The following is a 230,686-nucleotide window of genomic DNA, read 5'->3' as shown; positions in this document are numbered from 1 at the left end:
GCCTCGTTATTTACAAGGTCACCCGTGAACACGATGATGTCTGCCCGTTGGGCGTTGACGAGATCGACTGCTTCTCGCAACGCCTCCCGGTTATCGTGCCAGCTTCCGGTGTGTATATCCGAAACCTGTGCCACCCGGTAGCCGTCGAAAGCTGCGGGGAGATCGGGAGACGTGAAAACGATCTGTTTTACCTCGAATTGTTTCCGTCCCCAAAATGTGCCGTACAAAATGACCAACATCGTGGCGGCTCCCGCGACAACACCTAACCACGCGAAGGGATGGGACTGTAATTTCAGCGTGTATCTTGTCGGCAGGTCGAGTAGCGAACAAATGGAAAAAATCACCTTGGACAGCACGATGGCAAGGTACGTGATCGTGAAAATCCCGATAAAAGATTGTCCGCCGTGTCCGCCTCGTGAAAACAGTAATATCCATAGAAGACCAAGCATCAAGATAACCGACGGCACGAACCACAGCAATCGGGTACGTCGGTTGGCGATATGCCGTTTGATATATAGCTTGTAAATATAGATGTCCGGAATAACGAGTAAGAATATAAAATAGATGGCTAATTTTTCGATCATAGTTCACGAGTATATTTTTTGAAACTCAAAGTTATAATTTCTTTTTTGTTTGATGCGTTATTGATGAAAATATATACCTTTGTCGTGTTAAGTCACGTAATACGGGTGATAGGAGTAATGGTTACATCTGAAAATCAAAAGCGATTTGAAACGATATATCTTGAATATTTTCAAGCTATACGGGATTTTTGTAGCTCCTATCTAAAGGATGAGGAGTTGGCACGGGATGTAGCCCAAGATTCGTTTTTCTCGCTTTGGAATCATTTTAATCCGGTTTTCTCGGAGAAGGAGATCCTTTCTTTTTTGTACACGTCGGCACGGAATAAATGTTTGGATCATTTGCGATTGCAAAAAGTGATCGAGAGTAAGTTTCAGGAATTGAAGGACGAGGTTTACGGTGAGGAGTTTTTTCTGGACGAGGTGACGCGTAATGAAACTTACCGGATCGTGCGCGGGGCCGTGAATAAGTTGCCCGAACGTTCCCGGCAGATTGCCACACTCACGTTGCAGGGGTATTCACTGCAAGAGATTGCCGACGAGTTAAGTGTTTCGATCAACACGGTAAAGACTTTGAAAAAAAATGCTTACGAGAAGTTGAGAGAAATGATTAGTAACCAGTATATTGTATCCGTGCTGTTGAAAATATTCATCTAAATTATATTTTCCATTCACCCGTTTTTTCGACTTCTTCGTATGATGTGTATTAAAACAAGTGCGATGAAGCGTGAAATAGAAAAACGAATAGATTTGGCGAGGCAATTCGCGAAGCGTCTGGCGGAGGAGAAGGTGAGCCGGGAAGAGGGGGAGGTTCGTGCCCCGGGGAAGGAATTGCCTTTACAGGAACTTTATGATGATATAGAGGTAAATCTTCCCCGTGTGTGTTGGGAGCCGACGGGGCAAGAGGAATGGGAGGTTTTCCGGAAGAGGTATTTGTCCAAGGGACGGGGACGTCGCCTCGTGTTGAGGTATTCGGCAGTTGCAGTTTGCGTGGTGGCGGCATTGACGGTGGCGTTGTGGTTGTATTTCCCGACTCAGAAGCAAGTAAAACCTTTGATGATTGTGCCCGTGGCGAGTAATTTACCGACGATTTCCGTGAGTGACAAAGAGTATGTTTTGGATTCCGCGGGGATCGATTGTTTGCAACGTCAAAACGAGGTAGCCGTGAAACAGAAAGGGAAGGAGTTAACTTACGCAACGGATACGGGTGCCGTGGAGGAACCCGTGTGGCACACGATACGGGTGCCGCGGCAAGCGGAATTCTCGTTGGTGCTCGGCGACGGTAGCCACGTGCGGATGAACACGAATACCGTTCTTCGTTATCGGGTGCCTTTTACCGGAACGACCCGGGAAGTGTGGATAGAGGGGGAGGCGTATTTCGAGGTTGTCCCGGACAATACAAGACCTTTTGTCGTTCATTTTGCGGATAATAGCGTTACAGTATTGGGAACGCAATTCAATATTTCCTGTTACAATGAACAACCGAGTCGTACGACGTTGGTCAGCGGTTCCGTGTGTTTGAGTGATTCACGGGATTCGGTGGTGTTGCTCCCGGGGCAGGAGGGGGTGATTGCCACGGGTGATAAAGGTATCCGCGTGCAGGAGGCGGATGTGGATGTCAATACGGCATGGTTGAACGACCGGTTTTATTTCAAGGAGCGTTCGTTATTCGAGATCATGAGGGCTTTGAGTGATTGGTATGACGTGACAGTTCGTTTTAACGACCGGGATCTCGGGAGTATGCTTTTTTCCGTGGAAACGAAACGTTACGAGGATATCGACAGCGTGCTGGAGATTCTAGAAAACACGAAAAAGATTTGTTTTGTTAAAAAAGATGACGTGATCGAAGTAAGACGTAATGAATAGAAAAGCGGGAAGTTCTCGCGAAACTTCCCGTTCTCTATATTCTCGCAGAGCGAGAACTAGTTGTTATTTTAAAATTCAATTCAAAATTATGAAAAAAAACGGTTACACCTGCAAGAAAGGAGTAATAAAATTCCCTCTTGCATTTGTTCACAGGTTTTTGTACCTGTTATTAGGTTTTGTTTTCTTGTCGAGTGTCCCGGGGAACGCACAGGCACAGGAGAAACGATTTGATTTGAAGATGCAGAACGTGTCTTTGGATCGGGTAATTGAAAAGTTGAGGGAGGTAAGTAACCAGACTTTCGCTTACCAGCTTGACGATGTTAAGGCTTATACCAAGATTAGCTTTGACGTGAAACAAAAAACGGTGGGGGAGATTCTTGACGAGTGTTTAAAGAAAACGGATTTGACTTGGAAACAGGTGGATGAAACCATTATTATTTACAAGCGTCCCATGACGAAGGAGGTGAAAGCGACGGTGCTCAAGGGTGAAGTGCAGGACATAAACAAAGCACCGATACCGGGTGCTACCGTAAAGTTAGTGGGGACAACAGTGGGTGTTGCCACAGACAGCGAGGGTAAGTACACGATTTCGTTGCCGGTAGAGAAGGGGACTCTGGAGTTTTCTTGTATCGGTTACAAGACGAAACAGGTGGCTTTCTCGGGGGCGAAGGATATGTTGCGCGTGAGTTTGGAAGAGGACGTGGCGGCGCTGGATGAGGTGGTCGTGACTGGGTATCAGGTGATCAAGGAGAAATCTTCTACCGGTTCTATCAGTAAGGTGAACATGGACGACTTAATATTGGATGGTACACGAACCTTAGAGGCGGCGTTACAGGGTAAGGTTCCGGGGATGATGGTGATCAACCGTAGCGGATTGACGGGTACTCGCCAGAAAATACGTGTACGGGGAACCTCTACGTTGTTGGGTAATGCCGAGCCGGTATGGGTAGTGGATGGTATTATACAGAACGATCCGCTTCCGTTTAACACGAATGAATTTAATAACTTGGACCCGAGTAATACGGATATGATCAACGATTTCGTGGGGGGTGCTATTTCTTGGTTGAACCCGAAGGATATCGAGTCAATCACGGTATTGAAAGATGCTGTTGCCACGGCTATTTACGGTACAAAAGCGGCTAACGGGGTGATCGTGATCACGACGAAGAAAGGAAAAGTGGGTCGTATGTCTATCAGCTATTCCGGTGGTATGTCGTATTCTCCGCGGATGAATTACAATAAGATGGAGTTGATGAACTCGCAACAACGTGTGGATGTTTCCCGTGAGGCTTACGAAACGAATATTCCCCTGTCCGGAAACCAGAATATCGGTTACACGGCTTTGGCGAAAGCGTATCGGAACCGGGAGATTTCTTTGGAAGAATTTACCGCTCAAGCAAAACAGTTGGAAAAGAATAACACGGATTGGTTCAAGGTATTCTTCAGAAACGCGATCAGCCACAATCACACGGTGAGTATTTCCGGCGGTACGGAGCAAGCCACTTATCACGCTTCTTTCGGAGTGAGTGACAATAACAACACGGCGAAGGGGAACGGTCAAACCCAGTACACGGGTAACGTGAGTATCTCTGCCCGTCTATGGGAGAAGATTTCGTTGTCGACCTCACTCGCCGGTAGTGTATCGGAAACGCAAGGTTTCGTGGGTGATGATCCTTTCACTTACGCATCGAAGACAAGTAGGGCTATTCCGCATAAAGATGCTGATGGAGAGTTGTCTTTCTACGAACACAAGGATAACGGCTTCTTGTTTAATATGGAGAATGAGTTGAAACATAGTGGAAACGAAAATACGTTGGCTTCTTTGAATGCGAGTTTGAGTTTACGTTGGCAAATCTTGGAATCATTGTCTTATTCGATGTCGGGATCGTATAGTAATTCCCGCATGAATGGGGAAACTTGGCGTACGGAGCAGACGAATTATATTGCCAATATACGAAAATATAATTTTGAAGAATTTGCTAAAGGAGATGAAAAGTATGATGTGTCAGTGCTTCCGCACGGGGGTGAATTGACCCAATCCATGAGCGGATCGACCGGGTGGAGTTGGCGTAACCAACTGGATTTCGTGAAAGTGTTTAGTGAGAAACATTCTATTACGGCAGCTCTTGGGTACGAGTTAATGAGTTCTCGGAGCAAGGGTTCTTCTGAAACCACTTACGGGTATATGCCGGACAGGGGTAAGGTGATCGTAAACATTCCTCCTTTTCACTCGGGAACAACAAATATTAGTGATTTATTCCGTACGGTTCCTAAGATTACAGATACGAAATCGAATACCATGTCGTATTACGTGACCTTGGGATATATGTTCGACGATCGTTTCGCCTTTAATGTGAGCGCCCGCGGGGATGCTTCCAATCGGTTCGGTCAGGACAAGAGTGCCCGTTTCCAACCCGTGTGGGCATTGGGTTTCCGTTGGAACATGGAGATGGAACCTTGGATGCAGAACCAGAATGTCGTACGCGGTATGAACTTCCGTTTCTCTTACGGGTATCAGGGTAACGTGGTGGATAACGTGAGTCCTTTCCTGATCGCGACGATTGGTATGGATCCCAGAAGTTATGATTATACGTTGACCGTTAAGGATCTGCCCGCTCCGAAATTGAAATGGGAGAAGGTGCAGAATATAAACTATGGTATTAGTGGTAGTTTGTTTGATAATAAGATTTCGTTCTCTTTCGACGGGTATTACAAGAAAACGACTGATATGGTGATTGCTTTGGAAGTGCCATACGAGAATGGGGTACCCAGCCGTCCTATCAACGGTGGAAAGATGACAAATTCCGGTTGGGATGCCAGTTTCGGGTTTAGTCCGGTGAAAGGGAAAGATTTCATCGTTTCTTTGGGCTTCAATATGGGGAAAGTGTACAACAAACTGGAATCGGAAGTGGAACCTCGCCATAATTGGCAGGAAGCCGCTAGCGGTAATTTGAGTAAAAAAGGATACGCGGTGTCTAGTTTCTGGGCGTTACGTTTTGCCGGATTAAATCCCGAACACGGTGGACCGATGTTTGATTTGAGTGGCTCGGAATTGGAAGAAGCAACGACAGATGCCACCGTGTACATGGATTATGCCGGAAAGATGGAGCCGGACTTTAACTGTGGGGTATCCTTTTCTATTCGCTATAAAACCTTCTCGTTGTCGAGTGGTTTGTACTTGAGCGTGGGTAACCAGACGTTCTTGGCTCCGATGGGCAATATGACACAAAGTATCCCGAGCGAGTATGAAAATATGTCAACTGAATGGGTGAAACGTTGGAGAAAACCGGGAGACGAAAAAATTACTAATGTTCCTTCGTTGCCAAATATGATCACGAGTGCAAGATTGGTGAAGGTAGTGAATGAAAATTATAACCCGTATGATTTGTATGCTTATTCATCGGTACGCGTGGTGGATGCTTGGTATTTGCGTTGCGGTAGTATATCGCTCTCTTATTCCGTGCCGGAAAGATTGTTGCCGGGTACGTTGCAAGGCATAGGATTCTCGTTCTCGTTAGGAAATCCGTTCCAAATCAGAAGTAAGGATTTCAAGGGACGCGACCCGGAGGTGGCTTTGGGCGGACAACCATTGCAGAGAACCATGTCGTTAGGTGTTAGTGTAAGTTTTTAAATCATAAAGAAATACGAATATGAAATCAAGGTTGTTTTTACTATTTCTGGCACTTTGCTTTATTCAATGTGGTGACTTTTTGGAAGAGCAAAGTCAGAGTGAAGTTCGCCCTTCAACGGTGTCGGATATGGAAAAAATCTTGGAGTCGGGAGCTTATCCGACACAAGCTGCGGGTCGATTGTTTAATCGCGAAACAGAGATATTCACGGATAATGTACAGAGTACGATTGTAGATGTGGGGCTTGTGACTCGCAAAGAAAGTGAATCGTGGCGATTCAGATGGGATGAAGCTATGTTCCATGAAGATGGCGGGGGAGCGGACATCACTTTTTGGTCTACTCCTTACGAACGGATTAAAGGATGTAATATCGTGTTGGAATACACGGACGAAATGGATGGGAGTGACGTGAAAAAGGCACATATTAAAGGTGAGGCTTACGTTTTGCGGGGCTTGTATTACTATATGCTGGTGAATTTTTTCGGAGCCCCTTACAATGGCGGAGATCCGACAACGAATCTCGGTGTTCCTTTGAAATTGGTTACTGGCGTTACGGACGAAAAATTCAAGCGTAATACCGTGGCAGAATGTTACGATCAGATACTGAAAGATATATTGTTGGGAACCCAATTGATGAAAGAGAACCATGAAAGACAATCGAATGATATATTGCGTTTACGGTATCCGACAGGGTATGCTTTGTTATCTCGAGTTTATCTTCACATGAATGATTGGGATAAGGTAATCAGCTATGCCGATTCCGTGTTAGATATTCAACCGCAATTGTTGGACTTGAAATCTGCTTACAATGCTTCTGGATCTGGCGTGTATCATGGAAACACGAGAACCGAGATATTGTGGGCAATGGCGGAAACGGATGGTACTACAAAAGATAGAGATGTGATAGCTCCTTTTATCCCTTCTTCGGATTTGCTTGATCTTTACTTGTTATATGATGTTGATGGAACTACAGACGGACGTATGGATGACAGGGGTATCGGTTGGTTTAAATGGAGTTCTTGGGACAATCCCCGGGTATATCGATGCGTATTGAAAGGCTATGCCGCTCAATATTGGATTAATGCAGGGATCCGTACGGCAGAGGTGTATTTGAACCGTGCAGAGGCTTATATTCGTAAATACATGAAGTCCGGTAACGAGGCAGAGGCTCGCTTGGCTTTGGAAGACTTGAATGAATTGCGCCGGCATCGTTTAAGCGCCGAGTACGTGGATGTGGCCATGGATAAATTCGCTAATGCAGAAGAATTGTTGGAATTCTGTTTGCGGGAAAGACGTCGGGAGTTATGTTATGAAGGCAATCACCGTTGGTTCGATTTGCGTCGCTTGGGAATGCCGGAGTTGACTCATGTTTTCTTGGATAACGATAACGGGTACGAAACGACCTATACCTTACGGAAAAATGACGGACGGTATGTATTGCCCATCCCGGGAGAAGTGTTGTTGCGAAACCCGAACTTGGCGAATGGTGTTGATAATAGTACTCATAACGAATAATTGTTTTACTATGAAATTCAGATATTTATTATTTATCGTTTTTTGCGCCGTGATATGGACCGGGTGCTATAACGAAAAAGATATCGTACCCACGGAGGGGAGCGAGATGATGTATTCCTTGCCTCAAGGCAATCACGAGTATGACAAGGATATTGTCGCATGGTTTGATAAATACGGTTTTTACACGGTTTATGATTTTAAGATAGGTGATTTGTACTGGGCAAATACCGCATGGGAAGAACAAGTAGAACCGAATTTGGGTGGATATTTGTCGGCAAAGCAAGCGGATCCGGAGCACGTGGGACCAGTATTGGAGATGTTTCAGGAACTTTTCTTGGATTATTACTCGGAGGATATGCTAAAGGAAAACATGCCTTTGAAGGTGTTCCTGTGTTCTGAATTGTGGAAGGGAAGTTGGAAAATGAATTATCTTACGGGAAAGATGGAACGTGGGGATTCCGTGGAGTTGATGGCATACAAGGGGTATGATTATATCGCATTGAATGGGGCGAGAGAAGATTTTGAAATTACGGAAAGCGTGAAATCAGACTTTTTAAGAGAGGTTAATAAGGTCTTTATTAACATCTTGACAACGAAAGGACTTTTCTCTATTCCGGAAGAATTTTTGCAGGTTTCCGATTATAAGGTGCCTAACCCTACAGCATGGCCGGGAAGTCCTACTGCTATTCCCGGACCGTCGAACAGTGTTTTCGCCCTCGGGTACCTGAATGTACAAACGGTAAAAAGCAGCTTCGTGCTAACGGAGATGCAGGAAAAAGATTTCGCTTTTTACATGGACTTAGTGATGTCGTATTCCATGGCGGAGTTGGAGTCGGAAACTGCAAATTGGAGTATGTATGACAATCAATCGTATATGGACTATACCGGAATATTGTATCCTCAACGCGGATATGATAAAGTGCGGCAGAAGTACGAGATATTGGTTGATTATATCGAGAGTTTCGGGTTGAGTTTAGATCGTATCCGTTTCCCCGAACGTTTTGCGACCGGGGAGGGAGAATAAAAACATCGATGTTAGTTTAGTTTTTTAGTGATCATTTATATGTGATGCATCGCTCGTTTTTTACGGGACGGGCGATGCTTTTAGGGTGTATTGTATGTAAAAATATAACAGTGTTATGGAAGAGATTATCGTAAGAGTAGAACATTTGTCACATCGGTATAGCATCCAGTGGGCTGTGAGAGATGTAAGTTTTGAAATTCCCAAGCACGGGATTTACGGGTTGCTGGGTGCGAACGGGGCGGGGAAATCGACCGTGATGAATATCATGTGCGGGGTGTTGAAACAGACCGAGGGGGAGGTGATTATCGCGGGAGTGAACACGAAACGGGATACGATTGCCGCCAAGCGGCATATCGGTTTTTTGCCGCAGAAACCTCCTTTGTATCATGATTTAACGGTAGAGGAGTATTTGACACATGCGGCAGATTTGCGCTGGGTGGCACCCCGTGAGATGAAGAAGGCGGTGGAAGAGGCGATGGAACGTTGTGCTATCACTCATTTTCGTAGACGGTTGTTAAAGAATTTATCCGGGGGGTACCAGCAGCGAGTGGGTATCGCGCAGGCTATCGTGCATAAACCGGATTTAGTGGTGTTTGACGAGCCGACCAACGGTTTGGACCCGAACCAGATCGTGGAAATTCGTCATTTAATCAAGAGTATTGCAGAAGAACGCACGGTGATTCTCTCCACGCATATATTGCCGGAAGTGCAGGCTACCTGCGACCATATCCTGATGATGGATCACGGGAAGATGGTTTTTTCCGGAACCGTGGACGAGTTTGACAATTACATCGTGCCGAACACGATATATGTTCACTTTGCCAACGCACCCTCGGTCGAGGTGTTGGGACAAGTGGAAGGTGTGACTGGGGTAGAGGACCTGGGCGGACAGCAATTCCGCATGCGCTTTACTGATGCGCAGGAGGTAACCGAACGCCTCGTGGACCAAAGCACCGAACATCATTGGCGAATGCAGGAGATTCGGCAGGAGAAGAATTCGTTAGACACGATATTCGCCAAGTTGACAGAGAAGGGAAAGGGAAATTAATTGCTAAACGTTAAAGAGATTTATTATGAGAGCCATATATAAAATAGCGAAGACGGAATTGCAGATGCTTTTTTATTCGCCTATCGCTTGGTTGTTGCTACTGTGTTTTGTTTTTCAGACCGTGTTCTTTTACACGGGTATGCTTGAAGGCTTCGTGCTTGACGTGGAGAATAGCGGAACGACTTATTGGTGTTCCAAACGTCTGTTTATCATGGGATATGGTGCCGGATCGGGGTTATGGCCGAGCGTGGTGAATATCTTGTACCTGTATATCCCGTTGTTGACGATGGGGGTGATCAGTAAAGAGTTGAGTAGCGGTTCTATTAAATTGTTGTATTCTTCACCGATCAGTAATACCCATATCGTGTTAGGAAAATTCTTGGCGATGGTGGTGTACGCGTTATTGTTGACGTTGATCTTGTTCGTGTATGTCGTATTTGCTTGGTGCACGATTGATAATTTCGAGTGGGCATGGGTGTTGACCGGATTGTTGGGGATATTCCTGTTGGCCTGCACGTACATGGCGGTGGGTATTTTCGTTTCCAGTTTGACTTCCTATCAGGTGATTTCGGCCGTGGGTACGTTTATCGTGTTGATGTTGTTGGGTATGGTGAGCGGCTGGGGGCAGCAATACGACTTCGTGCGGGAAATTACCTATTGGTTGGGAATGAACGGACGTGTATCTACTTTTATTCAAGGTATGTTATGTAGCGAGGATTTGATCTATTTCCCGACAGTGATAGTGTTGTTCCTGATGTTGACGATTATCCGTTTGCATGCTATCCGCCAGAAGCAGAAATTTACGATCACGCTTTATAAAAATCTTGTGGTGATCGCTTTGGTTTGCTTGGTGGCATTCGTTTCTTCCCGCCCGGCATTGTTGGCTTACGCGGATACGACTTCCACGAAGAGTAATACGTTGACTCCTGTGGCTCAAGAGATCGTGGGGAAATTGGAGGGAGGATTGACAATCACTTCTTACGTGAACGTGCTTGACCAGAGATACGGCAGTTACGCTTATCCCCATTTCATCATGTATAACCGGGAGGCTTCGCGGCAATTCACGCGTTTTAAACCGGAAACGAAGTTGAAAGTGGTGTATTATTACGCCGACCCGAACGAGGGTATGCCGGGACGTCCTTCTGCTTGGCAGCAAGCCCGCCAATTGTGCGAGGTGTACGAGATCGACAGTATGATGTTATTGTCAAAAAATGAGGTGGACAATATGGCGGATTTGGCATCGCAGGGATACCGGTTCGTGCGCGAAGCTGTTCGGGAAAACGGGCAGAGAGAGTGGTTATACGATTTTACCGGTCGGGGATTATTGGATGAAGGTTCAACATCCGTGGCATTGAAGCGTATGGTGATGGAGGTGCCCAAGATCGGGTTCGTGACCGGACACCGGGAGAGAAGTATGTACGGGGACGTCCCGTATAACATGGGGTATTTGCTGACAAATAAATGGCATTCCACGGCTATGGTTAATCAAGGATTCGATCTGGAAGAGGTGACGTTGGATAAGGATATCGCGAAAGACGTTGATTTGTTGTGGATTGCGGATATGCGTACCGAATTGACTCCGGAGGAGGAATCCGTGTTGGAGAGATATATTGCACGGGGTGGAAACATGATATTCATGGGAGAACCCAGCCACCGGGAGGCTCAAAATAAGGTCTTGGGCAAGTTCTTCGGGTTGGAGTTGACTCCTTTGGTCGTGGGACCGGACGTGCGGTTCAAGGGTACGTTGCCTACTGCTAACCTTTTGGCGGTAGTGCCGACTCGAGCAGGGAAAGAGTTACTGCCTCAGTTGAAAACGACTTACCGCATCGTGCATGAGAATTGCGCGGGGATAGAGCAAGTGGAAGAGAAGGGATTCAAGGTGGAGGCCTTCTTGGAAACGGATACAATCGCTCCGGTGTGGACGGAGTTGGAAACCACGGATTTCGTGGATGATACCGTGAAATTTAACCCGGCGGCAGGAGAAATCTCCAAGGTGTTCACTACCGCGGCTGGGTTGACCCGTCAAGTGGGGGATAAGGAACAGCGTATCTTGGTGACGGGTGACGCCGATTGTTTGTCAAACAACGAGTTCGTGATCACCCGGGGAGTTTCGGCTGCCAATGGAAATCTGCTGGCAGGAACTGCTCTCTGGATGACATACGGGGAATTACCCTTGGATATGCGGCGTCCGGACACGAAGGATTCTTCTGTATCGATCTCCATGGCTTGGTACAGGGTATTCAAAGCGGCGTTTAAATTCGGGTTACCGATCTTATTGTTGGGATGCGGGGTGTTCATCTGGTTCCGACGGAGAGGAAGATAAGCGAGTGTGAAAATTTTGGTATGATAAAAAAGAAATAAAAGATATTTATGGAAGAAGCTATCGTAAAAGTGGAACATTTGTCACATCGTTACAGTGTGCAATGGGCTGTCAAGGATATTAGTTTCGAGATCCCGAAGAAAGGTATTTACGGTTTGTTAGGCTCTAACGGGGCGGGGAAATCGACCGTGATGAACATTATATGCGGGGTGTTGAAACAAACGGAAGGGAATGTTTTTATTCACGGTGCGGATACGCGTTTGGATCCCTTGGAGGCGAAGAAACATATCGGATTCTTGCCCCAGCAGGCTCCGTTGTACACGGATATGACGGTGGAGGAGTATCTGACACATTCGGCTTATTTGCGCCGGATGCCGGATGCCGAGATCAAAGCGGCCGTGGAGGAGACGATGGAGCGTTGCTCTATCATGCACTTCCGTAGTCGGTTGATCAAGAATCTTTCCGGGGGATACCAGCAACGGGTGGGGATTGCACAGGCTATCGTGCATAAACCCGCCTTGGTGGTGTTCGACGAACCGACGAACGGGTTGGATCCGACACAGATCTTGGATATCCGCCGCCTAATACAAGATATTGCGAAAGAGCGGACAGTGATCCTTTCCACGCATATTTTGAGGGAAGTGCACGCTATATGCGACTACCTGTTGATGATCGAACAAGGAAAGTTGGTGTTCTCCGGGACGGTAGACCAGTTTGATAATTATATCGTGCCGAGTACTATTTTCTTGCAATTGGCGGATGCCCCGGCTCCCGAGGTGTTGATGCAAGTGGAGGGGGTGACCGGTGTAGAGGAGTTAGGTGGACAACGTTTCCGTATCTCGTTCGAGGATGCGGAAGGTGTACTGGAACGCTTGGTCGAGGCAAGTTCCCGCAATCGCTGGCGGTTGGTGGAGATCCGACCGGAGAAAAGCTCGCTGGACGATATTTTCGCGGCGTTGTCGAAACAAGCGCACTGATGTATAATTTAAGGTATGTGACTATAAAAAATTGAGATTATGAAATTGATATATAGAATAGCGAAGGCAGAGTTGCGGATGCTTTTTTGTTCGCCGGTAGCATGGTTTCTGTTGGTGATATTTACTTTGCAGACGGCCTTGTTCTTCACGGGGAGATACGAGTGGTTCATGAAAGGGAATGAATACGGGAGCGGGAGAACGATGATGACTTCCATGTCTTTGTTCGCGAACGGGATTTGGGGGATCGTGCAGAATTACTTGTATTATTATATCCCGCTGTTGACGATGGGGTTGATTAGTAGGGAGTTGAGTAGCGGGTCTATTAAATTGTTGTATTCGTCACCGGTTCGTAATTCACAGATTATCTTGGGTAAATTTCTGTCGATGGTGATTTACGCCGCCCTCATGTGCGGAATATTGTTGCTTTACGTGATTTATGCCGCTTTCACGGTGGAGAACTTTGAATTACCTGTGGTGTTGGTCGGTCTGTTGGGATTGTTCCTGTTGACTTGCACGTACGTGGCAGTGGGTATTTTCGTGTCCAGTTTGACTTCTTACCAGTTCGTGGCTGCAATCGGAACGTTTATCATTCTGATGTTGTTGAGCATGGTCGGGGGCTGGTGGCAGGAGTACGACATCATTCGTGACGTGACTTACTGGTTGAGTATTAATGGTCGGGCTTCCACGTTCGTGATGGGTATGCTTTGCTCGGAGGACGTGTTGTATTTCCCGATCGTGACGGCTTTGTTCTTGTTCCTGACGGTGATTCGCTTGAACGCAGTGCGCCAGAAAGTACGTTGGCAGGTTTCTTTCGGTAGATATGTAGCTGTTGTATTGATTGCCTGTACGTTAGGGTATTTCTCTTCCCGTCCGAAATTGATGGGGTATTACGATGCTTCTTCCACGAAATGGAACACGTTGACGCCGCATAGCCAAGAAATCGTGTCGAAGTTAGATGGTGGTTTGACGATCACGGCTTACGTGAATATCTTGGGACCGAATTACCAGATGTTTGCTTTCCCCAAGTTTATTCAACAGAATCGGGAGCATTTTAAATTGTACGAGCGGTTTAAACCCGAAATGAAATTGAAAGTGGTGTATTATTACGATACGATCACCCCGGCTGACGGGATATACGGGGAAACTTTTGCGCAAAGATTGGGAAGTAAGAATCAAACTGTGCGTCAGGCGGCTAAGAAAATGTGCGAATTGTTCCAGTTGGATAGCGTTCACCGGGTATTGAGTCCCGAGAAAGTGCGGGAGTTGACGAATTTGGAAGGGGAGAAAACGTTTGCTTGGGAGTTGGTGCGTGAAAGCGGTGAAAGAGCTTGGTTGCGCACGTATGACGACCCGATGAATCCATTTCCGACTGAGGCGGAAATATCTGCCGCCATGAAGCGGATGACGCTGGAAGTGCCGAAGATCGGTTTCGTGGAAGGATACGGCATGCGCTCTATCCATGATACGAAGACTCGCGGTTATTACTTCTTCGCTTACAAGAAAGATTTCCGTCAGGCGTTGGTAAACCAAGGATTTGAAACTGTGGAGATCAATTTGGAAAAGGGAATACCGGCGGATGTGAATATCTTGACTATAGCCGATATGCGTGAACCTTTCACTGAGAATGAAGAACAGGTTTTGGCAGATTATATAGCCCGGGGAGGCAATCTGTATGTTTTGGGAGAACCGAGAAGACGAGAAGTGATGAACCCGTTGTTGAACAAGTATTTCGGGGTGGAATTGTTAGAAGGTACGCTGGTGCAATATCGTTTGGATTGGTTGCAACCGGATATACTGAACGCATTGATTACTCCTGCCGCCCGCGAGTTGAGTTACTATTTCGGGTTGGCTTACGGGGTGATGTTGCCAACGGCAGCAGGGTTGGAGAAAGTGGCTGACCGGGGTTTCAAGGTGACTCCCGTGCTGGTGAGCGATACGTTGAATATTCAGAGGAAAGAGAATCGTTCATACGCCGTGTGGAACGAAATGGAGTCTTTGGATTACGTGGAGGAACCCTTGACGATCAATCCGGCAAAAGGCGAGGTGGCCAAGGATTACTGTGCGGGTATGGCATTAACCCGTATGGTGAACGGTAAAGAACAGCGTATCATGATTTTAGGGGATGCCGATTGTATCTCTAACGGGGAGATCACGGAAGGTCGTTCTCAAACCAACTTCATCATGGACTTGGGTACTTTCCACTGGTTGAGTAATAACGAATTGCCCGTGGACGTGAGAAGACCGAGTACGACGGATAACCGGGTAGACATCGGAAGATACGGGTTCTACGTGATGAACTGGGGATTCAAATGGATTATCCCGTTGTTGCTTGCCGGTGCCGGAATCGTGTTGTGGATTAGAAGGAGATCCAAGTAATTAAGTGATTTATGATTTACGATTTATGATTTCGGAAGGCCGGATGATTGAATCGTAAATCTAAAATCTAAAATCATAAATTGAATCATGAGTTTCAAAATAGATAAGCAAACATTGACGGATTTGGCTATATTCGGCACGGGTAAGAACCAGTCTGTTTATGAGATTTTCAACCGGACTCACTCTCGCGGGGGTGCCCGGTTGCTGGAAGAGATGTTCCAGTATCCTCTTTCTGAAATTGATGCCATTGAAAGCCGGAGTAAGGCTATCGCCTATTACATGGATAGCCGGATGTCCTTTCCTTTTCGGGGGGCAATATTTGATGCGATTGAATTTTACCTGAATAACACGGACAGCAGGACTCAGTTGATGGCACAGGACAATACCTTGGGACGGAAGGTAAAAAACATCATGGGTTCCGACACGGATTATACATGGATACACAATGGAATCATGGGATGTCTGGAAATGTTGAATACCTTGAATGACTTTCTGGATTCCGGGGGTGAAGCGAGTGACCAGAATGTCAAGAAAGCCAATGACGAACTGAAAACATTGCTCGCCAATGAGAAATGGAATTGGTATCGGCAGGAGAAAGGGAAGAAGAAAGTAAATTACGAGCAAGCGGTAAAATACGATAAGGTGTTCCGGTTTGAAGAGCGGAGTAAATTATTCAAGATGATGTACAATATATACTTGATGGACGTGTATATTACCGTGGGTGAAGTTGCCAGAGAACGGAATTTCGTGTTTGCCAAAGCTTTGCCGGCGGGGGAAAACGTGTTGAAGATGAAAGGCGTTTTTCACCCGTTCCTGAAGAAACCCGTGGGGAACACCATTAACGTGGACAAGAACAGCAATGTCATATTTCTCACGGGAGCGAATATGGCGGGTAAATCAACATTCATGAAGTCTTTCACGATAGCCTTGTTTCTGGCTCACGCGGGATTTCCCGTGCCGGCAGAGGAGATGGTGTTTTCCGTGCGTAACGGGATGTTCACGACCATTAACTTGCCGGACAACCTGAGCATGGGGTACAGTCATTTTTATGCCGAGGTGTTGCGTGTCAAGAAAGTGGCACAGCACTTGTGCCAGACGGAAAATCTGGTCGTCGTGTTTGACGAACTTTTCCGGGGCACGAACGTGAAAGATGCTTATGATGCCACGTTGGTGGTGACGGAAGCGTTTGCCGGGATACCGGATTGTTTGTTCATGATTTCGACTCATATCATTGAAGTGGGGCAGGTTTTAAAGGAGCGTTGTAAAAACATCCGTTTCGTTTACTTGCCGACGGTGATGGAAGGAAGTGTGCCGAGATACACGTATCAATTGACAGAGGGAATCACGAATGATCGTCACGGGATGATCATTATCAACAACGAGAAGATAATAGAAATAATAAACGGGGAAGGGGGCACGTTATGAGTTTCGAGACAGACAAGCAGACATTGGAGGATTTGAATATCTTGGGGCGGTACAAGAATAATTCGGTTTACAGTATTTTTTGTAATACGGTAACACGCGGGGGTGAACGCCTGCTGGAAAGGATGTTTCTCAATCCTTTGACGGATGCCGCGGAGATTAACCGACGAACCCAAATCTTCCGGTATTTCAAAGAGCATGATATTGCTTTTCCCGGCGAAACGAGAGAGTGTGATATCGTGGAGCAATATTTGTCGGGCGCCAGCGGTAAACATTGGGTATTTAATCTGGCGGTTCTATTAAGGGCGAAAACGCTGGAATTAATAGGAAATGATACCGTTATAAATCAGTGGCATGAACAAGTGATAACCACGTTGTTTTTCTTGCAAAAAGCCCAGGGGTATTTAGACGAGATTGTCAAGACAATCACGGGAAACCCGTTGGAAGAGAGAATCAAGTGGGGACATTCCCTGTTGCGGGACAAGGCGCTTGCCCGTGTGTTGGGTTTTCGGGGAGAAAAGCTAAGTTTGAGCGAGATGTTTAAGTTTGACAAGATATTGCGTTGTGATTTAAACAAGAAACTCGTTGATTTCGTGAAATTATTTTATGAAATAGACTTGAATACCGTGGTAGGGCGGGTTGCCCGGGAGCGGGAATTTTGTTTTCCGGTGGCTTATGCGGATAGTGAGGTTTCCATGGGGATACGGGGTTTGTTTCATCCCGCTCTTCCGGGTGCGGTGTCTAACGATCTGGAAATCACGAAAAATAGGAATATCTTTTTCCTGACGGGAGCGAACATGGCAGGTAAATCCACGTTGATGAAATCTTTCGGCATAGCTGTTTACATGGCACACATGGGATTCCCCGTGGCGGCGAAAAGTATGGAGTTCACGGTACAGGACGGGATATATACTTCAATCAACGTGCCGGACAACATTAACTTGGGATACAGCCATTTTTACGCCGAGGTTTTACGGGTGAAAAAAGTGGCCGTGGAAGTGAGTTTGTCAAAACGATTGGTCGTGATCTTTGACGAGTTATTCAAGGGTACGAACGTGAAAGACGCTTTCGACGCCACGCTGGCAGTGACACGGACTTTGGCAAATCGTCGGGCTTGTTCTTTCATGATCTCCACGCATATCATTGAGGTTGGTCAAGAATTAGGGAAGACGTGTGATAACGTGACTTTCGCATATCTCCCGACCGTGATGAAAGACAAGGTGCCGACTTACACGTACAAACTGGAAAGTGGAATCACGAGTGACAAGCACGGGATGATTATTATTAATAACGAACGAATCGTGGAAATCATTCGCTCGAGAGTAAGATAAAACTTCAAGAATTTATTTATGAGAATGTTAGATGATGTTTATTCACGTTCGAGAAGCGTGAGAAGAGGATGCATTGTGTTTTTAGCGTGCACGTGTATCATTATTTCGAGTGTGCGTGACGGGTTGACACAACAAAAGCCTTGGTCTTTACGGGTATGTATCGAGCACGCCCGGGAGCATAACTTGCAGGTGGAATATGCCCGGGTATCATTGGAAAATACTTTGGTTGAATCTTCCCGGGCAAAAGCCCAGCAATTACCGTCACTTGATTTTTCTTCAACTCAAGGTTGGGGGCACCAGAAAAAGGCGGGTACAAACGGGACGTTGAAATCGTCAAGTGCCTACACGGGCAGTTACTCGCTCAGCGGGAACATGACTCTCTACCAAGGGGGGAAACTCTCCCGTTCCATCCGGCAGCAAGAGCTGTTGGAAAAAGCCGTGACACAAGATGTGCTTGTCGCCCAAAACGATATCGAGATATCGGTGACGAAGGCGTACCTGCAAATCCTGTACGCGAACGAGACTTTAAAAACGGACAGGCAGACGCTGGAAAGTTCCGGTGAGCAACTGGCACGGTCGAAAGCCTTGCTTGACGCGGGTTCTATCAGCGCGAGCGATTTCGCGCAAATGGAATCGCAGTACAGCAGTGACCAATACCGGGTAGTACAAGCCGAGAACGATCTGGCTTTTTCCAAGTTGCAATTAAAGCAACTTTTAGAACTGGAACCGGAAGAGGAATTTGACGTGGTGTTCCCGGAACTGGACGAGGAAAGCGTGCTTGTCTTGATTCCCGGTCTTCAGGATGTTTACCGGGAAGCCTTACGGCTGATGCCGGAGGTGAAAAGCAGCCAGTTGAACGTAGAGTCGGCAATCGTGGGTGAAAAGATAGCCCGGGGGGATTACTTGCCGAGTGTCTCGCTCTCGGCTTCCGTTTCCACCGGGTACGATTCCAAGGGTAGCGGTTCCTATTTCTCTCAAATAGACGATCGTTTGGTTGAGAACATCGGGATTAATATCAGTATCCCGATCACGAACCGGAAGAAAGCTCGTTTGAATGTTTCAAAAGCAAGACTTCAAACCGAACAGTCACGTTTAGACGAGCAGAATACCCGTAAAAATTTGTTGCAAACGGTGGAATCATTACATCAAGATGTTGTTGCCGCCCAAAGCCGGTACATGGCAGCCAACCAACGGGTAAAATCGGCTTACACGAGTTACCGGCAGGTACAGGAGGAATTTGATGCGGGGATGAAGAACCCGGTTGATTTGCTGGTGGAGAAGAACAATTACCTGTCCGCGTTGCAGGAACAGATACAAGCGAAATACCAAGCGGTTCTCGCTTTCAAGTTGTTGAATTTTTACAGGAATGAACCGATTGATATATAAAATAATTGAAAATGAAAAAGATAGTTATTATAATAGCGATTGTAGTGGGGAGTATTTTGTTGTTTTTCTCCTTTCGGCCGAGAGAGAAAGAAACGGTGAATTACGAGGTGTTCGAGGTTAAAAAAGGGGATATTCGTAATACTGTTACTGCCACCGGTACGATAGAGCCGATCACGCAGGTAGAAGTCGGGACACAGGTTTCCGGCACGATAGCCCGTATTCTAGTGGATTATAATTCAGAGGTGAAAAGGGGGCAGCTTATCGCTGAACTGGATAAAACCGTGCTGGAATCGGAGTACGAGTCACAGTTGGCAACCCATTATTCCAACCAGAACGAGTACGATTACCAGAAGAAAAATCACGAGCGTCTGGCGGGATTGCACGCCAAGAATCTGGTTAGCGATTCAGATTACGAAACTGCCGAATATCAATATGAAAAAGCTCGTCGAACTTTGGAGAAATCTCGTTCTGATTTATTGAAAGCGAAGACGAACCTGAATTATTGCATGATATACTCGCCGATAGACGGGGTGGTTATTTCCCGAGCGGTGGACGAGGGGCAGACGGTGGCGGCGATGTTCAACACGCCGAAGTTATTCGTGATAGCGAATGATTTGCGAAAGATGCAGGTTATTGCCGACGTTGACGAGGCTGATATCGGTCAGGTGAAAGAGGGGCAGAAAGTGATCTTCACCGTGGACGCCTTCCCGGACGAACATTTCGAGGGTTCCGTGACGCAGGTGCGTTTGGAACCGATCGTGATGTCGAACGTGGTTACTTACGAGGTGGTGATTGACGCACCGAATCCCGATTTGAAGTTGAAACCGGGTTTGACGGCGAGTATCACGGTGTTGACGCACGAGAAGACGAATGTTTTGATGATTCCCTTGCGTGCCCTGCGCTTCCAGCCCGAGAATGAAGACGGGGAACTCATTGCTCCCGAGAAAACAAAGGTGCAACCGGGGATGAAAGAAACGAAATCTGTTTGGGTACAGGCCGCCGAGGGATTGAAGAATAAAAACGTGCGTACCGGAATCTCTGACGGGATTTACACGGAAGTACTGGAAGGTGTTCAAGCCGGGGAAAAAGTAATTACGGGAGTACATTTACCCGCTAAAGCGACAGAATCCATAAAAACTAAACCAGGTGGAAATCCCTTGATGCCTAATATGACAGGGCAGCGTCCTCATTAAATTTATGCCAGAAGTAAAGAGATGAAAGATATAATCAGAATAGAGAATCTTTGCCGTGATTTCGTGGTAGGTTCGGAAACGGTACACGCTTTGCGGGGAGTTTCTTTTTCGATCCAACCGGGGGAGTTCGTGACCATCATGGGCACGAGCGGTTCGGGCAAATCCACGTTGTTGAATATGCTGGGTTGTCTGGATATTCCCACGTCGGGGGAGTATTACTTGGACGGGAAGCCCGTGCGGGAAATGGGGAAAAATGACAGGGCTTCTTACCGGAATCTGAAGATAGGTTTTATTTTCCAATCTTATAACCTGTTACCGAAAACTACGGCACTGGAAAACGTGGAGTTGCCCTTGTTATACAACCCGTCCGTTTCCAAACGGGTAAGAAAGGAAAAAGCGTTGGATGCCTTGAAAGCGGTAGGCCTGGAGAACCGGGTGAATCATCGTTCCAACCAGATGTCCGGGGGACAGCAACAGCGGGTGGCAATCGCTCGAGCTATGGTGAACGATCCCGTAATCTTGCTGGCGGACGAGGCGACGGGTAACCTAGATACTCGCACTTCTTACGAGATTTTGGCACTCTTCCAGCGGCTGCACGCCGAGGGGAGAACGATCATTTTCGTGACGCATAACCCGGAAATAGCGGAGTTCAGTAGTCGCAACATATTACTCCGTGACGGTCGGGTTGTCGAGGATAAGAAAAACTCCAGAATTGGTTCCGCCCGGCAAATGCTGGAGGCGTTACCTAAAGAAATTAATTAATTTACGATTTATGAATTACGATTTATGATTAATAAAAGCGTTAGTTAGGGAGGATGATAATCATAAATCTGAAATCATAAATCATAAATCTAAAATGAATAAATGAATTACGGTAATTTGATAGTAATAGCCCTTCGGGCTTTGAGTAATAATAAATTGCGAGGGTTCCTGACGATGTTGGGTATCATTATCGGTGTCAGTTCGGTGATCTCGATGCTTGCCATTGGCGAGGGTTCGAAGTACACGATAGAGAAACAGATCGAGGAACTTGGGGCTAACATGGTGGTGGTCAATCCCACGAATGCCATGGTCGGGGGAATCCGGCAGAACGGGGTACTTGTCCAGACCTTGAAGTTGGAGGATTATCAGGCCATCGTTTCGGAAGTCCCCTACATGGAGAGTTGTTCCCCTTACGTGTCGAAGTCGGGGCAAGCCATTTTCGGCCCGAATAATGCCCCGACCACGGTATACGGTATTAACGAGGACTACATGGACATCCGCCGCTTGACGGTCAACCGGGGGGAGATGTTCAGCGATCAGGACATGAAGAATGCCGCTAAAGTGTGTGTGGTGGGGCAGACAATCGTGGACAATCTTTTCAAGAACGGGGAAGACCCTCTCGGGCAGGTGATCCGTTTTGATAAAGTGCCTTTTCGTGTTGTTGGAGTTTTGGCTCCTAAAGGTTATAATTCCATGGGGCGGGATCAAGATGATATCATCTTGGCACCTTTCACGACAATACAGAAAAGATTGCTAGCCATCCCTTACATGCATGGCATTTACGTTTCGGTGATAGACGAGAAGTACACGGGCAAGATGATGCAGGAGATCACGGGAGTGTTGCGGCAGACACATCGTATTCCCGTGGGGCAGGAAGATGATTTCACCGTTCGTTCGTTGGAAGAGATGAGTAAAGTGTTGACGATGGCGACGAAGGTGTTGACGATACTCTTGGCTTGTATCGGTGGTATCTCTTTGCTTGTCGGTGGCATCGGAATCATGAACATCATGTACGTTTCCGTCACCGAGCGCACGAGGGAAATCGGTTTGCGTATGTCTATCGGTGCCAAGGGACGGCATATATTGTTCCAGTTCCTGATCGAGTCGATTATTATCAGCGTGTCTGGCGGGATTATCGGCGTGGGGTTAGGGATCGGGGTTTCTTTGGTTCTCAGTTCTTTGCTGGGATGGCCTGTATCCGTGTTACTGTACTCCGTGGTGATATCGTTTCTTGTCTGCACGTTCACGGGTGTTTTCTTCGGTTGGTATCCCGCCCGCAAGGCATCCCGGCTGAACCCGATAGACGCTATCCGTTACGAGTGATAAAAATGTGCGTGCTTTTCTATAAATCATCTTGAACAACAACACAAGATGGAAGGCTGTCCGGAAACGGGCAGCTTTTTTGAATTATAAGTCGGTACTTTTTTGTTTTTGAAGTGTTATAAAAAAGCAAGGCTCGTGAAAGAGACGCTTGATCAAAGTTATGAATTAAAATCGTATGTATGGAAAATCCAATTGTAAAAGTTGAACATTTGTATCATCGTTACACGACACAGTGGGCGATCGAGGACATCAGTTTCGAGATCGACGGCTCCGGTGTAGTGGGTTTGCTGGGCTCGAACGGGGCGGGGAAGTCGACAACGATGAATATTATTTGCGGTGTGTTGAAACAAACTCAAGGGAAGGTATTTATTAACGGGTTCGATACGTTGAAACACCCGGTGGCTGCCCGGAAATATATCGGTTTTTTACCACAAAAACCACCCCTCTATCCCGATTTGACGGTGGACGAGTATCTTCGTTTTTGCGCGGAGATTCACTGGATGGACAGGAAAAAGATCAAGACGGCTATCGGGGAAGCGGAGGAACGTTGCGGGATCACGCACATGAAAGACCGCTTGTTGCGTAATCTTTCGGGCGGTTACCAGCAACGCGTGGGTATCGCGCAGGCTATTCTGCACGATCCGAAGTTCGTGGTGCTGGACGAGCCCACGAACGGGTTGGACCCGAATCAGATACTGGAAGTGCGCCAGTTGATCCGGGATATTGCCGAGGAGCGTACCGTGATGCTCTCGACGCATATCTTGTCGGAGGTGCAGGCTACTTGTTCCACGATCAAGATGATTGAACACGGGCGGGTTGTTTTTTCCGGCAGCGTGGATGAATTTGATAGTTATATCGAGCCGAACACGCTTTACGCCACTTTCGATTTGCCCCCTTTGCCGGATGAATTGATGGCGATGCCCGGCATCAGACGGGCGGAAAGCGTGGGAAGTCATGGTGTCCGCCTGACGTATGACGGGGATCGGGATACGATAAAGCTGATTATCCGGGAGAGTGTGGCACGGGGATGGGAAATGACGGAAATTAAGGTCGAGAAAAGCTCGATGGAAGCCGTGTTCGCTAAATTGTCAGGGAAATAATTTAATATGGAGGAAAAATTATGAGAGCAATATACAGGATAGCCCGTTTGGAGTTGTCAAATCTTTTTTATTCGCCGGTAGCGTGGCTTTTACTCGTGCTTTTCGTGTTTATGACAGGTATGGGATTTGCCGATATGATGGAGATGCTGGCAAGGCGGCAAGAATTGGGAAGCAGGGGATTGTACGCGATATCCCGGGTGATATTTTATACCCCCATGGGGGGATTGTGGTCGAGAGTGAGTCAGTTCCTATATTTATTGATGCCTTTGTTGACGATGGGGTTGATTAGTCAGGAATTTAACAGGGGATCTATCAAGTTGCTTTTTTCAGCCCCGATCACGGGCAGGCATATCGTGCTTGGAAAATACTTGGGCATCATGCTGTACGGTTTGTTGATGATGGCATTCCTGTTGGTTTACGTGCTGATAGCCGGATGCCTCGTGGAGTCGTTCGATTGGTCGGCAGTGTTGGCGGGTTTGTTGGGATTGTATTTTTTGTTCGGGCTTTACGCGGCTATCGGGCTTTTCATGTCGACGTTGACTACTTACCCGATCGTGGCGGCAATAGGAATGTTTGCCTTGCTGACCTTGCTGAATCTGGTTTCCGGTATCTGGCAGGAATTTACCTTCGTGCGGGAAATCACGTATTGGTTGTCGCTTGGCGGTAGGGCGAGCACGTTTATCAAGGGATTGATTTGCAGTGAAGATATTTTGTATTTCGTGCTTATGAGCGTGATGTTCCTGTGTTTCGCGATATTGAAATTGCAGTTGCGGCGGGAGAGCTGTTCTTTTGCAGGGAAAGCCGCGCGTTATCTCGGGGTGTTTCTCGCGGCGGTTTTCTTGGGGTATCTGACTTCCCGTCCGACGATGAAGTGGTATCATGATTCGACACACACGAAGAGCAATACTTTAACACAAGCGAGTCAGGATATCGTGGCACAGTTGGACGGCGGATTGAAGATAACGACTTACGTGAATCTGTTCGGGAGCATTCACAGCATAACGACGAAAGGTATCAATAGTGATATAGCCCGTTACGAGCGGTATATCCGTTTCAAACCGGAAACCAAACTCGATTATGTCTTTTATTATTACACGGACACGACGACCGAGGCTTTTAAAAAGAGATACCCGGAAAAGACTTTGTACGGGGCGGCTAAGGATGCGGCTAAATTGCAGGGAACCCGGTTGGGAAAATATCTTTCCCCGGAGGAACTGGCTAGAGAAGAGGCGCTAAGAAATATAGATTTAAGTGACGAGGGGTATCGTTTCGTGGCTTTGATCGAACGGGATAACGGGCAAAAAACTTTTCTACGGGTATATGCCGACATGAATCGTCTTCCGGGTGAAACGGAGATTTCCGCGGCGTTGAAACGAATTGCGATGAAGTTGCCTCAAGTGGGTTTCTTGTCGGATCATGGCGCCCGTTCGATTGTCGGGGATAAGAATCGGGATTATTCTTATATGGTTGCCGAGAAAATGTACCGGAAGTCGTTACTGAATCAAGGGTTTGACGTGACTGACGTGAATTTGAAGCGTAACCCGGGGGTGTTGGATAGTTTGGACGTGCTTGTTGTGGCGGAACCTTTGGAACCTTTCACGAACGAAGAGTTGAAAACTTTGTATCGTTACGTGGAAAGCGGGAGGAATCTGGTGATCGCCGGAAAACCGAAGAGTTATTCCCATTTGACTCCTTTGATGGAGTATTTAGGATTGAGTTTCGAACCGGGTATTCTGGTGCAACAACAGATTGACGAATATCCCCCGCATTTGTTTCTTTGCCGGGCAACGGAGGAGGCTCAAGAGATATCCCGCCTGTGGAAGAGTCTGTACGTGAACACGAACATGGGACGCCGTCCCGCGTCTCTGGTGATGCCGGGAGCCTTGGCTATCGAGCAGAAAGCGGAGAAGGGTTTCCGTGTAATGCCTTTGTTTCAAGGGCGGGATTCTGCCGCTTGGAATGAATTGGAAACGATCGATTTCGTGAATGACACGGCACGCCTGAACCCGAAAGCGGGAGAGCGTGCCGGGGTGAAAACGACGATGGTCGGATTGGAACGGGAGCATGCCGGGAAACAACAACGGATTATCGTGCTCGGTGATGCCGATTGTTTCAGCATGGGCGAACTGTCCACAACCCGCCGGGGGATATCGTCGGCGAACGGGGACTTGATTATGTCGATGTTCGACTGGCTGTCTTACGAGGAATTACCGGTGGATACTACCCGTCCCGATCCTATTGATAATAAGCTGAACTTGGGTATGGATGCCGGGGGAACCTTGCAAATCGTGTTGAAGTGGGTATTGCCGGCATTGCTTCTTTTGCTGGGAATACTGGTGCTGATCCGAAGGAAGGGGAAATAAGATAAAGTTCATTAAACTATAAAGTCCGTAAAGTTTATAATATCGTGATAAACCTTACGGACTTTTTTGCTTTCTCGGGTGTTTTCGTGTCAAAGATTTTGGTGAAAGGGAAACTTTCTCTATTTTTGGAAAAATATTTATTCCAATAATGAGGTATGACGGGCGTGACATAGCAGAAGAGGATTGGGTTAAAGGATTGAAGGACAATTCAAGTGAGGTTTTCGAACAGGTATTTCGGGAGATGAGTCCCAAATTATACAGGTTCGCTTTAGCCTATACCATGAATGCAGATACGGCAGAAGATATCGTGCAGGATACTTTTATGCGCCTGTGGTCAATGGCTGCTTCTCTGCCGGATGAAACCAATATCAGCAGTTATCTTTATTCTTCCGTGAAAAATTCTTGTCTGAATTATTATAAACATCTCCAAGTGGAAGATTCTAACCGGACGAAACTGACGGAAGCATTGATATACGTCGGTACGCTGGAGTACGAGGATAATAGTGCTTTATTCGAGAAAGTTCAAGAGTGCCTGCAAAAATTACCCGACCAACAACAAAAAGTATTGGAACTAAAGATATTCCGGAACATGAGTTACAAAGAGATCGCTCGTGAACTTGATATCTCGGAAACATCCGTCCATACCCACGTGAAACGAGCTTACAAATTTATCCGGGAATCCTTGCCGTTACTCTATGCGTTTATGATCTTGAAGGGAACGATTTAATTTTAGATTTATGATTTTAGATTTATGATTGGGGACTGCGCGAGACGTGCGTCTATTCTGTGATTTAGCGATTCTTGATTTTTGTGATTTATATTTGCATACAGAAACTCCGCCGAAAAAATGTAATAAATTACAAAAACTCCGCCGAAAAAGTGTATATTTGCACGAAAACTCCGCCGAGTTTATGTATCAAGAAATGAAAGAGAGGGTTGTTATGAGAAGAAAAGCATTGGATTTCCTGCGGGAATGGAAACAAAAGGATTCAAGAAAACCGCTAATAATACGCGGGGCTCGTCAAGTTGGTAAAACTTGGTTAATGAAAGAATTTGCTCGTGTAGAGTATGAAAATTTTGCTTACATTAATTTTGAGAATGATCGACAGGCAAAAAATCTTTTTTTAGATGATTTTGAGATATCTCGTATTTTATTGGGAATTCAAATAACGACAGGTGTAAAGCCGGAACCGGGTAAAACATTAATTATTTTCGATGAGATACAAGAGGCAGAAAGAGCTATCACTTCTTTGAAGTATTTTTACGAGAATGCCCCGGAATATCATGTGGTGGCTGCCGGCTCTTTGCTGGGAATCGCGTTACATCAGAATACTTCTTTTCCGGTAGGTAAAGTGGAATTTGTCGATTTGTACCCGTTGAGCTTTATGGAGTTTTTGAGTGCCGCGGGAGAGGATGCTCTAGTCGATCTCCTGCACCAAAAACAATGGCAATTGATTACTGCTTATAAAACAAAATATATAGAATTACTAAAACAATATTACTACGTGGGAGGGATGCCGGAAGTGGTTGCGAGTTTTGTACGTCATACGGATTTGAAGGAAGTGCGGGAGTTACAACGACAAATTCTGGATGCGTATGAGCAGGACTTTTCGAAACATGCTCCAGTTGAAGTCGTTCCCCGGATTCGAATGGTATGGAATTCTATTCCGGCACAATTGTCAAAAGAAAATCGAAAGTTTGTTTATGGATTAATTCGGCAGGGGGCGAGGGCGAAGGAATTTGAATTGGCGATTACTTGGTTGATTGATTGCGGTTTGGTGCATAAAATAAATCGTGTCACTAAGGTCGCGCTGCCATTGAAAGCTTATGAAGATTTCTCCGCGTTCAAATTATTTGTTGTTGATGTCGGTTTACTTGGGGCAATGACCGCGTTGGATGCCAAAACTTTATTGGATGGACATACTGTTTTTGTAGAGTTCAAGGGTGCTTTGACAGAGCAATTTGTATTACAGCAACTATTGTCTGATCCGGATTTGTCTATTTATTATTGGTCTTCTGATAAATCAGATGGAGAAATAGATTTCTTGATTCAATATCAGCACCTCTTGATCCCGGTGGAAGTTAAGGCATCCGAGAATTTACAAGCAAAAAGCCTTCGTTTTTTTTCAAAAAAATATAAACCCGAATTAGCGGTTCGAACTTCAATGTCTGATTACCGGAAAGAAGAATGGTTAGTTAATTTGCCTCTATATGCGGTAAGTGAACTTGTCAAGATTGAATAGAAATATCTATATTTTTACCTTGAATTTGCTATTCATTGAAGATATATCTATACTAAATGATGCTCTGATAGTACCGGATTGCCTGAAGAACGATATACGGATACTTGTCACAGTTTAAAAAAATATATCTAATTAACTTGTTTGTTATCAATCGTGTAAAGTAATTTTCAATTTTCAACTTTCAATTTTCAATTATTTTTTGTCCCCCATTTTTCCCTAACGTTGTCTTAATAATAAAGACAATGAAAAATCATGGAAATAGATAAAATCAGACGGGTAGTTTCGGGTAAGGCTTCCGAGGAAGAGCGGGAAGACGTGAGAGTCTGGATGGAAGGAGCGGAGGAAAGGAAACGGTTTCTGAAGGATGCGGAAGAGTATTACAGGGGTGAGGTGTCAGGAATCGAGGAGGAATCCCGACGAGTTGAGCGAATGTGGCAGCGGATGGCGTTGCCCCGGAAGAAGCAACGGATGATTGCTTGGCGGCGGTGGGTTGCCGTTGCGGCGTGTGTGGCAAGCGTTGTAGGTGCGGTCTTGTGGATGGAAACCATAAAGGAAAAAGAAGCGGGAGAGAAAATATTGCCATTGGAAGTGGCACATTCCAAAGGTGTGAAATTGATTTTGCCGGATGGTAGTACTCACGAGATCACGGGAGAGAAAGCTTTGTCCATGAAGATTCCGGGATTCGAGGTGAATATGGAGAGTGCCACCGTTCAGGAAAAACGGGAGATTGATAACGAACAGGTTGCCCCTGTCGTGGAATATAGTGAGATCGTTGTACCTAGAGGGGCAGAATACTCGTTGATCCTTTCGGATGGAACAACTGTAATATTGAATTCAGAAACCCGTATGCGGTTTCCGAATACTTTCACGGGAACGGAACGAAAGATATTTTTAAGCGGAGAGGCTTATTTTGATGTTGTCCGGGATGAAAACCACCCTTTTCTTGTGGAATTTCAAGGCGGGAATATACGTGTGCTAGGGACTCAATTTAACGTGAAAGCGTATATGGGACAAAATACCTTTGCCACCTTGGTTTCCGGAAAAGTGGAGGTTTCATCAGGCCGAGATTCAGTCTTGTTGCAACCCGGAGAGTTGTGCGAAATTGCGACGGCGGATCGTTCGCTTTCGGTACGGGAGGCGGATCTGATGGCGGTATTGGCTTGGAAAAACGGGGAGTTTGTTTTCAAAAATGCTTTGCTGAACCAAGTTATGGACGAGTTGGCACGTTGGTATGATGCAGAGATCGTCTGTGAGTCTTCCGAGTTGCAAGGAATGAGATTTCATATTTATATGGATCGGACGAAAACTTTGGAAGAAGCACTGCAAGTAATTTCAAAAATGGGGGATATTACCTATGAGATAGCGGGAAAGAAAGTTATTATTAAAAAGCGGTAAAAAACGACGAGAGATGTTGGTCCATCTCTCGCGTACAAAGTCGCTGTATATTTCAACAGTCACATTAATTACACAAATCTATGAAAAAACAACAAAATATCAAGGAAGAAACTTGAAAAAGTTTCGAGGTGAAAATTTGAGAGGATTGCTACAATCTACTTTTACAAGTAAACAAGAGAACGGAATAAACGGCGAAAAGGCAAACGAGATGTTGGTCCATCTCCTTGACAATGTCGCTGTATATAAATGTCACATTAATAACAAAAACTTTATGAGAGAAACTCGACAACAACTTCTTAGAAATTTTCTCGGATTGAGAGAAAAATTGTCCAAGTGGAGCGTCTGTCTGTTGCTTTTGTGCTTCACGGGAAGTATAAATCTTCAAGCACAGACGGATAATGCGATTAAAGTGAATCTGGATGTCCAAAACACATCTTTGATTAAAATTATTGAAAATTTGCGGGTACAGACTCGTTACAATTTCTTGTTCAATTCAAGTGAATTGAGCGGCTATACCGGTATTACAGTAAAATTGCAATCTGTGACTTTGAAGCAAGCGCTTGATTCTTTGCTGATTGGGCGCAAGACCGGATTGATGTATTCGATAGAAGGGAAAACAGTCATTATTAAAAGAGCCGAGCAAGAAAAGGTAAAAGCCTGCCGAATTTCCGGAACTGTTTTGGATAAACAAAAGCAAACGATGCCGGGTGTGACGGTAAAAGTGGATGGAATGGCTTTGGGGACGGCGACGAATAACGAAGGAAAATTTACCCTTGAATTGCCCATGCAAAATGGTATTCTTGTATTCTCTTTCGTGGGATTCGAAACTAAAAAAGTGCCTTTTACAGCCGGGAAAGAATTGACCGTGACACTGGAAGAAGAAGTCTCCGATTTGGATGAGGTTACCGTGATCGCTTATGGAGAACGGAATAAGAGGGAATTGATTAGTTCTATTTCATCCGTGAAAGCGAAAGATCTGGAAGAGATTCCTTCTGCCAGTTTTGCGAATTTACTTCAAGGACACATGGCGGGAGTCGAAATTAATAATGTCGCGGGTTCTCCCGGTGGAGGCGGAACGAAAGTGAATATCCGCGGGTATAATTCTTTGTTGATAGATGGAGTTAATGACGGTTCTCCTCTGTATGTTATTGACGGTATTCCCATGCAGGCTTTTACCTCTCCCGTCACGGGTACTAACACGTTGGCCGAGTTGGATCCTTCGACGATTGAATCCGTGGAAGTATTGAAAGATGCTGCATCTGCAGCGATTTACGGTTCCCGGGCAAGTAATGGGGTGATTCTGATTACGACTAAAAAAGGAAAAACAGGTAAAGCCAAATTCTCGGCAAACGTATCCTATTCGAGTTCCATTCTACCCGAAACTCCGACTCAGATTAGCGGACACGGGGAAAGATTGTGGCATATATTAGTGGCAAGGAATGAGCGCATGGCTTATCAGGATGACAATGGTGCTTATATATTCCCGAATTCTTACGAAGACGTGTTCGAGAAAGAGTATGGTGCTTATGATTTCTTTTGGAATCGTGGTATTCCTATGAGAAATGGAGAAGTGTATCGTCAGTTGCAGGATAGTATAAACCCTTTTTATAATAATTCCACGAATTGGTGGAAATATTGTTTTCGAACCGGTAAAATATTGAATGCTAATATGCAGGCTTCCGGAGGCTCCGAGAATTTCAAGTACTTGGTCGGTTTGGGGTGGTATAACGAGAAAGGGATAATGTTGGGTAGTGATTTTAAGCGAGTGAATTTTATCAGTAACATGAATGCGAATTTGCGGAAGAATCTGACATTGGATTCCCGTGTATATATGGCATATACCGATAGAAGTAAAGGTGCCGGGTATACCGGTTTTGGGGGAGGAACCAAGATTGAAGCCTTGACCGTGGATCCCATGCAGAATTCTACTTTATTACCCGGTAAAGGAAGTAGTGTGGAAACAGAAACGCTGAAGAGGTTGAACGGCAGTGTGGAAAGCAATCTTTCATTTAATATTCGCGGAAGTGTGGCTTTAGCTTATGAAATCGTGAAAGGATTGAATCTGTCGGCAAACGTGGCAATGGATTTTACGCAGACACAAAAAAATGCTTTTGACCCCAGTTACTTGAGTTCTGATAATTTGAGTGTCTCAACAGGGCAAATCGAACAATATATGATGTTCCAGACAGAAGAGTTGTTAAATTATAAATTCGATTTGAAGAAAAATCATCATTTTGATTTGTTATTTGGATTCACTTATTCCCGGTGGGTGAAAAATGAATTTAGCGGTAGTGGAAAGGGAAGCCCGAGTAACGATATACATTACGTGCTGGACGGTTTTCTCACGATAGATGAATCAACCGGATACCCGATTGCTTTACAGGCATATCGGTCTGATTCGGAAAGAAAAATGCTTGTCAGCGGCTTCGGACGTATCGCGTACAATTACAAACAAAAGTATTTGACCGAATTTACACTTCGAAAAGACGGTTCTTCCGTGTTCGGGAAAGATGTTCGTTGGGCGACTTTTCCTTCCGTTGCCGTGGGATGGGCTTACTCGGAGGAAAATTTTCTGAAAGATATATGGTGGATGAGTTATGGAAAACTTCGGGCGTCTTGGGGACGGTCCGGTCAGCAGTTTGACGAGGCTTACCTTGCGTTAGGCACTTTACAAATAGGGGGAAGTTTCATGGGAAATGTTGGTGTTCGTCCGGAGACTCTTTCGAACACTAGATTGAGTTGGGAAGAGACGGATCAATATGATATCGGTTTGGATTTGGATATTTTTGATTATCGTCTGAAATTGAAGATGGATTATTACTACAAGTATACCAAATCTTTGTTGTATAACGTGAAACTTCCCGGTGATGTTTACCTCTTGGATCGTCAGTGGCAGAACGTGATGGAAGTTTCCAATGAAGGACTCGAATTGGAAGCGTTGATCGATATTCTTCGGAACTCGGCAGTGAAATGGAGAGCTAAATTTAATATTTCCCGTAATTGGAATCGTTTTGAGAAGTCGTACACGAACATGGATATGGATGGTTTTGTCATTGGAAGATCGATTTCAGGAATTTACGCTTATAAGGATGAAGGGTTTGTTCAAAATGAAAAAGACATTCCGGTTTATTCCGACCAGATAGGAAATAAGAATCCCTTATATTTTGGAAACCGATTTAATCCCATGCGTGTCGGGATGAGAAAATTGAAAGACATGGATATGAACGGATGCATTGACGGAGATGATATGTATTATGCCGGTTCGGCTTTACCTGTCGCTTATGGTGGTTTTGCCAACGAGATAAAGTGGAAAGGATTTGATTTGAACTTGCTGTTGACTTATTCGTTAGGGCGGAAAATGATAGATATGTACATGAAAACATCGTTGGCTTTTGATAAAAAATTCATGCCTATTCTTACTGACTATCGTGACAAAACTTTCTGGCAAAAACCGGGAGACGAGACCGATTACCCGGCATTGGAGGCATCGTCAAGCGAATACACGGGACAGTATGGCGGGTTGATTGATTCCCGTATCGAACGGGTGAATTATATGCGGGTGAAACAATTAACAATAGGGTATAATCTTCCTCAAAATATTGTAAGTAAAATTCACTTGGATGGTATCCGGGTATTCTTCACGGGTGAAAATCTGTTATTGTGGACAAATTACTCGGGATTGGATCCTGAAATTGTAAATCCGTCCACGGGAATAGATAATGGAGGTAACTACCCGTTAGCGAGAAAATTGACATTAGGTTTAACCGTAAAATTTTGATTATGAGAAAATATATTTACGTGGTATGTTGCTTTCTTTTGACGGCTTGTGACTCTTTGTTGGATGTGGTTCCAGAAAATGCTTCCACGATAGGCAATTATTTTAAAGATGAGAAAGAGCTGGAATCCGTTACGTCGGAGATGCATAGTATTATAAGATCCTATTTTTCGGAGGAAAATGCCCATGTATTCATGGGGGTGTTGGCAGACGAAACATGGTTTGATGAGGTCAGGAATTTGCAATCCTCGGCCTTAGACGAGGGTTCTATGTATGTAGATTGGAAAAATCATTATGATGCTATTTATTTGGCTAACCTTATTTTGGAAAATATCGGGAATATAAAGAATGTCGAGGAAGAGCGAGTGAATTTTCATGTCGGGCAGGCTTATTTCGCGAAAGGATTGCTGTATTTCGACTTGGCACGACGTTGGGGAAAAGCTATTATTACGAAGAATACATCAACCACTTCCGCTTACGCTACCAGTCCAACTCTGGAGGTCATTGACACGGCAATTGCGAATGCCCGGAAGGCATTTGATATTCTTCCTCTTTTCGAGGATATGAAGGACATTTCCGGGAATAAAAGTGTCGTGAAGCAATTCGGTTGTAAAGGTTCTGCCGCGGCATTGTTGGCTCACTTGTACGCATGGAAGGGGAGTGTGATCGATTTATACAAATTCGAGGGAGATTCTAAAAAATGTTATGAAGAGTCTGTAGATTGGGCTACAAAATTAATCACGAAAAAAGTCGGTCAATACGAGCTGGCGAAAACTCCAAGTGAGCTCTGTCAATACTTGTCTGACCCGAATGTTGTCAATCCGGAAAGTATATTCGAGTTGATGCTTGACCCGTATTCGTCTTCTTGGCCGACAAGTAAAGTCCTTTCTCGTTATTACGTGAATTGGCCGGTGAATAAATACGCTCAAGTCGGCGATTTTCCGTACGATTATAATATTAGTTTTTATTTATATAACGAGACCGTGAGGGGGCTGTACCTTAATAAAGATGAAAGAAGGAACGCTTTCTTTTATCATTTCGATGAAGCTTCACAATCGTCTTCGGAAGAATACACGGGATACGCCTATTTATATAAATATCGGAATGGTTTGTATATCAAAGAAAATAATTCTGCCGGAGAAACATTTGTTACGTTTAACGCGAATTATTGCTATTGGAGATTGGCGGATATCTATTTGTTGCGGGCTGAATGTTACGCGAAGTTAGGAGACAGCCGGGCAAAAGACGATTTGAATAAAATTAGGGAAAGGGCGAAAGCCGATGCCTATCCCGCTGCCGGGGATGGTGATTTGCAATATGCTATATTTAAGGAGAGAGAGAAAGAGTTGATAGCGGAAGGACATCGTTATTATGATGTGATTCGGAACGGATATTTCAAGACAGAATTGAGCCCGGCATTTTCCCGGTTATCTGATGATGATGTGCAGGACGGAGCTTTGTTTTTGCCGATCAGTTCAACGGCACAAACGATGAATGACTTGATTCGTCAGAATCGTTATTGGTCTAAATTTTTCTAACATGAATTTATAAAGAAATTAAAATATGAAATGTATTATATCAATTGTCGGTTTGTTTCTGTTGATTTCGTGCAACACGAAATACAATATGATAGAGACGGGCTTGGTCAACGGGAAGTTCGACGGAAATATGTACGAGTACCTGCAATCCAATCATTATGATTGGGATAGTACCCGCTTGATGGTCGAGAGAGCGAATCTGGTGGATTTGTTTGAAGGTAAAAGGGCAGGTTACGAGCAAATTACATTCTTTGGTCCGACAAACCACTCTATCCGTCGGTATATGTTGCAAAAAGGATATTCCAGTGTGGCGGAAATCGAGGTCGATACTTGTTACAAGATGATCATGGAATGTGTTGTCAAAGGGAAACATATGCGTGACGATATTCCTCTCGGTAAGGAAATTGCTCAAGAAAATACGGATGACTCCGGCGATAATTGGGATGACTCCGGTGACGATTGGGAATATCCTGACGGAGATATGGGTGATGGTGGTGACGAGAATACTGAAGATGAAAATCCGGATCAATATAAAGGTACCGGGGGAACTGTTTTCACTGGTGAAATGGGCAATCGTTTCTGGATTTATTCTTTTCAAGATTCTTACAACGAGGTTGCGGGAGTAGGTGCAATTGTACTATTTATTAAAGCTTTGGACAATAGAGGGAAACATATAGACATTGCGTCTACTAATATCGAGCCGACGAATGGTGTTGTCCATTCCTTGCATTATAATTTCACTTTGGGAGATTTTATTTTCACTCAGGAGGAAACAACTCCGGACGATTTTGAATAGTATTATTAACCAATTAAATATAAAAGATGAAATCGATATATAGTGTATTTTTTCTGGTATTTGCGTTATGGAGTTGTCATGACGTGAAGGTCGGGTATTTAAAAGCAGACAATGCGGAATATGATCCAACTTCAATTGTCGTGCGGAAGGAATTAGACCCGGAGGAAGATGAACTCCGGATAATGAACGATGCCAATTGGGTATCTCCTAAAATACAGGGAGTACTGGGGACGAATCCCTTGAATTATGAATTGGTGAACGTGACTGCAACCGAGGGAGGGGATGCGGAAGCATTCAAACAGGAAGTAGTTGTACGTGGAGGTGGTATCATGGAATTGCCTTTACACACGAAAGTCCCCAAGGGGCACTATCTGGTCAGTTTGCGGGTATACAACGAGGACTATTCTGCGGAATTGAAAAATGCATTTACTTTTATTGTTGAATGATAAAAAAGAAATAGAATGAAAAGAAGTATTTTAGTGATGATGGTTTGTCTGATTGCGGTATTTAACGTTGCAGGGCAGGGTATCAATTTTTTCAAGGGAAATTATCAAGAGGCGTTAGCGAAAGCAGCCGAGACGAATAAAATGGTTTTTATTGATTTTTATACCGAGTGGTGCGGTCCTTGTAAAATGATGGCGAAAGAGGTATTCACGGATAAAAGTGTGGGAGAATATTATAACGGTAAATTCATCGCTATCCAGTTGAATGCGGAAGATCCGGCAAACAAGGCGGTAGTGAAACAATTCAAAATCAGTGCTTATCCAACCTTGGCTTACGTCCGTTCCGATGGGAAAGTGGTTTTACAGAAAACGGGTTCCATGTCAATAGAGGAATTTTTGAAGCAAGGTAAGGTTGCGACGGGTGAAGAATTGGGTTTTGAGGATTTGTACGCCCAATACAAGCGTTCTAAAAACGATTTGGATGTTCTTCAGCAACTTTTGAAAGAGGCTCCTGCTTTCGTGTCAGCACAAGAAGGAATCGAGTCTGAAAAGTGGGTGAGCCGCGTCAATAAAATGTATAGCGAATACATAAAGCAGAAGATGGGGGCGGATTTAATCAATAAAACGGACTATAATATCATTCTCACGTATCACGATAACACGAAACAGGACGATCCTTTGATCGAGTTTATCAACGAGAATCTAGCGGCTTACCGTCAGGTGATGGGTGATGCCCCGGCGTATTTCATTATCGAGCATAACGATAACGTGATGAAAAATCTTGCCAAGGCAGGGAAGGAAGAGTATAAAAAGTATCTGGAACGTGTACGGGGTGATTTGAAAGCGGCATACGACGTGATAGCCAAAACCGACGTGTCACCTTACGAGAAATCCAAGAGTTATTATGATGGTATCTATACCTTGTATTATGAGAAAGACGTGAAAAAATACATGGAACAGATGAATGACTATTTTAAAATTTTGGGAGCAAATGCTACCGGGGAGGATTACGGTGGTGCCGCACAAAATATGTATGATGCCATGGGCAGTAAATTACCGAAAGAGGCGCATATGCAAGCCGTGGAATGGATGAAGCAGGCATTACAGGATAAAGACGTGGCTTCCATGGATAAAATAAATTATCTGGTAATGCTTGGTGATTCTTACAAGATGATGGCAGAGTACGGCAGCGCGAAAGAGTGCTATAATCAGGCTCTGTTGGCATCTTACCAGTTGGATATGCAAATGACACAACTCATGATTCAGAATGTTGTTAATCGTAAATTAGGTGAATTGGAATTATTACAAGAAGAATAAAATGAATATGAAATTTTTAATATTGATTGGAATCGTTTTTTCCGTTTTGACAGGATGCCAGACGGAGAATATCAATGTGCAGAAAGAGCAAGAAAACGATAACACGGAGATATGGGAAATACAAATATCAAAACCGGTATTTTCTTCGACAGATCCCCAAAAGTGTAAAGTTGTCAATGACCGGGTTGCCGCGTTGATTGATAGTTTGAAAAATGATTTTAAAGTTCAAGTAAAAGCGTATAATCAAGCGTTTGATACGATTCCTGATGCCGAACCTATGCGGCCTTTGGAAATGTTCGTGGAGGACAGTGTATTTATGGCGAACAGCAATTATATCAGCTTGCGTCTGAAAGTGTATATCTCTTTAGGTGGAGCGAACGGGGAAACGAAGTACTATGCTTTGAATTATGATTTGAAAAACGGTAAATTCTTATCTAAGGGGGATATACTGGATTTGAAACAAGCAAACGAGATCAACCGGGTATTAAAACAGGAATTTAAAAATCCGGATGAATGTTTTTCCGAACAGCCAACGGTAAACACTTGTTCAGCTCTAAATTTTACGGGTAAAAAACTGTGCTTCACTTACGGGAAATACGTGTTGGGAGCAGGTGCTTGTGGGGATGCTATAATTAATGTTGATTGTTCAAAATTGAATAATTGTCTATTGATAAAATAGTGTAGTGTGCTTCAAATACAAATTTCGGAAAACTAAAGTGTTGAGGCTTTTGTTCTGAAATTTTAATAGGCTGGAGGAGAATTTTTGTGGGAACGAAGATTAATTCCAGCCTATTTTTATGTGATGTATTGAACTGATAAAAATGGTGTGTTGGTAATTTACCGATGGAAAAAGAGAGATTTTTTTATTGTCCAAAATTGTATTGAATTGTCCATACTGTCCCTGCAAGGCAAGTCGTTGAAGCAATTGTATGATTGCATCAACAAAATCTGATAATATAAGGGGGGCGGAAAAGCCGAGTACGAGAAGGGGGTAAGATGTTCTCACGTTGTGCAGTCAAAGTTTAGTCGTTTCGAAACGGGGAAAGAATGACAGAACAACGGGGAAAGAACGAGAGAAGGGGCTGGTTAAGATTTTAACGTGAGAGATAATTGGCAGATTTTCAGAAGGAATCAGTAAAAGTTCTTTGACATGTTGGGACATGGAAAATATTGTAATATCTTTGTATGAACAACTTTAAAACGATTTTGAAGATGAAGTACCCGATAGGAATCCAGAGTTTTGACCAAATCATCGAGGACGGTTATGTTTACGTGGACAAGACCGCCTTGGTCTACTCGTTGGTGAAAGAAGGAAAAATCTATTTTTTGAGTCGTCCGCGTCGTTTCGGGAAGAGTCTTTTGGTGTCTACACTGAAGAATTATTTTTTGGGACGGAAGGAACTTTTCAAGGGGCTGGCGATTGACGAATTGGAGAAGGATTGGTTGGTGTATCCGGTGTTTCATATTGATTTTAACGGACGGAATTTTTTGAAAGGGGAAACGTTAGAGAACGTGCTCCAAGGATATGTATCCCGTTGGGAGGAAGAATTCGGTTTAGAAAATGGAGGTTTGGACGTGGGGGATCGTTTTATCCAATTGCTAGAGAAAGCACACGAGTGGACGGGGCATCGAGCCGTGGTGTTGATAGATGAATATGACAAGCCGATTCTTGACGTGTTGGATACAAATATAGAGGTGACCGTGGATGGCAACCGGATGCTGCTGGAGGAATGGAACCGTGGGGTACTGAAAGGTTTTTATTCTGTTTTCAAGGCAGCTGACGAGCATTTGCAATTTGTTTTCCTGACAGGAGTGACGAAATTCTCGCAGGTGAGCGTGTTCAGTGGTTTCAATCAACCGAAAGATATCAGTATGGATGGTCGGTACGAGGCTCTTTGCGGGATTACGCAAGATGAGTTGGATTATTATTTTGCATCACCCATGACGGAGATGGCAGAGGTTTATCATTATGATGCGGAAGGGATGAGGCAGTTGTTGAAACGTCAGTATGACGGTTATCATTTCGGTCCGCGGTTAGTGGATGTTTATAACCCGTTCAGTTTATTGAATGCTTTGGATGCAATGATGATTCAAGATTATTGGTTCCGGAGTGGTACCCCGTCTTATCTTATTCGTCTATTGAATCACACTAGAGAAAATCTGAATGAACTGACGGGGCGTTATTATGAAACTCCTGAATTTGTGGATTACAAGGCAGACGTTGAAAAACCTTTACCGATGATCTACCAGAGTGGTTACTTGACGATCAAAGGATACAATATGCGTCGTAACACGTTTTTGCTCGATTTCCCGAATAACGAGGTGAAAAACGGTTTCTTGACCATGGTGGCTTCAGATTACTTGAAGCCGCGAACAAGCATTAATAATTGGGTACAGGATACGGTGGATACCTTACAGGATGGTGACACGGAAAAATTCCGTCGCTTGTTGACCTCGTTTTTGAGTAGTATTCCTTACACGATGCGTCGTAAGGAAAACGAACGTGAGAAAGAGCGGTATTTTCATTACACGTTCTATTTGTTGATGCGTTTGGTTAGCGTTTACACGGTTTACACGGAGAAGCAGCAGAGCGAGGGACGAGTGGATTGTATCATCGAGACCGATCATTATATTTATATTTTCGAATTCAAGTTGGACGGTACGGCGGACGAGGCATTGCGCCAGATAGAGGAGAAGGGGTACGCATTGCCTTACTTGGAAGATGAGCGTCGGCTGTATCGTATCGGGGTTAGTTTCTCGTCGGAAACGGGAACAGTGTCGGATTGGAAGGTGGTCGAGTAATAGTTCGCGGAAAAAATTGTAATTCATTAGGAGGTGTGTTTTGCCACATCTCCTGATTTTTTTTGTCTTTTTTGGTGAGAGTCTGTTATTGTCACGAATTGTCCATGTTCACCCTGCAAGGCGGACGGGTGAAAGGGTTGTATGTTTGCATCATCAAAGTTTGACGATATGTCAGTAGATTTTGGAGTATAAATTTTTAAATGAAAAATTATGGCAGAAGTAAGTAGTTTATTTAAGATTCGGGGGAAAGTGGGGAACACCGTTTTCTGTACCATGAACGGAAAAACGTTCGCGAGGGCGTTGGCGGTGAATAGAAATGATCCCAATACGCCGAAACAGCAGGCGGTACGTTCGAGGTTCCGGGTGGCAGTGCGTTTTTACCAGAAATTGAAAGAAACTTCGTTGCGGGATGTGCTGGACGTATCGGCAAAAGGGACAAGGATGAATGGTTTTTCCTTGTTTATGAAGATGAATCTGGAAGCCTTTAAGGCGAACGGGAAAATCGGGGATTTTTCGTTACTGCAATTCTCGGTAGGGAAACGCCGGGGTGTGTACGAGTTGGAGGCGGAGGTGGACGCTGAAGACCGGGTGACATTGCGATGGGAGGCTGACACGTGGGACGGATTCGGGGATGCCGACGACGGGTTGACTGTCGTGTTGTTGTACGGGAATCGTTCTTTTTCCCCGGTAGTCGTGGAGGGAATCGGGGCCAAGCGTTTGGATGAAAAGGTGACATTCCCGTTGACGAGGAGAAAGGGAACCCGGGTGCATATTTATTGTTTCTTCGGGACTCCCGACAGGAAAGCGTTTTCTAATACACAATACCTGAAGATATGAGCAAGAAAAATGATTTATTGAAGTACTTGAATCTATTGTTTGAGGCAAAGGCGGAATTGACGGGCGATCCTGCAGCTCCGATTCGTTATAACGGTTATGAATGGGAAGGGGGGATGCGTTTGGAACTTTTGGATCTGGAATTGGCGGTTTGTCCGATGATGGCGGAGACTGCAGTCCGGGGACAGCGGAGTTTTATGATCTGGAAGATGTTGAGCGAACGGGTGTTGGAATTGGAAGAGGTGTTCTCACCCCGGAAAGACGGGACATTGCATCGCTACTTGAGGATTATGCGGGGAGATGAGTTGGTGCAGTTCAAACAGCTGGATGCCGATACACGGGAAATGATCAATCGTTTCGTGCTGGTGCAGAGAGAGTCGTACCTGCGTTATGCCCGATGTTTTTGTTCGGAACCAGCGGTGTTGCCTTCCGTGTTTACCTTGTCGTTAGACGATATGGAACTGGGGGAGTTGTTGGCTTGTTTCTATCGTTCGGGTATCGTGCGGTGTCTGACGGGGGATATGACGGAAAAGGAGTTTATTCGTTTTTTCTGTCGGGTATGGAATCTGCCTTTGAACCCGGATTATTACTCGTTGATCAGCAAGTCGCTGGCAAGGCCCCACCCGACGGCGTTGATCGAGCGATTGAGGACGTCGCTGGAAGATCATATTGAAAAATTGGATGCGAGGAGATGGTGATAATATTAATCTTTATTACAATGAACGATGGAAAAGAATGAAAAGTTACTGGTGACGGTAGTCGAGCTGCAAGAAGGTATTTCTCTGCGTTTGTGCATGATCGAGTCGAGGTTGCGGGAATTGAAACAATCTCCTTTCGAGCAGATGATGAGTGAGGAGGCTTTATGCAAAAAATTGGAGATTCACCGCCGCACTTTGGATCGGTACGCGGAGAAAGATAAGGTGCGGAAATGTCAGATTTGTGGGAGGAGGTATTATTACCCGTCGGATTTTATTAAAATTCAAGGCTGGAAATGAAGCCTGTAACCGGAATTGTCAGTGCGGTTGGCGAGTTGGTCGATCGCCTGACGCTCCCGGCGAGGGAGAAAAAGCAACTGGAAACGGATCTGTTGCGGGTGTTCATGGAGTGGGAACAACGGGTGATGGAAGCTCGGACTGCCGTGTTGGTGGAAGAAGCTCGTGGCAATTGGTTACAACGCTCGTGGCGACCGTTGGTAATGTTGATATTTGCCTTGATTGTTCTTGTCGGTACTTTCACGAGTCTGCCGATTCTCTCCGATACTTCCCGCTTCTGGGATTTACTGGAAATCGGAATAGGCGGATACGTGGTGGGAAGGAGCGGGGAGAAAATCATGCAGGCTTTCACGCGCAAGCGGCGCTAATTCAGTGATTTAATGATTGTCGATTAGGTTTTAAACTTTAAATTATTTAGTATGGCATTTTCAATTTTTAATTCTCCATTTTCAATTGTCAACCATCGTTTGATGGGTGACGGGGATGGGGTGGTGCATTTGGTGTGTTCGAAGAATACACGCCCGTTAAAGGAGCCGGATATGATCGTGTTGCATTATACCGCGGGTGTGAGTGGTGAATCTTCCGCGATTTATCTTACCCGGCCGGATGTGGCGGCTTCGGCACATCTGGTAATCGGGCGGGACGGGAAAGTTTTTCAACTTGTGCCGTTCAATATCGAGGCATGGCATGCCGGAAGAAGCTGGTACGCGGGACGTGCCGAATTGAATCATTATTCTATCGGGATCGAGTTGGATAATCTCGGGAAACTCCGGTAGAAAGGGAAAAAGTTTTTTGCCGAATGTGGTCGGGAGGTCCCGGTAGAAGAGGTGTACACGGCTGACAAGGGGGACGTGCCGACTTTTTGGCATCGCTACACGCGGGTACAGGTTCAGGTATTGGCACAAGTTTGCCGATTGCTTCAAAAACATTACCCGATCAAGAACGTGGTAGGCCACTCGGATATAACAACAAGAAAACAGAATCCGGGACCGGCGTTGGAAGAGGCGTTTAAAAATTTATGATTTATGATTTATGACTTTCGATTTTGATTGAGTGATTTCCGATTTATGATTTTGTAATTACGGAATCGTTTAATCGGCAATCACAGAATAAGTAAATTTTCAATTTTCAACTTTTAATTTTCAATTGTTTTATGGCAGAATTTAATTCTTATTTGTTAGGTAAAGCGAGAAAATCAGTAGGTAACATCACGTTGTGTTACACGAGAAGGAAAAATATCGCGAAAGCGAAAGTTTTTTCAAGGAAAGACAACCCGACACCGGAGATACTGGTACAGCGGGCGAAAATGAAAGCTGTGGTACAGTTATCCCGAAGTCTTCTGCCGATCATTCGGAAAGGCTTCGCGGGTGTGGGGAACGGGACCACGTCGAATGCTTTCGTGGCACGGAATATGAAAGCGGTAACCGTGGATGAGAAAAACGTGGGAACAATAGATTTCGATCTTTTGCAGGTTGCCGCGGGGATGCTTAATCCGCCAAAGGTGACCGTGAATTACGATGAGGAAAGTAAGAAGTTCCAGTTTGTGCAAGAGATGCAAGAGGAAGAGGATGGGTACGCGTTTGCCGGAGATCAAGTGTATGGCGTGTTGTACGAGACGGTACGAGAGCGGGCGAGATTAATAACGTTGAGAGTCCGCGGTGAAGGTGGTAGCACGAGTTACGCGCTACCGGATGAGTGGGATAACACTAAGGTTAAAGCGTATTGCTTCGCCACGCTGGATAATGGGAAGATGGCATCGGACAGCTTATTGATTTCTTGATTTGCCATTTTTGATTTTAGATTTCAGTCGCACGGGGCTTTGCGTCGGGGCGGCTGGCTTCTATTATTTTCAATTTTCAACTTTCAATCGTATGAATTATTTTATAATAGGAATGTTCTCGACATTGAGTTTTAATTCGGTGTTGTCGCAGATGGCAGATCATTTGTTTGCCGGAGTGATCAGTATTATCGGGGGAATCGTGAGTTCCGTGGTTGTGGCTTGGTTGAAACGACGATGGGGAAAGAGAATAGGAAGATTTGATTAACCTATTTACACATAGTGTAATAGGTGTGCTATATTGGCGAAGAATATAGTAGGGAGGTAACAGGTGGAATATTGAAGGTCGGAATTAAAGTATAAATTATTTTATTTTTATGTGGTTTTTAATAAAGAAATCTATACCTTTGCTTTGTCAATTCGAGAAATAATAAAGAAGTGTATAGCACAAATGAAGGAATAAGCCTCCGGAAGTGTGCATACACTTTTTTTGTTAAATCCGAGTTGACGTTCTATTTAATAACCGGAGGCTTTTTTGAAAACGTTTTTTTTTACAAGATAGTTACATGTAAATGTAATGTTTTTTGAATTCTAATTTGTCTAGGAGGGTGAAAGTACCGTGATGGGAAATCCCCTTTTTTTATTTTTTCTCGGGTTTAACTAAAATTTAAATCGATTGCATTTTGTAACCATACAGAATCGTTTTATATTTGTTATCGAAAATAGTGCGTGTTTTCAGACTATTTATTATTTACAAGATTAAAACTATTACACACATGAGAAAAACAGTATGGATTATTTTGAGTTGCTTTCTCACCTTGTTGTTTGTACCGAAAACTTACGGGCAGGCACAGGATAAGTTGTTGAGTTTACTCAAGGAAGAGTTGGCACAACAGATGAAGGAACTGAAAGGCGAAGAGTTTCCCCCGTATCACATGAATTACAGGGTTATTGATGTGACCACGTCCGTGGTATCCACTTCTTTCGGGGCGTTGATGAACAGTCAACAATATCGTTCCCGGACTTTAGTACCGCAAATTCGTTTGGGAGATGCAACATTAGATAATTTCAAGTTTGCCCAGATGGGGGCGCAACAGCCTTCGTCAGCCAGATTGCCTTTGGACGAGGATAATAATGAAGATGCCATTCGTCAAGCTATCTGGAACGAGACAAACAACCGTTACAAGTTTGCCGTGGATATGTACCAGAGAACCAAAGCGCAGACGACGGTGAACGTGGAGGAAGAGGATAAGGCTCCTTATTTCTCGGAAGTTCCGGTAGAAAAGTATTACGAGGCTCCGCTTCCGGTAGAAAAAACTAAAATTGATCTGGACGAGTGGGCGAAACGGTTGAAGGAAATTTCCGCCGTGTTCAAAAATCAACCCGGAATCATGCAAGGTGACGCTATGATGATTTATACCGTGGAAAGACGTTATTTCGTGAATAGCGAAGGTACGGAGGTTGTTCAGAATCTGCCGTATGCCCGGATTATGGTATTCGGGGAGACGAAGGCTGACGACGGAATGGAATTGCCGTTGAATCTTTCTTATTTTGCTTATGATCCGAAAGATCTGCCGTCAAACGACAAGATCATCGCCGACGCGAAAGAAATGGTAAAAACTCTTGAAGCATTGCGTGTCGCTCCGATGGTAGATCCCTACACCGGTCCGGCTTTGTTGTCCGGTCCTGCCAGCGGGGTATTCTTCCACGAGATATTCGGTCACCGTGTTGAAGGACAACGCATGAAGAGCGAGAGTGACGGACAGACGTTCAAAAAAATGGTTGGTGAGTACGTGTTGCCTGCTGATATGCACGTGTATGATGACCCGACAATCCGGGAATATGCCGGGGAGGATTTGAACGGTTTCTATAAATATGACGACCAAGGTGTGAAGGCTGAACGGGTAGACGTGGTTGTGAACGGCAAGTTGAACGAGTTCCTGATGACTCGCACCCCGATTGACGGGCATCCTCGCTCGAACGGGCACGCGCGGGCTATGGGGGGATTTGATCCGGTATCTCGCCAGTCTAATTTGGTGATTGAGACTTCTAACCCGAAAACTCCGGAAGAGTTGCGCCAATTGTTGATCGAGGAAGTGAAAAAACAAGGTAAAGAATACGGTTATTTCTTTAAAGAGGTAACGAGTGGATTCACGTTCACCGGAAAAGGGGGAACGAACTCCTTTAACGTTACCCCGTTGGAAGTGTACAAAGTGTTCGCGGACGGTCGTCCCGACCAATTGGTACGCGGCGTGGATCTGATCGGAACTCCCCTTTCCATGTTCTCGAATATTATTTACGCGGGAAATGACGCTCGTGTATTCACGGGTATGTGTGGTGCCGAGTCCGGTTCTATCCCTGTTACGGCAATTTCTCCGACTATTTTGGTAAACAAAGTAGAAACGCAACGGAAAGCCAAATCACAGGATATTTTACCGATTTTATCGGCTCCGGGATTGGAGAAAAAAGCTAAAAACTAAAAGAAATTTGACGTTTAGAATTTAGAGTTAAAAGGAGTGTTGGCATGAGCGGGGAAATCTAAAATCTAAAATCATTAAATCTAAAATTAATACGATGAAATATATATTATCACTATTATTGTTTTTCCTGCTGCTCGGTCCGGTTGTCGCACAAAGCGAGCAAGATCAGGTGATTTTTAAAGCCATGCAGGATGAGTTGCAGAGAAATAAGGAAAATTTGGCTTTGCCGGGAATGGATAAGCCGTTTTATTTGTCCTATTCTCTAGGAAGATATCGTCAATTCGAGGTATCGGGAGTGTTGGGGGCTATCACGAGTTCAATGGAATTACCTTGGATGGGTATCGGTTCTTCGCAATTGCTGTTGGGAAATTATGACAACACGAGTGATTCCCGTTACATCGGTCAATTCTTGAAAATAGGTATGCCTGCCGAGGCGGATTATGATATGATTCGTCAGAACTACTGGTTGGTGACGGATGCCGCTTATAAATGGGCATTACAGGAATCTGCGGCTAAAGAGGCTGCCTTGAAAGCTAACCCGCAAACACCGGAAGAGGCTGCTTTACCTGATTTGGTAAAGGCAGAGCCGATCACGAAAATAGTGGAGAGCAAGCCCTATGATATTAACATGAAAGAGTGGGAAAACGCGATTCGCGAACTTTCCGCAATCTTCAAGGGTTACAAGGATATTTACAATTCATCCGTGGGTATCAGCGGTCTGGATATGGAAGTGTACAAGCAAACCAGCGAAGGGGTAACCATGAAGCAACCGGTTTCTTACGTTAATTTCTATGCGCAGGGATTCGTGAACACGGCGGACGGCGTGAAAATCGGAGATGTCTATTCCGTGTTGGTGGCTCGTCCGCAGGATATGCCTTCACTGGAAGAGCTGAAGAAAAACGTAAAAGCTTTTGCCGAGAATCTGATTAAATTGAAAGATGCTCCCGAGGTGGAAGAGTTTTATTCCGGTCCGGTGCTTTTCGAGGATGGTGCCAGTTCAGCTATTTTCACGAACAACTTGTTGAATCAAGGCGGATTGTTCGCTTACCGGAAACCTGAAGGCGGTCGTGGAGGTGCAGCCAAGACTTTGGACGGACGTATCGGAAGAAAGATCATGGATAACCGTTTGACGGTAAAGAATTACAGCACGTTGGATAAATATAACGGGGTACCGTTATTGGGAGCTTACGAGATTGACGCGGAAGGTGTTGTTCCGGCAAAGGAGATGACGCTGGTGGATAAAGGTATTTTACGCCAGATGTTGAACGGGAGAGTACCTTCATTGAAGACTCCTCATTCCACGGGTAGTTCCAGATTCGTGATGACGGGACAGGACATTGTTTACGTGACGGCACCGGGAACAATTCATATCGAGGTGGATAAAGGTACGAAGCAGGATAAGATGAAAAAGGCCTTGATTAAGGCAGCCAAGGACGAGGGATTGGATTATGCCTATATCGTGCGTAGTATGGCAGGAACAGCTTCCCGGATTTACAAGGTAGACGTGAAAGACGGTAGCGAAACGCAGGTTCGTTTCGGTGATGTTTCCGCGATTAATCTGTCGAAAATCAAACGGGTATTGGATATTTCCAGCAAGGAAAATGTGTCCAATTATATTTTGAACCGTCAGGTGTTGTCTTCGTTGATTTACCCGGCTTCTATTTTGATTGAAGACGTGGAGATCAACAAGTCTGAACCGAAGAAAGAGAAAGAACCGGTATTGAAATTCCCGTTGCAGAGATAAATCGCCGGAGGCGAGTTACAGGTTGCAGGTTACATTCGCCTGCGGCGAGTTACAGGTTTATTTTACGAATGAACCGGATTCTGAAAGCTAAAAACTAGAAGTTATAATATACGTAACTTTTAGTTTTTAGCTTTTATCTTTTAGTTTTAAAAACTACCTTTGTGAAGGGATGGGTATGTAATTGGTATTAAAATGAGAAAGACATTTGACAATATTCGCCTGATAGCTCGTTACGAGCGGAGACTGATAGCACGCGGGAAGTTATTCTGGATTTTCATGATTTGTGTGTTAGTCGGTATTACCGGGTTTCAATGGTTATGGCAAGGAGGGGGAAGATGGGGAATTAGTTCTTGGGCGGAGGTCGCTTTGCCTTCCTATATTCCTTATTTGAACGCGTGGTTATATAGTCTGGTGCAGGGAATCATGGTCATCTTTGTCGGGGTGGATTTTGTCAGGAGGGATCGACGTTTGGAAACGAACGTGGTGTTTTTAAGCCGTCCCGTGACGAATACGATATACCAGACCGGAAAGGTGTTGGGGATACTGGAGGTGTGTTTGTTGATGAACGTGTTGACGATGGCGTGTGGGATGGGGGTACATTTGTTGTTTGGGGAGCCGGGGACTTTTCAGCCGGGAATTTATTTGATTTATATGGTCGTGTTGACGATTCCCTCGTTGATTTTCGTGTTGGGCTTGGGATTAATTATTGTCAATCAAATAAAGAATCATGCTTTGGCAATTCTTATTTTATTTGCTTTGTTGGGGGCGTTTTATTTCGGGACAGGGGAGATTTTATGGGGGGTGTTTGACCCGTGGGGACGGGCTTTGCCGCTTTTGTTCTCGGATGTGACGGGGTTGGCAAAACCGGCATGGACGGTATTGCAGAGAGGGATTTTCATGTTGTCCGGTATCGGGTTCATCCTGTTAGCCGTGGGAATGATGAAGCGATTGTCGGATCGGAGCAGGGTGATTCGAATCATTCGGGGAATCGGGATTGTTTTTATTCTGGCGGGAGTTTTTGACGGATTTTTGTATGTCGGGAAGTTTCAAGGGATAAATGCACGGAGAGAAATGTACCGGGGAGTATTTCAAAAGTACGCGGGAGTGGATAACGTGCACGTGAAAACTCATGATATCCGTTTCCGTCAAGCAGGGGAAAGGATGTACGTGACAAGTGAACTGGTGCTTGAGAACGAGCGCACGAACCGGTTGAAGAATCCGATACTATACCTGAATCCCGGTTTGCAGGTGACAAGTTTGAGGGATCGGGAGGGAAATACCCTACCTTTCACGCGTGAGGGGCAGGTCGTTATCGTGGATCGGGAATTGGATTCCGGGGAGGAACTGAATCTTCGCATGGAGTACGAAGGACTTATTGATGAAGCGGTCTGTTATCCCGATTTCACGGATAAAGAGTTCCATGATACGCATTTAGTCCTTTTTTCCCGACGTCCTCATCAATTTTTTCGTCACGGATGGTGTTATGCCCGCGTGGGTGATGATTATACATTTCTTGTGCCCGAGTGTTTATGGTATCCGGTGAGTGTGCCCACGGTAAATATATTATCTCCTTTGACTTGTCGATATGATTTTACCCGTTATACGTTGCATGTCGAGAACGTGGGAGAAAGAACGGCGATTTCTCAGGGAAATATGAATGTGAAAGAGAACGTGGTTAGTTTTGAAAACCGTAACCCTTTGCCCCGTTTAAGTTTGAGCTTGGGGCATTACGAGAAAAAGAGTATTGTTTTGGATTCTTTGGAAATGGAGATTTATCATTTTCCGGGGCATGATTTTTTTGAACGAGATTATACGGTGAGTGCAGATTCCGTGAAAATACTTTTGCAAGAACCTATAAGTCAGGTTTGGGAATACAAGGGAGGCGATTACCCGTACCGGCGTTTTGCCGTGGTGGAAATACCCGTGAATTTTATTCCCTATCAACGAAAAGGGAGCGTGGGAAGCGAGTTTATTCTGCCGGAGATGATATTTGTTCCGGAAAAAATGTATAGTGCTTATTATTTTCGTGTACAGTATTGGCCATGGGAAAATGATGAACGTACGCGTTTTGAATTGGAAAGTGACGCTTTACGGAATATTTTGGTTTTGAATCTTCAGGATGGGGCGTTCAATTGTGTTGCCATGTTTGAAGATTTCGGGGGAATCGTGGCATCGGACAAATACCCGGGCGTCGGGGGTATCATTAATCATTTGCTGGCGGCAGAGGAGATGTATCGCGGTCCGATGATTTATTTCTCGGAAGATATGGAGTATGAAGAAGTGGTGGATTATTGGGATGGCAAGTCGTTGCGGGAAGCTTTGGAGGATAAAGATATTAAATTGAATAACCTGCGTATATTGTTGGATAGAAAATATGCTCAGATTGAGAGTCATTTACGGGCTCTCGTGGGGAGGTCGGAATTGGTGGATTTCGCGAAAGATTTCAAGAAGCGACACGCTTTTGCCGGGATAGAGCTGGACGTGTTTGTACAGGCGTTCGAGGCTCGTTTTGGGATAGATGTCCGTGATATTCTGGATAAGTATTACGAGGGGAAAATGCTGCCTGTTTTTTATGTAAGGGATATGAAAGTGGAATTGTTCGAGGAAGAGAAATACGCGCAAAAGATAGCAAGTTGTAAAGTGTATAATCCTTCGCCGATGGATGGGACTGTCACTATTCTCGAGAGGGGGACTTCCGGAGAGGGAGGGAGTTCTTCCGGAAAACATAGTTTCCTTGTTCCGGCGCGCGGCTGTAAAGAGATACGAATTGTGCTCGGAAGTGACGATTATTTTTTCTTGGATATGAATCTTTGTCAGAATATTCCCGGGAATAAGCTTATGGAGTTTGGTGAAAACCGGTTGGAGAAAACAAAAAACGGGCGTACCGGTATTTGGGATACTGACAGTACCGTGTTTTTAAGGAAAGAATCGGGTTTGGTTGTCGATGACGATAACGTGATTATTCACGAGAAGAAGAAGAGGGAGAAGTTGGCAGCTTATTTCTCTGAAAAAACAGAGCATAAAAAGTATGAATATATCTATGATCACGAACGTTGGACTCGCGTGACCAGTTCCGAGTGTTATGGCGATATCGTGAAAAGTGCTTATTATAAAATAGCCGGAACGGGAAAATCGGAAGTGGAATGGAGAGTGAAAATTGATGCTCCCGGGGTGTACGATGTTTTGGTGTATGTGCCGAATATCCAAGTGACACCCGCTCGCGGTACGTTTATAAAGGGTGCCCGGCTTTTTTACCGGATCGGTTCCAACGAGGGAATGACAGACGTGGAAGTTATACTGGATAACGAGGACGCCGGATGGATCTCTTTGGGTAAATTTGATTTTAATGCAGGGGAATACAGTGTTTTGCTAAGTGACCGGGGAGGGGATTCGTTAAGTTGGGAGAAAACGGAAGACTACGGGTGGGAAGGGGATGCCGTGCAGCTTATATTCGCCGATGCAGTGCGATGGGTGCCCGTGAAAAGATGAGGTCAGAAATGAGGATGAGGGGTGAGCAGGAGAAGTAATGTCTCTTTTAATTCTCTGAAATTAATTGGTTTCATGATGTACGCGTTGCAACCGCATTGATAAGCGGCTTGTTTGTCGTCTTCGTATGCATCGGCACTGACGGCTATAATAGGAATATCCTGATCCGATTCGCGTATGGCGCGAGTTGCTTCCAGACCGTCCATTTCAGGCATTCGGATGTCCATGAGTATGGCATCGGGGTGTTCGTTTCGATACATTTGAACCACCTCTACACCATTTTTCGCGTGAATGATCCGGTACTGCTTTTTTAGTATCTCCTGCAAGAGAAAAAAGTTACTTTCATTATCTTCCGCGATAAGAATGACGGGGTGTTTCTCGATGTTCATAGGCAAATTTTTAAATGAACGTTTAATCATCTTAAAATTTTGCGTATCAAGGAAAAGACTGTTTTCGTACCTTGATGGTTGAGTATGAAAGAATTAAAAATACAACTATCCGGCCGAATTTTGGTGAAAAAAGAGTATATTTGCGCAATCAAAAAACGTTGGTTTATTGCGAGTGTCAACATGGTCGTTCTTCTTCCTTTTTGCTTTGCTTTCAAGTATGTTTCGATGAAATTTGTGTATTTTTGTTCCCGCAAAATAAGGGATTATGAAAGAGAAGGTAAACAAGACTAACGCGGCAAGGTTGTTGGATAAGGCAAAAATCGCCTACGAGTTGATTCCCTATGAGGTAGACGAGCATGATTTGGCCGCGACACACGTGGCGGCGCAATTGGAAGAGAATATCGAACAAGTGTTTAAAACCCTCGTGCTGCATGGTGATCGGAACGGTCACTTCGTTTGCGTGATTCCCGGAGATCATGAGGTCGATTTGAAGTTGGCGGCGAAAGCATCCGGGAATAAGAAGGCCGATTTGATCCCTATGAAAGAATTACTTCCCGTGACCGGATATATCCGGGGCGGTTGTTCTCCTATCGGGATGAAGAAAGCTTTTCCCACGTTTATTCACGATTCATGTCTGCAATTTGAATATATTTTCATCAGCGCCGGAGTGCGGGGTTTGCAAATTCGTTTAAAACCGGAAGATTTAATCGGGTATGTCAGGGCTACGGTTTGTCCGTTAATAGGATAAGATATGTAAATTTCACGAATAACGGGGACTGTGCCAACAGCCCCCGTCTGACTCGCGTATAGCGTTCTTTTGTTCAGCGGACGATTATCGTGCGCTATCTTTTTATTTGAATTTTATTCATCTTAGTTATGAAAAAGCAATACACATCACATGGAAAAGAACTACCTGCACGAGTTTCTAAACAAAGATAAAATAATTTTTGATATCTGTGTCTGTTTAGGGCATATTTTTTTATTTCAACGTTTATACTGTTTGGTCTGCTTTTTGCATTATTTGGGAAAAAAGTGTTGGATATGAGAAAATGGATTTTTTTATTTTGGATGGCTATGTTTATAGCCGGTTGTGATTTGATAGAGTATCATCCTTATGATGTCCGTTTATCGGGGAAATTGGATATTAACAAGAAGAATATCCCGTTGATCGAGGAAGCGTGTCGCGATAAGGATACGGTACGGTTTGTACTCATGGGAGATACTCAACGCTGGTATGACGAGACGGAGGCTTTCGTGAAACACATGAACAAAAGAGATGACGTGGATTTCGTGATTCACGGCGGGGATATCTCGGACTTCGGGTTGACAAAAGAATTCCTGTGGATACGGGATATCATGGGTAAGTTACGTGTACCTTACGTGGCTTTGCTCGGTAATCACGATATACTGGGGAACGGGATGGATGTGTTTGTTGACGTGTTCGGGGAAGAGAACTTTTCTTTTCGTGCGGGCGAAAATCTTTTTCTTTGCGTGAACACGAACGCGCTGGAGTTCGATTATTCTCATCCGGTGCCCGATTTTTCGTTTATCTATTCGGAATTGCAGGATACCGTCGGTATTTCCCGGACAATTCCGGTTATGCACGTGCCACCCGGGGATATCGAGTTTAATAATAACGTGGGGTTCGTATTTCACACGATGTTGAAAACATTTCCGGGTATGGAGTTTTGTATGCATGCCCATAGTCATCGTTTGCGCCACGAGGAGCATTTTGACGACGGGATTCCTTATATAGGTTGTAGTTGTATGAAAGATAAAAATTATCTGTTATTTACTTTAACACCGGAGGGGTACGAGTATGAAGTGGTCTATTATTAAAGCGGGAATTATGGCCGTGTTGCTTTCGTTTACCACGTGGGCGATGGGGGACGAGAAGGATGATCGGGAGGAAAGACGTGCAGAACGGCATAAAAGAAAACTGGAACGTTACCAAAATCAATGGAATAGTTTGATCCCGAAGTATCAAAACTTGCAATTTGCCGGCTCGATCGGGTTACTCTCGGCAGGTATGGGGTGGGACTACGGTCGGCAACGGCAATGGGAAACCGAGTTTATGTTTGGTTTTGTACCGGGGTTTTCATCTAATAAAACCAAGGTAACGCTCACGTTGAAACAAAATTATGTGCCTTGGGAAGTTTCTTTGGGGAAAAATTGGGTGCTGGAGCCGCTTGAAACGGGATTGTTTGTGAATACCGTGCTGGCAAGTGATTTCTGGGTGAAAGAACCGGAGAAGTACCCGAATAACTATTACAAATTTTCGACTCGTGTTCGTTTCCACGCTTTTCTGGGACAACGTATTGCGCTGAACATGAAAGAGAATTTCCCTTTCCGTCGAATCACGGTATATTACGAGTTGAGTACTTGTGACCTGTACTTGATCTCGAAGTTCACGAATCAATACGTGAAGATGGTCGATATTCTGAGCCTCTCATTCGGGTTGAAGTTTCATATTTTGTAAACGAGTAATAAACAGACATCCTGCTGGGGACTGACATTTAATTTACTATATTTGTACAACAAAATCAAGTTAAAACGGTTTTAGAAGATAAAGGTATATAATGAAAGAAAGTATATCATTGACGAATCAATATAATCGAGCGGCAGAAGTTATTAAAACGGCAATACTGCAAAGTCAATATCAGGCTGTACAAAAAGTGAATAGCGAGCAATTGGCTCTATACTTTGGAATTGGGCGTTATATCTCGACACATTCACGCGATAATTATTGGGGTACAAGTGCATTGACTTATATTAGCGAAAAACTTCGTCGTGATATGCCCGGATTGCGAGGATTCTCTGAAGCACACATGAAGAAGATGCGCATATTTTATGAAGAGTGGAATATGCTTGAAGATAAATCGTTCATTGCAATGAACGATTTACAACTGGTTAATGAAAGTCTTTCAACTGATGAAACGGATTCTATAGCAATTCGTTCCTTGCGAGAAACGAATTGTGAAGACTTTCCGTTAGAAGACTTTCTCCGAGTACCATTTACTCATCATTATACAATATTGTCAAAGGTCAAAGAACTCAAAGAACGATATTTCTATATTCATGAGTGTGCGATTTATCATTTATCTGTAGATGGTCTGAAAAAGGCTATTGGCAATGATGATTATCACCATCAATCGCGAATACCGAATAATTTTTTGCAAAAGTTGACATCATCGGAGTTGGCATTTCGAGCCATCAATGCTTTTAAGGATGAGTATATGCTTGATTTTATTAACGTGGAGGAATTGGGGACACGGGACATTGCAGATATTGATGAACGGGTGGTAGAGCAAAAGATTATCCATGATATTAAGAAATTCATCATGACTTTTGGACAAGATTTTGCTTTTGTCGGTAATCAGTATCATCTTGAGGTCTATGGTGAAGAATTTTTTCCGGATCTTATATTTTTCAATCGTGAACTAAATGCACTTGTTGTTGTCGAATTGAAAACAGGTAAATTCAAACCGACCTATTTGGGACAATTAAGTACATATCTCCGTATATTAGATGATAAAGTGCGAAAGCCACACGAAAATCCTTCTATTGGTATTGTTCTTTGTAAACATGCCAATAAAGAGTTTGTGGAATATGTTATTCAAGATTACGATAAACCCATGGGTGTAGCCACGTATAATACTTCTGCTGATATGCCTGAAAAATTGCGTAAGGCTTTGCCTGATATAGATGAGTTGAAGAAATTGCTTTGATGTTTTGTTTAATATTGATAATAGAGAAAACTGCTCTCAAACTTTTTCACCCGTGGCGTTGAAAGAGATTGGTGATTGGATTGAGAATTTAAAAATAAAGAAATGAAAAGATTACGCTATTCAATCATCTTCGTCCTTTTTCTCGGTTTGGCGGTCAACGTGTCTGCCCAGCGGAAGAAGGTGGGATTGGTGTTGAGTGGCGGGGGAGCGAAGGGTGTTGCACATATCGGGGTATTGCAAGTGTTGGAAAAGGTGGGCATACCCGTGGATGTGATAGTGGGAACGAGTATGGGGTCTATCGTGGGAGGGTTGTATGCCATCGGATACACGGCCGATCAATTGGATAGCCTTGTGCGGGCGCAGGATTGGATGTTCCTTTTAAGCGATAAGGTGAATCGTTACGATTTGTCGTTCAGCGAGAAAGAGTACGATGCGAAATACGTGTTGTCCTTCCCCTTCGAACGGGGAAGACGTCGTCCGGTAGGGTTTATCAGGGGACAAAACGTGTATAATCTTTTTACAGACCTGACTATCGGGCATCATGATTCGTTGGATTTTTTGAAATTGCCCATTCCCTTCGCTTGCGTGGCTGCTGACGTGCTGAATCGGCAGGAGGTCGTGATGACCGATGGAAATCTGGTGCGGGCGATGCGGGCAAGTATGGCTATCCCGGGAGCGTTTACGCCGGTAATGGCGGGTGATCAGGTACTGGTAGACGGGGGCGTGTTGAATAATTTCCCGACAGACGTGGCACGGGCCCTTGGGGCGGAAATCGTGATCGGCGTGGATGTACAAGCGGATTTGATGGCGGAGGATAAGCTGGAATCGGTTTCCGGGGTGATACCGCAGATTATCAATTTGCTTTGTATGAATAAACACGAGGAAAACGTGAAACTTGCCGACTTGGTTATCCGTCCGAACGTGAAAGGATATTCTGCCGCGAGTTTTAGTGCCCGCGCGATCGACTCTTTGTTGACAAGGGGTAAGGTGGCGGCATTGCAGGATTGGGGTGAAATCATGCGAGTGAAAGAATTGATAGGAGGGCAGAATGAAAAAGTAGCCGATCAACCAGCCGTGTACCTGCCGGAAGAGTTTGATATCCGGGATATACGCGTCGAGGGACTCACGACCAAGCAGGAAGGATGGGTACGCCGGAAAATGCGGTTGCGGGAGAATAGTGCGGTGACGCTTGCCGATATACACCGGGAGGTGGCGATGTTGTACGGGACAAAGGCTTTTTCTGCCGTGAGTTACCGTTTGTTAGGGAAACCACCTTACGATCTGGTGCTGGAATTACAGGCTCAACCCATGAGTGCCGTGAATGTCGGTTTCCGTTTCGACACGGAGGAGATGGCGGCAATTCTTTTGAACACGACCTTGAATTATAAGGCTTTGAGAGGTTCACAGGTAGCCTTGACGGGGCGATTGAGCCAGAATCCTTACGTGAAAATAGAATACTCGTTGGAAAATACTTTCTTGCGTCGGTTTAATCTGGCTTATATGTTCCGTTATAATGACGTGAATTATTATCACAAGGGGGAAAAGATGAATAATGTAACTTACCGTTATCATTTCGGGGAATTGGGGTTGTCCAGTCTTTATTTTCGCAATTTTAAGTTTCAGGTGGGCTTGCGTTACGAGTATTTCGATTATAATTCATTGCTTTTTGCCAACGAGGAAGAGATTATAGACGTTCGTCCGGAAGGTTTTTTCAGTTATTACGGGTTGGCTCAGTTAGATACTTACGACCGCCGTTTCTATCCGAATCGGGGGATCTCTTTTTTAGCTTCTTACTCGATTTATACCGATAATATGGGAACGTATGACGGGGGAGCTCCTTTTTCCGCACTATCCTTGAATTTTACCCCGGTGATTGCGGTTTCCGATCGTTTGAAAATGCTGCCCGCCGTCTATGGGCGTGTGTTGATCGGGAACAACCCGGCGTATTCATACTTGAATTGTATGGGGGGAACGGTTTTCGGGCGTTATGCCGCACAACAAATTCCTTTTCTCGGGATCAATCACGTGGGAGTTTTTGAAAATTCTTTACTTGTCGGGCGGTTGGAGTTGCGACAACGCGCGGGAAGAAAACACTATTTTTCTTTAGTCGGGAATTATGCCATGCAAGATGATAGTTTTTTTGATATCTTCGGGCGTAAAGGTATCTGGGGTGGAGGTGTCGGTTATTCCCGTGACTCTTACTTGGGGCCTATTGATTTGATGTTTAGTCTTTCGGATTGGAACAAGAAACTCGAATTTTATTTTAATCTGGGGTTCTATTTCTAAGTTTATCCGTCCGGTTTAGTTCTACCCGGAATCCACGGTAATCCTAGGGTTATACTACCTCTCCTCTGTTACAAATTCCTTTTACACTTCTTACACCGTCATTAGGCAGGGGTGAAATAAGTGTGATACAAGTGACTTGTAAGCAAGTTAAGGTAGTATAGCCCTAGGATTACCGTGGGTTTTCGGTAAATTGATATTGAACCGAAAGAGAGAAAAAAAGATGTTATACGTTGATTAGTAATTTGTTATTGTGTGTCAATAAACCATCGTTTAATGCGCTGCAAATATACACCATTTTTATTTTCCGCAAATATATCCAATGACATTTTTTTATTTCTCGTAATTAAGTGATTATGTTTTTGTGAATTTTGTTAGTGAGCAAATATTGTTAATGTCATTAAACGATGGTTTATTGATATGAATTATCGTTTATCGAAACAGCTTTCGTGCATCCATAATACATAGCACTGTTTAAGTGGGGCGCATGAAACACATGGCAATAAATCAGGACCGGTAATAGGGTTAGTGCGCGAAGCGCATCCAGTCGGCTGATAGAATAAAACAAGTACATGGCTGAGGAGAAGAAAATGCATTGGTATGTCGCTTACACGCGAGTGAACCAAGAATTCTTAATCAAGAAAAAGTTGGACGAATTGGGAATCGAGAATTTTCTCCCGCGCGAGGAGCAAGTTCGTGATACCCCGTTGGGTCGAAAAATGATTCAGGTACTTTTGATTCACGGGATGATTTTTATTCACGCGGATAAGACGACGAGTTTTTCTTTGATTAACGAGTATTCCCTGAATATCGTTTACTTGAAAGACGTGGAAGGTCGCCATTCCTTGATCGTTCCCGATAAGCAGATGGAAGATTTCATGTTCCTGCTAGATTTCTCGCCTGATGGTATCGAGGTGTTGAATAAAGATCTCAAGCGAGGTGATCAGGTTCGGGTTATCAAGGGGCCCTTGCAGGGACTGACGGGAGAACTGGTGCGTTTGCGGGGCCACAAGCGGGTAGTCATCCGCTTGGATGGTGTTGCATCGATCGCCACGTCTTATATCCCGGGCTCTTTCCTTGAAAAGATAGAGTGAATTAATTTATGAATTACGATTTGCGATTTATGATTGAAAGAGAGTCAACACGAGTGCTTGCAATCATGAACCCGAAATCGTGAATCAAGAAATAGAGATGGAAAAAGGTTTATTTCACGAGTTGTACAAGCAACTAGACAATTTTGATTTGCGTTCGTGTCCCCCCGCGTGTTTGTCGGGCTTATTACACGGTTACCTGACGATGTACTCGATGGTACGGGTGTACCCGTGGTTAGAATCTGATTTCGGAAGTTCCGGTGCTATCCACGAGCGGGCGAAATCAATTGTTCACCTGTACCCGAGTCAGTTGAACAAGGATATTCCCGTGGATACCCGTGCCGGTTACGCGGCGGACAAGATGGATGTCTACCAGTTGTACTCGGACTTGAATTACTTGAAAAACGGTTTGGACGCGGCGTATCGGATACTGTCGGCACGGGGGGACGGCAAACTCTCGTTGCCTTGTCGGACACCGAATATTTGCCGGATATTATGTGACTGTTACTATTTTGCCGGAGATGAGGCGTGTGGGGAACTTGCCGGTCGTTTGGTTACGGAGGCATTGGGATACATCCGTGGCGGAGATCGTGATGTGTTGTTGTCTTGGTGGGATGCTATTTGCTTGTATGGCGATGCAGTGGGAGCGATGATGTTGCCCAAGGAAGATTATAAACGGTTGGAGGAGGAACGGGCACGTCTACGGGTAAGTGTAGTGCGGGAGGAGAATGAAAAAATCGAGCGTTTGCGTCAGATGGGACAAGATGCTGATTTCAGTTTGGTGGCAGAAGTTTTTTATATTTTGGCGAAGCGGGTGTTTGACAAAATGGAATAGTTGTTGTGACTTTATGAAAGATAAAAAATCAAATTATTATTTGGCTTAGGCTTTATTTGATAAAAATAGAATTCCTGCGTAAACTCATAGCGGTTTGGTGAATACATTTGGGTGCTTATAGGTATTAATTATTTATGTTAGATATTTCCTCAAATAACAAACGTATAGCTAAAAATACGATATTGCTATATTTTCGTATGCTAGTTACAATGGCAGTAACATTATATACATCTCGAGAGGTATTAGCTGCGCTAGGTGTTGAGGATTATGGTATTTATAATGTAGTTGGAGGTGTCGTTGCATTATTTAGCTTTATAAATAGTGCAATGTCAACAAGCACTCAACGATTTCTTGTGTTTGAGTTGGGTAAGGGGGATTTTAGGCAACTTCAGAAAGTATTTAGTATAAGTGTTGTAATTCATATAATTATAGCAATTGTAATAGTTCTTCTTTCGGAGACTATTGGATTGTGGTTGCTGAATGAAAAGATGGTAATACCGGAATCGCGTGTGTTTGCCGCACATTGGGTGTATCATGTTTCCATTTTATCCATGGTTGTTGCTATAATTAGTGTTCCATATAATGCTGCTATAATTGCTCACGAAAAGATGTCTATATTTGCGTATATATCTGTAGTTGAGGTTTTCCTGAAATTGGTAATCGTGTATTTATTAAGAATAGGAAATGTAAATAAATTAGTTTTATACGCGATTTTACTTTTTGTGGTGCAAGTCGGAATTCGTATATTATATACATCATATTGTAATAAACATTTTTGTGAAACAAAGTTTAAATTTATTCTTGATAAGACACTCTTTAAAGAGATGTTTTCTTTTGCCGCTTGGAATTTATGGGGTAATTGTGCTTATATAGCATTTACACAAGGATTAAATATTTTGCTAAACGTGTTTTTCGGACCATCTGTAAATGCAGCAAGAGGTGTGGCTGTACAAGTACAGTCTGCAGTTACTCAATTCTCCTCAAACTTTCAGACAGCACTTAATCCGCAAATCACCAAGTCGTATGCAACAGAGGATTTAGATTATATGCATAGTTTAGTTTTCCGCAGTTCAAGATTTACTTTCTTCTTACTCTTAATGCTAACTTTACCTATAGCTTTAGAGACAGAAACGATATTGAGTATTTGGCTCGAAGAAGTTCCTCGGTATTCTGCAGTATTTTTGAAATTAATTTTATGTGTTACTATTATAGACTCAGTTGCAAATCCATTGATGGTTTCTGCTGCAGCTACAGGAAAAGTAAAAGTATATCAATCTGTCATAGGAGGAATTTTATTGATGATCCTTCCTGTTTCGTATGTTGTTTTAAAAATGGGAGGTAATCCAGCTTCAGTATTTGTTGTGCATCTTGTTATTTGTGCTATAGCATTCGTTGTACGTTTATTTATAATTAGACCATTAATAAAGATTTCTTTGCGAAAATATTTTAGCAATGTTATTTTGAAATGTGCAGTAGTATTTTTTTTAAGTTTCATTATTTCAGTATTGGTTAAGTTTTTTGTCCCATATAGCTCTATTTCCTTTGTGATTGTAGGTGTAATGAGTGTTTGTTGTGTTGTATGCTTTGCATATACTCTAGGACTAAATAAGTCTGAGCGCAATTTTATTAATGAAAAATTAGTTAGAGTGTTTTCCAGAAAAAATAATGATAAATATTCAGGATAAAAAAGATTGTTGTGGTTGTGGTGCTTGTGTTCAGCGTTGTCCTAAACGATGTATAACAATGCAAGAGGATAAGGAAGGTTTCCTCTATCCAGAGATAGATAGAACTTGTTGTATTGATTGCGGATTATGTGAAAAAGTATGTCCGGTTATAAATCAAGGAGGAAATCGAAGCCCGATAGAAGTTTATGCGTCTAAATGTCAAGTTGATGAGATTCGTATAAATAGTTCCTCCGGTGGTATTTTTTCTATGCTTGCGGAAAAAGTAATAGAAAATGGAGGCGTTGTTTTCGGAGCTCGTTTTAATGACAGGTGGGAAGTTGTTCATGACTATGCAGAAACTATTGAAGGCATTATACCCTTTAGAGGTAGTAAATATGTGCAAAGTGTAATCGGTGAAACGTATAAGCAAGCTGAAGTATTCTTGAAACAGGGGCGGTTTGTTTTGTTTAGTGGTACATCTTGCCAAATTTCTGGATTGCTACATTTTTTGCGAAAAGACTATAAGAATTTAATTACAGTAGATGTAATATGTCATGGAGTTCCGAGTCCTCTAGTGTGGTGTCAATATCTAAAAGAAATCGGTTTTATTGTTCAGGATAAGAAACCAGTTATATCGGGTATATCATTTAGAAATAAGCGGTTAGGTTGGAGGAAATTCGGATTTGAAATTCGTTATGACAAAGAAGAAGCCAATTTCTTTGAAATGCATAGGAATAATATTTTTATGCGGGGTTTTCTTCATAATATATATTTACGTCCATCTTGTTATGCTTGTCCAGCAAAGGGGGGAAGAAGTCAGAGTGATATTACATTAGGAGATTACTGGGGGGTAGAATTATATCATCCTGAATTTTATGATGATAAAGGTGTTAGTGCTGTACTTATTAATACGGAGAGGGGCAAAAGAATATATTCTCAATTAAAAGTAGATGGTGTTAGTACAGATTATAATAAAATATTATTAGGGAATTCCTGTATAGAACATAGTGTGAAAATTTCAAAATATAGAGATGATTTCTTTGATGTGCTTAATAAGAGTGAGTTTTCTCTTATTGGGATTATCACAAAAAGAACGAGACCTAGTTTATTGAGACGAATTATTTCTTATGCAAGAAGGATAACTGGAATTTAAGTCTCTAAAATTTTATTTAAATATTGTTATTGTATTCTTTCAGAAACACCACAAATGTTTTTAACCTAAAATAGGAATGTGTAATATTAGTGTAATAATTCCAGTTTATAATGCTGAACAATACCTGAATAGATGTATTGAAAGTGTTGTGAATCAGAGTTGCCGTGATATCGAGATTATATTAATTGATGATGGGTCAAAAGATAGTTCAGCAATTATATGTAAGCATTGGCAGAAAATAGATAGCCGTGTGAAATTTTTTTCAAAATCCAATGGTGGGGTATCTTCTGCTAGAAATGCGGGTATAAATTTGTCTCAAGGTAAGTTTTTGACATTTATAGATTCGGATGATTATATTGATGTAAACTATTGTGAATTATTGATGTCGAAAATGAAAGACGATATAGATCTTGTTGCAATGGGGGCATATTCAGTTATGGAAAATACTGTTGTTCCCATAAAGCATAGATTGCGCTCAGGCTTATATTGTTTGGAAGATTTGAAGCATCATATAGTAGATGACGGAACAATGTCAGGTTTTACATTGTATTCTTCGTGTGCTATCTTATATCGCAATGAAATTATACAAAAAGGGCGCATTCTATTTCGTGAAAATATAAAGTATAGCGAAGATGGATTATTTAATACCGAATATATTTATGCATGCATGAATAATGTATATATTGATTATAATAATTATATCTACTATTATAGGGTAAATATGAATTCTGCTACTCATACTATTGACGTGTTAAGTGAAAAGTATAATGAGTCGCAAGACAATGTGAATATAATTTTGGAGGAGTATAATATTAGATATCCGCAATATGACATTAGCCGGCAAATCAGTGCTAGATATATAACATTGAAGTTATCAGAAATACTATGTATTGTAGATACAAATCAATCTTTAGATAGAATTAAGAATATTATTAAAAGTCATAATTTTAGAAATGGATTGAGATATTTGAATTTTAGGAGAATGAACAGGTTAAAAAAAGCGATGTATCTTCTTTTGAAGATAAGAAATGCATCATTAATTATGAACGTATTAAGGTCGTATATTAATCACCGTCGTTGATATTGTTTCTTATGTCAAAGCACGTAAATAGCAATAAGTCTTTTGTTATAATAGTTTTCATATATCTGTTAGCTCTTTTTTTGTTTCCAGAGATGACAAAGGTGATATCTATTATGATGCTTATAGCAACTGCTTTTCTTTTATTTGCATATACAAAAAAGATTAGTATTAATCATCAATTTCTTGCGTGGTTTACATATATAATTCTGACTTTACTTTCTGTTTTAAGAGATTTTTCAAATTTGAATAATGTAATAGAGTTTGGTGGTGCACTTGTAATAGGTTTATTAATATATAGTTGGAATAGTAAAGGAAGTAGTCAAATTCTTCAGATTAAAGCACTTGTTGCAGTTTCGTTTGTAGCATTTTTAGGGTGTATCGTGCAACTTGTCGCTCCGGAATTTTTGGCTTGGTTTAATCTACTGCATTTAGGGTTAGAGAAATTTCAAATATGTGATGGTTTCCTAAAAGATAGAACTTTAGTGGGTTTTTCCTTTCAATCAGCAATTACTGGATTTTATCTATCCGTTTTTATCGGGATTTTATCGTGCTATTTATTGAAGCCGTCTATTGAGATGAGAGCTGTAAACAAGAAGATTATATTTCTTTTATTGGTTATCTGCTATGTTTTCCTGATGCAAACAGGAAAAAGGAGTTTTGTTTTATTGGTAATTCTTATTGATTTGTTTATGTATTGCTTGTATAACAGAAAATACATGCTAAAAGCGTTGTTCGTTTCGATTGTAGTATGTGTTCTGTTTTTAGTGATATTATTGAAAACAGATGTTGGTATGAGGCTTGTTATGCGAACTGTAGGTGATTCTTGGTCTTCCGGGCGTATAAATATATACGGCGTATTATGGGATGAATTTATGCAAAATCCTATTATAGGTAAAGGTATAGCGACTTCATCAAATATTTTGGGAAGGTATAACAATGGACATAATATATATCTTCAAATTTTGAGTGAATCAGGGTTAATCGGCATATTCGTTCTTATGCCAGTATTTATCCATGATTTAGGTTCTTCCATGAAGTTATTGAATGCTAAAATTCGGTATGGAGATGACTCTTTCGTGGTTGCAGTTTGTTTATTTTTAGAATTGTTGTTTCTGGGTTGGGGATTTTCAGGGAACCCTTTATATGATGTATATCCATTAGTCATATATATGCTTGTTGCCGGTATAATAAGAAATGAGATTAAAAAGTCAAAATATATTAGTCAAATAAAAACCTTATAATGAAAAAAATAGGTGTTATTACGCATTATTTCGGCAGTAAGAACTATGGCGGATTATTGCAAGCGTATGCTTTATGTAAATTTTTGAATGAAAGAGGTTGCTATGCAGAACAGATTTCATATGATTCTTCGTATAAGAAATCTAATAAGAGTCTAAGACTTTTAACAATAAATGAAATTAAAGATCGTATTAAATCAATAATAGCACCTGTATGCTATAAGTTTTCAGATTATAAAATTAAATCCAGTTTATTGCAGAGAGAAAAAGCGATTTCTATATTTAGAACTGCGATACCACACTCGAAAACTATTTATAATGATATAACTATAGAAAAAAGTAATGAAGAATATGACATTTTTATTACGGGTAGTGATCAAGTATGGAATATTGATTGGTATCATCCGCCTTATTTTTTAGATTTTGTAAGTCCTAAAAATAAAAAGATATCATATGCAGCGAGCATTTCAAAGGAGCGTTTAACAATGTCGCAGATTTCGCTTTTCAAGAGAAGTTTAAGTGATTATAATGCAATATCTGTACGAGAAGAATCGTCTGTTGCATTATTGGAGAATGTTATAAAAATGCCGATTACATATTGTCTTGATCCGACATTATTGCTTTCGGAGTTTCAATGGAATGATATTTGCTCCAAGCGTTTATATCAAGAAGATTATATTTTTTGTTATTTCTTGGGGAAAAATTTAGTAGCTCGCAAATTGGCTATGGAATATGCCATAAGACATAATTTGAAAATTATCACGTTACCTCATTTGTCCGGTCATTATCGTAGATGTGATGCCGATTTTGGTGATATTCAATTATATGATATTTCTCCAGGTCAATTTATATCGTTGGTACGCTATTCAAAATTTGTTTTTACAGATAGTTTTCATGCGATTGTCTTTTCTCATATATATAAACGAGAGTTTGTTGTTTTCAGTCGAAATGCTATTAGTCCCATGAATACAAGAATCTCCTGTATCACAAAATTATTCCATACAGAAGATAGATATTGTGATACAGAAGAGAAATTATCTATAGCTTATATTGAATCTCTTGAAAAAATAGATTACTCTAAAAATCAAATAGATTATATTAAAAAGAGAGAAGAGTCAATATCTTTTATTGATGATGTCTTAAACTTGTAAGGTTATTAATAATGAAAATTCTTCATGTAGTTAGTAATTTTGCTGTAGGCAATGGTGCTGCAAGATTAGTGGCATCATTAATTCTTGAACAGATTGACCAAGGCCATCAAACGGATGTACTCGCTTTGATTGAATCTCCTCTTTCATACGCAAAAGAAGTTACCCGAAAGGGGGCACATTATAAAGCTTTAAATAATGGTCCGACACGTGTGTATAATTTCCTACCGATATTTCAGTTGATTCCGGTAATTAAACGTTATGATATAATTCACGTGCACTTGTTTCCTGGGCTTTACTGGGTGTTATTTGCGAAGATGCTTTCAGGTGCCAAGTGTAAATTAGTAACAACCGAGCATTCAACAGAAAATAATAGGCAAGGTAAAAAATGGCTTAAATTTATAGAAAGATTCGTTTATAATCATTATAAGGCTGTAATAACAATATCAGAAGCTACAAAGGAATATCTTATTCGTTTCGTTAATCCTGAGACTCCAATTATTACGATAGATAATGGAATAAATATTTCTGATTTTGAATCAGCGAAGCCTGCAAGAAGACAAGAATTGGGTATTCCCAATGATGTATTTTTGTTGACTCAGGTTGCTAGATTTAATCCTCAAAAAAAACAGGAACTAATAATTGAATCGCTTTTACATCTTCCTGATAAGTGTCGTGTTATGTTTATAGGGGAAGGTGTTCTCATGGAAAAGAATAGACAATTAGCTAAAGATTTAGGTGTAGATAACAGATGTTATTTTTTAGGTGTGCGTGAGGATGTGCCATCATTGTTGAAAACTGCGGATGTTGTAATAATGTCATCTAATTTTGAAGGATTTGGCTTGGCGGCAGTAGAAGGTATGGCAGCAGGTAAACCTGTGATGGCTTCTAATGTTCCCGGACTTTGCAATGTTGTGGAAGGAGCAGGAATTTTATTCCCGGTTAATGACGAAAAAGCGTTAGCGGAGGGGGTATTGCGTTTATTAAATGACAAAGATTATCGAGAAATAATAACCAAACAATGTATTCAACGAGCTAAGAATTATGACATTAAGGTGATGGCGGACAAATATGAAGAAATATATAAAGCGATTTTACAATAGTCGTGTATATGAAAGTTAGAAAATCGGTTGAATATTTCATCTAGGGCATAATTAATATAAATAAACATACTGATATGAATAATAAAATTGATGTTGTTCATTCTGTACTTTTAGAGATGTTACAGTGGTTTCATGAACAATGTGAAAGGAATGGCTTAAGGTATTATGTTGTCGGGGGGACTATGTTGGGGACCATTAGGCATCAAGGTTTTATTCCTTGGGATGATGATATTGATGTTGGAATGCCACGAAAAGATTATATGGAGTTTGTTCAGAAATATTCAAAAGAATTTCATGCGCCGTATATTGTAGAATACCCTCGGGGTGATAATTTAGATTATCCATATGTTTTCGCAAAAATATACGATACTCGGACATATTTGGTGGAACATCTTCGTCATTTGGTGAAGAGGGGGCTTTATATTGATGTGTTTCCATTAGATGGTATTGGTGATACACGTGAATCTGCATATAAGAATTATCAACCGATACTTAGAAATTTACGGTTACATGATATGGTGACATGTGCCTTTCGAAATAATCGGAAGTGGTATAAAAATTTGTCTATAATTTTGGGTAGGAGTATTTCTCCTTTGTTTGTATCTGAACGGTTTCTTAATAATAGGATTAATCATTTTTGTGAGCAAAGAGATTTTGATAGTTCGGAATATGTTGGAAATTTAGTTGGTAATTGGGGGATTAAAGAGATTATGCATCGTTCATTTTTTGGGATGCCGAAAGCGTATGTGTTTGAAAGTATCAAAGTTTTAGGGGTTGAGAAGCCACACGAATACCTTAAAACGTTGTATAATGATTATATGGTTTTACCTCCAATGGAAAGGCGTGTATCACATCACGATTATGTTGAATTAGACCTTAAAAAAACTTTTTTAAAATAGAATAAATATGTATTCAGTAGTATTATTGTCTGGTGGTAAAGGGAGTAGAATGCAAGAAGATACGCCTAAACAATATCTTTTATTAGCTGGAAAACCGATGATTATGCATTCTTTGGAACGTGTAGATCGTTTAGTAGATGTTGATGAAATTGTTGTTGTTTGTGCTCCATCGTATCGTCATGTCGTTAAACAAATGGTTCATGAATATAATATTGCAACAAAAATTGTATTCGTTGATGCTGGACAAACTCGACAAGAATCAGTATATAATGGACTTAAGGCTGTGCATAATGAATTTGTGATTATCCATGAGGCTGCTCGCCCATTTGTAAAGCAGGAAGAGTTTCAAACTTTGATAGATGACGAGGAGTTTAATGTTATTTATGGTTATAATATTTCTTATACGGTTTTAAAGGGACATGGCTATGTTTCAGGGATTTTGGATAGGTCGGAATTACTAAACGTGCAGTTGCCTCAAAAGTTTAAAGTTTCTGATTTAATAGATGCCCATGATAAAGCAAAGCAACGTGGTGACGTTTATACAGAGGATGCTAGTTTAATGTTTGCTAATAGTCAGAAAAAGATTAAGGTTATTCGGGGAACTAGTTTTAATATAAAAATTACAGAGCCGATAGATTTATTACTTGGAGAAATTATATATAAAGATTATATTATAAATAGGAAATAATATGAAAACATGTGTTATTACAGGCACAGGTTCTGGAATTGGTCGAGAAGTTGCCATACTCTTGAGTCATGCAAAAGAGTATGAGCATATTGCAATGCTTGGACGGAATGTTGAAGCGATGAAAGTAACTGAAAATCTAATGGATGAAACAGGGAAAGATATATCGGTTTGGGATATTGATTTTCAATATCCTGAAAAAATTCCTGCAATAATTGAAGCAATATATGAAAAATATGGATCTATAGATTGTTTGTTAAATATAGCGGGTTACACGGATCCTCAGTCATTATTACAAACTACATTGGATAATATGGAGATGACATATAAAGTTAATGTATTTTCTCCGTTTCTTTTGATACGTGAATCTGTTAAATATATGAAGAAAAGTGGAGGAAAGATTTTGAATGTTGCTTCGACTGCGGGCATGACCCCTCGTCCTGGTTGGTTGAGTTATTCATCATCGAAAGCATCCATAATTTCAATGTCACAAACTTTAACTGATGAATTGTCAGAATATGGTATAAAAGTATATTGTGTATCCCCGGGTAGATGTGCAACAAAATTAAGAAAACGATTAGCGCCTAATGAAGATCCAACAACAATAATGCAGCCTCAAGATGTTGCAGAAGTTATATGTAATTTGATCTCAAATGAAGAAAGTTGTTTGGATGGGCAAAATATCGTAATACGTAAGCAGATAAAAAAGCACTAGTTAGGTAAACATTCTTTGCTAGATAATTAATGAAAGAATATAAAGTTGCGATAATTATTCCAACTCTTAACGAAGAGCGATTTATTGCCAAGTGTATAGAATCAGTGATTAATCAATCTTTCCCTTTGGAAGAAATGGATATTTTAGTTGTGGACGGGGGAAGTATTGATAAAACGCGGGAAATTGTTTTTGAATTAGGAAGACGATGCACCAATATTAGACTATTGGATAATCCAGGTAGAATTCAGTCTATAGCTTTTAATATAGGTGTTCATAATTCAATTGCTCCATATGTTATACGATTGGATGCTCACGCTATTTATGATAAAAGGTATATAGAGTTATGTGTTCAACATTTATCTGCTCATGCTGATTACGGGAATGTGGGGGGAGTGTGGAACATACAATCTCAAAATTCTAGTTGTCAAGCGGAGGCAAATGCAATATTGAATAAAGTTCCATTTGGTATTGGAGGTGCAGCATTTCGAGTTGGAACTAAAGCTCAGTTTGTTGATACGGTACCTTTTGGTGCTTTCCCTCGGAGGGTTTTAGAAAAAGTAGGTGGGATGCGTGAAGATTTACCTCGCGGAGAAGATAATGAGTTTAATTCTAGGATTCGTAAGTTCGGGTATAAAATTTATCTTGATCCTAATATAGTTTGTACGTATTATGCACGTGCAACGATAAAAGAAAGTGTACGACAAATGTATGCTAATGGAAAATCGATTGGAGTATTATTATTTGTTGATAGAAATTCAATCAGTGTACGACATTTAGTTCCTGCTGTTTTTGTGTTAGTTGTTGTTGGTTTGCTGCTTGTAGGAGGAGTTTATCATTCTTTTTGGTACATGTTGACCGTTATAATCGGATTTTATTTTGTTGCGGCGTTTGTTGCTACATTAATTGCATGTCATAAATATGGGTATAAATATATAGGGATATTGCCTATTTTATTTTTTATGGTGCATTGCTCTTATGGTTGGGGAACTATGATAGGAACAATAAGGAAGAATAAATAATATTTCATATTATGAGAATGAAAAATATTTCTTTTTCACCTCCGGATATGACGGAGGCGGAGATTGCCGAAGTTTGTGAAGCGCTTCGTTCCGGTTGGATCACGACGGGACCGAGAACGAAAGAGTTTGAGCATTTAATAGCGATGTGTTGTAATACGAGTAAAGTTGTTTGTTTGAATTCAGCTACGGCTTGCATGGAATTGATACTTCGTGTTTTGGGTGTAGGTCCAGGAGATGAAGTGATTGTTCCGGCATACACGTACACGGCTACTGCCAGCGTGGTTTGTCACGTGGGAGCTAAGGTCGTTATGGTTGACACGGCTTCCGGTTCGTTTGAGATGGATTACGTTAAGTTGGCGACATCTATTACAGAACGTACAAAAGTCATTATTCCGGTGGATTTGGGGGGAATAATATGTGATTATGACAAGGTGTTCGCCGCTGTTGAAAGTCAAAAACACTTGTTTCGTCCTTCAAATGATATTCAAAAAGCGTTTGGACGAGTAATTGTTCTTGCCGATGCTGCTCATGCCTTTGGTGCGAAGCGGCACGGAAAGATATGTGGTGAAATTGCAGATTTTACCTCTTTCTCGTTTCATGCTGTTAAAAATCTTACTACGGCAGAAGGTGGGGCACTTACATGGAAACATATACCAGGTATTGATGACGAATGGATTTATAAACAATTCCAACTTTTATCACTTCACGGTCAGAACAAGGATGCGCTTGCCAAAACGAAACTCGGCTCATGGGAGTATGATATCGTGGCCCCAAATTTTAAATGTAATATGACCGATATTATGGCTGCAATAGGATTGGCGCAGTTGAAACGTTATCCTGAAATGCTTTATCGTCGCCGTCAAATTATAAATCGTTATAATGAAGCGCTAAAAGGTTGTAATGTACAGGTGCTTGATCATTATGGGGATGATTATTCTTCTAGCGGGCATCTTTATTTAGTGCGTTTGTTGGGAAAAGATTGTGATTCCCGGAATAAGGTTATTGTGGAGATGGCAGAGCGAGGGATTGCTTGTAATGTACATTATAAGCCATTGCCGATGATGACAGCGTATAAAAATTTAGGGTTTGATATAAAAGATTACCCGAATGCTTATAAACAGTATTGTAACGAGGTGACGCTTCCTTTACATACTTGCCTGAGTGACGAGGAGGTGGAGTACGTGATATCGAATTTTGTAGAGATTATTTCAAAATAGTATTTCCTTGAAGCGTGTTTTTGATGTTATGGCAAGTGGTTGTGGATTGCTTGTCTTAAGTCCTGTGTTTTTAATTTTAGCCGTAGTGGTAAAATTGGATTCTCGGGGACCCATTTTTTATCGGCAGGCGAGGGTCGGAAGATTTGGACGAGATTTTATGTTATATAAATTTCGAACAATGCGTGTCGGTTCGGATAAGAAAGGGCTTATTACGATAGGGGGGAGAGATCCTAGGGTGACTCGTTCGGGATATTTTATACGTAAATATAAGTTCGACGAATTGCCGCAGTTAATAAATGTGTTTGTTGGGGATATGAGTTTCGTGGGACCTCGTCCTGAAGTGCGAAAGTATGTTGATATGTATACAAAAGAGCAGTTGCGAGTGCTAGATGTTCGTCCTGGGATTACTGATATGGCTTCGATATTGTATAGGAACGAGAATGAATTGCTTGGGACTGCCGAAGATCCTGAATTATTTTATCGAGAGGTTGTGATGCAGGATAAGTTGAAAATTAATTTGGAGTATGTTGCTAAGCATAATTTGTGGTTTGATATTGAGTTGATTTTTAAAACTATTTTTTCTATTTTGAAGTAAATAAAATGTAAAGAATGGATGATATGCCTCGGGCGAAGTGTGCCCGGGGCTTTTTGTTTTTATAATTTAAATTTGTAACAATGAAAAGATTATTGGAAACGAGTTTTTTCGCTTTGTTGGCGGAAGGCTTGGGCGTGTGTTTTGAAGAAGAGAGGTATATAAAGGCCATTCGGGAGTTCGCTGGAGATTTGAGGAAGGCAAGCGAGGCGGAAGATGATGCCGGGGTGCGGGAAAGGATGTTGGCAAGGGCTCGGATGGGGTTGGAATATTGGTTAGAGCGTGTCGTGGTTGATGATGGCGCTTTTGGGAAAAAATGGGGCTTGTACTTGTTGTTATATTCGTGTGGCGTTGAAATTGGTGGAGGAAGAAGGGCGTTGGTCACGTGAACGGGAGGAGTGTAGGAAGGCAGATGGGGACAGGAAAGAACCTCGGGTTATTGTTCGGTGGAAGTCGAAGAAGTACAAAATGATGATTATGGAGTTGATCGAGGGGTTGGTGCTGGTGGACGAGTTGTATTCGCCCACGGGGGATGCGTTGGGGGAGAAGGAACTGGTGGGGATGATGAAAGAGGTGTTCGGGGAGGATATCTCGAATTACCAGCAATTGCGGGAACAGTTTTTTGATCGTAAACGAGAGTTGACGCCTTTCTTGAAGCGGATGATTGCCGCTATCTTGAAGGAAGCGGATGATAGGGGTGCGTGGAGGAGAAGGTGAATTGATTCTGTGATTTAGAGATTGCCGATTGGGTGATTCCTGGAAGGGGGTGGCTCGATTGGCAATTTTTGTTTTTGGAATCGGGGTGATATATAGTGGGTTACGGGGAATTGTTATGAATTAATAATTAGGTGTAGTAAGCGAGTTGTGGGGATGCACTAATATTGCATTCGCAAATCGAGGTGATTTGTAGTAATCATTTAAAAGAAAAAAGTTATGGCAAAATTAAATAGTGTTTTGAAACTAAGAGGACGAGTCGGGAATGTCGTCTTTTGTGAACGGGGCGGGAAACCTTACATGAGGGCTTTGCCGTCGGAGGTGAGGAATCCGAAAACAGAGAAGCAGGAATTGGTGCGCTCGAAATTTAGAGTTGCCGTGGAATTTTACTGTCGGGTGAAAGAAACTCCTATCAGGAAAATCTGGAATGAGTCGGCGGCGGGAATTGCGGTTAACGGGTACGCTTTACACATGAAATTGAACATGAAGGCGTTCAAGGGAGATGGTAGAATCGGGGATTTTTCGCAGATGCATTTTTCGGCAGGGACGAGGCAGAGCGTGTATGATTTGGAAGGAAGGATGGATCAGGAGGGACGGGTGGAATTATACTGGAATAACGGGACAGGAAAGGAGTGTGCCGAAATGGACGACCGTTTGGGGGTGATCGTGATTTACGGGAATCGGGAATTTGTGCCGATGGTCGTGGAGGGTGTGGAAGCCCAGCGGCGGGATGAGCGTGCAAGTTTTCGAGTAAAACGGGAAGACGGCGTGAAGGTACATTTGTATTGTTTCTTCGTGTCGGAAGAGGGAATGAAGTATTCAAATTCTCAATACATCTGTTTATGAGCGGGCTGAATCCGATAACGAGCGTGGCGGACGCCGTGAGTGGACTGGTGGAGCGACTGACATTGCCTGCTCGTGAGAAGAAACAATTGGAGGCCGACGTGTTGCGGTTGTTGCTGGAAAGAGAAAAGGAGTTGTTGCGGGTACGGGCAGCGTTGTTGCAGGAGGAGGGGAAGGGGAATTGGTTGCAACGATCGTGGCGGCCTTTGGTGATGTTGACGTTTGCCGCGGTGATTCTGATAGGTACGTTCACGAATATATCGATTCTCTCGGATACTTCCCGTTTTTGGGATTTGTTGGAGATTGGGTTGGGCGGATACGTGGTCGGGAGAAGTGGGGAGAAAATTTTGATGACCCTCGCAAAAGGCAGACGTTGATTTTAGATTTATGATTTACGATTTTAGATTACTGATTTAATATTGTTGATATATGGGATTTTCAATTGTAAAACACCGATTGGTGGGGGATGGGGTGATTCGCGTGGATTGCGTGAAGAATACACAGGTTATTGCCGGACCGGATATGATTATATTGCATTATACGGCGGGGGCTAGTGTTATGTCATCGGCTCGTTATCTGGCAAGACCGGATGTGGGGGCTTCGGCTCATCTGGTAATCGGGAGGGCGGGAGAAGTAGTTCAGTTGGTGCCGTTTAATATTGTGGCTTGGCATGCCGGGAGAAGTCGGTATGCGGGACGGAGTGGGTTGAATTATTGTTCGTTGGGGATAGAGTTGGATAATCTGGGACAGCTTCGGCAGGAAGGGGGAAAATTTGTGGCGGAGTGCGGGGTGGTTGTGTCTTTTGAGGATGTATATGTTGATGAGTCGGGACGGGAAAAAACTTATTGGCATAAGTATACTAAGGTGCAGGAAAGGGTGCTGGCAGAGGTGTGCGGGGTTTTGACAAACTGTTATCCTATTGACGAAATTGTGGGACATTCGGATGTGACGGAGAGAAAGGTGGATCCCGGACCGGCATTGCGGTTACCGGATTGGATGAGGTATTACTGATTTATGATTTTAGATTTGCAGATAGAAATCGAGTGTTTATTTTTTATTTATTCATTTTTAAATTTTATTGTTATGGCAAAATTTAATTCTTATTTATTAGGAAAGGTAACGAAGTCGGTTGGTAACGTGACGATGTGTTACATGAACAAGCAGAATATCGCTAGAGCGAAGATTTTTTCGAGAAAGGACAATCCGACCCCGGAGGTGTTGACTCAACGGGCGAAGATGAAGGCGTTGATCGAATTGTCGCGTTGGCTGCTGCCCGTGGTGCAGAAAGGGTTTCGGGGGATCGGGAGAGGAACGACTTCCAACGCATTCGTTTCTTTGAATATGGGATGCGTGAGTGTTGATGAGGATTATGCGGTAACGGTGGATTATGCCCGGATGCTAGTGGCTGCCGGTATCAGGAATACGCCGAAAGTTTCCGTGACGTATGATTCGGACGCGAGTAAGTATGCGTTCGTGCAGGAGGCTGAAGAAGCGGAAGAGGGATATGCTGCCGGTGATGACTTGGTGTATGCCGTGTTGTATGAAACAGAAGTACAACGGGCTAGATTGGTGGCATTGCGAGTCCGGGGTGAAAGTGGAAGCACGAGCTATGCGCTGCCTGAAAATTGGTCGGCGGAGAACGTGAAAGCCTATTGTTTCGCGATGAAGAAGGGCGGAAAGGTCTGTTCGAATAGCGTGAGTTTGACGGTAGGGTAATTTGAGAACGAGGGTGCGTTTAACGTACCCTCTGTTTTGTATCTTCGTGCGTTTAAATGCTTGTATTTTAAATTGTTATAATTTTAACAATAAAAAAGTGGGAGAAAGTGGTTTGAAGTGGGAAATATTTTAATAACTTTACATCATTAAATTGGATGAAGAATATGTTGTCGTTTATAGGAGATTATACATGTAAGTTGGATAGCAAAGGACGCTTGGTTGTTCCGGCTGTTTTTCGCAAGGAAATGCAGGCCGGGCAGGAGGGTTCTTTCGTGTTGCAGCGGAATATTTTCGAGACATGTATAGATGTTTATCCCAAGGGCGAATGGTTACGGCTGGTCGAAGAATTGCGGGCTAAATTGAGCCCGTTCAATCAAGAGCATATGAGGTTCCGGAGAGGTTTTTTTCATGGAGCGCTGGAGGTGGAACTGGATGCTAACGGACGTATTCTGATTCCTCGCAAGATGCTTGAGCAGGTAGCGATAGAGGGTGACGAGATCGTGTTGGTGGGTTTGGATTCGAAGATTGAAATTTGGGATAAAATAAAGTACGAAGAGGGGGCGATGAGTACGGAGGAATTTGTACTTTTGACGGATAAATTGAATTTCGGGAATTTAGGATTGTGATGTATTGAAAATGAGGGTTCAAGGGTAAGAAATTAAATTTAGAAGATATGGAATCGTTGTATCATGTGCCGGTTTTGTTGGAAGAGTCCGTTTCCGGGTTGAATATAGACCCGGAGGGGGTATATCTTGATTTGACTTTCGGAGGAGGTGGTCATTCGAGGGAGATATTAAGACACTTGGGAGGCGGTTGCCTGATAGGATTTGATCAGGATTCTGATGCATTGGCAAACGTGCCGGATGATAGTCGGTTTATTTTCGTGAATCATAATTTCCGGTATCTGCGGAATTTTTTGCGGTATTGTGGGTATGATAACGCGGATGGTATATTAGCCGATCTGGGGGTATCATCACACGAGTTTGACGAGGCGGGGCGGGGATTCTCGTTTCGTTTTGACGCGGAACTGGATATGCGCATGAACCGGAGGGGACGATTGAAAGCAACGGATATATTAAATTCGTACAGCGAGGAGGATCTGATTCGGGTATTCCGAGAGTATGGTGAAGTAGATAATGCCCGCGGGTTGGTCAGCTTGATAATCAAAGCACGGGAGGAGAAGCCGATTGGACGTTCGGAAGAGTTTTTGCAAGTGATTGCGCCTCGTGTCCCGAAACAAAAGGAAAAGAAGTATTTGGCTCAAGTGTATCAAGCGTTGCGTATAGAGGTAAACGGGGAATTGGATGCATTGAAAGAGATGTTGCAGCAAGCGGAGTTGGCATTGCGTCCGGGGGGACGATTGGTAGTGATTACCTATCATTCACTGGAAGATCGGATCGTGAAAAATTTCTTGAAGAGCGGGAATTTCGAGGGAAAGATCGAGAAAGATTTTTACGGACACGTGAAACGGAATTTCGAGTTGGTGAACCGTAAAGTGATTGTGCCATCGGATGAAGAGATCGAACGCAATCCGAGGGCCAGAAGTGCTAAATTGAGAATCGCGGAAAAAATATAGTAAGGGTATGAAGTGGTTCAAGAAGAAGAAAGTAAAGGATTTTGTATCTCCTTCGCAGGAACAGAAGGAGGTACTTGCCGAGTCCATGAAAGAGGTGTTGGACGGACGGTTGCTTGCCGATACCGTGTTGCGCCGAAATATGGTTTTTATTCTTTTTCTGACATTGCTTGGTATTTTATACATAGCGAACGGGTATAATACAGAGAAATTGTTTATGAAAAAGGTGGCGTTGGAGAAAGAATTGAGCGACCTGCGTTTCGAATCGGTAACAACCTCGTCGGAATTGATGCGCATCAGTGTGCCGTCGGAGGTGGAAAGACGGGTGAAAGAAGCCGGGTTGGATCTGGTGCAGAGTAAGGAACCGCCGATAAAGATTGAAAGATGAAAAGAGTTTGTAAAGTTTATAAGGTTTGTAAGGTTCCTAAGGTTAGTAGACCCCTGCGGAGTGTTATATTGACGACAGTCGAAACTGTCGATAAATCTTATTGGCTTGTGGACTTTATAAACTTTAAGAACTTTATGAACCTTATAGACTAATTTAGGAATATGGCATCTTCGATGAAACATGAGTTGGCTGGACGACTGGGGCTTGTTTACCTGGTGGTGATCGGGATTGCGGTGTTGATCGTGGTGCAGGCTTTGTACGTTCAGGTGTGGAAAGGGGATGAGTTGAGGAAGCAGGTGCAGAATGTTTCAAGGAAAGATTTTACGGTAGCCCCGATTCGGGGAAATATATATGCCGATGACGGACGTATTCTGGCGAGTTCCGTGCCGTATTATTCGTTAAGGTTTGATTGCGTGGCGGTGGCGGATACATTGTTTAAAAGAAAAGTGGATAGTCTGGCAATTTGCCTGTCGCGGTTTTTCGGGGATGCTCCCGCTTCAGAATACAGGCAAAAGTTGTGGAAAGGGAAATACGGGGCGAAGGCTAATCGTTATCTGTTGATAAACAAGAAGAAAATTTCTTACACCGAATTGATGAAGGTTAAGAAATTTCCTATTTTTCGGGAGAGAGGTACCCGAAGCGGTTTGATTCTCGAACGGGAGAATGTGCGGTTGCAGCCGCATAGAGATTTGGCGTATCGTACCGTGGGATATCTGAATGAGGCGGAAGATGGAACTTTCGAGGGGCGCGTGGGGCTTGAGGGAGCTTTCGAGAAACAATTGCGCGGGGTGCCGGGAAGGAGTTACCGGCAAATGATGTCCGGAAGGTGGATTTCCGTGACGGTAGATGAACCGATAGACGGGAATGATGTGGTGACGACTATAAACGTGGATTGTCAAGATATCGTGCAAGGGGCATTGACTCGCCAGTTGGAATATTATAAGGCGAATGCCGGTACGGCTATTTTAATGGACGTGAAGACGGGGGATATCAAAGCAATTGCGAATGTGTCGAAAACGGCAACGGGTTACCGTGAGGTGTTGAATAACGCGATCGGTGATGCTGCCGAACCGGGGTCGGTAATCAAGGCGGCTACTATGGTAGCCCTGTTGGAGGACGGGTTCGTGCTGCCCACGGACACGATAGATTTGGGTAAAGGGATATACACGCATAACGGGGTAACTTTACGGGAGTCCAGAACTCCTATCGGGAAAGTAACCGTACAGTCTATTTTCGAGCGTTCTCTGAATGGAATCACTGAACTTGTATATGAACATTATCGCGAGCAACCGGAAAAATTCGTGAACCGTTTGTACGCGATGGGGTTGAACCGAAAGGTGGGTATTGATATAGTGGGGGAAGCGGAGCCTTATATCAAGTATCCCACGGATAAGTCGTGGAGCGGTACTTCTTTGCGGTGGATGAGTTTCGGGTACGAGTTGCAGGTGACTCCGTTACAAGTGTTGGCGTTTTACAATGCTTTGGCAAATGACGGCAAGAAAATGAAACCCCGTATCGTGAAAGAAATCCGAGAGGGTAGCCGGGTGATAGAGCGTTTTGAGCCTGAGGTGGCTATGAATAAAATATGCAGCAAGCAGACGCTGGCTTATATGCGACAAATGATGGAGGGGGTCGTGGAGAACGGAACTGCCAAAAATCTGAAAAATGCAGCTTGTAAGATAGCGGGTAAAACAGGAACGGCAAAAGTGGCGGCAGGGAAAAAGGGGTACAAGGCGGAGCCGAAGTATCGGGCAAGTTTCGTGGGATATTTTCCGGCTGACAAACCTCTGTACTCGTGTATTGTCGTGGTGGATAATCCTTCCACGTCGGTGGGATATTACGGTAATGTGGTTTCGGGAAATGTGTTCCGGGAGATTGCCGACAAGGTATATTCAATGGCGTCATTGATGAGGCACGATGAGCAGGAGGAAGAAATAGACCGGACTCTGCCTATCAGTCAGAACGGGTTGAAGGATGATTTTTTGGCTATATATGACGAGTTGGGTATTGACGTGACGGACGAGGCGGGGAATGCCGATTGGGTGATGACGTCACGGGATAAAGAGGGGAAGGAGTTTGAACTGAAAGCCCGGAGCGTGGATTTCTCCGTGGTGCCGAACGTGAAAGGGATGGGTTTACGGGATGCGTTATACTTGCTGGAGAATAGCGGGCTGAAAGTCGGGGTGAGCGGAGCGGGTACCGTAAGCAGTCAATCGTTGACACCGGGGCAGCGGGTGCGGAAGGGAAGTTATGTAGGGATAGTATTGAAGTAATTTTAGATTTAAAATTTTAGATTTTAGATTGAAAAGATAATAATTTAGAGCAATGAAATTAAGGGATTTGTTAGAAGGGATAGCTTGTGAGATTGTGCAAGGGGATTCGGGTGTAGAGATACACGCGATTCATTTCGATTCCCGGAAGGTTGGTAAAGGGGATGTATTTGTTGCCCAGCGGGGTGTTAGTGTTGACGGGCATGCATTTATCGGCAAGGCGGTTGCCTTGGGTGCGGTTGGCGTGATTTGTGAAGATGTGCCGGAAAGCCTGCCGGACGGGGTAACCGTGGTGAAGGTGGCGAATTCATCGGATGCGTTGGGATGGATGGCATCCGCTTATTACGGGCATCCGTCGCGGGAAATGAAACTTGTCGGAGTGACCGGAACGAACGGGAAGACGACAACGGCGACATTGCTGTACGAGGTGGCACGGTTGGTGGGTAAACAAGCCGGTTTGTTATCGACGGTTTGTAATTACGTGGGGGACGAGAAAGTACATGCTACGCATACGACACCGGATGCGTTGGAGATTAATTCACTGATGCGGTGTATGGTGGACGAGGGGTGCGAATATTGTTTTATGGAGGTGAGTTCCCACGCGGCGGATCAGCGACGTGTTAGTGGTTTGGATTTTGACGGTGCTATATTTTCAAATATTACACACGATCATTTAGATTACCACAAAACGTTTCGGGCATATATCGAGGCGAAGAAGGGATTTTTCGATCGTTTGTCCGCAAAGGCTTTCGCGTTGACGAATGCGGACGACAAGAATGGTATGGTCATGTTGCAGAACACGAAAGCACGTAAATATACTTACTCCTGCAAGCGTATGGCGGATTTTAATTGTAAAATATTGGAACGCCATTTGGACAGCATGTTATTATTGCTGGACGGGAGTGAGGTTTGGACAAAGTTTACGGGAGATTTTAACGCGTATAATTTGCTTGCCGTGTATTCTGCGGCTCGCTTGTTAGGCTTCGAGAAAGAAGAGTTGTTGCCCGTGATGAGTATGTTGGTTCCGGTGTCGGGACGATTTGAAACAATTCTGTCCCGGGATGGAATTATGGCGATCGTGGATTATGCCCACACGCCGGATGCTTTGGAGAATGTGTTATCGACAATCAGCGGGTTGAAAAAAGACGGTAAGGTGATTACCGTGGTCGGTGCCGGTGGAGATCGTGACCGGACGAAGCGTCCGGAGATGGCGGAGGTGGCTTGTCGGTTGAGCGACCGGGTTGTGCTGACTTCCGACAATCCTCGAAGCGAGGAACCTGCGGCGATTATAGAGGATATGCGTGCGGGAGTACCGGAGGATGCCCATGATCGGGTGTTGGCGATAACCGACCGGAAGGAGGCGATACGTACGGCACTGATGCTGGCAAAACCGGACGATATTGTGCTGGTTGCCGGTAAAGGACATGAGGATTATCAGGAAATAAAAGGAGTGAAACATCATTTTGATGATAAAGAGATTATAAAGGAAATATTTAAGTTGTAGTGTCATGTTTTACCACATTTTCGATTATTTAGAGCAGTTTGATTTTCCCGGGGCCGGAATGTTCCAGTATATCACATTCCGATCGGCTTGTGCCGTGATTTTGTCTTTGTTGATAGCCACGGTGGTTGGAAAGCGGATTATCCGTATTTTGCAAAAACAGCAGGTTGGAGAGGAGATTCGCGATCTCGGACTGGAAGGGCAGATGCAGAAGAAAGGAACCCCGACGATGGGAGGGATTATTATCCTGTTGGCGATATTAATACCCGTGATTTTGTTTGCGCGGTTGGATAACGTGTATATCCAATTGATGCTTGTGGCTACGGTGTGGCTCGGGTTGATAGGTTTTCTGGATGATTATATCAAAGTATTCAGAAAGCACAAGGAGGGATTGAAAGGACGTTTCAAGGTGATCGGGCAGGTCGGTTTGGGATTGATCGTGGGGGTGACCTTGTACGTGAGCGATGACGTGGTGATTCGCGAGAAAGCTATGTTGTCGGAAGTGGGGGTGGTGACAAGTACGGTAGATGAGGGATTCTCCGAGGAGAATAGTAAAACCTTGTTGACGAAAGACGTGAAATCGACCAGAACAACTATTCCATTCTTCAAGAATAACGAGTTCGATTACGCTTGGTTCGGGGCTCTTTTCGGGAAATATGCCGAACCGATCGGATGGATCGTGTTTATCTTGATCACGATATTTATCGTGACAGCCGTGTCGAACGGGGCAAACTTGACGGACGGGCTTGACGGGCTTGCGACGGGAACGTCCGCGATAGTCGGTGCCACGTTGGGGATACTGGCGTATGTTTCGGGTAACATGGTGTATGCCGATTACCTGAATATTATGTATATCCCACATTCCGGGGAACTGGTGGTATTTATTGCTGCCTTTATCGGTGCCACGATCGGATTCTTGTGGTACAATTCGTATCCGGCACAAGTCTTTATGGGTGACACGGGAAGTTTGTCATTGGGAGGTATTATCGCGGTATTCGCTATCATGATTCATAAAGAATTATTGATTCCGATCCTTTGTGGTATATTCCTCGTGGAGAATTTGTCGGTAGCCATGCAGGTAAGTTATTTCAAGTACACGAAGAGAAAGTTCGGAGAGGGACGGAGAATATTTCTGATGTCGCCTCTGCATCATCATTTCCAGAAGAAGGGTATTCCGGAGCCGAAGATCGTGACTCGTTTCTGGATTGTGGGAATAGCGTTGGCTGTGATAACAATAGTGACATTAAAGATTCGGTAAGTTTAATAATTTCGGATTTATGATTTTAGATTGAAGAATCGTAAATCATAAATCGTAAATCATAAATATATGAAACGCTTGGTTATTTTAGGGGGAGGAGAAAGCGGAGCGGGGGCTGCCCGGTTAGGGAAAAAGTTGGGATACGAGGTTTTCTTATCAGATAAAGGGAAATTGGCTGACAAGTACAAGAAAGTGTTGGAAGAGTTGGGTGTAGAGTACGAGGAGGGGCAACATACCGAAACAAAGATATTTACTGCCGATATCGTGGTAAAGAGTCCGGGGATACCGGATAAATTACCGATGATTGTCGGTTTGCGTGAACGGGGGATCGAGGTGATCTCGGAAATCGAGTTTGCCGGACGGCACACGGATGCAAAAATGTATTGCATCACGGGAAGCAACGGAAAGACGACGACCACGTTGTTGTTGTATCATATATTGAAAGAAGCCGGGTATGACGTGGGGTTGGCAGGGAATGTCGGGAATAGTCTGGCGGCACAGGTGGCGGATAATCTGCATCGCGTGTACGTGGTGGAGTTGTCCAGTTTCCAGTTGGACGGGATGTTCCGCTTCCGGTGTGATACAGCGATATTGACGAATATTACTCCCGATCATTTAGACCGTTATGATTATAAGTTCGAGAACTATGCTCGTTCTAAATTCCGTATATTGAATAACATGAGGGCGGAAGATTTGTTTATCTACGGGTATGACTGTGACGTGGTACGGGAACGTGTCGAACAGGAAAACATCGTACCGGAGGCAGCCGGGTTTACCTATTCGGCAGATAATCGATTGAACGCGTATATGGACGGGAATACCGTGATTGCCCGATGGGGGGAACGGACTTTTTGCATTGACAAGAAAGAAATTACGATACAGGGACGGCATAACGTGTATAACGCGATGGCAGCTATATTGGCAGCCTTGAAGGCGGGTGTCAGTGATGCGAATTTGAGAAAGGGATTGACGACATTCCCGCAGGTGGAACACCGTTTGGAAACGGTTGAAGTCATCGAGGGGGTGACTTATATAAATGATTCGAAGGCAACGAACGTGGATTCGACGTGGTATGCGTTGGATAGTATGCATGCCCCCGTGGTATGGATTGCCGGGGGAACGGATAAAGGAAATGATTATAGCGTGTTGTTTGACCTTGTACGGGAAAAAGTAAAATTATTAATCTGCATGGGGGTAGACAATAAGAAATTGATAGACTCCTTTTCTCCGATTTGTGAGGTGGTGGATACGCATAGCTTGGAGGATACCATGAAAGTGGCATCAACCCGTGCCGTGAGTGGCGATGTCGTGTTACTTTCTCCTTGTTGTGCTAGTTTTGATTTATTCAAGAATTACGAGAACCGGGGGGAACTGTTTAAAGAAAAAGTGAGAGAACTCAAGGAGTTCTGTGATTGAAGAAGTTGTGAATCATAAATCGTAAATTGTAATGGGCAGGATAATTAACAAGCTGAGTTTGAAGGGCGACAGGATTTTGGGAATCGTGGTTATAGCTTTAATGCTGATCTCGTTATTGGTCGTGTATTCTTCCACAGGAAGTCTGGCTTTCCGCGTGCGCGGGGGAGATACTAGCTTTTACCTGTTAAAACAGCTTTTCTTGTTGGTGGGCTGTTATGGGGTTATCTTGCTCACGCAATCTTGCCATTATAAATATTTATTGTCTTTTGCCACGTTTATTCTATTGGCTTCTTTTGGTTTTCTGGTATTGGCAAAAGTAATGGGAGCCACGTTGAACGACACGGAGCGGTGGATAAAGATATTCGGAATTTCATTCCAGCCGTCGGAGTTCGCGAAATTAGCGGTAATCATATTTTGTGCCCGTGCAATCGCATTTGAACAGACCGAAAAAGGATGCGATGACAATGTGTTATTGCGGATGTTGTGGGTAGTCCCGATACTTTTCTTGATTTTTATGGAGAACTTTTCTACTTCGGCATTGCTGGGAGGAGTCTGTTTGTTTATGCTATTCGTGGGACGGTTGAGTTTGAAGACATTCAGTAAGATTATCGGGGGACTTGTATTGCTTGTCGTATTGCTTGTGGCGGCACTTTTTATTGTGCCGGAGAAACAATTGGGCAAGGTCGGGCGTCTATTGACGGTGAAAAGCCGATTGGAGGCATTTTTTGTTCCCTCGAAAGCGAATAAAGATGATTCTTACCAATCGGATCAAGCGAAAATAGCCGTGGCACGAGGCGGATTGTTCAAGGTGGCTCCGGGAACCAGTGTACAGCGTAATTTTCTGCCGCATCCCTATTCTGATTTTATTTTCGCAATAATTGTAGAAGAATACGGATTGGGGGGTGCCGGGGTGGTTATGCTATTATACTTGATCATACTCTATCGTGTGGGGGTGATCGTGCGACGATGCACGAGAATGTTCCCGGCAATGCTGGTGACCGGGTTGGGTTTGTGTATTGTATTGCAGGCCTTAATAAACATGGGGGTTTGCGTGGGCTTGTTCCCCGTGACCGGACAGCCTTTGCCGCTGGTAAGTATGGGGGGAACTTCCCTGTTATTCACGAGTGCGGCATTCGGGATGATATTGAGTGTCAGTCATACCTTCTCTGAAGAGGGGGAGCAGGAAGCGAAAGAGAAGCTGAAAGTGGCAACGACGGAAGAAGAAATATAAAGAAATAGAATACTATGAAAAAGGTGATTATCAGCGGAGGAGGAACAGGAGGGCATATATTCCCGGCACTCTCGATAGCAAATGCTTTAAAGCGTTTGGATAAAGATATTGATATTCTGTTCGTGGGGGCAGAGGGTAAGATGGAGATGGAGAAAGTACCTGAGGCGGGATACCGAATCGTGGGTTTGCCTGTTCGCGGGTTGCAACGGAAATTGACGTTGAATAACTTGAAAGTGGCGTGGAACCTTTGGCGAAGTCTGCGGAAAGCCAAACGAATCGTGAAAGAGTTCAAGCCGGATGTCGTGGTAGGAGTCGGGGGATACGCCAGTGGTCCTATCGGTCGGGTGGCGGCGAACGCGGGAGTGTCTTTGGTATTGCAGGAACAAAACTCTTATGCCGGGGTGACCAATAAACTATTGGCGAAGAAAGCCGAGAAGATTTGTGTGGCTTACGAGGGGATGGAACGTTTTTTCCCGAAAGAGAAAATTATATTCACGGGTAATCCCGTGCGGAAGGATTTGTTGAATGCCTTGGGAGAACGGGAAGAAGGTATTGTTTTTTACGGTTTGAACCCGAAGAAAAAGACTGTGCTTGTAACCGGGGGTAGCCTTGGCGCCGGATCGATTAATAAGGCTATGGTGCGATGGTTGGAACGTATTGCCGGATGGGAAGACGTACAGGTAATCTGGCAGTGCGGTAGTTATTACCACAAGCAACTGGAAGCGGAGTTGAAAGATCGTTTGCCGGAGAACGTGAAGTTTATGCCTTTCTTGAAACGTATGGATTTGGCGTATGCTTGCGCTGATCTTGTGGTGGCAAGGGCGGGAGCCGGAACGATTTCAGAATTGTGTTTGCTGGGAAAAGCTGTTGTTCTGGTGCCTTCGCCGAACGTGGCGGAAGATCACCAAACCAAGAATGCGATGGCTCTGGTACATAAACAAGCTGCCGTTATGGTAAAAGATAACGAGGTCGTCGAACGTCTGGGTGATGTGATGGAAGATTTATTAAAGAACGATACCGAACGCAAAGTTTTGTCCGAGCATATCTTGGCGTTAGCAATGAAAGATTCGGATGAGGTGATCGCGAACGAAATCTTGAAGATTATAAATAGTGGGCAAGCTAAAATCTAAAATTATGGATATTGATAATGTAAAAGCAATATATTTCGTGGGAATCGGGGGGATAGGTATGAGTGCCTTGGCGCGTTATTTCAAGATTATGGGATATCACGTGGCCGGGTACGATAAGACAGAATCACCTCTGACGAGAAAGATGACCGATGAGGAGGAATTTGATATCACGTACGAGGATGATGAGGCAAGAATCGAGGAGGTATTTCGGGATAAGACGCACACGCTTGTGGTGTACACGCCTGCCGTGCCGAAAGAGAACCGAATATTGAGTTTCTTCCGGGATAATGGCTACGCTTTGCACAAACGTGCGGAGGTGTTGGGGTTTCTTTCCCGAAGCAAAAAAGCTCTTTGTATAGCGGGGACGCACGGGAAAACGACGACGACGACGATGTTGGCGTTTTTGCTGAAAAATTCACATGTCGGATGTAGTGCTTTTTTAGGGGGAATATCTTCTAATTATGGAACGAACTTGTTGATTGACAAGGAATCGGATTACGTGGTGATCGAGGCGGACGAGTATGATCGGTCGTTTTTGCATCTGCATCCGGAAATAGCGGTGATTACAGCCATGGATGCCGATCATCTGGATATATACGGGACTCACGAGGAATTGTTGAAAGCCTTCGAGGAGTTTGCCTTGCAAACAAAAGGGCAGCTTTTCTTGAGAAAAGGTTTGGAATTGAAAAGGCGGGCAATTACCGGACACTACGCGGCAGGAGAGAAAACGGATTATTATGCCGACCGTTTACGGGTAGATAACGGTAGTTTTTTATTTGATTATATCGGGAAAGATATCGAAATTCGGGATTTGCGATTGTGTTTCCCGGGACGTGTGAACGTGGAGAACGCTACGGCGGCAATCACGGTGGCTTTGCACGCGGGGGTGACTGCCGAGGAAATTCGGGATGCTTTACCTTTGTTCAAAGGAGTGTCAAGACGATTTGATATACACGCGAAAACGGATCGAGTTCTGTACATGGATGATTATGCCCATCACCCGCGGGAGATTGAGGCATCGCTTTCGTCTGTACGGGAGATGTGGCCGGAGAAGAAGTTGATTGTTGCTTTTCAGCCTCACCTGTATTCGCGGACGAACGATTTCTATCCGGATTTTGCGAAGAGTTTGAGTCTGGCGGATTTAGTGATATTGTTGGATATATATCCGGCACGGGAACAACCTATACCGGGGGTAACTTCGGCTCTGATAGCCGATCGTTTGTCCGTGCCTTGTGTTCGGGTGACGAAAGAAGACTTTCCGGCATACGTGAGAGAACACGTGACGGACGGACTCTTCGTGACCATGGGAGCCGGGGATATAGACCGCTTTATTCCGGTATTTACTGATATGTTTAATACAGCAAATCATTGATTTGCTGTTGCAAGTTGAGTCTGTGGCTCTGCAAGTTGCAGGTTACAGGTTTGATTTGCGGAATGAGAATAATAACTTGTAACTTGCAACCTGTAACTTGTAACTGAAATTATTGAATGAAACGCATACTACCATACATATTATCTTGCATTTTGCTTGTTTACCTGATAATTGTGCTTACCTTTGTGGCGACAAAATTGGGGGAGGTAACATGTAGAGGGGTGCGGATTGCTGTCAAGAATACGGATGTTAATATGTTCGTGGACGAGGAGGATATCATGAAAGCGATAAAGAAGGGGTATGGGGACATAATGAACAAAAGTATTATGGCAGTAAATAAAGATGGTTTGGAAAGGATACTTGTCAAAAATCCGATGATAAAATCGGCTCAGGTTTACTACAGTTTAGACGGCTATATCCATGTGAGTATCAAGCAACGTGAACCTGTTTTGAGAGTAATGACGGGTGAGGGTTACTACGTTGATAGTGACGGGAAAGTAATGCCGTTGTCTTCTAAGTTTACTTCCAGGGTTGTTGTTGCAACCGGTGATATTAGTAAGAAATACGCGTGCGAGAAGTTAGCTCCGTTCGTGATGTCCTTGAGGGACGATTCGTTTTTGGATGCCTACATCGAGCAATTGATCGTGAGATCGAACGAGGATATTGTGATGATTCCCAAAGTAGGTGATTTCAGAATCATACTCGGTAAGGTCGAAAATAGCCGGGAGCGCTTGGATAAACTGATATTGTTCTTGAAGAACGGTATCGCCAAAAAAGGTTGGAATCATTACAAGGAAGTCAATTTGAAATTTGATAACCAAGTAGTTTGTGTTAGAAAATAAAAAATAGATATTATGGGATTTGTAGCTTCTTTAGATATGGGCTCTGAAAAAATGGTAATGGCTCTCGGGGAAACGTCCGGGGGAGAATGCCGTTTGGTCGGAATAGAGAGTGTTGCTTCTCAAGGTATCCACCGGGGAATGGTGGTCGATAGGCTTCGGGTGAAATCTTGTGTACAACGTTTACTTGATAAATTCAAGCAGGAACACGAGATGCATATCGATGCGTTGAATATCGCCTTGGCGGGGGAATGGGTGCAACAGGTAGAGGATCGGGAAGTGTCAAAATTCTCTCGGATGAGAAGAATAGAAGAGAGTGATTTACTGGAGCTGGAAAAGAAATGCCGCGGTAATGTCAATTTGGATATGGAAGAGATCGTGGACGTGGTACCCTTCGGTTATTGGTTGGACGGGGAGGCGGAGAGCGACCCGATCGGTTGCGAAGCGCGGCGGTTGGAGATAGATTTTCATGTTTACGTGGCGAGAAAGCGTATGCTGGAAGGATTACGCCAAGCATTGAACGAGTCCGGGATAGAGAAAATTAATTTTTACTCGGCGGCGACTGCAGCCCAGAAAGCACTGGTAGTACGGGGGCGGAAAGGCGCGAGAGATTTCGCCTTGATCGATCTGGGTGCTGAAAGCGTGAAAATACACGTGTTCCGGGATGGAATGATTGCGTACGACGAAGTATTGCCATTGGGGTGCAATACCGTGGAGCGGGATATAAATACGGCTTTTTCAATCGAGAGCATGGCGAGTGCCAAGAAATTGAAACACGAATACGGAATGGCATTACAAGCCGAGTGTAAAAGTCGTAAGATAATGATACCAGATACAAAATATTGTATTGATTTGCAGGATATGGTACACGTGGAGCAATGCCGTTTGGAGGAGTTGTTGGAAGGGGCGATCTGGCAGATATTGAAAAGCGGTTACTACAAGGAATTGGAAGACGGTATATTGTTGACAGGAGGAGGTAGTCGGGTGCAAGGAATTGATACTCTGTTGAATCGTTTGTCAAAACATCCGATAAGTATGGCAAGCGTGGTGACGGTAAAATCTGCCAAAGAAACACCCTTGAAAGCACCGGAGAATCTGACAGTTCTGGGGTTGTTGCGTTGCGAACGCAAGGAAACGAAGAAAAGAGGTTGGTTTGATAGTTTTTTTAAAGAATAATGATATAACACGTTTCAGCTATGTGGAATGAAGATGCGTTATTGGATTTGAGGATTCCGGAGCAGGATGAGTCGATTATCAAAGTAATCGGTGTCGGGGGAGGCGGAAGCAATGCCGTCAATCACATGTGCCGACAGGGTATCCGGGGGGTGGAGTTCGTCGTGTGCAACACGGATATACAAGCTCTGCGGATCAGTCCCGTGAAGAATAGAATACAGATCGGAAAGGAACTTACTGAGGGACGTGGAGCGGGCAGTTTGCCGGAACGCGGTAAACAGTCGGCGATAGAGAGTCTGGATTATATCAAGACCATACTCGAACGGAACACGAAAATGGTATTCATCACGGCAGGTATGGGGGGAGGAACCGGAACGGGGGCAGCCCCGGTGATAGCCAAACAGGCTAGAGAGTTGGGGATACTGACGATAGGTATCGTGACCATTCCTTTTAGTTTCGAGGGACGCAGGCGTGTGGAACAAGCCATGGAAGGAGTTGACGAACTGTCGGAATACGTGGATGCCTTGTTAATCATCTGTAACGAGAAATTACGGGATATGTACGGTAACTTGAAGCTGTCAAAGGCTTTCGAGATGGCGGATAACGTGTTGACCATAGCGGCAAAGAGTATCGCGGAGATCATTACCTTGAAAGGGTTCGTGAACGTCGACTTTGCAGACGTGGAAGTTGTGATGCGGAATAGCGGGGTGGCGCTGATGGGAGCCGGGGAATCGGCAGGAGAGAATCGTGCCATGGAAGCCGTGCAAATGGCTTTGGAATCCCCTTTGCTGAATAGTAACGATATCCGGGGAGCTTCCAATATATTGCTGAATATGTTGTACGGCTCGAAAGAAATCACGATGGACGAGATCACGTTAATCACCGATTACGTGAAAGAACTGGTCGGACGGGATGTAGATGTCATCTGGGGAGCCGGGAAAGACGAGTCGTTGAACGAGGAGCTGCACGTGGCGGTTATCGCTACCGGGTTTAATAATTCTCCGGTGGACACTAGACGGAAGGCGCCTACATTCAAGGTGGAACGGGTAGATGATCTGGAGATGAAATTGGAGAGCGCGAAAGAGGTCGAGGAAGAACAACGTCGCCGGAAACAACAGGTGGAAGAAAATCGTCGCATGCGTCGGGAGCAGGAAGACCAACAACGTCGTGTCGCACGAGAGAGAGAGGAACGGGAGCGAAAGACTTGGCGGGATGATGAAGAGATGAGGGAATTTGAAGATGCGGATGATGAACCGTTGTTCAAACGGAAACGGAATATACGTGAGCATAACGAGGAATATGACCGGGAGTTCGAGCGGGAGAGAGGACGCAAGAGAGGATTGAACGAGGTGCCCGACGTGGATAGCTGGTTCAAGCGTAAGTTAGGAAATATGTTCAATGAAGATATGAGCAGGGATTCTGAAATGTAAAATGTATTGTCATGGTAGATGGATTGATCAATTTTAATCAGTACGAGATAACGACACCAATTATTAAAGTGATCGGTGTCGGGGGAGGTGGCGGTAATGCCGTCGAATACATGTACCGGCAAGGAATATGTGATGTGGACTTCGTGCTTTGTAACACGGATTCGCAGGCATTGAACCAGAGCCCGATAAAAACTCGCATTCAATTGGGTACCGGACTGGGTGCGGGCAACCGTGCGGAAGTCGGTGAAGCGGCAGCTCTCGAAAGTGTGGATGAAATTCGTGGGTTGTTGAGCGTGAACACGAAAATGGTATTCATCACGGCAGCCATGGGAGGCGGAACCGGAACGGGAGCTGCTCCCGTGATAGCCAAACTTGCCAAGGAAATGGGTATCCTGACGGTAGGGATCGTGACGATACCGGCACGTTTCGAGGGACCGAAACGGTTGGAACAAGCCCGTGTCGGGGTGAGTAAAATGAAAGATTACGTGGATTCTCTTATCATTATCGATAACGAGAAAATACAGAGAATATACGGACCGCAACCTTTGTCCTGTGCTTTTGGCAAGGCGAACGATGTATTGAATATCGCGGCAAAAGGTATTGCCGAGATTATTACTTTGCCGGGATACATTAACGTGGACTTTGCGGATGTGCGTACCGTGATGACCGATAGCGGTATCGCTATCATGGGGGCGGCGCAGGCAGCCGGAGAAGAACGGGCGCACCGGGTTATAGCGGATGCTTTGAATAGCCCCTTGCTGAACAAGAATGATTTGGCAGGAGCAAAGGATATATTGTTGAACATCACGTCGGGTACGGACGAGATCACGATGGACGAGATGAACGAGATCACCTCGTATGTCATACGGGAGGTCGGGGACAATGCCGCTATAATATGGGGTGTAGGAACCGACGAATCGTTGGGTGATGCCATATCCGTGACGATTATAGCCACGGGATTCCCCATGGACGACGTGGATACGATACCGATTCCCGGTCCGAAGAATGCGGTGGCGACAGAGGAAGTGGCGGAACCCGGCAGGAAAAAAGAATTGGAGAAAGGAGCGATCAATTACGTGGAGGAACTGCTAAAAGAAACAGACGTGGTGCTTCGGGCTGATTTGTCGCGGGAACAGATAAAAGAATTAGAGGAAACTCCGGCCTATACGCGGAGACATATTAAAATAGACAGAACCTAGCGATTTCGGATTTTACGATTTTAGATTTTAGATTGGAAACCACACGATGGTTTCAGTGAAAATTGAAGAAGCTTTGGAAAAGTTGCCCGTCAACTTTTAATTGTAATCGAAAATCGAGAATCGAGAGGGTAAATTAAAACAGTTTAATGGAAAAATTTAGAGAATTAGGAGTAAGCGAGGAGATGCTTAAAGGAATCGCGGATTTAGGGTTTGAAACACCGAGTCCGGTACAGGAAAAAGCAATCCCCGTTATTTTAGGAGAAGAGAACGATTTAGTAGTATTGGCTCAGACCGGGACGGGAAAAACAGCCGCATTCGGGTTGCCGCTGTTACAGAAAATTGAGCCGGAGTGGAATAATGTTCAAGTCTTGATTTTAAGCCCCACGCGTGAATTGTGCGTGCAGATTGGGAATGACTTGAAAAACTACTCCAAGTATCGTAAAGATATCCGTGTGACGTGTGTGTATGGAGGTACGGATATTAAAAGACAAATCAAAGATTTGCAGAGAGGTGTACACGTGGTCGTGGCTACACCGGGGCGTTTGGTCGATTTGCTGAATCGTAAGGCTATTAACATCGAGAGCGTGTTTGCCGTCGTGCTGGACGAGGCCGACGAAATGCTGAACATGGGATTCCAAGAAGATTTGGATTTTATCCTGAGTAATACGCCCAAGGAAAAGAACACGTATCTTTTCTCGGCAACCATGCCAAAAGAGGTGGAACGGATTGCCCGCAATTATCTGGTAAACCAACAGGAGATATCTGTCGGTAAAAAGAATCAGGGAGCCGACACCGTATCACATCAGTATTATATGGTACGTGCCAAGGATTGTTACGAAACATTGCGTCGTATCATAGACTGTGCGCCGAGTATGTATGCCATTATCTTTACCCGCACGAAAAATGACGCGCAAGAAATTGCCAAGCACTTGCAACGGGACGGGATTGATTGCGATGCATTGCATGGTGATTTGAGTCAGGCACAACGCGACAGCGTGATGAATGCTTTCCGGGCAAAACGTTTGAAAGTGCTGGTAGCCACGGATGTGGCGGCACGCGGATTGGACGTGGATACATTGACACATGTGATCAACTATAATTTGCCGGAAGATGTAGAGAGTTATACACATCGTAGCGGTAGAACCGGGCGTGCCGGAAAAGAGGGAATTTCGATAGCGATCATCCACTCGAAAGAGAAAGGAAAATTGCGTCGGGTAGAGAATATGCTTAAAAAAGAATTTAAATACATGTCCGTGCCGGGTGGAGAAGAGATTTGTCGGGCACAGTTGGCGTTCTATGCCGATAAGATCCTTACTTCAGAGGAATACGAGGATATGGATGTGTATGCACAGGATGTATATGATAAATTTGCCGAATTTACGAAAGAAGAATTACTCCGTCATCTGGTGTCTTACGAGTTCGGACGGTTGTTGCAGAAATACAAGAATACCAATGATCTGAATATCGAGGATGATGATCGCGGAGGACGTTCGGAAAGAGGAGATCGCCGTGATCGTAGAGGACGTGACGGGGATACCGTGTACAGCACTTTCACGTTGAATGTCGGTCGGGAAGATGGTTTGACGCCGAAAGATCTGATGTCCTTGATTAACAAATATTCCCGTCGTCGGGGTATCGGTGTCGGAGGAATCCGCATTTTCGATACGGACACGAAGTTCGAGATTGATGAGGAAAGTGCATCTGATTTTGAAGTTGATTTCAGTAAGGTGCTTTTCAACGGAATACCATTGGAAATCAAGGCTATTCCTACCCGTGACCGCGGACGTCGTCGGGATGATCGGGGTAGAGGTAATTTCTCCGGTAGAAGAGATCGGCGTTCCAATGACCGCGGCGGTGATTCTCGTGACCGTGGTGGACGCCGTGAAGACCGCGGCGGAAGCGGTAACGGTGGAAAACGTAGAGGCAGACCGGGAAGTGACCCGAAAAAGCCTAGAAATTTCAACAGATCTTCTTCTCGGAGCTAAATAATTTGTAAATTTGAAGATGTAGAGACATAAACTACATCTTCAATTTTCTTCATTTTTAAATAAGACATTATGGAAGTTTACAGTGCAAAATTTGTGACAAGTAACACGGATGTGAGTAAATGTCCGGAACCTGACAGACACGAGTACGCGTTTATCGGGCGATCAAACGTGGGAAAATCCTCGTTGATTAATATGCTGACGAACCACAGTAAACTGGCCAAAACATCCGCCAGTCCCGGAAAGACACAGTTAATAAACCATTTTTTGATTGATGACAAATGGTATTTGGTCGATTTACCGGGATACGGGTATGCCCGTACATCAAAAACACAAAGGTCGCAATTTAGTGCCATGATCAAGAATTATATTTTGAAACGGGAAAATATGGTTTGTTTATTCGTGTTGATAGACAGCCGCCATGAACCGTTAAAAATCGATTTGGAATTTATGGAATGGTTGGGGGAAAACGGAGTACCTTTCGTGATGGTATTCACGAAAGCAGACAAATTATCCACCACGGAACGTATGAATTGCATCGCCAAATATCACGAGGGGATGAAGGACACGTGGGAGAGTATGCCGATAACCTTTATGACTTCTGCCGAAACCAAGTTGGGACGGGTAGAATTGTTATCTTATATTGATGAGCTGAATCAATTGGAGCTGGAACCAATGGAGTGAGATTTGATTTAGAAGAAAAGAAGCGTAAATAAGCGGGTAGAAATCTAAAATCGACAATCTTAAATCTAAAATTTCAATGACTCCTATCGGTTTATATCAATTAAACAGTCTGGTGAAACAAGAGTTGAAAAACCGTTTCCCGGATACTTTCTTGGTGATTGCCGAGATCGCAGACGTGAAAGAAAACCGTTCGGGGCATTGTTACCTAGAACTCGTGGAGAAGCGGGAGGGGGATGATGCCGTTATTGCCACGGCAAGAGCAACGATATGGGCTTTCACCTATCGGATGTTGAAACCGTATTTCGAAACAACGACAGGCAAATCCCTGCAAAGAGGGATAAAAGTCCTTGTCAGCGTGGAGATCGTTTTTCACGAGCTGTACGGCTATTCACTGAATATAAAAAATATTGATCCTACTTTCACGGTAGGTGATTTGGAGCGTAAGCGAAAAGAAATTATCGACCGCTTGACACAAGAGGGAGTGATTGACATGAATCGAGAGTTGGAGTTACCCATGCTTCCGAAAACGATAGCCGTGATATCCTCTCCGACAGCGGCGGGGTACGGGGATTTCACGGATCAATTGCATCGGAACGTGTACGGTTACGCCTTTCATACCAAGTTATTCCCTGCCGTTATGCAAGGGGAGAAAACAACGGAATCGGTGATTGCCGCACTGGAAAGGATATACGAGTACGAGTCGCTTTTCGACGTGGTGGTTATTATTCGCGGTGGTGGTTCTCAAACGGATTTGGGAAGTTTTGATTCATATGACTTGGCGGCAAATGTGGCACAATTCCCGATTCCTGTACTCGCGGGCATCGGGCATGAACGGGATGAAACTATCGTTGATCGGGTGGCGTACCGTAGTGTAAAGACTCCCACGGCGGCAGCAGCATTCCTGATCGAACGATTCAATGAAGCGGAGGGACGCTTGGAAATAGCCAAAGAGAGTTTGATGCGGGGAGCTAAACGATTGTTGCAGGACGAGAAAACTCGGCAAGTGGTAAAGATTACCGAATTAAAACAGTTCACCCGTTTATTTTTGGAGGGACAGGAAAACCGTTTGATTCTGGGCTCCCGACGTGCCAATCATGCCTCGGAATTGTTTCTGGGGAATCAAATGAATTATTTGGAACGATTGAAAACACAATTCGGGGTGAAAGTCGCGGAGATACTGACAGCAAACCGTTATTTTCTGGAACTGGCGGAAACCAAGATGAAATACGCCGATCCGAAAAATATACTGGAGAAGGGATTCTCTATTACCCGTGTAAACGGGAAAGCCGTGCGGGACAGTGTTCTCGTGCGGGATGGAGATATTCTGGAAACGGAATTGTTTAAGGGTGTGATACGAAGTGAAGTTAAAGATATAGATAAATAAAGGAATTATTATGGAAGAGAATTTGACCTATAAATCAGCGATGGAGGAGATTGAGAACTTGGTAAAACTCTTGGAAGAAAATAAGTTGGATGTAGACGAGTTACGAGAAAAAGTAAAGCGGATAGCCGTGCTTGTCGAATTTTGTAAAGAGAAATTACACAGTACGGAGGAAGAAGTAAACAAGGTGTTGAAATCCATTGCCGAATGATGAACTTCTGGGGAACCGTTATTGTTCTCTTGTTGACACTTGGTCAAGGAATAGCGCAGAATCCCGATAAATTGCAAGCCTTGTGGCAGCAGGAGGGACTGAAACATGCGGCGATCGGCGTGAGCGTGAAGAATGTCACCGGCGGCAAAGTCGTGTATGAACATAACCCCGGAATGGCTTTGCGTCCGGCTTCCGTGTTGAAGCTATTGCCCACCTCGTTGGCTTTGAAGTTGAAAGGTGACTCGTTGACCTATCAAACTAAAGTATTTTACACGGGAGAGATAAAAGAAGGGCTACTTCAAGGAAATATCGTTATAGAAGCCGGGGGTGATCCCTGTCTTGATTCGAAGTATTTCAAAGATGCTGTCTTTACGAAACGTTTGGTGGATTCGATCGTCGGACTGGGTATAAGACGTATCGAAGGAGCCGTTATTATTCAGGGCGAGGGGGAACAACCCTATATTCCGGGTTCGTGGCCTTGGGAGGATATTGCCAATTACTACGGGGCTTTGTATCACCCGTTCAATTATCGGGATAACACGTACACGGTCACTTTGGCATCCGGGAAACCGGGAACACGTACCCGTGTCGTATCTGTCATCCCGTCAGTACCGGGAGTGAAATTACAAAATGAGGTTTTAGCCTCCGTGAAGCAACAGGATGACGCGTGGATATATGGTGGTCCGGAGGCTTCCGTGCTGTTGGTGCGAGGAACTATACCTGCCAACCGTTCTTCTTTTGCCGTGAAAGGAGCTATGCATAAACCGGCATCGGTTTTTCGGGCAGAGATAGAGAAAGAATTGAAAGCGAAAAACATTATCGTGGAAAAGAAAAAAGGTGTTTCTACCGAATGTCGCGAATGGTTTACTGTTGAATCTCCGTTACTAAAAGAAATCGTTTTCTACACGAATAAAAATAGCGTGAATCTCTTTGCCGAAGCATTGGGTGCGCTGGTAAACCCTTCGGATTTTGAAACTACGGTGAAACAAGAATTAAGTGTTATCGGCATTGATTCATCGGGAATCACGATAAAGGATGCTTGCGGGCTTTCTCCCTCCAATGCCTTGCCTGCAGAGGTAATCACGGATTTGCTATTATGGGCGAAAAGTCATTTGGGAGATTCTTTTTTTGCTTCCTTACCCCGAGGCGGTATTGACAGGGGGCTACGTGTATATTCAGCCGATCCGGTATTAGGCGGTAATTTAAGAGCGAAAACAGGTTCTATGTTTGGAGTGCGTGCCTTGGCCGGATATTTGTCAACACGGAATAGAGAAACATTGGCATTCACCATATTCGTGAATAACTACACGGGTGATCCGGTGAAAATTCAAGAAACTATACGGGATTTTTTGCGAGAACTGGCAAACAGTTAGTAAAGTTCATAAGATGCATGCACCTTATGAACTTTATAAATTCGTTTATTCGTTTTTGAAAGTGGCATCTCCGAACGCCAACATCGGTAACGTGATGAAACCGAAGAAGATAGTTGCAATCGTGAATCCAACACCTTTACCGAATTTAGCTAAGAATTCGCGTAGCATGAGGAAAGAAAACACGATGTTTGCAATCGGCACGAAAATGATGATCAAAAGCCACCACCACGGTCTGTTGATAATTTGAAGCATCACGTAAATGTTGTAAATAGGGATAATACCTTCCCAACCTTGTCTGCCGGCTTTTTCGAAGATTTTCCACATGGAAACCAACATCAAAACGACAATAAGCAGATAAATTAATCCGACCATAATTTTGAATTTTTAATTAAACATTTATAGTTTGAATGAATATTACTCCACGTTTAGCACACATGCTAAATATGGCGCAAAAGTATAAAAATTGAATGTTCTGCAAAAGTTTTTTGCTATATTCTTATAAAGTTTTTACACTTGAACGGTAGAAAGATAAAAGTAACCACAATCTTTGATCGTTTCACAAAATTGAATACCTTTGCCCAAGGTTCGGGATTAGGATTGGCGATATGTAAGATGCTGGTTGAAAAAATGGGCGGAGATATATCTGTCGAATCCGAAGAGGATAAAGGTTCTATTTTTAAATTTACAATTCCTTATCAAGAAATTGCAATCGAAACAGGAATGAACGATATGGAAAATAATGAAACAAAAAAAAGCGTAAGTGCCGGTAGAACAATTCTGGTTGCAGAAGATGTTGAGAGTAATTACCTTTTATTGAAAGCTATTATCGGAAAAATTTATACATTGGTTCACGCGTGGGATGGGCAAGAAGCAATAGATTTATTCAAACAATCAAACCCCGACCTTATCCTCATGGATATAAAAATGCCGGTACTGGATGGTTTGGCTGCAACCCGTGTGATTCGGGCGGAATCTAAAGAGGTACCAATTATCGCCTTAACCGCTTTCGCTTTTGATGACGACCGGGTGAAAGCATTGGAAGCCGGATGTAATGATTATCTGACAAAACCATTATCAGCTAACTTGTTAAAAGAAACGATAGCGAAATATCTTAAATAAATAGTTTACAAAAATCATAAGGTTTATAAAGTGGTATTACTACCTTATAGACTTTATAAACCTTACGAATTTTATGGACTAAAAAAGGGACTGTTTTTCAGTCCCTTTTTTCTTATTTCACTTCCTCGAAATCAACGTCGGTTACTTCTTGATCTTTACCACCGTTGTTCGGTTGTTGTTCCGCATGAGGTGTACCTTGTTGTTGTCCGCCGGCTTGTTGTTGGGCGTTATACATCTCTTGTGATGCAGCTTGGAACACGTTGTTCAATTCATCGATTGACGAGTTGATTGCGGCAACGTCTTGAGCTTTGTGAGCGTCTTTCAGTTTCTGCAAAGCGGCTTCAATCGGTTGTTTCTTGTCTGCAGGCAATTTATCTCCAAACTCTTTCAATTGCTTTTCGGTTTGGAAGATCATACTGTCGGCTTTATTGATCGTGTCGATACGTTCCTTTTCAATCCGGTCAGCTTCGGCATTAGCGGAAGCCTCGTCTTTCATTCTCTTGATATCAGCGTCCGAAAGACCGGATGATGCTTCGATACGGATGGATTGCTCTTTTCCGGTAGCTTTATCCTTGGCAGATACTTTCAATATACCGTTGGCGTCGATATCGAAACTTACCTCGATCTGTGGTACACCGCGCGGGGCTGGTGGTAGACCGTCCAAGTGGAAACGTCCGATTGTCTTGTTGTCTTTTGCCATGGGACGCTCTCCCTGCAACACGTGGATCTCTACTGACGGTTGGTTATCGGCAGCCGTTGAGAATACCTCTGATTTCTTGGTCGGAATGGTCGTGTTGGACTCGATCAATTTGGTCATCACGCCACCTAACGTCTCGATACCCAAAGAAAGCGGGGTTACGTCAAGCAACAGCACGTCTTTTACCTCTCCGGTCAATACACCACCTTGGATAGCGGCACCTACTGCCACCACTTCGTCCGGGTTTACACCCTTTGACGGGGCTTTGCCGAAGAACTCCTGTACCTTTTTCTGGACAGCCGGGATACGGGTAGAACCACCTACCAGAATCACTTCGCTGATCTCGGAAGCGCTGATGTTAGCGTTTTTCAAGGCACGGCGACATGGTTCGATCGTGTTTTGCACCAGTTGGTCGGTCAGTTGCTCGAATTGAGCTCTTGTCAATGTTCTTACCAAGTGTTTGGGCATTCCGTCTACCGGGAAAATATACGGCAAGTTGATTTCCGTTGACGTGGAACTTGACAACTCTATTTTCGCTTTTTCTGCCGCTTCTTTCAGACGTTGGTGAGCCATCGGGTCTTTCCGGATATCCACGCCTTCGTCTTTCTTGAATTCGTCGGCAAGCCAGTTGATGATTACGTCGTCGAAGTCATCACCACCTAAGTGAGTATCACCGTCGGTTGATTTTACTTCAAATACTCCGTCACCCAATTCAAGGATAGAAATATCGAAAGTACCACCACCCAAGTCGAAGACAGCGATTTTCATGTCTTTGTCTTGTTTATCCAACCCGTAGGCCAAGGCGGCAGCCGTCGGCTCGTTGATAATACGCTTAACCGTTAATCCGGCAATCTCTCCGGCTTCTTTTGTGGCTTGACGTTGAGCGTCATTGAAATACGCGGGTACGGTGATTACCGCTTCCGTAACTTCCTGTCCCAAATAGTCCTCGGCGGTTTTCTTCATTTTCTGAAGAATCATCGCGGAAATCTCTTGCGGAGAATATTTCCGGTCACCGATCTCGACACGCGGGGTGTTATTGTCACCGCGTACCACTTTGTAAGCTACCCGGTTAATTTCTTTTGCTACTTGATCATAGGTTTCACCCATGAACCGTTTGATAGAATATATTGTTCTCGTCGGGTTCGTGATCGCTTGACGTTTTGCGGGGTCACCTACTTTTCTTTCGCCATTGTCAACGAAAGCGACGATAGACGGTGTCGTTCTCCTTCCCTCACTGTTAGGGATCACCACGGGTTCGTTACCTTCCATTACGGCAACGCAAGAGTTCGTGGTTCCCAAATCTATACCAATTATCTTTCCCATATTGTTTAATATTATAATGTTATTATTTTCAATACTTGTTTTTCGTTCTTTGTCCTCGAATAGTTTCAAGAACATTAATCTTTTATCAAACGGTGTGCCAGCCGGAAAATTGGAATATTTAATGACATGATTACTGACAGAACGTCACGATTTGTCATAGATGAGGCTTGGATATAGAATTGATCCTTGTAACGTTCTGTCCGGTTTGTCATGTTATCTTTATGACGATGCAATCTGAGGCTTGCGGGAAGCTGTTTTCTTACCGGAAAGTAAACTTTCTCGGTTTTTTGTCATTCCCTTAAAATGTTATTGTGTTGAATCCCAATACAATATTCGATGTAGTTCCGATGTAATAAGGGATCAAAGACGTTACACCTTCGATACAAAGACGTTTCAAAGACGTTCACGAACGTCTTTGAAACGTCTTTAATCTGAAGATGCATTGAAATAGAGATACTTATATATGGGTGGTATATCGGAAATGCCTAGGTATTAGATGCTTGTCATGTTTTTGGAAGGTGATAAAAATATGCATATTAAATACTTTTTAAGAATGATGTTTGCTATAAAGTTTTTTATTATATTTATCCCCTTAGAAGAGATTCAATCAGGCTAGAAGATAATATAACTTGTTGTGTAAAAGAAATTATAGTGGAAGAGAACGTGAACAAAGCTATCCAAGTGATTGGTTTTAGCGGAAATACAGATTTTCATGAATCCCTCTTGGGTTCGGGTAATGACTTGCGGAGTAACTTTGTTTTGTTGAGGTCGGGATGTAGTCATGAAGAGTTCTTGAAGACACTTCAGAACGTGGATGCTGACGAGGTCATGTTGGTCGATCTTGACCGGGTGGCGGTAAATACTTTGTCAACTTTTGTGCAGGCATATCGTAAGTCATGCCGGAAAGAGCATTTGTATTACGTGTCGGGACAAAAACGGAAATTATGGTTCGGTTTTATGGATGTGGCATTGTGGAGAGGGGATCGGGTAATCACGGATTCTCCGGTATTGATCGGGCAGAAGTCTTTGTTCATGAGATCATACGCCGGGCAGGATTTGGATGATAACCTGTTGCGGGCGGTAAGTTATAGTTTGCAGAAAGCATACGTGAAATTCAGTCGTTTGGAGACAACGGTCACTTGGAAGGAAACAACTGCGACTTCTAATCCGGCTGTCAACTATTTGTGGCGGGTACCGTTTCAATTTCTGGTATCCGGTCGTTTTTTTACCACGTTGTTCGATTCCGGTAATCGTGCCCGACGGGATATGGTCTATCGTATGCTGATGTTGCTTTTCGGGATATTCGTGTTTTTCTATATGCCTTACGTGAGCAAAGATTACGGGATTAGTGGCGATGAGTTTGTAGACCACCGTCATTCCGGTTACGTGTTGGATTATTTCATGAAAGGGGATAAGGCGGCTCTAAATCAGCCGAAAACGGCGTTACATCTTTACGGAAACTCGATGCAGGTCGTGGCGGCTGTTGTGGCAAACGTGATCGGTGCGGATGACGTGTACGCCGTGCGGCACGTGGTATGTGCCTTTGTCGGGGTGCTGGGGGTTATCGTTATCGGACTGATGGGATTGCGTTTCGGGGGTGGGTTATGCGGTTTGCTGTCCATGTTGATGCTTTTCTTCTCGCCGCGTTTTTTCGGGCATAGCATGAATAATTTGAAGGATATACCTTTTGCCGTGGGATATTTGGTTGCTATATTTTATTTTGTCCGGTTGTTCGATCGTTATCCCGTGATAAAACTGCGTCACGTCATTGGTGCCGTGTTGGGTATCGCTTTGGCATTGGGGACTCGTTCGGGAGGTTTGCTCCTGTTTCCTTATCTGGTGATGTACGGAGGTTTATTCTATATCCTTTGGGTAGGTTTCAAGGAATTTTACAAGTTCTTGAAATACCGGAAAGAGGTGGAGAATATCCTGTTTCTTATCGTGATCGTGTTGTTTGTCGGCTATTTCTTGTCTATTGTCACGTGGCCTTTTGCCATGGCTCGTCCTTTCACGAACGTGGTCTTTTCTTTGAAGGAGTTCACGAATTATAATATCGGGTTGCGTACCATATTCGAGGGACAACAGATGATGTCCAATATGTTGCCCGTGCATTATGCCCCGAAATACTTGCTGATCGCGTCGCCGCTGGTGGTGGTGATCGGTTTCTTCGGGTACTTTATTTTTATGGTTTCGAGGAAGAAAGAGTTTTCATTACTTTCTTTCTTTATCCTGTTTTCACTGGTGTTTCCCGTGTTCTGGGTGATTTACCAGAAATCGAATTTATATGGCGGAATCCGGCATTTGTTGTTCGTTATGCCGTTCATGGTGTTGCTGGCTGCCCGTTTCTGGACATTGTTGCTGTCCGTGGCTCCCAAATACCTGAAACTCGTGTCGGCGTTCGGGTTTATCGGTTTGCTTTTCCTGCCGGCACGGCATATGGCAGTGAACCACCCGAATGATTACGTCTATTTTAACGAACTGGTAGGAGGGGTGAAGGGTGCTTATGGTGATTACGAAACAGATTACTATTATAATTCTTTGAAAAAAGGAGTGGATTGGTTTAAGGCGAACGTGGATTACAAGGGACGTCCGGTCACGATCGTCACGAATCACAGTGCCAATTTGCAACACTATTTCCGGAAGGATACGAACGTGACGGTGATTTACAGCCGATATTACGACAAGTATAGTAAAGATTGGGATTATATGATATTCGGTAACGTGTATATCAATAGTTACCAGTTGAAGAACGGGCTTTTCCCCGTGAAAGAGGGATTCCTTCATTCCGTGGATGTGGATGGTTTGCCCATGTGCGTGATCGGGGAACGTACTTCCAAAAAAGATTACGGGGCGATATTGTTGGAAAAGGAAAAGAAATACGCGGAAGCCGAGGCGGAACTGGAGGATTATTTGAAAGCCCATCCGTGGAACGAGGAGATGTGGATGCGGTTGGCGAGAATGTATTACAGCGCGCACAAACACGAGGATGCCTTACGTTGTGCCGGGGAGGCGTTGAAATGGCAGCCTCAACTGATGGACGCGTTGAATATAAAGGCTCTCAGCGCGTTGGAGTTGGGACGTTATGCCACGGCGCATCAGGCTGTCGATGGTATGTTGGCTCAGAATGACGTGGCTTCTTCGTCCTATTATTTGAAAGGATTGATTTATTACACTGAAGGGAAGGATAAAGAAGCCCTCGATCAAGTGAATAAAGCGTTGCGTTATAACGGACGTAACGATCAGGCTCTGGCGTTAGGTGGTGATATTCTGAAACGTAACCGGAGTTACGCGAAAGCTATTGAAACGTACGAAAAGGTGGTGCGGGCAAAGAAAGCGGACGAGAAGGTATTGCTTTCACTGGCAGAGTGTTATTGCCGGGTGAAGAACTACAAAATGCTGGAACAGGTTACAACCTTGCTGCACGAGCAGGGACGGGATAAGGTTACTTTGCGGAAGATTGAGATACGGGCTTTCTTGCAACAGAAAAAGTCGGCGGAAGCACGTGAATTGTTACTGCAAATGAAGGACGTGAAAGAGGATAGCGAGTTGATGTTGCTGTGGGGATTGTACGAATTGACAGAGGGGCGGCGTGCTTCGGCGTTGGAATACGCGAAGAAAGCCACGGAACTTGATCCTCACGATTGGGAAGCCTCGGAATTGCAGAATGTACTGTCCAAAGGGGGCGACATCCGATTATAAAAAGAGACGCGATGAAAAAAATATGTATTATAATACCTTGTTATAACGAATCCCAACGTTTGGAAGTATCCAAATTCCGTGATTTCGTGAGGCACGACGAGAGATTTGATTTCTGTTTCGTGAATGACGGGAGTAAGGATAACACTTCCGAGGTTTTGCGTCGGGCTGTAGCCTCGGAACCGGAACGGTTCCTGCTGGTGGATAACGCCGACAACCGGGGAAAGGCGGAAGCCGTGCGGAGTGGCATGCTGTACGCGGCTTCGTTGGGACGGTACATGGCGATAGGCTTTTTGGATGCCGATTTGGCTACCCCGTTAGAGGATTTGCATTTGCTGTCGGAAGAGATGGAGTATAAGCAGGGGGTACAGATGGTGATGGGAGTCCGGTTGAAACGGTTGGGGGCAAACGTGCAGCGTAAAGCGTATCGTCATTACTTGGGGCGGGGATTCGCCACGTTGGTTTCCGTGCTGTATCAGCTTCCCGTGTATGACAGCCAATGCGGGGCGAAATTATTTAAAAGCGAGTTGGTACCCGTGATTTTTAAAGATAGTTTTAATTCCAAATGGCTCTTTGACGTGGAACTGATTTTGCGGGTACGGAAGGAGCATGCCGACTACGACAAAATCATTCACGAGGTACCTCTCGACACGTGGGTGGAGAAAGGGGATAGCCGTATAAAGTTCACCCATTTATTGAAGATGCCGAAGGAGTTGTTTAATATATACTGCCAGTACATGGCGAAATGAAAATCAAAGATATTCCGGGTGTCTTTTTAACCAGACGACAGCGTAAGAGCAAGTCGCTTTGGGTTTCAACTCGTTGGCTTTTGCGTATTCATAGGCGGCTTCGGTCAATGCCCCGGCTATGCCTTGTCCCTCTAATGCCGGGGGGACAAACGTGTGGATGATATCCAGACTACCGTCGTGTAAATAATATTCCGCGTAGGCTGTCATGCCTCCGATTTCGATTTCAAACCGCTGTTTGTTGGGATAGTGAGTGATTTTGTAATTCATAAGTTCTTTTTTATCGTGTACGAAAGTAATAAAAAGAATGTTATGGTTCATTTTTTTATTCTATATTTGAAAATAAAACAATAAAACAGAATGATATGATAGAAGCACCGGAAGCAGTTTGTTTGGCAAGGCAATTGAATGAAACGATCAAGGGGAAGCGTGTTACTTATGTATTGGTGCGTCACACGCCGCATAAATTCACTTTTTCTTGTGGAAACCCGGACGAGTATCCCGAAATGTTGCAAGATAAAATCGTGGGAGAGTCATGTGCTTACGGGGGAATGGTGCAGGTAAATGCGGGGGATGTAAAACTTGTGTTCACGGATGGGGCGAATTTACGTTATTATGCACCGGGGGCGAAATTGCCGGACAAACACCAGTTGCTCGTGGGGTTCGAGGATGAAAGTTGTATCATCGTTTCCGTACGCATGTACGGGGGAATACTTTGTTTTGCGGGCGACTCGTTCGATGGCGGGTTGAACGCCTATTACAGTTGCGCCAGAACAAAGCCGCAAGTGATGTCGGATGCTTTTACCAAGGAGTATTTCTTGGGATTGATTAACGCCGGGGACGTGCAAAACAAGAGCGCCAAAGCATTTCTGGCGACGGATCAGATGATTCCCGGTTTGGGAAACGGGGTGTTACAGGATATCCTGTACAATGCCCGTGTTCATCCGAAAACGAAGATCGCTACTCTATCCGTGCGGCAGCGGGAAGAATTGTATCATCACGTGAAAGATACCACGCGTGAAATGCTTGAGAAAGGTGGTCGTAGCTCGGAGAAAGATTTGTTTGACCGGAAGGGAGGATATATTTCTTATTTATCCAAAGATACGGTCGGGACTCATTGTCTTCGTTGCGGCGATACGATATTGAAAGAAAATTACATGGGAGGAAGTATCTATTATTGTAACACCTGTCAGAAATACTGATACTTAAATTCGTTCGATATGAGAGCGATAGAGTGTGTACGAAAAGCTACTATCCGGGATATTCCTGCCTTGAAACAGTTATTCCGGGAAACCGTCTTGTCTGTGAACCGACAGGATTACACGGCAGAAGAAGTGGCCGACTGGGCTTCCTGCGGGGAAAATGACGAACGTTGGGAGAGGATCGTGTATTTTTATTACACTTTGCTGGTAGAAGATGAGGACGGTCATGTGTTGGGATTTGCCGCGCTGTCGGCAAAAGGATATTTGAATTCCATGTTCGTGCATAAAGATTTTCAAGGGCAAGGTATCGCTTCAACCCTGTACGGTTTTATGGAGAGAAGAGCCCGTGCCTTGAAAGTATCGGCAATCACTGCCGACGTGAGCCTCACGGCTTATCCTTTTTTCCGGAAATTGGGGTTCGTGGTGGAGGAAGAACAGAGTTACCCTGCCAACCGTTTATTCCTGAAGAATTACAAGATGGTAAAATACTTGGAATATGATGGAGAATAAATAGGTGATATTATATTAAGTGGTGTTTGTAGAGTAGAGGATATTTCATATATTTGCATATATTATTGAGTAAAAATACTCACTCCATTGAGTAAATTGTTATGTATGTATAAAAGAGAGCAGTATCAGATTATAAAACAGCGAATAGAGGAGTCAAGGCATTTCTTGCAAGTTGTATTGGGGCCTCGGCAAGTTGGAAAGACAACTGTTGTCAAACAAGTTCTAAAGGATTTGGATATTCCGTTCCAAATCTATTCTGCAGATAATGTTCCGGCCACTCAAGTGTCTTGGATATCCGATTGTTGGAACACGGCTCGAGCTCAAATGCGTGTAGAAAAATATGTTGAATTTGTTTTAGTGGTTGATGAAATTCAGAAAATAAAGAATTGGAGTGAGGTTGTAAAGAAGGAGTGGGATGAGGATACATTTAATGATATAAATATTAAAGTTCTTCTTCTTGGTTCTTCGCGGGTGCTTCTGGAAAAAGGATTATCGGATTCAATGATGGGACGTTTTGAGGAAATTAGAATGACTCATTGGTCTTATCCCGAGATGCGGGATGCTTTTGGTATGACGTTAGAGCAGTATATCTTTTTTGGAGGTTACCCGGGTGCAGCATTTTTGATTGATGATGAAGAACGTTGGAGTCAGTACATAAATAGTGCAATTATTGACGCTACAATTAATAAGGATATTTTGTATGATTCTCCGGTAGGAAAACCCGCTCTGTTACGACAGGCTTTTGAATTAGGTTCATCTTATTCCGGGGAAATAGTTTCATTGACGAAGATGGTCGGAGCGTTACAAGATGCTGGTAATACAACAACTTTAGCCAGTTATCTGAATTTGCTCGGGGATAGTGGACTACTTGGCGGATTACAAAAATTCACGATTGACCATTCTCGTCAGCGGGCAAGTGCTCCGAAATTTCAAGTCTATAATAATGCTTTGAAAAATATTTACGGAGATCTGACTTTTAAGGAAGCTGTTATAAATAGTAAAGAATGGGGACGTATTTTTGAATCGGCAATTGGAGCTCATATTATTAGTAACGCTTTTATTGGTGGATATAAAGTTTTTTATTGGCGGGAACGTGATAAGGAAGTTGATTATATTCTTCAGAAAAAAAGTCGTATTGTTGCTATAGAAGTGAAGAGTAACAGAGAAAAGTATAATGCCGGACTTGAGGAAATTCGGAAAATGTATAATCCTTATATGACTATGGTTGTGGGAGATGGAGGAATGAAAGCCGAGGATTTTTTAAGTATTAATCCTACAAAATTATTTGAATAATTAACGGAGAATCTTTGCTGTATTTTTCTGTTCAAAGGAATACCCGTTGGAGAAGACCAGTTTATCTTTCCAACGGGTATTTTTGTGTGAGTTTACAGTATGTTGCCTGATAAACTCGTGTTTTTTTATCTATTGTGATCTTTCAAGATTACATCGTGAGCGCCGCCTTCCACGATACTGGTAGATGAAACCAGCGTGATCTTGGCGTTTTTCTGCAATTCGGGGATTGTGGTTGCCCCGCAACTGCACATGGTAGATTTAATCTTTCCGATGGTTACGTCCAGATTATCTTTCAATTTTCCCGCGTAGGGAACGTAGCTATCCACTCCTTCCTCGAATTTCAAGGATTCGCTGCCGCCCATGTCGTAACGTTGCCAGTTGTGTGCGCGGTTGGAACCTTCGCCCCAGTATTCTTTCACGTAGTTGTTTCCCACCATTAATTTTTTGGTGGGGGACTCGTCGAAACGGGCAAAATAACGTCCCATCATCAAGAAGTCGGCACCCATGGCAAGAGCCAATACCATGTGGTAATCGTGTACCAAACCACCGTCACTGCAAATAGGCACGTAAATACCGGTATCCTCGAAATACTTGTCACGGGCTTTTGCCACGTCGATAACGGCAGTCGCTTGTCCGCGTCCGATACCTTTTTGCTCGCGGGTGATACAGATGGAACCGCCACCGATACCTACTTTGATAAAGTCCGCTCCGGCTTCAACCAGATAACGGAATCCGGCTTGATCTACCACGTTTCCGGCTCCCACGAGTACTTTGCCGTTGTATTCTTCCTTGATCCATTGCAAAGTTTCTTTTTGCCACTCGGAGAATCCGTCGGACGAGTCGATACACAACACGTCTACTCCTGCTTCCACGAGGGCGGGAACCCGCTCTTTGTAATCCCGTGAATTGATACCCGCACCGACAAGTAATTTCTTGTCCGTCATGTTCAACAGTTCGTTCGGGTTATCCTTGTGACTATCATAGTCTTTGCGGAACACGAAGTAAGCCAGATTCTGGTCTTTGTCTATGATGGGCAATGTATTCAGCTTGTGATCCCAGATGATTTGGTTCGCTTCGCTGAGAGTCATACCTACTTCTCCCACGGTTAGTTTGGAGAATGGGGTCATAAACTCTTTTACTTTCCGGTCTTTCGGGTCTTTCTCCCCGCGGTAATCCCGGCTGGTTACCAATCCCAGCAATTTGCCGTTCGGGGTACCGTCGTCAGTCACTCCCATGGTGGTGTGTCCCGTCCGTTTCACGAGAGCTAGCACGTCAGCCAAGGTGGCTTCCGGGGTGATGTTCGAGTCGCTGGTAACGAATCCGGCTTTGAATTTCTTTACCTTGCGAACCATTTCGGCTTGCGATTCGATGGGTTGCGAGCCGAAAATGAATGACAATCCGCCGTTACGGGCAAGCGCTATCGCCAGTCCCGAGTCGGAAACCGACTGCATAATCGCGGAAACAAAAGGAATATTCAGCTCGATAGCCGATTTTTCGCCTTTTTTATACTTCACCAAAGGTGTTTTCAATGAAACATTGGTAGGAATACACTGTTTCGTGGTTAAACCGGGAATAAGCAGATATTCTCCGAAAGTTCTTGATACATCGTCCAAATAGATTGCCATAGAGTTTATCTTTATACGAATTGATTAAAAATTGGGCAAAGATAGTAAAATCCGTCGAATAATCAGAGCGTGTAAAGTTATTTTTTTGCCAGTCGCACGTCCAGCCATTCTTTCAGCTCGTGTTTGTCTTTTGCCTTGCCCACGATTTTGCCGTCCGGGTCGATCAGCATCAGAGTTGGAAGATAGGGAACAACATAAAGAGTTGCTACCTTGCCAGCCCTATTTGGACTAGAAAAGTTATCTGTGACTTGTAACCATGGAAGTTGATCTTCTTCCAATGCTTTTAGCCAATCTGCTTTTCGACTATCATTTGTAATACCAAGTATTTCTACATTTTTCTTTTTATATTCGGCATACAATTTTTTCATTTCGGGAAAAGACGCCCGACAGGGGCGACACCAGGATGCCCAGAAATCTAGAATTACATATTTCCCTCGCAAATCAGATAACGACAATTTTGCTCCGTCCGGAGTTTCCAAGGTGAAATCTGGAGCTAGTTGTCCCGGTTGTATTCGACGTTTTGCTGTAATTTCTTTTTTTATAGGTTTTGCAAGACTACTATTTTGTACATTAGGGGCCAAGGAGTTGAATATTTCTTCCAGTTCAGGAAATTCCATATCATTTTGTAAGATAAATAAACAAGATGCCGCAGACTCGACAGTATGATTTTGTATGATCATTTCTTTTTGGCGTTTTTCGGTTTCCAGTTTAATTTCCCTGCACAACGATTCTGTTTCTTCTTGGTATTTATAAAATACTTCTTTATCTCCGTTTTTATGGAGTTCTTCTCGTTTTTTTAGAGCTGCCGCATGTTCTTTGAATTTGGGTGATTGTAATAATTTCTCGTAAGTATGGTTAAATTCCCGATATACTTTGTCGTTAAGAGAACCAGTAACCTCGCAATTCGGGATATGACGATAACCGTATTGATCAACCACATCATCCCAGTTACTCGAGATTGTTATGAGTGAGTTTTCCATGATGATATTGATAAATGCCGATTTTTCGTTGTCAGGACAAATGTTAATCATGGCATGTATAGGTTCATCAACGATTCCGGTAAAAGTAAAATTGCCATTTCTTAGTTTTACGGTATCTCCATTTGTGTTTTGTGTCTCACCATTATTTTTAATCAAGATGGCTTTACCATTTCCTGCTCCTTCAATATGGCCTTTTATTTTATAACTTTTTGTTTGAGATTGGCAGGCTAACAGTGTTAGCCAGATTAATCCGATAAATGTCATTTTTTTCATTTCGTAATGATATTAAAGTGAAATTATTTTTTTATTATTACATTGAACTCTTTATTTTGTGGAGGTTGGCACGAATGGCTGTCACAGCATTGGTAACCGAAAGTGAATTTGATGTTTGTAGGCAATTGTTCGCATCTGATTATTTGTGACATTATTATCTCACCTTCATAAATTTTAGTTCCATTGTTTCCAAAATTAGCAGCAGCAGGCATTTGTATTTTTCCTTCTAAATAACAGTCTTCCGGCAAATCAAATTTGATTTCCATGGGAATATAAGGATCACCCATCCCTACTTCTTTATAAATGTGGAACCCTTTGTATAGGTTTATTTTAATTTGAACTTCAATCAAATTATTTGCTTTTATCTTTCCTTGTGTTGTAATAATAATTGGATTATTGGCATCGGGGATGGCTTCTGATATTTGGGATGTTTCATTTGTTAGAATGGTCTTGCGTCGTTCCAAAATAGAATAATCATTACCTGGAATGTTTTTAGAGCCATTAATCATGAAAAACCAACCACCAGATTCGGTGAAAAACATTTTGCTTTCATATTTGTCATACCATTTACGCCATTCAGAAGGTGTGGAAAAATCGCATAACGTGTAGCGAGCAAGTATACGTTTGGCTCGTTCGATTTCTTCACCTTTTTCCAAACAGGAGATGGCTTTATTCAGAATTTCTTTGTTGTTATTAGCGATTCCCCAAGCTTTGGCGTCTTCGTCAATAGCCAATCCTTGTGTATTGCCTCCCCCGTAATAATAAGGTTTATTAGAATCATAGTATTGGGCGTATAAGGATTCGTCATTCCCAAATCGAGTGTATAAATCCGGGCCAACGGCTTGTTTTAAGTGATCGATGAACGAAGGTACAGGCATTTCTTGCGGTTGATAGTTTTGTAGATAGGTTGTTTCCTGATCTGTTAGTTTTTCCCCTTTCGTTTGTTTTGCTTTTAATTTTTTAATCGCCTCTTCTTGCTGTTGAGTGATTGAATTCAAATACTTTAAGGTGTTATCATAAGAAGCACGAGATGCCGAGTATTTCATCTCTTTGACGGTTTCACGGGTTGCTATATTTGCTCGATATTTGCGAACGAGTGGTGTTTGCTTGTATTTTGCGATATAAACCACGGTGTTAGCGAACACGACTTTTGCCTCGTTGGTCATGTATAAAGGAGAAGCGATGAAGCCCCAGTGGAAAAAGTTAGCGTGACGACCGATGGCTACTGCATCAGGTGATTTGGCACAGACACCGCTTGAAATATATTCGCAATCGGGAGAATCTGTGTATCCCCAAGGACGTGAAACCAGGCCAATATTAAACGATAGATCCGTTTTATAGCCTTTCGTTTGTATGCGCCACATCATCAAGGAATCAGGGATGTCTTCTTTAAACATAAATTGATAATAGAATGCTTCCTCCGGGGTGGGAAGTTTCTCTAGAGTCATTTTTGTTTTGAACGGTTTGTGAAAAATAGGATGTTTCAAATTTATATGATGCGCACATGCATCCAAACATAGGCAGAACCAATCGTTTTTTATACCAAGGCGAGCGCCGATACGATCACTGACGTTTCCGATTGTGATGCAGGGAGATGAGAAATCATCTGGTAAATAGCGAGCTGGAGTGTATGTTTTAATTTTTCCATAAGCATCATATTCTATTGTTCGTTGTTCGATGGCAGGAGGTAAACCATCAAAGATGGTTACATCGTAGTTATCAGACATGTCTGGTGTATAATCGGTTGCGTCTATCGCTGTTACCGTGTCGAAATAGGTTTTTAATAATTGAGTAAAAGCCTCTTTCCGTTCCCTAATACTTTTTTCGATACTTTCTTGTGTATTTGTTTTGTTATCGGGGTTTAAGTCGGAATTTCCTCCCACGTACAGAATACGAATTTCGTTCGGCTTCTTGTCATCACTTGCTTTGCCAGTGAAATTCAAAAATATAGCAAAAATAAATAGCAATAAATATTTACTTCTCATAATATGTAAATTTAGTAAATTATAATCAATCCCCGATCGGATACATTTGACCCGAGGTTAAATCATTTTCGTCAAATTTGCCACTACCAAATAGGAAACGAACGTTTTTTAATTTTCCTTTCCCTTTTATAGTTTTGACCGGTGTTCCATCAGGAAGTCCTCCTACAGTGTTATACATGTAAACATGATAGCTGTCTCCGTTTTGGGTTCCGACTATTAAATAGTTGAAATTACTTTTGGTGTCACTCATCATGGCATTCCAATACTGATTAGTTATATAGGTGATTTCTTCTCCTGCGGGGATACCTTCGAATGATAATTCCGTCTCGGCGTAGTCTGGGCTATTTAGGTTACAGGCATATACATTCCCGTTATCTAAACAATATATGAATTTAGCAGACAGTCCGTTTACACTAAACGAATTGGCTTGAGCCATGTGTGAATTATTTTTCAGGATAACTCGATCACTAAAATATTGAGCCATAGCAGTCAATGATTTAACGATGTACACATAACGTTGTCCGGTGGATTCGTCTTCCATGATAAAATATCCGTTAGGAGAATTGTAACTATTCATCCCACAAGCGAGACATTTATAATTTTGAAGATTTTGGGTTAATTCTGAGCCGGAACCGTCCGCTTTGGTTAGCGGGGCGAAGCCTTGTCCCATCATATATCCCGTCCAAAAACTTTTATTGATTTCGTCCCAGTAATAATAACCGCCGTAACTTGAATGATCGTAAATGATAAAGGGACTACCTCCTGTTTCTATGGCTGGGAAGCCGAATCGTCCCGTGTTTTTGGGCATTAATCCCATTTGAATATATAAATTATCTGCCATGATTTGCCGAATGCCTTTAGAAGATATGTAGATGGAATGTGTGTTACTGCGAAGTATTGCATACGGTTTTTCATCACTTTCCATTTCATCATACAGAGTATTAGATCGATCAAACAATAGCTTTAAATCAGAGCTTCGATACGTGGCGATCTCGTTATCTTCCGTGGTGATAGTGAGCGTATGAGTCGATTCTATTTGGTCGTTGTCCGTGTTTATGTAAAAATGTCCGTAATTTATGCTTAAATTTCGGGGCTTCCCTTTTACAGCTCCTGATATTTTTGATAGAATATCTGAAGCTATTTCTCCTTTGATCGTTAATAAATCCAAATCTGAATTACCCTCCTCGTTTTCTTTCAGCACGTAGAAACCTTGGGAGAATTCCGTTGATACACTTAAATTTATTAACTTAGATACACTATAATTATTGTCTTTGGATGTAACGGTTAAACAGAGCGTGTAACTTCCCATTGATAAGTTTACTGGGTAAGAGAGTTGCTTTTCTGTGCCGATAATGGTTGGCTCTATTATATTACCGTCACTGTCGGGTTTACCGGTTTGTCCATTGTATAATGTCCAGACAAATTTCAGGTCGTTTTCCGAGTATCCGTTTATAACCGGTATAATGTTTAAAGATTCTCCTATAAAGGCGGTACATTCATAGGTTTCCTCGATACCGGAAATTTGTATGTCGTTAATGTTTTGGAGGATTCCTGTTGAGTCATCGTCAAAACAAGCCGTGCAAAGCAAAGTAGCTATCAATGTCAGTAGCCCGAATATATTTCTTTTCATAGGTATTCTTCTTATATTTGTCACTAAATTTTCGTTACATAATTACTATGGGTATCTCAACAAGGGTCCCGTCTTCCTCGCGTAGTGCCTCCAGCCCCTGGTCTGCACGCTGTTGATTTAATTCTGCAAGTTTGCGTCTTATTAAATTGCTTAAGTATGCCGTGTAGCCGGAGTCTCCGTTGAGCAACTCTTCAATGTATTTGTCATCCCATCTTTCTTTGGTCGAGTCAATTAGGAATTGATGTTTTACAGGACCGTAAGTCCCAAAATAAACGTTGCATATATCATTCCACTGGGATGGTTTAGTCAAACGGTCTGAGATAGTTATAATTCTTGTACAATATTCTTCGTAACCGCGATGGAATTCGTTGTTTTCTTTAAAAGTAACATGTAAAACGACATCTTTTTCTTTTAATGATGGGTCGCGTTTCACCACGATAGGTATTTGGAAGCGGGCTTTGCTTCCCGGTATAAAATAGAAGTTATTTTTCAATCCGGGATCATCGAATGATACATAATGGACACCTGCTACCGCATCATTTTTATCTACTTTAACCTGTTCCAGTTCAAACGGGCGAGGTGCATCAGAGACGAATCCCATTGTTTCGACTTCAAACCATAAAGTATCTGTCGTTTTATCGTTATTGTACACAAATGAATATGTGGATTTGGGGGAATTTTCATCAAAAATAACATTTTCATCTAGATTTTGAAAATAAAAATGAATCCAGCAATCTTTTGTATCGTATGGAGAAAGATCTTTTTCACAGGCTGTCATGCCGATGAGTAAGATATTAAGCAATATATAGTTTATTCTTTTTTTCATAACATTACTTTTTAATTATTGGGGTTGTATTCTGTTTGAGGAAGAGGGACGATATATTCGTCTTCCTGTACTTCTTCTGCTTTCCAAAGCATTTTTGCAGAATTGATACGTTTGTAGGTGTAAAACATTTGTCCTTCACCAAATAATTCGCGGCGGTATTCGTTTATGATTTCTTCTTTTACTTCATTCGTAGAACCAAATGTAGAATGATTTGATACTGCACAGGATCTCATGTAGGTAGTATACAATGAATTTGCCTCTGTTAGTGAAGTCGTTGTTTCTATTGCAATCAGATAGATTTCGGACATGCGTAACATTGGGATAATTTGATGTTTTAGCATCAAATCGTTGGTAGTTTCTTCCGAGTACCAGTATTTTTTTAGCGTTGGACATATTGCCCCGGAGGGAGCCTTGGCCTGACGATTCCATATGTTATTATAGCGATTGTGTGAGCCTGTTGAACTTGCAATAGATAGATACAGCTGATGGAGCATATCCTCGGTTAGATACAAATATCTAGAAGTGATCTGCCAATCAAGTCCCCAGTTACCACCGACTAGGACATTGTTTGCGTATGTGTTTATATCGTATTTGCTAAGATAGAATAGACATTCTGATGGACAGGCAAAGCGGTTGGCTCCCATATCAGTAAGTCCGCTTAATTCCATTATCGGATTACCATCTATTCCTTTTGCGTTGATAACACTCATAGCTGCTTTATAGGCATTGTTATTTTCACCCAAGTATAAATACATGCGGGCTTGTAATGCTTTTACTGCCCAATAATTCAAGCGGAATTGGCGATAATAGAAATAAGAATCTTCCATTAATGTTGTTGTTGGAGAATTCAAGTCTTCGAATGTATATTGGAAAATGGGATCATTGTCTTCCAATAATGATAAAGCTTTATCTATATCCGCTTTTAAAAGGGTAACATAATCATCAAATGCATAATAAGAAGGCATTTCATTAATTCCCGTTACGTAAGAATAGGGAAGGCTTACTTGTTTGGAACCTCCTTGGGGCAATTGTCCGAAAAGACGCAAAACATCTAGTTGGCAGTATGCCCGGATCGCATAAGCTTCTCCTGTAATAGTCGCTCTTGTTTTTTCGTCATTAATTGCTTCGCCTCCAGCTTCAGCATGTTTAATAATAACATTTGCTTGGGCTATGGTATTGAACAATCCTCTATAGATTTCATCAATAGGGGTTAAAACTGCATCTTGCGTGTAAGAATGTGTTGTCAGATAGTAATATTCTGGAGTCCGAGTCTTATTTTCTTCAGGACAATACCATAAGTTTGCTAACAATTCTACAGTCGTCATTGTCATGCGCTGTCCGTATGTTTTTTGATCTGCCATTGCCATATAGCATCCGGTCAAAGCATCGCGGAAACCTTTATAAGTACGGAATTGATCCTCTTCTTTTATCGTGTTTCCTGCACGTACATCTAGCCAATCATCACAAGAGGTGAGACAAACGGTAAGAAGAGCAAATAGAAATAATATATATGTCTTCATAATTTCTTTTATTTTGAGAGTTAAAATAAGAGTTTAATACTTCCTTGAATATTACGAGCAAACGGGTAATTAGTACCGCGTTCCATTTTGATGGATGAGAAATGGAATAGATTAGAAATATTAACCCCGAAAATCACGGTGTTTAAATTAGTCCATTTTTTTAGTTTTTCGTTTTTCCATTTATATTGCAGGCTAACCGATTGAATCTCGAAAACATTGTCATCCATGACATAGCGGGATGTGGAACGAGTTTCGTTATTGGATAGTTTTTTAAAGAAGGCAATATCGCCTACTTCGTACCAACGATTTTTCAATACTCGAGAGTCTGCGTTGCTATTTATTAATGAATTTGTTGTGACCTCGACTTTATCTCGTAATGTTTGATTATAAGTTTTGCCTCCCCAGTAATAATAAAATGAAACATTTAGCGTAAAATCTTTCCATTGTAACATCGTACTGGCGTTACCCCGGTAGAGCGGTTCGGCAGCTCCTAAACAAACTTTGTTGGATGCTTTCCATTCCCGACAGATGTTTCCATCCTTATCCAAAAATATCTCTTTTCCTGTACTTGGGTCTATTCCCAGTGAACGAACTGCGTAAATAGCATTTTGGGGATCTCCCTCGTAGAATAATTTCTGAACATCGTTAATGGCATTTCCCTCGCCATCTTCATCTTGCTTCATGTAAGCTTCTGTTTGTGCTTTGATAGCTTCCGAGAGTTTAGAGATTTTATTTTTGTTATAAATTAATTGTCCTGTTATTATCCAGTTAAAATCTTGTTCCCTGTTACGGATGATATAAGTACTTAATGTGGCTTCAAATCCGTTGTTTTTTACTTCTCCGATATTAGCGTTATATGATGTAAATCCCATGGAAGAGGGGATGTTTATACTTGATAGCAAATTGCTGGTATTCTTGGTATAAACATCCAAAGAACCTTTAACACGATTTTCCCATAAGCCAAATTCCAAACCGAAATTCAGTTGGTTTGTTGTTTGCCATGTTAGATTGGGGTTTCCCCATCCTGTTAATTGTGCCCCTGTCCAATTTGCGTATTTATTATCTGTTATGTACTGATACATGGTGTAAGCATCAGTCATTGTGGCTCCTGTGGTAGAGCCTGTTTCGCCGTAAGATGCTTTCAAACGTAAGGTATTGATAATTGGAATATTTTGCAGGAACTTCTCCCTATGTAAATTCCAGCCTAATCCCAGACTGTAAAATGGTGCGTATTTTTTGTTACTTCCATACGTGGAATTACCGTCAATGCGATAGGAAAAGTCAATATAATACCGGTTGTCATACGTGTAATTGATATTGGCTGTCACACCGAATTGACGGCTTAGCGAGGTGCTACCGGAAGGGAGTTCGTTTTTTGCGTATTGACGGGCGTCACCGATAGAATTTAGATCTTCATTGGAAAAACCTTCTAGTGCAATGGAAAAATTATCAGACTTGGATTGTTGCATCGACCAGTCAAGACCGGTATATAAGGAGTGAACATCGTTAATTATTTTGTTGTACGACAGGGTGATGTTCATGTTATAAGAAAATAGTTTCCCGTTTCCATAACGATATAGACCACGACGAAGAAATCCTTCATCCGTACTGTACTCGTCTCTGCCTGCTCCTGTTGTAAAATAGGAGTGCTCGGAAGGTAGAAAATAATCACTTGTGTTTTGAGTGTTCGAAATACCTAATTGACCTCTTAATGTCATATCTTGTATGATTTTCCAGTCAATGGAGAAATTGTTGGTTAGTTCCTGATAACCATTTTTATCAAATGTGTTTAGCGTGGCATCATACAAAGGATTTTGTTGTCTGTCGTTGGTAACACCTTCACAGAATGGTGCAAAATAACGAACTAACTTCCCATTTTCATTATATGGGGCGTTATACGGTTGTTGTGCAGCATACGTGCTGAAAACTCCGTAATTACTTTCGTGGCTACGGTTTATTCCAATAGAGGTGTAATTCCTGAAAATTAGGTTCTTCATTTCATACATGAGTGTGATTGACCCATTAAATGTACGGCGGGAAGAACCTTTCATGGCTCCCTGCGTGTTATTGTAAGACAACGAAGTGGCCCAACGTAATTGTTCACTTCCCCCTTCCAGGCGGAGGTTGTATTTAGCACCTACTCCCGTATGGAGCGGTTTGGATAACCAGTCTGTGTCAATACCTGAAAGAACATCTTTTAACCGTCTATTATAAGCCTGATTGTAAAGTTGTTCTTGGGTGGCATAATCTCCGTAATTTGTTGCGGGAACTTTGTAAAGTCCGGCAAGTTGCTCAACTTCCAGTTTTTCATTTGCATTCAATAAATCATAAGAAGTTAAATCAGGAATTTCCAGAGAGAAACCCATTTCTGCACTGATTTTTAATTTACCGGGTTCCGGTTTTTTGGAAATTACTACAATAACCCCGTTGGCTCCACGTGAACCATAAATGGCGGTTGCGGCTGCATCCTTTAAAATATTAATTGATTCTATTTCTTCATCGTTATAGTCCATCAGTTTTGTAAGGGATATTTCAAAACCGTCCATGATAATAAGCGGGGTATTCGGATTGTTTTTATTGCTTTCGTTGAACTCGGCCACATTCATGGGCAATGATGCATTACCGCGAATATTCAAAGAGGGAATTGAATTGGGGTTGCTACCGTTAAGGTTATCAATAGAAAAATTTAGTGAGGCATCAATATTTTTTAATGTTTGTAATAGATTCTGTCCGCGATACATGTCTAGTTGTTCTTTGTTAACAGAGGTAACTGCGCCTGTGTAACTCTCTTTTGCTTTCTTGAAGATACCGGTTACCACGATTTCATCGATTTCTGTATTGTCCTCTTCTAGAATAATATGAATAGAACGATTGTCTTGCATACAGTCATAGGATACCTGTTGTGATTTCATTCCTACGAAAGAGATAATTAAAGTAATTTTTTCTCCTTGTGTAAGTTCTAATGTGAAATTACCATCAATGTCGGTTGCTACTCCTAGGTTTTGTCCCTTAACGACAACTGTAGCACCAGGTAATGCAATGTTTTCTGAATCGGTTATCCGTCCGCTTAAAGTGATTTTCTTTTTCTCGTTTGTTGTTTTGGCTTGCGAGTTCTTTAATTTTGGAGAAATAATAATCACGTTGTCTTCAATCGTGTAAGCGAGTTTTGAACCTTCTAGAAAAACATCAAGAATCTGTTTAATGGTTACATTCTTGAGATTAATCTTTTTAGCTGGTAATTGTCTAATTTCCTCGTGATTGTACAAGAACCGGTAGTGGGTGAGGTCCTTTAGCTGGTTAATAACCATTTCAGCCGGAATACTATCCGCCTTGAAATCAATTCCTCTCTCTTGGGCAATCACTTTCGTGAATGACGTAAGGATTAATCCCACGATCATGATGAGTGTCAGTTGCATGATTCTACAACTTTTTTGCAACACTTGTCTTTTCAAGTGACAAGAGTTTCTGTTTTTTTTCATAACTTTGTCAATTAAGTAATTCAACTTCGTTTGAGTTTTGCCGGAGTAGGGGTCGAAGTCTTCTCCGGCTATTTTTATGTTCGATATTATATTATTCCAAGGTAATTGTTATCGTTTTCCCGTTAATCGTGAATGATATATTTGTGGTCAGTCCGATCATGTGCAGTATCTTGTCGATATCTTCATAACGATCGATCTCTCCGCTGAAATGCAAGTCCCGTATTTTCGCTCCGCTAAAGAAGATATTCACGTCGTACCAGCGGGACAGTTGTGTCATGATGTCTTCCAGACTCTCGTTATCGAAAAGAAAACGTCCGTGGCGCCACACGCTTTGCTGGCGGGCGTTTATTTTACGGATGGTCACGTCGTTGTTTGTATTTAATATCGCTTGTTCATCAGGGATTAGCTTGAATTCCTTGTTGTTAACGATGAGTCCGATGGAGCCTTCTTCTAGCGTGGTCTTCTGGTATGAGTCGTCCGGATAGGCTTTCACGTTGAATGTCGTCCCGTAAACACGGATAGTCGCTTTCGTTGTTTTCACGATGAAGGGCATCGTGTCGTCATGTTTCACCTCGAAATAGGCTTCTCCTTCCAGTTCCACCTCTCGTTTCTCGCCCGTGAAACGAGTCGGGTAGGATAGACGGGAGTTCGCATTCAGCCACACTTTGGTGCCGTCTGCCAGCACTATGGCGAATTCTCCGCCCCGGGGAACGACTAGCTTGTTGATTGTCGGGATTTCGGTAGAACTTCCCGTGTGTTTCAATTCGTTGTTGGAGATGACCACGGACGAGTCTTGTGTCAGGATAGCGTTCATGTTCTCTTTGATCTCTATAACTTTTTTATCCCCGGTGTACAAGGTTGCCCGGAAACTTCCGGGGTGTATCTGGACGGGAGAAGTGGTCGGCGTTGTTGTTTTTCCCGTGTAATACCAATAGGAACCGGCAGCGAGTAATAGCATCATTGAGGCAGCGATACCTGCCACCCGATAGAAGATTCTCCGGTTTCTCTTTTTCCGGGAAGCCTGCCATTTTTTCCACTCCTGTTCAATTCCGGTGTTTATGCGGTTGTATTGTTCCAAACTGTTTTCCACGTTTTGTCGCGATAAAACTTCCCGTACGATTTTTTCATCGTCTTCATGAGCCTGTCCCCGGGATTTTATTTCGTCGGTTTCCTGCTCGTTGGTTTTCCCCGTGAGGTAACGTCCGATCAGTATCGCTCGTTTTATCGTTTCTTCAATTTGTTTTCTCATTTCTCTCCTGCTTGATTTTCGTATATGAAACACCTTCATAACGATTTGGATGGAGGCAAAAAGTGACTTTTTTTGAAGAAAAGTTATATGTTATTGAATATTAGGAAAGTAAAAGAAGTAAAGTCTTTAAATATTTTAGTTTCTGTCTTAGTTCTGCGTAACTTTTGGCTTTGTGGCTTTTCACGGTGGAAACAGCGATTCCTAGCTCCTGTGCGATTTCTTCATTCGATTTTTCTTCCAATGCGAGAAGTAGTATTTTTTGTTCCATTCCGGTTAAATGCTTGATTTCATTGTGAATGATATGAAATATTTCTTTCTTCATGATCGTTTCATGCATGAAATCCTCGCTTTGCAGGTACTGTAAATTCTCCGCTATAAATTTGTTATGCACTTGTTGATGACGGAGTATATTTAAACACGCATTGCGGATAGATTTGTAAAAAAACGCCCTTATTGCGATCAGACTGTTGAAGTCACCCCGACAATCCCAGTATTTTAAAAAAACATCATGAACCACGTCTTTACATTCTTCTTCGGAGGGTAAGAGGTTGTTGGCGAATGAAACAAATAAAGCAAAATATTCCTCGTAAAAGATCTTCAATGTCTTTTCCTTGCCAATTTTTAATTCCTCTGCTAAAAGTTGTTCACGATCATCCATACACGTGCGCATTTGTAATTACAAATATAATATATTTTTAATTAGGTGTTACATTTGATAAGATAATCGTTCGTGTTATAAGTTACGGGGATGGAGATTGGCATTTGGTGAGGCATATCTTGATTCCATGAAAATAAACGGGAAATATACCGTATTCCTAGGGTAATAATACCTCACGTTACTTGCAATCCGCTTTGCTTGCGCTTGTTGCGCCCTTGGGGAAGGGGGCTGTAACGGGGGAATACCTGTGCTGTAACCGGGATGAGGTAGTATTACCTTGGGATTACCGTGGGAACACGGGGAATATTTGACTATTTTACGTACCTTTGGCTCGAGTTGATTATCTGTTTTGTTATGATGTTTATCCGTTGGAATGTCGAGCCGGTGGCTTTTACGGTGTTGGGGGTGCCGATTATGTACTACAGCCTGCTGTTTATCGCGGGGACAGTGTTGTCCGTGTGGATATTGAAGCGGGTGTACGAGAGGAACGGGATGCCGTGGGAACATTTGCAGGTGTTGGTGGTGTTGAGTTTGGTGGGTTTGTTTCTCGGGGCGAGGATAGGACATTGTTTGATTTACGAGTATGATTATTACTGGAAACATCCGTTGGAGATCTTTTTGCCTGTCAGGGAATTGCCGGGAGGAGGCTACGTGTTTTCGGGCTACGAGGGGATGGCGAGCCACGGGGGAGCGCTGGGATGGATTGTGGCGTTGGTGATTTATTCCCGGGTAACGGGGGAGAAGATTATTCGAACGTTGGACGCGATTGCTTTGGTGTTGCCGTTGGCGGCTTGTTTTATACGGTTGGGAAATCTGGTCAACTCGGAGATTGTCGGGAGCGGGACGAGTGTGCCTTGGGCTTTTGTTTTCGAACGGGTGGATGGTGTACCCCGGCATCCGGCACAGTTGTACGAGGCGATGGTGTATTTGGCTATTTTCGGGGGAAACATGTTGCTTTACCGACGGGTGGGGTTGAGGCGTTACCCGGGGATGTTGTGGGGAGGGATGCTCGTGGCGGTATTCTGTGCCCGTTTCCTGTTGGAATTTTTGAAAGAGCGTCAAGTGTCTTTCGAGGAACAGATGTCACTGGATTTGGGACAGGTGTTGAGTATTCCTTTTATTTTCGCGGGGATGCTGTTTTTGTTATTCGCTTGGCGGGTAAGTCGTGCAAACGGTTAGTTATTCTTTTCCCACTCTTGGGGCTATGGATTCGCTACCTCAAGAGGGCATTATGAATATAGCATAAACACATCATGAACGCAGATTTACGACTATGCTACGTTCATGATACGTTTATGCTACGTTCATGAGGGCAGGAAGGGGTAGGGAAAGGGTAGGGGTTAGTATGCCAATCGCACGTTGTCTACCCAGAATTTGTTACCGACGGAGCCGATGTACGCTTCCCCGTAGCTGGAGGAGATGCGGAAGACGAGATGAGTCGGTTGGTCGTCAGCGTCCCCCCAGCCTACTTCCTCGATAGGTACGGATTTGCCTTTGCTGTTGATGCAATAGAGGGATTGTTCCTTGGGAATCAGTTGCATGAAAGGTTTGTATCCCGGTTGTCCGGTGGCGTTGCCGTACAGGATTTCCAGCCTGTGGTTGTTTACCCAGTCGGGGTTCGTTTCCGAAATACGTTCTACCACGGTGCCGACGCGTTTGGCGAACACGTTGCCGTTGGCATCTTCCCAGCGTTTTTGCAATATCACGTATATCTCGGCGGAGTCACGCCCGGGGACGTTCACTATTTTACTGAATCCCGTGGCTTTGATTCGGTGGTCAGTTTCCGGGATGTACATTTTATAATCGAGTACGACGGCTTTCGGGGTTTCCGTGAAAGGGATTCCGGCGTTCAATTTGCTTTGCGGGTTTTTGGTATCCTTGATGGGTTCCAGCATTTCCCCGAGGTAAATAGTACCCGGCACGAGCACGGTGATATTCACGAGTCCCAGCACTTTGCAGTTTTCCATGAGTGTTTCGAGGCGCACGCATTGTCCGTCGCCTCTTTTCTCCGGGAACACGGAGATACTGCATTTCGTGACACCGCTGACTTTTGCCATCACGTTGGATGTACGCCAAGGGGATACGGGGGAACTGTTGTACGGAACGGCACCTCGAATGGTATCTACGGGGGCAACCTCGTAAAGGATTTTCGTGTTTCCGCCGATAACGAATGATTCGTCGATGATTCGGACCATCCAACTGTTGAAATCCCCGTAAGGAATCAGTTTTTCCGTGATCGGTGGAGCTGTTTGGGCTATACCGTTCATGCTCGTTCCCAAGATGATACCCAGACATAAAGTCTTTATCGCTTTACTGTATACCAATTTCTTCATTTTACTTTGTTTTCTATTGTTCGAATATCTTTTACGGCGGATAAACCTTTAGGTTGTCATGCAAGAAGTATGCCGATATAATTGAAAATTGAAAAATGAGAATTGAAAATTAGCTTCGCGAGTTTGAAATTAAGAAGAACAAGCGAGAAGTATTCCGGCAAACATGTATACCGACCTATCGGGTTAAGGCCAATTCAAGGGCAGGTAAAGAGTAGGTTAAGTGTAGCAAGGGTTGAGAGTTTGTCATGCCACTAATTAAAAATTATGGCAATTTTAAACTCGTGAAGCTAATTTTCAATTCTCCATTTTCAATTGTAAGTGTACCCCGTTTTTGTCGGTTGTTCGTTATGCTTTCGGGAGATTGCAAAAGGGAGGAATACATGGATGATTTGTATAATGAATAAAAGAATGTTTGTATGAAAAATTGGTATGTAATGTTGTTCTGTTGTATGTGCTTGTGTGGAATGGTGCAAGGGCAGGAAACGGTATGGACGAAGAAGAATTTGCCTCATGATTGGCATTTGAGGTCTGTCGAGAAGGACGGGATACACGGGGCAGCCGTGTATGATGCTTACGATTATCTGAAAGGACGTGAGCCGAAGCGGCGGGTTGTGGTGGCAGTGATAGACGGTGGGGCGGATATCGCGCACGAGGATTTGCGGGGGAGTTTGTGGGTAAACGAGGGTGAAATTCCGGGTAACGGGATTGACGATGACGGGAACGGGTACGTGGACGACGTGCATGGATGGAATTTTCTGGGAACTCCCGATGGGGGTACGGTAAAGACGATATCGGCGGAAGCGGACCGGTATTATATGTATCTGAAAAAGCGTTTCGAGGGGGTGGACACGAATCGCTTGTCGAAGAAAGATAGGGCTCTTTATTGTTATTACGTGAATGAATTGCCCAAAATATCTGAATTGGCCGATGCTTATAACACTTATATAAACGTGAAGACTTATTCGGAACGTATGGACGGGTTCGATCGGCAGTTGAAGGAAATGCATCCCGGCGTGGAGTTGGGCAAGGAGCATTTTGTCGCCTTGGGCGAGAAGTTGGAGAACGCGGCGGATAAGGAGGCGTTTGAATATTATCTTGATCGTTGGAAATATTCTCCCAAGTATAACTGGGAGCAGATGTTGAATTTGCGGCATACGCTTTTGACGACTTTCAAGGGACGCTATAATAGTAAACTCCGGGCTTACGAGGCGGACGGGCGGAAGAGCGTGGGGGATGACCTGAATAATATCAAAGATCGTTTCTATGGCAATGCCACGATGACGCCTCACGAGCATGGATCTCACGTGGCGGGAATCATTGGTGCGACACGGAATAACGGGGTGGGTATTGATGGGGTTGCCGATGTGCGGTTGATGAGCCTGCGCGTGTGTACGGACGGCGGCGACGAGTATGACAAGGATGTTGCCACGGCTATCCGGTACGCGGTGGAGAATGGGGCTAATGTTATCAATATCAGCTTGGGACGTTCTGTTTCCATGCACAGGGAATGGCTGGACGCGGCTCTTCGGTTCGCGGAAAAGAAAGGGGTGTTGGTTGTGCATGCGGCAGGGAATAACGGTCGTTGCACGAATGATGCTTATGATTATCCGACAAGGTATTTGAGTAACGGGAAGACGGTGGCGAATTTGATTAACGTGGGTAACTCTTACGCGGACGGGATGCCCGTGAACAGTTCCAATTTCGGTAAGGATGAGGTCGATTTGTTCGCGCAGGGGGGGGCTGTTTATTCCACGATCGTGGGGAATCAGTACAAGGAGTTTACCGGAACAAGCATGGCGGCTCCCGTGGTGGCGGGGGTGGCAGCCCTGATTTGGAATTACTTCCCGGAATTGAGCGTGAAGGAGTTGAAACAGGTGTTGCTTGATGGGGTTACATCCCGGAGAGGGGTGGAGGTAACCCGTCCCGCGGGGATTAAGGCTCTGGGAAAAGACAAGGTGTATTTCGAGGATTTGTGTGCTTCCGGGGGAATATTGAACGCCCTCGGATCGGTGAAATTGGCAGAAAAATTGTGTAAAGAGAAAAAATAGAAGGATGAAGAAAAGAATTTTTATTTTAACGGGTGTGACGATTGTTATCGCTTTCGTTATCGCAATCTTGTATCTTGGAAAAGGTGAAAAAGGTGAGGTCGTTTGTGATATGACGACCTTGGTGGGGGTTTACGAGGGGGAAGCGACGTTAGATATACCGGAGAAGATTAGGTCTATGGCGAAGGATTCCAATGGCAATTCTTTGATTCCCGACGGTCCTATTCCTTGCAAGGTGGCGATCGGGACGGACGGGGAAGGAAAAGTCGGGCTCGAGTTGGTAGGGTTCAAAATGCCCGTGGAGGGAGTGGAAATGAAAGCGATACCGTGTAGCGTGACCCTGCTTGACGGGGCTTTTCGGCTCGCGGGGGATGGAAAAGTGGACTATGGCGGACAGAAGTTTTCTTATTCCCACAAGGGAAAAATGAAAGACGAGGAACTGGAGTTGAGCGCAACATTGACTATCATCCCTTTCGTGATAGAACCGAAAGTCATATTCAAAGGGAGAAGAATGATTCAGTGATTGTCGATTTCAATCTAAAATCGTAAATCATAAATCTAAAATCAATTCGTTCTCCACCAGATGCAGTAGATGGCGAAGCAGGCGATAGTGAGCAAGCCCGTGTAAATGATGACTGACGTGTGAGTCATATTACACGGGCGTTTTACTAAAGCCCTGTTTTCTTGGTAATGCAGAACGGAGGCGATTCCGTTTACGCGGAGGCTGAAACGATAGATGCCGTAAGTGATGAAACCTGCCGCGAATCCTACCGCGGTGCCGAAAAGCAGATCACCGGGATAGTGTACTCCCACGTAGATGCGCGTGTAACAGGTGACGATAGCCCAAAGCATGAAAAAGGTGGTGACAGCTCTGTTTTTGAACAGTAGCATCGTGAAACACGCCAAAGCGAACGTGTTGGCGGCGTGACAAGAGGGGAATCCGAATTTTCCGCCCCGACGACCGTTGACGAGGTGTACTATGTCCGCGATCTCCGGGTTACGGGAAGGGCGGGGACGCTCGAATATCGGTCGCAATATGGAACTGCAAGTCTGGTCGGCAATCAAGATCAGTAGCGCGAACATGATCGCTGTGAAAATAGCCATGCGCGGGTTGAAATTGCGGCACAACACGTACAGGATTGACGCGTACAGGGGTATCCATACCAGTTTTCCGGTGAATATATACATGAACGAGTCTAGATAGGGCGTGTGCAGGGCATTGAGCGCCAAGAATATAGTTTGGTCTAGTGATTGCAGGGATTCTAACATGGCACGAAATATTTATATGATAGCTTACTTTGGCAAATATACTGAAAAATGCTACATTTGCCAGAAGAGAGTTTATAAAGTTTACACATGATATTGTTCCCGAACGCGAAGATTAATATAGGACTTTATGTCACGGAGAAAAGACCGGATGGTTTTCACAATATAGAAACCGTGTTTTACCCGATAGACTTGCGTGATATTCTTGAGATTCACGAGGTGAAGGGAAGCAAGGGAGTATGCTCGTTCACTTCGACGGGCATCCCGATTGATTGTGCCCCGGAGAAGAATCTGGTCACGCGGGCGTATTACTTGTTGGCGGAAGAACACGGGTTGCCTTCTGTCGATGTACACCTGCACAAAGTTATTCCTTACGGAGCCGGTTTGGGAGGTGGGTCTGCCGATGCCGCTTTTACGCTGGTGGGGTTGAATGGATTGTTCGCTTTGGGGTTGAGCGAGGGACAATTGATGGCGTACGCGGAGCGGTTGGGAAGTGATTGCGCCTTTTTCGTGAGGAACCGACCGGTGTTTGCTTTCGGGAAGGGTGAGTTGATGGAAGCCGTGGACTTGTCGTTGGCTGCTTACTCGATGGTGCTCGTGAAACCGGACCGGGGAGTATCCACGCCGGAAGCCTACCGGGGAATTGTACCGTGTGCCGCTATGTTTGATTTGCGGGAGATCGGAAAGTTGCCCGTGAGAGAATGGAATGAGGTGATTCGGAATGATTTTGAAGGTTCGGTTATTCCTAAAGTCCCGGAGATTGGGGAAATAAAAGACCGTTTGAAGTCCTTGGGGGCTCTTTACGTTTCTATGACCGGGAGCGGATCGGCAGTGTATGCGCTGTTTGATAATCCCGTTGACATCGAAAAAGAGTTCCCGGGATGTTTCGTGTGGCAGGAGAAAAAGGGTTTATAAGGTTCATAAAGTTTGTAAAGTTTATAAAGTTGATTGCCTCCCGCGGGTGCTTTATCGACGGTAGCATAAGTTGTCGTTAAACATTGTTCGAAGGACACCTGCTACTTTATAAACCTTATAAACTTTACGAACTTTATAAACTAGAGAAATCTCGTTCCGTTTCTATTTCACGAAAGCGTAAATGAACGAAGATATTCCCGCGAACATGAAACTGAGTCCTGTCCAGATAATAATGTTGAATATCCCGAATACGGGGAAGAAAACAATCATGAACGAGAATATGAGGGTGATGATGCCCGCGGTGAGTATCCATCCCCATCCCCTGACTCTTAAGGAGGACATCTCTATGGACTCGGAGATGAAATCTATACTCTTGAACATGAGGATAAATCCAACGATGTAGGGGAGTATGTCTTCGGCTATCGCGGGATGGAGCAGTAAAACAAAACCGATCACGAGGTCGAGTAACCCGATAAACAGGCCCCATCCCCAGTTGCGGGAGCTTCCGCCCACGAAGGCGTTCAGCACTTCGCTGATACCGAGCACGATGATCATAATACTAAAGTACATTGCCAGTCCGAAGTAAGACACGGCAGGGTGGCGAACGATACCTACCCCGAAAACGAACAGCACGATGCCCAAGATTAGGTATAACCATCTGAATCCTTTAGGTCCGGCTGTTGTAGTTGCAGTTCTTGTTGTCATATCTCTTAATTTTTAGTTTAGTTCATATCCTTTATATGTGAAAAGCTTCGGAAAAGTTGTTATATTGCCTTGAAAAATGCATAACTTTATGGACGGGGATACGTTTCACGATTTAAAACGAGGTTATGAAAAGAGGATTATTGATATTGATGTTGTTTTTGGTAAATTACACGATTATGGCACAGAAGAAAGAGTTGACGGCAGACGAGAAACAAGTGATACTTTACAAGGCGACGGAACGTCCGTTCACGGGTAAATATTATGATTTCAAGGCAAAGGGTACGTATGTTTGCAAACAATGCGGGGCTCCGCTGTATCGTTCGGAAGATAAATTCGATTCCCGTTGCGGTTGGCCGAGTTTTGACGACGAGATAAAGGGAGCGGTGAAACGGGTGCCGGACGCGGACGGAAGACGCACGGAGATTGTTTGTGCCCGTTGTGGGGCTCATCTCGGGCACGTGTTCACGGGGGAGGGATTCACTTCCAAGAATACCCGGCATTGCGTGAACTCTATTTCAATGGAATTTGTACCTGCCGACCAGTTGAAGGTGGATACTGCCGTGTTCGCGGGCGGATGTTTTTGGGGAGTGGAGTATTACATGAAAAAAGCTCCCGGAGTGCTTGCCGTGGAGTCCGGTTACACGGGAGGTACCGTGGAAGATCCTTCATACGAGGAGGTATGCGAAGGGGGAACGGGACACGTGGAGGCTGTACGGGTGTTGTTCGATAAGTCGAAAACGGATTACGAGACGTTGGCAAAACTCTTTTTCGAGTTGCACGATCCGACGCAATTGAACCGGCAAGGACCGGATTACGGGGAACAATATCGTTCGGAGATATTTTATAACAGTCCGGAACAAAAGGCTATTGCCGAGAAGTTGATCCGACAATTGAAGGAGAAAGGGTATGATGTAGTGACAAAACTTGCTCCGGCATCAGTTTTCTGGGTTGCCGAGGATTATCATCAGAATTATTACGGGCGAAAAGGAACGCTGCCGTATTGCCACGGGTACACGAAAAGATTTAATTAATTTTAGATTTAATGATTTTCTTCCTGCAAGTACCATGTCCAGCCGTTGATGATGACACTTATACTTAACCACGCGTTGGTGGAGCCGGAAAGGTAAAATACCACGTCGTAGGCGTCCTTGCGATCCAAATATTCTTGGTCGCCCCATTTGTTTTTATGTTCTTCATGACGGAGCAGAAGGAAAAAATCGGTCAGGTCTACGTTGAACAAGGTAGCGCCTGTGTTTTTGTCTTTTACTGTAAAATTATTCAGACGGTCGGTCATCAGCCGCATGGTGTTGAGTTCGATAACGCCCGTGGTGGCAGAGGACTGGTTTATATGATAAGGTTGATAACTCAGAACATCGTCGGGCTTCAGAGCATTGTCATGCCCCATGTATCCGTTCGATTCGGAGAGTTCGTACGTGTAGTCATTCACGTCGAAATTGCTCGTGCCCAGATTCTCGAACACGAAACGGATTGTATTCGTATTCTTGATCAGGTTGATGGTTGTCGAGGTGTTCTCAATCCCGGTAAAGTCCACGTCGGCTAATTCCCCGTACCAGAGGGGTTCAACTTGTTTGTTCACGACGAGTGATGCCTCGCGTTTCAACTTGAGTTCTATTTCGGTGAAGGTCGATACGCCGGGTTCGAGGTTGGTTACCTCGTATGAGTCGTGTACTCCCGCCCATGCTAGGAGTTTGTATTGTCCGATAGGGAGAAACAATTCCATGCGGTAGTCGCCGGTTGTCAAGGGAGTGCCTTCCTCGGATTGCATGAATAGAAACTTGCCCTCTTCGTCAAACACGTATAGGTCTACTTTATCGACCTGCGTGTGGAATGCGTCGGTGGAGAGCATGTTATAGTCGTACTTGAACCGAACAAGTAGGCGACATTCTTTAAGGTCTTCCCGAATACTGTCACAGGAATGGAATATTCCCGGGATGATTACTAGAATACCTAATGCTATTTGACGTAAGAGATTTTTGAATTTCATTTTTCTGTCTTTCTATTGTTATTAAAGGAAACGCACGTTTGGGTGAATTAAGTATGGGACGAATCCCATACTTAATTTTACGCGTAGAACGCTTATAGGTTTTCTTCTTGAGTATACCACGTCCACGGGTTAACACCGATTTCGATAGCTAACCAATATTCAAACTCATCCTTCTTGTCTGGATCCGGCTCCGGAATGATCGGGTAACCCGGGTTGTTGAAGGAGTTAACTTTGATGTCGTACATAGAGTTACGAACCACACCGAATTCTCCGAATTCATTGTTGGCGCCGTTATTGTCGTTATCGTGTTTGATAGCGATCGGGTAGTAACTGATACCGGATTTGTAGTATTTTACAATTTCGTCTGTATCCATATCTGCACCGTTAGCAACAACGCCTGCTTTTTGGTTTTCAAATGCTTGTACAAGATCTGCTACCGATGTACCGGTGAGGTCATTCGGGATAACAACTTCCTGTACGTTAGCAACTCCCTTGCCCACGAGATATTTCAAGTATTTGTTGAAAGCGGTAGTCACATTTGTCACGTATCCTGCCGGATTTTTGTCTTGGTACTTTTTCGTCAATTCTTCTTCAATCCATCCCAACATCACGGTGTAGGTATAGAAACCGCCATTGATGTCCATCCAGTCATTGTTGCTTTCTTGTACATCTGTTATGGTGCCGCCAACCTCTTTGTACTTGGGTAGGTAAGTTGCTTTCAGCAATACTTGAGTCGTGTAAGCATAGGTGTTGTCCTCTTTGCGTTGGGTATTTTCCGCGCAGTATTGGGGTTTTCCACCTAGATTAGGATCTACCGCATCACAGGGAGAGATCCAAGTAATAGAGCCATTATCCACGTCTGTTTGTGTGAAATATTTGTATTGCTCGTCAAAAACTGCTGACGGGTAAGGAATGTTCGTGTGATCGAAGTTCGGGTCAATACGGTATGTACCTAAGCTGTATTCATCAAGCGTCGTGGGTGTGTCAAGGAAAGTTTTAACTCTCTCGGATACTGGATAGTACCATTTGTTCGTGAGGTTTATAACCCAGCTTGCGTCTCTAACTTGAAAGGCTTCCGCGGAGGTGTAGCTTACGAATACGCGTACTTTTGATACAACACGGTCTACGTTGATTTTCATGGCATTACCAGCTGTTTCTGCATCAACTTTGTTCGTGAACAACGGTAAACCGGCAGCGGGAGAACCATCATTTAATGAAGGTTCCAAACCACCTTTGGCGTTGGTCATCATAAATTTGTTGTCCGTGTAGATGTCCGTATGTACCGCAAGAGCAGCGTTTACCGTGGCAAAAGGTTGTCCTTTGGTGAAAGTCGGGAAATTGCTGGGCGGGTTTACCACAACCAATATCGATTTTGATTTGTCCGAAACAAGGAACGCATCACTAATATTGGAAGAGTTGAGTGTGATTTTCTTTACATCTGTTACCACGCTTGTTGCATCATATCCATTAAAGAAAATAGCTAAAACTTCTTGAGCTTCCGTTTCCTCGGGACTCGTGGAAGGATAGGTGTCACCCGGTATGGGGTTGGTTATCGCACGTCCCAGATTGCTGGAGCTGCTTATTCTAAGTGTAGTCCATGCTTCTCCCTCGGGGGCGATGTCGTCGCCGTCGGGTCCGCTTTTGTCGTCGCTACATGCTGTAAATGCAGTGAAAGCTAACGCTGCAAATACCAAAGTAAAAAATTTGTTCATTCTTTTCATTTTACAAATTGATTAAGATGTGATTAATAATTGATTATTTATTCCTTTTTTCTATTTCAATAGCATTGGCTTTTTTTCTTGCCAACTCTTCTAAGTTCTGCTTGGCAACTTCCAGCCCGTTGGCGGCAGCTGTTTGCAGATAAGTTTCCGCTCTCTCGTAATTTCCTTGCAATAGGGCGAGTACGCCCATGGCGTTGTTATATTCTGCCGGATAGTTCTCCGGGGTTATTCTATTCAAGTAGCGCTCTGCCAATACCATATCATTACGTGTGAGCGCGGAGATAGCGGCATTCAAGTTGGCAATCTCGTCTTTCGGGAAGAGTCTGACGGCTGTTTCGAACACGTCGACAAATTCTTGTGAGCCGTACTGGTAGGTATTTGCCACCAAGAACATCTCGTTCAAGCTCAAGTCTTGCGGTCTTGTCAGTATAACTACTTTCGCTTCTTCAACATCGAAGTTCTTCACGTTGTAGTCCACCTTGCAGATGGCTACACGCAGACTCGGGTAGATGGTGCGCAACATGTGACGGTAGGGGACACCTCCAGCCAGTTTTTTCAACTTGTCTTTTCTCTCTGCCGAGAATGGCGTGTACTCGATGATGTCGAGTATCTGGTTCCTGTATTCCATGTGTCCTGCTTCAACAGCTTTTACAAGGCCTGCCCAGTTTTCTCCCCCGAAAGAGATATGATATATGTTACGCGGGAAGTCGTACTGCGTGGCAAGGTAATTTGCCAAAGCCTTGGAACGTCCTTCCGACAAGCGTTGATTTCCTGCCAGTGTTCCTTCCGGTGAAGCGAATCCCGTGATGTCCAGACGATTTATCGTGATATTCGGATCGTCTTTTATGTCATTGATCATGTTACGTATCTTTGCCAATTCTTGGGGATTGTTCATGTAGTAGGGGCGGATCACGGTTTGATTGACCTCGAAATCGAGGAAACATTCGGCGTGAATCTCCCGACGTTTGATCTCTTCTCTCGGTGGTTGGATGTACACGAGATAAGGGGTAACAATATATTCTTCAACAGGCGGCGTCGGGTCGAGAAGACGTTCCACTCTCATCAATTCCGTGTCACCGCATCCGCATTCGTCGTATTGCATATCGAGGGCGGCGTATGCCATCCATGATTCGTAGGGGAGGGTGTAACGGTAGTTCAATGTTCCGTTTTTCTTCTTGCTAACTTTCTCGATCACGTATGCTTTGTCCGTGTCTACCCGCGGATTGTAACCGATAAGAGCCAGTTGCCGTTCGTACGACAGGTATTCGTCCCGTCCCTTGAAGGATACTTTCGGTAGATTGTACGTCCGTTCCGGGGTAACCAGTTGCGGGATCAAGTCCATTCCATGTGCCGACTTGACTTTCAAGTCGTCGAAAATGAAATCTATGTCCACGTGAAGTAAGTTGCCCGCTTGTTCCATCCGTACGGCTTTCACGAGCACATTTCCTGTATAAGAACGGGTTTGTGCTGCGGAATGGGACATACCCACTTGGAATATCACAAGTATTGCCGTTATGTATTTTATTATCCTGTTCATCACTTTCCTTTATTTTATGAGATACACCAATGAGATTCCTACTTTCGTGGGACCGAAATAGTTCTTATGCCCGCTTTTCACTTTTAGTCCGCAATCCGCACAAGGGTATTTGTCGTATTTGATATGAGCGTACCCGACCCCGACGGTAGCTTCTATACTCCAACGTTTCTTTAGTATCCACGAGCGCCCGAAGCTGAATCCCGCACCATACAGTTCACCCTGATAGCGGTGGTTCTGCATGTTCTTGCTGATAAACGACCAGTTAGGCCAGCCACCAACGTTGAAATCGGCGTAATGCGCGTGTACCCCGACGAACATACGGGTGAAACGCTCGCAGAACCAATAACGCACTTCCGGTTGCACGCCGAAGTGTGCCAATCGTCTGCCGTTGGCCGGTTTCCACGGGTTGTAATTGAAGGGTACATCCAATGTCCACTTGCGTGCCAAGCCGACTTCCACTCCAAGGTTGATTGTCGTGGTGGCATCGTACAATAAGTTACTTTTCACGGCAACTTTTTGTGCGTTCGCCTCGGGTAGTATCCACCCGACCATGAACAATGTTGCTATCAGTACCTTTTTTAATATCGTCATCTTTTCTTTATTTAATTACACGTTGATTACTTCTTGTTGCGTTATATATATCTTGATGCGCACGATGTGACTTGCCGATGTTCCGGGATTCTGTATGGTCGTCAGATAGACTGTGCCGTATCTTTTCCCTGAACTATTTCTTGTCACGTATATTTTTATGACTCCGTCTTCCACGATAATCTGGTCTGTCACGTCCCGTGCACCGGAAGAGGAATGTAATTGAATCCAGTTTTTGGCATCATCTTCTTCCACGTAACCGGATAGGCAGTAGAATTCGGGGAAAGTCAGCGTGTTCTCGAGCCGGGATAATCTATCCCGACGTTCGATATTTACTGTTTTTTCCAGATTTCCCAATTCCAGTTTGACGGTACCCGTGCTGAATGCGGCATCGAGTTTTAGCTTGATCTCTGTCTTTTCCGGACTGGTATTTGTGACGATGGGGAGTACATTAGTACCCGGGTTCGTCAATGTCAATCCGGGAGAAATCGTGATGGTTCTTTTATCGGGGAACGGGCGTATACAGTCTGTCGATAACGTGAAAGCGTGAAATTCTCTGGTTGTACCGACATCGCCGTACACGATGTAATGTGAGTTACTGACTCCCATGTAATAATCGTTGTTCGAACTTATTTCATAGGAAGATTCGTCGCGTACGGTGATCGTGTAATCCAAGTTTGTATTTGATGCCAAGGATGCTTTCGCATCAGCTACCGAGTAATAACCGCTACCTCTGACTTGAGTGATATTGAATATGTACCGTTGGTTTCTTTTTATGTCCATGCGTGTTCCTTCTCCATCGACAATGGCCAATTTGTAGAAACATTCTTCTCCGTCATAAGTAGCACGTATAATCAGATATATGTCATTTTGATCTTTTGCCTCGTAAAGATAAACGGGACTTGCTGTCGTGTTCTTTTCTGTTCCTTCCAGAACGGCTTGAACGATGTCTGCCGAATACGAAGCATCGTGCCTGTATTCTGTTTGATCGGCGGGGATATTTTCCAGTGTGCCGGTGAAATTATGTAATAGACCTTGTTTTGAGGCGTTTGCAACCATTGTTATACCTTTGAAATCAAAACGGGAGTTGGCTGTTTTGTCTATTATTTCCACTCGTGCGACGGCACGGGTAAGTTCAATCTGTTGATTGGTACTTCCTATTTTCGTGTTCGCGTTTATCCCGTCCGGTAAGTCTTCCACGTGGCTCATCGGGAGCGGTATGCTGTTTGTCGCATTCACGAACGGTATCGTGGTTTGCGGGTTATTCAACGGTTGGGTGCGCAGCATCCGGCAGGCCTCGCTCAATGATTTATTCTGCAAGGCGGTTTCCAATGTACCCACGGAATAAGTATAACTTTGTGTGGCACTCGTGTAGAAGTAGTCTTGCGGGTTAGCCAGAATCAGTAACCAACACGGTTCTGTTTGTTTCGTGAGGACAGCGTATCTCTTGTTGATTCCGCTGACTTCTATAACTTGAACGGCTTCCGCGAATTTGGCATCATTCCCTTTGAATACAAGTATCCAAGGTTTCGTGTCCACGTAATATTCATTGGCCATGGAACGTGCGTTCGGGATATTGTACGGGTCAATTCTGGTGAACAATTCGAGTTGTACCTTGTCGTCGGACACAACAGGCTCCTCTTCCGGAGCTGTCGTCTCGTCGATACACGAGGCGAACAATACCAGCGCCATGATTAAGGTGAATAGAAATTGTATGTTATATTTTTGCCAACTCATCATATACTTTATTTTAATTTATCGTACTGAAATGTATTCTGTTACGAAACATCTAACCGAAAGACCGTAAGTGTTTGCGCTCAAACCCATGAAAGCCACGGATTTGTCCCAAAGCGGACCACTGACGAATAATATTGAGCTACCATGCTCGACTACGCCGGCTACCGGTGCCATGGCTGTTGTCCAATAATATCCGGCCCCTCCCGTGTACATTAATTTACCCGATTCTTCTATTATGCCGTACTCGTATCCCGCGTCTCTACGTCCCGCACCGGGAAAAAACACGGAAGCGTAATTATTCGGGTTGTAGAATAGAGTACCCGCATATGCCGCATTGGCGTTTGTGTTGGAAACTGCTAAGCTACCCCATAGTTCGGTTCTGTGACGATCATAGAATCCATCGGCGACCTTGCCCCATACTGCGTTTAGTTTCCCGGACTGAGAATAGTTCACGACACCGGAAGACGGGTTCTGGAACAAACTTTGGCGTATTTCTGACCATGCAAGAGCTGCTTGTGTATCCATTTCGCCCGAACGACTGGTTTCCGACCAGTCTATAGGACGGTGATACCCCGGGGGACAGACTTCATTATCAGTACGATTTGTCCCGGTTCCCCAGTAAATTGTACCGTAGTTTTCTTCTTCCCAATCATTCATAACACCGTTGTCTTTATCTATCCAGTCGGATATGATATCTTTGAACGGGGTATAAGCTCTTCGTTGGTAAGCCGTGTATGCCGCATCCTTGTACGAGGGAATCATTCCGAGGAAATGGGTTCCTGCTTGCGAAGGATAGTTTGTAAAATAGTTCGCGTAACCGGGACCTCCCGTGTATTGTGACGGGGTTAATTTCACGTATTCTGTTGTTGTCCACGGGTTTGTTTTGAATTCCGGTGCGGTTAAATTGTAAACCGGTACTTTTCGGGCTTTACTCCGTGGTGCACCTTGCATAGGACCGTCCAAAATGGCATCGCCGGGACGCATCAGATAATCGTCCGTTTCACCTTGACGCACGTAAATAGTGTAAGTGGCGACGGCTTGTATACTGTAGTCGTATACGGTGACTTCGATAGCTCCATATTTGTTCGTGCTTCCTGTCGCGTATTGGTTTTTCATTCCCACGCGGAAATAAGTTCTCCCGTATCCCGTGATTTCGGTTTTTCCGTCGGTTACCGGGTATCTTTCCGGATTGTCGGGTGTATCGGTTCCTAAATTCGGGTCAAAACTCGGTGTCGGGCTGATAACAAAGAAATCATCTCCTGAAATAATCTTTGCTTTCCATTGTAATTGATAATCGAACCAACCATGGTCTGTTGTTTCAACTCCATTGGGATCAAATTCCCTGACATCATTCCACTCCGTGCCATTCCACGTGGTAAAATTACGGAAATTGGAAATTACTCGTTCCCCGCGTTCGCTGTGCTTGTGGAATGTACTCACGTAATCGGTTCTACTCACCATTTCGTTGTAGTAACCATGATCGAAAAGCATATTCGTGTTGATCGTGATCTCCCGTTGCAGGTTTCCTTTATCATTTTTTTCTAGTCCGGCACATAATATGAGTTTGTGCTGGTTGATTTGTCCCACGGTAAATCCGCCTTGAGTACCTTGAATGATAATGTCCATGTATCCTTCTCCGATGCCTGTGGTCGGATAGTAATTGTAAACAAAACGGGTGGGATTTTCGTTGTTCCACCAACCCCCGACTAATTCATTGAATAAAGTTGCCGTGAGTTGCGGTTGATTATTCTGATCGTAACAATTTTCGGCTACCCACACGTGAGGCATATTCGACGAGAATGAAATTCGAACTCCGTTCAGCGGCGTTATTGTTGCTTCTATTTGGGACACGTTTAACATGCGTTCGCCGTCAACGATCCAGTTATTCCAGTGCGGACTCCATTCGGATGCTTTAATGTTTACTTCCAACGGCATCTTAATTGTCGCTATTACGTCCAGTTTCGTGTTTGCCGGGAGCGTGTAATTATTGTTTTCGATTCTCAGATTGGCATCCGGGTTATATTTATCTTCCAAATTTACAGTCATTTTCATCGCGTTACTTTGAACGGATGTAGGAGTAAAGTAATTAGAGGGTACGATAATTCTAGTCACACTCTTTTGCCACACGATATCGGCTCCCGAAGGTGTTTCGTCCGAGAAATGATTGCCGTCATCTGTCGGGGTAAGGGTGCGAGTCACATTACGATTGATTTGTGCAACATTGTAGTTAGCGGAGAGTGGTACACGGTCGGGGATATTACTGAAAGTAATTCCGGCAAACGCTTGACTCAGGTTTTCCTTTGCTTTTAAAATAATGTCAAGGCGTACTCCAAGTCTGTTTAAAACTAATTTTAAAAGTGAGGCTTCATTTCCGCCGTCAACCTTGATTTTACCACCGCTTAGGATTTCCACGTTATCCACTCTTTGTATCATTGGAATGTTCTCTTTGGATGTAAAAGCCGAGGCGGGGAAAGAAATCGTGTCAAAGTCATTTCGCGACGTCACTCCATCCAGTGCGTTAACGACAGATATATTATGGGGTTCATTGGCAATGAACACTAGGTTATATATTCCCGTTTCAATCGGATGTTTAATCGTTGTACTAACTCCTATAATATATTGTTTGTTACTTTTAATGTCACCTTGTGCGTCAAATGCCATGACGCGAAGCGTATTCACGATGTAATCTTCCGAATCACCATCATGCACACCGTTGTGTGCCCGGCTGATAATTCCATCAATAGATATGTATGCTTCCTCGTTGACCGGTGTTTGCATCTCGTCGATACAAGCCACACAATTGATCAAGAGCAGTATAAGCATCCCTCTGAATCTATCCCTTTTAATCTTTTTAAAAATTCCCTCCATATCGTAACATCAATCCTACCCGAATTTGTTGAATCATTAATATGTATTGCGGACTTCAACTATTTTACTTCCGGCTTCGGGTGATTTCCGGAAAGACCTTAAACCCTAAATGGTTTGTCAAAAATACGCTATGAGTATTAAATTGCGTTTATCAATTTTTCCCTTTTTGTTTGCAATTTCAGCCGGTAATTTCACGCGAACCCTTATCGTAGTGGGTATTTTGCCTGTTTTCACGGTGTAAAATACAGTGAATCAAGTAATCGGGTTAAATTTGTTTCTGAATGCTATCTACTTGAATAACTTATTAATAAGGTGCTTCTTTTCGTGTTATCCAATCTTTTGTCTGTTGTTTATTCCACGTTCGCCCTTATACTACTGGGAGTTTTACCAATCTCCTTCTTGCAAAACTTCGTGAATTGGGCAATTGTGCTGAACTCGTTTTCGTAAGCTATCTGCTTGAATGGCTTGTTGGTCGAGGTGATTTCATCTTGAATAACCTTTGCTTTGTTTGCTTTCATCCATTGGTAAGGAGTTTCCTTGAATATTTCCACGAATTTTTTCGCGAATTGCTTCGGTGATAGATTCATCGCGTCTGCAATTTCTGTAACCGTTCGGAAACGTTTACTGTTAAGTCGCACAAATTCAGAGAATATAGTGTCCTTTGTCAGTATCTGTTGGAAAAAGTCGTGAATTTCCTCCTTCGTGTAATATGTTCTCAATAATAAGAAGAACTCTTTGATTTTCAATTCAAAATAGTAATTACAGTTGATCCCGTCCGTGAGGCAATTATTTATCCCGTCAAGGAAATGCCATAGGTGTGAATTAATCTGTAACATGTTTAGTTTTTCTTTCCGGGGTTTGCAATTATTTCCCGTAACAAAGGCTTTCGCTCCATATAGTTTCTCCACGGGGTAGTTGTCGCATAGTTTTAACGGACCATGCAACCTGAAGACCATGACGATGGCATTAGTCGGTGCGCGATAAAAATATCGTTCTCCAACAGGGAGAAATAGAATTTGCCCTTTCTTGCTTTCGTGTTCATGGAAGTTACCGAAGATAAACTTCAAGCGCCCTTCCAAGAAAAAAGCAACCTCGTTATGATTAAGTTCCAAGCATCCTGTTGTGCCTTTCGGAATACTAACAGTTTCTATTTGTGGTTTATTCAAATTGTCAACACTATGACAACTCGGATGTTCTATAATCTTGTTGTTCATATTGGTTTAGTTATCTGGTTGTTAATTCTTCGATTCTCCGGGTTCTATCTTCCCCTCGATTCATGTCAGACTTTAATTCCCGTTAAAATTTTGACATACCTATCCCCGTGCATCGAACATTCTTTTTTCATTGTTCAAGCATAAATCTTAAGAGGTTTTTAAACCTGTTAATTATTGCCCGTTTTAGCTTTTTATATCGTGTATAATAAATCCTTTTTCAATAAGTATAGTGTCTACATGTAAATTTATTTGTATTGCATATAAATATCAAGTTATATATTTTACTTTCACTTTTCTCCTTCCTTTCAAAGTAAAATTATAAATGCCAACACTCTTTTTTTCATCTTCTAACTCTACCCTTTTAAGCTGTGTTTTAGTCATGCTTGTGTGGGTAATTTTCTTTCCATTACAAAGTTAGAAATAATAATGAATATTACAATAAGTTGTATGGAATGAGAAAAATAGCCTTGTAATAGTTTCGGTTAGCGAGTTTTCTTGAAAAGATGTTTATCATTATTCGTAATGAATAAATATTCATTTCTGCCTAGGGGTACTATTCAATAAAAAAAACAGTACATTTGTTCCTCTATCTATAAAGAGTGATTTTTCAATAGAAACTATAAAGAAAGGAATTTAATCATGAGAATTGCTGTACCAACCAAAGACAACGCGGTGGACGACCACTTCGGGCATTGTGAGTATTATACCTTGTTTACCGTCGACGACATGAAAAACATTACAAGTGTTGAAACGCTTCCTTCTCCGCAAGGATGCGGTTGTAAATCGGATATTGCAGCCGTGTTGCGGGAGAAAGGTGTTACCGTTATGCTTGCCGGAAGTATGGGGGATGGTGCTTTGAATAAATTAAGCGAGCAGGGAATAAAAGTACTTCGCGGCTGCAAGGGCGATGTGCGGAAAGTTGCAGAGGGCTACCTCAAGGGTTTTCTGTTGGATTCGGGCATTGCTTGTAACCACGAGTGCGGGGATCATAAGTGATATACACAAGATACCATAAAGACCAAATAATGTTGCAAGGTGTTGATGGTGTGAGAGTAAGGAACTTTAATAAGTCCTTACTCTTTATTTATTTTGACAAGTACCTTGTCTATACGTGCCCCGTCCATATCCACGATTTCAAATTCGAAGTTATACCATACCAGTTTTTCCCCGGTGCGAGGGATGTGTTCCAGTATTTTTAGGATCAGACCGCTCAACGTGTTATAATAGTGGTTCGTGTATAGAAATTCCATGTCGAAATAGGCTAGAAAATCATAGAAGGGACATTGACCGTCCACGAGGAACGTCCCGTTATCCCGTTGCACGATATCCGGTTCTTCACCTATTTCGGGAACGTCGCCGATGAGGGCTTTCACGATATCTTTCAAGGTTACGATACCCTCGATGCTCCCGAATTCATCTGTGACCAGCCCGTATTTGAGATGTCCTTGTTTCAAATGTTCCAGTGCGTTGTACACGCTTTGGTTTTGCGGAAAATATTGCGGGGGACGGACGAGGGCTTTCAGATTAAAGTCCGGTGCGTCGATCTTTCCGAAGAGGTCTTTTAGGAACACGACACCTACAATATTATCCAGTTTGGTATCCGACACAGGGTAAATCGTGTGCAGGTTTGTTTTGACTATTTCACGAATCCGGTCGTTGGAGTCAGTGATATTAAGCCATACCAGATCACTGCGATGCGTCATGATGGAGGCAATATCCCTGTCGCCGAGATTGAACACACGTTCCACGATGTCCTGTTCCACTTCTTGAATCTCGCCTTCCGCGGTACTTTCCTGTATGATAGCCTTGATCTCTTCTTCCGTGATTTTATTGCTGCCTGTTTTATTAAGACCGAATACCCGCATCATAAATGAGGTGCTGGCCGAGAGCAGCCACACGAACGGGGATGCTATACGGGAGAGTATGTCCATCGGGGCGGCAATAATTTTGGCCATCCGTTCGGCTGCAACCATCCCGATACGTTTCGGAACCAATTCCCCGAAGATTAGAGTCAGGTAAGTCACCACGATCACGATGATTGTTTTAGAAATTAGCAGGGCGTGAGGTTGCAATGCCTCTATTTTCTCCACCCATACGGCGAGATCCCCGGCTAAAGCCTGTCCCGAATAAAGACCGGTAAGGATACCGATAAGGGTGATCCCGATTTGGACGGTAGACAGGAAACGCTCCGGCTCGTTGGCGAGTTTCAAAGCCCGCCGTGCGGATTTGTTCCCTGTTTTGGCTTCCGTCTCAAGACGTGATTTACGTGCCGACACCATCGCTATCTCCGACATGGCGAGCACTCCGTTTAAAAGAATAAGTCCTATAATGATAAAAAATTCCATATCTATTTATTTGTATTTTCCGTATTTATTTGAGGCCGTATGATTAGAAGTGAGGGTAACTTAGCAAACAGATTCTGGTCTTTCGACAGTTTCTGACAAGTCGCGTAACTTAAAACCAACAGGCTTTCTTTGTCCTCCGTGAGAGGATTGGTAACCAGAGGTTTATCCAGAATAAACTTCGCGGTATCGCGTTGCACGAAGTCGGACGTGACTCGGGCAAGCACAGTTTCGTTCGGGTGTTCGTCTGTAAAGCAGATGCGTATCGTCATACTTTGTTCTCCCAGACGGGTTTGCGCGTAATTGAACAGGAAAAGGTCAGTTTCATTATCCACGAGTAGCAGGATGTAAGATGCATGCGTGAAACCCCGGTTGACAAAGATGCCCACGGAGCAATCCACGTGTTCCATGATAGATTCCAGTTTCTGCCTTAACAACGTTCCCGGCAGATGTAACGGGTGATTCTTGAGTTGTTTCAGCCAACGGGAAACCGTGGTAAATTTCTTGCCGAATGTGCTGGCAGGAATGTCATTTCCCATCATGAACTGTTGTCCGGCGCCGAGGAAAAGGTGGTCTACCTGTTCCTGTCGCGCTATTTTTACCATTTCGGGGATAAGCCTGTCTGTCACTTGGTAACGCTCTTGAACGTGTAATTGCAAATGTTCTGCTTCTTCCCGTAAGGGGATAAAGCTTTCTTGCTCGTATTCATCTGCCTTGGCAGGGTTGAGGTCGGTACCTAGCGTGAAGTGTATCCCGGTGATCAGGCTCGATTGCAAACGATGTCCCAACATCAAATCGGCAATATTCAATAGTGTTTTTCCTGTTTCCGGTCTACCGAACGAGAGCAGCACCTTCTCCCGGTGTCCCTTGCTTTCTTTTTGTTTCGAGAATATCCGTTCGACAAGCGAAAGCATTGGTGTTGCCATGAACGTTGTCAGTAGCGACATTAGCAGTAGTACCACGAACATCTCCGAGGTGAGAATACCCATTTCGAAGCCGATATTCAGTGCCACAAGTTGCATCAGTCCCCGTGTATTCATCAATGTTCCCACGATAAGACTGTCTTTCCAATTCTCCCCGACGGCGCGGGCGGCAAGGGTGCAGCCCCCGAATTTTCCGGCGATGGCTACCACGATAAACAGCAAGCAAACGCCCCACAATTCAGGTGTGTTAATTAAACCTATTTCGGTGTGTAAACCCGAGAAGGCAAAAAACAACGGAAGAAAGAACACGAGTGAAACATCTTCCACTTTTTCCATCATCACTTTGCGGAATCCTATATTCGTGGGCATTACCACTCCGGCGATAAACGCACCGAACAGGGCATGAATCCCGATGATTTCCGTTATTGCCGATGACAAGACAAGTATAAGGAATATAAACCCCACGAATGTTTTGTTTATCACTTCCGAATAGGCGTAAGTTTCACCGATTTTCCGCAGGAAGGGACGCATCACGAGAAACATGAAAACAATATAAATCAGTGTTAGTCCGATCGTGTACAGGGCACTGACAAAAGTTCCCGCCTTGGCGAGTGCTATAACGATTGCCAGCAGGCACCACGCTGTCACGTCGTCATTGGCAGCCGAGGCGATAGAAAGCATCCCCACGGATGTTTTCGTCATGTTCCGTTCCTGCACGATGCGTGCCAACACGGGAAATGCCGTGATACTCATGCATATCCCGATAAAGAGAGCGAAAGGCAGAAACGCCGTTTGTCCCGAAGCATAATCCTCGTATACCCAGATTGCTGCCACCACACCAAGGAAGAAAGGTACCACTATCCCCGCGTGACTGATAACGAGTGTTTCATTCAGCTTGTTTTTCAATACGCTGAAATCCAGTTCCAACCCGATAACGAACATAAACAATACTAGCCCGATTTGGCTAAGCAGGTTGAGGTTGTCCAGAGATTCGGGAGGGAACAGGTTAGCGGAAAATTCCGGGAAGAAATATCCTAGTAGAGAGGGACCGAGGACGATACCCGCCACGATTTCTCCCATCACACCCGGTTGCCCGATATATTTGAAAAGATAAGAGAACACCCGGACGGTAAGCAAAATCACGATGATCTGTAATAACAGTATCGTCAATGAATTTGTCATATTATCGGAAATAATGTTCGTGAACAGTTCGAATGCCCCGGCACTTGTGGGCATTATACCTGTTCCCGAGTGATGGTCAAAACGCTCGCCCGAACACAGGGCAAGGTAGATCAACACCCCGAATACACTAATCATTCCCAGATATATCCAGTAATTTGAGCTATTTCTTTTCATAATTTAATCAATTTGGGTCTATAAAGTCTGTAAAGTCCATAAGGTCTATAAGGTCCATGGCCCCCTGCGGGGCGTTTTGTCTACAGCAACTATATGCTGCCGATAAACACTGTCCGAAGGACACCCGTGAGCTTATGGACCTTACGGACTTATTTTTCTTTTCTTCTCTTTATTGCCCGGAATATTTCACCTACCCACAACACCAGCGAGGTAGCAGCCGTGATCCATATCCATTCCGTCCACGAGAGGGGTACTGTTCTGAATACACTTCCCCCGAAGTTCACCACGAGGATTTGTCCCACGATAATGGCCAAGCCGACAGTAAGGAATCCTTCGCTCTTGGAAAGGTTCTTGAATGCGGATTCGTTCGTGCCGAAGGTTTTGGCATTGAACATATTCCAGAATTGCAACATCACGAACACGGTAAAGAAAATCGTCAGGTTGTCCAAGCCTTGCGGTGTGGCGGCGTCTATTCCTCCCGCGTAGTGGGATAGTATATAGAGTAAGCTCATCAAGATCACCACGAAAGCGATACCCGTGGTTAGGATAAGTGTGCGCATCCGCGGTACGATAATAAAGGCATTCGAGTCCCTCGGTTTCCGTTTCATCACGTCCGGACTGGGTGGGAGAGAGGCGAGTGCTCCTGCCGCGAATGTATCCATGATTAAGTTTACCCACAGCATTTGCGTTACCGTGATCGGCAGTTCGGAACCGAACAACGACCCCAATAGCACGATAATCAAGGCAGCCACGTTGATCGTCAACTGGAACAGTACGAAGCGTTGTATATTCTGGTACACGGAACGTCCCCACATCACGGCGGAGGTGATACTGCTGAACGAGTCGTCAAGCAGGGTAATATCACTGGCCTCCTTGGCTACCGATGTTCCGCTACCCATGGATAGTCCGACGTGAGCGTGATTCAACGCGGGAGCGTCGTTTGTTCCGTCACCCGTTACTGCCACGATTTGTTTCTTTTGTTGTAACAGTTGTACCAACCGTTGTTTGTCCAATGGTCGCGCCCGCGACATGATCTTCATGTCGAGTACCCGGTCGAGGGCTTCCTCGTCCGTCAGTTTGGCAAATTCAACCCCGGTAATCAGGTTTTGGTCTGTATCTTTTTCTGTCCATAACCCGATTTGCCGCCCGATCTCCTTTGCGGTACCCGGGGTGTCCCCTGTTACCATCTTAACTTGGATTCCGGCGTCGAAGCAGCGTTGTACGGCGTCCGGCACATCCGGTCGAATGGGGTCGGATATGGCAACGATGCCGAGAAATGTCAATTCCGTGTTATACAATCGTCCGTCTTTAAAATGCGGATCTTCGTCTTCAATGATCTGGTAAGCGAACCCGAGCGTTCGCATCGCTTGATTTTGGTATTCGAGTAATTGTTCTTCGATAGCGGGTTGTTGCTCGGCGATAGGTGCTGTTTTGTCACCGACAATAACGTTTTTACAATACCCGAAAAGGATTTCCGAGGCACCTTTCACGTACAGGATTTTCTTCCCGAAAGTAGATGATTGCACGAGAGTTGCCATGTATTTCCGTTCGGTGGAGAATGTCAACTGTTCAATTACCGTGACACTTTCCCGCAATTCTGCGTAATTGATACCTTGGTTGTTCAGCCAGAGTAACAACGCCGCCTCGGTAGGGTTGCCCAGTGTTTTTACCTTCCCCGGGTCGCTGAAATCCAGAAAAGCCGTCGTGTTCATGGCGATCCCTTCCGCCAGTAGTTTCGAGTATTCGTTATCAGACAGACGTTCGCCATCCAACCCGTAGAAGTTTGTCTTGTACACCGTCATTTGGTTTTGCGTCAGCGTACCCGTTTTATCCGTGCAGATCACGGTCGTTGCACCCATGGTTTCACAAGCATGCATTTTCCGCACAAGATTGTGGGATTTCAACATCTTGCGCATGCTCAACGCGAGGCTGAGGGTAACGCTCATCGGCAATCCTTCCGGCACGGTCACCACGATTAGGGTAACGGAAGCCATGAAAGCGGAAAGAATCTTTTTTCCGAGTCCCAGCGGAATCCACGCGTGCGGGTCCCACGGTTTCACTCCGAATGCCAGACCGATAGCGAGCATCACGATCAATGCTCCCAGACCGTAAAGTATCCAGCGTCCCCAACCTCCCGCGGCAATACTCTTCGGAAGCGGTTTGTCCTTGCCTTGTAAAGAATACACGTCGTAAACAACGGGTACCCAGACTTTTGCCAGCATGATAACGGCAGCGATAATCACCGCACCGATCAATCCCAGTTGTCCCAGTTCGGGAGTGGGATAGGTCGGGTTGAAAAACAACCCTTTAATAAACAGTATCGTGAACATCACGGCCGCACCGCAGAACCCGATCACTCCGATGAATTTGGCGAGTGATTCGAGTTGCGTGTCCAGTGGGGTTGGTTCTTCGCTTTTCTCGGATGATTTTTCAGCCACTCGTCCGAACTCGGTAGAGTCGCCAACGGCGAGTACTTGCATCACCCCGTGACCGTCCACGACGGTGGTTCCCCGCATCACGTGGTTGGAGGGATAGGTAGCCTCCATGTTAAATTCGCTCTCGATCGTCGTCTTGTTGGCAACGGGTTCTCCCGTGAGGCTCGATTCGTTGACCTGCAACGAGAGGGCTTCCAACAATACCCCGTCGGCGGAGATCTCTTCTCCCTGTTCCAGTATCACGATGTCATCGACCACGATGTCTTTTTTTGCCACCTCGTGCACGTTGCCGTTACGGATGACCTTTACCAATGTGTCGTCGTTCACTTGATTCAGCACGTCGAATTTCTTGTTGGCATCCCAGACGAACCACGTGGCTACGCCTGTTGCCAGCAGAATGGCGACGGCAATACCGATGGTTTCGGCTATCTCGATAATGCCTTCCGAGAAATACATGGCAATGGCTATTCCCCCGGAAAGGAAAACGGCTACCATTAATATACGAATGACGGGATCCTCGAAATTCCCGATAAATACTTGCCACAGGGAGTCCCTTTTCGGGGGAGTCAACACGTTTGAACCGTGTTTTTCACGACTTTCCTCGACTTGTTTGTCCGTGAGTCCCGTGTAGTGTTTGCGTGATTCCATGTTATGATTTTGTATTTAATTTGTTTTTTTTACGAATGTTCTTTATAACCAGATACCCGAAAAAGCAGCATCCCACGACCAGCATCGCGATGGTTATTTCCGTGAAATACATTTCCAGCAGTTCTTTTCGGGAATACAGAAAATATCCGGCGGTGGCGAGAATCAGATTCCAAATGCCGCTTCCCACTGCCGTGTATAATATAAAACTTTTCAACGGCATTCTCACGAGCCCTGCCGGGAGCGAGATAAGGCTTCTCACGCCGGGAGTCAGTCGCCCGATTAACGTAGAACTTTTGCCGTATTTCAAAAAGTATTGTTCGGATTTTTCTATTTTTTCTTTTGTCATGCCGCATACCTTTCCCCAGCGTGATTCCGCGAAGGAGTAAATGAATTTCCGTCCCAGCGTGCAGGCAAGCACGTAGTTTGCCAATGCCCCGATAACCGCCCCGATGGTGCTGAACACGATAACGAGCACGAAGTTGAGTTCCCCGTTTGCGGCTTTCCACGCAGCCGGAGGCACGATTAGTTCTGACGGAAAAGGTATGATGGTACTCTCGATAGCCATACAGACGAGAACACTCCAGTAGTTCACGTTATACATATACCAATCGAGAATTGATTGAAGCCAATCGATCATATTATATAATTCAGTTTACAATATTCTATATTTATTCACCTTGTACGCCGTAAAGGATATTTTGTGTCATAAAATTAACTCTTTTAGCGAATAAATATAAAATCCCTGACTGTGGCGGGTAGTAAGATATTGCATGAAATGCCTCGTGTTTTCCGCAATGGCTAACTTGAGCGGTTTGTTTTTCAAACCGTTAACCGTGTTTCGGAAATACACGTTAGTCTTTGGCGGTTTGTTCAACCCGAAACGTCGTCCGTGAGGCATCGTGATACCCTCGTCCGCCAGAAGGTGATGGAAAAATCCGTCATGAGAATGAAAATTCGCTTGGGTTTCCGGGATAGACAGCTGTTCTTCTTGGACGTACACTATACTCTCTCTCTCGGTCATTGTCTTTTGCAGCCCGTTGACAATGAATACTAAAGAAAATAGAAATATAGGTATATCTAGTAAAAACAGCCTTTTCATTATGATGTAATTTACAGGCTCAAAAGTAATATAATTTATTAATACTATAAAGAGTCTTGCCAGTTTAAAGTTTAGAATGTGAACTCTAAACTAACTTTTAGTTTTTATCTTTCAGTTTTTATCTTTTATCCTCTATCTTCGCGATGTAATTGAAATACACAGGTCATGACAGTAAAAATGATATTAGGATGTATCGTGGCTCTTTTGGCGTTGGTGAACCCGGTACAGAAAGTGTTGATCGTAACCTCTCTGCAAGAGAGATTTAGTTTGAAGGAATTGCGCTATATTTCTATCAAGTCAACAATTACGGCGGCGCTGATTCTGGTGTTTTTCCTTTTTCTTGGCGAGCTCACGTTCAGTTATGTTTTTCATGTCGAGTTGTATTCTTTTCAAATCACTTGCGGTGCCGTGTTGATGTATAACGGTTTGTCCGGGTTGTTGAAAGGTTTCTTTTTGAAAGTGGACGAGCATATCAAGCTGGCAGACCTTACCACGGTGCCTATTGCTATTCCTATGATCGCGGGACCCGCGACGATCACGGCGGCAGTGACTTTTCCCGTTCAGTACGGTCGCGAGATCACGATTATTTCCATATTAATCGCTCTGGCTGTGAACCTATTCTGTATGTTACAGGCCCGTCGTATCGGGAATTTCCTGATCAAGTACAATTTCATGAATCCTTTAATTCGTATTATCGGGCTGATTGTTGCCACGATCGGTTTGCAGATGATATTCGACGGGATCAGTTTGTTTATCAAGTCACTGTCTTAATTTGGGATTTATGATTTCTCGATTTATGATTGAATTATTCCGTGATTGGAAAGATAACCGAAGACGGTGAGTAACTCAATTGTAATCTTCTATCTCACGTTAATAATCACTTCTTCCACGCAGCGTATCGTTTGAGCAAAACCTTGGTACGCGACCCTGAAGTTTATGGAATTATACGCGGATTCGAATGACCATCCCCCGTAACGAACCGTTCTGTTATTGGTTTCCGTTATTAATTCGTTTCTCGTGTATTGCGGGCTTACGCTGGCTGACCAGTAATAACCGGTACTACCTGCACCCTCCAGCTTTCCGTTGGTGTTATTCAGACGACCGGCGGAAGGGAAGAAAACGGATGCGTAGGTTGTGGGGTTGAAATACAATACCCCTTGATAAGCGGCATGGCTGTTGTCTATCGATACGCCGTAATTGCCGTTCGAGGGTTCCTTAATCGGTCGCCTGTCGAAGAATCCGTCCGAGTAAAAGGTGAAGGTTGTATTCTTCAACTGCTTGCGGGCGATGCCGCTTGTCCCGTAAGGATACGTGCCGGGACCGGTATTCGTTCCCACGACGTTGTCGAACACGGTAATGTAGTCCGCGCTTGAAGCTGCATTCCCCGCGAAGGGCACGTTAAATAAAGAAACTCTTAACTCGGACTGTTCCACGTCTTCCAAATGATTCATGGCAGGTGTATTCGTGGCGGGCAAATAATCGTAGTATCCGTTGTATGATACTTTATTCGTGTACCCGTCCGTGGGACGACGATAGCCCGTGGGGCAAATCTCAAACGTATTTTTATATGCAGGTATACCGCTAGCCCCTGCCCACATGATGGGAAATTCGGGATAATCCCACGGGAAACCTGAGATTAGCGATGACCTGCTCGGGTTGAAGCCTCTCCGGTAATAATCCGTGTAGTTTATGCCTGCAGTATTGCCTTGTAAATCGACCGCCCACTGGAAGAATGCCCCCGCTTGTGAAGGAAAGTCGACAAATTGGGCACCTCTGGCATTAACATTCTCGTAGTCGGGATCGGTATACCCTGCCAGTTTGGGGGTAGTCAGGTTATAAGGCGAGAATTTTACCGCTCCCCGGCGTGTGTTCGCTGAGGTTAGGCGCATATCTGCCCGGACTTGTGCCGTGATGTCGGTGTTGCCGTTCCAGCCGTTATGAACGACATCCGGGATTGGATCGCTCGGGCTGTATATGTATGCCGGGGCTTCGCCTTGCCGAACGTAGATTCTCATGGTGGTTTGCCAGCCTCCCGGGTAGTAGGTTAAAGTGACATACCCGAATTTTGGAGCAGAAGTCTTGCTCGGCACGTGATTGGAACTCTCCTTGATGCCGATACGGAAATAGATTCGCCCGTTAATACCTTCGATTTTCTTGCCCTCTTTCTCTGCCCTATACGGGTTGGGAAACACTTGATAGTGTTCGGCATCCCCGGGGTATTCGGTGCCGACACCCGGGTCGAAACTGGGCGTGGCACTTACCACGAGCCAATCTTGAAAATCATCGGGTACCGTTACAGACCACGGGCGGTCTACGGCGTGTTGTCCGGTAATGATGCGTTCGCCTTTTTGGTCGTGTCTGAAAAACACGCCGTTAAATAATCCGTGAGCGTTTGCCGTGGGGTTGTGTACAAATCGTAGCCCCGTTTGTTTTACTGTGACAGTAATTGTTCTTTGTAATTGATTCTTGCCGTTTTCATCTTCTGCCGATAAAGTCAACGTGTATTTACCGCTCATGTTTTCAGTCCTGTCGTGAGGAGTGCCGGAAATCCGGTTGGTACCGTCGATCAGTAAGTCCATGTACCCGCTACCTGTGGTCGGGTCGAAATGGAAACGGTAAGGAGAAGTGTTGTTGGCATCTACCGTTAGGCAGTTGAATACTTCGTTTGTCGGTCGCTCATTTATCTCTCCTTCCTTTTGCACGGTACCGAGTACCTTGACAGCCGGCATATTAGACCAGAATGAGATTCGAACGCCGTTCTGGTCGGTCATCTTGACTTCTGTTTGCGACACGTTCAGTTTGCGGATACCGGATATTTCCCAACCGGTTTCATCTCGGGTCCATGGAGCAGGCTGTATATTCATTTCTAAAGGTTCCTTGATCGTTCCGATCAGTTCCAGTCTTGCGTTGGCGGGTAGTCTGTAATCCGGGTCGGATAGGATTTTCAACTTGCACGAGGGACTGTATTTGTCAATCAGGTTGACCGTGAACATGATCGCGTTTGCCTCGGCTGTCTTCACGCTGAAATAGCTGGAAGGGAGAATGATTCTCTTTATTTTGGCTGCCCATACAAGGCCTTTTGCCTGATCTTCGACTGTCAATAGGCTCGGGTCTACTTCAAAATATCCGGCGTTGTCCGCTAGTGTGAACTGGCGGATCACGTCCCTTGTGATGTTTGATCCGGTATAAGGCAGAGTCGGTTCGTCGTATGTATATGAGTTTGGTTGCGGCTCACCGGGTAAGCCGTATACAAGCGGCACTCTGTCCGGGAGATTCGATAACGTGATACCCTTGAATTCCCCGGTGTTAGTGGTTCCCCAGTCAATAGTCGATTTCAGAACGACATCAAAGCGTGCCGCCAGTCGGCGAAGTCCTATTTTTAATTCGGAATTTGTGTTGTTGTTTACCTCAATTTTCCCCTCGGGTAATATTTTCACGCCGTTGTTTTCCGCGATCATGGGGATAGAACGCTCGGAGGTGAAATGTGTTGCGGGATATGCGATTGATTTCAGATCATCGTATTCGCTGATATTGTCGAGTATTGTTTTGATACTGTTCTCTGCGGGTTCGTTCGCCAGAAAGATGAAATCGTATTCGCCTTGCTCGATCGGGTGACGTAGTGTGTTTTCGGCTAATGCGGAACCGTAGTACAGTACGTTGTTTTCACAGGCACGGCTCGTTTTGTTGAATGCAAGAATGCGGAGCGTCTCGACTTTGTTGTCAGCTTTGTCACCCGCGTAACTTCCCGTGTAACTGCGGGAATTGATACCGGAAATTTCTATATAACCTTCTTTTGTTTCGTGGTGTATTTTTTCATCGATACAAGAAGCCGGTAATAAAAGTACCGCGAATAGCAGTAGATTTAAGTAACTTTTTATTCTATTAATATGCATATATTCTCCCTAAAATTATATCCCATGATGCTCGGACTGCAGGTACGACACATCCCTTTCTGTGTAAAAATAAAAGCCCCATCCATTTCTAGACTTGATCTTTTTGTATTTTTAAGTCGTGTTCTGGGAATGTAAATATCCTTAAACTTGAGAGAATAAAGAATTATTATTGTTTCTAATGTTGATAGTGGCGTGGAATAAGTGAAACTAAAAACGCAATAGATTAGAAAAAGAGTTCGGAATAGTAAAAACGAACATCAATAGATTCTAATTTCGTGTTGTAAAGTAAAACAAAGCAGATTGGTTCCGATTATTGAAACTTACGAAAAAGGAGGAATTGCGTGGAAGCCAGTGTTTCGGTTCGAATCCCTTTAAATGCAAAAAGAGAGTCAGTTCTCGTGTACTAACTCTCTTTCAGTGACTTGCTTTGGCGGAGAGGGAGGGATTCGAACCCCCGGTACCTCGCAGTACAACGGTTTTCAAGACCGCCGCAATCGACCACTCTGCCACCTCTCCAAATGCGGATGCAAAGATAGAGGAAATTTTGAATCTGCAAAAAGAAATAAAAGGCTTTTTTCAAAAAAGATCTATTTGTGGTCAGTAAAGTCTATAGACCGTAGGTATTCTTCAGACAGTGTTTACGGACTTTACGGACTAAAGAGCCTTCGACTCGAACAAAATAACCTCTTTATTCGTTAAAATTATTAGTGAAACAATTAAGTAGAAAGTCATGGAAAAACAAGATATAAACACGGAACACGGGGGACAGATGCCGGGAATGGATATGTCTGCCGGGCATGGGACGATGGAGCACATGCAACAAACGGATATGAAAGATGGTCATAGCAAGCAAATGAATATGGCGGGTGGGCACATGATGCACATGGGGAATTTGCGGCGGAAATTTTGGGTATCGTTGGTGATAACGATCCCGATCTTGTTGCTTTCCCCGATGATGGGGATGCACACGTCGTTTCAGATCACGTTCCCCGGCTCGGAATGGGTGGTACTGGCGTTGGCGACTTTTTTGTTCTTTTATGGCGGACGCCCTTTTCTGTCCGGTGCGGCGATGGAGTTGCGGATGAAGAGTCCGGCAATGATGACATTGATAGCTATGGGGATTGCGGTGTCGTACGTGTATAGTCTTTACGCTTTTATCGCCAATAATCTCGTGCATGCTTCCGGACACAAGATGGATTTCTTTTGGGAACTGGCAACGCTGATAGTGATCATGTTGCTGGGGCATTGGATTGAAATGCGGGCGGTCGGGAACGCGGGGAACGCTTTGCAGAAGATGGCGGAGTTGTTACCCGGCAGTGCGCATCTCGTGGGGGCGGATGGTGAAACAAAGGATGTTCCTCTCCAACAAGTGGAAGTCGGGCAGCAGGTTATGGTGAAGCCGGGAGAGAAAGTGCCTGCCGACGGGACGGTGGTATCGGGAGAAACGACGGTCAACGAGGCCATGGTAACGGGTGAGGCGAAGGACGTGGAGAAGAAGGCGGGGACACGGGTGATAGGCGGTTCGATCAACGGCAACGGAACGATAGTGGTGAAAATCACGGGTACGGGTGAGTCCGGTTATCTGGCACAAGTGATGAAACTTGTCGGCGAAGCGCAACAAGAAAAATCACGGGCGGAATCCGTTTCCGACAAGGTGGCAAAGGCATTGTTCTACGTTGCCTTGTCGGCAGGTATTATCGCTTTCGTCGTGTGGCTGATTGCGGATGGTAGTCTGAATATCGCTCTTGAACGTATGGTGACGGTTTTTATTATTGCTTGTCCTCACGCTCTGGGGTTGGCAATCCCGTTGGTGGTAGCGCGTTCTACTTCGTTGGGTGCGGCACGCGGGTTGCTTATCCGGAATCGTAACGCGCTGGAAAAGGCACGGCGGATAACCGTGGTGACGATGGATAAGACGGGGACACTGACCGAGGGAAACTTCCGGGTATCCGCCGTGCAGGCATTGACGGAGGGTTGGAATGAAGCGAGAGTGTTACGGGTTATGGCGGCGCTGGAAACGGGTTCGAATCACCCTCTGGCGGCAAGTATTATTGCCGAGGCGAAGGAGAGAGGGATTCCGATGCCGCGTGTCGAGAACGTGACGTTGATAAGCGGTACGGGCTTGATCGGTGTGGTTGACGGGGTGACCGTGGAGATCGTGACGGCGGCATTCCTCGACAGACGGAAAATACCCTATGACACGGAATTGTTTGCTCGTTTGGCAGGCGAGGGAAATTCGGTGAGTTTTCTCGTGGTGGAAGATACTGTTGTCGGGCTTGTCGCTCAAGGCGACCGGATAAAACCGGAGGCTGAAGCTGTCGTGGCGGAATTGCAGAAGGAACACGTTCGCCCGGTGATGCTGACGGGAGATAACGAGGCAGCCGCCTCTGCAATAGCTGCCCGCTTGGGAATTACGGACGTGCATGCCTCACTTTTGCCGGAAAACAAAGATCAGGTTGTGATCGCGTACCAGCAACAAGGAGAGAAAGTCATGATGGTCGGTGACGGGGTGAATGATGCCCCGGCGCTTGCCCTCGCGGATATAGGGGTTGCTATCGGGGCGGGTACCGATGTGGCGATAGACTCTGCCGACGTGGTACTGGTGCGCAGTAATCCTTATGATATAGTTACTTTCCTTGCTCTTGCCAAGAGTACTACCCGTAAAATGGTACAAAATCTGTGGTGGGGTGCGGGATATAATATTCTTGCCATTCCTTTGGCGGCGGGAGTGCTTGCCCCGGTGGGGATTATCCTCAGTCCGGCGATAGGAGCGGTGCTGATGTCATTGAGTACGGTGATCGTGGCAATAAACGCCATGATGTTGAGAGTGAAAAAATAATGTCTATTTTGTAGAGTATTGCGAAAGGTTTTACTTAAATTTGTCACCGCGTTAGTAAATAGCGAAATTTTATGGATGGGATGAATATATTAAAGGATATAGTCCGGAGTGCCGGAATGTATCCCGGTAAAACGGCTTTTGTGATTGACGGCATAGCGTATTCTTACAAGGAATTGTTCGCTTGTGTCAACGGTATTCACGCTTTTTTGGACGGGCGGGAGGAAGAGGTTATCGGGGTTGTGGCGGAAAACCGGATAGAAACGTATGCAGCCATCCTTGCGGTGTTGCTGTCCGGGAAAACGTATGTCATACTGCACCCGCATTACCCGGACAACCGGAATAACAAGATTCGGGAAGCGGGAGATATAGGGGTGGTGTTGTACGCCGACGAATGTGATATGGCGAAGGCGATGCCGGAAAGTGTGGCTTTTGTTTCTACCCGGGAACTTCGGGGTGAAGAACACGTCGAGTACAATTACGGGAGCGGGGACACGAAAGCGTATATTATTTTCACTTCCGGCAGTACCGGAGAGCCGAAAGGCGTGCCGATTACCCGGGACAACCTCAACGCGTTCTATACGGCTTATTCCGCTTTGGGATGGAACCTTGGGGCGGATGACCGGATGTTGCAGATGTTCGAGTTGACATTTGACGTTTCGGTGGTTTCGACGTTGTTCCCGTTGACGGTGGGTGCGGCTATCTACACGGTGGGACCGGGTGAGATGAAGTACACGAAAGTGTACGAGTTGCTGGAGGATGAGCGATTGACATTCGCGGCGATAGCTCCCTCGTTACTTCAGTTTTTGTCCCCTTATTTTGACGAGATCCGTTTACCGGATTTAAAATACCTGATCGTCACGGCAGAGGCAGCGCAGGCAGACGTGTTGGCTCGTTTCCGGGCGTGTGCCCCGAATGCTGAATTTGTGAACCTGTATGGTCCCACGGAAGCAACGATATATTGCACGGCTTATCGTATCCCTCGTGAAGAATGCAAGCATTATCACGGGATGATCGCGATCGGCAGACCTTTTGAAGAAATGGAAGTCGTTATTGCCGACGAGGACGGGCAGGCGTTGAATACCGGAGAGAAGGGAGAATTGTGGGTGAGCGGACCGCAGGTGATGGCGGGATACTGGAAAGACCGGGAAAAGTCCGAACAGGTGCTGGTGCGTCATAACGGGCGTGTGTTCTATAAAACGGGTGACTTGTGTTACATGGATGCCGACGGGGATATCATCTATTGCGGCAGAAAAGATTACCAAGTAAAAGTGCAGGGCTTCCGGGTGGAGTTGAACGAGATCGAGTACACGGCGAGAAAATTCTATCGGGAGGAGAAGAATGTTGTTGTCGTGGCGAAAAAAGACGATGACGGGGGATGTCAGTTACACTTGTTTATCGAGGCGGCAGAGTGCGACACTCCCTCGTTGCTCGAATTTATGAAAATGCATTTGCCCGTGTACATGTTGCCCGCTCGCGTGCATTGTCTGGAGGTCTTCCCGTTGGGGACGAGTAATAAGATTGATAGGAAAAAATTATTGTCACTTGTATAAATATAAAGCTATGGAAATTCAGGAGATATTGGACGAGATTAGTGTTATTTTTCGGGATATACTGAAAAACAATGACATCGTGTTGAAAGAAGAAACGGTGGCGTCGGACGTGCAGGGATGGGATTCTTTGACGAATATGCGGTTAATCACGGCCGTGGAGAAGCATTACGGGATACGGTTTTCATTGCGGGAAGTGTTGAAGTTTAAAAACGTGGGTGACCTGTGTCGTGTCATTCAAAATAAGGTCGGGTAGCGTATGATGTTTACTTCATGGGAGTTCGTTCTCCTGTTCGTGTGTAGTGTCGTGTTGTATTACACGCTGCCCCGGAAATTCCAGAAGAGCGTGCTGTTGCTGGCGAGTTTTTGTTTTGCCGCTTACTTTAACCTGATGTTCTTGGTTATCGCTTTGGCGATAACCGGGGTAACCTTTTACCTTGGAAAATTTATCGGCAGACAGGAGAATGACGTCACCCGGAAACGGATATTCTGCGCGGGTATGGTCTTTCTGATTCTTTTTCTGGCGGTGTTCAAATATTTGGGATTTATCGAGAGTAACCTGCAATGGTTGCTGGGATTGGTCGGGATTTCGGTTGAATTTTCTGCTAAAGGCTTCCTGTTCCCCTTGGGAATCTCGTTCTACACTTTTCAAGCACTGTCCTATTTGGTAGACGTGTACTGGGGTGACGAGAATCCGGAGAGAAGCCTGCCGGATTTCACGCTGTACATGTTATTCTTCATGAAATTCCTGTCGGGCCCAATCGAAAGGGCAGGGGATTTTCTGCCGCAGTCGAAGGAGGGAAAGGCTTTTGACTACGAGGGCGTGACCTACGGGGTGAAGCTGATGTGTATCGGTCTGATGAAGAAAATGATTATTGCCGATCGGTTGGCTCCTTACCTGAACGATATATTGGGTTCCGTGGAGAGTACCAGTGGCGTGCAGTTGCTGTTGGCGGGATTGCTTTACCCGATAGAACTTTACGCGGACTTTTCCGGTTACACGGATATAGCGATAGGGGGTGCGATGGTATTTGGTTACAAGCTGTCGCCTAATTTTAATCGACCTTTCACGGCGAAAACGATTACGGATTTTTGGCGGAGATGGCACATGACCTTATCCTTTTGGGTGAGGGATTATCTCTACCAGCCGATTGCCGCCAGTAAACGCTATTGGGGGCAGTGGGGGATTGTCTACGCGTTGATTATCACTTTCGTTCTGTTGGGATTGTGGCACGGCGGGGGATGGAATTTCGTTATCTACGGTTTGATACAGGGACTATATATCAGTTACGAGATGCTTGCCGCCGGATTCCGGGGAAAGTTGGAGAAATTCACGGGTAAGAGCGTGTTCGGGGTATATTCCGTGGTGAGAACTTACCTGTTGTTCGCTATCTCGCTCGTGTTTTTCAGGTTGGATACGCTGTCGGAAGTATGGTACATGTTCAGTCATTTATCGTTGAGCCTGCCGCACGGGATAAAAGAACTTCGCATGGGAATGCCGGATCATGATATTATCGTGCTGGTTGCCGCCATTGTTCTTTTGTTCGTGTACGAGTATTTTATGTCGAAACGGGATTTGTTGAAAGCTGTCAGTCGGCAACGGGCAGTGGTTCGCTGGGGAATCTATTATTTATTTATATTCCTTTTCCTTGTGTTCGGCGAGTTCGGGAGTAAAGATTTTATCTATTTGCAATTTTAGCCATGAAGAAGACGTTTGCCTTATTTTTGTTGAAATGTGTATTGCTGATTTTGCCCTTTCTTACTTTATTGGGATTGTATTTCTATGACGATCCCTTCGAGGTCTTGCACGAGTATAAAGATTATTATAAATCCCCGGTGGCGGTGAACGAGGGATACGTGGGATGGCAATATTACCGGATGCAAAGGGATTCCGTGAAATATAATTCTTTCCTTTTAGGGAACTCCTGCACGATGGCTTTTCAAGCCAAGGATTGGGAGAAGTATATACCGGGAGGGCGTGCTATCCGTCTTTACGGTAGTGCCGAGCGATTGGGGAATATATATAGAAAAGTGCGGGCGTTGGATGCGGTGCAGGATTCTATCGCGAATATGATTATCCTGTTGGATTACGCGACATTGAAACAAACACAAATAGGTAATATATCCACCCATGTCCTGCACCCGGAAGTGACGGGGCAAAGTAACTGGGAGTTTCAGATGTGTTTCTTGCAAACGTTTTTTAATCCGGATTTTTGGGTGCCTTACGTGGATTATCGTGTTACCGGACGGTATAAACGTTACATGAGAGGAGTGATCAACAGGGAAGAGGTGGAACGGAATTGCAGGTCGAATGACGTGTACAATCCGCGGGAAAAGGAGATAGCGGATTATGGTGAGTTGTACTGGGAAAGACACAAGAAAGAATTTCCCGAGCGGGATACGGTACGGAAAGTTTCTCCGCCGATTATCATGAAAAAACAATTTGATATGCTTTCGGAGATGAGGGATATTTTCGTGAAATACAGTACGAATTGCAAGATATTAATCAACCCGAAATATGACCAAGTCCGATTGAACCCGAGCGATTTGAAACAACTGCAAGATATATTCGGTGCAGCGAACGTGTTTGACTTCTCCGGGGTGAACGAATTTACTTCAGATGTTCACAATTATTACGAGAAAGGACATTATCGTCCCTTGCTGGGAAGAAAGATTCTCGAAGCGATGTACGGGAAAAGGGATACAATAGGGATTGTCCAATGATTGGTGACGATTGCTCGCCAGCATAATCTTTTTATCTTCGAAGCAAAAACGTAGCAAAAACGCTCCCGAGCGTCTTTGCTACGTTCATGCTTCGAAGATGCTACGTTCTTGGTATAGGGAAACGTGGAAGAAGGTAGCAAAAAGGAGTAGCTCATGGGCTACTCGTCTTTTAATAAAGCTCGTCCAACTTGTCAGCCATCGCGTAAGCGATATTGCGGCAAGTTTCGAGATCATCGTCTTTCGGGGAGCCGCATGCTTCACAAGCGGGAGCGACTACTTCCCATTTGATCTTTTCGGCGAACTGGTTGAAACGGGGCATTGCACCGCCTGCCCATGCTTTTCCGGCGAAGAATGCCGTTACATGGTTTTTCACGCCCATGTGTTCGAGTTCCGTCAAAAGGGTTTCCATTGTCGGGAAAGCGTTGCCGTTATACGCGCAACTTCCGAAGATTACCCCGCGATAACGGAAAATATCGTTGATAATATATGACGGGTGTGTTTTGGAAGCGTCATGGATACGGATTTTCTTGATACCTCTCTCCGCGAGGAAACGGGCGATGACATCCGCCATCTTTTCGGTATTCCCGTACATGGAACTGAAGACGATAACAACACCTTTGTCTGTTTCATATTTGCTCCACTTGTCGTATTTGGCTACAATTTCTGCAATATGCGAACGGCGGATGGGACCGTGGGTGGCACAAACCATGTTGATAGGAAGTCCGCCCAGTTTCTTTAAGGCAGTCTGTGCGGGTTGACCGTATTTACCGACGATGTTGGAGTAATAACGGCTAATTTCTTCTTCAAGGTAATCCAAATCCAGTTCATCGTCAAAGATACCGCCGTCAAGAGTTCCGAATGCCCCGAAAATATCGCCACTGAACAAGATACCTTCCGTGGATTCGAAAGTTACCATTGTTTCCGGCCAATGGAGCATGGGCGCCATGTAGAAGTTCAGTTTGTGTTTGCCCAAATCAAGAGAGTCACCTTCTTTTACCTCTATAAGATTCTCGTGTACGCCATAGAAGTTTTTCAGCATGGGGAACGTTTTCGCGTTGCCGATGATTTTCACGTCCGGGTAGCAGCATAACAGGGCTTTGATAGCTCCCGTGTGGTCAGGTTCCATGTGGTTTATCACCAGATAATCCACTTTCCGCCCGTTAAGGAGTTGCTCGATATTCTCGACGTAATCGTCCATTTTGCTTCTTTCGATCGTGTCGATAACAACCACTTTTTCATCCACGATAATATAGGAGTTGTAAGCGACACCTTTGGGAATAGGCCAATAATTCTCGAAAATATGAGTTCTACGGTCATTGACTCCAATCCAATAAATGTCTTTCTTGATCTCTCTTGCTAAATTCATAGTATATTTTAATTTATGTGATTTACTTTGATTTTCGCGAAAATATGAAAAAAGGCTGTCAATCACTAGGGATGACAGCCTTTTTTTTATAGGTTTTCTCTACCGTGTGATAGAAAGGATTTATTTAATTCCAAGTTTCTTTTTAATATCCTTCGGAATAGAGTTTTTATGCACGATGATGTTCATCGTTTTGTATTTCATGAAAGGATAAGAAGCGTAGAAATATCCCCCGAATTTATTGTACTTGTTCCAAGAGTTCTTTACGATAAAGTAAACTGTACCGTTTTGATCTTTTGCCTTACCGATCACGTGCATACCGTGGTCATCCGTCGTCAGATAGTTGTCGAACTCTTTTTGTCTTAATTCTTGGGTGATTTCTTTTTCCGGGGCAGGTCCTTGTTTGAACGCGTCTGCCGTTTGTTGTCCTTTAGGCATAGCTTCCCATTTGGCAATCTCGGCACCGCTCATCTCTTTCGTGTCGTTGGTCGGTACTACGGCAACTCCCGGGTTAACGGTTTGGAATCCTTTCTCGCTCACGTCGGAAGCCCACGCGAAAGTGTACCCGTTATCGATAGCGTTGTCCATAACTTTGATTAGTTCATCCAACGGCAAGTTGTATGACAATCCCCACAACCAGTTGTCGGGTACTTCGATAGCGAATTGGGTATAGAACGGGTGGTGAGTGAATGAAGTCAAGCTCACGTAGTCGTCCATGTTCAAACCTACTACCTCGTCAGCGAAGGTTCTCGGGGTATATTCTTTTCCTTTGTATTCGAATTTTTCAGGTTCCGGACCGAGATACGCGTCCAAAATACCTTCATATCCGTTTTTCCACGCGGTACTCAATTTTTTGTTTGAATTTTTGATCACGGCATTGATATATCCGGCAAGAACGTCGTCGATTTCACCGAAAGCGTGATTCGGTTCGCCGTAATTCAATCCCATGTACACGTCCATCGGAACGATACCGTAATTTTTGATCACGTGCATCACGTCGCAAAAAGCTCCACCCACGGCAAAGTTCATGTTACCATGCAAGCGAACGAATTTGTCGGCCTTGTCGCTATACGCGTGTCTTACGATGTACATGGCAGAAAGATCGATAGGCTCTTTACCCATGCGAATCATTTCAGACTCGAAGAAAGAAATTCCTGACCATGACCAGCAAGTACCTGCACGAGCTTGATCTTTTACTGAAGTTGTCGGTAATCTTTTGATATCCGTGAATTGATATCCTTTCGGTTGGTCTTGTTTCGTGTTTTGCGCGTTACCCAAGAAAGATAATGCAAAGACGAAAACAAACATGAATGATGTAATTTTTCTCATTTTGTTGAAGCTTCGATTTATTTGATTAATTAATTATTTCTATTTTTTGAACGCTGCCAAAGATACTATTTTATTGGCAATGTAATCAATCCCTCTCTAGTATTAAGAAAATTTTAAGAGTCGAAAGATTCATCCGGTTGCTCCACTTTTCCCCACAGGTTGATTTTCGTGAGGAATTTATATTTCCGGTTACATACCCAAATGAAAATGATTCCGCACGCGAGCATCACGAGGGTATCCATGTGCGAGGCTTGTGGGTTGATATCCCGGAACAAGGCGTGAGTTTGCAGGGCGGAAGATTCGTGCGTTACGACGATGGATGAAATGACATTGTTTGATAAATGTAATCCCAAGGCGAGTTCAAGACCGTCGTCCATGATGGCCACGAATCCCAGAATCAGTCCCATGAGGATATATTGCGGCATGGCTACCCAGAACCCGAAACGTTCCACCTCGGGATTGCTGGCATGAAGCAGTCCGAATATGCAACCCGTGATTAGTAAGGCTACCCACCTGTATTTGAAAAGTAGCACGCTGCCTTGCATGAGGTACCCCCGGAAGATAAATTCTTCAAAGGCGACTTGAAAGGGTATGAATATCAGGATTACGATGCACATCATGAAGAAATTGAACGGTTCGAATTGGAAAACCAAGTTGGAGGTATCACCGAAACCGTATTGCGCTCCCAATAACACGAACGACAGTATCCCCCAGATCAAGGCGCCGAAAAGAGAACGTTTTATATCAAAGCGGTTGCGTCCCGTGAGAATATCCAAGGGTTGTTTGTGATGAAGCCACTTCACGCAAAGAAGTAGAGCGATAACTCCCGCCGTGAAAGTAAACAGCATGAGAGCTAACCCGAGGTTCGTGTTCGTGATGGCTAACAGGTTATTGGCATTTCCCGATAAGGCCGCTTGCGGGTCTTTAAGAATGTAATACAACGCGAGCGGTAAGGATGCCAATTGCACTGCCGCGAAAACGATAATCAACGTGAGCAGGTAAAAATACCATTTGTTGTTTCCTCTGTACGCTTTCTCTAAAAACATAACTGATTAATTTTAGATTTATGATTTTGGATTTATGATTAAAACTCCCTCCCCCCTTTGGAGTATTTTTTAAAACTGTTCTTGGACGGTTTTAAGTATATGTTCCAGACTGTACTCGTCGGGAATCAGTACTTGACGGGCTTTACTGCCTTCGAACGGTCCCACGATTCCGGCGGCTTCCAGTTGGTCGATAATTCGTCCGGCACGGTTGTAGCCGATAGAGAAACGACGCTGTATGGATGAAGTCGAGCCTTGCTGTGTGTTCACAACCAGACGGGCAGCTTCCTCGAACAAGGGGTCTTTCATGCCTAGATCTACGTCACTGTTGACACCGTTCTCCGTGTCGGAAACGTACTCGGGAAGCATGTAGGCTTCCGGGTATCCCTGTTGGTCGGCGATAAATTTCGTGACAGCATCCACTTCCGGTGTGTCGACAAAAGCACATTGCACGCGTACCATCTCGCTATCCTTGGAGATCAACATATCTCCCCGACCGATAAGTTGGTTCGCTCCCGGTGAGTCGAGAATCGTGCGCGAGTCTATCATGGAGGCAACCTTAAAGGCTACACGCGCGGGGAAGTTTGCCTTGATCACACCCGTGATGATATTTGTCGAGGGACGTTGCGTGGCGATGATCATGTGTATTCCCACGGCACGGGCTAATTGTGCTATACGGGCAATCGGTTGTTCCACCTCTTTTCCGGCGGTCATGATCAAGTCGGCAAACTCGTCGACCACGACCACGATATAAGGTAGATAGCGGTGTCCGTTGTTCGGGTTCAGTTGCCGTTTCACGAACTTCTCGTTGTATTCCTTGATATTTCTCACGTGAGCCAGTTTCAACAAGTCGTAACGGCTGTCCATCTCGATACACAACGAGTTGAGCGTGGCGACCACCTTGTCGTTGTCCGTGATGATAGCTTCTTCTGCGTCCGGGAGTTTGGCAAGAAAATGTTTCTCGATGACCGAGTAGATGCTTAACTCTACTTTTTTCGGGTCTACCATGACAAACTTCAATTGTGACGGGTGTTTTTTGTATAATAACGAGGTGATAATCGCGTTCAAGCCGACGGATTTACCTTGTCCCGTTGCCCCGGCAACCAAAAGATGGGGCATTTTAGCCAAGTCGAAAGTATAAGGCTCGTTCGAGATGGTACGGCCTAAGGCGACGGGAAGGGCGTATTTAGATTCTTGGAACTTCTTGGAAGCGATAACACCTCGCATGGAAACGATTTCCGGCTTTTGGTTGGGAACCTCGATGCCGATTGTTCCCGCCCCGGGGATCGGGGCGATAATGCGAATACCTAATGCCGCCAAACTTAAGGCGATGTCATCTTCAAGGTTTTTGATTTTGGAGATCTTGATACCGGGGGCGGGTACAATCTCGTAGAGAGTAACCGTGGGACCGATTGTTGCCTTGATTTTAGTGATTTCTATTTTATATTGCCGTAAGGTTTCGACAATGGTGTTCTTGTTCTCTTCCAGTTCTTCGGCGGTTACCTTGGAGGCATTGGAGGCATATTCTTCCAGCAAATCCAGTGGCGGGTACTGGTAATTGGATAAATCCAATGTCGGATCGTATTCCGTGTCCGGCATTAGGTTTTTGGTCAATTGCTCTTCCAGTTTGTCCGCCATGACGGTTAATTCGATATCGTCGGTCGCCGGTGGGGTAATCGTTTCCGTGTCTTGCCTGATGTCCTCGCGGTCTTCGTCGTTCAGCGGTAATTCCACTTGATTGTTGACGGTTACAAGAGAGGTGATTTCTTCCGTGTCGTCCTCTTCGATGGGCTCTTTTTCCGTGACATAAGAATAGAACTCGTCTTCTGTCGGGGCTTCCGTGATGATTTCATTTTCCGGTGACAAGTTTATGTCCTCGGTTTCGTTTTCCGGCTGTTCTGTTTCCATTTCCCGTTGGGCTGCCGCGGCCTCTCTGGCCATCCTTCTCTCTTCTTTGCGTTGTGCCTTGCGGGCGAAATAAGCCTTGACCATTGTCACGCATTTATTAAAGGCATTTTCAAACCCGAAGAACAGGATAACGGCAAACGATACCAGTAAAAGGAAAAGAGTCCCGATTTCACCGATAAACGAATTTAACCAGAAACACACGAAATAACCGTGTGCCCCGCCGGGGAAGACATAACCGGATGGAACGAAATTGAAGATATATCCTAGTAATAAGGAGATCCAGATGACAAGCACGAAGCTAAGGAGGATTTTCTTCCCGAGGCTTTTCAACGGACGTCCCATGATGCCCAGACCGATGATAAACAGCAGGTAGCAGAATATAAATGAAGACACGCCGAACCAGCGGTTCACGAGCAAGTCGGAGAGATAAGCTCCCAGCTTCCTGCCGGGATTCCCCACGACAATATCGGGATTCGTGACGAGTTCCCGCGTTTCTTTGTCTATCAGGCTTTGATCCATGCCCCCCGTGAAGAAAAAGCCCGCGAGTGACACGAAAAGATAGACGGAAAATAACATGAATATCAACCCTACAACTACACGGGTTCGGGGATCTCTGAGGAAACCAAGGGAAAGCGAACCGCGCGTCTTTTCGTTCTTTTTACTGTTTATACGTGTTATCATTTTGAATAGAAATTAATCGAATATCGCAGGTACAAATGTATCTATTTTAGATTTTAGATTTTAGATTTTAGATTTTAAATTTTAGATTTTAGATTGAAATGATGAAAGAATCGACAAATCGGACAGATGAGAATAATTTGCAACTTGTGAACCTGTAACTTGCAACTCGCCGCGGGCGAAACAAGGTTAAGGTATCTTAATTAAGTATTTCTTAATATAGAGTTGGCAAGGATATTGCTAATATTGTAGTATCCAAACAAATTGAATAGTATTTACGTTTAATGAATAAAGGAGATAAAGATATGACCATGAAGAAATCATTAGCGAATTTAGGCTTGGGAGTCATTGGCGGTTGTCTCGCTTTCGTGGCGATAGACGCCTTCCATGGAGAGAGTGAAAATACGGTTCCGCGAATGGAGATTGCTTCTCCGGCGGCAGTGCGCCCCGTGGCGTTGACTTCCGAAGCCGCGCTTCCCGCGGGAGGTGCCGGTAGCGTCGATCTGAGGGAGGCTGCCAAAAAGACAGTTCCGGCTGTTGTTCATGTCAAAACGGTACAAATGGGACGAGAATATATAGGCAATCCTTTCTGGGATTTTATATACGGGAACGCACCGCGTACACGCGAGGCTCCCCAGAGAATGGGTATAGGTTCGGGTGTAATCGTTTCGGCAGACGGGTATATTATCACGAACAATCACGTGATTGATAATAGCGATAAGATTGTAGTGACCTTGAATGATAAAAAGGAGTACGAGGCACAGGTTGTCGGTACCGATCCGAACACGGATATCGCTTTGTTGAAAGTCGAGGCAACCGGATTGCCTTACCTCGAGTATGCCAATTCGGACGACGTAGAGTTGGGCGAATGGGTGCTGGCGGTAGGTAACCCGTATAATCTGACTTCAACCGTTACGGCGGGTATTATCAGTGCCAAGGCGAGAGAATTGGGTATCAACCGAAACCGGATGAGCCTCGAGTCATTCTTGCAGACGGATGCCGCCGTGAACCCGGGTAATAGCGGGGGAGCGTTGGTGAATGCCAAGGGGGAACTGATCGGTATCAATACGGCGATAGAATCGCCCACGGGTTCCTATTCCGGGTACGCTTTCGCGGTGCCCTCGAATATAGCGAGAAAGATAGTGGGTGACTTGAAAGATTTCGGTACGGTACAACGGGCTATGCTGGGAATTTCAATGCCGAACGAGGAATTGTCACCTTCCGTGGCGAAGAAGTTGGGTATAGAGGAAACGAGCGGTATTTACGTTTTCGAGGCAATCCCTGACGGGGCAGCCGCCAAAGCCGGGATGAAGAAAGGTGACGTGATTAAGGCTATTAACGGTATCGAGGTGAAGACTCGTCCGGAATTTCAGGGACAGTTGGCTAAATACCACCCGGGAGCCACGGTGAAAGTTACCGTGAGTCGGGGAGGCAAGCTGAAGGACCTTGACGTGGTATTGCAGAACACGTATGGCGATGTATCTCTCGTGGATAAGAACTACACGGGTATTTTGGGTGCAACTGTCGAACCGCTGAGCCGTGAAACGCGTTACCGTTACGGTTTGAACGGCGGCGTGCAGATTACCGATATCAAGAACGGTCCGTTTAAAGCGATCGGGCTGGATAAAGGGTATATTATTCTGAAAATTAATAACACGGTTATTTATGATAAGGATGACTTGGTACGGGCACTTAAAACGGCCGAAAACGAGGGTGTTCTTGTGACAACTGTTTCGCCGAGAGGACGCATCGAGTACTATGCTTTGCCGCCACAAGATTAAAAAAAGTTAATAATAGAAAGGTGTCGATTTTAACATATTGGTATATGGATAAATTGTTCTACCTTTGCGACATATTTGGGGGAGAATTTAAGAACGACTATGAGACAGCTAAAGATAACGAAATCTATAACGAACAGAGAGAGTGCTTCTCTCGACAAGTACTTGCAGGAGATTGGTAAGGAGGATTTGATTACCGTGGAGGAAGAAGTTGAGTTAGCTCAACGAATCCGCAAGGGTGATCAGAGAGCGTTGGAGAAATTGACGAGGGCGAACTTGAGGTTCGTGGTTTCCGTTGCAAAACAGTACCAGAATCAAGGGTTGAGTTTGCCTGACCTTATCAACGAGGGGAACTTAGGTTTAATCAAAGCAGCTGAGAAATTTGATGAGACGAGGGGATTTAAATTTATCTCCTATGCCGTATGGTGGATTCGTCAGTCTATTTTGCAAGCATTGGCGGAACAATCGCGTATTGTACGTCTGCCGTTGAACCAAGTAGGCTCACTGAACAAGATCAACAAGGCATTTTCCCGCTTCGAGCAGGAACATGAACGCCGTCCGTCGCCGGAAGAGTTGGCGGAGACATTGGATTTGCCGGCAGAGAAGGTGGCAGATACCCTACGTGTTTCCGGACGCCATATTTCCGTGGACGCTCCTTTCGTGGAAGGAGAGGACAACAGTTTGCTCGACGTGTTGGTAAACGACGACTCGCCTGTTGCCGACAAAACGTTGATCAATGAATCTCTATCCACCGAGGTGGAACGTGCTTTAGCAACATTGACTGAACGTGAACGCGATATCATTCGTCTTTTCTTCGGTATCAACTGCCAAGAGATGACTTTGGAGGAAATCGGCGAGAAGTTTGGTTTAACCCGCGAACGTGTTCGCCAGATTAAAGAAAAGGCTATCCGCCGCTTGAGACATTCGTCAAGAAGTAAATTACTGAAAACTTATCTGGGATAAAAGAAAGGTATCCTCTTTTAGACAAGTTTATAAAAACATAAAGAAGCCATTCGGGAAGTAAAATCCGGATGGCTTTTTTTCATGACGTGCAGGATGGCTGTATTTCATGCATTGCTTTAGTATTTTCGAGGGTTACTCACGGGTGTGGAGAAGAGGGTGTATATGCGTTTCAATATTCAATATGTTATTTTTAACATTTACATTTTTGTTCTATTATTTTGAATATTAGGTGTTTGTATTTTTAATTGTTAATTATGTTAGCAAATACGGCATTTTGGCTAATATTTTAAGAAAACTTTAAGAAAAATAGGAACAAATGAGGAACAATTTGTCCGGTTTTTTTAGTATATATTTATACCCTGACTTTATAGCTAAAGAGGGGTGACGTGGTAGGAATTTATAAAGGTCAGCCGAGAAGTTGAAATTTTAAATTGTAATTATGAGAACAATTCAAAAATTACCAAGACGAGGACGGCGTGATCTAAAAAACAGATCTTTCACGGCGTTTGTTTTGCCGGGCTTATTCAAGTGGGCGGTTATAACTGTTTTTCCGGTATCAATAGTGTTGCTTAGGATTCCATTGATTCTGAAAACAAGTAGCAGGGAGGCTCGGGGGCAATTGGTGTTTCTTCCGAAATAAAGATGGTATTTGGCCGTCTTTATTAGAGTAACATTTTTATTAATCTAAAGATTCAATCATGAAAAACATGGCGTGCAAAAAGTTTTTTGTTGGGGTGTTATTGGTTATCGTGTTTGGTGCATCCCAAACGTTAGGGCAAAATTTGAATTTTACCTTTCCATCTCCCGAGTCTTCTATGCTGGTTCGGAGTGTGACTAATCCTGTCAATTTGAATACAGGAGTTGTAAATGTTCAAGTTCCTCTATTCTCGATTCAAGAAGGGGGATTAAGTTTACCGGTTTATTTAAGTTATCAGACTTCCGGGATTAAACTACATGATATTGCCACGTGGGTGGGACTTGGTTGGAATTTGTCTGCCGGAGGGAAAGTGACTCGTGTTGTCAAGAAAAGACCTGATGAAACGGGTTTCTGTAAAAGTTCTTCTCCCGATGGTGCTGCAGCCGCAGTATTGTCATCTTGGACAGAGAAGGCTTATGATTCACGAGAAAATGGCGATTTTGATTCGGAACCCGATGTGTTTTTTTATGAGTTTCCCGGAGCCGCGGGTATGTTTGTCGTGGACCCGGACGGAAATGCTCATACCATTCCCTACTCGAATATCAAGATTGAATGGGTAGACAAAAGTTATTTTAGCATCACGGATGCAAATGGAATTGTATATAAATTCGGTCAGAATGTCAAGGAAGAAGCTACCGTGACAACCATTTTTGATGAAGAGAGGGTTGTGAAACCATCATACGTTTCAACGTGGTATTTGGAGAGTATTACGGGTGTGATGTATGAAACAATTACACTGGCTTATGAAGAAGGAGATACGTATGAATTTTCTAATTATGACGAGAAATATTCAGTTGAAGTATCTTGTACAATACCCGGCAAACCTACAATATCGAAAGAGGAGAAAGAAACTCTTGAAATTGTGACACGAATAAAACTGCAGTATTTGAAAAATATTTCGTGGCGGGGAGGACGTTTAGAGTTTACATCATCTAAAGAACGTGCTGACATAAGAAATACAAGAAGATTAAATTCAATAAAATATTTTGCTTATGACGGTTCATTTATAAAGTCTACAAATTTTTCGTATTATAATGCATCGTCTTCCAATGATAGATTAATGTTATCGGAAATATATGATAGTACTTCTGTCGGTGGCAGGTTTGTTTCAAAATTTACTTACGAATCGTCTTCTCTCGGTTCTAGAAATAGTAAAGATTATGATCATTGGGGGTATTATAATGGAGCAGGCAATCAAACGAACAGACCTGATATTAATTATTTACCGTCAATTCATGCCGCAATTCCCGGGGCAAAGAGAAGCCCTGTTCTTTATTACACGAAAGCGGAAACATTAAAACGAGTGTATAATAATTTAGGTGGGTACACGGAGTATGATTACGAGTTGAATGATGCGTTTGTGGGTGGTTCTCTTGTAACTATCGGAGGCTTAAGAATAAAATCTATAAAAGAAGTTTCGACATCAAAGGACTCTTTGGTCACGAAATACTATTATAAAAAATGTAATGCACAGGGAACAATGCTAAATGAGTCAAGCGGAACTATTTTTTCCGGTGGAAGTTATTGTACATGGATGCAAACTGATGGTGGAACATGTACTTACTTGTTGGAATCTCAAATGGTTTGTGATATTTTTGATATGAATGGAAGTCCGATTAGTTACTCTACTGTTATTGTTGAAAATCCTAATGGTTCAAGGGAGGTTTACGATTACACTTCTAATACTTCGGCTGCAGATGTACCTTCGAAAGTATATTATATACCCCCAAGTTCTTCGTATGTTCAAGACAATAATTACGTTGTGTTTGTAAATTCTTCTCGTTTTTGGCGTAGAGGGCTAATGAATAAACAAAGGTCGTATGATAAGAATAATAATTTAGTAAATGAAGTGAGTTATTACTATTCTTTCGGTAGTAGCTTGAAAGGAGAAATCAAAGGCTATCAAACTTATACATCGAGGTTCGTGACGAGTAAAAAGGTTATAAGGACGAAACACTTGTGTGAGTATGTATGGCAATCGGAACCCGTGTTGTTGAAAACAGTGTATTCTAGGGGGAGTGATATCGTATATACAAACACTCAATATAAATATAACGAGGATTACCTTGTTCCCGTGGAAATAGTTCAAAGTGGTTCAAGTACAACTCTCAAAACGACCATAACATATCCGTTTGATTATCCGACTACTACAACTAAGGGTGACATGATAAATCAGGGGATTGCTTGGATGAATGTTCGACATATGATTAATTACCCGATAGAAACGGTTACTTACAGAAATAATCTTGTCGTAGCCGGAGAATTGAACGAATACATGGGAGGTCTTACTATTGTTTGGCCGAAATTTGTAAAGCATTTGAAAATATCGGATCCGATATCGACATATACACCTTATGCCCATGTGTCCGGTGTAATGGTTTGTGATCCGAATTATGAAGTGGCTTCTGTAAACGAAACGTATAGTCTTGTGGCGTATGCTCCCACGCAACATCGATCCGGTTTATATGCAAAGCCTGAATCGGTTATTTACGGGTATAATAATACGGCGATTATAGCGACGGTTGTTAACGCAACCGTGAAACAAATATACCATACCAGTTTTGAAGATATAGAAGGTGCTATTGTTTGCGATAAAGCAAAAACCGGAGAAAAGGTTTTTAGAGGTACATTCAATATTCCTCTAGATAATTTGGATCCCGGTCAATACGTGTTAAGCTATTGGAAGAGTTCGGATCAAGGAGTGAATTGGGATAAGGTTGTTGTTTCAATAACAGTCAACGCTAGTTCTCCATCTTATGCTATCGATAATGAAACTAATTATATAGACGAAGTACGGGTACATCCCGCAATAGCAAGAATGACGACCATAACCTATAAGCCAGGTATCGGGAAGATTTCTGATACAGACGAAAATAGTTTTACCACTTATTATGAATATGATGGCTTTGGAAGGATTGTGAAAATCATGGATAATGATCGTCAGATACTTAAAAGTTATCAATATAGTAATTAAAGAATTACACTATGAAAAATATATTATTTACTTTCTTCTTCCTTTTTTATATCAATATTCTTTTAGGAGAAGTTATAATTGCAGGTGTCGATCTTTCAGAAAATGAAAGTGAAATTATTGTAGGTGGTGAAAAGTGTCATATTGAAATGAAATATCGATTAACATCATCAATGAAAGAACTACAAATAGGACAACTTTTTAATGGAATGCTAAAAGCACGTGGGTACGATTGGCTTATCTTGGTTGAGATGAAAAATGGAATAATGATAATAGAAATTGAGGCTAATGAAAGTCAAAGTGCAAGAGTATGTGATATCAATTGTAGTGGCAAAATTTATAAGATAACTCAATTGCCTAAAGCTAATATCAAGGAATTTAAAGTACTCGGGAGTGGAAACATTGTTCCAAATATGATTAAAGATATTATTCTTGATGGCTCGGAAATAGGGGTTACATATCATTTGTGTTATAAAGGTAATATTATTAAATCTTTAGAAGGAACTGGAAGTTCTTTAATTTTTGCAGTAATGGTTGATTACGGTACTTACACAATCAAGGGTTCTCAAAATGGAAATGAAAAAAACATGAAGGGAAGCGCAGACTTCACGTGGTTTCCATTTTCTAATCATATTACCCTTACAAATAATTATTTTACGAAAATACCCTCACGAGGAGGGGGAGCTATTGGTGTAATTGTTAATTTTGATGGAGGTGATTTTAATGAATATAAGTATAATCTAGAAATGATCATTTGCGCTTGTAACGAAGGACGAGTAAAAGGTTGGAACCCTGGGCACATATTAAAATTATCAGAAATTACGCCCACTAGAACTATTTTGGCTGTAATCATTACTCCAAATTTATTAGCAGAACCACGTGAAAGTACTCTCTATTTTAATTCAGATGGAACTAGAGGGATTTACTTATCTCAACTTGGAGGAGGTGAACTTATTAAATTTAATGTCTTTGGCGATAATTATATGATCCCTGGTAATTGTTTTTCAATTAATCTAGACGGTTCGCAGTTTATGAAATATGGTTTGTATAAAAATGGTCTGAAAATTAAAGAAAAAATAGGAGATCGTAAACCATTATTTTTCTCCGATTTGACAGAGCCAGGAGAATACACGATTAAAGCCGAATCTGACGGGCAAACATTTGACATGAACGGTTCGGTGCTTGTCCGGGATATAAATATTAATCCACCCCACGTGAAAGAAGAGGTTAAAACGGGGGATGGTTCTATGGTAAGTGATATTACATACTATGATGGAAATGCCCGTCCGGTACAACAAGTAAGCGTAGGCGGATCCCCGGGAGGAAAGGATATTATAAATCCGATAATTCGGGATGGCGTCGGACGAGAAGCAGTTAGTTATTTGCCCTACGTGATAAGCGGGAACGGCAATTATCGTCCACAAGCGGTGGCTGAACAGAACACCTTCTTCACGAGTCTTTATGGAAACAACCCGGTTGCTTACACGAGCAGGAGGTTTGATAACGGACCAAATGACAGAGTGGTTGAACAAAGTGCCCCGGGGTATTCTTGGCGTCTTGACGGGGGACATACGACACGCTTCTCGTACAGGAAAAATATAGCGTCTGATAAGGTGAAACGTTATATTCTGGAGGGGAGTTCCGTGAGACTCGATACGGAATATTGGCCGACAGAGAGTCTGTCCGTGAAAGAAGTAACTGGAACACAAGGGGATGTGATGTTGGAGTATTGTGATGTTCAAGGTAATTTAGTTGCCAAAGAATCAAGACTGATAAATGGTAAGCGTCTTTTTACTTATGAAGTTCGAGATGTGCAGGGACGTTTGCGTTACGTGATTCCACCTTTACAGGATTCCTTGTTCACGACAGGTACCAAGTCGTTGTCGGAGTTGTCAAAGTATTGCTACTACACGGAATATGATGAATACGGTCGGGTGTATAAACAATATCATCCCGGGGCAGGGTACGTGCTTAATCTTTACGATAAAAGAGGACGATTGGTGTTTGTACAAGACGGGAAACAAAGGACAAACGGTACGTGGAGTTTTACCAAATATGATGATCTCGACAGACCGGTTATATCCGGTATCTGCACGGGAACGGAAGCGGGGCATAAGGCGGGGTTGCAATCTCAAACCATTTTTGGAGAGCAACGAGGGACTACATTGCACGGGTACACGAATCAAACGTATCCGACAAACGTTGTAACTAAAGATTGTTACATTATCACTTACTATGATGATTATAATTGGTCGGGACAATCGGCGGTGGCTTATTCGACAGCCGATGCCATCGGTGGGGTTAAAAGCAATGATGTTTTAGGATTGGTAACGGGGACGAAGACTAAAGTACTTGGAGTAACTACCGATCAATGGCTGTTGTCTGCCGAGTATTATGACCAAAAGTATCGTTCGATTCAAAGTGTTATGCAGCTTTATCCATCGGGAACGGAGATTACTTCAAATACTCATGATTTCGCGGGACAAGTTACACGTGCAAAAGTGAAACAAACGATTGGCTCTTTAGTAACCGAATACAACAAGTATTTCACGTATGATCAACGAGGTCGGGTATTGAAGATAGAGCAGCAGATCACAGGGGATAACAGTAATGGTCGAGTTACATTGGTTGAGAATGTTTATGATGAATTGGGACGTGTGTCTTCCGGTAAATTGCATAACGGCAAGGAAATTCAATCTTACGAGTATAACGTGAACGGTAGCGTGGCAAGTGTGTCTTCCTCGGCATTCAGCTACACGTTGAATTACGATCAGGTAAACGTGACGGGGGCTTCGGCTCGTTATGACGGGAATATAAACACCATGACTTGGAAGAACGGGAGTGGAACGGAGAAAGCTTATGTATATTCTTATGACCCGTTGGGACAGTTGGAAGCGGCTTCTTACAAGGAGAAGAGTGGTTCCGGTTGGTTAAATTCAACCGGGAAATATAATGTTAGCGGGCTTTCTTACGATTTGAACGGGAATATGAAAAGTATTCGTCGTAATAATGGAAGTGGGGCTACTTTACACGCGATAAACTATACTTATGGTATAACGAATAACGGGAATGCTATTAGTCGAATCGCACTTAATAATACTTCCTCAGGGACTTACGTGTATGATGAAAATGGAAATATGACCACAGATGGGCATCGGGGTGTCTCGGTTACTTATAATAATTTGGATTTGCCATCGGAAATAAGTAAAGGACAGACAAAAATTTCGTATATTTACAGTGCTAAAGGAGAGAAATTAGCACAGAAGGTGACAACAACGGAGGGGAGTTCTTTGACTTATTATCGAGGGGTGATGGTATATAATGGAAATACCTTGGATTATATATTACATCCGGCGGGAGTTACTCGTAAAGCGAGTAGCGGTTATGTCTATGATTATTTTTTGACAGACCACCTTGGTAGTACACGTGTGGTTTTGGAGGCTAGCGGCAACACGCTTGTCCCGATACAGACGACAGAATATTACCCGTTTGGTTTGGCTTTCATGATGAATAATCTGGATAAGAACAAGCGTTTGTTTAGCGGGAAAGAAATGCAGAACGTGACCTTTGGTAACGAGATGTTGGGAATGTACGATTTCGGTTCGAGATTTTATGATCCTTTGCTGAGTAGATGGTTTTGTCAAGATCCGGCATCACAATTAGTGAGTCCTTACGGGTATTGTGGGAATAATCCGGTGATGTTTGTTGATCCGAATGGAGAATCATTTTTAGCTGCATTCTTAATAGGTGCAATGACTAATGTTGTTTTTAAAGGTTTTTTTGGTAAAGGTGATGGAAATTTTTGGAAAGATTATCTTATTGGAGGGATAGCAGGAATAGTTGGTGCTGGAGCAAGTGCTGGAGTTGGTGGTTTACTTGCCAAAAGTCCTTCATTAGGTGGAGGCTTTATTAATGGGGCGATTTCTGGAGCTACAGGAGGTTTTGCCGGTGGATTTGTTGGTGGTGCGGGAAATACGTGGATGTATGGTGGAAATTTTGGGCAAGGGGTGAAATCAGGTATGGTTGGAGGCGGTATTGGGATGGCTTCAGGAAGTTTGTTTGGTGGTGTGGGACGAGGAATCTCTGATTATCGTCGAGGTTATAATTTTTGGAATGGTGCTGGAGATGTTTTTGAGTATGGTGTATTAGCTGAAGAGCCTAGAGCAATATATAGTGAAGAAATAGCAAAAGCATATGCTCGGAATCCTCATACAGAAACAACAGAAATATTGTTAAAAGAAAGAGTTCAAGATATGTTTAACATTAAAGAAGGAGATTTTGGAATTCAAAAAATGTCAACCAAAGTTCCTCGTGGATATGGGATGGATAATTATGGAAATGTGTACAAAATGTCAACAGGGGAAAAGATTGCAGGTTTTGTTAGCACAAAATCGAATGGTTCTTTTGTGTATATTGCAAATAGGACAGCTACATCTGATTTATTGAATTTTAGAGCTATTGTTGGACATGAACTTATACATGTGTATCATCATTATACTTTAAAAGTAATAGATCGCATTATGACTGAAGCGGTTGCGTATCAATATGCGGCTGATGTGAGATTTCGGGGAGGAGATTTTTTTGGGGGAATGAGAGATCTTAATACAATGATGAGAAAAGGGTATGTGGTAAAAGTAGATCCGAAGTATATTATTCCTATAGTATTAACTATTTATTGAATGTTTATGAAGAAGATAATAGTTGTTTGTGTTATACTACTTGGGGGGTGCTTTTGTATATTTTTAGACAATAACTTGTGTAAGAATATTGATGATGATTCTTTACTGAATCTTAGAGATAAATCTAGAATATCCCAAGAGCCTTGGAAGTTTGATTTGAAGTTTAGTATAGCAGAATTAAAAGGAGATAGTGTAAAGAATAGACTTGTTGATACAAGTTTTTATCTTATAAATTATTTTCCAGATACTCTTTTGAAAATAATTTATCATGAAGGACAAGGTAGGGATACGGTATTGGAAAAATTAGGGCACGAGTATATAAAATATTATCCACCTAAATGGTGGATAATATTAGATACAAAAAGTGATGATAAATATAAATACATATTTTTGTATCGGTATATAGTTGGGCAGTATGGTTTTTTAGATGAAGTATTACAAGTGAAGAATGATAAAATTGTGGGGGTAAATAGAATGGTAGGAATAAGTAATAATTTTGCTCCTTATGAACCAGATGAATATGTGCCAATGGGGGAGGATATTATCATAGATAACTCAGAAGAAAATACGGCATTTTAATTTTGTTATGAATCCTAATATGATGAAACAAATTGTTGTATTATTACTTATTTTTATAAGTATTTTTAGTTGTAGACACCCTAGCAATAAAGAAGGGCGTCACGAGATTCTTCGGATTAGGAATGATTCGGATAAAGATTTATTTTATGATCGGGGAACTTGTGATACATTGCTACCAATTTATAATTTTATGGGACAAGCCCCTGCATTTATAAAAAGTAAAAGCCAAGTAAAAGAATATGAACTTGGGGGATTTGAGCATGATTTTCGTTTTTGTCCATTTATGATATTCTTTTTTGTTGATGCAGAATTATTAGAAATTCCGTATGATACAATTAGAAAGTATGATATGGTACTTTACAGACGAAGTTATACTTTAGAACAACTGGATTCATTAGACTGGACTGTTACTGTACCATAAATGTAATATTACCAAAGTATCATTTAGGTGAAACAAAATAGAAAATTGAAAGTAAGTGAATTTTGGAAACGGGATGTTTTGTCCCGTTTCCAAAAAGGTAATAATATTATTACCCAATCACCATTAATAGCACGTCCTCAGGGATTTACGTGTATGATGAAAATGGAAATATGACCACAGATGGGCATCGGGGCGTCACGATTACTTATAATAATTTGGATTTGCCATCGGAAATAAGTAAAGGACAGACAAAAATTTCGTATATTTACAGTGCTAAAGGAGAGAAATTAGCACAGAAGGTGACAACAACGGAGGGGAGTTCTTTGACTTATTATCGAGGGGTGATGGTATATAATGGAAATACCTTGGATTATATATTACATCCGGCGGGAGTTACTCGTAAAGCGAGTAGCGGTTATGTCTATGATTATTTTTTGACAGACCACCTTGGTAGTACACGTGTGGTTCTGGAGGCTAGCGGCAACACGCTTGTCCCGATACAGACGACAGAATATTACCCGTTTGGTTTGGCTTTCATGACGAATAATCTGGATAAGAACAAGCGTTTGTTTAGCGGGAAAGAAATGCAGAATGTGACCTTTGGTAACGAGATGTTGGGAATGTACGACTTCGGTTCGAGATTTTATGATCCTTTGCTGAGTAGATGGTTTTGTCAAGATCCGGCATCACAATTAGTGTGTCCTTACGGGTATTGTGGGAATAATCCGGTGATGTTTGTTGATCCGAATGGTGAGTTTGCTTGGTTAGCTTTTGGGATTGGTGCGGCATTAGGAGCTTGGACCGGAGGAACATTGGCTAATGATGGACAGATGAATCCCGGTAAATGGGATTGGAAATCCGAAAAAACTTGGGGGTACATGTTTGGAGGTGCAGCTATAGGGGGAGCTTCAGGCGCCCTTGGGGAAACTATAGCAGCAGAAGGTGGTTTTATGGCTAATACTGGTAGTATTATGGCAAGTTCTTTTACAAATTCATTTGGAATGTCTGTGATGACAGGGGGAGAGATGCTACCTAGTATAAGTTTTGGGGTAGCATCTTTTGATTTTGGTTCTGGATTTAATTATCTAGGGAAAAAAGGAAACAAATGGTTGTAGAATCTGGGATATGTATTGGGGGCAATGGCGAATTTATCTGATATCAATTTATTAATAAATAATACAAATGCAGTATTATATACAGAGGCTCAAGATGCAATTTCTCATAGTGCAATAACAAGTGAAAGCGGTGAAGTATTAATGTCATTTGGACCTAATGATAACAAGTTTGCAGAAGGACGTTTTAAGAGTGAAGTTATTACAAGAAAGCCTTTTCTACGGAATGTAGGTAGCTATAAGAAATTTGCATTGGCTTTTCGAAAAGGAACTTCAGATTATAACGTGTATAATCAATTACCCGTAGACATAGCTGTAAATAAATATATATTTAACTTGACAAGAACTTTAGGAAAAGTTTTACCATATCAAGGAATCTCTACAAATTGTTGTAATATGGCGTTGTTGTCTTTGTGGTTAAATGGAATAATTAATATTGGAATACACCCTTATATTTTGTATGCTTCAGCTTTAGCTTACACAAATGGTTTTCGACCAGATTTATTTTCATATCATTTAATACAAAAATAAGATGAGAGCGATTATATTATTATTAGTTAGTTTGAGTATTTGGGGATTGTTAGGAATGAAGACAAATGAAAAAGAAATGTTTATTCGTTATGTACCTGTAAAGCTCCCAACGGATTTATTGATTGGTTTTATGTCTGTTGATAGTATAGGAATGATGAAAGAAATAATGTATAAAATTCATTATAAACGAATAATATCAGACAAATATAATATCACAAGAATAAAGAAGTATGATTTGCAATTTAATGATTCTATAGAAAGACAGAAAAATGGTAATATACGTGTTAAGAAAACAGGACATGTATATTTGAGTGATAAAAATTATCGTTATAGTCAGTATATTTTTCTTGATTCTGCATTGTTTGGACATGAATATATATCAGGATGTCATCGGGATCGTTTAAGAATACTTGATAGTCTTTATTTAAATCAAGATAAATGATAAAAATATGATAGTTGAACTTGTGACTTCGTGTGTATATGATATACTGAAAAATGCTTTTTGAATTGAGCAGGGGGGATTTGTTTTCGTGGTGGGTTGCTAGAATGTAATTGTGGTGTTATCTACATGAAGGGGAAAAATTAACAAAATAAACGTGAATAAAATTTGGAAAATCTTGATTTTTTATGTATATTTATACACTGACTTTATGGCGAGAAAGAGATAACGTGATGTGGGTCTGTAAAGAGCAGTCCTGAAGGTGGTATTTTTAAGAATTGTAATATTAATAAATTTAGTTCTGGTTGAAAATGAGAACAATTCAAAAATTACTGAGACGAGGACGGCGTGATTCGGGGAATAAATTTCTCACAGCGTTTTATTCATGGGGAGCGCAGGAGGTGGAGATTGTCTTGAAGGGGAAAAGTATAGAGGCTCGTCATCAACTGGCTTTTCTTTTAGCGTAACGGGGAACGGGAGTTCCCCGGCGCATGTGTATCCTCTATCGTGATAGGGGATGTGGCTTCATGTAGTTACAATAACAAATTCGAGCTCGGGAGATCCCGGGTGTACCTAACTATTGAATTAAAATCGAGGAAATTATGAAGGAGAAAATTTTGTTTATTCTAGTGTTGTTTCTAGGGGTGTCGAGCGTGTCCCGGGGACAAGATTTTAAACCGAGTGAAGATGCGCAAGGTTACGAGGCGAGTAAAAATTTAACGGTAGATTATTCAACCGGTTTGTTGCATTATAAAATTCCTTTGGTTGAATTGACTTCCGGTGATTTTTCGTTACCTGTTTCATTAAATTTTCAGTCGCAGAAAAGTCAAGTGGGGCTTTGGACATTACAGTTTGGTGGTGTTATCAGCCGTGTCATGCGTGGTGGTGTGCCGGATGAAAAGAGAGTAAGCGGGTATATTCATGGTTGTTCGGCTAACGGTGGGGTACCATTGAAAATAAAAGAAGTGAACATGCATAGGCAAGATGGAGAGTGTGATATTTTTACTATTTCTTTTGGTGGGGGAAATATTAATTTTTATATAAGAAAAGGGAATTCGGGGATAGAAGTAGTTCCCATGGAACGGACAAATGTGCGAATTGTTTGTGAGGCGAATAGCGAGGCGGATAGTATTATGGGATGGAATGCGACAGACGAGTATGGGGTTAAATATATATACAGACAACAGGAGATCGTGAGAGAAATACAAAGAAAAGAGGCGGTGGGTATAAATAATTTGGAGGAAGATAGGTATGTTTCAGCGTGGTATTTGACTAGGATTGAGATCCCGGGAAAAAGGGCTATTGATTTTTATTATAATGGTTATAGCGTGAGAAGGAATATAGAGGAAAGGCTTGTTCGTTATTATTATGGAGAACCTATGTTTGAATATGAGTTTGATTTTAAACGTCATAGAGTACTTCTTACACGGCGAATGAATGAAGTTCTTAATGCTTTGGAAGATGCAAGGAGGTATGAAACTTTTGTTCAAGGGTGTCTGCGCTCCTTGGATGGAATTGGTTCGGAGTGGGATAATATGGTTGCAATGATGAACTCTTTTAATCGTGAAAGTATGTTGTGTAATTTTATGGGGACGTTAAGTGAGTTTGGTAAGGTGCCATTGAATGAGGCGACGATAACAAGGATTATTCATGATGTGAATGTTATGATGGAGGATAGTTACGTGGAATTCTCGGGTGTTTATAATGCGTTGTCAGCTTTAAAGGGATGTATCGTTGATATGTTTCAGCCAACACCTTTTACAAGGTTTGCAGATCGTCTTACTTCATTACATCGGATAGAGGTTCCCACGTTAGAACGGATCGTGACTCCTGATAAAGAGTTGATTTTCGAGTATACAACCAAGAAGTTGACAGGTGTCATGTTGCACGATTACAAGGGGGATTTGATTCAGAAAATTGTTTTGTCGAATAATAAACAGGGGGAGATGCGTGAAGTGTCCTGGCATGATCAAGATGGCGAAAAAGTAAAAAATCAGTTGTTTCGTTACGGGAAAGCCGGGGGTAAGTGGTCTGTTTTGACTCGGGTAATCTTAGATACAAAGGGATCGATAAATATGGAATACGAGGACAACACATGTTCTGGGAAAGATACCGTGGAGGGGTATCGTTTGAAGTCTTTGGTTATTAAGGATGAAAATGGTAACACGGATTCTGTGAAATATCGTTATCCTTATCCCGGTAACGTGATTTATGAATCTATAAGTAGACGAGAAAAAGTTAAATATAATGGTTTCGAAGATGAAGTGTTTAGTGAGACTCCTTTTTACAAGGGTGCACGTTACGTGAACACGGGGAATAATGGCGTGTATTATCATTACGTGGAGGAAGAATTCGTGGGTAAAGGAACGACCACGTATTTATATTCGGTTCCAGATAAGTTTAACGAGGGATTCCCGTTTTGGGTGTGTGGTATACCCTTGGCAAAAGGTACGTACGATGTGGATGGGAATTTGGTATCGTGCGAGAAGAGAAGGTACTTGACGGATTTGAGCGTGACGAAATTTCAAGCGGGAGGAGAAACGTTTTTTGAAGATGCCCCGGAACAAGTGAAATACAAGCAGCGGTTGGAACAAGTTCAACCTTGTCCGTATTATATTGATAAGGACTCATCTTTGGCACAGTACCAAAAGCAACCTGTTATTCTTTTATACAAGGATAAGGGGCAGGAGATATATTTGGATCCGTCATGGCTTTGGAGGGCGAATATACAACCTCGGGCAGATTATGTGGATCCGGAATATAGGTACTCTTTTATTTACGGGGGAAAAACATTATTGAAAGAGAGGGAAGAGTATCAGTTTAACGGGCGTGTTTCCTCGAGTCCTTCCATAGAGCATTTAACGGGGGATTTACCTAATGGGGGACGGCTTGTTTCGAGGGAAGAATATATGTATGATAATTTGGATGTTCACGTGAGTCCAACTCGTGTGATACGGAAATTGGCAAACGGAGACGAGCGGGTTTTGTCGAGAAGAACACCGTTGGATTTTTTACCCGGCACGGAGAGTTGGATAGATCAAATGAGAGAGGAGAACGTGGTGGCGCCATTAATCAAAGAACAATCTTTCTTGAAGAAAAAAGGGAGTGATATGTTTAAGTTATTGGATGAAAATGCGATCATTTACGGGAAACGGGTTGCCACTTCGGGGGGTGTTGTCTTTGTTCCTGAAAAGATGTATGAGTATGTTGGAGGAGAACGGGAGCAAGTTTCTTGGCCTGTGTTGGAGGAGATGGTGTTGACTTTTCCGGAGGAGAAATACCGGGAGACAGTGATGACTTACTCTTTGTTTAACGAGGAATTTTTGCCGGTAGAAACGCTTGCCCCGGGGGAACGTGTGGCGTGTTGTTACGATCAAGCGCGGAATAACTTGATATTGAAGGTGGATGGCGTGGCGAAAGTTAACACGGATGCGGTGGATCGTTACCGGGTTCTGGAGGATGCGAGCGGGAGGATTAATCTGCGTGAATTTCTCGAGGTTACGCCAGTCGATGGGGAGAATCGGTTTCGGGTCTTTTTCTGGTGTATGCCTACCTCTTCTTCTCTTAATGTGGCTTATAGTGTGAAACATAAAGGGGGAGAAGTGAATTTAACTTCCGGTAGTCAGAAAGTGATCACGGGAAAATGGCAACTTTTGTTTTTTGATGTTGATGTGGCGGCTTATTCGGAAGTGTCGAGTGTTAAAGTGTTTTTACCAGCGGCGGGTAAGGTGGCGCTGGGTGTGATGGTTCCTGCGGATGCCGTTTTCGAGGCGGTATCCACGGATAGTTTCGGTCGGGAGTTTTGCACGTTCAATCAACAGGGACATGTCGTGAGGAACGAGTATGACCGGGCGAATCGTTTGCACCGGAGGTATGACGGCGCCGGTAACGTGTTGGAGATTTACAGGTACGAGAATATTCATTAAAACAGAATGGTATGAAAAACAGGAATAATATATATTGTGGTATAGCGTTGTTTGTTATCGCCTTTTTGTTTTTTCCTCTCGAGAAAAAGTGTTATGCGCAAGGTATTGCGTCGTTTACTCAAAGTGTCAAAAGAATAGAACAAACAGGAGGAAATTTAGATGTTACGGTGGCGGTTAAGGATGCTCCCAAGGGTTTTAAATTGAAGATAACCGATTGGAAAAGAAAGGCGAAGGTTAATAATATCTTGTTTGATTACGTGTATTCAAATAAATCAGGTATTAATGATTTGGAGGTTCGTAACGGGAATCAAATTCGGATAAGAGTTCCGGCGTTGAGTTTTTTTAGGCAGGCAGAATGGATATACGAGATAGAGACGAATGCGGGAAAATTGAGAATATCGTGCGTGCAGATGGGAAAATTGGATGTTCCTGACGGGGGATGCGTGATTTGGGGTGGACACGAGATGGGGGAGGAGTCTAAAAAATACGTGTATTTGGATTTTGTAGTTTCTCCCGGGTATCAAGCAAAATTGTATGGAGGATATCACTCTGGTTATCAATTGCCTTCTGGGTGTGTTCGAGTCTGGGGTGAATGGTCAAAGGAGGATGGGAAGGTAGTTGTGACACCTTTGAATAAATCTCCGAATGTACCTAAATTTTCGTACATGGTTGATCGAGATATAAGCTTGTGTTTTGCGGTGATGAAAGGGAATGAAGTGGTGGCATGTTCTAACCCGGTGACTTTTATATTGTCCTCGAGCGGAGATGGTACTATCGAGAAGGAATACGCTTCAGTGTCATTGTTACCCTCGGATACTGTGGTGGCGTACGGTGGTCAGGTGCATTTGGTTCCCACGAGACGCTTCCCGGGAGTGACAGATGCGGAGTATACTTGGGAAAGGCGTGATGTCGGGAGTGATATTTGGGTGAAGTTCGCCTCGGGAAACAAGGATCATGTTTGGGTGCAAAATGTAAAGCTCGATGGTTACTATCGCCGGAAAATGAAGCCGTATAACGGGAGTATAACGTATGTAACAGATACAGTATTAATAGAAGTGGACAGTCCCGAGGGCGGGATGATTTCCGTGGAGGAAGAGTATTGTAGCCGTGGAGAGAGTGTCGCGATCAAGTCGGAGCGTGAACCGCGATACCCGGTCGAGGGTTACTCTTGGGAGAAACGGGTGCGGGGAACAGAGAATTGGGTGACGCTTCCCGGGCAGACGGGGGAGAAATGCGTGTTGACCTCGGTGGCGGGTAATGCGGATTATCGACGCCGATGCGAGACGGCGCGGGGATGTTTTTACTCGAACGAGGTTTTCGTGTATTCGGATATTATCAACAAGGTAGAGAAGACCGTGTTGCTGGACCCGACGACGACCTGTTCCGCCGCTCGAGAGATTAAGGATGTCGTTTACTTGGACGGCTTGGGGCGTGAGATATTGTCGATTCAAGAGAGCGCGTCTCCGGCTGGAGGTGATATTATCACCCCGAAACGATACGGGGTTCACGGGCGTGAGGAACGGTCTTACTTGCCTTACGCGCGGGTTGGCAATAATGGACCCTATGATTTTGATAAGTTTGCCCCGGCTAATTGGTTGCAGGTGGAAGTGGCAGAGCGGGAGTATGTTTACACGGAAACGAGGTATGATAATAGTCCCTTGAACCGGGTAGTGAAACAAACGGGTCCGGGTAAGGCGTGGCATGCCGGTGCGGGGAAAGGCGTGAGCACGGAGTACAAGTTCAACGAGGCGAATCAAGTGAAGTGCTGGAGCGTGGACGCGAGTGGTCAACTGGTCGGGGGAGACGTGTTTTACCCGTCGGGGGTGTTATCCCGTCAGGTAATGACAGACGAGGATGGTCTGGGCAGGGAGGAATTCACGGATGACGAGGGACGGGCGGTTTTGGCGGTAGTGGCGAGTGATGGTGAGCGGTTGGAAACGTACAAGGTGCACGATGATCGAGGGTTGGTGCGTTACGTTCTTTCCCCGGAAGCGAGCAAGCGCGTGGGACGGACGGCAACGCGTGAAACGGAATGTGTTGCCCTGTATGGCTATTATTACGAGTATGATGCACTCGGTCGTTTGGTGTTGAAGCAATTGCCGGGATGTGCCCCGGTTTACATGGTTTATGACAAGCGTGATCGTTTAGTGATGAGCCAGGACGGGAAGCAACGGGCGGAGAATGCAAACAAGTGGAGTTACTCGTTGTATGACAGGAAAAACCGGGTGGTGGAAACGGGCGAGGTTGTTTTGTCGACCGCCACGACACACGCCTCCTTGCAAACGTTAGCATCTTCCAGCCTGGACTACACGCCGGCGGGTACCCGTGCTGCCCTGCAATACACGTTGTATGACACTTACACGTCGAGTGCGGATGTGCCAGTAAAGTCTTTCGTGGCGACGTCGGGGTACACGTCGAGTTACCACCCTTTGGTCGCGGGGCTAGTGACGAGCGTGAAGACCTGCGTGCTGGGGACGGACACGTGGTTGACGGTGACGACGTACTATGATGACCGTTGCCGGGTGATACAAACGGTAAGTGATAACCTCCAAGGTGGGGTGAGTCGTGTGGATATGAAGTATGATTTCGTGGGTAACGTGGTGAAGCAGCGGGAGAGCCATACCACGGGCGAGCGTACCGACGTGCTGGAGAGCGAGCACGTGTATGACGACCGGGGGCGATTGTTGTCATCGACGGTGAACTTGAATAACAGTAGCCCTGCCACGGTGACTTACACGTACGATGCCGTGGGGCGGTTAGTGAAAAAGAAACACGGAGCCGTCGAGGAAATGCGATCTTACAATAGTCGTGGCTGGTTGACGTGCAAGGAGAGCGTTCCTTTCAAGATGAAGTTGAGGTACGAGAACCCGGAAGGAGGTGCGGTTGCCCGTTGGAACGGTACGATCAGCGAGTGGGTGTGGCAGCAGGGGACAAGTGCGGCTTTGATGTACGGTTTCACGTACGACGGGGTGAATCGCTTGACGGGGATGATGCAGAAACAGAAGAGCGGGTCGACTTGGTCGACGTTGACGGGAAGCTATCTTGAAAAGGGAATCACGTATGACCGTAACGGTAACATCAAGACTTTGCAGCGTACGGCTAACGGGAACGTGATTGATAACCTTGTATACAGTTACACGGGTAACCAGTTGACGGGTTTGACGGAGAACGTTAGCGGGACGCCTGCCGGTGATGTTTACGTACGGGGAAATTCAGCCTCAGGTACTTACTCTTACGACCGTAACGGTAACATGATAAATGATAGCCGTCGAGCTTTGAATTTGTCGTATAATGTATTAAATTTGTTGGGTGAAGTCAAGAGCGGTAGCACGTTGCAGGCGAGATATAGTTATCTTGCCGACGGGACGAAGTTGAGAGTACGTGATGGCAGCGGTAACGGTTTTGACTACTTGGGTTCTTTGACATACAAGAGTGGTAGCGCTGGGTTGCAGTTGGAATCGGCGAGTTTCGGGGATGGGGTAATTCTCTCGGGGACGAGCGGTCAGGATGTGCATTATTTCTTGACGGATCACTTGGGTAGCGTGCGGGTGATCGTTGACGGTAGCGGTAAGGTGCTGGAACGGAATGATTACTACGCTTTCGGTGCCAGGCACGCGAGATCGGATTACCCTCAACAGGCGGTCAATCGTTTGAAGTACAACGGTAAGGAGGAGCAAGTGACGGGAGGTTTGGGGTATTTGGATTACGGTTGGCGTATGCTTGACAAGGGGTTGGGGCGTTGGTTTGGCGTGGATCCTATGGCAGAAAAATACGATTCATGGTCACCCTATAATTATGCTTTAAATATTCCAGTTCGTTTTATAGACCCTAACGGGATGTGGCTAGGAGATCCTCCCGGTTTTCTTAAAGGTTGGAATCAAAGAGTTGAAGAAAGTAATAATAATTTTTGGAGATGGCTTGACACGAGATCATCTAAACCGAGTTTACTTTTCAAGGATTTAGGAGATATTGCTGGTGGTATTTTAAATTTTTTGTCAGATGTGACGTTCATCAGTACTTTTGTTACCGGACAAAATAAAACGGCAGACGCGTTGGGTGATGCGATTCATACCGTGGCAAGAATGCCTTCCATGTCGAGCGAGGAGTTGGGAAGTTTTACCGCAAGTTCTGTTTTGTTTTTGGGTGAATTTGCTGCGAGTCGAAAATTGCCGATAGGGAAAATGAGTACTTTGAAAAAAGTGGGTGGTGTTACTAAAAATGTAGATAATATTGCATTCGGCTTAGGAGATGATTTATTTTCATTTGCTAAGAATAAAGGATTCAAAACGTATAGAGATTTTTCTATAGGATTTCAAAAAGATAAAATATTGTCTATGATTAATGATAGTAACAATAAGTTGCATTTTAATTTGACAGGATTTTCTAAATATCGATTTTCAAAGTATAATCCAACTCAACCTGTTACTTATAATAATATTACCAATTGGGAATTACATACGATATTAAATAATCCAGATGCATTGCAACGAACAATATTTTATAGATATTCGAATGGAAATTATAATGTAGTTCCAAACCCTTTTAAATGAAATATTATGAATGAATTTTCAAAAAGAATTTTCAAATTTTGGGCTTATACTGTTAGTCATAGTTTTTTAATATTACGAAGCCCTCGTGCGTTTGCTGATCAAGATGGTTATGATGACTCTTTAGAATATAATATTGATATTGAGTTTTCTGCAGTAGCTTATCTGGATGTTCCAACTATTATGCATGGACTAAAAATAAATCAAATGAAATATAATATTCCGGAAAGATTAGTTCATTACAAATTAGATTTAGGATATAAAATTTATGAAATAGAATCGGAAGGGAAATTTTATTACATTGTTGCAAGTAGTTGTAGAGTCGGGAAATCGAGATGGATTTCTGAAGATCGAATTCAGGACATGGATTTAGAGTATGAGGAAGTAATGATTATTGCTTGAGGCTTGTATTAAATTGAATGTATTATTTTGAAAAAAGTTTACTTTGTGGAATTGTTTTAGAAGTATAAAGAGGTATTGAAAGGTCGAGGAGGAGAAATGAAGAACCTCCCCGCCGGGGGATATTGTGTTACCTTGAAAAAAGTTTACTTGTAAAGTAACTTTAGGTTGTGTATAGAATTTAAAAAAAATCGAGGAGGAAAATCATAGTATCTTCTCGATTTTTGTTTTGTGATGAGTATAGTATAGAGTGTCTACTTGCGGAGTTATTTCTATCGTAGTATTAATGCTAACTGTAATGAGTTTGGTGGAGAGTATGAGCGAAGGAAGAAAATTAATAAAATAAACGTGAATAAAATTTGGAAAATCTTGATTTTTTATGTATATTTATACACTGACTTTATGGCGAGAAAGAGATAACGTGATGTGGGTCTGTAAAGAGCAGTCCTGAAGGTGGTATTTTTAAGAATTGTAATATTAATAAATTTAGTTCTGGTTGAAAATGAGAACAATTCAAAAATTACTGAGACGAGGACGGCATGATCTAAAGGGCAAATCTTTTGCGGCTTTTTCTTTGCCGGAGTTATTGGTGGTGCTGGTGATAATCGGTATCCTGGTGTTAATCGCGTTACCCAATCTGATGCCTTTGATTTCGAAGGCGAAGAGCACGGAGGCGCAGCAACAGCTGGTGTTTTTACACACGTTGCAGAAAAGTAATTTTTACACGTATTCACGTTATTCCACTTCGTTGGAAGATCTTGGGTTTGAGCAGTCGAAGTTGTCCACGGAAGGGGGAAATGCCAATTACAAAATCGAGATTATCGAGGCGAACGAGAAAGGGTTCCGGGCGAGGGCTACTGCCGTGGTCGATTTTGATGGTGACGGGGAGTATAACGTGTGGGAGATTAATCAAGACAAGGAACTGAAGGAGATAACCAAGGATTGATCCCCGGATGGAACTCGTGGCTTTTGTTCCGCTTGCCTGGATGATCCGGTCGGATTACAGGGAGCGGGTGGTTCGTTTGTATCCCTTGTTGTTTTTCGGGATATTCACCGTGGCGGGAAGTTGTTGGATTTACGGGTGGAGGGAGTGCTTGCTACAGGTGGTTGGCGGCGTGTGTGTGTTGGGCTTTTTGATGGCAGGAGTACTTTTGTACTTTTCCGTGAGGTACGGGAGGAAGATGAACTCGTTCAAGGAGTATATGGGGTTGGGGGATGTGTTGTTCTTGCTTTGTTTAACACCCTCTTTCGGGGTGAGAGAGTTCACGTTGTTTTTGATTGCGGCTTTCGTGTTGACGTTGTTGTGGTGGGGATTCCGTTTGCGGGGGAAAGAGATTGACCGGGGGATTCCTCTGGTGTCGACAGTGGGATTATGTTACGTGTGTTATATACTATATCGTTTACTATATCGTTGGATAGAATTATGAAAGAGTTTGCTGTTGCCACGGAGGCCTTGGAATTGCTGACTGCAAGGGAAGCCCGGGAGTATCGCCTGATTCCTTTCGAGGTGAAAGGCGGGGAGTTTTGTGCTTATGGCGAGATGGGGACGGATTACGAGAATATCGTGATGGAGGTGGAAGTGTTGACGGGTAAGCGATTGAAAGTGATTCCGTTGTCGGGAGAAGAGTTTGCACGTTTGCTCGGACAATATTACAGGCAGGATCGGCAGACGAAGCGAAATGGTCGGGACGGGGGAGCCCTGCTTGCCGGGGGAAAAGGTTTTTTGCACGGGTTGATCGAGGAGGCTTACCGGGAACATGCCAGTGATATTCACTTGGAGTCGTACGAGGGAAGGTGCCGGGTGAGATTCCGTATTGACGGGAAGTTGCTGGAGCGGCACGTGGTGGAGAAAGGAAATTACGCGGCTCTGGTGAATCAGGTGAAGATCCTTGCCAATTTGGATATTTCGGAAAAGCGATTGCCGCAGGACGGGCGTATTTTGCATGATTCGGGCGGGAATAGGTTTGACGTGCGGGTTTCGTCGCTGCCGACGATCCACGGGGAGAAGGTGGTGATGCGTTTGTTGACGCGGCAGGTGGAGTTGTTGGAATTGGGAAACTTGGGATTTAGCCGTGAACAACTGGAGGCGTACTTGTCGGCGATTCGTCACCCGCATGGGCTGGTGTTGATTAGTGGTCCCACCGGGTCGGGGAAAAGTACCACGTTGTACGCTACACTTCGTTTGTTGAACGATATAGCGAGTAATATTCTCACGATAGAGGACCCCGTGGAGTACACGTTGGAGGGGGTTAATCAAGTGCAGTTGAAGGAGGAGATCGGTTTGACGTTCACGAGTGCCTTGCGGACATTTCTGCGGCAGGATCCGGACGTGATTATGTTGGGAGAGATTCGGGATGCCGACACGGCACAGATGGCGATCCGCAGTTCGTTGACCGGGCATTTGATTTTTTCCACGATTCACACGAATAGCGCGTGGGGAAGTGTTTCCCGTTTGATCGATATGGGGGTGCATCCTTACCTGATTTCCGACACGTTGATATTGTGCATGGCCCAGCGGTTGGTACGTTTGCTTTGTCCGGAGTGTAAACAGAAGATGGAGGTCGATGAACAGACAAGGAAATTATTGGGGAAAGATTTCAAAGGTGCGGATTTATATAAAGCGGTGGGGTGCGAGAGTTGTTATTACACGGGATATAGCGGGCGAAAAGCGATTTACGAGGTGATACCCGTGGATGAGGAGATGGCGGGGGCAATCCGGGAGGCAAAAAGTGACGTGGGGAAGTTGTTGGAGGAAAGGCGTATCCGAACGTTGGGTGATTCGGCGATGGAGTTGTTGCTGGCAGGGAAGACGTCGCTGGAGGAGGTGTTGCCGTTTATGTAATTGAAAATTGAAAGTGGAGAATTGAAAATGAGAAGGTTTGGAATTTATCACGAAATACTATGTATATGATGAAATGGAATGTGATTTTGATATTCGGCGTGTTGTTGTTGAGTTTGGGGAATGTAGGGGGGCAGACGAGAGTGGCGGAGGTGAGCATGGATTCGGTACGGAACAGGCTGGAACGGGTGGCGGCATTGGATAGTGCTTATTTCACGGAGATTGATTTGTCGGTGGGACGATTGCCGATAGGTGAGTTATTGCGGAATATCGCTCGTGTACACGGTGTGAACCTATGCGTGAAGGTGGACGAGGGACGAACGGTGACTTGTAATTTTAACCGGGCGAAGTTGATTGATTTGTTGGAGTTTTTGTGTAAGGAGTATAATTTAAATTTGGAGGCGATGGGGAATATCGTGGTGTTGAACGAGCCCTTGCCGGAAGTCGTTCCGCCCCGGGAGATTCAAGTGGAGATAGACAGCACGGGAAAGAATTTGTCCTATGATTTGCTGGATGATGATTTGGTGAAGGTGGTCAAGCGAGTGACGGCATTGACCGGGGTGAATATAACGATTCCCCGGGAGTTGTACGCCACGCGGGTGTCCGGTTTCGCGGCGGGTTTACCCGTGGACGAGGCGATACGCACTCTGGCTTCCGTGAACGGGTTGGAAATCGAGCGGACGAAGGCAGGCGGATGGGTTTTATTGGCACCGTTACCGCAGGCGGGAAATAACCCGGCTTTGGCTTCTTCTTACAGTCGCAGGAGGAATTTTGCTCCCGACCAGATTCGGGTGGATAGCACGGGACGCGTAACCGTGGCGGTGAACAAGGGTAATATTCACGATATCGTGTTGGAAGTTTGCGAATTGTTGAAAATGAGTCGGTTGTTCCTGACTTCATTGGACCAGCAGACGTCCGTGTTCGTGAAAGACGTGGATGTCCCCACGCTATTGAACGTGTTGTTTGCAGGAACGCCGTTCACGTATCAGGTGGAAGGGGGAATACACGTGTTCGGTTCCACGGCGAAAGATAAAACACTGGTGACTACCCGGGTAATCCCGTTACGCTACCGGACGGTGGATAAAGTGGCAGAGTTGATTCCGGCGGTGTTGAAGAACGGAACACAGGTACAGGTTTTCGCGGAACAAAACAGTATCATTGCCAGCGGGAGCAGTCGGCAGGTGGAGGCGGTGGAATCTTTCCTGGGGGAGATAGACCAGAGTATCCCGCTCGTGACGATAGAGGTGTTGATCGTGGACAGCAAGAAGAGTGTGTTGCACGAGGTGGGGATTGAAGCGGGCATAGGAAAGGACGGTCCGGCAAAAACAGCAGGAACGTTGAGCCCGGGCGTGGAGATGTCTTTGTCGGCAACTTCTATTAATAGGCTGATTAACAGTTTTAACGGATTCGGTTCTATTAACTTGGGGAAGGTTACCCCTAATTTTTACATGAATTTGCAAGCCTTGGAGGCATCGGGGAATATAGAGTTGCGTTCCACGCCGAAGTTATCCACGTTGAACGGGCATCAGGCGACGTTGAAGAGTGGCGAGACGAAGTATTACAAGGAGGTGCAGACAAATTATTACGGTTCGCAGACTCCCGTCCCCTCGGAATCATACACGTGGAAACAGGTGGAGGCGAATTTGAGTCTGGAGATTACTCCTTTCGTGAGCAAGGACGGGAAGATCACGATGAATGTGAAGATCGAGCAAAGTCAGTTTACCGAACGGGAAGGGAAGGTGGACGAAGAAGCCCCGCCGGGAGCCGTTACCCGTAGTTTCGAGTCGCAGATACAGGTACGTGACGGGGAGATGGTTTTACTCGGGGGACTTGATAATAACACGAGAGAGAAATCGTCCAGCGGGTTGCCTTTTATTGCCCGTATTCCCGTGTTGAAGTGGTTGTTCGGGAAAACAAAGAATAATAAAGTAGACCAGAAGTTGAACGTGTTTATAAAGCCGCAAGTGATCTACTGATTCTGTGATTGGGAGATTTATGATTTTGTGATTAAATGAATAATATGAAGTGGTTAGAGGTAGTTTTTAAGCGGGTTGTCGTGGTTTTCGTCCGGTTGCAGAAGGATGAAACGATGAAGGTGGACGTGGTACGTACAATTCGGGATAAGCATGGAACACGGGTGGAGAGTGCCGTGACGGGCATGGAGCCGGAAGAGTTGGGGGGAATGAAGCTGAAAGACCCCGTGTTGGCGGTTGTTTCCGGTCACGGGGTGATCCGGAAAGTGTTTCAGGCGGAAGACGCGGACGGGATGGAACGGGTGACAGGAAACGAAGAGTTGATATATTCCCGTTCGGGAGAAGAGAAGGGGGAGGTGACGTTGTGTTTTACCCGTCGGGAACGGATTGTTTCATTGGAGGAGATGATTTCGCGGGAACGGATGCCGGTATTGGAAATGTGCGTGGCGTGTGGCGACGGAAAAACAACGGATGATGCGGCGTTGCTTTTGGCGGGGCGTTTTTACGGGAATAAAGTCGGTTGGCGGGAGTTGGTTCACGGGGGAATACGCGGCGATCGGCTGGCGGGATTGGTTGCCGACAAGATAAAAATGGTGATGTTGTGCAGTCTGTTGGTTTTGTTGCTGGTGAATTATTTGTGGAATGGTGCTGTTCGGGAAAGGTATGCCGGTCAACAGATCGAGATGTCGTCGTTGGAACGGGATGTGTCGAACCGGGAGAAGCTGTCCCGCGAGATGGAGAACGTGGTGCGGGAATTCAAGGGAAACGGGGTAAAACGTTATTGCGCGATACTGGACCGGATAGCGGCGGTTGTCCCCCCGAAAGTGAATTTAGAAACCTTGACGGTGAATCCTTTATTAAAAACGATAGAGGAACGGAAGTCTCTCGTGTTGCGGGAGGGATACGTGGAATTGACGGGAGAGACGCCCGTTTCAGGGGAAGTGACCGTTTTCACGGGTGCGTTGGCGGAATGTGATTTCGCTCGTCAGGTGAAATTGCTTTCGTTGGATAAAGACCGGGAGACGGGAATGTTTCACTTTAAAATACTGATTGATTTATGAAGAAGTGGAAAGAGCATCGGGGTTTGCTGAAATTGGTCGGTATTGTCGTGATGGTGCCTTTGGTGGCATGGTTTTTCGGTTTTCGCCAGACGGTACAGCTTTGGCGGGAATGTGAATCGCGGCAAGAAACGATATCCCGTTTGTCCGTGAATGAACCGGGGAAGGTCACCTGTTTGCCGGAAAATGAAGTGACAGGTAAGCAGGTGTTGAATAACGGGGTGCTATTGGAACGAATCGGGAAAGAGGTGGAGAGTAACGGGGTGAAAATCGTGAAATATACGCCTTATTTAACTCGGGAGGAAGGGAGGCTGTTGGTGCACACGGGGGAACTCGTGTTATCCGGGAATTTCGTTTCGTTGCTTCGGGTGATGCATCGTGTGGAGATTGACGAGGGACTGGGGCGTATCGTTTCGGTCGGGTTCCGTTTGTTTCGTGATCGGGCGAAAAAAGAGCGTCAGTTGAGAATGACGTTGGTAGTACAACAGTTGACGGTCAGCTGATAATTGAAAATGGAGAATTGAAAATGATAAAAAATAGAGATATGAAATGGTTTGGATTTGTTTTGATAGCGTTCGGAATACTGGGGTGTAGGGATGTGTTTGAGAAGGATATATCGAAAAAGGAGGTGGGGTTGCTGGCTCCGGCGGATAGCGTGGAAACGGTTCACAAGACATTGACGTTCGCGTGGGAAGAACGGGACGGTGCCACGGGATACCGTTTGGTGATTGTGTCGCCTTCTTTCGAACGTGCGGAATTGTATTTGCTGGATACTTTGGTGGCGGGTTATAATTACACGTGTACCTTGGAACCGGGAGATTACGCGTGGGGAGTACGTCCTGAAAACTCGGCATACGAGGGGATTTTTACCCGACGGGTATTTACCGTGCTGGAGGATTCGGATGATGAAACACCGGAAGAGCCATGAAAGCCTTGAAAGACAAGAAATCCGTTATCATGTTGCTTGTCGTGGCGGCGGTGATATGGGGGATTATCATTTATCGGGTAGTGGAATATAGCGGAGGGGGAGTCGTGCAAACCGCGGCAGGTGGTCAAAAACGGGTTGCGACAGATAAATTGCCGGATACTTTACGATTGGATTACCGGGATCCTTTTCTGGGTACGATACGACATACCCCGGTGAAAAACGTGAAGACGGGAAAAAACGTTGTCACGGCGGAAGAGCCGGAATCCCCGCCGGAATTCCGTTTTGCCGGGAAGATACGGAAAGGGAAACGGGATTTCTGGTTGGTCGAGGCGGGTGGGGAAACCCGTTTGGTGGCTGCTAGTGCGAAATGTATTGACGATTACCGGGTGGAAAAGGTGTACCCGGATTCGGTTCGTTTGCGAAAAGGCAAAAGAATTTACACGCTTAAGATCGGTTTATGAAAACGGGGAAGCATGCCTTTGCCGCGTCGATACTTGCCACGGTGTTGGTGGTGAGCACGCTCATGTTGCTGGGGGTGTTGCTGGTGATCGAATTGTGGAATTTCGATTTTACCCGCTACTACCTTTATCAACGGGAGGAGCAGGCACGGGCGAACGTGGAATCGGGCTTTCTGCTTTACGAGAAGGATAGTACGCTATATTCCCGCCGGGCGGATGACGGTTCCGTGTTGCTGTTCGAGGGGGACGAGAGTTCGAGGGTGTACTACAAGCGGGAGCGATGGGGCATGTATGAAGTGGTAAGCGTGAGAAACGGCAAGCGGGAATCTATACGCCTCGTGGGAAAAAGCGCGGAGAGCCGTTACGGGGCAACTCTTTATATCCCCGAGAACGGGCAGGCGTTTTCGTTGACAGGCAGGACTTTCGTGGAGGGTGATGTCTATTTGCCGCAGAACGGGATTTCGTACACGCAGGTACGGTCAGAGTTTTTCAAGGGGAAGGCTTTGAAAGAGGAGCAAATTAAAACGAGCGGGGAGGATCTTCCGGTGCTGGACGCCGAGAGCCGGGAGGTGGCGGAAGTTTTGCATTCCGGCGTGGGAGAAAGGGACTGGTTGGAGAATGGCTCCGTGTTGGAGAGTGCTTTTTTTGATGAACCGGTTCTGCGGGCTGACGTGGGAGAATATCTTTCCGGCGTACGGGTGAAAGGACGTGTGGTACTTTACGCTTCCGGGACTTTGTTCGTGGAGCGGGATGTTCGTTTGGACGGGGTTATTCTCGTGGCGCAACAGGTGGAATTTGCCGATGACTTTTCGGGGTGCGTGCAAGTGTTTGCCCGGGATACTATTTTGTTGGGAAACCGGGTTTGCCTGAAGGCAGGTTCGGGATTGCACCTGTGGCGGGAAGGGGAGAAAGGAGGGTTTGTCCGTTTGGGGGAACATTGCGAAGTGAACGGTTACGTGATCGTGAAAGCCGATGCGGACGACGGGGAACGGAAGCGTGCGGTGTACGTGCAGCCGGAATCTTCCCGGGTACGGGGGCTGGTGTTTGTCGACGGGATCGCGGAGGTACATGGAACGGTGACGGGCAGTTTGTATGCCCGGGGATGCTATTATTTTGCTCCCGAGGGGTATTACTCGGGAATATTGCACAATGCCGTGTTGCCGGGGAATCCGGGGCTGGTTTATCCCTTGCTGCTGGAGGGACCATACGAAAGGAGGACGGTGAGATGGCTGGATTGAACAAGTCGCTGGAGGCATCCTCGCTGATCGAGTGTGTCGTGGCGTCGGTTATCTTGCTAGCGAGTTTCGCGATCACGATGGAGATGTTGACCCGCGTGACATTGAAAGAGAGCGACCCTGCGGAGAACGTGAAAATGGAATTGTCGTTGCGGGAATGCCGGCGGGAGTATGGTGACGGGTGCCATGTCCCCGGTAATTATTCGCGGGAAAACGATTGGGGTACGCTGGAGATCACGATCCGGCAGTATGGATGCGGGTTGCAACATATAAGTATCAAGGCTTTGCCTCGCCGGGGGGTGAAGAACGTGAGATACGATTACCTGGTTAAAGAAGAGTTATGAAAAAGAGAAAGATACACGAGTTCCGGGCAGCCACGTTAGCCGAGATGCTGGTCGTGATCGTCGTGTCGGGTATCCTGTTTATAGCCTTGTTTGACGGGGTTAATTTAGTCAAACGTTACATGAATCGGTTGAATCGGGGTCTATCGACGGGACATGTTTTACTGGATGATTTTCAACAAATGGATCATCTGTTCCGAACAAGCGACAGCGTGCTGCTCGTGGATGAGAAATTTCATTTCTACCGTGACGGGGAGAGAAGTGCATCGGGAGAGGTGCGGGATTCCATGTGGCTTTATACATGGGAAAGCGGGCAAGATACTTTGTTTAGGGGAGTGGAAGAGACGAAGGTGATTTTCGAGATAAGGTATCCCGTCCGGGTAGATAGTCTGGGGATTCGTTTTCGTTACCGGGGGAAGGAACTCTATTTTATGTTCGGTCGTGAAAATCGGGCGGAAGAGGATTGGGAAACCTGTGCCGTGGATGTGGAAAATCAATTTAAACAAGAAGATGATGATGACGTGGAATAATCATGGACAAGAGATCAAGGACGGGAAAAAAGAGATGCTTTTCTCGGAGCTTTATTCATTATTGACATCGGGATTGGATTTCGGGCGTTCTTTCCGTTTATTAATCGAGGGGGAGGGTGACAAGCACCTGAGGCGTTTGTTGGAATCGCTATACGCGTCCGTGGTAAAGGGTAAGACTCTATGGGAAAGTTTTGCCGGCAGTAAACGGTTTTCGGCGTTGGACTGTGGCGTTTTGCGTATCGGGGAGGAGACGGGGCGTATTGACGAATCATTACGTTTTCTGGCAGACTATTACCACAAGCGGATAGAACAACGTCGGATGGTGACGGGAGCGATTAGTTACCCGTTGATTATTCTCGTGACGGCGGTAGTGGTACTCGTGTTTATGATCACGGTGATCGTGCCCATGTTCGAGCAGGTGTATGCCCGTATGGGAGGCGAACTACCGGGTATTACACGCTGGATTATCGGGGTCTCCAATAGTTTTCCCAATTATTTACTCGTTGCTTTGGTGATCATGTCATTGATTGCCATTTATTTCCTCTTGTACGGGAAAACGGATGCAACCCGGGCATTTATGGCGAAAGTGGTGTTAAAGATGCCGTTAGCAGGTGAATTGATTCGGAAAAATTACCAGGCTCGCTTTTGTAAATTGCTTTACTTGTTATGTAGCTCGGAAGTACCCTTGCTACGAGGGATAGAGATGCTGAAAGATATTATCACGTTTTATCCTTACCAACGTTCTTTCGGCACGATCGCCGAAGGGCTGCGGAAAGGAGAATTCTTCGCGGATAAACTGGGTGAATACCCTGATATATACGACCGTAAATTGTACACGTTGGTACGGGTGGGAGAAGAGACCAATCGACTGGAGGATATGTTGTTAAAGCAAGGAGAAGATTTGACGAGGGAACTGGAACACAAACTGAAACAAATGGGAAATCTGATGGAGCCTGTTCTTATCTTGGGGGTGGGAGGGCTTGTCGCAATAGTGCTTATATCTATGTACTTGCCGATGTTTAGGCTAGGGGGTGTCATCGGCTGACTTGAACGAGTGTTGAATTTGAAATTTTTTGCCTATGGGGAAGGAAAAACTAAAAAATTATCAGAAGTGTTTTATTAAGATTTGTAGAAAATTAAATAACAAAATATGGAAAAGAATGTAATTATAAAGAAAAAATATTCATTAATACGGCTATTTTATATTAGTATTTTGATGATTTTACCACAATTGGGATCAGCACAAGAATTTTATGTTGGAGCTTTCTCTATTCCTCCTTCTCCGGAATCCTCTTCATTAATTAGAAGTGTTAATGTACCTGTAGACAAATATACGGGGGCGGCCAATATACAAATTCCATTATACACGATAAGTACTCAAGACATACAGATACCAATATCATTAACATATCAGTCTTCAGGAATTAAATTACAAGATGTAGCTACATGGGTTGGTTTAGGTTGGAATTTATCCGCAGGAGGAAGGATTACGAGAGTTGTTCGACATCTTCCAGATGAAAGAGGATATTCGAGCCAAGAGAATAGTCATTGGAGTCAAATTCAAAATTTGAGTGGTTGGAATAGAAATAATTTTGAATCTAGACTTAAAAATATGGATACGGAACCGGACGTGTTCTATTTTGAAATTCCAGGACGTTCTGGGATGTTTGTAGTGGATGCGAATGGTGTCGCTCATACGATACCCTATCAAAAATTAAAAATTGAATGGGTAGGACGTTATTCCTTCATGTTAACCGATGAACAGGGTGTGAAATACACGTTTAGAACCGTGGAGACCACAGAGTCAGTTGTTAAAGACGGGACAGTAACCAAAACGATAAGTTTTACTTCCTCTTGGTATCTCGATAAAATAGAAACGGTGACGGGTAATGCTATTAATTATACATACACGAAAGGTAATGATTACGAGTTTTACAACTATAATAAAAGGTATATATTGAAGTTCCATGATATTGGAGAGCGAAAGGTGGATATAGAACAACAACAAGAACAAAATACTTTAGTTAAAATTAAAGAACCAAAATATTTAAGTCGAATTTCTTGGGGAAATGAATCGTTAGTATTTGAATCGACAGAGGGCCGACCTGATATAGAGGGAGCAAGAAAACTAACCGGTATTAAATTGGCAGTAAATGGCAATTTATACTGGAAATCCATATTATTCACTTATTCTGCTTTTTCTGGACCCGCATCATTCTCTCATACAGCATTGAGATTGGATAAGGTCGAGGAAGTTGCTTACACTGGCGAAAAACGTTTGTTGAATAAATTTCAATATAATGTTAATTCTTTGAGAAAACGGAACTCCAGTACTTATGATCACTGGGGATACGCAAATTTCACTGGAGGAGGTTTAACCGGACATCCCAGATTTACATGCGGTGTACGAAGCTCATCAGGAGGAGTACATTTCGGGTACCTTGAGGGAGAGTCGAGGGAAGTGGATACCGTGTGTAATCAATTTGGAATGCTAAAACGAATATACTATACCGAGCGTAGTTTTAAAGAATTTGAATTTGAGTCTAACCGGGCGTTGATTAACGGATATGATAGATTTCAGGGAGGTTTAAGAATAAAAAAAATAAAAGAATACGAAAGTGTCAGTGCAAAGCCATTAGTCACATCATATTATTATACAAACTCCAATGGAAAGTCAAGTGGTGTAGCTTTCATGAATGATCCTTATTACTTGTATCCGATATACTATTCTTATGAAAAAATGAAGATACTAGGCGTGACTCAAAGTTACACGGCATATTATTATGTGGCATTTGATCAACCCATTCTTTCACCTTTTGATTTGAATGGAGCTTCAGTTGGATACTCGGAAGTGAAAGAAGTATATCCTAATGGTTCATGGAATATATATAAGTTTATCACGTCAAACGAGCTTCCGGATGAAGTACATGCGTGTTATGATGTTTATTCTGGAAATAGCGTAGGTACAGCGTTATTTACCCCAAATTCATCTAAATACTGGGCTCGTGGATTATTGAAAGAAATGAGAAGTTATAATGCCCAAGGAACAGAGACGTACAAGCAAGAATTCTTTTATAAAACGGATTTACGTGCTAGAGAAGAAATTACAGCATATATACCTTATTATTACGGGGAGAACATGAAAATTGGAAATGCTGATTTAAGGATACCTAAAATTGGTGTTTACAAATGGATATCACAACCTGTTGTCACATCATCAATCAAAGAATCAGGAACCGAAATTTTGTCGAAGACTACAACTTACACATATGATCCAAATTATTTAGAACCTAAAGAGATAACGCTTACTGATGCCATGAATACAGTATATAGAAGGACTATAACTTACCCTTTTGACTATTCTGTAGCTAACGCAGATATTACTAAAGTTAACGCTTATGCTCTGAAAATCATGAATCAAGAAAATATGATTAATTATCCAATTGAGATTATTCAATACAAGGACAATAAAATTATTGGAGGCACGATAAACGAGTATAAGTGTTTGGAGGAAACCTATGGGCTTTGGGATGCCCCAGTTTTGGATAAGATAAAAGAATTAAAGTTAACCGAGCCAGTAGCTTCATTAAATCCTTATGTTATTGGAGTAAGAGAGGACCCTAAATACAAAATCAGCAGATATTTTGATACTTATGACAAACAGGGTAAACTCGTGCAGTATCATGATCAAGATGGAGATACCGTTTCCTATATATACGGAAGTGGATATTTGCCAATAGCTGAAATATATAAAGCGGGTTACTCAAAGGAAAATAGAAAAAGTGAAGTGTATTTTCAAAATTTTGAAGGAAACGTGAACTGTGATTTGGCTTGGGCAAAAAGTGGGCGAAAAGCAGTACAAGGGCCTTACAATGTATTTTTATCCATTTTAAAACCAGGAGAATATCAAATGTCTTATTGGAAAAGTACTGATGGTGGGAAGACATGGGATAAGGTTGAAACACCATTAACGATAGATACATTCAATCCCGAAGACAGGGTGGTAATAGGAGATAAATCATGTTATATAGATGATATTATTATTGCTCCGGCTAAAGCAAGAATTAAATCATGTGGTTACCAGAGTGGAGTTGGAAAAGTATCGGAGACAGATTATAACGGGAATACCACTTATTACGAGTATGATAGTTTTGGACGTTTGATAGCTATCTATGATAATGATAGGAATTTGATAACTCGTTACGTGTACCATGATGCAACAACATATTGAGAAAAATGATAAACTAAATAATGGCGGTTATGAAAAAATTGTATTTAGTACTAGGTTTTTTATTCATCTCTATGTTTACATGGGGACAGGGATTAGATGGTATTGTTCGTTTTAATCCAGAAGGAATCAATACGGATGGTCGAGGAAAAAGAATTGAAGTAGAATTTACTTACCGGTATAACCTCGATGATTACCCTGTTTATCAGATGAAAAGGGATATTGTTAATTATGACAGGACAAATTTTGGTATTATAGGAGCAGAAGTTGAAGTATATTACACGAGTCGCACGACAGGAATATGGCAAATATATATACCAGAGAATTCTACCTCGTCTAATCGAAGGTTCGAATTTTCTGGTAGATATGCCAGTTTGATTATTGTTCAAACAGCTTTGCCGTCTATTTCCGTTTTCAATGTTTCTGGGGATGGAACTATTCTTCCAGGTCAGACACACAGGATTGTTTTAAGTGGATCACAAATAGGTATAACCTATTCCTTGATTCGAAATGATACGGGTAATACTGTCAAATATTTAAATGGAACGGGTGCGGCTCTTCAATTTGATGGAGATTATGAGGAAGGAATTTACAAAATTGTGGCGTGGAAAGATAATTACTCGAAAGACATGAATGGACGTGTTCGTATAACTTACCCGAGCATATTATCTTCAATAACGTCAATAACTCCTTTGCGATATAATTTCCCGAAAGAAGGCGGATGGCTAGAAGTTACGATAGAAACTTCAGTTGATGTAATCCCAGAAATAAGATTTTTCGAGCAATACGCACAAATGTGTAACCAAGGATTAAGACGAGAGTGGGATAACAATTTTCAAATTGTCGAAGTTAGGCCAATAGGATGGAATAAAGTATTATGGAGAATCAATGCTGAACGTTGTTTTGAGACGTTGCCTCCAAGAGGAGTGGCTTATTTTGGTAATCGTTTGTACCTTGATTTAGGTCAACAAGATGGGGATGGTATTTCGATTTATGATATTTCAGGAGGAGGAGTTCTTTATAATTCGTCTTCTTCTGCATACATAAAATTATCAGGTACTCAAGAAGGTTACACGTATCGTTTGTTAAAGAATGGAGAGGTTATGAAAACATTCACGGGTACCGGTCAAGAATACAGTAATAGTGTGTCGGAGCCAGGAAGATACACGATAGAGTGGTACTACAAGAATCGACGTGTTAGCATGAGGGGAAGCGCCCTTGTTGAGAGAGCAGATCCAAATTCATATACGTCGAATAAGAGCTATATCCTTACACGGTACTATATAGAGGCTAGTATGATGAATGTTGATGCAAAATACAACACGACGGTGTCTTACGTGGATGGCTTGGGACGACCTCTTCAAGATATTCTCGTGAAAGCTTCGCCTACTGGAAAAAATCTTTATTCATTCCATGTTTATGACAGTACCGGTCGAGAGACAAAAACGTATTTGCCATTAACCCTTTCTGGTAACCCGACTTACAATCAAAATATTATTACAGAGCAAACCACTCTTTACCAGAATCTTTACGGAGCCAATAATCCCGCCTACTCCGAAGTTCGATATGATAATTCTTCAAACGATAAGATTCTTGAACAGAGTAGCCCCGGAGCCTCATGGGAAATGGGAGGAGGACATACGACACGTTTTGCTTATAGAAAGAATACAACAGAAGATCAAGTGAAAAAATTTATTTTAGATGGAACTTCTCTTGTTCTAAATGGTTTTTATCCAGCTAATACGTTAGTCGTGTCTGAAATAACGAATCCTCAGGGTGATATTTCTTTTGAGTTTAAGGATTCTCGAGGACATGTTGTTGCGAAAAGAACAAAATCTGGTTCCGAACAAATATCAACTTATCAGGTGTTTGATGATTTAGAAAGGATTCGCTACGTGATTCCGCCCGCTCAAGAACAATTGTTTACATCCGGAATAAAGACATTACCAGAGCTTCAGAAATATTGTTTTTACACGGAATACGACGAATATGGTCGAGTATATAAACAATATATCCCTGGTGCCGGCTATAAAATAAACTTGTATGATAAACGAAGTCGTTTAGTATTATCGCAAAATTCACAACAACGACTTGATAATAAATGGGAGTTTATTAAATATGACGAGTATAATCGTTCTGTTATAACCGGGATATGTAGTGGTTCTGAAACAGAACACAAAACTGCCTTGGCCTCTCAGACAGTTTTTGGTGAGCGAAGGGGTACGGCTTTACATGGATATACGAATGTTACCTACCCGGTTTCTGTAACAGAAAATGAATGTCTGAATATTTTGTACTTTGACGATTATAATTGGGCCGGACAGTCGAATGTCTCTTTCTCGAACGGAGATGCTTTAGATCAGGTGAAGAATGATAATGTTGTTGGGAAGGCAACAGGTAAGAAAACAAAAATACTGGGAATCAGCACAAATCAGTGGTTGCTGTCTGCTATCTATTACAATTCAAGATACGAAAGTATCCAACATGTGGAACAATTATATCCATCAGGAATTAGTATCGTGTCAAATCTACTAAATTTTAAAGGGAATGTTATTCAGGTGAAACATAAACAAACACTTGGAAATGTCGTGAATGAATTGAATAAATACTTTACTTACGATGAGCAAGGGCGTCTTTTAAAAACGGAACAGCAAATAACAGGAGATAATGTTAATGGTAAAGTCCTTTTATCCGAGTGTACTTATGACGAGTTTGATCGAATGAGCACGAGTAAAATTCATAACGGAGCCCAAACAATAACGTATTCTTATGAAATCGGGGGTGCAATCACTAGCGTATCTTCGCCTTCTTTCAGTTATTATCTAGATTACGATAAAGTAAATGTATCTGGTGCTTCTGCTCGTTATGACGGAAATATAAATGCAATTCGGTGGAAAAATGGTAATGGGGTGGAAAAAGCCTATATTTATACCTATGATAAAATGAATCATTTAAATTCTGCGGCATATAAAGAGAATAACGGGGAATGGACAAATGATAATCGATACAAGGTTAGTGGGTTAACATACGATCAAAATGGGAATATAAAAACTTTAATCCGAAATAATTCTAGTGGGACTATTCTTCATAATTTAACTTACACGTATGCTGATGCAAGTAATGCTAATGCGGTAAGTAGTATAGTAAATAATGGGAGTACAAAAAACTTTAGTTATGACGAAAATGGTAACATGATCTCGGACGGGAATCGAGGTGTAACTATTTCCTATAACGAAATTAATTTACCGAAAGAAATAAGCAAAAGTTCTGAAATAATTTCGTACATTTACAATGCAAATGGCGAAAAATTAGCCATGAAAGTCGGGAGTTCTTTGACATATTACCGGGGATTAATGGTTTATAGTAATGATAATTTATCTCATATCATTCATCCGGAAGGATTGACCAGGAAAAGTGGTAATAGCTTTGTTTATGATTATGCATTATGTGATCATTTGGGAAGTACTAGAGTTTTACTTGAAGCATCTGGAAATACATTAGCCACGATTCAAACGATGGAATATTACCCGTTTGGTTTGGCATTCCAAAATAATAATCTTGATAAAAACAAGTATTTGTATAACGGTAAGGAATATCAAGATGCATCTATTGGAGGAAGCGTGTTTGGGACCTATGATTTTGGGGCTAGACTTTATGATCCCGTTGTCGCAAGATGGTTCTGTCAAGATCCTGCAGTTCAAATGATGAGTCCTTATTGCTATTGCGGGAATAATCCTGTGATAATGGTAGATCCCAATGGAGAATTCTCGTGGTTAGCTTTTGGTATAGGTGCTGCATTTGGAACTTTTTCTGGGGGAATGTTGGCTAATGGTGGACAAGTAAATCCTTTTAAGTGGGATTGGAGTTCTGGCAATACTTGGGGAAAGATATTGGGTGGTGCGGTTATTGGTGGAATGTCGGGTGCAATTGGTGCAGAGATTGCCGCTAGTGGAGGTTTTATGGCAAACACTATCGGTACTATGGCAGGAACTCTCAACTCTTCTCTTGGAATGTCTCTATTAAGTGACGGCCTAATAGACCCAGGAATTTCATTCGGGTTCGGTAACTTGAATTTGCGAAGTGGAAAATTTGATTTCTTCCTTGATGGAAATAATAAATGGTACGAGGATCTTGGATATGGTTTAGGTGCTTTTGCAACACTATCTGATGTTTGGTCTGGAATTAAAGGATCTTATAATGCCACAGGGAAATTGAGATTAGAAACGGACGGACATTCACAACTTTACAATTATCAAGATGGGAAAACTTTTTCTTGGGGTGCTATGGTCGGAGGACAGGGCAGTACACAACATTATGAACGTACATTGCCAACAGCTTTTAAAAGTTTAGATCCGGTTGTTGATTACACTAATTCTGAGACAAGCATTCTTTTACGATCTGTTGATATTAAGAGGGTCAATATTGCGGGTTATCAAAAATATATAAATACACTTCCCGGTGATATAAAGTATAAGATGGCGTTAATTATGCCCTTGAAAAATATGCATTGCACAATTGCAGCTTCCAGGGCTCTTTTATCTGGAGGTGTTTTTAATATTCCTATTTTGAGAACGCCGATGTTTTTGGATTTACAAATGCGAATTAGAGATTATGCATTTATGGGATATAATTTAAATAACTTGAAGCAATGAAAGGTGTTTTTGTTCATATCGTTTTTGGGGACGAATTTGAAAGCCCAACAATACATTTTGATTGAAAATCGTGGGCAAGTTCATTTTTTAGATTACCAAGCGGTAAAATTTGAATATGGAACTTATAGAATATCTAAAGATCATATACTGGCCGAGGATATTTGCGGGTATCATTTGGTAGGATACGCTTGGAAATTAGATTCTTTGATTCTTTATTTGGAGAGAGGAGGTGTTGTTACAGAGAAAAGTGTGCTTTGGAATTCGAGTATAGTTGTTCCTCAACGAGAGTCATTACGAGATTCTAATTTGATGTCATATTATCGACAATTGAAAGATCCTAATGCTGTTTATCAATATGATGATCTTACAATAAAGATTCGGAATAGGGGGCATGTAACTTGCTATAAGGGGGACAGTCTGTTATGGGAAAAATCGCCTCGTATCAGTTCTTTCGGAATAGGTACGTATGGCTTGGGATACCAAAACCCTGTAATATCGCAAGACAAGAGAACGTTATTGTTTCAATACGCAACTTATTTTAAACAATACCTGGTAGAGATAGGCGTTCTTACCGGAAAAGTGACTAAAATTGGACGAAATTCAGATGAAATTACTTATTCTTATTCTTATTCACCAGATGGGAATTATATCCTATATCGAGCACGAAATCATCGATTTAAAATGTATGATAAAATAAACCCTAAACGAAAGACGCCTTTAGAGTGTGGATCATGGAAAAATGCTTTTTGGCTTTATCGTTAGCAGGTTCATTTAAGTAGGGTGTGATATTATTAGGAGTATCCACAATTTTTAGTATTAGATAATCTTAGGATCGGGATATAGTCGAGAGGCTATTTCCCGATCTTGTCTTTAAATTTAGCATTAATTGATCTGGCACGGTTTTCCAATGTCGATCGTAGATCCAAATAGGAAACACAAGATATTGGTTTCAATAAGAAGACGGGCATTACATTTGTGCAAGATGTTTATGATGAAGTGGCTGCATATAGAGCTCAATATGTATATGATCCTCAGTCTGTTAAATGAATAAATCCGATAAATGATCCTCGGGGATTAGGATATATTACAGCACCTTGGGTTCAAGGAATTTTTGATCCCGTGGATGGAAAATCTATGCCCCAGGAGGGGCGGCTAATATGGGAATTTATCCGATAAATATAAATTCCACAAAAGAGGATTTATTGAAAGCTTATCCTAATTTTGTAAAAGAAATTTTACCAGAGTCTGTTAAGCAAATTCCAAACTTAAAATATAAAAGAAAATGAAGCTACTACTTTTATTCATATTGATGTTATTTTTATCATGTAGTCCTTATTCTCGATTATCCGGTCTTTATCATTATGAGGGAAAAGGGGAGTATACGGGTGTCGTATGGTATATGCAATTGAACCCGGATAGCACTTTTGTTGTATCGAAGAAGGGTATACTAGGAGAGAAGGTAGATACACTTTATTTTTCTTATTCGGGAAAATATCACGTTCGAGATAAAAGGGTGTATGTGCGTGAAATAATAGATATGAATGATGTTTCGATGATGCTGCAATCTGCTCATATTTATTCTTTAGTATGTCGGAATTATAGGACTTTAGTGTATGGCGAGAAAATTTTCACCAAAATGAGAAAGCGAGATAAGCATTAATGGTTATTTATTGAATGATTGTTTCATGTTGAAGTGTAATATTACGAAATCATGCAAAAAATTGTATTACTCTGAAAAAAGTTTACTCTACAGGTTTATTTTTTGATTATATAAGAATAGGTATATTGAGGAGGTTTTAATTCATTCCTCCTCGATATTCATTTAGGAGAATATCTTTTTAGGTTTGGCTTTTTTAAAGTTCGTGCTTCAATATTTTTAAGAGAGGTAAGTTTTAGAAATTTCTGCTTTTTATTCTAAAAGTAGGTTTGTATAATTTGAGATATTGATTTCAGGGGAAAATAAGCAAAGAATAGGTAGTGTATAGGTAGAGAACGAGTAACAACACCAGAGTAACACTTATATGACACTAGGGTAACATCCGAGGGGTACGTTCTTATTTGATTTTAGACGAAATGTAGAGTCATTTTTTAGGTATTATCTCTTTTTGTTTTTTGCCTGTTCAATGCAAAATTTCGTTTGAAATGTTTTCCTCTGAAAACTTATAATTTTTTTCTTAACTTTGGAGAATCAATTAAAACTAGAAGAATTATGAAGAAATCATTTTTATTTTTGGCAGATGGATTTGAGGAAGTGGAAGCACTTGGAACGGTAGATGTATTGCGTCGGGGGACGGTAGAGGTAAAGACGGTTTCGATTTCCGGGAAGAAAGAAGTAACGGGAGCGCATGGGGTTCCTGTAGTTGCCGATCTTTTGATAGATGAGGTGAAGGAAGAAGAGGCCGAATTTTTGATTTGTCCGGGAGGGATGCCGGGTGCGAAGAATCTGGGTGACTGTCCGGCTTTAGTGCAATTGATACAAAAGCATTTTGATAAAGGGGGATACGTGGCTGCAATCTGTGCCGCTCCGGCTTTGGTATTGAGTAAGATCAAGATGGACCGGAAACGGCAGATGACTTGTTACCCGGGATTCGAGGAGTATTTACCGGAGGCGGACATGCAACCTCATGGTGTCGTTGTGGATGGAAACCTGATTACAGGCAGAGGTCCGGCGTATACCTTTAAATTCGGTTTGGCAATCCTTGAACAATTGACTTCGAAGAAAGTCGCGGAGGATGTGGCTGCCGGAATGTTACTTGACTAGATGAAGTATTTTATACTTTTCGGGATATGCTGTTTATTTGCCCTGCAAGGGGTGGGACAGGGAACAACACTTGGAACCCGGATCGCACCACCTTCGGGGTATACCAGAATAAACGCGGGGGAAGATTCTTTCGGGGCTTATCTGAGGAATCTTCCTTTGCGTCCTCGTGGAACCAAGGTCCGTTATTTTGATGGGCGGGAAAAACGGGACACGGGGGTATACTGTGCCGTGGTCGATATGGAGATCGGCAAGCGGGATTTGCAGCAATGTGCGGATGCCGTGATTCGTTTACGGGCGGAATATCTTTACAAGCAAAAAGCGTATGATAAGATACATTTCAATTTCACGAACGGTTTCCGTGCGGACTATGCCAAGTGGGCGGAAGGATATCGGATAAGCGTGAAAGGAAATCAGGTTTCGTGGTACAAGGCGAAAGAAAAGGATTATTCTTACAAGACTTTCCGGGCTTATCTGGATATCGTGTTTGCTTATGCCGGAACATTATCTCTTTCCAAGGAAGTGCAGCCCGTACCGGTTTCTTCCATGCGGATCGGGGATGTTCTTATTCAAGGCGGTTCGCCCGGTCATGCCGTGGTTGTGGTGGATATGGCGGAAAACCCTTCTACCGGGGAAAAGCTGTATCTGTTGGCACAAAGTTATATGCCGGCACAGGATATACAGGTATTGAAGAACCCGGGAGAACCCAAAATCTCACCTTGGTATTCTTTGAAATCCACGGGGAATATCATCACTCCCGAGTGGGGATTCACGTCTTCCGATTTGAAACGATTTAAGGAATAATGTGATTATATTTTTCAAAAGCCCCCAATCCGAATAAGGAAAAATCATAGCGTATCGGGTCTATCGGGTCCAGTTCCCGAAGGCGGGCGGTAAGTTCTTCCACGGCTTTGCGGTCGTTCTGGTTGCGGGTGAGCAGACCGAGTTGACGACTGACGTTGCCGGTATGGAGATCCAGCGGGATGAGTAGGGCAGAGGTGGGAATGTTTTTCCATAACCCGAAGTCGACTTCCCCGTCGCGACGAACCATCCAGCGCAGGAACATGTTTACTCTTTTGGCGGCGGAACCTTTGTCCACGTTGGCAATATGGCGTAGTACACGTGGTTCGGCGGGGAGAGAGGTAAAGACGGTATGCCATTCCCGCAAAACGTCGAACATATCCCCGTGTTTCCGGTAGGCTTCCGTGAAGACGTTCTCCAGTCCCCCGCGGTTACGATAGATGTTGGCAAGAGATTGAAGAAAATAGACACAATCATAGCTGTTGAACGTGCGATGTTTGAAGTTACGGAATCGTTCGTAATCAGCGGCGTCGGCGTGCATCACGAAATCGTACGGGGCGTAGTCCATGAGTTGCATGAGTTCCTTGCATTTCTTGATAATCGTGGGGCGTTGTCCCCACGCGAGAGAGGCGGCAAGGAAGCCCGCTATTTCAATATCTTCTTTCTCTTCAAAGCATTTGGGAATCTGGATCGGGTCAGTCTCGATAAAAAATTCCGACTTGTTGTATTCTACGTATTTTTCGTCCAGTAACTGTTTTAATTCCTTGGAAAACATAATCATCAATCGTAAATCGTAAATCTAAAATTTCCCGGCTCTCAGCATCTCCCTTTTTCCCGGTGGTCCCGGAAGACGTTTCAAGCTGAACCCGACTTCCCGTAAGGCTTGTTTAACGATTCCTTTCACGCAATATGTCACCAGAATCCCGTTAGGTTTAAGAGCTTGATAGAATTTGGACAGGATATCCGCGCTCCACAAATGAGGTTGGACATCCGGCGCGAAAGCATCAAAAAATACGATATCGAATTGTTCGGTGAAACAGACGTCTGAAAAGTCGGCCTCGTGTTTATGCAACGTGAAGTAAGGGGTGATTTCAACTTCTTTTTCCCAAGGGGAGCTATGTATCTCTTTGAATAAGGATGCATCTTCTGCGGGGAAAAAAGTCGTGTAGTTCAAATTAGCCAGTTCTTCTTCGGTTAGCGGGTATTTTTCGAAGCTGTGGAACACGACATTCCGTTGGTTATCCTTTGCGTTCAGCAGGGTTAAAAAAGCATTTAACCCGGTACCGAACCCTGCTTCAAGGATGTGGATGCTGTTTTGCCCGTAATACTCGATTCCGGCTTGGATAAAAATATGGCGGGATTCTTGTATCGCGCCGTGGACGGAATGGTAGTGTTCATTCAGTCCCGGTACGTGTAACGTGGTACTCCCGTCTTCCGTTGTGATAATCTCACGGTGCATCATCAGCACAATTCCTGACGTAATAGGTTAGCAAATTCGACGATATCGTTTTCCGTAGTGTCGAACGAGCATACCCATCTCACTTCGGCGGCATCTTCATCCCAAACGTAGAAGAAACATTCGTCTTGCAGTTTTTGGATTTTATCTCTTGGGATAATGGCAAATACTTCGTTGGCTTCCACTTTTTGAGTAAGGGTCACGGAAGGTATTTGTTCCGCCGCGTTTGCGAGGTTCTTGGCCATGGCATTGGAGTGGGTAGCGGCTTTCAACCAAAGGTCATTTTTCAGCACGGCAGAAAATTGTGCGGCGATGAATCTCGTTTTGGAATGCAGTTGCATCAATTGCTTGCGGATATACTTCACGTCTTTCGATATTCTCGTGTTAAAGAAGATTACTGCTTCCCCGAACATCATCCCGTTTTTCGTGCCCCCGAAACTCATGACGTCGATACCGACTTCTTTCGTTATGCTTGCCGGGGAACATCCCAAGTGAGCGATGGCATTTGCTATGCGTGCCCCGTCCATGTGGACGTACATGTCATGGGCGTGAGCGAAGTCACATATCTCTTTTAATTCGTCATGCGAATAAACGGTTCCTAATTCTGTGCATTGCGTGAGCGAAATCACTTTGGGTTGCACGTGATGTTGGTCACCGAAGTGGTGCATGTGGTTCTGGATTAACCCGACATTCAATTTCCCGTCGAACGTGGGCACGGTCAGTAATTTGCTTCCTGTTTGTTTTTCGATAGCCCCGCATTCGTCCACGTTGATATGTGCTGTTTCGGCACAGATGATGGCGTTGTATGAATGCGTGAAGGCGGACAGGCTCAAGATGTTTGCCCCGGTACCGTTGTACACGAAATATACATCGATGTCTTCCCCGAATATCTCTTTGAAATCGGCAACAGCCTTTTCCGTGTAAGAGTCTTCTCCATAGGAGTGAGCGTGCCCGTAGGCGGATTCTTCCAGTGCTTTGAAAACCTCCGGTAGTACACCTGAAAAGTTGTCGCTACCGAAACCTCTAATACCCATAATTGAACTAATTTATTTATAATTGTTTGGACAAAAATAGTGATTATTTATATTATCGGGAAATAAAATGAGGCTATCTCATTTTTATTTGAGATAGCCTCTGTTATTTTGAATATTGATTGTCTTATCCCAAGAACGATAACAGGATACCGGCGGCAACGGCAGAACCGATAACTCCCGCCACGTTTGGTCCCATGGCATGCATCAGCAGGAAGTTGCCGGGGTTGGCTTCTTGTCCCACGTTTTGTGACACGCGGGCTGCCATCGGAACGGCAGAAACTCCGGCTGAGCCGATCAACGGATTAATCTTGTTTTTGGTAAACAAGTTCATGAATTTTGCCAGTAATACGCCACCGGCACTACCCATGCTGAACGCCAAAATACCGATTACCAGAATTGCCAACGTCTGGAAATTCAAGAATGCCGCCGCGGTAGTAGTCGCTCCCACGGAAATACCGAGGAATATGGTAGTGATATTCATTAACTCGTTTTGAACGGTTTTACTCAATCGATCCACGACACCGCTTTCACGCATCAGGTTACCCAACATCAAACAACCGATTAGCGGGGCTGCCGATGGCAATAACAAGGACACGAAAATAGTTACCACGATAGGGAACACGATTTTCTCTTTCTTGGAAACTTTACGCAATTGTTTCATCACGATTTCCCGTTCCTTTTGAGTTGTCAACGCTCTCATGATGGGTGGTTGAATCACGGGTACCAGTGCCATGTACGAGTAGGCCGCAACCGCGATAGGACCGAGCAGGCCCGGTGCCAGTTTCGAGGTCAGGTAAATTGCCGTCGGTCCGTCAGCACCCCCGATAATCCCGATGGAACCTGCTTCCGCGTAAGTGAATCCTAATGCGATAGCACCCAAGAAGGTAGCGAAGATACCGATCTGCGCGGCTGCCCCCAGAAGAAAACTTTTCGGGTTTGCCAACAGCGGACCGAAATCGGTCATGGCACCTACGCCGATAAAAATAATACAGGGATATATGCCTAACTTAACACCTATATAGATGTAGTCCAATAGCCCGACATTGTTAGCGTCCGCGAAATTTGCCCAATGTATATGCCCACCGTCGAAAAGTTCCGGGTGATACAACCCGGCTCCGGGTAGGTTGGTCAGCAACATACCGAAGGCTATAGGTAATAATAACAAAGGCTCGAATTTTTTCACGATAGCCAAGTAAAACAGTACACATGACACCAGTATCATGACGATACAAAGCCAATTACCGTTTGACAAGTGTGCGAAACCCGTGTCATTTATAAACTTCATTACCTTTTCTCCCATATCAATCTCTTCCGCGCTCGCGCTAAACGGAAGAATGAATAACCCGAGTAATGTCGCTATGCTTAAAAGATATTTCTTTAATTGTTTCATTGTTAACAAGTTTACGATGAATTAAGCCAAATCAACAAGCGAATCCTCTTGGGAAACAGACTGTCCGACAGTCACATGGATAGCCTTCACCTGTCCATCGTTGTTAGCCATGATGTTGTTTTCCATCTTCATCGCTTCCATCACGAGTAAAGTATCACCGCGTTTCACGCGGTCGCCTACTTTCACGTTAATGGCAGAAATCGTACCGGGAAGCGGGGCTTTGATTGAAGTTTTGTTAGATGAAGTGTTGGAGGATGAATGATGTACCAGCGTGGCGGCAGGGATGGCTGCAGCCTTACGAGCAACGGGTGTTGACGTTGTGTTTTTGCTCTCGTAAAGTACATCATATGAAATCCCGTTTACCTCAACAGTAGCCTTGTTATGATCTGTTACGCTCACGGTGACATCGAAATTATTCTCGTCTATAGTGATTTTAAATTTGTTCATAATCTTTAATTGTTACTTGGTAAGATTTCTCATGCTATAAATTTTAGAACTCCACGGGGAATAGCGTCTTTCTACCTCCTGTATCGTGATGACGTGGGGTTCTTCATCATGCGAGTCAAAGTACAGGTGCATTGCCATGGCAATGGCAGCCTGTTCATGTGGCGTCGGATGAGCATCGGTTGTTACCGCAGGTGCCGTAACACTGGGTTGGGGTTTCACTTGGTCTTCCAAACGATCCGTGATTTTTGTTTGTAAATTAATGATCCAAATCAAAATAACCAACAACAAAAACACGGTACCCATCCCTATCCCGGTAACGAGGAGCGCGTAGCCCCAATTGATAGCTAACATGGTCATATCTTAAATTATAAAGGTATATTAGAATGTTTCTTCATCGGGTTGGTAACACGTTTGGTCTGTAATGACTGGAAGGCTCTAATCACGCGGAAGCGAGTGTTACGCGGCTCGATAACATCATCAATATACCCGTAAGAAGCAGCCTTGTACGGGTTGGCAAATGCCGTGTTGTACTCTTCTTCTTTTGTCGCGATGAATTTGGCTTTCTCTTCGGCGTCAGTGATAGCCGCCAACTCCTTACCGTACAACACCTCGATAGCACCCTTGGCTCCCATAACGGCGATTTGTGCCGTCGGCCAAGCGTAGTTGAAGTCACCTCGCAATTGCTTGCATGACATCACGTCGTGAGCCCCACCGTAAGATTTACGCAAAGTCACGGTTACTTTAGGAACGGTAGCTTCCCCGTAAGCGAACATCAGTTTTGCGCCGTGAGTGATGATTCCACCATACTCTTGCACGCGTCCGGGCAAGAATCCCGGCACGTCAACCAACGTTAATACAGGAATATTGAAACAGTCGCAGAAACGCACGAAACGTGCAGCCTTGCGTGATGATTCTATATCAAGCACCCCGGCATAGAAGTTCGGTTGATTGGCGATAACCCCGACAGAACGTCCTCCCATGCGGCAGAAACCGACAATAATATTGCGGGCATAACGTTTGTGTACTTCAAGGAATTTGCCGTTATCCACGATAGCCTCGATAACCTCCATCATGTTGTACGGGTGGTTCGGGTTGTCCGGTATCAAGCTGTTCAGCTTGTCTTCCAAACGGTCGATAGGATCATTGCATATCACCATGGGAGCCTCTTCCAAGTTGTTGGAAGGTAAATAAGACAGTAAATCGCGAATAGTAGCGATCCCTTCTTCTTCGTTTTCCGCCAAGAAGTGAGAAACACCGGATTTGGTAGAATGAACTTCAGCACCTCCCAGTTCTTCCGTACTGATGTCTTCTCCCGTTACGGTTTTTACTACTTTAGGTCCGGTCACGAACATGTAGGACGATTGATCGGTCATCAGGATGAAGTCCGTCAACGCGGGAGAATACACCGCACCTCCGGCGCAAGGACCGAAAATGGCAGATATCTGGGGAATTACTCCCGAGGCCAAAATATTGCGTTCAAAAATTTCAGCATACCCGGCCAAAGAGTTTACCCCCTCTTGAATACGGGCTCCACCGGAATCGTTCAACCCGATAATCGGGGCTCCCACGGTCATGGCTTTATCCATAACCTTACAGATTTTTTGTGCCAACATTTCGGAAAGGGCACCGCCGAAGACCGTGAAATCTTGGGCAAACACGAACACGAGGCGTCCGTCGATAGTACCTTGTCCGGTAACGACACCGTCGCCCAAGAATTTGGTTTTCTCCATGCCGAAGTTGTAACAACGGTGTGTTACGAACATGTCAAACTCCTCGAAACTATCTTCATCCAGCAACATGGCGATTCTTTCCCGCGCGGTATATTTCCCTTTTTTGTGTTGGGATTCGATACGCTTTTCACCCCCTCCAAGTTTTGCCTGAACTCGTAAGTCGATTAATTCTTTGACTTTATCTTGATTTGTCATATTGTCATGATTTATGTGAGGCCGTTCATTAAAATTATTTTGTTCCGCAAAGTTCAGTCAATACTCTGAACGTTGATTTCGGGTGAAGGAATCCGATTCTCAATCCTTCAGCACCTCCGCGCGGAGCTTTGTCGATCAGTTGACAGCCGGCGGCTTGAGCGTCATTTAATGCTGCTTGAACATCTTCTACTGCAAACGCGATGTGATGCATACCACCACCGTTTTTTTCCACGAATTTACCGATAGGACCCTCGGGGTCTGTAGATTCGAGTAATTCGATCTTAGTTTGTCCTACCTTGAAGAAAGCGGTTTTAACTTTTTGATCTTTTACTTCTTCGATAGCGTAACATTCTAATCCTAAAACGTTTTCATAATACGGGATTGCTTCATCTAAGCTGGCAACTGCGATGCCGATGTGTTCAATATGTGTCGGTTTCATAACAAAAAACATTAAAGTTATATATTATATTATAATCATTTAGCATATAATTGACGCAACTTTCACAAGGATATTCCTTGTTAGATAATCAAAGCGCGAAACTACTCATTGTTATTGCGATTTTCAAGTAAAAGCGATAAATAATTTCAAAAAAAAAGAGTTTATACTTGTTTTAAATAAAGAGGGGATAACCTATGTGGTCGAATTGCGTAAAACTTGTAGTTTTTTGAACGAATATTAGGGATAAATCTAAAATATTGAAGTTATGAGCAAGCAAAAATTAGTAGTTTTTATTATCGCGATTATCGGTATGATCGCCACTTTTTTACCGTGGTACGAGATGGGAAATTCGGGTATGATTATGGGATACCGGACATCCGGTTGGTTCACGTTTATTATGTTCGCTTTGGCATTCCTGTTCGGGCTGCGCGGAAAGCAAAAAAACGATATGACCGGGGGATTGTTATATTTGGCTTCGATATTTTCCTTGCTTGCCGCTTTCGCGGTGATGTGGCAATTGATTGCTCTCGGGTTGAACAAGGAAGGAGCCCAGATGACTGTTGCCGGAAATATGATGGCACAACAGACACGGGTCCTTTACGGTGCTTATCAGGTATTGATCGCCGGAATATGTTTGCCGTTCGGGGCATTTTTGTTCAGGAATAAAAAAGTGGCACGTTAAATTGATTTTAAATACAGCTACCCGTGGGGCGAAGTCTTATACTTGATTGTGCAATGTACTACCCATGATTATAGGGTATATCCCATATAAGTGGTTCTTTAAATATACTTTATAGGGTAAATCTTCTATTATACTCCCATGAAACTTCCATCTATACTCTATCGCGATAAAAAATGGATGGTGTTTTATTTGGAATTGTATGAAATTTGTGGTATGAAAAGTACCTGTTGTATTTATTCACGATAATTATTCGGGATTGTAATTCCTTGTGTACACACCGAGTCTTGAAGATATACTCCCTCGGTTTACGACAAATGAGAATATCAATAGATTCAGGGATTTAAAAGATTGCCGAACGGGTAATTAAATTTTAAATTTAAAATCTAAAATTAGTAGGTTGTGACATTGAAAAAAAATTTCTACCTTGTCAACTCGTTTTTGCAGGAAAAAATTAATAATTAAATAATACAGATATGTTTGATAAAAACGTGTATATCAATAGAAGAAAGAGACTTATCGAGAAGATGAGCGGTGGTTTAGTGTTAATACTCGGCAACGAGGAAGCGCCGGCAAATTATCCGTCGAACACGTATAAATTTCGTCAGGATAGTTCTTTCCTTTATTTCTTCGGTTTGAATCACCCGGGGTTTGCCGGGTTGATGGACGTGGATTCCGGGGAAACCTGTCTGTTCGGGAATGACGTGGATATGGACGACATCATCTGGATGGGACCGCAACCGAGCGTGAAGGAACTGGCCGCCGGAGTCGGCGTCACTCAATCGGCTCCTTTCGCTAAATTGGCTGATGTGCTGAAGGAAGCGATCGGGAAAGGTCGTAAAATTCATTTCCTGCCGCCTTATCGCTATCATAATATGTTGTTGCTCGAGGATTTGTTGGGCATCAATCATTCTCTATTGAAAAGTTACGCGTCGTTGGAATTGATCAAGGCTGTCGTGTCTTTGCGTTCCGTGAAGGAAGAGTGCGAGATAGAGCAGATAAATCTGGCCTGTAACATCGGTTACGAGATGCACGTCGCTGCCATGAAACACGCTTTGGCGGGACAGAAAGAGCAGTATATTGCCGGGTTGATCGAGGGAATTGCCGCTTCGTACGGGAGTATGGTTTCTTTCCCCGTGATTCTTTCCCAGAATGGCGAAACGTTGCACAATCACGATCATAGTAAAACGTTGACCGTGGGACGGATGATGCTGACGGATGCCGGCGCGGAGAATAACATGTGTTATTGTTCGGACTTTACGCGTACGGTTCCCGTGGGCGGGAGATTCGACCAGCGGCAGAAGGACGTGTACAATATCGTGTTGGCTTGTAACAACAAAGCGATGGAAATTGCCCGTCCGGGAGTAACTTACCAACACGTGCATCTTGAAGTTTGTAAAGTGTTGGCTCAAGGTTTGAAGGATTTGGGATTGATGAAGGGTGACGTGAATGCCGCTGTTGCCGCGGGGGCGCACGCTTTGTTTATGCCTCACGGTTTGGGACACATGATGGGATTGGATGTTCATGACATGGAAGATTTGGGACAGATTTATGTCGGGTACGATGATGTAACCCGTCCGATTGACCAGTTCGGTACTTCTTCTTTGCGCATGGGACGGGAGTTGCAACCGGGATTCGTGGTAACGGACGAGCCGGGGTGTTATTTTATTCCCGCTTTGATAGACCAATGGAGAGAACAGGGATTGCATCAAGAGTTCCTCGTGTATGATAAGATCGAAACGTATAAAGATTTCGGCGGTATCCGTTTGGAGGATGATATTCTGATCACGAAGGACGGGTGCAAATGCATGGGTGACCGTCGTGCCCCGATCACGGTAGAGGAAGTTGAGAACACGATTAATGGGTAATGGATAAAAAAGTAAGATAATGAGATTTGTAGTATCAAGTAGTAGTTTTTTGACGAGGTTGCAGGCGGTGAGCAAGGTGATTAGTGGAAAGCCCGCGCAACCGATTTTGGATAATATTTTATTGGTCGCTAAAGACGATACGCTTTACGCGACGGCTTCCGACAAGGAAACCACGATGGAGGCGAAGGTGGAGTTGGAGAATCTGGAAACCCCGGGGAGTATCACTATTCCCGCCAAGTTGTTGCTGGATATCTTAAAAGAGTTCCCCGAACAACCTTTGACGTTCGATATTAATACCGGAACGAACGAGGTGAAGATTATCTCGGACAAGGGAGAATTTTCCGTTCCGGGCGAGAGTGCCGAGGATTACCCGGTGCAGTCTGCCATGAGCGAGGGGGTGACCTCGATTAATACCAATTGCGGCATGTTGCTGGAGGGTATTACCCGCACGGTTTTCGCCACCGCGAATGATGATCTGCGTCCGGTGATGAATTGTATTCTGGTCGAAATGAACGCGGATAATTTCACGTTCGTGGCTTCGGACGCTCACAAGCTGGTACGTTACAAACGGTTTGACGCCAAGACGGACGGGGATCAATTCTCTTTGATATTACCGAAGAAACCGTCTTTGCTGTTGAAGAATATCTTGCCGAAGGACGAGAGTGAATTGCAATTGCAGTTCAACGAGAAGATGGCTTGCTTCACGTTCGGGAATTACAAGATGGTTTGCACGCTGGTAGAGGGACGTTTCCCGAACTACAATTCCGTGATCCCGCAGAATAACCCGAAGAAGATTATTATCGAGAAGAAAGAGTTGTATAATTCGTTGAGACGGGTATCCGTGATGGCTAATCAGGCAAGCAATCTCGTGAAGTTGGATTTGAGTAACAACACGATCGTGATTTCCGCACAGGATGTGGATTACGCTATGTCCGGACACGAGACGATCACTTGCCAGTACGAGGGCGACGAGATGGCTATCGGCTTTAAATCTCCTTTCGTGCAGGAAATCCTGTCCAATTTGAACACGGAGTCTTTGGTACTTGAATTGTCCGATCCGAGTCGTCCCGGTTTGTTCTTGCCTTACGAGAATGATAACGAGAACGAGGATTTGTTGATGTTGTTGATGCCGATGATGGTTTAATAATTTTAGATTTTAGATTTTAGATTTTAGATTTCCCCTTGTGCGGGCTTGCGCTTTGGACGTTGTGGTGAGATTTATAATCTGAAATCTTAAATTTTAAATCAAAAATTGATAACTTGGAATTAAAATTGAATAACCCGATCGTGTTCTTTGATTTGGAAACGACGGGTATTAATATCGCGAAGGACAGGATCGTGGAGATTTCTGTTCTGAAAGTGATGCCGAACGGGAAAGAGGAGCAGAAGACGGTACGCGTGAACCCGGGGATGCACATTCCGGAACAGGCTTCAGCTATTCACGGGATATATGACGAGGACGTGAAGGATTGCCCGACATTTAAGGAGATTGCCAAGGATTTGGCTCGCTTTATCGAGGGGTGTGATTTGGGTGGATACAATTCAAATCGTTTTGATATTCCTTTGTTGGCGGAGGAGTTCTTGCGTGTGGACGTGGATTTCGATATGCGGAAACGCAAGTTCGTTGACGTGCAGACAATTTTCCACAAGATGGAACAGCGTACGTTGAGTGCGGCATACCGTTTCTATTGCGATAAAAATTTGGACGACGCGCATACGGCTGCCGCCGATACGACAGCTACTTACGAGGTGTTGAAAGCCCAGTTGGACCGGTATCAGGACACGTTGGAGAATGATATCGCTTTCTTGAGTAAGTTTTCGACGCAGAATAACACGGCGGATTTTGCCGGGTTTATCGTGTATAACGAGGATGGGGTAGAGGTCTTTAATTTCGGTAAAAATAAAGGCGTACCCGTGGTTCAAGTCTTGAAAGAGCAACCCGGTTATTTCGCGTGGATGCTGAACGGGGAGTTTCCGTTGTACACGAAAAAGATTCTGACGGAGATTCGGTTGAGGACGGCGGGGTTGGTGAAGTAATGTCCATATAATTATTAGTATAAAAAAGAAGGCTATTTTTATAGTCTTCTTTTTTTTGGGGGCAGGGCTATTTTTATTGTATTTGCGGTTCTCGTGAAATAGTCGTGTTGCTTGATGAACCTTGTCCGCTTTTTTCCGTATATGTGTCAGGTAAAGTGATTAATAGGTGGGGTTAGATTGTGGGGTTGGGGATTTTGGCATAATCCTTGCTGTATAGCCTATTGTTGGAATGATTTATAATTAAATAGTCAATGGATTTATGAGATTTACATGGATGGTTTGCATGATACCTGCTTTTTTGTGGGCGGGGTGTAAAGGGAAAAAGGAGACGTATCAGGATATTGTTCGTCCCGTGAGAGTTGTGAACGTGGAGTCGTTGGGGGCGATTAATAAGTTGTACACGGGAGTGGTGGAAGCCGAGGAATATAGTAATCTGGCATTTAAGTTATCGGGGCCGCTGGTGGCAATGAACGTGGACGAGGGGCAGAAGGTGAAGAAAGGACAAGTGATTGCCGCGGTAGACCCGTTGGATTACAAGTTGCAATACGAGGCGAATAAGGCGGCTTATTTGACGGCAAAATCTCAGTTGGAGCGGAACAAGAGGTTGTTGTCCATGCAGGCTATTTCCAAGCAGGAATACGAGATCGCGGAAGCGAATTATATAAAAGGGAAGTCCGCTTACGAGACTTCTGCCAATACATTGGAGGATACCAAATTGCGGGCTCCTTTTGACGGGTTCGTGGAGAAGAAGTTCGTGGAGAATTACCAGAAAGTGATGCCCGGCGAGTCGATTGTCAAGCTGGTGAACCCGAATAAGTTGGCAGTAGGTTTTACATTGCCGGAAACGAGTGTCGATCTGACTCGCACGCCGATGACGGTAACCGTGGAGTTTGACACGTACAAGGGGATTTGGTTCAAGGCGAGGGTGAAGGAATTTATAGACGCTTCTCCCGACGGGACGGGTATTCCCGTGAAACTGGTGATTGATGACAGTCGTTTTTCTCGTGACATTCATAATATTTATCCCGGTTTCTCTTGCAAGGTGAACTTGAAGATTGAAACGGCGGAGGGCGATGGTTATATCGTGCCGATGAGTGCGTTGTTCAAGAATCCGACGACGAACGCGACTTCCGTGTGGGTGTATGATCCTAAAACCGAAACGGTGAAGAGCAAGACGGTTGAGATCGGACAATTGTTCGGGAGTGACAAGATAATGGTACAGAAGGGACTCGCGAACGAGGATATTATTGTCGTTGCCGGGGTGAATTATATCACGGAAGGACAGAAAGTAAAGCTGTTAAAATAAAGGGGAGTTATGAATATAGCAAGATATTCGCTGGATAACACGAAAGTGATTTATTTCTTTTTGGCTATTTTGTTGGTCGGGGGAGTGCTTTCCTTTGATTTGTTGGGCAAGAAGGAAGATTCGCCTTTCGTGATAAAGACGGCAGTTATTATAACGAAATACCCGGGGGCGACGCCTGCCGAGGTGGAACAATTAATCACGGAGCCTATCGAGCGGGAAATACAGTCGATGCGGCGGGTGAAGAAGATTAAATCGGATTCTTATTACGGGATGTCGAAGATTCAGATTGAATTGAATCCGGCAACCCCACCGGACGAGATGCCGCAGATGTGGGACGAGTTGCGGCGCAAGGTGTTGAATATTCAACCGGCTTTGCCGCAAGGGGCATCGACGATCAGCGTTTCGGACGATTTCGGTGACGTGTTTGGTATTTATTACGGGTTGACTGCCGCGGAAGGATTTTCTTATCACGATTTGAGGGAGTGGGGGCAGAAGTTGAAAACTCAACTCGTGTCGGTTGACGGGGTGCAGAAAGTCGCCTTGTACGGGGAGCAGACGGAAGTGGTAAACGTGTATATCACGATGTCGAAGTTGGCGAACTCGGGAGTGGATCTGAACTCGTTGATGCAGACGATCAAGTCGCAAAATTCATTGATAAACACGGGCGAGAAGCGTGCGGGAAATCTGGAATTGAAGATATTGGCGGACGGGACGTACAAGACATTGGATGATATCCGCAACCAGTTGATTGTGACACAAACGGGACAACAGGTGCGGTTGGGGGATATTACCACGATCGAGAAGGGATATCTCGATCCGCCGGGTAGCCTTATGCGGGTTAATGGAAAGCGGGCTATCGGGATTGGTGTTTCGACTGATCCGGAGCGGGATGTGGTGAAGACGGGGGATAAGGTGAAAGAACGTTTGAGCCAGTTGGAAGAGTTGATGCCCGTGGGAATAGAACTGGTGACGCTTTACCCGGAAAACGAGATCGCGCGGGAGGCGAATAACGGGTTCCTGTTGAATCTGGTGGAATCTGTCGTGATCGTGATTTTTATTATTTTGTTGGTGATGGGGTCCCGTGCCGGATTGTTGATCGGTTCCTCGTTGATCTTTTCTATCGGGGGCACGATGCTGATCATGCAGTTTATGGGTGTCGGGTTGAACCGGACGTCGTTGGCGGCATTTATTATTGCGATGGGTATGTTGGTGGACAACGCTATCGTGGTGACGGATAATGCCCAGATACTAATCAAGAAAGGGATGCGACGGCGGGACGCGTTGATACGGGGGGCTACTGTCCCGCAATGGGGATTGTTGGGTGCCACGTTGATTGCCATATTTTCATTCCTGCCTTTGTATTTGGCTCCTTCTTCGGTGGCGGAGATGGTGAAGCCGTTGTTTATCGTGTTGGCGATATCCCTGTCCTTGAGTTGGATTCTGGCATTGACGCAGACGACGGTTTTCGGTAATTTTATTTTGAAAGAAAATTCCGGGGGCGAGGGGAAAGACCCGTATGACACGAAGTTTTATAACAGGTTCGTGTCCGTGTTGCGGGGCTTGATTCGTTACAAGGTGGTGACGATCGTGTCGGTTGTCTGTTTGTTTCTGGCTTCGATGTATATCATGGGGGTGATGCCGCAGAATTTCTTCCCGAGTATGGATAAACCTTATTTCCGTGCGGATTGTTTCCTGCCGGAAGGTTTCAGTATCCGGGAGTCCGAGAAGATGATGTCGGATATCGAATCTTACTTGATGAAGCAGGAGGAAGTGACGAATGTTTCCGTGACGATCGGGGGCTCGCCGTTGCGGTATTATCTGGCAAGTACTTCTTTCGGTCCGAAAGCGAATTTCGGCAACTTGTTGATCGAGGTGGAGAAAAAAGAGCAATCCCCGGTGGTTGAAGCGCGGTTGAATACTTACGTGCGGGAGAATTACCCGGATATGCTGATCCGTTCCTCGTTGTTCAAGTTGTCGCCGGCGGTGGAAGCGGCTATCGAGATAGGGTTTATCGGGGAGAATATAGATACACTGGCAGCATTGACGGAGCGGGCAATGGGCATGATGCGGGAATGTGACATGGTGACGGATGTACGCAGTAGCTGGGGAAATAAAGTGCCCGTGTGGGAGCCTGCCTATTCGCAGGAACGGGGACAACGTTTGGGTATTACCCGTCAATCCGTGGCTTATGCTTTGAAAATAGCGACGAACGGGTTGGCTCTCGGTGATTTCCGCGAGAAGGATTTGTTTATGCCTATTCTGTTGAAAGAGGACGGGTTCGATAGCAAGAATCTGGATAACATGAAGACCTTGCCCGTGTTTGCCACGCGGGGGTTCACGGTCCCTTTGGCACAAGTCGTGGATAGTTTTGCCTATAATTATCATTATAACGTGATTAAACGGTACAATCGCGACCGGGTGATGATGGCACAATGTGATCCGAAACGGGGAGCTAACGCGAAAGCCGCTTCCGCACAGGTATGGGATAAGGTGAAGAAGATGGATTTGCCGGAAGGGTACACGATGAAGATATTCGGGGAGGACGAGAGTCAGGCGGAATCCAACGAGGCGTTGGCAGCCAATATGCCGTTGACGTTTATACTGATGTTTATCGTGTTGCTGTTGCTTTTCAGGACTTACCGGAAACCGACGATTATTTTGTTGATGGTGCCGTTGATTTTTATCGGTGTCGTGTTCGGGCTTCTGGTGATGGGCAAGATGTTTGACTTCTTCGCTTTGCTGGGAGTGTTGGGATTGGTCGGAATGAACATCAAGAACGCGATTGTGCTGGTCGATCAGATCGGTATAGAGCAGGAGAACGGGTTGGCTCCGCTGGATGCGGTATTGCAAGCCACGAAGTCGAGAATCGTTCCGGTGGCAATGGCGTCGGGGACAACGATATTGGGTATGTTGCCTTTGTTGTTTGACGCGATGTTCGGGGGAATGGCGGCTTGTATCATGGGCGGTTTGCTCGTGGCGAGTTTGTTGACGATTGTCGTTCTTCCGGTGACGTATTGTTTGATATTTAGAATTAAAGCCGATTAATTTTAGATTTGATGATTTTAGATTTTAGATTGATGAAAAAGATACTTTTAATAATAGGGGTTTTGCTGATACTGGCGGGTGCGGTGACGGGACAGACGTTGACCGTGGAGCAATACCGGGCGAAGGTGTTGGAGTATAATCAGGATATAAAACAGGCGAAGGAGGCGGTGAATGCTGCCATGTTTGCTTTGAAAGGGATTAAGACGGGATTCTTTCCCAAGTTACAGGTCGGGGGAAATTATTCGTATCAGATTGAAGACGTGGAGTTTATGCAGGGGGTGAATATGAAGCACGATAATTACACGGCGGAGGCTACGCTCTCGCAAAATGTGTATGCCGGAAGTGTGGTTCGGAAGCAGAAGGATGCGGCGGTTTTGCAGGAAGCGATAGCTCGTTTGGGCGAGGATTTGACCACGGATAATATTGTCTATGCTGCCGACGTGAATTACTGGACGGTGGCGGCGAACGAGAGCCAGTTTTATATAGCCCAAGAATTTGTGTTGATCGTGAACGAGTTGGACGGTATCGTGCAGAAGCGTTTTGACGAGGGGGCAATCAGTAAGACGGACTTGTTGATGGTGAAAACCCGTTTGAAGGAAGCCGAATTGCAATTGTCCACGGCGACGATGAATTACCGGATGGCGATGCAATCTTTGAAAATCATGATGGGTACGCCGTTGGAGGAAAACGTGGTGCTTGTGGATTCTATCCAGAAGCCCGTGATTGTGCCTGCCTTACAACCGTTGGATGTCGCTTTGCAGCGTCGGGCGGATTACCAGATCGCGACACAGAATCTGACTTTGGCACAGCAGCAGACGAAAATCATTCGTTCAAAATATTTACCTCAGTTTGCCGTGGGGCTGAAAGAATCGTGGGGAACCCCCTTGATTAACGTGGACGGGAAAGAGAAATTCGCGACAACGGCTTTTGCCAAATTGAGTATGCCTGTCTTTAATTGGGGTGAAAAGCGTCAATATGTTCGTCAAAATAAAGCCGTGGAAACGAGCAAGGAATTGGAGATAAGTAAGATGCAGGATCAGGTGAAGCAGGAGTTGGCTAACGCGTGGGTGAAGCTCAACGAAACGTGGAAACGAGTGGAAATTGCCAATTCCACGCTGGAAATAGCCAAGGAGAATCTGAAATTGAACACGTTCAGTTATAACGAGGGGAAATTGCCGATATTGGATGTACTTTCTTCTCAAGCCACGTGGTTGCAGGCGTACACGAGTGTGGTTGCGGCAAATTACCAGTATAAGGTGGCTTATGCGGAGTACGTGAAGATATTGGGAGGGGAGTGATTTATGATTTATGATTTATGATTTACGATTTATGATTTGGTGATTCGGGGATTATTGATTTTGCGGACTTAAGGAATTGGGGCGTGTTTTGGCACGCCTCGATTCGTTTTGTAAAAATGTATAATAAGCGGGTAAATTTTCAAGTTTTTACGGGTATTTCTTCCAATAAATTGTATTTTTGCAGACTAATGGATATTAGTATTTAAAAGATTAGAGCGATATGACGATAGAGAAGATGCTTACTCAGCAAGTGCTGGAAGCCGTAAAGGCTTGTTACGGGGTTGAATTAACAGAAAAGGACGTTCAATTGCAGGAAACCCGCAAGGAGTTTGCCGGAGATTTGACGGTTGTTGTTTTTCCGTTTACCCGATATTCCAGAAAGTCGCCGGAAGAGACGGCGAAAGAGTTGGGAGAGTATTTGAAACAAAATATTGAAGAGGTGGAAACCTACAACGTGATCAAGGGATTTCTGAACGTAGTGATTTCCGCCGCTTATTGGATTGAGGTGTTGAACGAGGTGGCACGGGAAGAGAAGTACGGGTACGCGAAAGAACCGAGCGGGAAAACGTACATGATAGAGTATTCTTCACCGAACACGAACAAGCCGTTGCATCTCGGGCATATCCGTAATAATTTCTTGGGTTGGTCGGTATCGGAGATACAGAAAGCGAACGGGCATCAT

178 protein-coding genes, 1 tRNA gene and 1 pseudogene (2 of these 180 only partly in view) are annotated in these 230,686 nt (G+C 43.9%); 137 read left to right on the top strand and 43 right to left on the bottom strand.

The genetic code is table 11. The features are described from left to right. Positions 1 to 584: the 5' portion of a metallophosphoesterase gene (locus tag CS948_RS18145; protein ID WP_099293399.1), read on the bottom strand. Its footprint begins 583 nt before the window's first position; only the first 584 of its 1,167 coding nucleotides appear in the window; it begins with the start codon at positions 582 to 584; its stop codon lies off the left edge, out of view. A gap of 117 nt (positions 585 to 701) precedes the next feature. Between CS948_RS18145 and CS948_RS18140 the strand changes: the two genes are divergently transcribed. The 37 genes and pseudogenes from CS948_RS18140 (at position 702) to CS948_RS17965 (ending at position 51,841) form a co-directional block, all read left to right on the top strand. After that, positions 702 to 1,238, top strand: a complete 537-nt coding sequence (locus CS948_RS18140; protein ID WP_176555120.1) for an RNA polymerase sigma factor — start codon at positions 702 to 704, stop codon at positions 1,236 to 1,238. Between the two features lie 63 nt (positions 1,239 to 1,301). Next, the gene (locus tag CS948_RS18135) at positions 1,302 to 2,447 is read left to right on the top strand and encodes a FecR family protein (RefSeq protein ID WP_176555119.1); all 1,146 of its coding nucleotides are present in this window, start codon (positions 1,302 to 1,304) and stop codon (positions 2,445 to 2,447) included. Positions 2,448 to 2,535: 88 nt separating this feature from the next. After that, positions 2,536 to 6,078, top strand: coding sequence for a SusC/RagA family TonB-linked outer membrane protein (locus CS948_RS18130; RefSeq protein ID WP_176555118.1), 3,543 nt, complete (start codon positions 2,536 to 2,538; stop codon positions 6,076 to 6,078). A 19-nt stretch (positions 6,079 to 6,097) separates the two neighbouring features. Further along, entirely contained in the window at positions 6,098 to 7,591 is a 1,494-nt protein-coding gene (locus tag CS948_RS21915; protein WP_255302071.1) for a RagB/SusD family nutrient uptake outer membrane protein, read from the top strand. Between the two features lie 10 nt (positions 7,592 to 7,601). Then, entirely contained in the window at positions 7,602 to 8,615 is a 1,014-nt protein-coding gene (locus CS948_RS18120; RefSeq protein ID WP_141560988.1) for a hypothetical protein, read from the top strand. A 115-nt stretch (positions 8,616 to 8,730) separates the two neighbouring features. Beyond that, on the top strand, positions 8,731 to 9,663 hold the full coding sequence (locus tag CS948_RS18115; RefSeq protein ID WP_099293389.1) for an ABC transporter ATP-binding protein: 933 nt from the start codon (positions 8,731 to 8,733) through the stop codon (positions 9,661 to 9,663). 25 nt (positions 9,664 to 9,688) lie between these two features. Further along, positions 9,689 to 11,986, top strand: coding sequence for a Gldg family protein (locus CS948_RS18110; RefSeq protein WP_099293387.1), 2,298 nt, complete (start codon positions 9,689 to 9,691; stop codon positions 11,984 to 11,986). Positions 11,987 to 12,033: 47 nt separating this feature from the next. Beyond that, on the top strand, positions 12,034 to 12,960 hold the full coding sequence (locus CS948_RS18105; protein WP_099293385.1) for an ABC transporter ATP-binding protein: 927 nt from the start codon (positions 12,034 to 12,036) through the stop codon (positions 12,958 to 12,960). A gap of 39 nt (positions 12,961 to 12,999) precedes the next feature. Beyond that, positions 13,000 to 15,336, top strand: coding sequence for a Gldg family protein (locus CS948_RS18100; protein ID WP_255302070.1), 2,337 nt, complete (start codon positions 13,000 to 13,002; stop codon positions 15,334 to 15,336). An 87-nt stretch (positions 15,337 to 15,423) separates the two neighbouring features. Next, positions 15,424 to 16,761 (top strand): DNA mismatch repair protein, encoded by a 1,338-nt coding sequence (locus CS948_RS18095; protein ID WP_099293381.1) that lies wholly within the window; start codon positions 15,424 to 15,426, stop codon positions 16,759 to 16,761. After that, entirely contained in the window at positions 16,758 to 18,089 is a 1,332-nt protein-coding gene (locus CS948_RS18090) for a hypothetical protein (protein ID WP_099293379.1), read from the top strand. The genes CS948_RS18095 and CS948_RS18090 overlap by 4 nt, the downstream gene beginning before the upstream one ends. An 18-nt stretch (positions 18,090 to 18,107) precedes the next feature. Further along, entirely contained in the window at positions 18,108 to 19,475 is a 1,368-nt protein-coding gene (locus tag CS948_RS18085; RefSeq protein WP_099293377.1) for a TolC family protein, read from the top strand. A gap of 11 nt (positions 19,476 to 19,486) precedes the next feature. Continuing rightward, positions 19,487 to 20,668, top strand: a complete 1,182-nt coding sequence (locus tag CS948_RS18080) for an efflux RND transporter periplasmic adaptor subunit (protein ID WP_099293375.1) — start codon at positions 19,487 to 19,489, stop codon at positions 20,666 to 20,668. A gap of 21 nt (positions 20,669 to 20,689) precedes the next feature. Beyond that, the gene (locus CS948_RS18075) at positions 20,690 to 21,430 is read left to right on the top strand and encodes an ABC transporter ATP-binding protein (protein WP_099293373.1); all 741 of its coding nucleotides are present in this window, start codon (positions 20,690 to 20,692) and stop codon (positions 21,428 to 21,430) included. 102 nt (positions 21,431 to 21,532) lie between these two features. Continuing rightward, positions 21,533 to 22,753 (top strand): ABC transporter permease, encoded by a 1,221-nt coding sequence (locus CS948_RS18070; RefSeq protein ID WP_099293371.1) that lies wholly within the window; start codon positions 21,533 to 21,535, stop codon positions 22,751 to 22,753. A gap of 179 nt (positions 22,754 to 22,932) precedes the next feature. Then, entirely contained in the window at positions 22,933 to 23,853 is a 921-nt protein-coding gene (locus CS948_RS18065; protein ID WP_099293361.1) for an ABC transporter ATP-binding protein, read from the top strand. Between the two features lie 20 nt (positions 23,854 to 23,873). Continuing rightward, the gene (locus CS948_RS18060; RefSeq protein WP_099293359.1) at positions 23,874 to 26,216 is read left to right on the top strand and encodes a Gldg family protein; all 2,343 of its coding nucleotides are present in this window, start codon (positions 23,874 to 23,876) and stop codon (positions 26,214 to 26,216) included. A gap of 148 nt (positions 26,217 to 26,364) precedes the next feature. Next, positions 26,365 to 26,943 carry an RNA polymerase sigma-70 factor gene (locus CS948_RS18055; RefSeq protein WP_099293357.1) on the top strand — a complete coding sequence of 193 codons (579 nt, stop codon included), beginning with the start codon at positions 26,365 to 26,367 and terminating at the stop codon, positions 26,941 to 26,943. 214 nt (positions 26,944 to 27,157) lie between these two features. Further along, the gene (locus CS948_RS18050; protein ID WP_099294677.1) at positions 27,158 to 28,459 is read left to right on the top strand and encodes an ATP-binding protein; all 1,302 of its coding nucleotides are present in this window, start codon (positions 27,158 to 27,160) and stop codon (positions 28,457 to 28,459) included. 252 nt (positions 28,460 to 28,711) lie between these two features. Further along, positions 28,712 to 29,854: a FecR family protein gene (locus tag CS948_RS18045; protein ID WP_099293355.1), complete on the top strand. Its 1,143-nt coding sequence runs from the start codon at positions 28,712 to 28,714 to the stop codon at positions 29,852 to 29,854. 271 nt (positions 29,855 to 30,125) lie between these two features. Further along, positions 30,126 to 33,632, top strand: coding sequence for a SusC/RagA family TonB-linked outer membrane protein (locus CS948_RS18040; protein ID WP_099294675.1), 3,507 nt, complete (start codon positions 30,126 to 30,128; stop codon positions 33,630 to 33,632). Between the two features lie 2 nt (positions 33,633 to 33,634). Then, the gene (locus tag CS948_RS18035; RefSeq protein ID WP_099293353.1) at positions 33,635 to 35,167 is read left to right on the top strand and encodes a RagB/SusD family nutrient uptake outer membrane protein; all 1,533 of its coding nucleotides are present in this window, start codon (positions 33,635 to 33,637) and stop codon (positions 35,165 to 35,167) included. 25 nt (positions 35,168 to 35,192) lie between these two features. After that, positions 35,193 to 35,963 (top strand): hypothetical protein, encoded by a 771-nt coding sequence (locus tag CS948_RS18030; protein ID WP_099293351.1) that lies wholly within the window; start codon positions 35,193 to 35,195, stop codon positions 35,961 to 35,963. 26 nt (positions 35,964 to 35,989) lie between these two features. Next, a complete protein-coding gene (locus CS948_RS18025) occupies positions 35,990 to 36,409 on the top strand; it encodes a hypothetical protein (protein WP_099293349.1) in 420 nt (139 codons plus the stop codon). A gap of 15 nt (positions 36,410 to 36,424) precedes the next feature. Then, complete coding sequence (locus CS948_RS18020; RefSeq protein WP_099293347.1) at positions 36,425 to 37,723, top strand: thioredoxin domain-containing protein; 1,299 nt, start codon at positions 36,425 to 36,427, stop codon at positions 37,721 to 37,723. A 7-nt stretch (positions 37,724 to 37,730) separates the two neighbouring features. Then, complete coding sequence (locus tag CS948_RS18015; RefSeq protein ID WP_176555117.1) at positions 37,731 to 38,402, top strand: PdaC/SigV domain-containing protein; 672 nt, start codon at positions 37,731 to 37,733, stop codon at positions 38,400 to 38,402. A 533-nt stretch (positions 38,403 to 38,935) separates the two neighbouring features. Beyond that, positions 38,936 to 40,525, top strand: coding sequence for an ATP-binding protein (locus tag CS948_RS18010; RefSeq protein ID WP_099294674.1), 1,590 nt, complete (start codon positions 38,936 to 38,938; stop codon positions 40,523 to 40,525). 210 nt (positions 40,526 to 40,735) lie between these two features. Then, positions 40,736 to 41,362: a DUF6266 family protein gene (locus tag CS948_RS18005; RefSeq protein ID WP_099293343.1), complete on the top strand. Its 627-nt coding sequence runs from the start codon at positions 40,736 to 40,738 to the stop codon at positions 41,360 to 41,362. Then, positions 41,359 to 42,057, top strand: coding sequence for a hypothetical protein (locus CS948_RS18000; protein WP_099293341.1), 699 nt, complete (start codon positions 41,359 to 41,361; stop codon positions 42,055 to 42,057). Before CS948_RS18005 ends, CS948_RS18000 begins: the two co-directional genes overlap by 4 nt. 27 nt (positions 42,058 to 42,084) lie before the next feature. Further along, positions 42,085 to 42,354, top strand: a complete 270-nt coding sequence (locus tag CS948_RS17995; RefSeq protein ID WP_099293339.1) for a hypothetical protein — start codon at positions 42,085 to 42,087, stop codon at positions 42,352 to 42,354. Further along, complete coding sequence (locus tag CS948_RS17990; protein WP_099293337.1) at positions 42,351 to 42,719, top strand: 3TM-type holin; 369 nt, start codon at positions 42,351 to 42,353, stop codon at positions 42,717 to 42,719. Before CS948_RS17995 ends, CS948_RS17990 begins: the two co-directional genes overlap by 4 nt. 51 nt (positions 42,720 to 42,770) lie before the next feature. Next, positions 42,771 to 43,373, top strand: a pseudogene (locus CS948_RS17985) (N-acetylmuramoyl-L-alanine amidase). Between the two features lie 131 nt (positions 43,374 to 43,504). Continuing rightward, positions 43,505 to 44,131 (top strand): hypothetical protein, encoded by a 627-nt coding sequence (locus tag CS948_RS17980; RefSeq protein ID WP_099293335.1) that lies wholly within the window; start codon positions 43,505 to 43,507, stop codon positions 44,129 to 44,131. Between the two features lie 91 nt (positions 44,132 to 44,222). Continuing rightward, a complete protein-coding gene (locus CS948_RS21750) occupies positions 44,223 to 44,396 on the top strand; it encodes a hypothetical protein (RefSeq protein WP_176555116.1) in 174 nt (57 codons plus the stop codon). 508 nt (positions 44,397 to 44,904) lie between these two features. Continuing rightward, positions 44,905 to 46,608, top strand: coding sequence for a TldD/PmbA family protein (locus CS948_RS17975; RefSeq protein ID WP_099293327.1), 1,704 nt, complete (start codon positions 44,905 to 44,907; stop codon positions 46,606 to 46,608). A gap of 94 nt (positions 46,609 to 46,702) precedes the next feature. After that, a complete protein-coding gene (locus tag CS948_RS17970) occupies positions 46,703 to 48,352 on the top strand; it encodes a metallopeptidase TldD-related protein (protein WP_227217807.1) in 1,650 nt (549 codons plus the stop codon). Positions 48,353 to 48,544: 192 nt separating this feature from the next. Further along, complete coding sequence (locus CS948_RS17965; protein WP_099293325.1) at positions 48,545 to 51,841, top strand: hypothetical protein; 3,297 nt, start codon at positions 48,545 to 48,547, stop codon at positions 51,839 to 51,841. Between the two features lie 2 nt (positions 51,842 to 51,843). On the opposite strand, the gene CS948_RS17960 is transcribed toward CS948_RS17965, so the two are convergent. Beyond that, entirely contained in the window at positions 51,844 to 52,227 is a 384-nt protein-coding gene (locus CS948_RS17960) for a response regulator (RefSeq protein WP_099293323.1), read from the bottom strand. Positions 52,228 to 52,492: 265 nt separating this feature from the next. On the opposite strand from CS948_RS17960, the gene ybaK reads away from it, so the two are divergent. From ybaK to dacB, 44 genes are all read left to right on the top strand, one after another. Further along, on the top strand, positions 52,493 to 52,975 hold the full coding sequence (ybaK, locus tag CS948_RS17950; protein WP_099293319.1) for a Cys-tRNA(Pro) deacylase: 483 nt from the start codon (positions 52,493 to 52,495) through the stop codon (positions 52,973 to 52,975). A gap of 293 nt (positions 52,976 to 53,268) precedes the next feature. Further along, positions 53,269 to 54,066, top strand: coding sequence for a metallophosphoesterase (locus tag CS948_RS17945; protein WP_099293317.1), 798 nt, complete (start codon positions 53,269 to 53,271; stop codon positions 54,064 to 54,066). Then, on the top strand, positions 54,047 to 54,706 hold the full coding sequence (locus CS948_RS17940) for a hypothetical protein (RefSeq protein ID WP_099293315.1): 660 nt from the start codon (positions 54,047 to 54,049) through the stop codon (positions 54,704 to 54,706). Before CS948_RS17945 ends, CS948_RS17940 begins: the two co-directional genes overlap by 20 nt. A 100-nt stretch (positions 54,707 to 54,806) precedes the next feature. Beyond that, the gene (locus CS948_RS17935; RefSeq protein ID WP_099293313.1) at positions 54,807 to 55,955 is read left to right on the top strand and encodes a YhcG family protein; all 1,149 of its coding nucleotides are present in this window, start codon (positions 54,807 to 54,809) and stop codon (positions 55,953 to 55,955) included. A gap of 102 nt (positions 55,956 to 56,057) precedes the next feature. Next, a complete protein-coding gene (locus CS948_RS17930; RefSeq protein ID WP_099293311.1) occupies positions 56,058 to 58,241 on the top strand; it encodes a patatin-like phospholipase family protein in 2,184 nt (727 codons plus the stop codon). Positions 58,242 to 58,810: 569 nt separating this feature from the next. Beyond that, complete coding sequence (locus CS948_RS17925; protein ID WP_099293309.1) at positions 58,811 to 59,332, top strand: UpxY family transcription antiterminator; 522 nt, start codon at positions 58,811 to 58,813, stop codon at positions 59,330 to 59,332. Positions 59,333 to 59,429: 97 nt separating this feature from the next. Then, a complete protein-coding gene (locus tag CS948_RS17920; RefSeq protein WP_099293307.1) occupies positions 59,430 to 60,164 on the top strand; it encodes a hypothetical protein in 735 nt (244 codons plus the stop codon). Between the two features lie 209 nt (positions 60,165 to 60,373). After that, a complete protein-coding gene (locus tag CS948_RS17915) occupies positions 60,374 to 61,849 on the top strand; it encodes an MATE family efflux transporter (RefSeq protein ID WP_369689228.1) in 1,476 nt (491 codons plus the stop codon). Continuing rightward, positions 61,830 to 62,981, top strand: coding sequence for a Coenzyme F420 hydrogenase/dehydrogenase, beta subunit C-terminal domain (locus CS948_RS17910; RefSeq protein ID WP_099293303.1), 1,152 nt, complete (start codon positions 61,830 to 61,832; stop codon positions 62,979 to 62,981). The genes CS948_RS17915 and CS948_RS17910 overlap by 20 nt, the downstream gene beginning before the upstream one ends. Positions 62,982 to 63,057: 76 nt before the next feature. After that, positions 63,058 to 64,062 (top strand): glycosyltransferase family 2 protein, encoded by a 1,005-nt coding sequence (locus CS948_RS17905; protein WP_099293301.1) that lies wholly within the window; start codon positions 63,058 to 63,060, stop codon positions 64,060 to 64,062. 113 nt (positions 64,063 to 64,175) lie between these two features. Beyond that, positions 64,176 to 65,303, top strand: coding sequence for an O-antigen ligase (locus tag CS948_RS17900; RefSeq protein WP_176555115.1), 1,128 nt, complete (start codon positions 64,176 to 64,178; stop codon positions 65,301 to 65,303). Beyond that, positions 65,303 to 66,451, top strand: coding sequence for a polysaccharide pyruvyl transferase family protein (locus CS948_RS17895; RefSeq protein ID WP_099293297.1), 1,149 nt, complete (start codon positions 65,303 to 65,305; stop codon positions 66,449 to 66,451). Before CS948_RS17900 ends, CS948_RS17895 begins: the two co-directional genes overlap by 1 nt. A gap of 11 nt (positions 66,452 to 66,462) precedes the next feature. After that, a complete protein-coding gene (locus tag CS948_RS17890; protein ID WP_099293295.1) occupies positions 66,463 to 67,551 on the top strand; it encodes a glycosyltransferase family 4 protein in 1,089 nt (362 codons plus the stop codon). Between the two features lie 74 nt (positions 67,552 to 67,625). Further along, entirely contained in the window at positions 67,626 to 68,450 is an 825-nt protein-coding gene (locus CS948_RS17885) for a phosphorylcholine transferase LicD (protein WP_099293293.1), read from the top strand. A gap of 7 nt (positions 68,451 to 68,457) precedes the next feature. Next, positions 68,458 to 69,138 carry a 2-C-methyl-D-erythritol 4-phosphate cytidylyltransferase gene (gene ispD / locus CS948_RS17880; RefSeq protein ID WP_099293291.1) on the top strand — a complete coding sequence of 227 codons (681 nt, stop codon included), beginning with the start codon at positions 68,458 to 68,460 and terminating at the stop codon, positions 69,136 to 69,138. Between the two features lies 1 nt (position 69,139). Further along, complete coding sequence (locus CS948_RS17875; RefSeq protein WP_099293289.1) at positions 69,140 to 69,850, top strand: SDR family NAD(P)-dependent oxidoreductase; 711 nt, start codon at positions 69,140 to 69,142, stop codon at positions 69,848 to 69,850. A 29-nt stretch (positions 69,851 to 69,879) separates the two neighbouring features. Beyond that, positions 69,880 to 70,869, top strand: coding sequence for a glycosyltransferase family 2 protein (locus tag CS948_RS17870; RefSeq protein ID WP_099293287.1), 990 nt, complete (start codon positions 69,880 to 69,882; stop codon positions 70,867 to 70,869). A gap of 17 nt (positions 70,870 to 70,886) precedes the next feature. Next, positions 70,887 to 72,086 carry a DegT/DnrJ/EryC1/StrS aminotransferase family protein gene (locus tag CS948_RS17865; RefSeq protein WP_099293285.1) on the top strand — a complete coding sequence of 400 codons (1,200 nt, stop codon included), beginning with the start codon at positions 70,887 to 70,889 and terminating at the stop codon, positions 72,084 to 72,086. Positions 72,087 to 72,093: 7 nt separating this feature from the next. Further along, positions 72,094 to 72,681 carry a sugar transferase gene (locus CS948_RS17860; RefSeq protein WP_099293283.1) on the top strand — a complete coding sequence of 196 codons (588 nt, stop codon included), beginning with the start codon at positions 72,094 to 72,096 and terminating at the stop codon, positions 72,679 to 72,681. 80 nt (positions 72,682 to 72,761) lie between these two features. Next, positions 72,762 to 73,067 carry a hypothetical protein gene (locus CS948_RS17855; protein WP_099293281.1) on the top strand — a complete coding sequence of 102 codons (306 nt, stop codon included), beginning with the start codon at positions 72,762 to 72,764 and terminating at the stop codon, positions 73,065 to 73,067. Then, positions 73,024 to 73,395: a hypothetical protein gene (locus CS948_RS17850; RefSeq protein WP_141560985.1), complete on the top strand. Its 372-nt coding sequence runs from the start codon at positions 73,024 to 73,026 to the stop codon at positions 73,393 to 73,395. Before CS948_RS17855 ends, CS948_RS17850 begins: the two co-directional genes overlap by 44 nt. Before the next feature lie 216 nt (positions 73,396 to 73,611). Continuing rightward, a complete protein-coding gene (locus tag CS948_RS17845) occupies positions 73,612 to 74,238 on the top strand; it encodes a DUF6266 family protein (RefSeq protein ID WP_099293277.1) in 627 nt (208 codons plus the stop codon). Continuing rightward, positions 74,235 to 74,612 (top strand): 3TM-type holin, encoded by a 378-nt coding sequence (locus CS948_RS17840; RefSeq protein ID WP_099293275.1) that lies wholly within the window; start codon positions 74,235 to 74,237, stop codon positions 74,610 to 74,612. Before CS948_RS17845 ends, CS948_RS17840 begins: the two co-directional genes overlap by 4 nt. Before the next feature lie 52 nt (positions 74,613 to 74,664). Continuing rightward, complete coding sequence (locus CS948_RS17835) at positions 74,665 to 75,246, top strand: N-acetylmuramoyl-L-alanine amidase (RefSeq protein ID WP_099293273.1); 582 nt, start codon at positions 74,665 to 74,667, stop codon at positions 75,244 to 75,246. Between the two features lie 72 nt (positions 75,247 to 75,318). Further along, complete coding sequence (locus CS948_RS17830) at positions 75,319 to 75,951, top strand: DUF6266 family protein (protein ID WP_099293271.1); 633 nt, start codon at positions 75,319 to 75,321, stop codon at positions 75,949 to 75,951. A gap of 164 nt (positions 75,952 to 76,115) precedes the next feature. Beyond that, positions 76,116 to 76,577 carry a division/cell wall cluster transcriptional repressor MraZ gene (mraZ, locus tag CS948_RS17825; protein ID WP_099294671.1) on the top strand — a complete coding sequence of 154 codons (462 nt, stop codon included), beginning with the start codon at positions 76,116 to 76,118 and terminating at the stop codon, positions 76,575 to 76,577. A 47-nt stretch (positions 76,578 to 76,624) separates the two neighbouring features. Further along, positions 76,625 to 77,527, top strand: coding sequence for a 16S rRNA (cytosine(1402)-N(4))-methyltransferase RsmH (rsmH, locus tag CS948_RS17820; RefSeq protein ID WP_099293269.1), 903 nt, complete (start codon positions 76,625 to 76,627; stop codon positions 77,525 to 77,527). 7 nt (positions 77,528 to 77,534) lie between these two features. After that, positions 77,535 to 77,912, top strand: a complete 378-nt coding sequence (locus CS948_RS17815; RefSeq protein ID WP_099293267.1) for an FtsL-like putative cell division protein — start codon at positions 77,535 to 77,537, stop codon at positions 77,910 to 77,912. A 161-nt stretch (positions 77,913 to 78,073) separates the two neighbouring features. Beyond that, positions 78,074 to 80,185, top strand: a complete 2,112-nt coding sequence (locus CS948_RS17810) for a penicillin-binding protein (RefSeq protein WP_255302069.1) — start codon at positions 78,074 to 78,076, stop codon at positions 80,183 to 80,185. Between the two features lie 52 nt (positions 80,186 to 80,237). Then, positions 80,238 to 81,686, top strand: a complete 1,449-nt coding sequence (locus CS948_RS17805; RefSeq protein WP_099293265.1) for a UDP-N-acetylmuramoyl-L-alanyl-D-glutamate--2,6-diaminopimelate ligase — start codon at positions 80,238 to 80,240, stop codon at positions 81,684 to 81,686. A 4-nt stretch (positions 81,687 to 81,690) separates the two neighbouring features. Next, positions 81,691 to 82,941, top strand: coding sequence for a phospho-N-acetylmuramoyl-pentapeptide-transferase (gene mraY / locus CS948_RS17800; RefSeq protein WP_099293263.1), 1,251 nt, complete (start codon positions 81,691 to 81,693; stop codon positions 82,939 to 82,941). A 69-nt stretch (positions 82,942 to 83,010) separates the two neighbouring features. Further along, positions 83,011 to 84,357, top strand: a complete 1,347-nt coding sequence (gene murD / locus CS948_RS17795; RefSeq protein WP_099293261.1) for a UDP-N-acetylmuramoyl-L-alanine--D-glutamate ligase — start codon at positions 83,011 to 83,013, stop codon at positions 84,355 to 84,357. A gap of 31 nt (positions 84,358 to 84,388) precedes the next feature. Further along, a complete protein-coding gene (locus CS948_RS17790) occupies positions 84,389 to 85,588 on the top strand; it encodes an FtsW/RodA/SpoVE family cell cycle protein (RefSeq protein ID WP_099293259.1) in 1,200 nt (399 codons plus the stop codon). 14 nt (positions 85,589 to 85,602) lie between these two features. Then, positions 85,603 to 86,718: an undecaprenyldiphospho-muramoylpentapeptide beta-N-acetylglucosaminyltransferase gene (gene murG / locus CS948_RS17785; RefSeq protein ID WP_099293257.1), complete on the top strand. Its 1,116-nt coding sequence runs from the start codon at positions 85,603 to 85,605 to the stop codon at positions 86,716 to 86,718. 4 nt (positions 86,719 to 86,722) lie between these two features. Continuing rightward, on the top strand, positions 86,723 to 88,090 hold the full coding sequence (gene murC / locus CS948_RS17780; RefSeq protein ID WP_099293255.1) for a UDP-N-acetylmuramate--L-alanine ligase: 1,368 nt from the start codon (positions 86,723 to 86,725) through the stop codon (positions 88,088 to 88,090). A gap of 185 nt (positions 88,091 to 88,275) precedes the next feature. Continuing rightward, positions 88,276 to 88,932, top strand: coding sequence for a cell division protein FtsQ/DivIB (locus CS948_RS17775; protein WP_255302068.1), 657 nt, complete (start codon positions 88,276 to 88,278; stop codon positions 88,930 to 88,932). Positions 88,933 to 88,944: 12 nt separating this feature from the next. Next, entirely contained in the window at positions 88,945 to 90,105 is a 1,161-nt protein-coding gene (locus tag CS948_RS17770; RefSeq protein ID WP_099293251.1) for a cell division FtsA domain-containing protein, read from the top strand. A 20-nt stretch (positions 90,106 to 90,125) separates the two neighbouring features. After that, complete coding sequence (gene ftsZ / locus CS948_RS17765) at positions 90,126 to 91,532, top strand: cell division protein FtsZ (protein ID WP_099293249.1); 1,407 nt, start codon at positions 90,126 to 90,128, stop codon at positions 91,530 to 91,532. An 11-nt stretch (positions 91,533 to 91,543) separates the two neighbouring features. Beyond that, the gene (ftsZ, locus tag CS948_RS17760) at positions 91,544 to 92,731 is read left to right on the top strand and encodes a cell division protein FtsZ (protein WP_099293247.1); all 1,188 of its coding nucleotides are present in this window, start codon (positions 91,544 to 91,546) and stop codon (positions 92,729 to 92,731) included. 146 nt (positions 92,732 to 92,877) lie between these two features. After that, positions 92,878 to 94,716: a DEAD/DEAH box helicase gene (locus CS948_RS17755; RefSeq protein WP_099293245.1), complete on the top strand. Its 1,839-nt coding sequence runs from the start codon at positions 92,878 to 92,880 to the stop codon at positions 94,714 to 94,716. 72 nt (positions 94,717 to 94,788) lie between these two features. Next, on the top strand, positions 94,789 to 95,400 hold the full coding sequence (gene yihA, locus CS948_RS17750; RefSeq protein WP_099293243.1) for a ribosome biogenesis GTP-binding protein YihA/YsxC: 612 nt from the start codon (positions 94,789 to 94,791) through the stop codon (positions 95,398 to 95,400). 76 nt (positions 95,401 to 95,476) lie between these two features. Next, the gene (xseA, locus tag CS948_RS17745) at positions 95,477 to 96,784 is read left to right on the top strand and encodes an exodeoxyribonuclease VII large subunit (RefSeq protein ID WP_099293241.1); all 1,308 of its coding nucleotides are present in this window, start codon (positions 95,477 to 95,479) and stop codon (positions 96,782 to 96,784) included. A gap of 10 nt (positions 96,785 to 96,794) precedes the next feature. Continuing rightward, positions 96,795 to 96,992 (top strand): exodeoxyribonuclease VII small subunit, encoded by a 198-nt coding sequence (xseB, locus tag CS948_RS17740; RefSeq protein ID WP_099293239.1) that lies wholly within the window; start codon positions 96,795 to 96,797, stop codon positions 96,990 to 96,992. Then, positions 96,989 to 98,365 (top strand): D-alanyl-D-alanine carboxypeptidase/D-alanyl-D-alanine-endopeptidase, encoded by a 1,377-nt coding sequence (gene dacB, locus CS948_RS17735; RefSeq protein WP_099293237.1) that lies wholly within the window; start codon positions 96,989 to 96,991, stop codon positions 98,363 to 98,365. The genes xseB and dacB overlap by 4 nt, the downstream gene beginning before the upstream one ends. 45 nt (positions 98,366 to 98,410) lie before the next feature. Here the strand turns inward: dacB and CS948_RS17730 are convergent, their stop codons facing one another. Beyond that, on the bottom strand, positions 98,411 to 98,737 hold the full coding sequence (locus tag CS948_RS17730) for a DUF5684 domain-containing protein (RefSeq protein ID WP_099293235.1): 327 nt from the start codon (positions 98,735 to 98,737) through the stop codon (positions 98,411 to 98,413). Positions 98,738 to 98,878: 141 nt separating this feature from the next. On the opposite strand from CS948_RS17730, the gene CS948_RS17725 reads away from it, so the two are divergent. Then, positions 98,879 to 99,484, top strand: coding sequence for a response regulator (locus CS948_RS17725; protein ID WP_099293233.1), 606 nt, complete (start codon positions 98,879 to 98,881; stop codon positions 99,482 to 99,484). A gap of 112 nt (positions 99,485 to 99,596) precedes the next feature. Here the strand turns inward: CS948_RS17725 and dnaK are convergent, their stop codons facing one another. Beyond that, the gene (dnaK, locus tag CS948_RS17720) at positions 99,597 to 101,504 is read right to left on the bottom strand and encodes a molecular chaperone DnaK (RefSeq protein ID WP_099294668.1); all 1,908 of its coding nucleotides are present in this window, start codon (positions 101,502 to 101,504) and stop codon (positions 99,597 to 99,599) included. A 651-nt stretch (positions 101,505 to 102,155) separates the two neighbouring features. Between dnaK and CS948_RS17715 the strand changes: the two genes are divergently transcribed. Together CS948_RS17715 and CS948_RS17710 are read left to right on the top strand one after the other, a co-directional pair. Continuing rightward, the gene (locus CS948_RS17715; RefSeq protein WP_099293231.1) at positions 102,156 to 105,203 is read left to right on the top strand and encodes a tetratricopeptide repeat protein; all 3,048 of its coding nucleotides are present in this window, start codon (positions 102,156 to 102,158) and stop codon (positions 105,201 to 105,203) included. A gap of 11 nt (positions 105,204 to 105,214) precedes the next feature. Further along, positions 105,215 to 105,949, top strand: coding sequence for a dolichyl-phosphate beta-glucosyltransferase (locus CS948_RS17710; protein WP_099293229.1), 735 nt, complete (start codon positions 105,215 to 105,217; stop codon positions 105,947 to 105,949). Between the two features lie 3 nt (positions 105,950 to 105,952). Here CS948_RS17710 and CS948_RS17705 read toward each other — a convergent pair whose 3' ends face one another. Continuing rightward, on the bottom strand, positions 105,953 to 106,216 hold the full coding sequence (locus CS948_RS17705) for a GNAT family N-acetyltransferase (protein ID WP_099294667.1): 264 nt from the start codon (positions 106,214 to 106,216) through the stop codon (positions 105,953 to 105,955). A 95-nt stretch (positions 106,217 to 106,311) separates the two neighbouring features. Between CS948_RS17705 and CS948_RS17700 the strand changes: the two genes are divergently transcribed. The 3 genes from CS948_RS17700 (at position 106,312) to CS948_RS17690 (ending at position 108,951) form a co-directional block, all read left to right on the top strand. Next, positions 106,312 to 107,148, top strand: coding sequence for an endonuclease VIII (locus tag CS948_RS17700; protein WP_099293227.1), 837 nt, complete (start codon positions 106,312 to 106,314; stop codon positions 107,146 to 107,148). Positions 107,149 to 107,166: 18 nt separating this feature from the next. Next, positions 107,167 to 107,658 carry a GNAT family N-acetyltransferase gene (locus CS948_RS17695; RefSeq protein ID WP_227215527.1) on the top strand — a complete coding sequence of 164 codons (492 nt, stop codon included), beginning with the start codon at positions 107,167 to 107,169 and terminating at the stop codon, positions 107,656 to 107,658. 105 nt (positions 107,659 to 107,763) lie between these two features. Continuing rightward, on the top strand, positions 107,764 to 108,951 hold the full coding sequence (locus tag CS948_RS17690) for an ATP-binding protein (protein WP_099293225.1): 1,188 nt from the start codon (positions 107,764 to 107,766) through the stop codon (positions 108,949 to 108,951). A gap of 125 nt (positions 108,952 to 109,076) precedes the next feature. Here CS948_RS17690 and CS948_RS17685 read toward each other — a convergent pair whose 3' ends face one another. From CS948_RS17685 to CS948_RS17645, 9 genes are all read right to left on the bottom strand, one after another. Continuing rightward, positions 109,077 to 110,576: an IMP dehydrogenase gene (locus CS948_RS17685; protein WP_099293223.1), complete on the bottom strand. Its 1,500-nt coding sequence runs from the start codon at positions 110,574 to 110,576 to the stop codon at positions 109,077 to 109,079. Positions 110,577 to 110,653: 77 nt separating this feature from the next. Further along, a complete protein-coding gene (locus CS948_RS17680; protein WP_099293221.1) occupies positions 110,654 to 111,829 on the bottom strand; it encodes a TlpA disulfide reductase family protein in 1,176 nt (391 codons plus the stop codon). Positions 111,830 to 111,852: 23 nt separating this feature from the next. After that, positions 111,853 to 113,814, bottom strand: coding sequence for a protein-disulfide reductase DsbD domain-containing protein (locus CS948_RS17675; RefSeq protein WP_099293219.1), 1,962 nt, complete (start codon positions 113,812 to 113,814; stop codon positions 111,853 to 111,855). A gap of 25 nt (positions 113,815 to 113,839) precedes the next feature. Continuing rightward, on the bottom strand, positions 113,840 to 115,444 hold the full coding sequence (locus tag CS948_RS17670) for a PKD-like family lipoprotein (protein ID WP_099293217.1): 1,605 nt from the start codon (positions 115,442 to 115,444) through the stop codon (positions 113,840 to 113,842). Between the two features lie 34 nt (positions 115,445 to 115,478). Further along, positions 115,479 to 116,270 (bottom strand): DUF4843 domain-containing protein, encoded by a 792-nt coding sequence (locus tag CS948_RS17665; protein ID WP_099293215.1) that lies wholly within the window; start codon positions 116,268 to 116,270, stop codon positions 115,479 to 115,481. A gap of 11 nt (positions 116,271 to 116,281) precedes the next feature. Next, complete coding sequence (locus CS948_RS17660) at positions 116,282 to 117,790, bottom strand: RagB/SusD family nutrient uptake outer membrane protein (protein WP_099293213.1); 1,509 nt, start codon at positions 117,788 to 117,790, stop codon at positions 116,282 to 116,284. A 20-nt stretch (positions 117,791 to 117,810) separates the two neighbouring features. Further along, entirely contained in the window at positions 117,811 to 121,269 is a 3,459-nt protein-coding gene (locus CS948_RS17655; RefSeq protein WP_099293211.1) for a SusC/RagA family TonB-linked outer membrane protein, read from the bottom strand. A 91-nt stretch (positions 121,270 to 121,360) separates the two neighbouring features. Beyond that, positions 121,361 to 122,518 (bottom strand): FecR family protein, encoded by a 1,158-nt coding sequence (locus CS948_RS17650; protein ID WP_176555113.1) that lies wholly within the window; start codon positions 122,516 to 122,518, stop codon positions 121,361 to 121,363. Between the two features lie 100 nt (positions 122,519 to 122,618). Continuing rightward, positions 122,619 to 123,176, bottom strand: coding sequence for an RNA polymerase sigma factor (locus CS948_RS17645; protein ID WP_176555112.1), 558 nt, complete (start codon positions 123,174 to 123,176; stop codon positions 122,619 to 122,621). 354 nt (positions 123,177 to 123,530) lie between these two features. On the opposite strand from CS948_RS17645, the gene lgt reads away from it, so the two are divergent. Beyond that, complete coding sequence (lgt, locus tag CS948_RS17640) at positions 123,531 to 124,355, top strand: prolipoprotein diacylglyceryl transferase (protein WP_099294664.1); 825 nt, start codon at positions 123,531 to 123,533, stop codon at positions 124,353 to 124,355. A 161-nt stretch (positions 124,356 to 124,516) separates the two neighbouring features. On the opposite strand, the gene CS948_RS17635 is transcribed toward lgt, so the two are convergent. Continuing rightward, a complete protein-coding gene (locus CS948_RS17635) occupies positions 124,517 to 125,509 on the bottom strand; it encodes a PCMD domain-containing protein (protein WP_099293205.1) in 993 nt (330 codons plus the stop codon). Between the two features lie 416 nt (positions 125,510 to 125,925). On the opposite strand from CS948_RS17635, the gene CS948_RS17630 reads away from it, so the two are divergent. Both CS948_RS17630 and CS948_RS17625 read left to right on the top strand, forming a co-directional pair. Continuing rightward, positions 125,926 to 127,557 carry a S8 family serine peptidase gene (locus tag CS948_RS17630; RefSeq protein WP_099293203.1) on the top strand — a complete coding sequence of 544 codons (1,632 nt, stop codon included), beginning with the start codon at positions 125,926 to 125,928 and terminating at the stop codon, positions 127,555 to 127,557. Between the two features lie 4 nt (positions 127,558 to 127,561). Further along, on the top strand, positions 127,562 to 128,077 hold the full coding sequence (locus CS948_RS17625; RefSeq protein WP_099293201.1) for a hypothetical protein: 516 nt from the start codon (positions 127,562 to 127,564) through the stop codon (positions 128,075 to 128,077). 41 nt (positions 128,078 to 128,118) lie between these two features. On the opposite strand, the gene CS948_RS17620 is transcribed toward CS948_RS17625, so the two are convergent. Further along, positions 128,119 to 128,823, bottom strand: coding sequence for a phosphatase PAP2 family protein (locus CS948_RS17620; RefSeq protein WP_099293199.1), 705 nt, complete (start codon positions 128,821 to 128,823; stop codon positions 128,119 to 128,121). Positions 128,824 to 128,910: 87 nt separating this feature from the next. On the opposite strand from CS948_RS17620, the gene ispE reads away from it, so the two are divergent. Beyond that, positions 128,911 to 129,735, top strand: a complete 825-nt coding sequence (ispE, locus tag CS948_RS17615; protein ID WP_099293197.1) for a 4-(cytidine 5'-diphospho)-2-C-methyl-D-erythritol kinase — start codon at positions 128,911 to 128,913, stop codon at positions 129,733 to 129,735. Positions 129,736 to 129,897: 162 nt separating this feature from the next. On the opposite strand, the gene CS948_RS17610 is transcribed toward ispE, so the two are convergent. After that, on the bottom strand, positions 129,898 to 130,440 hold the full coding sequence (locus CS948_RS17610) for an HdeD family acid-resistance protein (protein WP_099293195.1): 543 nt from the start codon (positions 130,438 to 130,440) through the stop codon (positions 129,898 to 129,900). Between the two features lie 125 nt (positions 130,441 to 130,565). Between CS948_RS17610 and CS948_RS17605 the strand changes: the two genes are divergently transcribed. Next, positions 130,566 to 131,471: a bifunctional methionine sulfoxide reductase B/A protein gene (locus CS948_RS17605; protein WP_176555111.1), complete on the top strand. Its 906-nt coding sequence runs from the start codon at positions 130,566 to 130,568 to the stop codon at positions 131,469 to 131,471. A gap of 8 nt (positions 131,472 to 131,479) precedes the next feature. Here CS948_RS17605 and CS948_RS17600 read toward each other — a convergent pair whose 3' ends face one another. The 7 genes from CS948_RS17600 to CS948_RS17570 all read right to left on the bottom strand — a co-directional run bounded on the left by CS948_RS17600 (position 131,480) and on the right by CS948_RS17570 (position 142,110). Next, entirely contained in the window at positions 131,480 to 132,445 is a 966-nt protein-coding gene (locus CS948_RS17600; protein WP_099293193.1) for a FimB/Mfa2 family fimbrial subunit, read from the bottom strand. Positions 132,446 to 132,537: 92 nt separating this feature from the next. Next, a complete protein-coding gene (locus CS948_RS17595) occupies positions 132,538 to 134,157 on the bottom strand; it encodes an Mfa1 family fimbria major subunit (protein ID WP_176555110.1) in 1,620 nt (539 codons plus the stop codon). A 43-nt stretch (positions 134,158 to 134,200) separates the two neighbouring features. Then, positions 134,201 to 135,703 (bottom strand): DUF3868 domain-containing protein, encoded by a 1,503-nt coding sequence (locus tag CS948_RS17590; RefSeq protein WP_099293189.1) that lies wholly within the window; start codon positions 135,701 to 135,703, stop codon positions 134,201 to 134,203. A 9-nt stretch (positions 135,704 to 135,712) separates the two neighbouring features. Continuing rightward, a complete protein-coding gene (locus CS948_RS17585) occupies positions 135,713 to 136,294 on the bottom strand; it encodes a DUF3575 domain-containing protein (protein ID WP_099293187.1) in 582 nt (193 codons plus the stop codon). A 15-nt stretch (positions 136,295 to 136,309) separates the two neighbouring features. After that, entirely contained in the window at positions 136,310 to 138,031 is a 1,722-nt protein-coding gene (locus CS948_RS17580) for a DUF4906 domain-containing protein (RefSeq protein WP_099293185.1), read from the bottom strand. A gap of 15 nt (positions 138,032 to 138,046) precedes the next feature. Then, positions 138,047 to 140,851, bottom strand: coding sequence for a fimbrial protein (locus CS948_RS17575; RefSeq protein ID WP_176555108.1), 2,805 nt, complete (start codon positions 140,849 to 140,851; stop codon positions 138,047 to 138,049). 395 nt (positions 140,852 to 141,246) lie between these two features. Then, positions 141,247 to 142,110: a helix-turn-helix domain-containing protein gene (locus CS948_RS17570; protein WP_099293181.1), complete on the bottom strand. Its 864-nt coding sequence runs from the start codon at positions 142,108 to 142,110 to the stop codon at positions 141,247 to 141,249. 639 nt (positions 142,111 to 142,749) lie between these two features. Here CS948_RS17570 and CS948_RS17565 point away from each other — a divergent pair. Further along, entirely contained in the window at positions 142,750 to 143,106 is a 357-nt protein-coding gene (locus CS948_RS17565) for a NifB/NifX family molybdenum-iron cluster-binding protein (protein ID WP_099293179.1), read from the top strand. Positions 143,107 to 143,183: 77 nt separating this feature from the next. Here the strand turns inward: CS948_RS17565 and CS948_RS17560 are convergent, their stop codons facing one another. The 5 genes from CS948_RS17560 to CS948_RS17540 all read right to left on the bottom strand — a co-directional run bounded on the left by CS948_RS17560 (position 143,184) and on the right by CS948_RS17540 (position 150,913). Beyond that, positions 143,184 to 144,455 (bottom strand): hemolysin family protein, encoded by a 1,272-nt coding sequence (locus CS948_RS17560; RefSeq protein WP_099293177.1) that lies wholly within the window; start codon positions 144,453 to 144,455, stop codon positions 143,184 to 143,186. Positions 144,456 to 144,457: 2 nt separating this feature from the next. Then, positions 144,458 to 146,731, bottom strand: a complete 2,274-nt coding sequence (locus CS948_RS17555; protein ID WP_176555107.1) for a cation:proton antiporter — start codon at positions 146,729 to 146,731, stop codon at positions 144,458 to 144,460. A 149-nt stretch (positions 146,732 to 146,880) separates the two neighbouring features. Continuing rightward, positions 146,881 to 149,814 (bottom strand): calcium-translocating P-type ATPase, PMCA-type, encoded by a 2,934-nt coding sequence (locus tag CS948_RS17550; protein WP_099293174.1) that lies wholly within the window; start codon positions 149,812 to 149,814, stop codon positions 146,881 to 146,883. 1 nt (position 149,815) lies between these two features. After that, positions 149,816 to 150,451, bottom strand: a complete 636-nt coding sequence (locus CS948_RS17545) for a DedA family protein (RefSeq protein WP_099293173.1) — start codon at positions 150,449 to 150,451, stop codon at positions 149,816 to 149,818. A gap of 66 nt (positions 150,452 to 150,517) precedes the next feature. Continuing rightward, a complete protein-coding gene (locus CS948_RS17540) occupies positions 150,518 to 150,913 on the bottom strand; it encodes a hypothetical protein (protein WP_099293172.1) in 396 nt (131 codons plus the stop codon). A 165-nt stretch (positions 150,914 to 151,078) separates the two neighbouring features. Here CS948_RS17540 and CS948_RS17535 point away from each other — a divergent pair, with 165 nt between their 5' ends. Then, the gene (locus tag CS948_RS17535; RefSeq protein ID WP_099293171.1) at positions 151,079 to 151,684 is read left to right on the top strand and encodes a MarC family protein; all 606 of its coding nucleotides are present in this window, start codon (positions 151,079 to 151,081) and stop codon (positions 151,682 to 151,684) included. Between the two features lie 89 nt (positions 151,685 to 151,773). Here the strand turns inward: CS948_RS17535 and CS948_RS17530 are convergent, their stop codons facing one another. Together CS948_RS17530 and CS948_RS17525 are read right to left on the bottom strand one after the other, a co-directional pair. Then, positions 151,774 to 154,806, bottom strand: coding sequence for a FimB/Mfa2 family fimbrial subunit (locus CS948_RS17530; protein WP_099293170.1), 3,033 nt, complete (start codon positions 154,804 to 154,806; stop codon positions 151,774 to 151,776). Between the two features lie 428 nt (positions 154,807 to 155,234). Continuing rightward, a tRNA-Ser gene (locus CS948_RS17525) sits at positions 155,235 to 155,322 on the bottom strand. A 214-nt stretch (positions 155,323 to 155,536) separates the two neighbouring features. Here CS948_RS17525 and CS948_RS17520 point away from each other — a divergent pair. The 5 genes from CS948_RS17520 to CS948_RS17500 all read left to right on the top strand — a co-directional run bounded on the left by CS948_RS17520 (position 155,537) and on the right by CS948_RS17500 (position 161,916). Next, complete coding sequence (locus CS948_RS17520; protein WP_218014308.1) at positions 155,537 to 157,645, top strand: heavy metal translocating P-type ATPase; 2,109 nt, start codon at positions 155,537 to 155,539, stop codon at positions 157,643 to 157,645. Positions 157,646 to 157,716: 71 nt separating this feature from the next. Next, positions 157,717 to 159,195: an amino acid adenylation domain-containing protein gene (locus CS948_RS17515; RefSeq protein ID WP_099293169.1), complete on the top strand. Its 1,479-nt coding sequence runs from the start codon at positions 157,717 to 157,719 to the stop codon at positions 159,193 to 159,195. A gap of 10 nt (positions 159,196 to 159,205) precedes the next feature. Beyond that, positions 159,206 to 159,448 carry an acyl carrier protein gene (locus tag CS948_RS17510; RefSeq protein ID WP_099293168.1) on the top strand — a complete coding sequence of 81 codons (243 nt, stop codon included), beginning with the start codon at positions 159,206 to 159,208 and terminating at the stop codon, positions 159,446 to 159,448. Positions 159,449 to 159,451: 3 nt separating this feature from the next. After that, positions 159,452 to 160,891: an MBOAT family protein gene (locus CS948_RS17505; RefSeq protein ID WP_099293167.1), complete on the top strand. Its 1,440-nt coding sequence runs from the start codon at positions 159,452 to 159,454 to the stop codon at positions 160,889 to 160,891. A gap of 2 nt (positions 160,892 to 160,893) precedes the next feature. Then, positions 160,894 to 161,916 (top strand): histidine kinase, encoded by a 1,023-nt coding sequence (locus tag CS948_RS17500; RefSeq protein ID WP_099293166.1) that lies wholly within the window; start codon positions 160,894 to 160,896, stop codon positions 161,914 to 161,916. A gap of 169 nt (positions 161,917 to 162,085) precedes the next feature. Here CS948_RS17500 and CS948_RS17495 read toward each other — a convergent pair whose 3' ends face one another. The 4 genes from CS948_RS17495 to CS948_RS17480 all read right to left on the bottom strand — a co-directional run bounded on the left by CS948_RS17495 (position 162,086) and on the right by CS948_RS17480 (position 168,240). Next, positions 162,086 to 163,282, bottom strand: coding sequence for an FprA family A-type flavoprotein (locus tag CS948_RS17495; RefSeq protein ID WP_099293165.1), 1,197 nt, complete (start codon positions 163,280 to 163,282; stop codon positions 162,086 to 162,088). 120 nt (positions 163,283 to 163,402) lie between these two features. Next, entirely contained in the window at positions 163,403 to 164,608 is a 1,206-nt protein-coding gene (locus CS948_RS17490; protein WP_176555106.1) for an aminopeptidase C, read from the bottom strand. Between the two features lie 113 nt (positions 164,609 to 164,721). Beyond that, positions 164,722 to 165,654 carry a CPBP family intramembrane glutamic endopeptidase gene (locus CS948_RS17485; protein WP_099293163.1) on the bottom strand — a complete coding sequence of 311 codons (933 nt, stop codon included), beginning with the start codon at positions 165,652 to 165,654 and terminating at the stop codon, positions 164,722 to 164,724. 69 nt (positions 165,655 to 165,723) lie between these two features. Then, complete coding sequence (locus CS948_RS17480) at positions 165,724 to 168,240, bottom strand: DNA translocase FtsK (protein WP_099293161.1); 2,517 nt, start codon at positions 168,238 to 168,240, stop codon at positions 165,724 to 165,726. 308 nt (positions 168,241 to 168,548) lie between these two features. Between CS948_RS17480 and CS948_RS17475 the strand changes: the two genes are divergently transcribed. From CS948_RS17475 to CS948_RS17330, 30 genes are all read left to right on the top strand, one after another. Then, on the top strand, positions 168,549 to 170,018 hold the full coding sequence (locus CS948_RS17475; protein ID WP_255302067.1) for a trypsin-like peptidase domain-containing protein: 1,470 nt from the start codon (positions 168,549 to 168,551) through the stop codon (positions 170,016 to 170,018). A 99-nt stretch (positions 170,019 to 170,117) separates the two neighbouring features. Beyond that, positions 170,118 to 170,978 (top strand): RNA polymerase sigma factor RpoD/SigA, encoded by an 861-nt coding sequence (locus CS948_RS17470; RefSeq protein ID WP_026207779.1) that lies wholly within the window; start codon positions 170,118 to 170,120, stop codon positions 170,976 to 170,978. A gap of 707 nt (positions 170,979 to 171,685) precedes the next feature. After that, on the top strand, positions 171,686 to 174,649 hold the full coding sequence (locus tag CS948_RS17465; protein WP_099293157.1) for a hypothetical protein: 2,964 nt from the start codon (positions 171,686 to 171,688) through the stop codon (positions 174,647 to 174,649). Positions 174,650 to 175,677: 1,028 nt separating this feature from the next. After that, the gene (locus tag CS948_RS17460; protein WP_255302066.1) at positions 175,678 to 179,325 is read left to right on the top strand and encodes a DUF6443 domain-containing protein; all 3,648 of its coding nucleotides are present in this window, start codon (positions 175,678 to 175,680) and stop codon (positions 179,323 to 179,325) included. 6 nt (positions 179,326 to 179,331) lie between these two features. Further along, positions 179,332 to 179,904 (top strand): hypothetical protein, encoded by a 573-nt coding sequence (locus tag CS948_RS17455; protein ID WP_141560983.1) that lies wholly within the window; start codon positions 179,332 to 179,334, stop codon positions 179,902 to 179,904. A gap of 22 nt (positions 179,905 to 179,926) precedes the next feature. Beyond that, the gene (locus CS948_RS17450) at positions 179,927 to 180,325 is read left to right on the top strand and encodes a hypothetical protein (protein ID WP_141560982.1); all 399 of its coding nucleotides are present in this window, start codon (positions 179,927 to 179,929) and stop codon (positions 180,323 to 180,325) included. Positions 180,326 to 180,495: 170 nt separating this feature from the next. Further along, the gene (locus CS948_RS17445; RefSeq protein WP_255302065.1) at positions 180,496 to 181,440 is read left to right on the top strand and encodes an RHS repeat-associated core domain-containing protein; all 945 of its coding nucleotides are present in this window, start codon (positions 180,496 to 180,498) and stop codon (positions 181,438 to 181,440) included. Positions 181,441 to 181,464: 24 nt separating this feature from the next. Next, positions 181,465 to 181,968 carry a hypothetical protein gene (locus CS948_RS17440; RefSeq protein ID WP_141560981.1) on the top strand — a complete coding sequence of 168 codons (504 nt, stop codon included), beginning with the start codon at positions 181,465 to 181,467 and terminating at the stop codon, positions 181,966 to 181,968. 1 nt (position 181,969) lies between these two features. Next, positions 181,970 to 182,410 carry a hypothetical protein gene (locus CS948_RS17435; RefSeq protein ID WP_099293149.1) on the top strand — a complete coding sequence of 147 codons (441 nt, stop codon included), beginning with the start codon at positions 181,970 to 181,972 and terminating at the stop codon, positions 182,408 to 182,410. A gap of 308 nt (positions 182,411 to 182,718) precedes the next feature. Further along, positions 182,719 to 182,874: a hypothetical protein gene (locus CS948_RS21745; protein WP_176555105.1), complete on the top strand. Its 156-nt coding sequence runs from the start codon at positions 182,719 to 182,721 to the stop codon at positions 182,872 to 182,874. A gap of 135 nt (positions 182,875 to 183,009) precedes the next feature. Further along, the gene (locus CS948_RS17430; RefSeq protein ID WP_099293147.1) at positions 183,010 to 186,333 is read left to right on the top strand and encodes a hypothetical protein; all 3,324 of its coding nucleotides are present in this window, start codon (positions 183,010 to 183,012) and stop codon (positions 186,331 to 186,333) included. Positions 186,334 to 186,344: 11 nt separating this feature from the next. Further along, a complete protein-coding gene (locus CS948_RS17425) occupies positions 186,345 to 190,883 on the top strand; it encodes an RHS repeat domain-containing protein (protein ID WP_099293145.1) in 4,539 nt (1,512 codons plus the stop codon). Positions 190,884 to 190,889: 6 nt separating this feature from the next. Next, the gene (locus CS948_RS17420) at positions 190,890 to 191,282 is read left to right on the top strand and encodes a hypothetical protein (RefSeq protein WP_099293143.1); all 393 of its coding nucleotides are present in this window, start codon (positions 190,890 to 190,892) and stop codon (positions 191,280 to 191,282) included. 499 nt (positions 191,283 to 191,781) lie between these two features. Beyond that, on the top strand, positions 191,782 to 192,225 hold the full coding sequence (locus tag CS948_RS17415; protein WP_255302064.1) for a type IV pilin protein: 444 nt from the start codon (positions 191,782 to 191,784) through the stop codon (positions 192,223 to 192,225). A 7-nt stretch (positions 192,226 to 192,232) separates the two neighbouring features. Continuing rightward, entirely contained in the window at positions 192,233 to 192,706 is a 474-nt protein-coding gene (locus tag CS948_RS17410) for a hypothetical protein (protein ID WP_099293141.1), read from the top strand. Continuing rightward, positions 192,703 to 194,121, top strand: coding sequence for a GspE/PulE family protein (locus tag CS948_RS17405; RefSeq protein WP_099293139.1), 1,419 nt, complete (start codon positions 192,703 to 192,705; stop codon positions 194,119 to 194,121). The genes CS948_RS17410 and CS948_RS17405 overlap by 4 nt, the downstream gene beginning before the upstream one ends. A 65-nt stretch (positions 194,122 to 194,186) precedes the next feature. Continuing rightward, a complete protein-coding gene (locus CS948_RS17400) occupies positions 194,187 to 196,094 on the top strand; it encodes a type II secretion system protein GspD (RefSeq protein WP_255302063.1) in 1,908 nt (635 codons plus the stop codon). Between the two features lie 44 nt (positions 196,095 to 196,138). Beyond that, positions 196,139 to 197,152, top strand: coding sequence for a hypothetical protein (locus CS948_RS17395; RefSeq protein WP_099293137.1), 1,014 nt, complete (start codon positions 196,139 to 196,141; stop codon positions 197,150 to 197,152). Next, entirely contained in the window at positions 197,149 to 197,652 is a 504-nt protein-coding gene (locus CS948_RS17390) for a hypothetical protein (protein ID WP_099293135.1), read from the top strand. Before CS948_RS17395 ends, CS948_RS17390 begins: the two co-directional genes overlap by 4 nt. Positions 197,653 to 197,693: 41 nt before the next feature. Beyond that, a complete protein-coding gene (locus tag CS948_RS17385) occupies positions 197,694 to 198,077 on the top strand; it encodes a hypothetical protein (protein WP_099293133.1) in 384 nt (127 codons plus the stop codon). Beyond that, on the top strand, positions 198,074 to 198,538 hold the full coding sequence (locus tag CS948_RS17380) for a hypothetical protein (RefSeq protein ID WP_099293131.1): 465 nt from the start codon (positions 198,074 to 198,076) through the stop codon (positions 198,536 to 198,538). The genes CS948_RS17385 and CS948_RS17380 overlap by 4 nt, the downstream gene beginning before the upstream one ends. Continuing rightward, positions 198,535 to 199,773, top strand: coding sequence for a hypothetical protein (locus CS948_RS17375; RefSeq protein ID WP_099293129.1), 1,239 nt, complete (start codon positions 198,535 to 198,537; stop codon positions 199,771 to 199,773). The genes CS948_RS17380 and CS948_RS17375 overlap by 4 nt, the downstream gene beginning before the upstream one ends. Further along, positions 199,761 to 200,114 carry a hypothetical protein gene (locus tag CS948_RS17370; RefSeq protein ID WP_099293127.1) on the top strand — a complete coding sequence of 118 codons (354 nt, stop codon included), beginning with the start codon at positions 199,761 to 199,763 and terminating at the stop codon, positions 200,112 to 200,114. Before CS948_RS17375 ends, CS948_RS17370 begins: the two co-directional genes overlap by 13 nt. Beyond that, entirely contained in the window at positions 200,111 to 200,641 is a 531-nt protein-coding gene (locus CS948_RS17365) for a hypothetical protein (RefSeq protein ID WP_099293125.1), read from the top strand. The genes CS948_RS17370 and CS948_RS17365 overlap by 4 nt, the downstream gene beginning before the upstream one ends. Then, entirely contained in the window at positions 200,625 to 201,686 is a 1,062-nt protein-coding gene (locus CS948_RS17360; RefSeq protein ID WP_255302062.1) for a type II secretion system F family protein, read from the top strand. The genes CS948_RS17365 and CS948_RS17360 overlap by 17 nt, the downstream gene beginning before the upstream one ends. Positions 201,687 to 201,791: 105 nt before the next feature. After that, the gene (locus CS948_RS17355; protein ID WP_099293123.1) at positions 201,792 to 204,872 is read left to right on the top strand and encodes an RHS repeat domain-containing protein; all 3,081 of its coding nucleotides are present in this window, start codon (positions 201,792 to 201,794) and stop codon (positions 204,870 to 204,872) included. Between the two features lie 29 nt (positions 204,873 to 204,901). After that, a complete protein-coding gene (locus CS948_RS17350; RefSeq protein ID WP_176555104.1) occupies positions 204,902 to 209,521 on the top strand; it encodes an RHS repeat domain-containing protein in 4,620 nt (1,539 codons plus the stop codon). 57 nt (positions 209,522 to 209,578) lie between these two features. Next, positions 209,579 to 210,283, top strand: a complete 705-nt coding sequence (locus CS948_RS17345; RefSeq protein WP_141560980.1) for a hypothetical protein — start codon at positions 209,579 to 209,581, stop codon at positions 210,281 to 210,283. 1,447 nt (positions 210,284 to 211,730) lie between these two features. Further along, positions 211,731 to 212,282, top strand: coding sequence for a DJ-1 family glyoxalase III (locus CS948_RS17335; protein ID WP_099293115.1), 552 nt, complete (start codon positions 211,731 to 211,733; stop codon positions 212,280 to 212,282). Next, entirely contained in the window at positions 212,283 to 213,083 is an 801-nt protein-coding gene (locus tag CS948_RS17330) for a DUF4846 domain-containing protein (RefSeq protein ID WP_099293113.1), read from the top strand. It abuts the gene before it with no gap. Here CS948_RS17330 and CS948_RS17325 read toward each other — a convergent pair. From CS948_RS17325 to mce, 8 genes are all read right to left on the bottom strand, one after another. Next, positions 213,073 to 213,855, bottom strand: a complete 783-nt coding sequence (locus CS948_RS17325) for a TIGR02757 family protein (protein ID WP_099294654.1) — start codon at positions 213,853 to 213,855, stop codon at positions 213,073 to 213,075. The two genes, CS948_RS17330 and CS948_RS17325, sit on opposite strands and share 11 nt — an antisense overlap. Before the next feature lie 24 nt (positions 213,856 to 213,879). After that, complete coding sequence (mnmD, locus tag CS948_RS17320) at positions 213,880 to 214,539, bottom strand: tRNA (5-methylaminomethyl-2-thiouridine)(34)-methyltransferase MnmD (protein WP_099293111.1); 660 nt, start codon at positions 214,537 to 214,539, stop codon at positions 213,880 to 213,882. A gap of 2 nt (positions 214,540 to 214,541) precedes the next feature. Beyond that, positions 214,542 to 215,564, bottom strand: a complete 1,023-nt coding sequence (locus CS948_RS17315; RefSeq protein ID WP_366842335.1) for a low specificity L-threonine aldolase — start codon at positions 215,562 to 215,564, stop codon at positions 214,542 to 214,544. 130 nt (positions 215,565 to 215,694) lie between these two features. Further along, entirely contained in the window at positions 215,695 to 216,855 is a 1,161-nt protein-coding gene (locus tag CS948_RS17310; RefSeq protein ID WP_366842336.1) for a sodium ion-translocating decarboxylase subunit beta, read from the bottom strand. 126 nt (positions 216,856 to 216,981) lie between these two features. Continuing rightward, entirely contained in the window at positions 216,982 to 217,407 is a 426-nt protein-coding gene (locus tag CS948_RS17305) for a biotin/lipoyl-containing protein (RefSeq protein ID WP_099293105.1), read from the bottom strand. A gap of 12 nt (positions 217,408 to 217,419) precedes the next feature. Continuing rightward, on the bottom strand, positions 217,420 to 217,758 hold the full coding sequence (locus CS948_RS17300; protein ID WP_176555103.1) for an OadG family protein: 339 nt from the start codon (positions 217,756 to 217,758) through the stop codon (positions 217,420 to 217,422). Between the two features lie 14 nt (positions 217,759 to 217,772). Beyond that, complete coding sequence (locus tag CS948_RS17295; RefSeq protein ID WP_099293101.1) at positions 217,773 to 219,332, bottom strand: acyl-CoA carboxylase subunit beta; 1,560 nt, start codon at positions 219,330 to 219,332, stop codon at positions 217,773 to 217,775. A gap of 34 nt (positions 219,333 to 219,366) precedes the next feature. Further along, positions 219,367 to 219,771 (bottom strand): methylmalonyl-CoA epimerase, encoded by a 405-nt coding sequence (gene mce, locus CS948_RS17290; RefSeq protein ID WP_099294652.1) that lies wholly within the window; start codon positions 219,769 to 219,771, stop codon positions 219,367 to 219,369. 265 nt (positions 219,772 to 220,036) lie between these two features. Between mce and CS948_RS17285 the strand changes: the two genes are divergently transcribed. The 8 genes from CS948_RS17285 to argS all read left to right on the top strand — a co-directional run. Next, entirely contained in the window at positions 220,037 to 220,453 is a 417-nt protein-coding gene (locus CS948_RS17285) for a hypothetical protein (protein ID WP_099293099.1), read from the top strand. Between the two features lie 473 nt (positions 220,454 to 220,926). After that, positions 220,927 to 222,318 (top strand): aminopeptidase P family protein, encoded by a 1,392-nt coding sequence (locus CS948_RS17280; protein ID WP_099293097.1) that lies wholly within the window; start codon positions 220,927 to 220,929, stop codon positions 222,316 to 222,318. 19 nt (positions 222,319 to 222,337) lie between these two features. Continuing rightward, positions 222,338 to 223,462, top strand: coding sequence for a DNA polymerase III subunit beta (gene dnaN / locus CS948_RS17275; RefSeq protein ID WP_099293095.1), 1,125 nt, complete (start codon positions 222,338 to 222,340; stop codon positions 223,460 to 223,462). 116 nt (positions 223,463 to 223,578) lie between these two features. Beyond that, the gene (locus tag CS948_RS17270; RefSeq protein ID WP_099293093.1) at positions 223,579 to 224,355 is read left to right on the top strand and encodes a 3'-5' exonuclease; all 777 of its coding nucleotides are present in this window, start codon (positions 223,579 to 223,581) and stop codon (positions 224,353 to 224,355) included. A 259-nt stretch (positions 224,356 to 224,614) separates the two neighbouring features. Beyond that, positions 224,615 to 225,661 carry an efflux RND transporter periplasmic adaptor subunit gene (locus tag CS948_RS17265; RefSeq protein ID WP_255302061.1) on the top strand — a complete coding sequence of 349 codons (1,047 nt, stop codon included), beginning with the start codon at positions 224,615 to 224,617 and terminating at the stop codon, positions 225,659 to 225,661. 9 nt (positions 225,662 to 225,670) lie between these two features. Continuing rightward, positions 225,671 to 228,706, top strand: a complete 3,036-nt coding sequence (locus CS948_RS17260) for an efflux RND transporter permease subunit (RefSeq protein ID WP_099293091.1) — start codon at positions 225,671 to 225,673, stop codon at positions 228,704 to 228,706. A 32-nt stretch (positions 228,707 to 228,738) separates the two neighbouring features. Next, positions 228,739 to 230,004 (top strand): TolC family protein, encoded by a 1,266-nt coding sequence (locus CS948_RS17255; protein ID WP_099294649.1) that lies wholly within the window; start codon positions 228,739 to 228,741, stop codon positions 230,002 to 230,004. Between the two features lie 220 nt (positions 230,005 to 230,224). Continuing rightward, positions 230,225 to 230,686: the beginning of an arginine--tRNA ligase gene (gene argS, locus CS948_RS17250; protein WP_099293089.1), read on the top strand. It continues 1,326 nt past the right edge of the window; the window shows 462 of its 1,788 coding nt (coding positions 1-462); its start codon is at positions 230,225 to 230,227; its stop codon lies off the right edge, out of view.

It is taken from the genome of Butyricimonas sp. Marseille-P3923 (assembly GCF_900184685.1).
GTDB lineage: Bacteria > Bacteroidota > Bacteroidia > Bacteroidales > Marinifilaceae > Butyricimonas > Butyricimonas muris.
The sequence above is the reverse complement of the archived record's forward strand: the minus strand, read 5'-3'. Positions and strand labels throughout refer to the sequence as shown.

What these genes read in the sequence shown, in the direction of transcription:
- CS948_RS17285 (WP_099293099.1), top strand. Translation starts at nt 220,037, where the DNA reads ATGAGCAAGCAAAAATTAGTAGTTTTTATTATCGCGATTATCGGTATG.
- CS948_RS17420 (WP_099293143.1), top strand. Translation starts at nt 190,890, where the DNA reads ATGAATGAATTTTCAAAAAGAATTTTCAAATTTTGGGCTTATACTGTT.
- dacB (WP_099293237.1), top strand. Translation starts at nt 96,989, where the DNA reads ATGATGAACTTCTGGGGAACCGTTATTGTTCTCTTGTTGACACTTGGT.
- CS948_RS17355 (WP_099293123.1), top strand. Translation starts at nt 201,792, where the DNA reads ATGGAAAAGAATGTAATTATAAAGAAAAAATATTCATTAATACGGCTA.
- CS948_RS17575 (WP_176555108.1), bottom strand. Translation starts at nt 140,851, where the DNA reads ATGCTTATACTGCTCTTGATCAATTGTGTGGCTTGTATCGACGAGATG.
- CS948_RS17810 (WP_255302069.1), top strand. Translation starts at nt 78,074, where the DNA reads ATGGCATCTTCGATGAAACATGAGTTGGCTGGACGACTGGGGCTTGTT.
- CS948_RS17415 (WP_255302064.1), top strand. Translation starts at nt 191,782, where the DNA reads ATGAGAACAATTCAAAAATTACTGAGACGAGGACGGCATGATCTAAAG.
- CS948_RS17580 (WP_099293185.1), bottom strand. Translation starts at nt 138,031, where the DNA reads ATGATGAGTTGGCAAAAATATAACATACAATTTCTATTCACCTTAATC.
- CS948_RS18070 (WP_099293371.1), top strand. Translation starts at nt 21,533, where the DNA reads ATGAATTACGGTAATTTGATAGTAATAGCCCTTCGGGCTTTGAGTAAT.
- CS948_RS17585 (WP_099293187.1), bottom strand. Translation starts at nt 136,294, where the DNA reads ATGACGATATTAAAAAAGGTACTGATAGCAACATTGTTCATGGTCGGG.
- CS948_RS17620 (WP_099293199.1), bottom strand. Translation starts at nt 128,823, where the DNA reads ATGTTAGAATCCCTGCAATCACTAGACCAAACTATATTCTTGGCGCTC.
- CS948_RS17430 (WP_099293147.1), top strand. Translation starts at nt 183,010, where the DNA reads ATGAAGGAGAAAATTTTGTTTATTCTAGTGTTGTTTCTAGGGGTGTCG.
- CS948_RS17410 (WP_099293141.1), top strand. Translation starts at nt 192,233, where the DNA reads ATGGAACTCGTGGCTTTTGTTCCGCTTGCCTGGATGATCCGGTCGGAT.
- CS948_RS17390 (WP_099293135.1), top strand. Translation starts at nt 197,149, where the DNA reads ATGAAGAAGTGGAAAGAGCATCGGGGTTTGCTGAAATTGGTCGGTATT.
- CS948_RS18035 (WP_099293353.1), top strand. Translation starts at nt 33,635, where the DNA reads ATGAGAAAATATATTTACGTGGTATGTTGCTTTCTTTTGACGGCTTGT.
- mraY (WP_099293263.1), top strand. Translation starts at nt 81,691, where the DNA reads ATGTTTTACCACATTTTCGATTATTTAGAGCAGTTTGATTTTCCCGGG.
- CS948_RS18045 (WP_099293355.1), top strand. Translation starts at nt 28,712, where the DNA reads ATGGAAATAGATAAAATCAGACGGGTAGTTTCGGGTAAGGCTTCCGAG.
- CS948_RS18085 (WP_099293377.1), top strand. Translation starts at nt 18,108, where the DNA reads ATGAGAATGTTAGATGATGTTTATTCACGTTCGAGAAGCGTGAGAAGA.
- CS948_RS17835 (WP_099293273.1), top strand. Translation starts at nt 74,665, where the DNA reads ATGGGATTTTCAATTGTAAAACACCGATTGGTGGGGGATGGGGTGATT.
- CS948_RS17980 (WP_099293335.1), top strand. Translation starts at nt 43,505, where the DNA reads ATGGCAGAATTTAATTCTTATTTGTTAGGTAAAGCGAGAAAATCAGTA.
- CS948_RS17705 (WP_099294667.1), bottom strand. Translation starts at nt 106,216, where the DNA reads ATGAATTACAAAATCACTCACTATCCCAACAAACAGCGGTTTGAAATC.
- CS948_RS18135 (WP_176555119.1), top strand. Translation starts at nt 1,302, where the DNA reads ATGAAGCGTGAAATAGAAAAACGAATAGATTTGGCGAGGCAATTCGCG.
- CS948_RS17385 (WP_099293133.1), top strand. Translation starts at nt 197,694, where the DNA reads ATGAAATGGTTTGGATTTGTTTTGATAGCGTTCGGAATACTGGGGTGT.
- CS948_RS17920 (WP_099293307.1), top strand. Translation starts at nt 59,430, where the DNA reads ATGGAAAAAGGTTTATTTCACGAGTTGTACAAGCAACTAGACAATTTT.
- CS948_RS17460 (WP_255302066.1), top strand. Translation starts at nt 175,678, where the DNA reads ATGAAATATGGTTTGTATAAAAATGGTCTGAAAATTAAAGAAAAAATA.
- CS948_RS17380 (WP_099293131.1), top strand. Translation starts at nt 198,074, where the DNA reads ATGAAAGCCTTGAAAGACAAGAAATCCGTTATCATGTTGCTTGTCGTG.
- xseA (WP_099293241.1), top strand. Translation starts at nt 95,477, where the DNA reads ATGACTCCTATCGGTTTATATCAATTAAACAGTCTGGTGAAACAAGAG.
- dnaN (WP_099293095.1), top strand. Translation starts at nt 222,338, where the DNA reads ATGAGATTTGTAGTATCAAGTAGTAGTTTTTTGACGAGGTTGCAGGCG.
- CS948_RS17670 (WP_099293217.1), bottom strand. Translation starts at nt 115,444, where the DNA reads ATGAAAAGAAATATATTCGGGCTACTGACATTGATAGCTACTTTGCTT.
- CS948_RS17455 (WP_141560983.1), top strand. Translation starts at nt 179,332, where the DNA reads ATGAAGAAGATAATAGTTGTTTGTGTTATACTACTTGGGGGGTGCTTT.
- CS948_RS17875 (WP_099293289.1), top strand. Translation starts at nt 69,140, where the DNA reads ATGAAAACATGTGTTATTACAGGCACAGGTTCTGGAATTGGTCGAGAA.
- CS948_RS17350 (WP_176555104.1), top strand. Translation starts at nt 204,902, where the DNA reads ATGAAAAAATTGTATTTAGTACTAGGTTTTTTATTCATCTCTATGTTT.
- CS948_RS17960 (WP_099293323.1), bottom strand. Translation starts at nt 52,227, where the DNA reads ATGAACATCGAGAAACACCCCGTCATTCTTATCGCGGAAGATAATGAA.
- CS948_RS18065 (WP_099293361.1), top strand. Translation starts at nt 22,933, where the DNA reads ATGGAAAATCCAATTGTAAAAGTTGAACATTTGTATCATCGTTACACG.
- CS948_RS17520 (WP_218014308.1), top strand. Translation starts at nt 155,537, where the DNA reads ATGGAAAAACAAGATATAAACACGGAACACGGGGGACAGATGCCGGGA.
- CS948_RS17995 (WP_099293339.1), top strand. Translation starts at nt 42,085, where the DNA reads ATGGAAAAGAATGAAAAGTTACTGGTGACGGTAGTCGAGCTGCAAGAA.
- mce (WP_099294652.1), bottom strand. Translation starts at nt 219,771, where the DNA reads ATGAAACCGACACATATTGAACACATCGGCATCGCAGTTGCCAGCTTA.
- CS948_RS17660 (WP_099293213.1), bottom strand. Translation starts at nt 117,790, where the DNA reads ATGAAGACATATATATTATTTCTATTTGCTCTTCTTACCGTTTGTCTC.
- CS948_RS18025 (WP_099293349.1), top strand. Translation starts at nt 35,990, where the DNA reads ATGAAATCGATATATAGTGTATTTTTTCTGGTATTTGCGTTATGGAGT.
- CS948_RS17280 (WP_099293097.1), top strand. Translation starts at nt 220,927, where the DNA reads ATGTTTGATAAAAACGTGTATATCAATAGAAGAAAGAGACTTATCGAG.
- CS948_RS18000 (WP_099293341.1), top strand. Translation starts at nt 41,359, where the DNA reads ATGAGCAAGAAAAATGATTTATTGAAGTACTTGAATCTATTGTTTGAG.
- CS948_RS17595 (WP_176555110.1), bottom strand. Translation starts at nt 134,157, where the DNA reads ATGAACAAATTTTTTACTTTGGTATTTGCAGCGTTAGCTTTCACTGCA.
- CS948_RS17510 (WP_099293168.1), top strand. Translation starts at nt 159,206, where the DNA reads ATGGAAATTCAGGAGATATTGGACGAGATTAGTGTTATTTTTCGGGAT.
- CS948_RS17855 (WP_099293281.1), top strand. Translation starts at nt 72,762, where the DNA reads ATGAAAAGATTATTGGAAACGAGTTTTTTCGCTTTGTTGGCGGAAGGC.
- CS948_RS21750 (WP_176555116.1), top strand. Translation starts at nt 44,223, where the DNA reads ATGAATTATTTTATAATAGGAATGTTCTCGACATTGAGTTTTAATTCG.
- CS948_RS18120 (WP_141560988.1), top strand. Translation starts at nt 7,602, where the DNA reads ATGAAATTCAGATATTTATTATTTATCGTTTTTTGCGCCGTGATATGG.
- CS948_RS17330 (WP_099293113.1), top strand. Translation starts at nt 212,283, where the DNA reads ATGAAGTATTTTATACTTTTCGGGATATGCTGTTTATTTGCCCTGCAA.
- CS948_RS17505 (WP_099293167.1), top strand. Translation starts at nt 159,452, where the DNA reads ATGATGTTTACTTCATGGGAGTTCGTTCTCCTGTTCGTGTGTAGTGTC.
- CS948_RS17370 (WP_099293127.1), top strand. Translation starts at nt 199,761, where the DNA reads ATGGCTGGATTGAACAAGTCGCTGGAGGCATCCTCGCTGATCGAGTGT.
- CS948_RS18090 (WP_099293379.1), top strand. Translation starts at nt 16,758, where the DNA reads ATGAGTTTCGAGACAGACAAGCAGACATTGGAGGATTTGAATATCTTG.
- CS948_RS17710 (WP_099293229.1), top strand. Translation starts at nt 105,215, where the DNA reads ATGAAAAAAATATGTATTATAATACCTTGTTATAACGAATCCCAACGT.
- CS948_RS17540 (WP_099293172.1), bottom strand. Translation starts at nt 150,913, where the DNA reads ATGAAAAGGCTGTTTTTACTAGATATACCTATATTTCTATTTTCTTTA.
- CS948_RS17770 (WP_099293251.1), top strand. Translation starts at nt 88,945, where the DNA reads ATGGGATTTGTAGCTTCTTTAGATATGGGCTCTGAAAAAATGGTAATG.
- CS948_RS18075 (WP_099293373.1), top strand. Translation starts at nt 20,690, where the DNA reads ATGAAAGATATAATCAGAATAGAGAATCTTTGCCGTGATTTCGTGGTA.
- CS948_RS17680 (WP_099293221.1), bottom strand. Translation starts at nt 111,829, where the DNA reads ATGAAAAAAATGACATTTATCGGATTAATCTGGCTAACACTGTTAGCC.
- mnmD (WP_099293111.1), bottom strand. Translation starts at nt 214,539, where the DNA reads ATGCACCGTGAGATTATCACAACGGAAGACGGGAGTACCACGTTACAC.
- CS948_RS17890 (WP_099293295.1), top strand. Translation starts at nt 66,463, where the DNA reads ATGAAAATTCTTCATGTAGTTAGTAATTTTGCTGTAGGCAATGGTGCT.
- CS948_RS17965 (WP_099293325.1), top strand. Translation starts at nt 48,545, where the DNA reads ATGAGAAAGACATTTGACAATATTCGCCTGATAGCTCGTTACGAGCGG.
- CS948_RS17900 (WP_176555115.1), top strand. Translation starts at nt 64,176, where the DNA reads ATGATGCTTATAGCAACTGCTTTTCTTTTATTTGCATATACAAAAAAG.
- CS948_RS17325 (WP_099294654.1), bottom strand. Translation starts at nt 213,855, where the DNA reads ATGTTTTCCAAGGAATTAAAACAGTTACTGGACGAAAAATACGTAGAA.
- CS948_RS17870 (WP_099293287.1), top strand. Translation starts at nt 69,880, where the DNA reads ATGAAAGAATATAAAGTTGCGATAATTATTCCAACTCTTAACGAAGAG.
- CS948_RS17475 (WP_255302067.1), top strand. Translation starts at nt 168,549, where the DNA reads ATGAAGAAATCATTAGCGAATTTAGGCTTGGGAGTCATTGGCGGTTGT.
- CS948_RS17490 (WP_176555106.1), bottom strand. Translation starts at nt 164,608, where the DNA reads ATGAGAAAAATTACATCATTCATGTTTGTTTTCGTCTTTGCATTATCT.
- CS948_RS17665 (WP_099293215.1), bottom strand. Translation starts at nt 116,270, where the DNA reads ATGAAAAAAAGAATAAACTATATATTGCTTAATATCTTACTCATCGGC.
- CS948_RS18010 (WP_099294674.1), top strand. Translation starts at nt 38,936, where the DNA reads ATGAAGTACCCGATAGGAATCCAGAGTTTTGACCAAATCATCGAGGAC.
- CS948_RS17450 (WP_141560982.1), top strand. Translation starts at nt 179,927, where the DNA reads ATGAAACAAATTGTTGTATTATTACTTATTTTTATAAGTATTTTTAGT.
- CS948_RS17675 (WP_099293219.1), bottom strand. Translation starts at nt 113,814, where the DNA reads ATGAGAAGTAAATATTTATTGCTATTTATTTTTGCTATATTTTTGAAT.
- CS948_RS17495 (WP_099293165.1), bottom strand. Translation starts at nt 163,282, where the DNA reads ATGAATTTAGCAAGAGAGATCAAGAAAGACATTTATTGGATTGGAGTC.
- CS948_RS17405 (WP_099293139.1), top strand. Translation starts at nt 192,703, where the DNA reads ATGAAAGAGTTTGCTGTTGCCACGGAGGCCTTGGAATTGCTGACTGCA.
- CS948_RS18020 (WP_099293347.1), top strand. Translation starts at nt 36,425, where the DNA reads ATGAAAAGAAGTATTTTAGTGATGATGGTTTGTCTGATTGCGGTATTT.
- lgt (WP_099294664.1), top strand. Translation starts at nt 123,531, where the DNA reads ATGATGTTTATCCGTTGGAATGTCGAGCCGGTGGCTTTTACGGTGTTG.
- CS948_RS17600 (WP_099293193.1), bottom strand. Translation starts at nt 132,445, where the DNA reads ATGAAATTCAAAAATCTCTTACGTCAAATAGCATTAGGTATTCTAGTA.
- CS948_RS17260 (WP_099293091.1), top strand. Translation starts at nt 225,671, where the DNA reads ATGAATATAGCAAGATATTCGCTGGATAACACGAAAGTGATTTATTTC.
- CS948_RS17845 (WP_099293277.1), top strand. Translation starts at nt 73,612, where the DNA reads ATGGCAAAATTAAATAGTGTTTTGAAACTAAGAGGACGAGTCGGGAAT.
- CS948_RS17265 (WP_255302061.1), top strand. Translation starts at nt 224,615, where the DNA reads ATGAGATTTACATGGATGGTTTGCATGATACCTGCTTTTTTGTGGGCG.
- CS948_RS17360 (WP_255302062.1), top strand. Translation starts at nt 200,625, where the DNA reads ATGATGACGTGGAATAATCATGGACAAGAGATCAAGGACGGGAAAAAA.
- CS948_RS17625 (WP_099293201.1), top strand. Translation starts at nt 127,562, where the DNA reads ATGAAGAAAAGAATTTTTATTTTAACGGGTGTGACGATTGTTATCGCT.
- CS948_RS17865 (WP_099293285.1), top strand. Translation starts at nt 70,887, where the DNA reads ATGAAAAATATTTCTTTTTCACCTCCGGATATGACGGAGGCGGAGATT.
- CS948_RS17925 (WP_099293309.1), top strand. Translation starts at nt 58,811, where the DNA reads ATGGCTGAGGAGAAGAAAATGCATTGGTATGTCGCTTACACGCGAGTG.
- CS948_RS17970 (WP_227217807.1), top strand. Translation starts at nt 46,703, where the DNA reads ATGAAATATATATTATCACTATTATTGTTTTTCCTGCTGCTCGGTCCG.
- CS948_RS17435 (WP_099293149.1), top strand. Translation starts at nt 181,970, where the DNA reads ATGAGAGCGATTATATTATTATTAGTTAGTTTGAGTATTTGGGGATTG.
- CS948_RS17700 (WP_099293227.1), top strand. Translation starts at nt 106,312, where the DNA reads ATGATAGAAGCACCGGAAGCAGTTTGTTTGGCAAGGCAATTGAATGAA.
- CS948_RS17930 (WP_099293311.1), top strand. Translation starts at nt 56,058, where the DNA reads ATGAAAAGATTACGCTATTCAATCATCTTCGTCCTTTTTCTCGGTTTG.
- CS948_RS17555 (WP_176555107.1), bottom strand. Translation starts at nt 146,731, where the DNA reads ATGAAAAGAAATAGCTCAAATTACTGGATATATCTGGGAATGATTAGT.
- yihA (WP_099293243.1), top strand. Translation starts at nt 94,789, where the DNA reads ATGGAAGTTTACAGTGCAAAATTTGTGACAAGTAACACGGATGTGAGT.
- CS948_RS17470 (WP_026207779.1), top strand. Translation starts at nt 170,118, where the DNA reads ATGAGACAGCTAAAGATAACGAAATCTATAACGAACAGAGAGAGTGCT.
- CS948_RS17915 (WP_369689228.1), top strand. Translation starts at nt 60,374, where the DNA reads ATGGCAGTAACATTATATACATCTCGAGAGGTATTAGCTGCGCTAGGT.
- CS948_RS18060 (WP_099293359.1), top strand. Translation starts at nt 23,874, where the DNA reads ATGAGAGCAATATACAGGATAGCCCGTTTGGAGTTGTCAAATCTTTTT.
- murG (WP_099293257.1), top strand. Translation starts at nt 85,603, where the DNA reads ATGAAAAAGGTGATTATCAGCGGAGGAGGAACAGGAGGGCATATATTC.
- ispE (WP_099293197.1), top strand. Translation starts at nt 128,911, where the DNA reads ATGATATTGTTCCCGAACGCGAAGATTAATATAGGACTTTATGTCACG.
- CS948_RS18005 (WP_099293343.1), top strand. Translation starts at nt 40,736, where the DNA reads ATGGCAGAAGTAAGTAGTTTATTTAAGATTCGGGGGAAAGTGGGGAAC.
- xseB (WP_099293239.1), top strand. Translation starts at nt 96,795, where the DNA reads ATGGAAGAGAATTTGACCTATAAATCAGCGATGGAGGAGATTGAGAAC.
- CS948_RS18055 (WP_099293357.1), top strand. Translation starts at nt 26,365, where the DNA reads ATGAGGTATGACGGGCGTGACATAGCAGAAGAGGATTGGGTTAAAGGA.
- CS948_RS17500 (WP_099293166.1), top strand. Translation starts at nt 160,894, where the DNA reads ATGAAGAAGACGTTTGCCTTATTTTTGTTGAAATGTGTATTGCTGATT.
- CS948_RS17400 (WP_255302063.1), top strand. Translation starts at nt 194,187, where the DNA reads ATGATGAAATGGAATGTGATTTTGATATTCGGCGTGTTGTTGTTGAGT.
- CS948_RS21745 (WP_176555105.1), top strand. Translation starts at nt 182,719, where the DNA reads ATGAGAACAATTCAAAAATTACTGAGACGAGGACGGCGTGATTCGGGG.
- CS948_RS17895 (WP_099293297.1), top strand. Translation starts at nt 65,303, where the DNA reads ATGAAAAAAATAGGTGTTATTACGCATTATTTCGGCAGTAAGAACTAT.
- CS948_RS17905 (WP_099293301.1), top strand. Translation starts at nt 63,058, where the DNA reads ATGTGTAATATTAGTGTAATAATTCCAGTTTATAATGCTGAACAATAC.
- ftsZ (WP_099293247.1), top strand. Translation starts at nt 91,544, where the DNA reads ATGGTAGATGGATTGATCAATTTTAATCAGTACGAGATAACGACACCA.
- ybaK (WP_099293319.1), top strand. Translation starts at nt 52,493, where the DNA reads ATGAAAGAGAAGGTAAACAAGACTAACGCGGCAAGGTTGTTGGATAAG.
- CS948_RS17550 (WP_099293174.1), bottom strand. Translation starts at nt 149,814, where the DNA reads ATGGAATCACGCAAACACTACACGGGACTCACGGACAAACAAGTCGAG.
- CS948_RS17990 (WP_099293337.1), top strand. Translation starts at nt 42,351, where the DNA reads ATGAAGCCTGTAACCGGAATTGTCAGTGCGGTTGGCGAGTTGGTCGAT.
- CS948_RS17940 (WP_099293315.1), top strand. Translation starts at nt 54,047, where the DNA reads ATGAAGTGGTCTATTATTAAAGCGGGAATTATGGCCGTGTTGCTTTCG.
- dnaK (WP_099294668.1), bottom strand. Translation starts at nt 101,504, where the DNA reads ATGGGAAAGATAATTGGTATAGATTTGGGAACCACGAACTCTTGCGTT.
- CS948_RS17910 (WP_099293303.1), top strand. Translation starts at nt 61,830, where the DNA reads ATGATAAATATTCAGGATAAAAAAGATTGTTGTGGTTGTGGTGCTTGT.
- CS948_RS17545 (WP_099293173.1), bottom strand. Translation starts at nt 150,451, where the DNA reads ATGATCGATTGGCTTCAATCAATTCTCGATTGGTATATGTATAACGTG.
- CS948_RS18100 (WP_255302070.1), top strand. Translation starts at nt 13,000, where the DNA reads ATGAAATTGATATATAGAATAGCGAAGGCAGAGTTGCGGATGCTTTTT.
- CS948_RS17650 (WP_176555113.1), bottom strand. Translation starts at nt 122,518, where the DNA reads ATGAGAAAACAAATTGAAGAAACGATAAAACGAGCGATACTGATCGGA.
- CS948_RS18080 (WP_099293375.1), top strand. Translation starts at nt 19,487, where the DNA reads ATGAAAAAGATAGTTATTATAATAGCGATTGTAGTGGGGAGTATTTTG.
- CS948_RS17730 (WP_099293235.1), bottom strand. Translation starts at nt 98,737, where the DNA reads ATGGTCGGATTAATTTATCTGCTTATTGTCGTTTTGATGTTGGTTTCC.
- CS948_RS18110 (WP_099293387.1), top strand. Translation starts at nt 9,689, where the DNA reads ATGAGAGCCATATATAAAATAGCGAAGACGGAATTGCAGATGCTTTTT.
- CS948_RS17805 (WP_099293265.1), top strand. Translation starts at nt 80,238, where the DNA reads ATGAAATTAAGGGATTTGTTAGAAGGGATAGCTTGTGAGATTGTGCAA.
- CS948_RS17655 (WP_099293211.1), bottom strand. Translation starts at nt 121,269, where the DNA reads ATGAAAAAAAACAGAAACTCTTGTCACTTGAAAAGACAAGTGTTGCAA.
- CS948_RS17635 (WP_099293205.1), bottom strand. Translation starts at nt 125,509, where the DNA reads ATGAAGAAATTGGTATACAGTAAAGCGATAAAGACTTTATGTCTGGGT.
- CS948_RS17590 (WP_099293189.1), bottom strand. Translation starts at nt 135,703, where the DNA reads ATGAACAGGATAATAAAATACATAACGGCAATACTTGTGATATTCCAA.
- mraZ (WP_099294671.1), top strand. Translation starts at nt 76,116, where the DNA reads ATGTTGTCGTTTATAGGAGATTATACATGTAAGTTGGATAGCAAAGGA.
- CS948_RS17485 (WP_099293163.1), bottom strand. Translation starts at nt 165,654, where the DNA reads ATGTTTTTAGAGAAAGCGTACAGAGGAAACAACAAATGGTATTTTTAC.
- CS948_RS17815 (WP_099293267.1), top strand. Translation starts at nt 77,535, where the DNA reads ATGAAGTGGTTCAAGAAGAAGAAAGTAAAGGATTTTGTATCTCCTTCG.
- CS948_RS17790 (WP_099293259.1), top strand. Translation starts at nt 84,389, where the DNA reads ATGGGCAGGATAATTAACAAGCTGAGTTTGAAGGGCGACAGGATTTTG.
- CS948_RS17685 (WP_099293223.1), bottom strand. Translation starts at nt 110,576, where the DNA reads ATGGCAATCTATTTGGACGATGTATCAAGAACTTTCGGAGAATATCTG.
- CS948_RS17630 (WP_099293203.1), top strand. Translation starts at nt 125,926, where the DNA reads ATGAAAAATTGGTATGTAATGTTGTTCTGTTGTATGTGCTTGTGTGGA.
- CS948_RS17885 (WP_099293293.1), top strand. Translation starts at nt 67,626, where the DNA reads ATGAATAATAAAATTGATGTTGTTCATTCTGTACTTTTAGAGATGTTA.
- CS948_RS18130 (WP_176555118.1), top strand. Translation starts at nt 2,536, where the DNA reads ATGAAAAAAAACGGTTACACCTGCAAGAAAGGAGTAATAAAATTCCCT.
- CS948_RS17935 (WP_099293313.1), top strand. Translation starts at nt 54,807, where the DNA reads ATGAAAGAAAGTATATCATTGACGAATCAATATAATCGAGCGGCAGAA.
- CS948_RS17830 (WP_099293271.1), top strand. Translation starts at nt 75,319, where the DNA reads ATGGCAAAATTTAATTCTTATTTATTAGGAAAGGTAACGAAGTCGGTT.
- CS948_RS18140 (WP_176555120.1), top strand. Translation starts at nt 702, where the DNA reads ATGGTTACATCTGAAAATCAAAAGCGATTTGAAACGATATATCTTGAA.
- CS948_RS17255 (WP_099294649.1), top strand. Translation starts at nt 228,739, where the DNA reads ATGAAAAAGATACTTTTAATAATAGGGGTTTTGCTGATACTGGCGGGT.
- CS948_RS17445 (WP_255302065.1), top strand. Translation starts at nt 180,496, where the DNA reads ATGACCACAGATGGGCATCGGGGCGTCACGATTACTTATAATAATTTG.
- CS948_RS17535 (WP_099293171.1), top strand. Translation starts at nt 151,079, where the DNA reads ATGACAGTAAAAATGATATTAGGATGTATCGTGGCTCTTTTGGCGTTG.
- CS948_RS17305 (WP_099293105.1), bottom strand. Translation starts at nt 217,407, where the DNA reads ATGAACAAATTTAAAATCACTATAGACGAGAATAATTTCGATGTCACC.
- CS948_RS17515 (WP_099293169.1), top strand. Translation starts at nt 157,717, where the DNA reads ATGGATGGGATGAATATATTAAAGGATATAGTCCGGAGTGCCGGAATG.
- CS948_RS17840 (WP_099293275.1), top strand. Translation starts at nt 74,235, where the DNA reads ATGAGCGGGCTGAATCCGATAACGAGCGTGGCGGACGCCGTGAGTGGA.
- CS948_RS17425 (WP_099293145.1), top strand. Translation starts at nt 186,345, where the DNA reads ATGAAAAACAGGAATAATATATATTGTGGTATAGCGTTGTTTGTTATC.
- CS948_RS17695 (WP_227215527.1), top strand. Translation starts at nt 107,167, where the DNA reads ATGAGAGCGATAGAGTGTGTACGAAAAGCTACTATCCGGGATATTCCT.
- CS948_RS17375 (WP_099293129.1), top strand. Translation starts at nt 198,535, where the DNA reads ATGAAAACGGGGAAGCATGCCTTTGCCGCGTCGATACTTGCCACGGTG.
- CS948_RS17610 (WP_099293195.1), bottom strand. Translation starts at nt 130,440, where the DNA reads ATGACAACAAGAACTGCAACTACAACAGCCGGACCTAAAGGATTCAGA.
- CS948_RS17945 (WP_099293317.1), top strand. Translation starts at nt 53,269, where the DNA reads ATGAGAAAATGGATTTTTTTATTTTGGATGGCTATGTTTATAGCCGGT.
- CS948_RS17755 (WP_099293245.1), top strand. Translation starts at nt 92,878, where the DNA reads ATGGAAAAATTTAGAGAATTAGGAGTAAGCGAGGAGATGCTTAAAGGA.
- CS948_RS17480 (WP_099293161.1), bottom strand. Translation starts at nt 168,240, where the DNA reads ATGATAACACGTATAAACAGTAAAAAGAACGAAAAGACGCGCGGTTCG.
- CS948_RS17300 (WP_176555103.1), bottom strand. Translation starts at nt 217,758, where the DNA reads ATGTTAGCTATCAATTGGGGCTACGCGCTCCTCGTTACCGGGATAGGG.
- CS948_RS17560 (WP_099293177.1), bottom strand. Translation starts at nt 144,455, where the DNA reads ATGGAATTTTTTATCATTATAGGACTTATTCTTTTAAACGGAGTGCTC.
- CS948_RS17310 (WP_366842336.1), bottom strand. Translation starts at nt 216,855, where the DNA reads ATGAAGTTTATAAATGACACGGGTTTCGCACACTTGTCAAACGGTAAT.
- CS948_RS17605 (WP_176555111.1), top strand. Translation starts at nt 130,566, where the DNA reads ATGAAAAGAGGATTATTGATATTGATGTTGTTTTTGGTAAATTACACG.
- murD (WP_099293261.1), top strand. Translation starts at nt 83,011, where the DNA reads ATGAAACGCTTGGTTATTTTAGGGGGAGGAGAAAGCGGAGCGGGGGCT.
- CS948_RS17335 (WP_099293115.1), top strand. Translation starts at nt 211,731, where the DNA reads ATGAAGAAATCATTTTTATTTTTGGCAGATGGATTTGAGGAAGTGGAA.
- CS948_RS18015 (WP_176555117.1), top strand. Translation starts at nt 37,731, where the DNA reads ATGAAATTTTTAATATTGATTGGAATCGTTTTTTCCGTTTTGACAGGA.
- CS948_RS18115 (WP_099293389.1), top strand. Translation starts at nt 8,731, where the DNA reads ATGGAAGAGATTATCGTAAGAGTAGAACATTTGTCACATCGGTATAGC.
- CS948_RS17365 (WP_099293125.1), top strand. Translation starts at nt 200,111, where the DNA reads ATGAAAAAGAGAAAGATACACGAGTTCCGGGCAGCCACGTTAGCCGAG.
- CS948_RS17570 (WP_099293181.1), bottom strand. Translation starts at nt 142,110, where the DNA reads ATGAACAACAAGATTATAGAACATCCGAGTTGTCATAGTGTTGACAAT.
- CS948_RS18040 (WP_099294675.1), top strand. Translation starts at nt 30,126, where the DNA reads ATGAGAGAAACTCGACAACAACTTCTTAGAAATTTTCTCGGATTGAGA.
- CS948_RS18105 (WP_099293385.1), top strand. Translation starts at nt 12,034, where the DNA reads ATGGAAGAAGCTATCGTAAAAGTGGAACATTTGTCACATCGTTACAGT.
- CS948_RS18030 (WP_099293351.1), top strand. Translation starts at nt 35,193, where the DNA reads ATGAAATGTATTATATCAATTGTCGGTTTGTTTCTGTTGATTTCGTGC.
- ispD (WP_099293291.1), top strand. Translation starts at nt 68,458, where the DNA reads ATGTATTCAGTAGTATTATTGTCTGGTGGTAAAGGGAGTAGAATGCAA.
- rsmH (WP_099293269.1), top strand. Translation starts at nt 76,625, where the DNA reads ATGGAATCGTTGTATCATGTGCCGGTTTTGTTGGAAGAGTCCGTTTCC.
- CS948_RS17395 (WP_099293137.1), top strand. Translation starts at nt 196,139, where the DNA reads ATGAAGTGGTTAGAGGTAGTTTTTAAGCGGGTTGTCGTGGTTTTCGTC.
- murC (WP_099293255.1), top strand. Translation starts at nt 86,723, where the DNA reads ATGGATATTGATAATGTAAAAGCAATATATTTCGTGGGAATCGGGGGG.
- CS948_RS17465 (WP_099293157.1), top strand. Translation starts at nt 171,686, where the DNA reads ATGGCGTGCAAAAAGTTTTTTGTTGGGGTGTTATTGGTTATCGTGTTT.
- CS948_RS17530 (WP_099293170.1), bottom strand. Translation starts at nt 154,806, where the DNA reads ATGCATATTAATAGAATAAAAAGTTACTTAAATCTACTGCTATTCGCG.
- CS948_RS17295 (WP_099293101.1), bottom strand. Translation starts at nt 219,332, where the DNA reads ATGACAAATCAAGATAAAGTCAAAGAATTAATCGACTTACGAGTTCAG.
- CS948_RS17690 (WP_099293225.1), top strand. Translation starts at nt 107,764, where the DNA reads ATGTATAAAAGAGAGCAGTATCAGATTATAAAACAGCGAATAGAGGAG.
- CS948_RS17565 (WP_099293179.1), top strand. Translation starts at nt 142,750, where the DNA reads ATGAGAATTGCTGTACCAACCAAAGACAACGCGGTGGACGACCACTTC.
- CS948_RS18095 (WP_099293381.1), top strand. Translation starts at nt 15,424, where the DNA reads ATGAGTTTCAAAATAGATAAGCAAACATTGACGGATTTGGCTATATTC.
- CS948_RS21915 (WP_255302071.1), top strand. Translation starts at nt 6,098, where the DNA reads ATGAAATCAAGGTTGTTTTTACTATTTCTGGCACTTTGCTTTATTCAA.
- CS948_RS17440 (WP_141560981.1), top strand. Translation starts at nt 181,465, where the DNA reads ATGGCGAATTTATCTGATATCAATTTATTAATAAATAATACAAATGCA.
- CS948_RS17645 (WP_176555112.1), bottom strand. Translation starts at nt 123,176, where the DNA reads ATGGATGATCGTGAACAACTTTTAGCAGAGGAATTAAAAATTGGCAAG.
- CS948_RS17975 (WP_099293327.1), top strand. Translation starts at nt 44,905, where the DNA reads ATGAGAAAAACAGTATGGATTATTTTGAGTTGCTTTCTCACCTTGTTG.
- ftsZ (WP_099293249.1), top strand. Translation starts at nt 90,126, where the DNA reads ATGTGGAATGAAGATGCGTTATTGGATTTGAGGATTCCGGAGCAGGAT.
- CS948_RS18050 (WP_099294677.1), top strand. Translation starts at nt 27,158, where the DNA reads ATGAGAAGAAAAGCATTGGATTTCCTGCGGGAATGGAAACAAAAGGAT.